This is a genomic window from Pseudomonas putida (assembly GCF_004357765.1).
Lineage (GTDB): Bacteria > Pseudomonadota > Gammaproteobacteria > Pseudomonadales > Pseudomonadaceae > Aquipseudomonas > Aquipseudomonas putida_U.
In genome coordinates this window covers 1-226,067 of sequence record NZ_SMTE01000001.1, presented here as the reverse complement: position 1 = coordinate 226,067, position 226,067 = coordinate 1, and the positions used below count along the sequence as shown (strand labels likewise).

General features: G+C 61.2%; 206 protein-coding genes and 10 pseudogenes. 104 read left to right on the top strand and 112 right to left on the bottom strand.

The features are described from left to right. The first annotated feature begins 86 nt into the window (after positions 1 to 86). A complete protein-coding gene (locus tag E2H86_RS01075; RefSeq protein ID WP_133324007.1) occupies positions 87 to 1,034 on the top strand; it encodes a LysR family transcriptional regulator in 948 nt (315 codons plus the stop codon). Between the two features lie 63 nt (positions 1,035 to 1,097). Here E2H86_RS01075 and E2H86_RS01070 read toward each other — a convergent pair whose 3' ends face one another. Next, positions 1,098 to 1,709, bottom strand: a complete 612-nt coding sequence (locus tag E2H86_RS01070) for a class I SAM-dependent methyltransferase (RefSeq protein WP_133324006.1) — start codon at positions 1,707 to 1,709, stop codon at positions 1,098 to 1,100. A gap of 876 nt (positions 1,710 to 2,585) precedes the next feature. On the opposite strand from E2H86_RS01070, the gene E2H86_RS01065 reads away from it, so the two are divergent. Further along, positions 2,586 to 3,866 (top strand): tyrosine-type recombinase/integrase, encoded by a 1,281-nt coding sequence (locus E2H86_RS01065; RefSeq protein WP_133324005.1) that lies wholly within the window; start codon positions 2,586 to 2,588, stop codon positions 3,864 to 3,866. Positions 3,867 to 5,262: 1,396 nt separating this feature from the next. Here the strand turns inward: E2H86_RS01065 and E2H86_RS01050 are convergent. Beyond that, positions 5,263 to 5,538, bottom strand: a complete 276-nt coding sequence (locus E2H86_RS01050) for a helix-turn-helix domain-containing protein (RefSeq protein WP_133324002.1) — start codon at positions 5,536 to 5,538, stop codon at positions 5,263 to 5,265. A gap of 142 nt (positions 5,539 to 5,680) precedes the next feature. Here E2H86_RS01050 and E2H86_RS01045 point away from each other — a divergent pair, with 142 nt between their 5' ends. The 8 genes and pseudogenes from E2H86_RS01045 (at position 5,681) to E2H86_RS01020 (ending at position 14,146) form a co-directional block, all read left to right on the top strand. After that, positions 5,681 to 6,142, top strand: coding sequence for a hypothetical protein (locus E2H86_RS01045; RefSeq protein WP_207955604.1), 462 nt, complete (start codon positions 5,681 to 5,683; stop codon positions 6,140 to 6,142). 195 nt (positions 6,143 to 6,337) lie between these two features. After that, positions 6,338 to 7,096 (top strand): SIR2 family NAD-dependent protein deacylase, encoded by a 759-nt coding sequence (locus E2H86_RS01040; RefSeq protein WP_133324001.1) that lies wholly within the window; start codon positions 6,338 to 6,340, stop codon positions 7,094 to 7,096. Between the two features lie 78 nt (positions 7,097 to 7,174). After that, complete coding sequence (locus tag E2H86_RS26160; protein WP_243744017.1) at positions 7,175 to 7,609, top strand: hypothetical protein; 435 nt, start codon at positions 7,175 to 7,177, stop codon at positions 7,607 to 7,609. Further along, positions 7,533 to 7,769, top strand: a pseudogene (locus E2H86_RS26155) (hypothetical protein); the annotation flags it as partial. The gene E2H86_RS26160 and the pseudogene E2H86_RS26155, both read left to right, overlap by 77 nt. A 96-nt stretch (positions 7,770 to 7,865) precedes the next feature. After that, positions 7,866 to 8,357 (top strand): hypothetical protein, encoded by a 492-nt coding sequence (locus E2H86_RS26150; RefSeq protein WP_243744023.1) that lies wholly within the window; start codon positions 7,866 to 7,868, stop codon positions 8,355 to 8,357. A 377-nt stretch (positions 8,358 to 8,734) separates the two neighbouring features. Then, a complete protein-coding gene (locus E2H86_RS01030) occupies positions 8,735 to 12,736 on the top strand; it encodes an ATP-binding protein (protein WP_133324000.1) in 4,002 nt (1,333 codons plus the stop codon). A gap of 205 nt (positions 12,737 to 12,941) precedes the next feature. Beyond that, entirely contained in the window at positions 12,942 to 13,283 is a 342-nt protein-coding gene (locus E2H86_RS01025; protein WP_133323999.1) for a hypothetical protein, read from the top strand. A 53-nt stretch (positions 13,284 to 13,336) separates the two neighbouring features. Continuing rightward, a complete protein-coding gene (locus E2H86_RS01020; RefSeq protein WP_133323998.1) occupies positions 13,337 to 14,146 on the top strand; it encodes a hypothetical protein in 810 nt (269 codons plus the stop codon). A gap of 310 nt (positions 14,147 to 14,456) precedes the next feature. Here the strand turns inward: E2H86_RS01020 and E2H86_RS01015 are convergent, their stop codons facing one another. The 4 genes from E2H86_RS01015 to E2H86_RS00995 all read right to left on the bottom strand — a co-directional run bounded on the left by E2H86_RS01015 (position 14,457) and on the right by E2H86_RS00995 (position 18,231). Continuing rightward, entirely contained in the window at positions 14,457 to 14,690 is a 234-nt protein-coding gene (locus E2H86_RS01015; protein ID WP_133323997.1) for a hypothetical protein, read from the bottom strand. A gap of 186 nt (positions 14,691 to 14,876) precedes the next feature. Then, positions 14,877 to 15,221, bottom strand: coding sequence for a hypothetical protein (locus E2H86_RS01010; protein WP_243744016.1), 345 nt, complete (start codon positions 15,219 to 15,221; stop codon positions 14,877 to 14,879). Positions 15,222 to 15,271: 50 nt separating this feature from the next. Continuing rightward, entirely contained in the window at positions 15,272 to 15,640 is a 369-nt protein-coding gene (locus E2H86_RS01005; RefSeq protein WP_133323996.1) for a histone-like nucleoid-structuring protein, MvaT/MvaU family, read from the bottom strand. 1,664 nt (positions 15,641 to 17,304) lie between these two features. Then, a complete protein-coding gene (locus tag E2H86_RS00995) occupies positions 17,305 to 18,231 on the bottom strand; it encodes a GntR family transcriptional regulator (protein ID WP_027915682.1) in 927 nt (308 codons plus the stop codon). Positions 18,232 to 18,429: 198 nt separating this feature from the next. Between E2H86_RS00995 and E2H86_RS00990 the strand changes: the two genes are divergently transcribed. Further along, on the top strand, positions 18,430 to 18,711 hold the full coding sequence (locus tag E2H86_RS00990) for a hypothetical protein (protein ID WP_133323995.1): 282 nt from the start codon (positions 18,430 to 18,432) through the stop codon (positions 18,709 to 18,711). A 348-nt stretch (positions 18,712 to 19,059) separates the two neighbouring features. Here E2H86_RS00990 and E2H86_RS00985 read toward each other — a convergent pair whose 3' ends face one another. After that, positions 19,060 to 20,379: a CitMHS family transporter gene (locus E2H86_RS00985; RefSeq protein ID WP_133324396.1), complete on the bottom strand. Its 1,320-nt coding sequence runs from the start codon at positions 20,377 to 20,379 to the stop codon at positions 19,060 to 19,062. 294 nt (positions 20,380 to 20,673) lie between these two features. Between E2H86_RS00985 and acnA the strand changes: the two genes are divergently transcribed. The 6 genes from acnA to E2H86_RS00955 all read left to right on the top strand — a co-directional run bounded on the left by acnA (position 20,674) and on the right by E2H86_RS00955 (position 28,918). Further along, entirely contained in the window at positions 20,674 to 23,301 is a 2,628-nt protein-coding gene (gene acnA, locus E2H86_RS00980; protein ID WP_133323994.1) for an aconitate hydratase AcnA, read from the top strand. Further along, entirely contained in the window at positions 23,301 to 24,449 is a 1,149-nt protein-coding gene (prpF, locus tag E2H86_RS00975; RefSeq protein WP_133323993.1) for a 2-methylaconitate cis-trans isomerase PrpF, read from the top strand. The genes acnA and prpF overlap by 1 nt, the downstream gene beginning before the upstream one ends. A 71-nt stretch (positions 24,450 to 24,520) precedes the next feature. Further along, positions 24,521 to 25,741: a lactonase family protein gene (locus E2H86_RS00970; protein WP_243744015.1), complete on the top strand. Its 1,221-nt coding sequence runs from the start codon at positions 24,521 to 24,523 to the stop codon at positions 25,739 to 25,741. Between the two features lie 73 nt (positions 25,742 to 25,814). After that, a complete protein-coding gene (locus tag E2H86_RS00965) occupies positions 25,815 to 27,068 on the top strand; it encodes an OprD family porin (RefSeq protein ID WP_133323992.1) in 1,254 nt (417 codons plus the stop codon). A 13-nt stretch (positions 27,069 to 27,081) separates the two neighbouring features. Continuing rightward, on the top strand, positions 27,082 to 27,807 hold the full coding sequence (locus E2H86_RS00960; protein ID WP_133323991.1) for a transporter substrate-binding domain-containing protein: 726 nt from the start codon (positions 27,082 to 27,084) through the stop codon (positions 27,805 to 27,807). A gap of 163 nt (positions 27,808 to 27,970) precedes the next feature. After that, positions 27,971 to 28,918 carry an alpha/beta hydrolase gene (locus E2H86_RS00955; RefSeq protein ID WP_306767641.1) on the top strand — a complete coding sequence of 316 codons (948 nt, stop codon included), beginning with the start codon at positions 27,971 to 27,973 and terminating at the stop codon, positions 28,916 to 28,918. 220 nt (positions 28,919 to 29,138) lie between these two features. Here E2H86_RS00955 and E2H86_RS00950 read toward each other — a convergent pair whose 3' ends face one another. Then, positions 29,139 to 30,347, bottom strand: coding sequence for an MFS transporter (locus E2H86_RS00950; protein WP_133323990.1), 1,209 nt, complete (start codon positions 30,345 to 30,347; stop codon positions 29,139 to 29,141). An 88-nt stretch (positions 30,348 to 30,435) separates the two neighbouring features. Between E2H86_RS00950 and E2H86_RS00945 the strand changes: the two genes are divergently transcribed. Beyond that, positions 30,436 to 31,230, top strand: a complete 795-nt coding sequence (locus E2H86_RS00945; RefSeq protein WP_027915674.1) for an AraC family transcriptional regulator — start codon at positions 30,436 to 30,438, stop codon at positions 31,228 to 31,230. Positions 31,231 to 31,335: 105 nt separating this feature from the next. On the opposite strand, the gene E2H86_RS00940 is transcribed toward E2H86_RS00945, so the two are convergent. Beyond that, entirely contained in the window at positions 31,336 to 31,731 is a 396-nt protein-coding gene (locus E2H86_RS00940; protein WP_243744014.1) for a winged helix-turn-helix transcriptional regulator, read from the bottom strand. Positions 31,732 to 31,826: 95 nt separating this feature from the next. Here E2H86_RS00940 and E2H86_RS00935 point away from each other — a divergent pair, with 95 nt between their 5' ends. Both E2H86_RS00935 and E2H86_RS00930 read left to right on the top strand, forming a co-directional pair. Next, positions 31,827 to 32,903 (top strand): catalase family peroxidase, encoded by a 1,077-nt coding sequence (locus E2H86_RS00935; protein ID WP_027609220.1) that lies wholly within the window; start codon positions 31,827 to 31,829, stop codon positions 32,901 to 32,903. Continuing rightward, a complete protein-coding gene (locus E2H86_RS00930; protein ID WP_025754653.1) occupies positions 32,903 to 33,502 on the top strand; it encodes a cytochrome b in 600 nt (199 codons plus the stop codon). Before E2H86_RS00935 ends, E2H86_RS00930 begins: the two co-directional genes overlap by 1 nt. Before the next feature lie 108 nt (positions 33,503 to 33,610). On the opposite strand, the gene E2H86_RS00925 is transcribed toward E2H86_RS00930, so the two are convergent. The 16 genes from E2H86_RS00925 to E2H86_RS00850 form a co-directional block, all read right to left on the bottom strand. Next, a complete protein-coding gene (locus E2H86_RS00925) occupies positions 33,611 to 34,567 on the bottom strand; it encodes a LysR family transcriptional regulator (protein WP_027915672.1) in 957 nt (318 codons plus the stop codon). Positions 34,568 to 34,628: 61 nt separating this feature from the next. Beyond that, positions 34,629 to 35,615 carry an amidohydrolase family protein gene (locus E2H86_RS00920; protein WP_027915671.1) on the bottom strand — a complete coding sequence of 329 codons (987 nt, stop codon included), beginning with the start codon at positions 35,613 to 35,615 and terminating at the stop codon, positions 34,629 to 34,631. Next, positions 35,612 to 36,184 (bottom strand): 3-hydroxyanthranilate 3,4-dioxygenase, encoded by a 573-nt coding sequence (locus E2H86_RS00915; protein ID WP_089230116.1) that lies wholly within the window; start codon positions 36,182 to 36,184, stop codon positions 35,612 to 35,614. Before E2H86_RS00915 ends, E2H86_RS00920 begins: the two co-directional genes overlap by 4 nt. A gap of 20 nt (positions 36,185 to 36,204) precedes the next feature. Then, the gene (locus E2H86_RS00910) at positions 36,205 to 36,630 is read right to left on the bottom strand and encodes a RidA family protein (RefSeq protein WP_025754657.1); all 426 of its coding nucleotides are present in this window, start codon (positions 36,628 to 36,630) and stop codon (positions 36,205 to 36,207) included. Further along, positions 36,623 to 37,417: a 2-keto-4-pentenoate hydratase gene (locus tag E2H86_RS00905; RefSeq protein WP_133323989.1), complete on the bottom strand. Its 795-nt coding sequence runs from the start codon at positions 37,415 to 37,417 to the stop codon at positions 36,623 to 36,625. The genes E2H86_RS00910 and E2H86_RS00905 overlap by 8 nt, the downstream gene beginning before the upstream one ends. Next, entirely contained in the window at positions 37,414 to 38,442 is a 1,029-nt protein-coding gene (gene mhpE, locus E2H86_RS00900; protein WP_027915668.1) for a 4-hydroxy-2-oxovalerate aldolase, read from the bottom strand. The genes E2H86_RS00905 and mhpE overlap by 4 nt, the downstream gene beginning before the upstream one ends. Further along, on the bottom strand, positions 38,439 to 39,371 hold the full coding sequence (locus E2H86_RS00895; protein WP_133323988.1) for an acetaldehyde dehydrogenase (acetylating): 933 nt from the start codon (positions 39,369 to 39,371) through the stop codon (positions 38,439 to 38,441). Before E2H86_RS00895 ends, mhpE begins: the two co-directional genes overlap by 4 nt. Positions 39,372 to 39,382: 11 nt before the next feature. Continuing rightward, entirely contained in the window at positions 39,383 to 40,192 is an 810-nt protein-coding gene (locus E2H86_RS00890; protein WP_027915666.1) for a 2-keto-4-pentenoate hydratase, read from the bottom strand. A 15-nt stretch (positions 40,193 to 40,207) separates the two neighbouring features. Further along, positions 40,208 to 41,668 (bottom strand): 2-hydroxymuconic semialdehyde dehydrogenase, encoded by a 1,461-nt coding sequence (locus tag E2H86_RS00885; protein WP_027915665.1) that lies wholly within the window; start codon positions 41,666 to 41,668, stop codon positions 40,208 to 40,210. Between the two features lie 348 nt (positions 41,669 to 42,016). Next, positions 42,017 to 42,736: an SDR family NAD(P)-dependent oxidoreductase gene (locus tag E2H86_RS00880; RefSeq protein WP_196759860.1), complete on the bottom strand. Its 720-nt coding sequence runs from the start codon at positions 42,734 to 42,736 to the stop codon at positions 42,017 to 42,019. After that, the gene (locus E2H86_RS00875) at positions 42,733 to 43,968 is read right to left on the bottom strand and encodes a dienelactone hydrolase family protein (RefSeq protein ID WP_025754664.1); all 1,236 of its coding nucleotides are present in this window, start codon (positions 43,966 to 43,968) and stop codon (positions 42,733 to 42,735) included. The genes E2H86_RS00880 and E2H86_RS00875 overlap by 4 nt, the downstream gene beginning before the upstream one ends. Before the next feature lie 91 nt (positions 43,969 to 44,059). Further along, positions 44,060 to 45,403, bottom strand: coding sequence for an OprD family outer membrane porin (locus E2H86_RS00870; RefSeq protein ID WP_133323987.1), 1,344 nt, complete (start codon positions 45,401 to 45,403; stop codon positions 44,060 to 44,062). A gap of 131 nt (positions 45,404 to 45,534) precedes the next feature. Then, positions 45,535 to 45,849 carry a Zn-ribbon domain-containing OB-fold protein gene (locus tag E2H86_RS00865; RefSeq protein ID WP_027915662.1) on the bottom strand — a complete coding sequence of 105 codons (315 nt, stop codon included), beginning with the start codon at positions 45,847 to 45,849 and terminating at the stop codon, positions 45,535 to 45,537. Next, positions 45,837 to 47,018 carry a thiolase family protein gene (locus E2H86_RS00860; protein WP_027915661.1) on the bottom strand — a complete coding sequence of 394 codons (1,182 nt, stop codon included), beginning with the start codon at positions 47,016 to 47,018 and terminating at the stop codon, positions 45,837 to 45,839. Before E2H86_RS00860 ends, E2H86_RS00865 begins: the two co-directional genes overlap by 13 nt. Then, the gene (locus tag E2H86_RS00855) at positions 47,015 to 48,379 is read right to left on the bottom strand and encodes an MFS transporter (RefSeq protein WP_025754668.1); all 1,365 of its coding nucleotides are present in this window, start codon (positions 48,377 to 48,379) and stop codon (positions 47,015 to 47,017) included. Before E2H86_RS00855 ends, E2H86_RS00860 begins: the two co-directional genes overlap by 4 nt. Positions 48,380 to 48,469: 90 nt before the next feature. Then, positions 48,470 to 50,083, bottom strand: coding sequence for an ATP-dependent acyl-CoA ligase (locus tag E2H86_RS00850; protein ID WP_133323986.1), 1,614 nt, complete (start codon positions 50,081 to 50,083; stop codon positions 48,470 to 48,472). A 114-nt stretch (positions 50,084 to 50,197) separates the two neighbouring features. Between E2H86_RS00850 and E2H86_RS00845 the strand changes: the two genes are divergently transcribed. Further along, positions 50,198 to 51,103 (top strand): LysR family transcriptional regulator, encoded by a 906-nt coding sequence (locus E2H86_RS00845; RefSeq protein WP_133323985.1) that lies wholly within the window; start codon positions 50,198 to 50,200, stop codon positions 51,101 to 51,103. Between the two features lie 468 nt (positions 51,104 to 51,571). Here the strand turns inward: E2H86_RS00845 and E2H86_RS00840 are convergent, their stop codons facing one another. Further along, entirely contained in the window at positions 51,572 to 52,480 is a 909-nt protein-coding gene (locus E2H86_RS00840) for a LysR family transcriptional regulator (RefSeq protein WP_133323984.1), read from the bottom strand. Positions 52,481 to 52,620: 140 nt separating this feature from the next. Here E2H86_RS00840 and E2H86_RS00835 point away from each other — a divergent pair, with 140 nt between their 5' ends. Then, positions 52,621 to 54,021 (top strand): amidohydrolase family protein, encoded by a 1,401-nt coding sequence (locus tag E2H86_RS00835; RefSeq protein ID WP_133323983.1) that lies wholly within the window; start codon positions 52,621 to 52,623, stop codon positions 54,019 to 54,021. An 11-nt stretch (positions 54,022 to 54,032) separates the two neighbouring features. Then, the gene (locus E2H86_RS00830; protein ID WP_027915656.1) at positions 54,033 to 54,506 is read left to right on the top strand and encodes a DMT family transporter; all 474 of its coding nucleotides are present in this window, start codon (positions 54,033 to 54,035) and stop codon (positions 54,504 to 54,506) included. 366 nt (positions 54,507 to 54,872) lie between these two features. On the opposite strand, the pseudogene E2H86_RS26145 reads toward E2H86_RS00830, so the two are convergent. After that, positions 54,873 to 55,212: pseudogene (locus E2H86_RS26145) on the bottom strand (IS5/IS1182 family transposase); the annotation flags it as partial. Positions 55,213 to 55,226: 14 nt separating this feature from the next. Between E2H86_RS26145 and E2H86_RS25900 the strand changes: the two are divergent. Further along, complete coding sequence (locus E2H86_RS25900) at positions 55,227 to 55,376, top strand: hypothetical protein (RefSeq protein WP_155738207.1); 150 nt, start codon at positions 55,227 to 55,229, stop codon at positions 55,374 to 55,376. Between the two features lie 152 nt (positions 55,377 to 55,528). Here the strand turns inward: E2H86_RS25900 and E2H86_RS26140 are convergent. From E2H86_RS26140 to E2H86_RS00805, 4 genes and pseudogenes are all read right to left on the bottom strand, one after another. Then, positions 55,529 to 55,871 (bottom strand): annotated as a pseudogene (locus tag E2H86_RS26140) (hypothetical protein). Between the two features lie 227 nt (positions 55,872 to 56,098). Further along, positions 56,099 to 56,599: a YciE/YciF ferroxidase family protein gene (locus E2H86_RS00815; RefSeq protein ID WP_133323982.1), complete on the bottom strand. Its 501-nt coding sequence runs from the start codon at positions 56,597 to 56,599 to the stop codon at positions 56,099 to 56,101. Between the two features lie 30 nt (positions 56,600 to 56,629). Continuing rightward, a complete protein-coding gene (locus E2H86_RS00810; protein WP_033695117.1) occupies positions 56,630 to 56,860 on the bottom strand; it encodes a hypothetical protein in 231 nt (76 codons plus the stop codon). 16 nt (positions 56,861 to 56,876) lie between these two features. Further along, the gene (locus tag E2H86_RS00805; protein ID WP_243744013.1) at positions 56,877 to 57,827 is read right to left on the bottom strand and encodes a manganese catalase family protein; all 951 of its coding nucleotides are present in this window, start codon (positions 57,825 to 57,827) and stop codon (positions 56,877 to 56,879) included. Here E2H86_RS00805 and E2H86_RS26500 point away from each other — a divergent pair. Next, positions 57,738 to 58,067: a sensor histidine kinase gene (locus tag E2H86_RS26500; RefSeq protein ID WP_081255333.1), complete on the top strand. Its 330-nt coding sequence runs from the start codon at positions 57,738 to 57,740 to the stop codon at positions 58,065 to 58,067. The two genes, E2H86_RS00805 and E2H86_RS26500, sit on opposite strands and share 90 nt — an antisense overlap. On the opposite strand, the pseudogene E2H86_RS00795 reads toward E2H86_RS26500, so the two are convergent. Then, a pseudogene (locus E2H86_RS00795) lies at positions 58,045 to 58,499 on the bottom strand (DNA methylase). The gene E2H86_RS26500 and the pseudogene E2H86_RS00795 overlap by 23 nt on opposite strands. Beyond that, the gene (locus E2H86_RS00790) at positions 58,496 to 58,720 is read right to left on the bottom strand and encodes a DUF2188 domain-containing protein (protein ID WP_133323981.1); all 225 of its coding nucleotides are present in this window, start codon (positions 58,718 to 58,720) and stop codon (positions 58,496 to 58,498) included. Before E2H86_RS00790 ends, E2H86_RS00795 begins: the two are co-directional and overlap by 4 nt. Positions 58,721 to 60,213: 1,493 nt before the next feature. Here E2H86_RS00790 and E2H86_RS00785 point away from each other — a divergent pair. Further along, entirely contained in the window at positions 60,214 to 60,480 is a 267-nt protein-coding gene (locus tag E2H86_RS00785) for an antitoxin Xre/MbcA/ParS toxin-binding domain-containing protein (RefSeq protein ID WP_133323980.1), read from the top strand. Between the two features lie 1,424 nt (positions 60,481 to 61,904). On the opposite strand, the gene E2H86_RS00775 is transcribed toward E2H86_RS00785, so the two are convergent. From E2H86_RS00775 to E2H86_RS00705, 15 genes and pseudogenes are all read right to left on the bottom strand, one after another. After that, positions 61,905 to 62,906, bottom strand: coding sequence for a hypothetical protein (locus E2H86_RS00775; protein ID WP_133323978.1), 1,002 nt, complete (start codon positions 62,904 to 62,906; stop codon positions 61,905 to 61,907). Further along, complete coding sequence (locus tag E2H86_RS00770; RefSeq protein WP_133323977.1) at positions 62,875 to 63,693, bottom strand: hypothetical protein; 819 nt, start codon at positions 63,691 to 63,693, stop codon at positions 62,875 to 62,877. Before E2H86_RS00770 ends, E2H86_RS00775 begins: the two co-directional genes overlap by 32 nt. Continuing rightward, entirely contained in the window at positions 63,690 to 64,592 is a 903-nt protein-coding gene (locus E2H86_RS00765) for a TniB family NTP-binding protein (RefSeq protein WP_243744012.1), read from the bottom strand. The genes E2H86_RS00770 and E2H86_RS00765 overlap by 4 nt, the downstream gene beginning before the upstream one ends. A 66-nt stretch (positions 64,593 to 64,658) precedes the next feature. Then, positions 64,659 to 66,413: a Mu transposase C-terminal domain-containing protein gene (locus E2H86_RS00760; protein WP_133323976.1), complete on the bottom strand. Its 1,755-nt coding sequence runs from the start codon at positions 66,411 to 66,413 to the stop codon at positions 64,659 to 64,661. Between the two features lie 1,726 nt (positions 66,414 to 68,139). Continuing rightward, positions 68,140 to 68,685: a hypothetical protein gene (locus E2H86_RS00755; protein ID WP_133323975.1), complete on the bottom strand. Its 546-nt coding sequence runs from the start codon at positions 68,683 to 68,685 to the stop codon at positions 68,140 to 68,142. 347 nt (positions 68,686 to 69,032) lie between these two features. Then, a pseudogene (locus tag E2H86_RS00750) lies at positions 69,033 to 69,291 on the bottom strand (UvrD-helicase domain-containing protein); the annotation flags it as partial. Further along, positions 69,292 to 69,390 (bottom strand): annotated as a pseudogene (locus E2H86_RS00745) (DUF6691 family protein); the annotation flags it as partial. It lies immediately after the preceding pseudogene. Position 69,391: 1 nt separating this feature from the next. Continuing rightward, on the bottom strand, positions 69,392 to 69,829 hold the full coding sequence (locus E2H86_RS00740; protein ID WP_133323974.1) for a YeeE/YedE family protein: 438 nt from the start codon (positions 69,827 to 69,829) through the stop codon (positions 69,392 to 69,394). A gap of 81 nt (positions 69,830 to 69,910) precedes the next feature. Beyond that, on the bottom strand, positions 69,911 to 71,104 hold the full coding sequence (locus tag E2H86_RS00735; RefSeq protein ID WP_133323973.1) for a cation:proton antiporter domain-containing protein: 1,194 nt from the start codon (positions 71,102 to 71,104) through the stop codon (positions 69,911 to 69,913). 144 nt (positions 71,105 to 71,248) lie between these two features. Further along, positions 71,249 to 72,391 carry an ABC transporter permease gene (locus E2H86_RS00730; RefSeq protein ID WP_133323972.1) on the bottom strand — a complete coding sequence of 381 codons (1,143 nt, stop codon included), beginning with the start codon at positions 72,389 to 72,391 and terminating at the stop codon, positions 71,249 to 71,251. Further along, the gene (locus tag E2H86_RS00725; protein ID WP_133323971.1) at positions 72,388 to 73,866 is read right to left on the bottom strand and encodes an efflux transporter outer membrane subunit; all 1,479 of its coding nucleotides are present in this window, start codon (positions 73,864 to 73,866) and stop codon (positions 72,388 to 72,390) included. Before E2H86_RS00725 ends, E2H86_RS00730 begins: the two co-directional genes overlap by 4 nt. Next, a complete protein-coding gene (locus E2H86_RS00720) occupies positions 73,863 to 74,756 on the bottom strand; it encodes a biotin/lipoyl-binding protein (RefSeq protein WP_133323970.1) in 894 nt (297 codons plus the stop codon). The genes E2H86_RS00725 and E2H86_RS00720 overlap by 4 nt, the downstream gene beginning before the upstream one ends. After that, on the bottom strand, positions 74,753 to 75,472 hold the full coding sequence (locus E2H86_RS00715; protein WP_133323969.1) for an ABC transporter ATP-binding protein: 720 nt from the start codon (positions 75,470 to 75,472) through the stop codon (positions 74,753 to 74,755). The genes E2H86_RS00720 and E2H86_RS00715 overlap by 4 nt, the downstream gene beginning before the upstream one ends. Before the next feature lie 55 nt (positions 75,473 to 75,527). Continuing rightward, the gene (locus tag E2H86_RS00710) at positions 75,528 to 76,796 is read right to left on the bottom strand and encodes a DNA polymerase III (protein ID WP_133323968.1); all 1,269 of its coding nucleotides are present in this window, start codon (positions 76,794 to 76,796) and stop codon (positions 75,528 to 75,530) included. A 51-nt stretch (positions 76,797 to 76,847) separates the two neighbouring features. Further along, entirely contained in the window at positions 76,848 to 77,405 is a 558-nt protein-coding gene (locus E2H86_RS00705; RefSeq protein ID WP_133323967.1) for a nitroreductase family protein, read from the bottom strand. Positions 77,406 to 77,593: 188 nt separating this feature from the next. Here E2H86_RS00705 and E2H86_RS00700 point away from each other — a divergent pair, with 188 nt between their 5' ends. Then, positions 77,594 to 78,166, top strand: a complete 573-nt coding sequence (locus E2H86_RS00700; RefSeq protein WP_133323966.1) for a bifunctional pyr operon transcriptional regulator/uracil phosphoribosyltransferase PyrR — start codon at positions 77,594 to 77,596, stop codon at positions 78,164 to 78,166. 1 nt (position 78,167) lies between these two features. Here E2H86_RS00700 and E2H86_RS00695 read toward each other — a convergent pair whose 3' ends face one another. After that, positions 78,168 to 79,046, bottom strand: coding sequence for a universal stress protein (locus E2H86_RS00695; protein ID WP_133323965.1), 879 nt, complete (start codon positions 79,044 to 79,046; stop codon positions 78,168 to 78,170). Between the two features lie 162 nt (positions 79,047 to 79,208). Between E2H86_RS00695 and E2H86_RS00690 the strand changes: the two genes are divergently transcribed. Next, positions 79,209 to 80,105, top strand: coding sequence for a universal stress protein (locus E2H86_RS00690; RefSeq protein ID WP_133324388.1), 897 nt, complete (start codon positions 79,209 to 79,211; stop codon positions 80,103 to 80,105). Positions 80,106 to 80,155: 50 nt separating this feature from the next. Here E2H86_RS00690 and E2H86_RS00685 read toward each other — a convergent pair whose 3' ends face one another. Continuing rightward, positions 80,156 to 80,647, bottom strand: a complete 492-nt coding sequence (locus tag E2H86_RS00685; protein WP_133323964.1) for a BCAM0308 family protein — start codon at positions 80,645 to 80,647, stop codon at positions 80,156 to 80,158. A 155-nt stretch (positions 80,648 to 80,802) separates the two neighbouring features. On the opposite strand from E2H86_RS00685, the gene E2H86_RS00680 reads away from it, so the two are divergent. Further along, positions 80,803 to 81,750: a ribose-phosphate diphosphokinase gene (locus E2H86_RS00680; protein ID WP_133323963.1), complete on the top strand. Its 948-nt coding sequence runs from the start codon at positions 80,803 to 80,805 to the stop codon at positions 81,748 to 81,750. Positions 81,751 to 81,764: 14 nt separating this feature from the next. Here the strand turns inward: E2H86_RS00680 and E2H86_RS00675 are convergent, their stop codons facing one another. The 4 genes from E2H86_RS00675 to E2H86_RS00660 form a co-directional block, all read right to left on the bottom strand. Beyond that, positions 81,765 to 82,655 (bottom strand): universal stress protein, encoded by an 891-nt coding sequence (locus E2H86_RS00675; protein ID WP_133323962.1) that lies wholly within the window; start codon positions 82,653 to 82,655, stop codon positions 81,765 to 81,767. Between the two features lie 28 nt (positions 82,656 to 82,683). Beyond that, positions 82,684 to 84,303 (bottom strand): chaperonin GroEL, encoded by a 1,620-nt coding sequence (groL, locus tag E2H86_RS00670; protein ID WP_133323961.1) that lies wholly within the window; start codon positions 84,301 to 84,303, stop codon positions 82,684 to 82,686. Between the two features lie 108 nt (positions 84,304 to 84,411). Further along, the gene (locus E2H86_RS00665; protein WP_133323960.1) at positions 84,412 to 86,676 is read right to left on the bottom strand and encodes a heavy metal translocating P-type ATPase; all 2,265 of its coding nucleotides are present in this window, start codon (positions 86,674 to 86,676) and stop codon (positions 84,412 to 84,414) included. Positions 86,677 to 86,682: 6 nt separating this feature from the next. Beyond that, on the bottom strand, positions 86,683 to 86,937 hold the full coding sequence (locus E2H86_RS00660; RefSeq protein WP_110634624.1) for an outer membrane lipoprotein OprI: 255 nt from the start codon (positions 86,935 to 86,937) through the stop codon (positions 86,683 to 86,685). Positions 86,938 to 87,089: 152 nt separating this feature from the next. Here E2H86_RS00660 and E2H86_RS00655 point away from each other — a divergent pair, with 152 nt between their 5' ends. The 3 genes from E2H86_RS00655 to E2H86_RS00645 are packed head-to-tail and all read left to right on the top strand — an operon-like array spanning position 87,090 to position 90,057. Beyond that, positions 87,090 to 87,737 carry a BON domain-containing protein gene (locus E2H86_RS00655; protein WP_027917283.1) on the top strand — a complete coding sequence of 216 codons (648 nt, stop codon included), beginning with the start codon at positions 87,090 to 87,092 and terminating at the stop codon, positions 87,735 to 87,737. A 24-nt stretch (positions 87,738 to 87,761) separates the two neighbouring features. Beyond that, positions 87,762 to 89,603 carry an ATP-dependent zinc metalloprotease FtsH gene (gene ftsH / locus E2H86_RS00650; RefSeq protein ID WP_133323959.1) on the top strand — a complete coding sequence of 614 codons (1,842 nt, stop codon included), beginning with the start codon at positions 87,762 to 87,764 and terminating at the stop codon, positions 89,601 to 89,603. 28 nt (positions 89,604 to 89,631) lie between these two features. Further along, on the top strand, positions 89,632 to 90,057 hold the full coding sequence (locus E2H86_RS00645) for a potassium channel family protein (protein WP_133323958.1): 426 nt from the start codon (positions 89,632 to 89,634) through the stop codon (positions 90,055 to 90,057). 89 nt (positions 90,058 to 90,146) lie between these two features. Here the strand turns inward: E2H86_RS00645 and E2H86_RS00640 are convergent, their stop codons facing one another. Next, positions 90,147 to 90,611, bottom strand: coding sequence for a CBS domain-containing protein (locus E2H86_RS00640; RefSeq protein WP_165976022.1), 465 nt, complete (start codon positions 90,609 to 90,611; stop codon positions 90,147 to 90,149). A 60-nt stretch (positions 90,612 to 90,671) separates the two neighbouring features. Beyond that, positions 90,672 to 91,232 (bottom strand): Hsp20/alpha crystallin family protein, encoded by a 561-nt coding sequence (locus E2H86_RS00635; protein WP_133323956.1) that lies wholly within the window; start codon positions 91,230 to 91,232, stop codon positions 90,672 to 90,674. A gap of 190 nt (positions 91,233 to 91,422) precedes the next feature. Here E2H86_RS00635 and E2H86_RS00630 point away from each other — a divergent pair, with 190 nt between their 5' ends. Further along, the gene (locus E2H86_RS00630) at positions 91,423 to 92,160 is read left to right on the top strand and encodes a hypothetical protein (protein ID WP_133323955.1); all 738 of its coding nucleotides are present in this window, start codon (positions 91,423 to 91,425) and stop codon (positions 92,158 to 92,160) included. On the opposite strand, the gene E2H86_RS00625 is transcribed toward E2H86_RS00630, so the two are convergent. Next, positions 92,129 to 92,860: a helix-turn-helix domain-containing protein gene (locus E2H86_RS00625; protein ID WP_133323954.1), complete on the bottom strand. Its 732-nt coding sequence runs from the start codon at positions 92,858 to 92,860 to the stop codon at positions 92,129 to 92,131. The genes E2H86_RS00630 and E2H86_RS00625 overlap by 32 nt on opposite strands. Positions 92,861 to 92,990: 130 nt before the next feature. Here E2H86_RS00625 and E2H86_RS00620 point away from each other — a divergent pair, with 130 nt between their 5' ends. The 3 genes from E2H86_RS00620 (at position 92,991) to E2H86_RS00610 (ending at position 95,440) form a co-directional block, all read left to right on the top strand. Beyond that, on the top strand, positions 92,991 to 93,356 hold the full coding sequence (locus tag E2H86_RS00620; RefSeq protein ID WP_133323953.1) for a hypothetical protein: 366 nt from the start codon (positions 92,991 to 92,993) through the stop codon (positions 93,354 to 93,356). An 86-nt stretch (positions 93,357 to 93,442) separates the two neighbouring features. Further along, a complete protein-coding gene (locus tag E2H86_RS00615) occupies positions 93,443 to 94,012 on the top strand; it encodes a GNAT family N-acetyltransferase (RefSeq protein WP_133323952.1) in 570 nt (189 codons plus the stop codon). A gap of 60 nt (positions 94,013 to 94,072) precedes the next feature. Continuing rightward, the gene (locus E2H86_RS00610) at positions 94,073 to 95,440 is read left to right on the top strand and encodes an erythromycin esterase family protein (RefSeq protein WP_133323951.1); all 1,368 of its coding nucleotides are present in this window, start codon (positions 94,073 to 94,075) and stop codon (positions 95,438 to 95,440) included. A 17-nt stretch (positions 95,441 to 95,457) separates the two neighbouring features. On the opposite strand, the gene E2H86_RS00605 is transcribed toward E2H86_RS00610, so the two are convergent. From E2H86_RS00605 to E2H86_RS00595, 4 genes and pseudogenes are all read right to left on the bottom strand, one after another. Then, the gene (locus E2H86_RS00605) at positions 95,458 to 96,093 is read right to left on the bottom strand and encodes a dienelactone hydrolase family protein (protein WP_133324386.1); all 636 of its coding nucleotides are present in this window, start codon (positions 96,091 to 96,093) and stop codon (positions 95,458 to 95,460) included. 28 nt (positions 96,094 to 96,121) lie between these two features. After that, complete coding sequence (locus E2H86_RS00600; protein WP_165976026.1) at positions 96,122 to 96,814, bottom strand: phosphoribosyltransferase; 693 nt, start codon at positions 96,812 to 96,814, stop codon at positions 96,122 to 96,124. A 123-nt stretch (positions 96,815 to 96,937) separates the two neighbouring features. Then, positions 96,938 to 97,009, bottom strand: a pseudogene (locus tag E2H86_RS26490) (MBL fold metallo-hydrolase RNA specificity domain-containing protein); the annotation flags it as partial. A gap of 167 nt (positions 97,010 to 97,176) precedes the next feature. Continuing rightward, a pseudogene (locus tag E2H86_RS00595) lies at positions 97,177 to 97,404 on the bottom strand (universal stress protein); the annotation flags it as partial. A 204-nt stretch (positions 97,405 to 97,608) separates the two neighbouring features. On the opposite strand from E2H86_RS00595, the pseudogene E2H86_RS00590 reads away from it, so the two are divergent. The 3 genes and pseudogenes from E2H86_RS00590 to E2H86_RS00580 all read left to right on the top strand — a co-directional run. Next, positions 97,609 to 98,268: pseudogene (locus E2H86_RS00590) on the top strand (alcohol dehydrogenase catalytic domain-containing protein); the annotation flags it as partial. A 23-nt stretch (positions 98,269 to 98,291) separates the two neighbouring features. Next, positions 98,292 to 99,530 (top strand): MgtC/SapB family protein, encoded by a 1,239-nt coding sequence (locus E2H86_RS00585; protein WP_133323948.1) that lies wholly within the window; start codon positions 98,292 to 98,294, stop codon positions 99,528 to 99,530. Positions 99,531 to 99,730: 200 nt separating this feature from the next. Next, positions 99,731 to 100,672: a tyrosine-type recombinase/integrase gene (locus tag E2H86_RS00580; protein ID WP_133323947.1), complete on the top strand. Its 942-nt coding sequence runs from the start codon at positions 99,731 to 99,733 to the stop codon at positions 100,670 to 100,672. 30 nt (positions 100,673 to 100,702) lie between these two features. On the opposite strand, the gene E2H86_RS00575 is transcribed toward E2H86_RS00580, so the two are convergent. From E2H86_RS00575 to E2H86_RS00535, 9 genes are all read right to left on the bottom strand, one after another. Continuing rightward, positions 100,703 to 101,347 carry a dTMP kinase gene (locus tag E2H86_RS00575; protein WP_133324384.1) on the bottom strand — a complete coding sequence of 215 codons (645 nt, stop codon included), beginning with the start codon at positions 101,345 to 101,347 and terminating at the stop codon, positions 100,703 to 100,705. Between the two features lie 41 nt (positions 101,348 to 101,388). Further along, positions 101,389 to 102,405, bottom strand: a complete 1,017-nt coding sequence (locus tag E2H86_RS00570; protein ID WP_165976021.1) for a sensor domain-containing diguanylate cyclase — start codon at positions 102,403 to 102,405, stop codon at positions 101,389 to 101,391. A 28-nt stretch (positions 102,406 to 102,433) separates the two neighbouring features. Continuing rightward, on the bottom strand, positions 102,434 to 102,973 hold the full coding sequence (locus E2H86_RS00565) for a PqiC family protein (RefSeq protein WP_133323945.1): 540 nt from the start codon (positions 102,971 to 102,973) through the stop codon (positions 102,434 to 102,436). A 21-nt stretch (positions 102,974 to 102,994) separates the two neighbouring features. After that, positions 102,995 to 104,635: a PqiB family protein gene (locus E2H86_RS00560; protein ID WP_133323944.1), complete on the bottom strand. Its 1,641-nt coding sequence runs from the start codon at positions 104,633 to 104,635 to the stop codon at positions 102,995 to 102,997. Then, the gene (locus tag E2H86_RS00555) at positions 104,619 to 105,263 is read right to left on the bottom strand and encodes a paraquat-inducible protein A (protein ID WP_133323943.1); all 645 of its coding nucleotides are present in this window, start codon (positions 105,261 to 105,263) and stop codon (positions 104,619 to 104,621) included. Before E2H86_RS00555 ends, E2H86_RS00560 begins: the two co-directional genes overlap by 17 nt. After that, on the bottom strand, positions 105,260 to 105,856 hold the full coding sequence (locus E2H86_RS00550) for a paraquat-inducible protein A (protein WP_133323942.1): 597 nt from the start codon (positions 105,854 to 105,856) through the stop codon (positions 105,260 to 105,262). The genes E2H86_RS00555 and E2H86_RS00550 overlap by 4 nt, the downstream gene beginning before the upstream one ends. A 170-nt stretch (positions 105,857 to 106,026) precedes the next feature. Continuing rightward, complete coding sequence (locus tag E2H86_RS00545; RefSeq protein ID WP_196171758.1) at positions 106,027 to 106,992, bottom strand: AraC family transcriptional regulator; 966 nt, start codon at positions 106,990 to 106,992, stop codon at positions 106,027 to 106,029. A 10-nt stretch (positions 106,993 to 107,002) separates the two neighbouring features. Further along, the gene (locus E2H86_RS00540; RefSeq protein ID WP_133323940.1) at positions 107,003 to 108,016 is read right to left on the bottom strand and encodes an AraC family transcriptional regulator; all 1,014 of its coding nucleotides are present in this window, start codon (positions 108,014 to 108,016) and stop codon (positions 107,003 to 107,005) included. A gap of 228 nt (positions 108,017 to 108,244) precedes the next feature. After that, positions 108,245 to 109,495, bottom strand: coding sequence for an OprD family porin (locus tag E2H86_RS00535; protein WP_133323939.1), 1,251 nt, complete (start codon positions 109,493 to 109,495; stop codon positions 108,245 to 108,247). A 346-nt stretch (positions 109,496 to 109,841) separates the two neighbouring features. On the opposite strand from E2H86_RS00535, the gene antA reads away from it, so the two are divergent. From antA to E2H86_RS00465, 14 genes are all read left to right on the top strand, one after another. Further along, a complete protein-coding gene (antA, locus tag E2H86_RS00530) occupies positions 109,842 to 111,245 on the top strand; it encodes an anthranilate 1,2-dioxygenase large subunit (RefSeq protein WP_133323938.1) in 1,404 nt (467 codons plus the stop codon). 2 nt (positions 111,246 to 111,247) lie between these two features. Then, positions 111,248 to 111,739 (top strand): anthranilate 1,2-dioxygenase small subunit, encoded by a 492-nt coding sequence (gene antB, locus E2H86_RS00525; protein WP_133323937.1) that lies wholly within the window; start codon positions 111,248 to 111,250, stop codon positions 111,737 to 111,739. Between the two features lie 19 nt (positions 111,740 to 111,758). Then, positions 111,759 to 112,781: an anthranilate 1,2-dioxygenase electron transfer component AntC gene (gene antC, locus E2H86_RS00520; protein WP_133323936.1), complete on the top strand. Its 1,023-nt coding sequence runs from the start codon at positions 111,759 to 111,761 to the stop codon at positions 112,779 to 112,781. A 75-nt stretch (positions 112,782 to 112,856) separates the two neighbouring features. Beyond that, positions 112,857 to 114,017, top strand: coding sequence for an ABC transporter substrate-binding protein (locus E2H86_RS00515; protein WP_133323935.1), 1,161 nt, complete (start codon positions 112,857 to 112,859; stop codon positions 114,015 to 114,017). A 61-nt stretch (positions 114,018 to 114,078) separates the two neighbouring features. Beyond that, positions 114,079 to 114,990, top strand: a complete 912-nt coding sequence (locus tag E2H86_RS00510) for a branched-chain amino acid ABC transporter permease (protein WP_133323934.1) — start codon at positions 114,079 to 114,081, stop codon at positions 114,988 to 114,990. Positions 114,991 to 115,000: 10 nt separating this feature from the next. Beyond that, entirely contained in the window at positions 115,001 to 116,017 is a 1,017-nt protein-coding gene (locus tag E2H86_RS00505) for a branched-chain amino acid ABC transporter permease (protein WP_133323933.1), read from the top strand. Further along, complete coding sequence (locus E2H86_RS00500) at positions 116,014 to 116,763, top strand: ABC transporter ATP-binding protein (protein WP_133323932.1); 750 nt, start codon at positions 116,014 to 116,016, stop codon at positions 116,761 to 116,763. Before E2H86_RS00505 ends, E2H86_RS00500 begins: the two co-directional genes overlap by 4 nt. Further along, complete coding sequence (locus tag E2H86_RS00495; RefSeq protein ID WP_133323931.1) at positions 116,756 to 117,442, top strand: ABC transporter ATP-binding protein; 687 nt, start codon at positions 116,756 to 116,758, stop codon at positions 117,440 to 117,442. Before E2H86_RS00500 ends, E2H86_RS00495 begins: the two co-directional genes overlap by 8 nt. Positions 117,443 to 117,659: 217 nt before the next feature. Further along, on the top strand, positions 117,660 to 118,604 hold the full coding sequence (locus tag E2H86_RS00490) for a PDR/VanB family oxidoreductase (RefSeq protein ID WP_133323930.1): 945 nt from the start codon (positions 117,660 to 117,662) through the stop codon (positions 118,602 to 118,604). 16 nt (positions 118,605 to 118,620) lie between these two features. Beyond that, complete coding sequence (locus E2H86_RS00485) at positions 118,621 to 119,952, top strand: aromatic ring-hydroxylating dioxygenase subunit alpha (protein WP_133323929.1); 1,332 nt, start codon at positions 118,621 to 118,623, stop codon at positions 119,950 to 119,952. Then, positions 119,942 to 120,475: an aromatic-ring-hydroxylating dioxygenase subunit beta gene (locus tag E2H86_RS00480; protein WP_133323928.1), complete on the top strand. Its 534-nt coding sequence runs from the start codon at positions 119,942 to 119,944 to the stop codon at positions 120,473 to 120,475. Before E2H86_RS00485 ends, E2H86_RS00480 begins: the two co-directional genes overlap by 11 nt. Next, complete coding sequence (locus E2H86_RS00475) at positions 120,475 to 121,074, top strand: cysteine hydrolase (protein WP_133323927.1); 600 nt, start codon at positions 120,475 to 120,477, stop codon at positions 121,072 to 121,074. Before E2H86_RS00480 ends, E2H86_RS00475 begins: the two co-directional genes overlap by 1 nt. Next, on the top strand, positions 121,071 to 121,865 hold the full coding sequence (locus tag E2H86_RS00470) for an SDR family oxidoreductase (protein ID WP_133323926.1): 795 nt from the start codon (positions 121,071 to 121,073) through the stop codon (positions 121,863 to 121,865). The genes E2H86_RS00475 and E2H86_RS00470 overlap by 4 nt, the downstream gene beginning before the upstream one ends. A 26-nt stretch (positions 121,866 to 121,891) precedes the next feature. After that, positions 121,892 to 123,127, top strand: a complete 1,236-nt coding sequence (locus E2H86_RS00465) for a dienelactone hydrolase family protein (RefSeq protein WP_133323925.1) — start codon at positions 121,892 to 121,894, stop codon at positions 123,125 to 123,127. A gap of 34 nt (positions 123,128 to 123,161) precedes the next feature. Here the strand turns inward: E2H86_RS00465 and E2H86_RS00460 are convergent, their stop codons facing one another. Continuing rightward, the gene (locus E2H86_RS00460) at positions 123,162 to 125,219 is read right to left on the bottom strand and encodes a hybrid sensor histidine kinase/response regulator (RefSeq protein WP_133323924.1); all 2,058 of its coding nucleotides are present in this window, start codon (positions 125,217 to 125,219) and stop codon (positions 123,162 to 123,164) included. Between the two features lie 86 nt (positions 125,220 to 125,305). Further along, positions 125,306 to 127,186 carry a sigma 54-interacting transcriptional regulator gene (locus tag E2H86_RS00455; protein WP_133323923.1) on the bottom strand — a complete coding sequence of 627 codons (1,881 nt, stop codon included), beginning with the start codon at positions 127,184 to 127,186 and terminating at the stop codon, positions 125,306 to 125,308. A gap of 208 nt (positions 127,187 to 127,394) precedes the next feature. Between E2H86_RS00455 and cynS the strand changes: the two genes are divergently transcribed. From cynS to E2H86_RS00440, 3 genes are all read left to right on the top strand, one after another. After that, complete coding sequence (gene cynS / locus E2H86_RS00450) at positions 127,395 to 127,835, top strand: cyanase (RefSeq protein ID WP_133323922.1); 441 nt, start codon at positions 127,395 to 127,397, stop codon at positions 127,833 to 127,835. Positions 127,836 to 127,901: 66 nt separating this feature from the next. Beyond that, positions 127,902 to 128,720, top strand: a complete 819-nt coding sequence (locus E2H86_RS00445) for a formate/nitrite transporter family protein (RefSeq protein ID WP_133323921.1) — start codon at positions 127,902 to 127,904, stop codon at positions 128,718 to 128,720. Positions 128,721 to 128,790: 70 nt separating this feature from the next. Continuing rightward, positions 128,791 to 130,644 carry an ABC transporter ATP-binding protein gene (locus E2H86_RS00440; protein WP_133323920.1) on the top strand — a complete coding sequence of 618 codons (1,854 nt, stop codon included), beginning with the start codon at positions 128,791 to 128,793 and terminating at the stop codon, positions 130,642 to 130,644. 76 nt (positions 130,645 to 130,720) lie between these two features. Here E2H86_RS00440 and E2H86_RS00435 read toward each other — a convergent pair whose 3' ends face one another. The 3 genes from E2H86_RS00435 to E2H86_RS00425 all read right to left on the bottom strand — a co-directional run bounded on the left by E2H86_RS00435 (position 130,721) and on the right by E2H86_RS00425 (position 132,601). Beyond that, positions 130,721 to 131,098 carry a VOC family protein gene (locus tag E2H86_RS00435; RefSeq protein ID WP_133323919.1) on the bottom strand — a complete coding sequence of 126 codons (378 nt, stop codon included), beginning with the start codon at positions 131,096 to 131,098 and terminating at the stop codon, positions 130,721 to 130,723. Next, positions 131,095 to 132,060, bottom strand: coding sequence for a DNA-binding protein (locus tag E2H86_RS00430; protein WP_133323918.1), 966 nt, complete (start codon positions 132,058 to 132,060; stop codon positions 131,095 to 131,097). Before E2H86_RS00430 ends, E2H86_RS00435 begins: the two co-directional genes overlap by 4 nt. 142 nt (positions 132,061 to 132,202) lie before the next feature. Next, positions 132,203 to 132,601, bottom strand: coding sequence for a nuclear transport factor 2 family protein (locus E2H86_RS00425; protein ID WP_133323917.1), 399 nt, complete (start codon positions 132,599 to 132,601; stop codon positions 132,203 to 132,205). A gap of 185 nt (positions 132,602 to 132,786) precedes the next feature. On the opposite strand from E2H86_RS00425, the gene E2H86_RS00420 reads away from it, so the two are divergent. The 4 genes from E2H86_RS00420 to E2H86_RS00405 are packed head-to-tail and all read left to right on the top strand — an operon-like array spanning position 132,787 to position 138,571. Beyond that, positions 132,787 to 133,959: an ABC transporter substrate-binding protein gene (locus tag E2H86_RS00420; RefSeq protein WP_133323916.1), complete on the top strand. Its 1,173-nt coding sequence runs from the start codon at positions 132,787 to 132,789 to the stop codon at positions 133,957 to 133,959. 15 nt (positions 133,960 to 133,974) lie between these two features. Further along, positions 133,975 to 134,844: a branched-chain amino acid ABC transporter permease gene (locus E2H86_RS00415; RefSeq protein ID WP_133323915.1), complete on the top strand. Its 870-nt coding sequence runs from the start codon at positions 133,975 to 133,977 to the stop codon at positions 134,842 to 134,844. Next, complete coding sequence (locus E2H86_RS00410; RefSeq protein ID WP_133323914.1) at positions 134,841 to 137,327, top strand: branched-chain amino acid ABC transporter ATP-binding protein/permease; 2,487 nt, start codon at positions 134,841 to 134,843, stop codon at positions 137,325 to 137,327. Before E2H86_RS00415 ends, E2H86_RS00410 begins: the two co-directional genes overlap by 4 nt. After that, positions 137,324 to 138,571, top strand: coding sequence for an amidohydrolase family protein (locus E2H86_RS00405; RefSeq protein WP_133323913.1), 1,248 nt, complete (start codon positions 137,324 to 137,326; stop codon positions 138,569 to 138,571). Before E2H86_RS00410 ends, E2H86_RS00405 begins: the two co-directional genes overlap by 4 nt. Here E2H86_RS00405 and E2H86_RS00400 read toward each other — a convergent pair. Together E2H86_RS00400 and E2H86_RS00395 are read right to left on the bottom strand one after the other, a co-directional pair. Beyond that, positions 138,540 to 139,235 (bottom strand): GntR family transcriptional regulator, encoded by a 696-nt coding sequence (locus E2H86_RS00400; RefSeq protein ID WP_133323912.1) that lies wholly within the window; start codon positions 139,233 to 139,235, stop codon positions 138,540 to 138,542. The genes E2H86_RS00405 and E2H86_RS00400 overlap by 32 nt on opposite strands. Positions 139,236 to 139,309: 74 nt before the next feature. Next, entirely contained in the window at positions 139,310 to 140,869 is a 1,560-nt protein-coding gene (locus tag E2H86_RS00395; RefSeq protein WP_243744009.1) for a gamma-glutamyltransferase family protein, read from the bottom strand. Between the two features lie 205 nt (positions 140,870 to 141,074). Between E2H86_RS00395 and E2H86_RS00390 the strand changes: the two genes are divergently transcribed. Further along, complete coding sequence (locus E2H86_RS00390) at positions 141,075 to 142,262, top strand: MFS transporter (protein ID WP_207955603.1); 1,188 nt, start codon at positions 141,075 to 141,077, stop codon at positions 142,260 to 142,262. A 67-nt stretch (positions 142,263 to 142,329) separates the two neighbouring features. Here E2H86_RS00390 and E2H86_RS00385 read toward each other — a convergent pair whose 3' ends face one another. Both E2H86_RS00385 and E2H86_RS00380 read right to left on the bottom strand, forming a co-directional pair. Beyond that, complete coding sequence (locus E2H86_RS00385; protein ID WP_133323911.1) at positions 142,330 to 143,058, bottom strand: SDR family oxidoreductase; 729 nt, start codon at positions 143,056 to 143,058, stop codon at positions 142,330 to 142,332. Positions 143,059 to 143,197: 139 nt separating this feature from the next. Further along, a complete protein-coding gene (locus tag E2H86_RS00380) occupies positions 143,198 to 144,196 on the bottom strand; it encodes a LacI family DNA-binding transcriptional regulator (RefSeq protein ID WP_133323910.1) in 999 nt (332 codons plus the stop codon). Between the two features lie 268 nt (positions 144,197 to 144,464). Between E2H86_RS00380 and E2H86_RS00375 the strand changes: the two genes are divergently transcribed. From E2H86_RS00375 to E2H86_RS00365, 3 genes are all read left to right on the top strand, one after another. Continuing rightward, on the top strand, positions 144,465 to 146,063 hold the full coding sequence (locus E2H86_RS00375) for an FGGY-family carbohydrate kinase (protein WP_133323909.1): 1,599 nt from the start codon (positions 144,465 to 144,467) through the stop codon (positions 146,061 to 146,063). A 70-nt stretch (positions 146,064 to 146,133) separates the two neighbouring features. Next, positions 146,134 to 146,985, top strand: a complete 852-nt coding sequence (locus E2H86_RS00370) for a LysR family transcriptional regulator (protein WP_133323908.1) — start codon at positions 146,134 to 146,136, stop codon at positions 146,983 to 146,985. A 99-nt stretch (positions 146,986 to 147,084) separates the two neighbouring features. Further along, positions 147,085 to 148,080 (top strand): aldo/keto reductase, encoded by a 996-nt coding sequence (locus E2H86_RS00365; protein ID WP_133323907.1) that lies wholly within the window; start codon positions 147,085 to 147,087, stop codon positions 148,078 to 148,080. A 135-nt stretch (positions 148,081 to 148,215) separates the two neighbouring features. On the opposite strand, the gene E2H86_RS00360 is transcribed toward E2H86_RS00365, so the two are convergent. The 7 genes from E2H86_RS00360 to E2H86_RS00330 all read right to left on the bottom strand — a co-directional run bounded on the left by E2H86_RS00360 (position 148,216) and on the right by E2H86_RS00330 (position 157,341). Next, entirely contained in the window at positions 148,216 to 149,274 is a 1,059-nt protein-coding gene (locus E2H86_RS00360; RefSeq protein WP_133323906.1) for a lipocalin-like domain-containing protein, read from the bottom strand. Then, entirely contained in the window at positions 149,264 to 151,723 is a 2,460-nt protein-coding gene (locus tag E2H86_RS00355) for an ABC transporter permease (RefSeq protein WP_133323905.1), read from the bottom strand. The genes E2H86_RS00360 and E2H86_RS00355 overlap by 11 nt, the downstream gene beginning before the upstream one ends. Further along, entirely contained in the window at positions 151,720 to 152,379 is a 660-nt protein-coding gene (locus tag E2H86_RS00350) for an ABC transporter ATP-binding protein (RefSeq protein ID WP_133323904.1), read from the bottom strand. The genes E2H86_RS00355 and E2H86_RS00350 overlap by 4 nt, the downstream gene beginning before the upstream one ends. Before the next feature lie 82 nt (positions 152,380 to 152,461). Next, complete coding sequence (locus E2H86_RS00345) at positions 152,462 to 153,247, bottom strand: IclR family transcriptional regulator (protein ID WP_133323903.1); 786 nt, start codon at positions 153,245 to 153,247, stop codon at positions 152,462 to 152,464. A 66-nt stretch (positions 153,248 to 153,313) separates the two neighbouring features. Further along, positions 153,314 to 154,771: an amidase gene (locus tag E2H86_RS00340; RefSeq protein ID WP_133323902.1), complete on the bottom strand. Its 1,458-nt coding sequence runs from the start codon at positions 154,769 to 154,771 to the stop codon at positions 153,314 to 153,316. Further along, positions 154,768 to 156,078 (bottom strand): citrate-proton symporter, encoded by a 1,311-nt coding sequence (locus tag E2H86_RS00335; protein WP_133323901.1) that lies wholly within the window; start codon positions 156,076 to 156,078, stop codon positions 154,768 to 154,770. Before E2H86_RS00335 ends, E2H86_RS00340 begins: the two co-directional genes overlap by 4 nt. 87 nt (positions 156,079 to 156,165) lie before the next feature. Continuing rightward, positions 156,166 to 157,341: a M20 aminoacylase family protein gene (locus E2H86_RS00330; protein WP_133323900.1), complete on the bottom strand. Its 1,176-nt coding sequence runs from the start codon at positions 157,339 to 157,341 to the stop codon at positions 156,166 to 156,168. A gap of 297 nt (positions 157,342 to 157,638) precedes the next feature. Between E2H86_RS00330 and E2H86_RS00325 the strand changes: the two genes are divergently transcribed. Both E2H86_RS00325 and E2H86_RS00320 read left to right on the top strand, forming a co-directional pair. Beyond that, a complete protein-coding gene (locus E2H86_RS00325; RefSeq protein WP_133323899.1) occupies positions 157,639 to 159,393 on the top strand; it encodes an L-lactate permease in 1,755 nt (584 codons plus the stop codon). 151 nt (positions 159,394 to 159,544) lie between these two features. Continuing rightward, the gene (locus E2H86_RS00320; RefSeq protein WP_133323898.1) at positions 159,545 to 161,470 is read left to right on the top strand and encodes a hypothetical protein; all 1,926 of its coding nucleotides are present in this window, start codon (positions 159,545 to 159,547) and stop codon (positions 161,468 to 161,470) included. Here E2H86_RS00320 and E2H86_RS00315 read toward each other — a convergent pair. The 5 genes from E2H86_RS00315 to E2H86_RS00295 all read right to left on the bottom strand — a co-directional run bounded on the left by E2H86_RS00315 (position 161,439) and on the right by E2H86_RS00295 (position 167,900). Next, the gene (locus E2H86_RS00315; protein WP_133323897.1) at positions 161,439 to 162,254 is read right to left on the bottom strand and encodes an energy transducer TonB; all 816 of its coding nucleotides are present in this window, start codon (positions 162,252 to 162,254) and stop codon (positions 161,439 to 161,441) included. The genes E2H86_RS00320 and E2H86_RS00315 overlap by 32 nt on opposite strands. Positions 162,255 to 162,256: 2 nt before the next feature. Further along, complete coding sequence (gene tolR, locus E2H86_RS00310) at positions 162,257 to 162,700, bottom strand: protein TolR (protein WP_133323896.1); 444 nt, start codon at positions 162,698 to 162,700, stop codon at positions 162,257 to 162,259. 11 nt (positions 162,701 to 162,711) lie between these two features. Next, positions 162,712 to 163,422: a protein TolQ gene (tolQ, locus tag E2H86_RS00305; protein ID WP_133323895.1), complete on the bottom strand. Its 711-nt coding sequence runs from the start codon at positions 163,420 to 163,422 to the stop codon at positions 162,712 to 162,714. 84 nt (positions 163,423 to 163,506) lie between these two features. After that, the gene (locus E2H86_RS00300) at positions 163,507 to 165,393 is read right to left on the bottom strand and encodes a phytase (protein ID WP_439958275.1); all 1,887 of its coding nucleotides are present in this window, start codon (positions 165,391 to 165,393) and stop codon (positions 163,507 to 163,509) included. Between the two features lie 35 nt (positions 165,394 to 165,428). Then, a complete protein-coding gene (locus E2H86_RS00295; protein WP_133324378.1) occupies positions 165,429 to 167,900 on the bottom strand; it encodes a TonB-dependent receptor in 2,472 nt (823 codons plus the stop codon). Positions 167,901 to 168,296: 396 nt separating this feature from the next. Between E2H86_RS00295 and E2H86_RS00290 the strand changes: the two genes are divergently transcribed. From E2H86_RS00290 to E2H86_RS00255, 8 genes are all read left to right on the top strand, one after another. Then, the gene (locus E2H86_RS00290) at positions 168,297 to 169,700 is read left to right on the top strand and encodes a purple acid phosphatase family protein (protein WP_133323893.1); all 1,404 of its coding nucleotides are present in this window, start codon (positions 168,297 to 168,299) and stop codon (positions 169,698 to 169,700) included. A 110-nt stretch (positions 169,701 to 169,810) separates the two neighbouring features. After that, positions 169,811 to 170,731, top strand: a complete 921-nt coding sequence (locus E2H86_RS00285; protein ID WP_133323892.1) for a GGDEF domain-containing protein — start codon at positions 169,811 to 169,813, stop codon at positions 170,729 to 170,731. Then, a complete protein-coding gene (locus E2H86_RS00280) occupies positions 170,728 to 171,747 on the top strand; it encodes an AraC family transcriptional regulator ligand-binding domain-containing protein (RefSeq protein ID WP_133323891.1) in 1,020 nt (339 codons plus the stop codon). The genes E2H86_RS00285 and E2H86_RS00280 overlap by 4 nt, the downstream gene beginning before the upstream one ends. A 194-nt stretch (positions 171,748 to 171,941) precedes the next feature. After that, positions 171,942 to 172,853 (top strand): LysR family transcriptional regulator, encoded by a 912-nt coding sequence (locus E2H86_RS00275; RefSeq protein ID WP_133323890.1) that lies wholly within the window; start codon positions 171,942 to 171,944, stop codon positions 172,851 to 172,853. Positions 172,854 to 172,959: 106 nt separating this feature from the next. Next, entirely contained in the window at positions 172,960 to 174,153 is a 1,194-nt protein-coding gene (locus tag E2H86_RS00270; RefSeq protein ID WP_133323889.1) for a CaiB/BaiF CoA transferase family protein, read from the top strand. Beyond that, positions 174,150 to 175,088: a hydroxymethylglutaryl-CoA lyase gene (locus E2H86_RS00265; protein ID WP_133323888.1), complete on the top strand. Its 939-nt coding sequence runs from the start codon at positions 174,150 to 174,152 to the stop codon at positions 175,086 to 175,088. Before E2H86_RS00270 ends, E2H86_RS00265 begins: the two co-directional genes overlap by 4 nt. An 87-nt stretch (positions 175,089 to 175,175) precedes the next feature. After that, on the top strand, positions 175,176 to 176,507 hold the full coding sequence (locus E2H86_RS00260) for an MFS transporter (protein ID WP_133323887.1): 1,332 nt from the start codon (positions 175,176 to 175,178) through the stop codon (positions 176,505 to 176,507). 173 nt (positions 176,508 to 176,680) lie between these two features. Next, on the top strand, positions 176,681 to 177,313 hold the full coding sequence (locus tag E2H86_RS00255; protein WP_133323886.1) for a hypothetical protein: 633 nt from the start codon (positions 176,681 to 176,683) through the stop codon (positions 177,311 to 177,313). A 33-nt stretch (positions 177,314 to 177,346) separates the two neighbouring features. Here E2H86_RS00255 and E2H86_RS00250 read toward each other — a convergent pair whose 3' ends face one another. Then, the gene (locus E2H86_RS00250; protein ID WP_133323885.1) at positions 177,347 to 178,222 is read right to left on the bottom strand and encodes an AEC family transporter; all 876 of its coding nucleotides are present in this window, start codon (positions 178,220 to 178,222) and stop codon (positions 177,347 to 177,349) included. 439 nt (positions 178,223 to 178,661) lie between these two features. Between E2H86_RS00250 and E2H86_RS00245 the strand changes: the two genes are divergently transcribed. Further along, the gene (locus E2H86_RS00245) at positions 178,662 to 179,966 is read left to right on the top strand and encodes an MFS transporter (protein ID WP_133323884.1); all 1,305 of its coding nucleotides are present in this window, start codon (positions 178,662 to 178,664) and stop codon (positions 179,964 to 179,966) included. 113 nt (positions 179,967 to 180,079) lie between these two features. Further along, positions 180,080 to 180,400 carry a hypothetical protein gene (locus E2H86_RS00240; protein WP_133323883.1) on the top strand — a complete coding sequence of 107 codons (321 nt, stop codon included), beginning with the start codon at positions 180,080 to 180,082 and terminating at the stop codon, positions 180,398 to 180,400. Positions 180,401 to 180,515: 115 nt separating this feature from the next. On the opposite strand, the gene E2H86_RS00235 is transcribed toward E2H86_RS00240, so the two are convergent. Then, positions 180,516 to 181,448, bottom strand: a complete 933-nt coding sequence (locus E2H86_RS00235) for a LysR family transcriptional regulator (RefSeq protein WP_133323882.1) — start codon at positions 181,446 to 181,448, stop codon at positions 180,516 to 180,518. A gap of 118 nt (positions 181,449 to 181,566) precedes the next feature. On the opposite strand from E2H86_RS00235, the gene E2H86_RS00230 reads away from it, so the two are divergent. Continuing rightward, positions 181,567 to 181,830 (top strand): DUF2790 domain-containing protein, encoded by a 264-nt coding sequence (locus E2H86_RS00230; RefSeq protein WP_133323881.1) that lies wholly within the window; start codon positions 181,567 to 181,569, stop codon positions 181,828 to 181,830. 1 nt (position 181,831) lies between these two features. Here E2H86_RS00230 and E2H86_RS00225 read toward each other — a convergent pair whose 3' ends face one another. Continuing rightward, complete coding sequence (locus E2H86_RS00225; RefSeq protein WP_133323880.1) at positions 181,832 to 182,527, bottom strand: tRNA (adenine(22)-N(1))-methyltransferase; 696 nt, start codon at positions 182,525 to 182,527, stop codon at positions 181,832 to 181,834. A 163-nt stretch (positions 182,528 to 182,690) separates the two neighbouring features. Between E2H86_RS00225 and E2H86_RS00220 the strand changes: the two genes are divergently transcribed. Both E2H86_RS00220 and E2H86_RS00215 read left to right on the top strand, forming a co-directional pair. Further along, the gene (locus tag E2H86_RS00220; RefSeq protein ID WP_133323879.1) at positions 182,691 to 183,071 is read left to right on the top strand and encodes a RidA family protein; all 381 of its coding nucleotides are present in this window, start codon (positions 182,691 to 182,693) and stop codon (positions 183,069 to 183,071) included. A gap of 38 nt (positions 183,072 to 183,109) precedes the next feature. Continuing rightward, positions 183,110 to 185,212 (top strand): TonB-dependent receptor family protein, encoded by a 2,103-nt coding sequence (locus tag E2H86_RS00215; RefSeq protein ID WP_133323878.1) that lies wholly within the window; start codon positions 183,110 to 183,112, stop codon positions 185,210 to 185,212. Positions 185,213 to 185,248: 36 nt separating this feature from the next. On the opposite strand, the gene E2H86_RS00210 is transcribed toward E2H86_RS00215, so the two are convergent. Genes E2H86_RS00210 through E2H86_RS00200 form a run of 3 tightly spaced genes read right to left on the bottom strand, consistent with a single transcriptional unit; the run spans position 185,249 to position 188,204 of the window. Beyond that, positions 185,249 to 185,569, bottom strand: coding sequence for an AtuA-related protein (locus E2H86_RS00210; RefSeq protein ID WP_133323877.1), 321 nt, complete (start codon positions 185,567 to 185,569; stop codon positions 185,249 to 185,251). Beyond that, positions 185,566 to 186,912 carry an acyclic terpene utilization AtuA family protein gene (locus E2H86_RS00205; RefSeq protein WP_133323876.1) on the bottom strand — a complete coding sequence of 449 codons (1,347 nt, stop codon included), beginning with the start codon at positions 186,910 to 186,912 and terminating at the stop codon, positions 185,566 to 185,568. The genes E2H86_RS00210 and E2H86_RS00205 overlap by 4 nt, the downstream gene beginning before the upstream one ends. A gap of 2 nt (positions 186,913 to 186,914) precedes the next feature. Beyond that, positions 186,915 to 188,204 carry a CitMHS family transporter gene (locus E2H86_RS00200; RefSeq protein WP_133323875.1) on the bottom strand — a complete coding sequence of 430 codons (1,290 nt, stop codon included), beginning with the start codon at positions 188,202 to 188,204 and terminating at the stop codon, positions 186,915 to 186,917. Positions 188,205 to 188,306: 102 nt separating this feature from the next. Between E2H86_RS00200 and E2H86_RS00195 the strand changes: the two genes are divergently transcribed. Both E2H86_RS00195 and E2H86_RS00190 read left to right on the top strand, forming a co-directional pair. After that, positions 188,307 to 189,185: a LysR family transcriptional regulator gene (locus E2H86_RS00195; protein WP_133323874.1), complete on the top strand. Its 879-nt coding sequence runs from the start codon at positions 188,307 to 188,309 to the stop codon at positions 189,183 to 189,185. A 103-nt stretch (positions 189,186 to 189,288) separates the two neighbouring features. Continuing rightward, positions 189,289 to 191,289: a peptidase U32 family protein gene (locus E2H86_RS00190; protein WP_133323873.1), complete on the top strand. Its 2,001-nt coding sequence runs from the start codon at positions 189,289 to 189,291 to the stop codon at positions 191,287 to 191,289. Between the two features lie 21 nt (positions 191,290 to 191,310). On the opposite strand, the gene E2H86_RS00185 is transcribed toward E2H86_RS00190, so the two are convergent. After that, the gene (locus tag E2H86_RS00185) at positions 191,311 to 191,535 is read right to left on the bottom strand and encodes a hypothetical protein (RefSeq protein WP_133323872.1); all 225 of its coding nucleotides are present in this window, start codon (positions 191,533 to 191,535) and stop codon (positions 191,311 to 191,313) included. After that, the gene (locus E2H86_RS00180) at positions 191,516 to 192,505 is read right to left on the bottom strand and encodes a polyprenyl synthetase family protein (RefSeq protein WP_133323871.1); all 990 of its coding nucleotides are present in this window, start codon (positions 192,503 to 192,505) and stop codon (positions 191,516 to 191,518) included. The genes E2H86_RS00185 and E2H86_RS00180 overlap by 20 nt, the downstream gene beginning before the upstream one ends. A gap of 185 nt (positions 192,506 to 192,690) precedes the next feature. On the opposite strand from E2H86_RS00180, the gene fni reads away from it, so the two are divergent. From fni to E2H86_RS00160, 4 genes and pseudogenes are all read left to right on the top strand, one after another. Next, positions 192,691 to 193,737, top strand: a complete 1,047-nt coding sequence (gene fni, locus E2H86_RS00175) for a type 2 isopentenyl-diphosphate Delta-isomerase (protein ID WP_133323870.1) — start codon at positions 192,691 to 192,693, stop codon at positions 193,735 to 193,737. Continuing rightward, complete coding sequence (gene crtY, locus E2H86_RS00170; RefSeq protein ID WP_133323869.1) at positions 193,734 to 194,900, top strand: lycopene beta-cyclase CrtY; 1,167 nt, start codon at positions 193,734 to 193,736, stop codon at positions 194,898 to 194,900. The genes fni and crtY overlap by 4 nt, the downstream gene beginning before the upstream one ends. Beyond that, on the top strand, positions 194,897 to 196,387 hold the full coding sequence (locus tag E2H86_RS00165; protein ID WP_133323868.1) for a phytoene desaturase: 1,491 nt from the start codon (positions 194,897 to 194,899) through the stop codon (positions 196,385 to 196,387). The genes crtY and E2H86_RS00165 overlap by 4 nt, the downstream gene beginning before the upstream one ends. Further along, positions 196,384 to 197,316: pseudogene (locus E2H86_RS00160) on the top strand (phytoene/squalene synthase family protein); the annotation flags it as partial. The gene E2H86_RS00165 and the pseudogene E2H86_RS00160, both read left to right, overlap by 4 nt. Here the strand turns inward: E2H86_RS00160 and E2H86_RS00155 are convergent. Beyond that, positions 197,240 to 197,791, bottom strand: a complete 552-nt coding sequence (locus tag E2H86_RS00155; protein WP_133323867.1) for a sterol desaturase family protein — start codon at positions 197,789 to 197,791, stop codon at positions 197,240 to 197,242. The pseudogene E2H86_RS00160 and the gene E2H86_RS00155 sit on opposite strands and share 77 nt — an antisense overlap. Positions 197,792 to 197,924: 133 nt before the next feature. Here E2H86_RS00155 and E2H86_RS25890 point away from each other — a divergent pair, with 133 nt between their 5' ends. Both E2H86_RS25890 and E2H86_RS00150 read left to right on the top strand, forming a co-directional pair. Further along, positions 197,925 to 198,068 carry a hypothetical protein gene (locus E2H86_RS25890; protein ID WP_165976020.1) on the top strand — a complete coding sequence of 48 codons (144 nt, stop codon included), beginning with the start codon at positions 197,925 to 197,927 and terminating at the stop codon, positions 198,066 to 198,068. An 82-nt stretch (positions 198,069 to 198,150) separates the two neighbouring features. Next, the gene (locus E2H86_RS00150) at positions 198,151 to 199,065 is read left to right on the top strand and encodes a LysR family transcriptional regulator (RefSeq protein WP_133323866.1); all 915 of its coding nucleotides are present in this window, start codon (positions 198,151 to 198,153) and stop codon (positions 199,063 to 199,065) included. 17 nt (positions 199,066 to 199,082) lie between these two features. Here E2H86_RS00150 and madM read toward each other — a convergent pair whose 3' ends face one another. From madM to mdcA, 9 genes are read right to left on the bottom strand one after another with little or no spacing between them, the layout of a single operon-like run. Beyond that, positions 199,083 to 199,847: a malonate transporter subunit MadM gene (gene madM / locus E2H86_RS00145; protein WP_133323865.1), complete on the bottom strand. Its 765-nt coding sequence runs from the start codon at positions 199,845 to 199,847 to the stop codon at positions 199,083 to 199,085. Between the two features lie 5 nt (positions 199,848 to 199,852). After that, a complete protein-coding gene (gene madL, locus E2H86_RS00140; RefSeq protein ID WP_133323864.1) occupies positions 199,853 to 200,254 on the bottom strand; it encodes a malonate transporter subunit MadL in 402 nt (133 codons plus the stop codon). A gap of 60 nt (positions 200,255 to 200,314) precedes the next feature. Continuing rightward, positions 200,315 to 201,235, bottom strand: coding sequence for a malonate decarboxylase subunit epsilon (mdcH, locus tag E2H86_RS00135; RefSeq protein WP_133323863.1), 921 nt, complete (start codon positions 201,233 to 201,235; stop codon positions 200,315 to 200,317). Continuing rightward, a complete protein-coding gene (locus E2H86_RS00130) occupies positions 201,232 to 201,849 on the bottom strand; it encodes a malonate decarboxylase holo-ACP synthase (protein ID WP_133323862.1) in 618 nt (205 codons plus the stop codon). Before E2H86_RS00130 ends, mdcH begins: the two co-directional genes overlap by 4 nt. Before the next feature lies 1 nt (position 201,850). Further along, the gene (gene mdcE, locus E2H86_RS00125; RefSeq protein ID WP_133323861.1) at positions 201,851 to 202,642 is read right to left on the bottom strand and encodes a biotin-independent malonate decarboxylase subunit gamma; all 792 of its coding nucleotides are present in this window, start codon (positions 202,640 to 202,642) and stop codon (positions 201,851 to 201,853) included. Next, positions 202,639 to 203,487, bottom strand: coding sequence for a biotin-independent malonate decarboxylase subunit beta (locus E2H86_RS00120; RefSeq protein ID WP_133323860.1), 849 nt, complete (start codon positions 203,485 to 203,487; stop codon positions 202,639 to 202,641). Before E2H86_RS00120 ends, mdcE begins: the two co-directional genes overlap by 4 nt. Then, positions 203,480 to 203,779 (bottom strand): malonate decarboxylase subunit delta, encoded by a 300-nt coding sequence (locus E2H86_RS00115; protein ID WP_133323859.1) that lies wholly within the window; start codon positions 203,777 to 203,779, stop codon positions 203,480 to 203,482. Before E2H86_RS00115 ends, E2H86_RS00120 begins: the two co-directional genes overlap by 8 nt. A 1-nt stretch (position 203,780) precedes the next feature. Next, the gene (locus tag E2H86_RS00110) at positions 203,781 to 204,632 is read right to left on the bottom strand and encodes a triphosphoribosyl-dephospho-CoA synthase (RefSeq protein WP_409977276.1); all 852 of its coding nucleotides are present in this window, start codon (positions 204,630 to 204,632) and stop codon (positions 203,781 to 203,783) included. A gap of 29 nt (positions 204,633 to 204,661) precedes the next feature. Then, complete coding sequence (gene mdcA / locus E2H86_RS00105) at positions 204,662 to 206,323, bottom strand: malonate decarboxylase subunit alpha (RefSeq protein WP_133323857.1); 1,662 nt, start codon at positions 206,321 to 206,323, stop codon at positions 204,662 to 204,664. A 297-nt stretch (positions 206,324 to 206,620) separates the two neighbouring features. Between mdcA and E2H86_RS00100 the strand changes: the two genes are divergently transcribed. From E2H86_RS00100 to E2H86_RS00045, 12 genes are all read left to right on the top strand, one after another. Beyond that, the gene (locus tag E2H86_RS00100; protein WP_133323856.1) at positions 206,621 to 207,691 is read left to right on the top strand and encodes an enoyl-CoA hydratase/isomerase family protein; all 1,071 of its coding nucleotides are present in this window, start codon (positions 206,621 to 206,623) and stop codon (positions 207,689 to 207,691) included. A 15-nt stretch (positions 207,692 to 207,706) separates the two neighbouring features. Further along, the gene (locus tag E2H86_RS00095; protein WP_133323855.1) at positions 207,707 to 208,858 is read left to right on the top strand and encodes an acyl-CoA dehydrogenase family protein; all 1,152 of its coding nucleotides are present in this window, start codon (positions 207,707 to 207,709) and stop codon (positions 208,856 to 208,858) included. A 551-nt stretch (positions 208,859 to 209,409) separates the two neighbouring features. Then, positions 209,410 to 210,495, top strand: a complete 1,086-nt coding sequence (locus E2H86_RS00090) for a 3-deoxy-7-phosphoheptulonate synthase (protein ID WP_133323854.1) — start codon at positions 209,410 to 209,412, stop codon at positions 210,493 to 210,495. Between the two features lie 33 nt (positions 210,496 to 210,528). Next, positions 210,529 to 210,810, top strand: coding sequence for a peptidylprolyl isomerase (locus E2H86_RS00085; protein ID WP_133323853.1), 282 nt, complete (start codon positions 210,529 to 210,531; stop codon positions 210,808 to 210,810). A 61-nt stretch (positions 210,811 to 210,871) separates the two neighbouring features. Further along, positions 210,872 to 212,671, top strand: coding sequence for an extracellular solute-binding protein (locus E2H86_RS00080; RefSeq protein WP_133323852.1), 1,800 nt, complete (start codon positions 210,872 to 210,874; stop codon positions 212,669 to 212,671). Further along, positions 212,668 to 213,726, top strand: coding sequence for a microcin C ABC transporter permease YejB (locus E2H86_RS00075; protein ID WP_133323851.1), 1,059 nt, complete (start codon positions 212,668 to 212,670; stop codon positions 213,724 to 213,726). Before E2H86_RS00080 ends, E2H86_RS00075 begins: the two co-directional genes overlap by 4 nt. Continuing rightward, positions 213,726 to 214,742 carry an ABC transporter permease gene (locus tag E2H86_RS00070; RefSeq protein ID WP_133323850.1) on the top strand — a complete coding sequence of 339 codons (1,017 nt, stop codon included), beginning with the start codon at positions 213,726 to 213,728 and terminating at the stop codon, positions 214,740 to 214,742. The genes E2H86_RS00075 and E2H86_RS00070 overlap by 1 nt, the downstream gene beginning before the upstream one ends. 63 nt (positions 214,743 to 214,805) lie before the next feature. Continuing rightward, positions 214,806 to 215,576, top strand: a complete 771-nt coding sequence (gene hbdH, locus E2H86_RS00065) for a 3-hydroxybutyrate dehydrogenase (protein WP_133323849.1) — start codon at positions 214,806 to 214,808, stop codon at positions 215,574 to 215,576. Positions 215,577 to 215,632: 56 nt separating this feature from the next. Next, a complete protein-coding gene (eco, locus tag E2H86_RS00060) occupies positions 215,633 to 216,112 on the top strand; it encodes a serine protease inhibitor ecotin (protein ID WP_133323848.1) in 480 nt (159 codons plus the stop codon). A gap of 76 nt (positions 216,113 to 216,188) precedes the next feature. Continuing rightward, positions 216,189 to 218,147: an acetoacetate--CoA ligase gene (locus E2H86_RS00055; RefSeq protein ID WP_133323847.1), complete on the top strand. Its 1,959-nt coding sequence runs from the start codon at positions 216,189 to 216,191 to the stop codon at positions 218,145 to 218,147. Between the two features lie 35 nt (positions 218,148 to 218,182). Continuing rightward, positions 218,183 to 218,458 carry a peptidylprolyl isomerase gene (locus E2H86_RS00050; protein WP_133323846.1) on the top strand — a complete coding sequence of 92 codons (276 nt, stop codon included), beginning with the start codon at positions 218,183 to 218,185 and terminating at the stop codon, positions 218,456 to 218,458. 129 nt (positions 218,459 to 218,587) lie between these two features. After that, complete coding sequence (locus E2H86_RS00045; protein WP_133323845.1) at positions 218,588 to 220,912, top strand: autotransporter family protein; 2,325 nt, start codon at positions 218,588 to 218,590, stop codon at positions 220,910 to 220,912. Here the strand turns inward: E2H86_RS00045 and E2H86_RS00040 are convergent. Continuing rightward, positions 220,909 to 221,532: a LysE family translocator gene (locus E2H86_RS00040; protein WP_133323844.1), complete on the bottom strand. Its 624-nt coding sequence runs from the start codon at positions 221,530 to 221,532 to the stop codon at positions 220,909 to 220,911. The genes E2H86_RS00045 and E2H86_RS00040 overlap by 4 nt on opposite strands. Positions 221,533 to 221,663: 131 nt before the next feature. On the opposite strand from E2H86_RS00040, the gene E2H86_RS00035 reads away from it, so the two are divergent. Next, the gene (locus E2H86_RS00035) at positions 221,664 to 222,488 is read left to right on the top strand and encodes an AraC family transcriptional regulator (RefSeq protein ID WP_133323843.1); all 825 of its coding nucleotides are present in this window, start codon (positions 221,664 to 221,666) and stop codon (positions 222,486 to 222,488) included. Positions 222,489 to 222,553: 65 nt separating this feature from the next. Beyond that, positions 222,554 to 223,168, top strand: coding sequence for a LysE family translocator (locus E2H86_RS00030; protein ID WP_133323842.1), 615 nt, complete (start codon positions 222,554 to 222,556; stop codon positions 223,166 to 223,168). Here E2H86_RS00030 and E2H86_RS00025 read toward each other — a convergent pair. Further along, positions 223,146 to 223,841, bottom strand: coding sequence for a metallophosphoesterase (locus E2H86_RS00025; RefSeq protein WP_133323841.1), 696 nt, complete (start codon positions 223,839 to 223,841; stop codon positions 223,146 to 223,148). The genes E2H86_RS00030 and E2H86_RS00025 overlap by 23 nt on opposite strands. A 193-nt stretch (positions 223,842 to 224,034) precedes the next feature. Here E2H86_RS00025 and E2H86_RS00020 point away from each other — a divergent pair, with 193 nt between their 5' ends. Both E2H86_RS00020 and E2H86_RS00015 read left to right on the top strand, forming a co-directional pair. Continuing rightward, entirely contained in the window at positions 224,035 to 224,775 is a 741-nt protein-coding gene (locus tag E2H86_RS00020; protein WP_133324376.1) for a carbon-nitrogen hydrolase family protein, read from the top strand. Continuing rightward, on the top strand, positions 224,775 to 225,017 hold the full coding sequence (locus E2H86_RS00015; RefSeq protein ID WP_133323840.1) for a hypothetical protein: 243 nt from the start codon (positions 224,775 to 224,777) through the stop codon (positions 225,015 to 225,017). The genes E2H86_RS00020 and E2H86_RS00015 overlap by 1 nt, the downstream gene beginning before the upstream one ends. Here the strand turns inward: E2H86_RS00015 and E2H86_RS00010 are convergent. Beyond that, positions 225,014 to 225,514, bottom strand: a complete 501-nt coding sequence (locus E2H86_RS00010; protein ID WP_133323839.1) for a methylated-DNA--[protein]-cysteine S-methyltransferase — start codon at positions 225,512 to 225,514, stop codon at positions 225,014 to 225,016. The two genes, E2H86_RS00015 and E2H86_RS00010, sit on opposite strands and share 4 nt — an antisense overlap. 194 nt (positions 225,515 to 225,708) lie before the next feature. Here E2H86_RS00010 and E2H86_RS00005 point away from each other — a divergent pair, with 194 nt between their 5' ends. Continuing rightward, the gene (locus tag E2H86_RS00005) at positions 225,709 to 225,960 is read left to right on the top strand and encodes a hypothetical protein (RefSeq protein ID WP_133323838.1); all 252 of its coding nucleotides are present in this window, start codon (positions 225,709 to 225,711) and stop codon (positions 225,958 to 225,960) included. Positions 225,961 to 226,067 lie beyond the last annotated feature (107 nt).

Below are 226,067 nucleotides of genomic sequence, written 5' to 3'. Positions count from 1 at the left end.
GTCGATGCTTCAATAAGCACAATCCAGCACTTTTTCAAAACATCATTGCTATAATCGCAACTCAGTCCTTCAGCCGCGTGGCAGAGATGCATCTCAAAGCTCATCGCTATTTTGCCAAGGTGGCTGTGTCCGGAAGTTTCATCGCCACCGCTCGCCACTTTCAGGTTCCGCCTTCTTCGGTATCGCGGTTCATCGCCGCGTTGGAGCAGGAGCTTGGCCAGCAATTGCTGTATCGCAATACACGTGGGGTGACGCTTACCGAGGCTGGCGAGCGGTACTACAGTCAGATCCGTGAAGTCATCGATCTACTGGATGCGGCGGATGAATCGCTGCGGGCCAGACCGGAACATGTCCACGGTGTGGTGCGGCTCAATGCGCCCTTGGCGTTGGGGACTCTGCAGTTCGCCGGATTGCTCGACCGGCTGCATGACCGCTACCCAGGGATCACCGTCGAACTCACGTTGACCGATGCGTTCATCGACCCCGTACAAGAGGGCGCGGATATCACCGTGCGGGTTGGGCACATGGAGGCCTCCGGCCTGATCGGGCGCAAGGTCGCCGACCAACGTTACGTACTGGCGGCCAGCGCCACCTATGTGGCGCGCCATGGCAGGCCACAGTCACCGCAAGACCTCACCGGGCACGCATGCCTGGTATACAAGGGGCGGGCAGGGGCCCAACGCTGGTATTTCAGTCAGCCTGGCCAGGCCAAGGCGCAGATGGTCGAAGTTCAGGGACCGTTGCTCAGCAACAACGCTCAGGTGCTGGCCAGTGCGGCACGCGCAGGCCGGGGAATCGTGCTGTTTCCATCCTGGCTGTTCGCAAAGGACGATTTTTCGGAAGGAAAGCTCGTGCACCTGCTGCCAGATTGGCAGTGTGCCGTGGATGTTAATCCCAGTCCCATCCACCTGCTTTCGCCTGAAAATCGCTTGCGCTCGCTCAAGGTACAGGCGGTGACGGCGTTTCTGCTTGAAGCGATCGGAACGCCGCCGTACTGGGATGACCTGGGGATAGAGGCGCCCCGCCCGAAATGACCATCGTTGATATAACTACGCTAAATGACTATTTAGCGTAGTTATTATTTTAAAGCATATGAATCAGGGCAGGCGACGCGCCAGCCATACCGTTTGGCCCCCACATTCCGCATCTTCTGCGATGTGATCCAAGACTTCATAGCCATGATCGTGCAGTTGCTCGGTGTACTCCTGTGGGGCCAGGCTCGCGTGGTACAGCGTTTCGCCCTCGAATACGCCCAAGGCTTCACCATGTGCAGGACCACTGGTGAACATCAGCAGTGCCCCTGGTGCTGCATGGCGTTGAAATATCGGGAACATTCGACGCTGATCTTCGGGTTTGAGATGGAAAAAGCTGTTCCATGCCAGGATAGCGGTGAACTGCCGATCAAGGGCCAATGTGCGCATATCTGCTTGAATCCATTCCTGCGCAGGAAATCGCTCTGCGCATAAGGCAAGCATTTGCCTTGAGGAATCCACGCCGACCACAGAAGTTCCGGCTTCGATCAGATAACGCGCTACAGGCTGACCAGAACCACAGCCCAGATCAAGGACGGTTGAAGATGGCGGAAGCAATGAGCGGAAGCGCTCGATCCACTTGCGATCAACGAAGTGTTTGGCGCGGATATCATTCCAGGCTGAGGCGTGACGATCGTAGAGATCGATGATTTGATCGGCGGATGGATGATGGGACATGAACTGGGAGTCCTTATTGCCTGGCGATAGAACGTTTTTGAGAGGGTTCTAGAGCTTGAAATGTACCCTGGGTGGGTACGCTGTGGGAAATACGGATCTGCGCATAATGCGTATTATGTTAAATCTAGTATTATTGAATGACTCACTGTCTGTCCGTTTCCACTAACCTCCGTTGAGATTTCCACAAAACCCCGTTCCTGAAAAATTAAGCACTTATCCTTCCCACCTGTACCACCTTTGAGGCTGTCGCTAAATGAGGCGACTCACCAGTAGTCATGCCTAACCCATTGATCTGATTGAATAAAATTGATAACCAAGGCAACGCCCTGCGAATTAAAGCGACATCTGTGCAGCTTAGCCTCATCATCTGAAGCCAAAGTGCCCTATTTTTGAGTCAGACATCGTTTCCTAACCCCTTTAGCGTTAGCAATTAATGAGTGGATTTTCCACTCTTCGGAGTAAGCGTCGTGAATCGACGAAAAATCCTCCCTTCAGATTGCAAGATTGAGGCGACTTTCCCAAGTTTTGGAATCAATAAGGCGACTTTCCCACGCCTTGGAAGTAATAAGGCGACTTTCCACCAGCACCACTGCTGCGTTCAAGTATGGCTTTAAGGATGTTTGTGCAGGTTTTATATCAGTTAGGGAGTGTAGGAAAGTCTCCAAATTTAAGAGCGCTTGATGAGCGTATTTACCTAAACCTGAAGGAGCGCGGCAAGACATCTGTCATTGATGCAGTCACAGCACTCTCATGTTGCGCCTAGCTAGGCTTGTCGTTACCATCAGTGATTCGACGCTTTTTCTTCGCAAAAGGTTGAAACTTCCGATTACTGTCATAACTGGAAGTCTATTATCTTTAAAATCTGGCTGGTATTCCATGGCGCGCGCACCCCAACCCTTGTTCGAAACCTACGACAACTTCATCGAGCAAGACTTCAGTATGCACGGCTCACCCTTGGCCTGCGTCGCGTCCTTCTTGAATGAGTGTGAAGCTGCGTTGGAACCTGACCGGGGCTACGCGGCGGTGCGTGCGTTCCTGCGCGCGTTTTCCGACAACGCGCAGACGTTCAATTCGTACCGCAGTCATACCGAGCGCTTGTTGCTGTGGGCACTGCTGGTCCAGGGCAAACCGCTGAATCACCTGAAGCGCCAGGATGCGCAAGACTATCTGGATTTCTGCCGAACCCCCCCAGCTGACTGGGTCGGTCCGGTGACCCGCAGTCGTTTCCTGGACAACCCGGGCGCCGTGGATGCACGCGAAGCCTGGATGCCTAATCCCAAATGGCATCCCTTCAACATGAAGTCCAGCAAGGCGATGGCTGCAGAATCTACTAGCACCCAGCACTATCAAGCGGCGAACGGCACATTAAATCAGGTGTACACGGTTTGCAGCCGGTTCTATGAGTTCCTCATTGAGGATGGCTTCACCCAAGCGAATCCTTTTCGGCTCCTTAAAAAAGGCAACCGATTCTCCACGCAAGAACACGAAGTTGCTTCTTCGCGGGCGCTCACGCCGCTGCAGTGGGACTTTGTCCTGGATACCGTTGAGGAGATGGCGAACGCCGAGCCGGAGCGGCATGAGCGAACCTTATTTATTGTTGCCACGCTGTTCGCCATGTACCTACGGGTTTCAGATCTCGCCGGTCGAAAGAATTGGAAGCCCACCATGGGAGACTTTCGCTTAGATGATGAAGGCAACTGGTGGTACTTCACGGTGGGTAAAGGCAACAAGGCGGCAAAGATTGCCGTGCGGGATGTTTACGTAGAGCGCTATTTGAAACGTTATCGCCGATTCCTAGGGCTTTCCGAATTACCTCATCCTGGGGAAAGTACGCCGCTGATCAAAACGCTCAAGGGTCGCGCAGGTTTGTCTGACCGACAGATCCGCGCCCTCCTCCAGGCTGTTTTTGATAAAGCCGTAGAGAAGATGCGCAGCGAAGGCCGCGCGAACCATGAGATGGAAAGTCTGCGCTGTGCGTCTGCTCACTGGCTGCGACACACCTCTGCCACCTTTGACGCGCCGCTGCGCAATCCTAAAGACCTGCAGGAAGACCTGCGGCACAGCAACCTCAGTACGACCCAGAACACCTATTATCACGCGCATGATCAGGAGCGCGCGCATTCGGTTAAACGCATCGGCATGCGGGACCGCGGTTGAGCTCGGATCGCCTGCCGATTCCCAGCCTGGCGTCCAACAGGGATCGAAGCCTTTTTCTAGGAGCCAAGAGTGAAAATTACCGGGCGGGTCGAGATTGAGGCCATTACTGATGTCACGTGTGATGTCTGCGGTAGCTCTACGCGCATGGCTGCGGGCAGTTACCAGTACGGAACCCTGCAAGCCCACTGGGGGTATGGCAGCGACCACGATGGACAGCGCTTTGAGGTACACCTCTGTGAGCACTGCTTTTTTCAGACTCTGGCGTACGTGAAGCAAGAGCGACGTGTTCAGCGCCTGTTCAGTAGTGAGCCGTCTGCTGATAATGGTGACTTGGGCCTGGTTACCCGGGACGATTACTTCCAGGACACGGGGCGTCGCTGACAGTCAGTCCTTGATCGGCCATCGGAGACGGTTTGGGTAAAGGCTCCAGCGCATAGATCAGCTGGACCGGATGAGGAAGAGCGCCGACTATCCTGGGCCAGCGGTCGACCGCTACCACTACCGAGCAATCTGAATAAGCGGTGATTTATCTCTCGGCGGGCAGCTCAGGATTAACCAGTAGTCACCCCTCCCCCTAAGGCTTATGGAGCGTTTTGCAGAATGCGTGTATTCCGAAAGGCGAGTAATACCTCCCGCCGAGAGGCCATTTTACAGTCCAAGGTCCAATCGAGGATCATGGCCAGCGGAAACTGGCTCACCTGGCCAGAGCTGCATGCGCTGTTGCCCGCGTCGGTTAAGGGGCGAAGTGACAGCTGTCCTGACCGACTTCTGGAGGGTGCGATCTTTTCCATTAGCTACGAAGGTGTGGAGTATTTCCCGCGTTATGCCATTGAATCACGCAGCTTGGCGGTAGCGCAGCGGGGAATGCAGCGCGTCATAGCTGTGCTGGCCACTAGGATGAGTGGCTGGAGCCTGGCGTTATGGTTTGAATCATCCAATTCGTATTTGGCGGGTCAGCTGCCGAAGGATCTCATATCTTCTGATCCCGACGCGGTTGTCAAAGCCGCTCAGGACGAGATAGGTGGCAGTTCGCATGGGTAGCACTGGGTTGGAAGCTTAGCCAATGAGTACGCTCCGCTCGCTAAGCCTGAGAGACAAAACCACATTATTTAGCTACGCCCTCCTCCATCCAGGCTCCCGGCCTGCAGCCTTCGCCAGAGCTAGTCAGGAATCTTCCACGATTCTCGTCACGATCGCCTGTACTGGCCATCTGAAAAAAGGAAAGCAGCGGCGGTGGCCATAGGCATTTGGATGTAGAAGGGGTCACCTTAGCCATGGAATGATCTACGCATTGCTACGCTGCTCCCCGAAGCTTGTTATCAGTGAGCAGCGCGATGGTAATCGATTTAGCAAAGAGTGAACACTATAGCGCTCATTGTCGGTGCTGGATCGACCGTCAAAGCTTGAGCGCCTCCTTTCTGATCTGTTTAATCAGCCCGTCTAAGCCCACCTCTGGGTCTTGGATAAGGTACGCCGATACGATGAGACTGAGTGGGTGGATACCCATACGGCCGGCCAGCTCTTCGATTTTTTGAATCGTCGGCGACTTGAGTCCTCGCTCGAGGGAGCTCACGTAGGTTCGACTGCTGACTACGGCGAAATCTTCCTGGGTCAGGTCGTGAAGCATGCGCATGCGCCGCAGTGCCTCACCCAGGGATTCACGGATTTCCATCATCATTCCTCAGAAAAGGAATGATGAAGCGCTATCGAACACGATAGGGCTACAATCTATAGTGTTCATTGTGGGATAATTTGGCGTTTACGGCCCTGGTGACTGGTCGCCTAGGGGTATGCAGCGCTCAGTGGAGCCCGTTTTGATCTATTTGTCCGAATCTCACACCCGTACTGTCCGTACGGGTTCTTATTGTGAAATTGAGGGGATGTGCTTTTGGGTGACCTTGCGATCGCCCCTCAACGGTGAGAGCGAGCGAGCAGCTGTGGTTGAGGATGCTTACGAACTCAACGTTTTCCTCAGCCAGGCAGCGGGTGTTGAGATCGCGCAGGTGCAAATGCTATGTCCTCCATCCATCAGCGGACGTCCGCACTGGAGCCTGGAAGAGCTTCGTAAGATTGTGATCCACCGTGGGCTTGAATCCCCGCAAAGCGCGGTGGTTTACGAGACCGCGGTGGCCACATACAAATTAGGGGATCTCGATTTACGCCTGCGGAAACGGTCACATGCGCTGTATTCGGCACGCAACCTAAAAGCACGAATCACCAGCGCGGCACCTCCACCTAAGTCTGCAGACGAACCGCAGTTGTACGCGCACTTTTGATGCAGGTACGCACGGCGTTGTTGACCGGCGAAGCCCGTCCACAACGCGGTTTCTGCTTTCCAAGCGCGGACCGTGCTTTTTCGGCACGAGGCGCCCGTAACGGCTGTTCACCTAATAGCGACAATTCCGATACCTCCCGCGGCCGCTCTCCTGACAGCCAGCCTTCCCTGCCCCGCGTTAGGGTGATGAGGACTCATGAATACCCTAGCAAAAGCCGCAGACGCACTGCGGGATGCGCAACAGATCATGGTGTTAACCGGTGCTGGCGTTTCTGCCGGCAGCGGCATTCCGACTTTCCGCGACCGACTGACCGGGTTGTGGGAGCGCCAAGACCCTGAGCGTTTAGAAACCGCGAAGGCATTTCGCGAAAATCCGGCGCTGGTTTGGGGCTGGTACCTATGGCGGCGCCAGCAGGTCATGCAAGCTCAGCCCAATGCTGGGCATCAGGCGATCCAACGGTTATCTGGCAGCGGCCGGAGTGTCACTGTGATCACTCAGAATATTGATAATTTGCACGAGCGGGCGGGCAATCAGGACGTGCTTCATCTCCATGGCAGCCTGATGCACCCCAAGTGTTTCGCCTGTCATCGATTCCTTGTGGAACCGCTGGTGTTTCCGATCATTCCATCGGAAGGCGCATTGATCGAACCGCCCCGCTGCCGTCGATGCAACGGCCGCTTGCGTCCAGCTGTGGTGTGGTTTGGTGAGGACCTTCCGCCAGGCGTATGGAAAACCGCCAGCCGAGCAGCGCGAGAGTGTGACGTCCTGCTTTCTATCGGGACTTCTGGTGTGGTCAGGCCTGCTGCTGACTTACCAGATATCGCGTTAGCGTCTGGTGCAATGGTCGTACACGTCAATAACGTAGATGTATCCATGAATGGGCCGAACGAGATCATGCTGATAGGCCCTGCTGAGAAATTACTGCCACAGCTGATTGCTCTGGCGTTGACATGACCATCCACTAGCCGGCAAGGAGAAGCGTTTGAAACGCTCTAAGCCTTTATAACTAGCTGTACAAAGGACTAGGTGGCAATGACATTCACCCCATACATCACCCAAGATAAGGCCACGGAGGAGCTGCTGGAACAAACCATCCAGATCATGAGGCTCGACGAGACCCTTCACACCGGGATTCCAGCCTCATTACGCGCGCCGCTGATGAATCTGGTACAGCTTGTAAATTCGTACTACAGCAACAAGATCGAGGGGAATTCAAGCGCACCGATCGACATTCTGATGGCCGAGGAGAGTCCTCATATGATCGAGGGTGACCAAAGCCTGCAAGAGGTCAACCGCCACATTGAAGCCCAGCGCCGGCTCGTCAATGAGCCATTCAACAAGGTCACCGTGTGTGCGAAGGTCACAATCGCACGCCTACATCGCAAACTCTATGTCGGCGTGCCTGAACGGATGCTGGAAATGCAATCATTCGAGCCAGCGATTTTCCGCGCACATGGTCCCTGGTGAATTTCGCAAATGTGAGGTCCGCGTTGGCCAACACATCCCCCCTACTTCGCAACAGATGCAGTTGCACCTCAACGACTTTGAGCGCGTGTACCGTCTAGACTGGATCCACGGGCAATCGCGGCTCTTAGCCGCTGCTGCCTCGCACCACCGCCTGATGTGGATACACCCATTCATGGACGGCAATGGTCGTACGGGCTGCCTATTCACAGATCAGTACCTCAAGGCTGCTGGCTTGAGTGGGTCTGGCTTGTGGTCCATGAGCCGTGGGTTCGCTCGCAATATCGCCGCCTATTACGAGATGCTGCGCGCTGCGGATGCTCCGCGCCAAGGCGGATTAGACGGCCGTGGCGAATTGTCGGATAGCGGTTTGTGGCGCTGGACTAGGTTTTTCACAGAGACAGCATTGGATCAGTTGCAGTATTTCAGTATGCAGCTGGAACCGGTAAGGCTCGATCAACGGATCGACGCATATTTTGAAGTGCGGAGCCGCCGCTTACTGCCAGACAGTAAAGGTGGATACCTGCCCGCACTGCAGATTGAGTGCCGTGATATCTACAAAACGCTCCTCTACCTGGGTGACCAGCAACGCAACGATATCCGAGCGCGCCTGGGTCTCGATGTGACTACCACGCACGACCTGCTGAGCCAGATGTCTAGAGAGGGGCTGATCACTCTGGAGCACCGCCAGCCGGTATCCCTCAAGCTTTCGCGGCACTCTATAGACTTTCTATTTCCCTCTCTCTGGTAGCTCAGACCCACCGCAAGCATTGTTGGTTAACGAGTAGCGAATTCAAAGCCAAGCCTTTGAAGGGTGACGCGCTCCGAGGCTTTCAATTTCTTGACTGCCCAGACCAATAAATTTCTGGGGAGCGCCACGGATACCGAGTCGGTGTACGCCGCGTGGGTATTGTTCTGCGCCTCAGCCGACCGACGAGCTGGGACGATGAAAATGCGTATGGGTCAATTCACTGGCTAGGGCGCTGAAGGCCAGGCGGAGTAAGCTGGTGACGAAAAAACGGGCCAAGGCTGCCAAACTCAGCAACGACGATGCCATGCACTCACAAACGGGATGACAACGGCAGAAGCCGTTGAGTAGCATTTCAATCCTCTCCTGGAGGAAAAAGCATGACAGTGCAACAGTCGCCCTTGGAACTGGAGTCCAGCACCCTCGAAGAGATTATTGAGGCACTATCTTGGGGGCGACCGATTACGCTTCCAGAGAATGGTGATAGCTTCCTGTTAGCTAGTGAGGACGCCCGAATTGCGTTTCGCCACTACGCTTCGAAACGCGAACTCTGGGCCGCGCAGAAGCAAACCTCCGGCACTGAGGTGGATCAGTTGCTGCAAGCACTGGAAACACCTAAAGCAGGTGCGCCAAAGGAACACGGCCCTACCTCGACGCTACACCGTCCTCGGTGGCGGATTGTCCAGGTAAGAGCCCATAGATTCGCGGGCTTACACCGTCATTGCGATGCGAACGGCCAGGCGCCGGAGCTTGTTTCACTGGATCTCGATCGTGATGTCACCTGTGTCTGGGGGTTTAATGGCGCCGGTAAAACAGCCTTTCAAAGTGCGATCATGTGGTGTCTGACGGGCCAGGCACACCGCTCTCAGCACAAACCAGCGTTTGTCCATCAGCCCATATCCGTAGACATCCTGCAGACGATGGACGAGGACTATAGCGCGGCCAGCAACTCCATCTCCTTGCCACCTATCGTCCCCCTTCCTTCTGCCGAAGATTTGCAGGTGCTGCAAGATAAGCCAGCGATGGACACCTGGGTTGAGCTGACGCTAAGGGAGCATTCCGGACACGAAGTAGTCGTCCGCCGAGAGCTCAAACTCGGTCCGAGAGGCGCAGTGACCACGCCAGTAAGCGGATTGGAGCAGCTTGGTCTGCCCCAGCTGGCGATTGAAGCGGGTACCCTGATGCCCGCAATCGCGACCACCATGCGCTTCGACGAGAAAACCACATTTGCTGATGTGATATCCCAGTTGACAGGTCTCAGGCCTTTGCAAGAGCTCGGCAAGCGCTCCGAGCGCTTGGTCAAGCGCTTGGCAGGCGAAGAATGTGACAAGGCTACCGAGACAGTAAGCGCAGCGCAGTTGCGATTTTTGGCCTGCAAACGCACCCTCGGTGAAGCTTGGACTGTACACACCGAAGCACTTGGAGATTTGCCTGACTTCCTCTCCCCCGATCAGGAAAGCGAAGGGAAAAGTTGTACAGCGACTATCGCGGGATCGATAAGTCACCTAGAGGAGTTACGTCAGCAGGGCCAGCATGACATTGATGAGATTCTTGCTGGTTCCGTCAGGCTGGAAACGAAGGAGCAGGTAGATGCCTTCATCTCCACCCTCACTGTCGCCAGGGAGCGTCTTGGAGCTTTGGCAATCGCGGCACTGCCCTCCGTCGAGACGCTCAAGCGGCTGGGAGAAATCACTGAAGACGACCGAACTGCTGTCATTGCGAAGCTCGAGGAGCTCAAGGAGAGAGCGAGTGAGCAGGTTGCACGGCAACGAAAGAAAGAGGAAACCGCACGATGGCAACTGTATGCGATAGTCTCTCAATGGTACCGCCGCAATCATCCCGAAAAGCCGCTCAGCGATTGCCCAGTCTGTGGTTCCGACCTTAACGCAGTGCCTCCGGACGCGCTGTTAGATAAGGAGGTGCTTGATGCACTCAAGGCGAGTGAGCTTGCGCATACCGATGCTACGAAGACGCTGCAGGATTGGCAGCGTGATGCAGCCAGCGAACTGTTGGAATCGCTTCCTACCACGCTTCGTCCATTCGTCGACACCCGATCTCGTGCGTCGCTGATCGATCTTTATCGTGAGGCGTACGTAACCGAGCTGTTAAGAGATCAAGCTTTTACTACTCAGCTACGTCAGCTGAAGCAGAATGCCGAAAAGGTTTGGGAACAAGCGGTGCAGGCCTATCCGCTACCCGATTTGGATGAACCCGAGGCGGTCGAGTTACCGCAAGAACTTCGCTCAACCTCCTTGGCCAACAGGTTTACTAACCTGCAGACGGCCCTATCGCTCGCACGCCATCGACATGTGAGTGAGTCTCAGATTAGGCAGATCACACAGCGCTATTTCGGTAACGGTCAACTCAGTCGAGAGCACAATTCCAACGACCGGCCTGTCATGTCTCTGTGTCCGTTGCGACAACAGATTATTGCCCTGCAGCAAGCGGTCACGTCCGCCGACCCCATAATTGCGCTGCTGCGTCAGCTCAATGAAATCGAGCTGGTTCGGCAAAGCTGGCAGGGTGCACGAAAGCGGCACCGCCTGCTACGTCGAGCAACGGAAGCAATCAAGGAATTCCTCCGACTACCCGGACTGGTCCATCACCAGGTAGAAGGCTTAATAACTGTGCTTGATGAAACGACGACTGCTTGGCTAAAAGTCATCTACAGGCCGCACTACGTAGGAGGGCCTGCCTACATCGGCTTGGATCCGGTGCGGACTCAAGGTGTGGGACTGTATGCTGGCCTAGGCTCCGTTCGAGTGCACGCGCACGAGGTGATGAACTCTTCACATCTTCGCGCTTGCGTCTGGGCGTTTGTGTTCAGTTTGTGGGAGCGCATTCGTGATCGTGCCGGAGCACTTGATGTGCTGCAGCTAGACGATCCCCAGACCTACTTCGATCCCATTAACACGGAAAATCTTGCAGCCGCCATACCAAAGCTTGTCGACGCAGGTATGGCGCCTGTCATCACCTCGAATGACAACCGTTTTATTGCGGCCGTGAAGAGCCGGTTGCCAAAAACGTCATTGGGTTCCCCGTCGTGGACGATGCTGCAGATCAGCCCTATCTCCGCCTCGCGGCAGACTGCGGCCTTCACCCCTGCCGTCGAGGAGGTGTTGGAGAGGCGCGCTGCATGGCAGCTTGACGAATCGGATGTTGCAAAAGCGCAGGAGTTTGTTGAGCGAGTACGCCTGCATATCGAGAACCGGCTTTGGGACTTGCTGGCGTCAGATCCCATGCTTATGTACAAACCCACCCTCGCCGATCTCGTCGGCCATATCAGCAGTGCCCGCAACGGCGGTGAGCAGCCATTTAATGAGGTGCCGTTCGAGCGTCTGCTGAATTGCAAATCACTGCGGCCGGGTTCACCGTTCTACTCAGTCATCAATCACGCACACCACAACCTGCGTGACGTTACACCTTTCGACGCCAGTGAAGTAAGCGATGCTTTTGATGAAGTGGACCGACTGCTGCGCAGCTGCAGTGCATCATATGCCAGGTTCATGGGGCGGCTTACCCGTGAGGATGAAGACTTCTTTTTTGCGGCGTCGCCCGCAGCTCCTGCGGCCATCGCTCTTAACAAAAAAACCATTCGAGTCCTTGGCGATTTTAGCGCGCGCACGCATACAGACGCCGTTGCCGTGGAGGGTGAGTTCACCACAATCTCGTTAGCCGATTTAGGTGAGGTGGCACTGTATGTTATCCGAGGTTCCAGCCTCGGAGCACTGGCGTTGCCAGGGCAAACGGTGGCCGTTTCGCTGAGCGAAGAAGCAAGAAATGGTGATCCGGTGATTGCTCTGTACGGGGATACCGTTCTAGCTCGTCGCTACCACCCCGACCAGAGAGATCCGTCCAAACTGACATTGGCATGCGACCAGTCCGGTACCGAGCGTGTGGCGCCGGCTCTGACCCTGTCAAAGAACAAGGTCCGGATTCTTCCCATCGTTGCCGTTTTCTATGGCAATGAAAGTCGAGATGGCGTTCAAGAGGCTCGATGCGTCACTGCTTGCTCAATATTGGACAAGCCGCTACTTGGCGCCCGTATCATTGAGGACAGCGGCTACCCAGTGGTCAGAAACGGTGATCTCGTGTTGCTGGAGTCGCTTCAACTATCGACCGCATCACCTATCGAACCCATGAAGGGCGATGTCGTAGCGCTTGTGGCCGCACGGCAGGGTGAGCACTTTGCCTATCTGAAACGTGTAGGGGCCTCTATACCTGGGACCGGTCTGCGGATCTTCGAGAACGTCGGTACCTACGGCGACTCGTTGGCCGTGTCCTGTGCGGAAGGTGGCCACAGCCTCTTCGACTGCCTCCAGCTCCAAAGTATGTGGCGCGTTCACGGAGTAATCAGAAGTAAACTGATTCGGCGTCCCTGAGACGCCGTCCGTGAAGGAAAATGCTAGCCAATAATAAGTTCGACATCATAGTCCCAAGACCCCAAAAGGCGTCGAACAAGTACAAACGGAGTTGCTCGCTATCGAGCAGCTCCGTTTAATCCAAGCGGCTCAAGCCTGAGGTTATTGGGCAGTGAAACAAATTTTCAAAAATGCAGCCCCAACCCTAAACGACAAGGAGAGCATCATGCCGAAATCTCTATCGGTACTAGATCAACACTTTCCAACGCAAAACGCTGCCGAAAAGTTCTTTTATGCAATTCGTGACAGCAGTATCGCCAGTGGCGGTGAAATTATGGATTCCCGGGAATTTGACCTGCTGCGCGAGCTTTACATTAAATACTGCAAGTATACCAATTGGCCAATTCTGTCTGACCCGGCAGCGTTTTACGCTCGAAACATCGGACGAGGAGTTGGAGCGAATGGGGGCACTACTCAAGGTTTCGTCGTGAAATTCACTGATGGGAAGGAGCAGGAGTTCTCTGCGAGAAAAGCCATACAAGCCATTGCCAGCCATCAGGTAGAGTAGCGTGGATCTCCCCCGGCGCTCCCTTTCAGTTCGCTAACTATACGAGGTACGGCATGGCGATCATAGACCATGAGCCACAACCCGCAACCCAAGCCTCTGACGCCCTTAAGCTGGCTATTGAGGACTATCGGGAATTCATCTCGAACATTCTTGAGCCGGCTAAGGAAGATCTCGAAGCGAAGATCCGCGTGAATGCGGTAGCGCTTCACCAGGCATTCGGTGTGAACCTGCTTTTGGCACACAGCGTTGACTACTTACAGGCGGTGAGGCGTGCTGATGGCATCAAAGAAACACGAAAGGACTTGGTAAGCACATTTGATGAGCGATTCTCTGTGAGGGGGGCATACCTCAGAAATCGCAAGATGGAACTGATTGACGCGATTAATAATGCTTTGAAGCATATTCGACTGGATAGGCAGCGATATGCGAGCATCGAGCAGCGCTATGGTGAAATATCATATAAATGCCTCATGGAAGATAAGGGTCGCATTATGTGCAATATGGAAAACTATCGATTCGACTACTGCAGGGTTGTGCTGTTGCCAGCACTAAAAGCATTGTCAATCCAGCGGCATGACGGCGCCGAGGATGTATTGCGCTTTGCGAGGGGTGATTACGTAGTTGTGGAGACGCCCTGCTACCCTGACTGTTACGATCCCGATGACCCTTCCACAGCCATTGATCAGATGATTGAGCTGTGCAACCCGCTGTGCAGAAATTGCGAGCAGTCTGCTGATCAATGCTTGTGCGAAGAGTATGTATTTTCCGGTGCTAGTGGACACTTTGAATCCGCATACAGTCCCACGTCGGCTGAACTCGACGAGCTGTTTAGTTACATATCTCCTTCCAACCGAAGGTCCTAGAGAGAGTTTCCACCGCCGTTGTTGGCAGGGGGCAAAGTGGCCGGCGTTAGCTCCCGGCTGATTATCGCTTCCCTGAAAATTCAACCGTTCTAGGTCTTCTGAGTAAATACCGGCCCCCATCACGCTGTCACACCACCTGTAGCGGAAAAGGCTGTCATGGGGTCATTGGGTGTGCCAGTGGAGAAGTATGTTCTGTACCTGACCCCAACGGCCTCGACATTAGCTCTTTCGATAGGTGACGGTCAGGCGCGCGACCGCCGTTTCTGCTTCAGGGTATCGTGTAACTGCACTAACTGCACTAACTGCATGTCTAGTGTCTGTGCCCGTGCTCTTGGGCTGCCGCAATACGCTGCGCCGCCATCAGCTCCGCCTCCATGCGCTCCAGACGGTCCTGTAAGGTCTGGCATTGCTCGCTTGATTGCTGCGCAGTGAGGCGCGCCTGATCCCGCAGCTCGGACAACGCCACGCTATGCGCCTGGGCAGCGCTGCGCTGTTCACAGGCTGCGGCCAATTCCTTGCGAACGGCCGCCAGCGTGTGTTGCATGGTCTGCACCTGGCCATCGGCGTCCTTGAGTTGAGCGATTAGCCGATGGGAATCATTTTAGAGCGTGATGCGCCGCCTGAGGTAATCGCAACTGAGCCCCCCAGGTGACAGTGTAGAAAAGCGCGTATGCCTGAAATACGGCTGGAGTACATTTGTACTCCAGCCTTATACGTCTCGGCTCAAGGCTTACTGACTTTCTGACTGTTCTTTGGTTTCAATCGCAGCGCGAAGTGCTTCTAGCTCGTTTTCAGACTGCTCGAGCAGTGCCTTCAACTCTTCCGCCCTTTGCTGCGCTGCTGTTCCAGCCAGATGGGCATCGGTAGCCTCTTTACTCTTGGTTTCGAGCTGGTGAGCCAGCAGCTCTTTGGCCCCTTCCGCGCGAGCAGTTGCAGCATTGGCGATGCCCAGGTCACCTCTCAGATGCTCGATAGCGTCACGATGCTGGCTGGCCTCCTTGGCGTGCTGACGGTTTTCGGCTATCAATCGCTCGTTATCGCGAATCAGTCGAGTGGCTTCCTCCTGCTTAACCATGAGCGTCTGCTGGAGGACTGTCACCTCTTGCTGCATCTGGTAGATCTGATCTAGCGAGCCAGCCAGCTTTCCACTTCCTCGGATCCGTACTCGGCTTTCCATTCTTTAAGCAGCTTGTGATTGCCGCCCTTGGTTTCGATGATCTCGCCATTGTGCGGGTTCTTGTACTGCTTCACCTGACGGGCGCGGCGCGGGGACTTTTCTGCCGCTGAAAGAGCGACTAAACGACTGTTCGCCTGCGGATCCAGAATGTTGATAATGTCGCGAAGGCTGTAACCGTATTTGCTCAGCAAATCGCGCAGCTTGGTCTCAAATTCGATTTCTTTCTGCAGCTCAGAAGAGCTTTTCATTTCTTCCAGCTCGGCCAGCTGGGCGGCCAATTTTTGCTCAAGCTGACGGAATTCTGCCAGGCGGGACATATGAGATCCTCAAATTTAATTAAAACAGTCGGACATCCTAAAGCATTTCGTTAACGATGTCTTTTAGTTTGACGCTGATTCTAAATCATCGTTGACTTTAACTTACCATGGATTGTTTTCTCTAGAGTGCATAAATCTTGACACATTCATGATGTTGTACTGACCGCAGGCTACTCTGCTTGCAGAATTCACGTGCCTTTTCGACACGCTCAATCGTCCCGGGATGCACTGCCCTTCATGCTCGCCAAGTGCATGCCCTCGCCCCGACCGGGAGTGATGAATGAGTGACAATGCAGAATGAAGCCGCGACTCAGAAAAGGGGCCGATGTGAGACTTCAGAAGCTGCTCTCACTCCGACTGATGGAGCCGAAGCTAATGCGTTTGGATGACGTTCGCCCGCACCCGCTTCGCCTGCGAGCAATGCGCAATTGTAAGCCGCCATCACATTCAACCGACGGTTAACTTCCTATACCCAGACTGATAGGACGACAGCCCGGCCTAGCTTCGCACGCCCCTCAACCGCACGAGCAGGCGTAACAGGTTAGACTGGTCAGGTCACACTCCTCGAGTAAATAGCGTTGTGAGCTTGAATTTACAGCTGAATTGACTTTATTTGCACCCAGAAGTGAAATACAAATCGTTAAGCGCAGCGGTCTGACCAGTTCATAAAACGACCTTTCGATTGAAAATGGTCGATCCTGCGACGAGAGGTAGTGAGCTACTACCATTGCTGCCATTAATAGTAATGATTAATGAAGATAAGATTTTTATTAGTAAATACTATGAGCCTGCGCATCTATGATGTGCTTCGTTGTGCATATTTCTGGTCAGACCGGACAAAGGAAGCGGAAATTCTTCAACCACCCTAAACTGTTACTCATCAGATTCTGTCTGTCACAGATCTGCTGCGAATGGGGACGACCCAATCCGCTCAGCGAAGGCCGTCAGGCCGCACGGGTCAAAACTGGATGACGAAAATCATGTTGCTCCACGATCAAAACAATCGAGTCTGTATCGCATGTTTTTTCCACTTCTCGTGCACCTCATCCATCCGTTCAAACCTACATAGCACTCCGCCACCGCAGCGGGACCCTACTATCCAAACGCCGGAATTCACATTCACGTCCTCAGCGCATCAATAAACACCATAATCCATTCTCACAAGGCACTCGCAGACTTGGCGATACCCTTCGTTATCCATAAGAAGACTGCAGGGGGCGCCCCCCCCCCAAGCCAAGGGCCGGTTCGATGAGCCAGTTAGCCGCCAATTGATGGTTACCCAAAACGAATGCCGCTAGACCGCGAACCTGATCCATTCGCACAGAAATAACGGAACTGACTACTCCAGCAACTCGGACCTGCTGATGAGCAAGGGCCTAGTAAATCTATCGCTAGCATACGGGCCTCCAATTGTTTGTTTTAGCTGGCTTATGGATAGGGGCCCCTTACAATAGCTACAAGATCGCTCGTGCGTTCGAGGCCTATCTGATGCAACATCCAGAAATTATCGCGGAGCGGGCGCCAACAAACGACTCCGCTATAATCACCTCTACCAGACATCACCAACATGGACCGGATGAACGTACACTGGAACATGAAAACCAGCACTGCGCAATTTAAACTGGAAAGACAACTGAATAGAACAAGCGGTCCAGACTGCCAGCTCAATCCGACTCAAAAGCAACTTTGATTGGCAGCTCACCTGCCTCGAATAACTCAGCTGCAACTTTATGCCGGCGAGCTTGTTCCAGGTGCTTACGCATGTGATCAGCTGCTGCAAGCCGATCACCTTTTTCAAGACAAGCAAGGATAGCGAGATGCTCAACCGCCTGCTCTCGCCGAGGAGCGCGCTTGCTAGCCTGACGGTATTCCACAAGACGGCGAAGCTGGTCGAGACGACGAACCGTCTGGACGTGAAATCTGTTGCCGGAAAAGCTGGCAAGCGTCTCGTGAAACTGAGCATTTGATTCGAAAAGTTCCTGCGGAGTCATGGTCAGGTAGCCGCCATCTGCAATGAATTGCTGCTGCTTTTTACAGCGAGCCAAAGCTTCGGTATCGATCATAAACGTTGGGGCAAGCAGTCCCGCCGGCTCGATGATCGCTCGGAAGGAATAGCTTTCTTCGTAGGCTTCGACCGAGTCGATCATCGGCAGGAATTGCCAGCCTTGGCCGGCACGCTGCTCAATCCAGCCTTCTTGTTGAATGCGGCTCAAAACCCCTCGCAGCATATAGCGTGAAATGTTGAATAAACGCATCAGGTCCGTTTCAGCAAACTGCTCAGGAATCTGGCCGTTCAGTCGCATCACCGCGATCTGCTGATAGACCGGGTCGTCGATGGAGACCGACAAATCTTGGGCAATTTCAGCCAGATCATCATAGGGCTTGGCCAGGAAAAAACCGCGATTGCGGTCCTGACTCAGCAATCCTCGCTCGGCAAGGTAGTTGAGAGCAATCTTGATAGGAGTTCGTGACGTCTTCAAAGCCTTAGCCAGTCCTAGCTCCGAGACATGATGCCCCGCAGCCAGTTGCTCTTGGCGAACATAGGCAACGATATCGCGAGCCACGCGGGCTTGAAGAGGCGTCAAATTCATATCTTTTCCGAGTTGGGGCGTTGGATTGTGGGGCTCCTCCCATCAGACGAACCCCACAGCTCCCACATTATGCCTTTTGCGGGTTCATTTCCAAATGGAGTTCGGCGTTAATAGATGTCGAGACCATTGGCTTACGGGTCATAGCAGTGCAATAAACGCACCAGCCACCAGGAGGATGCCTGCGATCATGAGGACCAGTTGTACGACTCGTGGCTTGAACAACGTCCCAGTGGCGCTCGGAGCGGCCACACCGAAAAGGTTTCCGCCAACGACAATGAACGCAACTGCCCGACAACGTCACCGGTACTTGGCAGCAGGTCCTTGAGCAAAGAGAAGTTCAGCGAAGTAGTCGACGCGATCCCAGCCAAAGTGAGCGACGTAATCAAATCCAGCGATGCAGTAGATTCAGCAAACGGCACAAGAAAAAATGCAGTTATCAATCAGCATCGAGATCGCAATTACGTTACGGCGCTTGCCTGAGTTAAACCCGCCACCGCGAGTCATATACCAGCCGATGAGGTTGCCCAGCCCCATGTATAGCACGACTGCAGCAGCATACAGGATGGCAGTCACTAGACCGATTTCTCCAGCAATAGATGCCGCTCTTGCTGAAGGTAGCTCGGCAGCCAGGTCAGGAGGGGATACTGGGTGTAGACGTTGCAGCCTTGCGCAGAGGCTGCAGCACCCCCTTTTTGCCGCCACCGGAACGCGAATCCAAGATAGTTTTGCTCTCTTGGCTGCACAGCCACCGCATGTCTTCAGGCTTGCCGTAGAAAAGATACCCAGCCAACAGCCAACCGCCAGCAGAGCCGACGGCCAGCCATCAACTTACGAAGCTGAGTGATAGGCCGGGAATGCTCCGAACATCACGCCACCTACCAACATGGCCATGCTCACCAGGAGCGCCCATTTCAATGCAAAGCGCTGGTGGTCACCCAGATCGACTTTTGCCAACGCCACCAGCAGATATAGCGAAGGCACCAATGGGCTGAGCAAGTGAACAGGCTGACCAACCACCGATGCCCGGGCGATCTCCAGATGCGAGATTCCGTAGGTAGCGGCGGTCTGGGCGATCACTGGCAAGATGCCGAAGTAGAAGGCATCGTTCGACATGAAGAAGGTGAACGGAATGCTGACCAAGGCAGTGAACACCGCCAGGTATGGGCCAAACGCATCAGGAATGACTGCCAACAGCCCCTTCGCCATCGCATCGACCATGCCGGTACCCGAAAGGATGCCGGTGAAGATGCCTGCGGCGAAAATGACCGTAGTCACCGCGAGAACGTTGCCCGCGTGAGCGGAGATACGCTCTTTCTGCTGCTCCAGATGTGGGTAGTTGATCATCACCGCGATGGCGAAGCAGACCATGAACAGCACTTGAATCGGCACGATACCTGCCATCAACACGCCAATCATCGTTGCAGTGAGTAACAGGTTGGGCCAGAACATGTGCGGACGGCGATTGCGATCGCACTCCTCATGCGAACCATTACCCAACGCGATAGAGCCGTTGTGGAAATCATCCACGGCAATCACGCCCAGGCGAGCACGCTCACGTCGACCCAGCAGAATTGCGATGAAGAGCAAGCAAGCGCAGCCCAGCAGCATCGACGGCACCATAGGCAGGAAGATGTCCATAGCGTCGACATGCAGCGCAGCCGCAGCGCGGGCAGTAGGGCCGCCCCACGGGGAGATGTTCATGATGCCGTTGGCGATGTTGACCACGCAGGTCAGGCCCAGAACGCTCATTCCCAGGCGCTGATAAAGCGGCAGGAATGCGGCGACCACGATCATGTAAGTAGTGGAACTGTCGCCATCCAGGGATACAAGCATGGTCAAGATCGTGGTTCCGACCAAGACCTTCAGCGGGTCACCCTTCACGATCTTCAGGATGCAGCGCACCAATGAATCGAACAGTCCCGCGTCGATCATGATGCCGAAGTAAAGAATCGAGAAGGTCAGCATGACACCAGTCGGCGCCAACGTTTTGATGCCGTCGAGCATCATTCCGCCCAGGCCGGCGTAGAAGCCACCAATCAGGGCAAACACGATCGGTACCACGATCAAGGCAACCAGGGCGGTAAGCCGCTTGGTCATGATCAGGTACATGAAACAGGTGACCATCGAAAAACCGAGCACGGTCAGCAGCATGGCTCTCTCCTTATTGTTTTAGTGCCGCGAAGCCAAGCTTTAGCGGAACGAAAGGGACTGAGCGGACTGGTGCCGGACGGATTTACGGTAGGTCTGATTGCATTTCATCTTGAATTTCCTCGTTTTTGTCTTTGTGCGGGAAAGGTTGGCAGGCAGATAAATGGCCGGTCTTCAGGCTTCAAGGTGACCATTCGGCGCTCGACCGAAGTTTTTCTGCTGGAGATAAATTGACTCAAGTTTAGACAAAGTGCAATATCGCCTCACAAAAAACACGCCTGTGAGGTCCCCGGCATGAGCAAGCACATTGGCCAAACCCTGGCCGTAAACGGTCGCGACTACCGCGTCTGCAACGTATCGGAAGCTGTAAAAGCGATAGGCGGCGACTTTGCCCGCCTGCCAATGAGCCTCCGGATCCTCGCTGAAAACGTCCTGCGCACCGAAGCAGAGCCGAACGAAGCGCTGAAGGTAATTTGCACTCGATCTAAAAACAGCGACATCCCCTTCCGCCCCGCTCGCGTGGTTCTTCAGGACCTGCTCGGCACCCCTGCCCTGGTCGACCTGGCCGGTCTGCGTGACGCAGTAGCAAAAGCAGGCGGCGATCCACGCCAGGTAAACCCGGTCACCCCTACTCACCTCGTCGTGGACCACTCGCTGAACGTAGAGCGTTGGGGTGATGCCAGCGCATTGGCCGATAACGAAGCCATCGAGCGCGAGCGCAATGCCGAACGCTTTGCATTCCTCGACTGGTGCAACAAGGCCTTCAACAACCTGTCGATCGTGCCTTCAGGTAACGGCATCCTTCACCAGATCAACCTGGAGCGCCTGACCACCGTCATCGGCACTCGTGAAGTTGAAGGTGATCTGTGGGCATTCCCAGATACGCTAGTCGGCACTGACAGCCACACCACCATGATCAACGGCATCGGCGTGCTGGGCTGGGGTGTTGGTGGCATCGAGGCAGAAGCCGCAATGCTGGGCAAAGCCCTGATGATGCGGGTTCCAGAAATCGTCGGCGTCCGGCTGGAAGGCGTCCCGCCATCGGGCTACGTTGCTACCGACATCGCACTTGCCTTGACCGAAAGCCTGCGCAAAGTCGGCGTAATCGGCAGCGTGTTGGAATTCCATGGCCCAGGCGTTGCCGCCCTGTCCTTGGCGGACCGTGGCACCCTGTCCAACATGGCTCCTGAGTTCGGCGCTACCGCAGCAATGTTCGCGATCGACGATCGCACCCTGCACTACCTGCGACTCAGCGGTCGCGGCGGTGAGATTGCCGAGCTGACCGAGGCTTATGCCAAACATCAAGGTCTGTGGCATGACAGCCTGGAATCGGTCGAATACGACCGTGTCGTCACCCTCGACCTGGGCACCGTTGGTCGTGCGATTGCCGGCCCGAAACAACCTCACCAGCGCATCCTGCTGGGCAAAGGCGAAGCAGCAAAAGACATACCTACCGGCCTGGATAACGGCTCGGTCGTGATTGCCGCTATCACCAGCTGCACCAACACCTCGAACCCTCGTGGCGTGATCGCTGCGGCCCTGGTCGCCCGCAATGCACTCAAACGCGGTCTGCGTCGTGCTCCATGGGTCAAGACTTCCTTCGCACCCGGCTCCAAGGTGGTCGCCGACTACCTGGACCGTGCAGGTCTGAACGTGGACCTCGACAACATGGGCTTCAACGTTGTTGGCTACGGCTGCACCACCTGCAACGGCATGTCCGGCCCTCTGCTGAGCAAAGAGATCGAGGACGAAATCCGCACTCGTAATCTGGAGACCGTTGCCGCTACCTCCGGTAACCGCAACTTCGAAGGTCGCGTACACCCGCTGGCTCGTGAAGTGTTCATCATGTCCCCTCCCCTGATCGTGGCGTACGCGATCGCTGGCACCTACCGCATCGACCCGCAAGTGGATGCGCTCGGCACCGACGCCGAAGGCAAGCCGGTTTACCTCAGCGAGCTGTGGCCTTCGGATCAAGAGCTGGACGAGATCGAAAAGAAAGCACTGTCGGCCGACATGTTCGACAAGGCCTACAGCTCGGTACCTCGCGAAGCGGGCGTCATCGCCTCTGACCTGCGCGCCGGCGTTACCGATCAGTACGCTTGGGACCAGAGCAGCACTTACATCCGCAAGCCGCCGTACTGGAGCGATGAGCTGACTGCTACCGACCCTCAACGCGACCTGAAAGACATGCGCGTTCTGGTGATGCTGTCGGACAACATCACTACCGACCACATCTCGCCGTCCGGCGCCATCCTGTCGGACAGCGACGCCGGTTCGTACCTCAAAGGCCATGGCATCGGTGTTGATGACTTCAACTCCTACGGCACTCGTCGCGGCAACCACGAAGCCGCACAGCGCGCCACCTTCGCAAGCCCCCGCCTGAAGAACGAGCTGATGACTGACGGCCGCGAAGGCCCTTGGACGCTGCTGCTGCCGGAAAACCGCGTGAGCACCGTGTTCGAAGCCGCCCAAGCCTACGCCGATCGCAAGCAGCCTCTGATCGTAGTGGCAGGCAAGGAGTACGGCAGCGGTTCGTCGCGTGACTGGGCAGCCAAAGGCCCTCGCCTGCTGGGCGTGCGCGTTGTCGTGGCCGAGAGCTTCGAGCGCATCCACCGCACCAACCTGGCTGGCCTGGGCATCCTCCCGCTGCAGTTCCCAGAAGGTGTGACTCGCAAGACGCTGGGCCTGACCGGTCACGAGAAGTTCTCGGTAGAAGGCATCAACGACACCTTCGCGCCTGGCGACAAGCTGCAACTCGTCATTGAGCGTGCAGATGGCACCACTGAAAACGTAACCGTCACCAGCCGCCTGGATACGCATGAAGACGTGCGCTACTTCCGCCGCGGCGGCCTGCTGCCGCAGCTGCTGGTGGAGAGCATGGACAAGGCTGCACAAGCGAAGCAACTGGAAGGAGCAGTGTAATGACTCAAGTTCGAATCCCTGCCGTATTCATGCGCGGTGGCACCAGTAAGGGCGTCTTTTTCCTGGAGCAGGATATTCCGGCTGCAGGCCCCGAGCGTGATGCACTGATGCTTCGCGTCATCGGCAGCCCGGATCCTTATGGCAAGCAGATCGACGGCATGGGTGCTGCCACCTCCAGCTCCAGCAAGGTCGTCATCATCGGTAAATCGGGTCGTACCGATTGCGATGTTGATTACCTGTTCGGTGCCCCGGCAATCGAAAACCCGGTGGTCGACTGGTCCGGTAACTGCGGCAACCTGAGCGCAGCCGTTGGCCCATTCGCCATTCGCCAAGGGCTCGTCGATGCGCCTCGTGACGGCATCGCCACCATCCGAATTTGGCAGGCCAATATTCAGAAACGCATCATCGCCCATGTCCCGATGAAGGATGGCGAGGTCGTTGAAGAAGGTGATTTCGTGCTGGATGGCGTCGCCTTCCCTGCTGCCGAAATCGTCGTGGAATTCCTTCAGCCTGGCGGTTCGGGCGGCAGCATTCTGCCAACCGGCAATGTCGTGGATGAACTGGATATCCCTGGCTTCCCAGGCTTGCCGGCAACATTGCTCAACGCAGGCAACCCGACGATCTTCGTCGACGCCCGACGCGTTGGCCTGACCGGGACCGAGACCCAAGACCAGGTCAACGGCAATGCCGAACTGCTGCTGTCGCTGGAAACCATCCGCGCACACTGCACCGTGGCCATGGGTCTGGCGGCTACCGCTGAAGAAGCAACGCGCCTTCGCCCTCACACGCCGAAGCTCTGCCTGGTAGCTCCGCCGCAAACCTACGGCGCTGCCGGTGGCAAGACAGTCGAAGCCGGCGAGATCGATGTGATCGCCCGCATCCTTTCCATGGGCAAATTGCACCACGCAATCACCGGCACTGGCGCTGTAGCCGTTGCCGTGGCGGCCGCTCTGGAAGGCACGCTGGTCAACCGTATCGTCGGCGATATCGGTGAACGCCAAGTCAACATGGGCCACACCGCCGGCACCGTTGCCGTAGGCGCGCAGACCACCCAAGTTGATGGCAACTGGATTGTGGACAAGGCCGTCATGAGCCGAAGCGCACGTCGCCTGATGGAAGGCTGGGTGCTCGTACCTTCGAAGTACTGATTGCTCAGCTGCCGCCGACCTTCGAAGGTCGGCGGTACTCATCACAACAAAAACAACGATGAGATTTTGCTATGCGCCCATCACCGTTTCCACCCGCCATTACCCGACGCACGCTGCTCTCTTCTACTTCCATCGTCGCTGCGGCAACCCTTCTGGGCCTCGGCGCGGGAGCGGCAGATGCCAAATCAGGACCTGAGAAGAACGCTATGCAGCCTGCCAACCCGAACAAAACCCAAATTGTCTATGTGGGCTCCAGAACCACTCGCGAGCGAAAAGCCCGCGGTGCAGGCATCACGGTTTATCGACATGACCCGCAGACAGGTCGCTCCCAATTGGTTCAAACCGTCGGCGATCTGACCAATCCATCCTTCCTGTGCCTCGACCAAACCCAGAGCCTGCTGTTCTGCGTGCATGGCGACCAGTCCACTGTCAGCTCATTCCAAATTGAGCCAGCCAACGGAACGCTCACCAAGGTGAGCTCGGTTAGTTGCGAAGGGAACAACCCCGTTCACCTTACCGTGGACAAGAGCAACAAATTCCTCGCTGTGGCCAACTATGCCACCGGCAGCATTGTCATTCTGCCGTTCGATAAGACCGGCCACCTGCAACCCGTCATCAGCAAATACGACCTTCCGGGCAACCCTGGCCCGCACAAGATCGAGCAGGCGAGCTCCCACCCGCACATGATCCCACGCGATCCATCGGGCCGCTTCCTGGTGGTCCCGGACAAAGGACTGGATAAAGTCTTTGTGTTCGATCTGAAGCAGAACGGGACCGCACTGAAGCCTGAACTGGCGCATGAAATCAAGACACGCGAGGGGGCCGGACCTCGACATGTGGTGTTCTCTCCGACCGGGTCATTTGCTTACGTTGTGAACGAACTGGACAGCACGATCACCAGCTACCGCTACAACCAGAATGACGGCTCCCTGGTTCCATTCCAGATGGTTCCAGCCCTCCCTCAGGACTTTGTAGGGGACAGCCGTGCAGCAGCGCTGGTCATGGCACCGGATGGAGTACATTTGTTCTCATCCAATCGCGGGCATGACAGCGTGACCATTTATTCGGTGGATCAGCCTACCGGGAAGATCAACCCGATCGGCAACGTACCTAGCCAGGGCAAGAAGCCTCGCTTCATGACAGCGTCCCCTAACGGTCGCTTCTTGTTCGTCGCTAACGAAGACAGCGACAACATCAAGACATTCTCCATTAGCCCGAAAGGCGAACTGGCTTTGCTGGAGCATCAGATCCAGACCGGCAGCCCGGTCTGCATGATTTTCCGCACCGCCTGAACCTCTTTTTTTCCTGATCCTGGCGTGCCGGGAGGCACGCCTACACCCCACGTTCCAATTGATGGAGCAGCAAATGCATAACAAAAACAAAACTGGTTGCAAGCTTCTTGCCGTAACTCCTTGCCTGGCCGCAGCGACGGCTTATGGGGATGGCTTTATAGACGACAGCAAGGTCACCTTGCAAACGACGAACTTCTACATCAACCGCGATTTCCGTGACGGTGCTGGCCAGTCAAAGCGCGAAGAATGGGCCCATGGTTTCATTCTCGATGCGAAGTCCGGATACACACCAGGGCCAGTCGGTTTTGGGGTCGATGCTCTGGGCATGCTCGGCCTGAAGCTGGACTCAAGTCCCGATCGAACCGGTACCGGCCTGCTGCCGACCCATGATGATGGTCGCGCAGCCGACGAGTTCAGCCGCCTGGGCCTGACTGGCAAGATGCGCCTATCCGAGACAGAGCTTAAATACGGCACTCTGATCCCCAAGCTGCCCACGGTTCAGGCCAACACTGGCCGCCTCCTCCCCCAGACCTTTGAGGGCGGCCTGCTCACCAGCAAAGAATTCGATTCGCTGTTCTTCATCGGTGCCCGCTTCGAGCGCCAAACCGATCGCGACTCGACAGACCGCGTACCGATCACACTAAACAACAAAAACCGTCGTTTCACAGGCAATGCCGAAGGTGACGCCTTCTGGCTGGGCGGCTTGGATTACCAGCTCACAAAAGACCTGCTGCTGACCTATCAATATGCAGAGCTGGAACAGGTCTACCACCAGCACTTCGTGGGGGCGAACTATTCGATTCCAGTGGGCCCCGGGAAAATCAAAGCTGATCTTCGCTACATGGATAGCGACGATGACGGTCGAGCTTTGGGCGGACGTATCGATAGCAGAGCAATTTCTGGCATGTTCACCTACAGCTTGGGCGGACATGCGCTTGGTCTGGGACTGCAAAAGATGAACGGTTCCACCTCCATGCCCTATCTCGATGGAACCGATCCTTACCTGGTCAACTTCGTCCAGCTCAACGACTTCGCCGAGCCCGGTGAACGTTCTTGGCAGCTGCGCTACGACTACAACTTCGCGGCTCTCGGCATTCCTGGCTTGACCTTCATGACTCGCTACCTGCGAGGCAACCAGGCCGACGCAGCGACCATCACCGGTGAGGGCCATGAATGGGAGCGCAACACCGAACTGCAGTATGTGGTGCAATCCGGTGCCCTGAAGAACGTATCGGTCCGGTGGCGTAACGCGAGCTATCGATCGAGCTTTGCACGTGGCGCGGATGAAAACCGCCTGATCGTGTCCTACACGTTCCCAATTTTCTAACCCTGGAGAAGGTATGAGCCCTATTGCCCAGCAGGTTCTCAAGGACCTGGCGCCCAACGGCATTCTGCGTGCGGCGATCAACTTCGGTAACCCAGTGCTGGCTCAGCCAGGCGCTGACGGAGAACCGCATGGTGTTTCTGTTGCACTTGCTAAATCGCTGGCCGAAGAGCTGGGCGTAGGTCTCGAATTGCGCACATACGACGCGGCCGGAAAGGTATTCGCTGCACTTGAAGAAAACGCGTGGACGTTGGCCTTCCTGGCTATCGAGCCTGTCCGCGCCGCCCAGATCAGCTTCAGTGAACCCTACGTACTTATCGAAGGGACCTATCTGGTAAACGCCGAGTCGCCCTATTCCAAAATCGAGGACCTGGATCAACCTGGACTTCGGCTTGCGGTAGGCAACGGCGCTGCTTACGACCTGTACCTGTCACGTACGTTGCAGCATGCAGAGCTACACCGAGCTGACACGTCTGCAGGTGCAGTAGACCTATTCATTGACCAAGGCCTGGATGCTGCCGCCGGGGTCAGACAACCGCTGGAACAAATCGCAGCCAAGAATCAGAATTATCGGGTGATGCAGGGAGCCTTCACCGCTATCCGCCAAGCAGTCGCAGTGCCACGAGGCCGTGATGCTGGAGCAGCCTATGTTAGAGACTTCGTCGAACGACGATTGGCCGAGGGCTTCATCCGGGGTGCATTACTTGCCAGCGGGCAAACCGACGTCAGCGCACCCCGTTGAGGTCGATACTGGAGACGAGGCCTCATATAATCTGATGGGCTTCACTGGTCCCGATCTGTGAAAACAAACAGTTACAGGGTAATCGTTAGTGCCATCAATCAATTTTTTGGCAAGTTCGGTTCTTCAGATCGTTCGCGAATCAGCAATAGAGCATCCCAATAGAATGGACAGTTGGATAGACGCAAAGACCAGCGCTTCGATGGTGTACAAAGACGCAATGCCGCCCTGGATTGTTGAGTTTGACAATGGCGTAACCCTTAATGGAGCAATGCCCTACGCACGGATCGAGGGATATCGTCCTCTGACACTGGACCTTTACCTACCGCCCAGCCCGCGTCGGTCCTCTCCTTCCCCGTTGCTGATTTATATACATGGCGGCGGATGGCGACGAGGCGACAGTCATCGGTCAGGAGTGTTCAGCGATTTCCCGCGGCTGCTGGCAGAGATAGCCGCCCGCGGATATGCCGTGGCGTCGATCAACTACCGACTGAGCGCGGAAGTGAGGTGGCCTGGACAGCTCGAGGATGCCAAAGCCGCCCTGAATTATCTGGCAGGAATCGCTGAAGATCTTCAAATTGACACTGCCAATACCTACGTCTGGGGAGTATCCGCTGGCGCGCAGATCGCTGCAAGTTTGGGCAACCCGTGGACCGATGGTAACTCTCCCGCGGCCGAACCTGGAGGCCGTGCTGTCACAATTCAAGCCGTAGCGGTATGGTACGGCGTGTTCTGCTTCCAAACCCTACCTTATCAAGCCCAACTCCTCGGGTTGTCTCTTCCGCAGCACGAGCTCGCTCCAGAGTCGCAATTACTGCGTTACTTACCCGACTCCTCGGATGTTCCTAAAGGGGCCAGTCCGGCGTTAGAAGTTAGCAACGAAACAGCGCCCACCTTGATTTTGGTAGGGAGAAAAGATGAAAAAGTCCCTTACTTACAAAGTATTCAATTAGCGCATGCGTTAGCTGCAGCTAAAGTTCCGCACCAACTTACTGTGTATCCCGATGTTGGTCACAGCTTCATCTGCGAGCAAGATAGTACGATCACTCATAAAACCAATCTAGAAGCCTTAAACACTACCATTCAGTTCTTCGACGCTCGGGCCTTCGATTGATTGATCAAGGTTGGTCTTGAGTCGCAGGCTGGGTGGCGAAACTCACCAGCAGACGCATGCCATATTCTCCCAAGCAGTGATTAATGTAGGCCCTGATCCTAGAGCCTGGGATGTGCGCATGTATTACCGTGCCTTAAGCTACCAATGCTGTCGATCGGATGGCAGCGGGCTTCGGGACGTTAACTCAGCCGCAAGCCGATCTGGCAAGCACTGCCTCCCCTTACTCAGAACCAGTAAATTCTGCGCAGCGAGAAGAGGGTTCGAGTTGGACGTTGCGTCCTGCCAAAATGCCGGTGAATGCACCTGCGATAGAGATGGCGGCGGTGGTCAGCAGCGGTGCCGTCCAACCACCGGTTGAGTCGTGCAGTTGCCCCAGCAATATCGGGCCTGCTGCTGCCATCAAATAGCCTACACATTGCGCCATTCCTGAAAGTGCAGCCGCGTCAACGGAGTTCTTTGTGCGCAAACCGATGAACGTCAGGCCGAGCATCATGCTGGCGCCAGAACCAAAGCCTAGGAATGCGGCCCACCACATAGCGTGGCCTGGCGCATAAATAAGTCCGATAAGTGATAAGGCTGTTAGCAGACTGACGGTAGCGGCCGCCAGTCTTTGGTCTGTGAGACGGCGAAGCGTGGCCGCCAGGATCAAGCCGGGAATCGCTGTAGTCAGTTGAAGCGTGCCGTGTATTGTTCCTGCTTGTTCGGGGGATATCCCATGGTTCATCAGAATAGTAGGAAGCCAGCTCACTGTGACATAAAAAGGCATCGCGTTGAGCCCCATGAACAGGGTGACTTGCCAGGCAAGCGGCGAACGCCATACCGCCACAGATGCCGCTTGGTTCGGGCTGGGCAGGCTCAGGTGTTCTTTAACTTTCAACTGCGGTAGCCACACCAACATCGCCAACAGCGGGGCTGCCACCACCAAACTCAGGGCTATCGACCATCCCCATGATTGGGTCAGAGGAACGATAGCGGCTGACGCAACAGCACCTGCTGCGCCCATCGTGATGGAGTAAGCGCCGATCATAGACGCCATTTTCGATGAGAAGTCGCGTTTAATCAGGCTGGGAAGCAACACATTGCCAAGGGCGATTCCGGTGCCTATCAGTATCGAACCAGCGTATAACGCCCACGCGCTACCTGCGGAGCGGAGTAGGATGCCCACTGAAATCACCAACAGAGCACCGAAAAGGGTGCGCTCAGTACCGGACCTTCGTGCGACCGCAGCGCTGAGCGGGGAGAACCCCGCAAAAGCAAGGAGTGGCAGTGAAGTGAGCAGGCCCAGTGCTGATGCACTCAAGCCAAAATCCTTCTGGATTAGCGGCAGAATGGGCGCGATGCCCGTGAAGGGAGCGCGCAGATTAACGGCAATAAGCAGGATGCCCGCGACGAGCATGGTGGCCTGCCACTTGTTTTTTGTATCTGACATATTCTCTAGCTGTCCTCTAAAAAAAAGGCAACTGTAGAGAGCTTGAGAGTTATAGAATATAGATATCAAGCCATATGATACCTAAATCATGCCATTCTCAAAAAATGTCGTTTCCTCACCAGAAGATTTCGATTCAGACCTTTTTTTCCAGGCGGCGATTGCACTCAAGGTTGTGCCGGAACCTAATCATTCCGGCACCGGCACACATGATCATCGTAAAGGCCAACTGATCTTGTCTTTGCGGGGGGCGGTGAGCTGTGAGGTGCAGAACGCAATCTGGCTGGTGCCACCCCAGCACGCGGTATGGATCCCCGGCGGCACGCCACACTGTTGTCGTGTAACCGCGAATGCCAGTACCTGCTTTCTGTTCGTCGAGCCCAGCGCAGCTGTCATGCCTGATGGGTGCTGTACACTTGCGATTACGCCGCTTGTCCGGGAGTTGATCCTGCACCTTGTTGAGCAGGACCGCTCTTGTCTTTCAGAGGGCAAGGCCGCGCGGTTGGTTGCAGTGCTACTCGAGCAGCTTTCCGATGCGTCGGTGAAAGAGCTGCACTTGCCAATATCAGACCATCCGAAGATCAAACACATCGCGGATACGCTCTTTGCTACTCCCGGCGACCGCACCACCCTGCGCGAATGGGCCACTCGGCTTGCGACTAGTGAACGAACGCTGGCCAGGCTAGTTGAAAGCAAGACCGGGCTCAGCTTCGGGCGGTGGCGCCAGCAGCTGCATTTGATGATCGCACTCAGCCATTTGGCAGAGGGGGTATCCGTGCAACGTGTGGCGGGCATTCTTGGATATGACTCCGTTAATGCCTTCATTACGATGTTCAAGAAAGCCGTAGGTAAGTCACCTACCCAGTACTTCTCTTCTTTGCGCTAACACTCCGCTCGCGAATCCGAGGGGCCGAAGCTATCAAAAACTAGTTTTTACACAGTGGCCGTTGTATAAATCCGGCAATGGAAGCTATGAGTCGTCATGACCCCGCTAGGCTTTAGGGACTTTATGGAGATTCATCTCCAACCAGTCGCCAAGTGCCGCAACATGCGCGGCGGCTTCCTGACCAAAAGGGGTCAGATCATATTCGACCCACGGAGGGACAATGGGATATGAGGTCCGGCGCACGAAACCATCGCCTTCCAGCCGCTGAAGGGTCTGCGACAACATCTTTTCGCTGACGCCGTTCACTTTGCGACGCAGCTCACTGTAACGCAGCGTGCCGTCAATTAGCGCAATCAGGCATAGCATTCCCCACAGACTCGTGACGTGAGACAGCACTTCCCTGGCCTTGCATTTGCCCGTGAATAGGTCGCCGCGCCTGAGCTTGGCGGTCAGCGTGTGCTCGTCAAGCGCGGATGAGTCTTGGGGGTTGCCGGTGTCCAAGCGAGAGTCAGTCATTGTACTAACCAAAAGGTGCGTACTTCCTTAGGGTGGGGTAGCAAACTTATAGTGCGTGCCAATCATCGGTCAAGGTCAGGGTGAGCGCTTTGCAACGTCCCACATTCAATAAACGCTGGATGCCCGTGCTGGTCATCGCAGCCATCGTCGGCGCACTGGCACTGTCATTCGCCTGGGCCGCCGGGCTGGTCGGGGGCCGAACCACCACTCGAACGTTTCTCGGTGACTCGCTGCAGCACTTCGAACCGGGCTATCGTCGAGCGCATGGTAAGGGCATCTGTTTCGCAGGAGTTTTTCGCAGCAGCAATGCAGCGGCGTCGCTCTCGACCGCTCGAGTGTTCGCCCAGGATGAAGTCCCGGCAATCGGACGTTTCTCGATCGGGTCCGCCGACCCCCATGCGCCGGACGCCTCTACCGCCACGGTGAGCATGGCCTTGTTGTTGAGTGCAGACGACAGATCTCAATGGCGGATGAAGCTGAACAATGCCCCCTACTTCCCTACGCGTGATGCCGAGGGGTTCCTGGCACAAAGGCACGCATTCGAGCCTGACCCGACCACCGGACAGCCTGACCCCGCGCGAGTCGGGGCGTTCTTCGAAAAGTACCCAGAGGCTCGCAAGGCGGTGGAGTACAAGGCGACTGCGCCTTGGCCGAGCAGCTTTGCGCAGGCCCAGTACAACGTCATCAACGCATTTATCCTGCTTGCGGCAGATGGCACACGCCAGCCCGTGCGCTGGTTCATGCGGCCCCACGCTCCCTTCCATGGCCTCTCCCCGGAAGAGCGGGCGCGATCCAGCCGTGATTTCCTGTTCGACGATATCAAGAAGCGGGTGGCACAAGCGCCCGTTCGCTGGGATCTGGTACTGCAATTGGCGCAGGCGGGAGATCCGGTCGATGATCCGTCACAACCCTGGCCCGCCGAGCGACAGCAAGTGGTCGCCGGCACGCTGGAAGTGACCAGCGTTCGCGATCAGCGCGAAGGGGGCTGTCGCGATATCAACTTCGACCCCACCTTGGTGCCATCCGGTATCGCGCTTTCGAACGATCCTGTGCTAGCAGCGCGCGCGGGTATTTACTCGCACTCTTACAATGCACGTCTGCGCGAAATCGCGTTCGGCAGGGCAACCGACGCCATTGGCCAGCAGGAGCACAAGTGATGCAAGACGTACCAACTACCCGTACGCGCAGTCCCCGGCACTTCAACCTAACCGCCAGGCTACTGCACTGGGCAATGGCGATCGCCATCATGGCCATGCTGTTCATCGGGGTAGCCATGATGAGCTCATTAGCCCTCCGTCCCGTGTTGATCGACGTGCATCAGCCGTTGGGCATCGCCATCCTTTGCCTCGCACTGGTGCGCCTGGCCAATCGCTTCTGCCGGCCTGTGCCGGCACTGCCCGCAAGTATTCCCCGCTGGCAAGCCGTAGCCGCCCACCTGTTGCACGGCTTGCTCTACCTATTGATGGTGGGGTTGCCAGTGCTCGGCTGGGCGGTGCGTTCGGCAGGCAACTGGCCCGTCATCCTTCTGGGCGACTGGAGCTTGCCTGCGCTGGTTCCGGAAAACCCGGTGCTCTACGCATGGCTTCGGCTGGCACATGGCGCTCTGGCGTGGCTGCTGTTCGCGATCATCCTGGGACATCTGGGCGCCGCATTGATGCATGCCTGGGTACTAAGAGACGGTGTTTTTTCCAGCATGGCCCGAGGCGCCAGCGACGAACGAGCTAAAGCTGGATCCGGCTCGCGGCCCACGTCTTGATGCGTTTGAATATCCCGCGCTGGCGTTGAACCGATAGCGGTCAGCCCTGACTGGCCGCTCTCGCCTTTTGGCGGAATAACCATCACTGGTTCTACCGGGGGGCGACTGTCAGTCGCTGATGACATGCCGCTCGCAGGCAAGTCGGGTGCATTCCCTAAAAAGCTTGGCGGCAGGCCCGGGGTCACGGTTATGGGGATAAAAACAGCCGATCCCGCCGAAACGTAAGGGCGTGCCGAAGGTGAAGCTTCGAATCCCGCCCTGACCAGACAATTGCCGAGCCGTCTCCATCGGCAGCAAACCCACAGTCTTCTGGTCCTGCATCAACGCTACGTTGGTAAGCACCGACAGCGACTCGATTACATTGGCTGGCAGCGGTAAATCAGCCTCGGCAAAAAGCCCATTGACGGTACGACGTAGTGACGAGCCGGGTGGCGGCAAAATCCACGGATAGGCCTGCAAATCGGCCAAGCTCGACACGGCCTGATCGTGTAGCGGGTGTCGGCTTCCGGCAACGATCGACAAAGACTCCACGTAAAGCGAGTCAACGCCCAACGTCCGGCTCTCCTCCCGCCCCCGCCAGTCGTCAGGGATCCTCCCGATCACCAGGTCCACCTCACCCACTATCAAGGCGGGGAAGAGTTGATCGAATTGCCCGATCCGCACCGACACCAGCACCTGCGGGGCGCGCTCCTTGAGCAGCCGTAGCGCGAGCGGCAACAACGATGCCGAAGCTGAAATTAGCGTGCCTACAACCACATGGCCTGCCCCCCCCTCGTGATGAGCCTGCACTTCATCAGTTAGCGCCCTAAGCTCTGCCAGCATTGCACGGGCTCTGCGCAGCACTACCTCGCCCAGCTCCGTCAGGCGCACGCCGCGATTGCTACGTACCAGCAACGGCGCGGAGAAGTACGACTCTATCTCATGGATAACCTTGGTGACGGCAGGTTGAGTCATGTTCAATATCTGAGCTGCACGCACTAGTGAGCCGCTCTGCACGACCTGGTCGAATACCACCAGTTGGTAGAACTTCAGCTTGCGCGAAACCGTAAGTACGCTTGATTTCATGACGCTCCTCGGCAACCACGACTTTTTTCCGATCAGGTTGCCGCTCGTTCGCGATGGCCAATCAAATGCCGAAGAATCCCCGGGCGTTCTCGGCGCAGATACGCGACTTGTCCTGCTCGCTCAACTGCGGATGCTCCAGTACACCAGCACCAATGGCCTGTTCGCCTAGCGGGAAGGGAGAGTCGGAGCCGAGCATGACGCGGTCTGCCCCCATCACGTCCACCAGCAAACGCAGTGCACGAGGGTCGAAGACCGCCGAGTCGACGAAGAAACGTTTGACATAGCTTGACGGCAGTTCCGGGCAATCCTCTCGGACAATATCTCTATGGCGCCAGGCGTTATCTACCCGTCCCAGGAGGAAGGCGAAGCCGCCGCCGCCATGGGCGAAACAGATGCGCAGGGACGCCGGCAAGTGTTCGAAAGCGCCAGACAGGATCAGCGACAGGATACCCAGCTGTGTTTCCGCCGGCATCGCGACGAGCCAAGGCAACATCCATTTCTTCATGCGCTCGCCGCCCATCATGTCCCACGGGTGCACCAGCAACGGGATATTTTCCACCGCACAGTGGTGCAGGAAGGTGATCAGGCCCGCTTCGTCCAGATCGTGGTTGCCCACGTGATTGCCGATTTGCACCCCGACATGGCCACAGGCCTTGGCCCGGCTGGCCTCAAGGCAGGCCGCCTCGATATCTTGCAGGGGTACCTGGGCCAGCACCTTGAGGCGATCGGGTACCTGGGCCGTCATCTCCAGGGCCCGATCGTTCATCATCTGTGCCCACGGCAGCGCCTGCGCGATAGGTTGGTCGTAGGCGAACATCACCGGCGTTGCGCACATCACTTGCACGTCCAAGCCCTGCTCATCCAGGTGTTCGATGCGGCGCTGCGGATCCCACAGCACATCATGTACCGGACGGAACGGCTTATCTCCCAGCATGATCTGCCCCTGACGCCCCTCGGTATGCAGCCAAGGGCCACGCTGAGGACTCAGGCGGGCGGCCTCGGCTTGAGTAATGCGGGGAAGAAAGTGCGAATGGATATCGATTTTCATAAGCCGTGGACCTCACGCAGCGTGTTGTGCCAGGTCTGCCAATCGCGGCCTGGGTGGATTTCGCCGCAACCAGGGCAACGACGCTCTTCATCGGTGGTGGTATAGAATTGGTCGTATACCGGTGGAAGATCGGCAACGATGCTCTTGAGCCTCAACTCATAGCGCCGGACCACGGTGCCGCAGTGCGCACAGGACCACTGCAAGGCGTCGGACTGCCCTTCCGGGCGGCGATGCTCCACCACCAGACACAGACTGCCGGGCTCAGGACGCTGCGGCGAATGGATAACGTGGGGGGCCATCAGGTAGATGTCGCCTTCCTTGAGGTCGACGCGCTCGTAGCGACCTCGGTCCCAGACGTTCAAGTAGGCATTGCCCTTGAACTGGTAGAAAAACTCCTCCACCGGATCGTCATGGAAGTCGGTGCGCTGATTAGGCCCACCCACCACGGTAACCATGTAATCGCTGTCCTGCCATATCTGCTGATTGTTAACCGGCGGCTTGAGCAGGTGCGCGTGCTCGTCTATCCAGCGGTTGAAGTTGAAAGGGGCGCTGAAGTGATGCTTGTCCATGGTTGTTTTCTCCCAACGGTTCAGCGACGACGCGGCGCGTACGCTATGGCCTTGATCTCGATACGTAGATGGGGGTGCGGCAATTGGTGTACGGCTACGGTGGTGCGGGTCGGGCCGCTTTCGTCAAAGTATTCGGCGTAGACGTCGTTGTATCCGCCGAAGTCGTTCATATCGACGAGGAAGCTGCTGATCTCCACCACGTCTGCAAGGCTTGCACCTGCAGAGGCGAGGATGTCGCGCATGTTCTCAATCACTGCGCGAGTCTGCGCCCGAATGTCTAGCTGGGTGGTGCCCATGGCGTCCACCTCGACGCCGACAAAACTGTTGTCCGGGCGCCGTGAGCTGGTACCGGAGACGAACAGGAAGTCACCCGCACGCTTGATATGCGGAAAGCGCCCACGCGGTGTGGCCTTGCCAGCAACGACAGTGGCGTTGAGGTCACTCATGGCTGACGCCTCCGTGGTCACCGCGGACGCTGAAGCTGCTCTGCCCAACGCCATGGACATCGACACTGACATGCACGCCTGGGTACAACGCCACCGCAGCGCAGGCGGCGCCTGCCATCACGAGGCTACCCGCGGGCAATTCGAGTTCGGCGCCGTGCAGCAGGCGTGAGGCTTGCACTAGACTGCGCAGCGGATTGCCGAGGATTGCAGCCGTGGAGCCGGCCTGAGCCACACGCCCATCCAGGCGCATCACTACGCCGGCGTTGTCCAGCCCAGAGAAGTTGCGCGACCAAGCTCCAATGGTGAGGCCGGCCGAGGAGCAGTTGTCCGCCACCACATCCTCCAGGCTGAACTTGAACGCCTGGTAGCGTGAATCGATGATCTCCAGCGCCGGCGCCACGGCCTCGACATAATTGCCTACTTCCAGCAGGGTCAGCGGGCGATCAATCGCACGGCGCGTTAGAAAGCAAACCTCCGGCTCGACTCGCGGATGAATGTAGCGCGCCAAGTCGATCAGGCCGCCGTCCTCTTCCACCATGGTGTTGCTGAGCCACCCCCAGATCAGGCTATCCACCCCCATTTGCACCATCTTCGCGCGGCTGGTGAAGCCCAGCTTGATGCCGATGCTGTGCTCACCATCGGCATAACGACGCTGCATGGAGGCGCGCTGGATCCGGTAGGCGTCATCCAGGGAAAAGGCGGTGCTGCCACTGAACTGTGCCAGTGGTTCGGCGCTTCGCGCCGCTCGGTCAAGGGCTTCGGCGATACGAGCAATATCGGTATTCATGCACGCTTCTCCAGCGATGGCTTCAATAGGTCGAGTGCGACGTCAACGATCATGTCTTCCTGGCCACCGACCATCCGCCGCTTGCCCAGCTCGACGAGGATGTCCACGGCCTTGATGCCATACCGGGCAGCGGCCACTTCGGCGTGGCGCAGGAAGCTCGAATAGACCCCGGCGTAACCCAGGGCCAGCGTTTCACGGTCCACCCGTACCGGGCGGTCCTGTAGCGGGCGCACCAGGTCGTCGGCGGCATCCATCAGCGCGTACACGTCGGTACCGTGCTGCCAGCCAAGCTTGTCGGCAGCGGCGATGAACACTTCCAGCGGGGCGTTGCCGGCGCCGGCGCCCATGCCGGCGAGGCTGGCGTCGATGCGGTCGCAGCCCTCCTCCACGGCGGCGATGGAGTTGGCCACGCCCAGACTGAGGTTGTGGTGGGCATGGATACCGGTCGACGTCGCTGGGTCGAGCACAGCCTTGACCGCACGGAAGCGCGCACGGATGTCGTCCATGTTCATCGCCCCGCCCGAATCCACCACATAGATGCAAGTGGCGCCGTAGCCCTCCATTAATTTGGCCTGCTGCGCGAGCCCTTCAGGTGTGTGCATATGGCTCATCATCAGGAAGCCAACGGTGTCCATGCCCAGTTCACGGGCATATTCGATGTGCTGGCGCGAAACATCTGCCTCGGTGCAGTGGGTGGCCACGCGAACAATGCGAGCACCGGCGTCATAGGCGCTCTTCAGGTCATGGAGGGTGCCAATCCCTGGCAGCAGCAGCGTGGCGATCTTGGCGTGGTTGACCGCGTCGGCCGCTGCTTCGATCCATTCGAGGTCGGTGTGGGCACCGAAACCGTAGTTGAAGCTGGAACCCTGTAGGCCATCGCCATGGGCGACTTCGATGGAGTCGACCTTGGCGCGATCCAGCGCCGTGGCGATGGCACGCACGTCATCCAGCGAATACTGGTGACGGATGGCGTGCATGCCGTCGCGCAGGGTTACGTCACTGATATAGAGCTTCTTGCCGTTCATGCCGACGCCCCCATTGCTTGTGCCATGCGCTCGGCGGTGGCCAGCGCGGCGGAGGTCATAATGTCGAGATTGCCGGCGTAAGCGGGCAGGTAATGGGCGGCGCCTTCCACTTCAAGGAACACCGACGTCTTGAGACCGGTGAAGGTGCCCTGCCCAGGCAACCTCAGGCCGCACACGGGTTCGAACTGCACCTGCTGTTTGAGGCGGTAGCCCGGCACGTAGACCTGCACTGCGCGAGCCATTTCCTCGATGCTCGCCGCGATGTACTGTTGGTCGGCGGTCTCGCTCAGCACGTACACCGTGTCGCGCATCATCAGCGGCGGTTCCGCGGGGTTCATGACGATGATCGCCTTGCCCTTGGTCGCGCCGCCTATCACTTCGATGGCCTTGCTGGTGGTCTCGGTGAATTCGTCGATATTGGCGCGGGTGCCGGGGCCGGCGGACTTGCTGGCAATCGAGGCAACGATCTCGGCGTAGTGCACCTTGGCCACCCGCGATACCGCCGCGACCATTGGGATGGTCGCCTGGCCACCGCAGGTGACCATGTTGACGTTGGTCGCCTGCAGGTGCTGCTCGAGGTTTACCACCGGCACGCAGTACGGGCCGATGGCCGCTGGGGTCAGGTCGATGATGCGCAGGTCGGCCTTGTGCTGGCGCAGGAAGGCGTCGTTCTTCACATGGGCACCAGCGCTGGTGGCGTCGAAGACGAAATCGATGTCCCTGAACACCGGCAGGCGGGTCAGGCCCTGCACGCCTTCGTGGGTGGTGGTCACGCCCAGGCGGGCGGCGCGGGCCAGGCCGTCGGAGGCCGGGTCGATGCCGACCATCGCTGCCATCTCTAGGTGCTTGGCGTTGCGCAGGATCTTGATCATCAGGTCGGTGCCGATGTTGCCGGAACCGATGATGGCTACTTTGCGTTTCTGGCTCATTTAGGGCCCCCTTACTCGGCTTGAGCAAAGGACGCAGTGACGCGGCCCAAGCCCTGGATCTCAGCGGTAAACACATCTCCCGGGCTCACCGGCACCATAGGTCCCAAGGCACCGGTCAACACCACGTCACCGGCACGCAATGGCTCGCCGAGACGGACCATGGTATTGGCCAGCCACACCGCCGCATTCAGTGGGTTTTCCAGGCAGGCTGCGCCGGCTCCGACCGATACCGGTTCGCCGCGTAGACTCAGGCGCATGCCACAATTGACCAGGTCCAATTGCCCCAGGGATACCGGCTGACTGCCCAGGACAAACAGCCCGGACGAAGCATTGTCTGCGACTGTGTCGAGCAAACTGATGTCCCAGTTGGCGATTCGACTGCCGACGATTTCGATGGCCGGCAGGGCGAAAGCAGTGGCACGGATAATGTCGGCCAGGGTCTGGCGCTCATTGCACAGATCGCGCTCCAGAACCAGGGCGATCTCTGCTTCTACCTTGGGCTGCTGGCATTCACTCCAGCTGATAGACTGGCCGTCACCTCGGGCCATCTGGGCAAACAGCCGACCAAAGTCCGGTTGGTCAACCCCCAACTGGCGCTGGACAACACTTGAGGTCAAACCGATCTTGTGACCTACCGGGTTCCAGCCTGCGGCAATGTCGGCGGCGTTGTTGTACTGCTGCACGGCGTAAGCCTGCTTTAGCGCGGATTCATCTTGCTCGACAGCCGCACGCTCGATGAGTTCGCGTACTGGCGCACAGGGCCTGCCCTGTTCACGAGCCTGGCGCAAACACGCTGCTGCTTCAGCGATTGCTGGATGCATGGAGTTCTCCTGTCCTTACGGATTGACACAAATGGTGGTGAGCTCGGAATAGAAATCCAGCGAGTGGCGCCCTCCTTCGCGGCCAAGCCCAGACAAGCGTGCGCCACCAAAAGGCGTACGCAGATCGCGCAGGAACCAGGTATTGACCCACACCATGCCGACATGGATACGTCGAGAGAGACGGTGGGCCCGCTTCAGATCGCGAGTCCACAGAGAAGCAGCCAGGCCGTAGGCCGAATCATTAACGCGTTGCAGCACTTCCTCGTCGCTATCGAAGGGCGCGATATGACAGACCGGACCGAACACTTCTTCGCGAATGCAGCGAGCGTCATCGGTAAGGCCGGTCCAGATAGTCGGCTGGATAAAAGCGCCCTGGTCGCGCTCGTCGCCAAATGTCGGCACACCGCCGCCACTGACCACTGTCGCGCCCTCTGTCACAGCCAACTGGAAGTAGCCCAACACCTTGTCGCGGTGTTTATGGGAAATCAGCGACCCCATGTTCACGCCGTCTTCGTCGGGATAGCCGATCTTCAGCTTCTCGGCGCCTGCTTTGAGCGCCGCGACAAAGCGCTCGTAGATCGACCGCTCGACGTAGACCCGCTCCGTGCATAGGCAGACCTGGCCAGAATTGGTGAAACTGGAACGCAGCACACCGGCAACTGCCGCATCAAAATCGCAATCGGCAAAAACGACTGCGGCATTCTTGCCACCCAGTTCGAAAGACACCTCACGTACGCCCTCGGCAGCAGCGCGCATGATGGTCGAGCCGGTGCGCGACTCACCGGTAAAGGTGATGGCATTGACGCCAGGGTGGCGAGTGAGAAACTCACCGGCAGAATCAGGGCCAAAGCCATGCACAAGATTGAATACACCGGCGGGCACACCGGCCTCGTGCATGACCTCGGCCAACAGGGTGGCACTGGAAGGCGTATCTTCCGACGGTTTGACAACCACAGAATTACCACAGGCCAACGCTGGCGCGACTTTCCAGGTAAGCAGCAACAGCGGTAGGTTCCACGGCGAGATGATGGCCACCACGCCATGCGGCTTACGCACGGTATAACTGAACACATCCGTACCATCGCCGGTGCGCATTTCAAAAAGCTCGCTACCGCCGTGTCGCACTAAATCAGCGAAGGTACGGAAGTTCTGCACGCCCCGTGCAACATCCAGGCTGCGCGCCTGATGCACGGGCCGACCAGTATCAGCGACTTCGGCATCCACGAAGTCTTCAAATCGACGCTCGATGCCATCGGCGATCCGCTCTAGCAGATCAGCCCGCTGGGCAGTACTGAATCCAGCCCACGGCCCCAATTGAGCGCCTGCCGCCGCTTCGACGGCAGCATTCACTTCATCTTCACCAGCCTCACATACCTGGCCCAATAGGCTCCCATTGACAGGAGAGATGTTGTCGAACCTGCGGCTGCTCTCGACGAAAGTCCCAGCGATATAGTGACGTAGCAAATGTTTGGACACAGCGCCCTCCTGAGCAGGATGTTTTCAATGAGTTTAGGGACGTCATATATAAATTAATAATAGAAATATCGTCTTCGGGTATCAGAACTCGGAATACATGAATTTCAGGCAAAGCTATGGATGTGAGTGCGCTTTAGTAATTCACTGCAACTTTCATGTTAACGATGCCCGCAACTTAATTGCGCCACCCAAACAACTTCGGGTTTTGCTTGTAAGCCTGCAGGTAATGCTCAAGCCGCCGCGACTTTTCATCTCAGCCAGTAGGCCAGCGCGTTGCAGTCAGCCCGAGCGTGCAGCATCGCTTGCGGTGGTGCTGCACACTTGAGCAGCACTCCCGATGCGGCCCTTTTAAAGGTGCCGGGCGAAGTAGGCCTGCGTACTTGCCCGGTTGGCGGCGAGCTTGTGCGCAACGTCCAGTGCCATGGGGTCGGGATAGACCTCCGTGGCACCGCTGGCCAACCCCGCTACGATCGCATCGGCCACGTCCCGAGGACTGGCCTTGGCACCCGCAACGTCACGGCTCATCGCGGTATCGATCGCACCGGGGAGCACCGCCATCACCTGCACCTGGCCGGCCAGCTCGGCCCGAGCGGCCTCGGTCAGGCGCAACGCGGCCGCCTTGGACGCACACAACGACCCCATGGCTGGCAACGCCACCCGCGCCAGAATCGACAGCACGTTGACGATAGCGCCAGTGCGCTCGACAAGCGTCGGCGCAAAGGCACGCATCATCGCGAGCGTGGCGAAGTAGTTGACGGCCATTTCCTGGGCAGCGGCTTCGGAGTCCTCGGTGCCCAGCAACCGCTGCTGCCTATTGAGGCCAGCATTGTTCACCAGGATATCGACCCGTACCCTGCTCGCCACCTGCGCGACTTGCTGCTGGTCGGTGACGTCCAGATCCACCGCCTCCACCAGCGGATGATCGAACAGCAGACGCTCAGGGTTACGGCAAGCGGCGTAGACACGACTTGCCCCCGCAGCCAAAAACGCTTCGATCAAGGCAAGGCCCAACCCTCCGTTGGCGCCGGTGATCAGGACCTCCTTGCCCACAGTCGTGATGGCGCTCACAGGTGCTCACTTTTGGCCCAGCGGGCCATCAGCGTGTTCGAAGGCAGCGATTCATCGAGCAATTTCTTGGCCGTTTCGATGCCCGCCACCGGTAGCCCTTCTGGATCGAGCAGGCCGATCTGTACCAGCACAGAGGCCTGGTCCCAGTAGATATGCTCGTGGTATAGCTTGTTGCCGCGGAAGTTGACCACCGCCACCATGGGTACTTCCACGTATTTGCCGGTAGGTGCTATCCCAGGCAGCATGTAGTCCATTTCGCAGGTGTGGGTGAAAGACATGATGAATTCATCGACGACCTGGTAGGCGCCGACCGTGCGAGAAACCGGAATCATCTTGGTGTCCTCGGGGTTGGCGTGGACAAAGTGATGCTGATAGAAGCGTCCGAGTTGCTTGCTGCCCACCCCGCCGGTCAGCGTCGGAATGTGGTTCACGTAAGGCTCGGCGACCATGGTCTTCAGGGTGGCCGGCACGTCTCGGGTAACGAACTCATGGTGGATGTGCTCGTCCCACAGGTCTGAAAGGTTGTAGGCCGGCCCGATGTACTTCTTCAATGCGCCAATGGTGCGCCCATGAGCCATGAGGGCCGAGGGTTTGTGAAAGTGATCGCTGCCCAGGCGGGCAAAGGCATGGTCAGCACCCTCGTAGGTATACAGCTCTACGCCTGGGCGGCCACGCAGCACCTCGGCGATACGCGCACGGGTCGTGGCGTCACACAGCCCGTCCAGTTCGCCGTGATGCAGCACCAGCCCACCGCTCAGGCCATCGGCTTCATCCAGGTATTGCTCAATACCCATGCCGTAGTAGCCCACCGCAACCGCGACATCAGTACGGGTGGCGGTGAGGTAGGCCAGTTTGCCTCCCAGGCAATAGCCCACGAAGCCCAGGGCGGGCTCGGTGACCTCGGCCAGATCCCGCAGCGTGTCGAAGGCGGCGGCGATGTCGTCTACGGCCTTGTCCAGGTCCAGTGCGGTGTAGAGGCTCAAAGCCTTATCGAAATCTGCGGGGGTATAGCCCAGGTCGATACCCGGCTGTAGACGCCAGAACAAGTCGGGCACCAGAACCACATAACCTTCCTCGGCATACATCTGCGCCACCTCGCGCATGTTGGCGTTCACGCCAAATATTTCTTGGCCCAACACGATGCCTGGCCCCTTGCCTTCAGGCGGCAGCGCCAGATATCCCTTGAAACTTCCAGCCTGGTCTCGTGCCTGAATATCGATGTATTTGCTCATCTCATTACTCCTTCTACGGTAAGCGGACAGACATTGCTCTACATGAATTCTTGGCGAAGCAGCTTTGATGAAGCATTGCCAACGGCGCCATCTACAGCAGCTTGAAAGGGAATTCGGTGATCAGGCGAATCTCATCCATGTCACCGCGTGGCTCAGCCGAATTACCGCGGTGCACGCCGTACCGCGCTCTCAAGCTGAGGTTTTTCGCCGGCCCGTCTTGCACGACATATTGCATCTCGATATTGCGTTCCCAGTGGCGCCCCCCATCTCGAAATCCGAGGGGATAGTAGGAACTGTACGGTTCGATATCGGAGCCTTTGCCACCCTGTCCCTGCATGTAGCGAATCATGAACCTCAGGCCAGGCACGCCACGCGCACTGAAGTCATAGTCGTAACGAACCTGCCAGGACCGATCGTTGGGCGCGTTGAAGTCACTGAGCTGCACATTGTTAGCCAGCTGTGCCACGGTGGTTTGCCCGTCTCGGAACGCCATATAATCGAAGGGCGTGTCGCCCTGCACCTTCTGGTATGCAAGCATGAGGGAATGGGCACCGAACTTGACGCCCGGAGCAAAGGACCAGGTTAAGTTGTCGATGGGCCCGCCATGGGCGGCACCGATGTCGACCGTTCGGTACATGCTGAAATTCAAGGTTGGGGTCAGCCCCTCGACGAGGGCAGGCAAGTAGCGAAACCCCAGGTAATCCTGGCGCCAAAGATCTTCGGCACGTTGAGTGCTGAGGTAGCCTTTGACTGCGCCCTGCTCATAATTCAGGCTGAGATAATCGACCGTATCCGTCTCCGTAGCGCCATACAGGGAACGTAGCGTGCTGTCGTTGCGGTTCTCCGAAGGCGCCTTGCCGGCGGTGATGTGGGCGGCATCGAAGGTTAGCGGCTGCAGATCGCGACTGATGAGCTGCCATGCTGTCACCGTTTGCGGCAACAGGCGCCCGGAGCCACCATCGGTGAGGAACACCGGAGAGGTGCGCAATTCCATGGAGCCGTATTTGAGCACCGTTTCACGGTACTTGAGCTTGAGCGCACCGCCGCCCACGCTGTACTCATTCGCCACATCACCGTCGTTGTTGACGTGAAGCAGGTTGGTGCCGGTCTTGCCACGACCGCTGTCAAGCTTCAATCCCGCATACAGATGCGCGTCGAATCCCAAGCCGACAACACCAGTCGTGAACGGGGAGATGTAGTCCAGAGTTAAGCCTTGCGCCCACTCCGCGCGATAACCGTTAACGGTGCCTGATCGGCGGTTGGCACCACCGTTGCGGAAGTCGCGGTTGAGATAAAAGTTCCGGGTTAAACCGGACAAGCTTCCCTGCTGAAAATATGTTGAAGCATCGGCCCATAGTTCATCTGCCAAGGCCTGTTGGCAAGCCAGCGCCAGCCCTAAGCCAGACACTAGTCGGTAATCGATCACTGCAGGCATAACCACACTCCTGGGTACTCACGTGCACCACGCGCAAGGCCTTGAGGCCATGCATGGTCAGGGAATGACTAGCTGGGGGTCGGCCGACGACGCACGCTTCGGCGATCGAGGTCGGCTCGAACAGTTGTTGATTACAAGTCGCGGTCGGCCGGGTGGGCTACGATTCGCCGATATTCATCTATGGCGAGCTCTACCAAGGTGCCTGGAGGCAAAGGCTCTGCAGTCTGGGCAATTACCACTGGCCCATCGCTCAGCTCGACACTAGCCAGGTGCAGGAGCTCTGCGGTAGCGATCCCGATCCGCGCGCGCACCACGGTAGCCTGAGCAATCCGGGCGGCCCCGGCAGAGACTTCCTGCCACTGCGCCTCACCGCAGCGCGGGCAGCTGTAACGCGGCGGGAAACTGGCCTGGCCGCAACCGACACATTGCTGGATCATGAACGCCATGCCACACCCCCTTGCCACCGTTCGAGCACCACCGCGTTGGCGCACATGCCGTAGCGATACTGGACCATGCCATAGCCGGTCACCACCGCCAGGCGCGCATTGCTGACCTGGCGTTGACCGGCGTCGCCAAGCAGCTGGGTAATAGCTTCGACCAACCCATGCATACCCCCCGCCGCGCCCGCCTGGCCGGCCGAGAGCTGCCCGCCCGAGGTATTCACCGGCAGTTCGAAACGGCCTATCCGCCGCAGCGCTCGCCGGTAATCGTCGTCGGGGACGAAGCCCAGGTCGGCGAGCTGGATCAGGGCCATGACCGGATAGTCGTCATACACGCACGCCAGGTCCATGGCATCAGGCCCGGTATTGGCGCGGTCCCACAGCGTGTCGGCAATCTTTGCCAGCGGCGTCTGCAGGCCATCGCCAGCCTGGTGGTCATCGTTGTGCAGCGCCTTTACTGCACGCACCGCCACGTTGACCGTGTTGCGGGCGAGGTCGGCGCGGGTCAGCAGGATGGCGTTGGCGCCATTGACTACCGGTACGCAGTCAAACCGGCACAGCGGGTCGGCCACCATGGGCGCCTCAAGGTACTGCTCGATGGTCAGCGGCTCGCGGTAGACCGCCAGCGGGTTGCGCTGCGCCCAGGCTCGCTGGGCAATGCACAGCTCTGCATAGTCTTCGCGGCCAAGGCCGGTGCGTTGCGCATGACGCTGGGTGAGCATCGCGAACACCCCATTGGGCCCGCCGTGCTGAAGCGGCTTGAGGTACTCCTCGGTGGTCCGGTTGTAATGGTCGACCAGAGTCTTGAAATCCTCCGGGGTGAACGTATCACCGGCCACCAATACGATCACGTTGGCATCACCGTGCTGGATGGCACGCACGGCATGCTGCAGCATATTGATCGCGCTAGCCCCGCCATTGCGGTCATCCATGCACCAGGTCAGGGTCAGCCCGAGGCGCCACGCCAGATCGATGGCGTTGTCCGGCCGGTGGGTGAAGGATGCCACGCCCAGGCCGTCGACCTCATGCGCTGCCACGCCTGCCTGGCGCAGCAATTGCTGCACCGCCCTGCCGAGCAGTTGCGACGTCGACTCACCCGTGCCGCGCCGGTTGTAAGGTACTTCCAGGGCCCCGGCGATCAGCGCCACGGCGTCATTGCTTGCTGACCGGTTCATGACCGCCCTCCTTTGGCCCGCACGCGGGTCTCCTTGGTGAAACAAAGAGAGATGACTGTGATCAGCCCCAGCGCCATCATCATCAGAGAAACTGGCCAACTAGCCTGGTAATGCGCCAGCAAGGCGGTAGCGATCATCGGCGTCAGGCCACCGGAGAATACCGAGGCGACTTCGTGCCCGAGAGCCATTCCGGAATAGCGGACCTCAGTGCTGAACAGTTCGCCCATAAGACTAGGCTGCGTACCGATCATGGCCCCGTGGCAGATGGCATTGCCAATGAGGAAGGCGAGCCAGATCCAGGCAGGCTCTCGGGTCTCGAGTAACCAGAAGAATGGGAATGCCATTAGCACCATCCCTAAGGCACCCACCATATATACCGGCTTGCGACCTATGCGGTCCGACAAACGCCCCCAGAACAGCATGGCCACCAACTCCACGCACGTGGAGAACGTGACTCCCGCCAGCATCACACTATTGGGCACGCCAAGAAACTTGCCGTAGACAAGAGCGAACGCCAGCATGATGTAGGAGCCGCCGTTTTCAGCCACTCGCAACCCCATGGCCATCAGCACTTCCCGCGGATATCTGCGCAACACATCCAGCACGGGCATATGCGCCGTCTTGCCCGTTGCCTCAGCTCGCTGGAAATCCTGACTCTCTGGCAATGTCCGGCGAATGTAGACGCCCAGGACGAATATGACGATCGAGATAAGGAACGGAATGCGCCAACCCCAGCTGTGGAAATCCCGCTCCGGCAACAACTGGACTAGATAGAACACCGCTGCGGACAAGACGAACCCACCGCCCACTCCGATCTGACTAATCGAAGCGTAGAAGCCGCGGCGCTCAGGTGGCGCCGACTCGCTGATCATCAGCACGCCACCGCCCCACTCGCCTCCTGCTGCGATGCCCTGCAAGATACGTAACAGCAGTAGCAACGCGGGCGCCCACATGCCCGCTTGAGCGTAGGTGGGCAACAATCCGATCAAGAAAGTTGCCCCGCCCATGATAGAGAGCGTCCATACCAAGGCTTTTTTGCGACCGTACTTGTCCCCGATATGGCCGAATATCACCCCACCGAAAGGCCGCGCGAGAAAACCCAATGCAAACCCGGCCAGTGCCGCGATCGTACCCACCAGTGGATCGGTGCCCTTGGGGAAAAACAATTCCCCGAATATGAGCGCCGCCGCTGTGCTGTAGAGAAAGAAGTCGTACCACTCCAACGCCGTGCCAGTGACAGAAGCCAAGACGATCTTGCGAAAGGTCTTACTGTCGATCGGTACTCGGTTATCAACTGCAGCGGAAACATGACTGTGCTCCGACTGGTTATCTGATAGTTCAAGCGAATGCGTGCCCGTCATGGCCGTCTCCGTCAATGACTGAATATTTATGAACGCTATTTTTATTGTTGTTGCATCTTTTGTTATTGCACGGCAGTCAAAGCTAAATGATTAGGCGCGTTTAAGCCTGTAGCCGGAGCACTCTAGGTCCCATGTACTGGCGGTAACGCCGAGTTCTCTCAATTTATATTTCTGAACTTTGCCGTTTTCGGTTTTCGGCAACTCGATAACAAAATCTAAGTAACGCGGCACGGCGAAATACGCCAACCGTGACTCACAATATTGCGTCAGCTCCAATGGATCGAGCTTAGTCCCCTCCTTGATGACGATAGATGCCATGACTTCATCTTCCGCCAGTTCGGATTTCACCGCATATACCGCCACGAGCTCCACCGCGGGGTGGCTCGACAGAACCTGCTCCACCTCAAAAGACGAGATGTTCTCTCCACGGCGACGGATTGTGTCCTTCAAGCGGTCAACAAAGCGGAAATAGCCGTCGCTATCGCGCACAACCCGGTCGCCGGTGTGATACCACAGGTTGCGCCAGGCTTCGACAGTCTTTTCCGGCATACCAAAGTAGCCGCAGGCGAAAGCGAAGGGCTGCTCAGCGCGCAACACAAGCTCTCCTGGTTCGCCATCCGCTACCGGCTGATCCTGGCTGTCTACCACCCGGGCACTGAAGCCTTTGGCCAATCGGCCCATAAAACCAGGCCGCTGATTCTCCAGAGTCCCTCCAATCACGGCATTGGTTTCGGTAGCCCCATAACCATCGATGAGGCCTATGCCTGTGCGTTGAATAAAAGGGGCGTGGAACTGTTCAGGGACGCCTGGGGCTAGCGCGACACGCACGTTATGCGCGCGCTCGAGCTCATTGTGCGGACGGCTGAGAAGGATAGGCACCATGGCTCCCAGCAGATACGTCACTGTGGCCCCGGTTTCCGCAAGCGCCTGGTAGAAGCCGCTAGCGGAAAAACGTTTGTCTACCACCAGCTGTGCGTCGTGCAGCAAGGCCTGGAAAAAGGCGTTCAATGCATTGGTATGGAACAACGGCAGGCATGTATACAGCACATCCCCGGGGCGCACCTGTAGGTCGCCACCGGTATTCAGCCCCCACCAAAAGAATTGGGCGTGCGGGCAGATCACGCCCTTGGACAACCCGGAAGTCCCGGAGGTGTAAAGGATAACCAGCGGGTCGCCATCCTCGAGCACTGCAGGTGGGGCCATGGACGCACTGCGAGGGGGCATCGACCGCACCCTCAACCGCTCCTGCCAAACCGCGTTGACATCGCCTTGCGGCGAAAGGACCCACAGGGCTTCGACAGCAAGCGCAGAGTAATCAAGTGCCGCGAGCACATCCAGATTGACCTCTTCACTGACCAACAAGCGCGCCCCACTATTAGCCAGCACATGATTCAACTGCATGCCCCGACAGGCGGTATTAATAGGCACCGCAACCGCGCCCAGCCAACCACATGCCAACAGCACTTCAAGGAACTCGGCGCGGTTGGCGCACATCAATCCAACCCGATCTCCACGCTTTATCCCATATTCCGCGAGTGTTGTGGCACGCCGTCCTATCACGTCGACAAGTTGCGCAGCAGTCCAAGTGCAGCTTCGGTCGGAAAAAAGCGCCGTTTCAGGGCTGCGTTCAATACGTTTCAACAGCAGCACCGGAAGTGTTAATGCCCCGCCAACTGCTTGTTGTTTGCAAAAACCTGTGTCCATCACTCAAAGCCTCAGATTGTTGTATCGCCTCGCTGTTGTTCCGAAGTCTATGAACCTGTACCCTATAAGTCAAATTCATGGCAATTATACAATTGATAAACGGTATTTATACGAATGCGCAACTTGAATGATGTCGATCTAAATCTGCTTAGGGTTTTTCAGGCCATAATGGAGGAACGCAGCTTGACACTCGCGGCTGGACGCCTGGCGATCACACAACCTGCTGTAAGTTACGCCTTGGGTCGACTTCGCAAGCTTTTTGATGATGCGCTATTCGTACGCACGCCGGAAGGCATGATGCCGACCCAGACCGCCGAGCGGATCGCCCTACCGATCGGACGGGCACTCACGGCAATACGCGATGCTCTGAATGAAACCGAACCCTTCGATCCTGGTACTAGCGACCGGGAGTTCCGTTTGTGTATGTCAGACATCGGCGAACAGGTGTTCCTGCCGTCGCTTTGTGAACGGCTTCAAACGCTTGCGCCGGCCATTAAGCTCTCATCAGAGCTGGTACCCGTCGCCATGGTGGTCGAGCGGATGCGTATGGGGCAACTGGACTTCGCAATTGGTAACCTGCCCACACTGAAAACAACCACCCGGTACCAATCCCTGTTCCGAGAGCAATACGCCTGCATGACTCGCAAGCGTGACGGACTTCCGGCCGGGAAAATCAGCGTGGAGGATTTTCTTGCCCTCTCCCATGTCAGTGTCACCTCCACTGACAGCAGCCACTTAGCCATCGAGGACACTCTGGCCTCACGTGGCCTGAATCGACACATCGCTTTGAGGGTACCCCACTTTACAGTTGTGCCGCAGATACTCAGGCATACAGGGTGGATGGTCACCCTACCTGAAGGCGTCGCACATGCGCTGAATCATTCGAATGATTTCGTGATTTACCCGCTGCCAGTGGAGATGCCGGGGGTCGAGTCTACCGTTCATTGGCATGGTGCCTACGACGCTGATGCCGGCAATCAATGGTTCAGGGCATTTATATTTGAAACCTTGCGCAGATAAGGCTATTGCAGATCAGGGGTAGTCACGGGGGCAAGTCATAAAGTCGCTAGCAGCATACGTCGGCGGGTATTGCTGGCCGGGCTGCGATACCCGCAGTCTGCGCAGCACGGCAAGGGTATACGCGCCCGCATGGCCCGGTCATAGAATGAGCCGCTTCCGAGCCGAAATGGACGGGCAAAATTACCTAACTCCTCATTAGGATCATTTACGCGCCAGGCTACGCCATGTTGAGGGCCTCCTCCCTGCGCTTCGGCTCGGGCGCCAGCATAATGCTCGGCCTGACGTTCATCGGTTTGCGTGCAAATGAAGCTGACGACACGGCTCACTTTCAGGAGCAGCGGAATGCGTCGTTTTTTTAATTGCAGCCATGGTCCACTACTGCTGCGCCAAGCCAGGCGCACCATTCAACCATCCCATAAACGCCAATAGTGATTGGCATTTTAGTCCGGAGTAGCTTTCATCTCCTGATCAGCCAGCAGGCGAACCGCCGTCGTGAACTAGCCCAGCGATCCAGTCAGCGAACGCCTGCACAGCTGGTGATAGAAAGCGCTGATGTGGATATAACAAGTGTACAGGAACCCGGTCAGGCTGCCAGTCAGCAAGCACTTCGACCAGCCGCCCCCATCGTAGATGTTCGGAAACAACATTCTCGGCGAGTTGCACGAGCCCAAAGCCTTCAAGGCACATTTTGATGTAGAGCCCAGTCTCGTTGACGGCTGCTGTGCCCTTGACCGGTACTGAGATTTTCTCGTCGCCCCGGGCGAAGCGCATCTCACCTGCTTGCCTTGCACGGCCCGAGAAGTAATGGATGGCCCGGTGACGAGACAAATCTCGCGGAGTCTGCGGAGTACCGTTCTCTTCGAGATAGGCAGCAGATGCACAGGTCACCCAGCGAAAACGGCCTAGTGGTCGCGCAACGAGCGTTGAGTCATCAAGCTCGCCTGTACGAATGACGCAGTCGACTCCCTCCTGAAGCAGGTCAACCTGCCGATCGTTGACGCCTATCATCAGGTAAATATCCGGGTAGCGCCGGTAAAAGTCTTGCAGGTTTGGAATGACGATGAAGTGGGCAATGCCGCCCGGCATATCGACGCGCAAACGTCCCTGCGGGCGTTTCACGGAATCCGTCAGGCTGGTCTCCGTGCGTTCGATCAGTCCCAATATTTCCCTGCATTGCCCCAGATATTGGGCGCCTTCAGGCGTCAGGCTAACCCGCCGCGTTGTTCTGTTCAGCAGGCGCACCTGCAGGTACTTCTCAAGGTTTTTAACGCTGCTGGTCACCGTTGAGGCCGGTAGAGAGAGCGTCTGCGCCGCCTGGCTAAAGCTTCCTGCCTCAGCCACACGGACGAAAACCTGCATTGCTTGAATACGGTCCATGACGGGTAACAGCCTTGGAGCAATGAAAGGAGGCATTATTATTCGCATAAATTGAATAATAAAAACAGTTCTACCATCTTTTTCCCGCAGTATCGCATTGCGTACATTGCTTCCAACGAAATTCGAAGAGGGGTACTGAAATGGGTGAATACAACCGCAGCATAGTGCAGGCTCCAGCCGCTCCGGCCGGACGCACACTTATCCGCGGCGCAACTGTGCTGAGCATGGACGGCGACATCGGCAATCTGGCGCGTGGCGATATCCTCATAGAAGGCAGCACCATCTCGGCCATCGATGAAAATCTCGAAGCCGGCGACGCTGTTGTGATTGAGGCATCCGGCATGATCGCCATGCCGGGCATGGTCGATACCCACCGTCACTCCTGGGAGGGGCAACTACGGCGAATTAATCCGAACGCCGCAACCCTGGAGGATTACTGCAACGCCACCCACTTTTCGTTCGCCAAATATTACCGTCCGGCGGACATGTATATCGGCAACCTGCTGAGTGCATTGGGCTGTATCGATGCTGGTATCACGACCCTTGTCGACAACTCGCATAACAGCCGCACCGGTGCGCACTCCGATGCCGCAGTAGAGGCGCTGCTCGATGCAGGCATACGCGCCGTACATGCTTCGGGAGCGCCGGTGGCGGGTGAGTGGGACAAAGCCCACTGGCCGGGCAACCTCGAGCGTCTGCAGGACAAATACATCAAGAACGGTGACAACCCGCTGCTCTCACTGGCAGTGATGGCGCAGCTGGAACCTGAGCTGTGGGCTGAGGCCAGGCGCCTGGGATTACCGATCATCACCGAGTTTTTTGGTGGGGACATGGCAGCTGAATTGGAAGGTTTGCATCGCGAGGGGCTGCTGCGCTCTGACAACATCTTCAACCACTGCACCGCGCTGCCGGACGCCGGGTGGAAGATCCTTCGCGAGGCTGGCGTGCGGGTCAACGTATGCCCGCGTTCAGATGCCCACTACGGCATTGAAGACGGAATGTTCGCCATGCAGGCGGCTCAGCGTCATGGCATCAGCCCTGGGCTGAGCGTTGATAACGAAACGTCCTACAGCGGCGACATGTTCATGGAGATGCGGGTAGCGTTTTATCTGCAGCGCGTCCTGGGCATGCATCAGCAGCGCTGCTGCAGCGAAGACCATCATCCGGTGGTGACCCTGCCCGCCCATGTTCTGCTCAAAGCCGCGACTGTCGACGGCGCCACCTGCGCTGGCTTGCATGACAAAATCGGCAGCCTGGTTCCCGGCAAACAGGCTGACATGATCCTTATCAACGCGCAGGACATCAACCTTTATCCGTCAGGTAATGCCTTCGGCACCGTGGTACATGCGGCAGAGCGCAGCAATGTCGACACTGTCATGATCAGCGGGCGTATCGTCAAGCAGGGCGGCAAGGTTCTGGGTGTGAATAGCGAAAAGCTGCGCGCGGCGATCGACGAGTCCCGTGAGCATCTGTTTGCTGCTGCTGGCTATCAGCCGGATATGTTTGCCGAGGCATTCTTGCCGCTTGAGTCAGCCAAGTAAGGAGGCGTTAAATGAATGCAGCCTACTACCTACTGGCTATCTGCGCGGGGCTTGGTATCACCCTGCAGACCACGCTGAATGGCCAACTCGCTAAAGGTGTGGGTGGAGATTCCGTAGCGGCGGCACTGTTTTCTTTTACTGCCGGTGCGCTATGCCTGGGCATCTTTTCGTTGATGCGTGGCGGGATAGTGGCTTCAATCGCGGCTATCCCTGCCCAGCCTTTGTGGAGCCTTCTAGGTGGTCTGCTAGGTGCCGGCGCGTTGCTCAGCTACGTCGTACTCGCGCCAAAAATAGGCCTTTCAGCGCTGCTTGGCCTCGCCATCGCCGGGCAGATCATTTCGTCCCTAGTTATCGATCACTTGGGACTGCTCGGGGCAGTCGAGAGGCCGGTATCTGGTTTCAAGTTGGCCGGGGTAATCGTGATGCTCGGAGGCTTGGCAATCGCCCTGTTTGGTGACCGGTGGTCAGGGCTTGTATCCAGCTGACTCCCGTGGTTAACCCCTCTCGCTTCAAAGCCACTGATACCGATGGAGTGCAGCTTGAAGCCGAAGCGGTTGCCGCAGGAGAACTGACAGAAGAGCGATTACGAGGGTTAACTGAGTACGGGAAGCTCGGTAGAGGACTCAGTGTGATCATTTCTGGCTGCTGGCAGCCCTTAACGACTGACCGCTATCGATCCAGGCTGTGGAAAAACGCAGGAATCGCATCGATAACTGAGAACCGAGCAGATTACCTGCGGAATCATCAGGCGAGAGCGTAAATACACTCACCCAGAAAAATAGACATTTTTAGTGCTACACGGGCCGCGCCAGCGGCCCATGTAGCTGTTTACGGGCCAGCAAACGGCGGGGTTACGCCCTGATCGCCTCAAGTAGCTCTGCGATGCCGAAAATGCTCACCATGCGTTTGTGGAGGCGAGCACGTGAAGGCTCATTTCGGTGCTTAACCTCGGCAGGGTTTTGGTCACGAACTGGTTGCTTCCCTTCCAGAATCTGTTCGTTCCAAAGGTGTGCTCCACCAGGCGAACCTTCATCATCTCCGGATCTTGCTCCAATCGGATTTGCCCCTCTCGCCTACTGCTTCATGCTCGCAGCGCTTGAGTCGCCGCTCTTTATCGGTCTTACACTGCTTCTGCATGGAGCAACTCCGGCATCCTGAAAACCAGTATGCAGTAACAGGCGGTCCTCCATCGAGGAACAGGCGCGATGAGTGCCTGTCGTAATGCCGCGTCGTGGCTACTCAGCACTAAAGTCGAAAAGCTGAAACAGCAAATGCAAAAACTCAAGGGCATCGAGGCGCAGCTTCGAGCCAGTCCCGATCAGCAAATCTCGCTTGCCGGCGGAACCACTCAATGACCTCTGGTTGAAGAATCGGAGTTACCCATTCCGGAGGGGAGTCCTGCGTCAATCCACCAATCGCCATGAGCCGTAGGACCTCAGGGTCTAGCCTCAGTTGCTCGGCTGCGGAAAACACTGGCAGCAGCGCTTGCTGAACTTGAATTTCTGACTCACTGGATACGGACATAGTCTTCCACTCTCTCCTTAGACCGATCCGACACGTCAGCCGTTTGAGAAAGTGAAGATGAAGCCTCGCGCGCCCTCTGGAGCGCCATATCTACGCCCCAGGAAAGAGCCGTTGTCATCGACTGGCCCGGTCGTGAATCGAAACATTGTTCATCAAGAACCAGGCCGCTTGGCGCGTACACGCCGATGAACAGTTGAGTTCCTCCAGCTCGAGAGAGCCTGCTTTGCACGTCAATGGTTGTACCATCGGCGAGGGATTCATCATGGATCTGGTGGTGGAGCGTGGGGTCAGCCCATGCCCAAAAAAGCCTTACCGCGAATGCGCATGTCGTTCTCTTACGACGCTAGGTCTATGCTGAAGGATTTATCCACCATGGGCGCATCACCTCCGAATAGCGACCGATTTCCACCGCGCCGATGAGATACCGGACCGGCGGGTCAAAATGCTCCACAAGAATTTTTTTTTGTATAAGAAGACGCGCGTTGCGAGAAAGAAATCGCGGAAATGACAAATTCCTAGAAGGCCCAGCACGTCCTTGGCTGGGCCCGACCCGTTACTTCTCGAGGGTGGCGGCCTGGTTGCCGCCTTCTTCGGCAATCGCTGACAGTTTCTCGTCTACAGCTTTTTCTTCTGCAAGCGTGTCGGCCAACAGCGAGGCCGCCTCTTCCATACCGAGGTGCTTGGCCATCGCAATTAGGGTGCCGTAGTTGGCGATCTCATAATGCTCAACCTTCTGGCATGCCCCGATGAGCGCCGCATCGAGCACCGCCCCCTTCTCGATTTCATCTATCAGCTCTTTGCTCTCCTCAACCAAACCCTCCATGGCTACGCACTTCATCCGCTTGAGTTTCAATCCAGCGGACTCTACCAACTGGTCAATGCGCTCTATCTGCCCCTGGGTTTCCGCTAGGTGTGAAGTGAACGCATCCGCCAGCAGCGGATTGGTAGATGCCCTAGCCAGACGCGGCAATGCTTTGGTGATCTGCTTCTCAGCGCTGTACACATCCGAAAGCTCATGGATGAACAGGTCTTCAACTGTTTTGCGAGCAACCATCGTCATTCTCCTTGGGTTTGAAAATCGATTTCACTGCAGGGTGTGGCTGACCAAGCTCTCGTGTGAGGACTCAATGGGAAGCTTTGGGGGCAGATCGTTGGGCAGCAGGGAGCCAACGCCGAACATGCTTATGGCCATCTTTACTCGCATCGCTCGGCAAGCCAGGCGCGAGTCGGCCTCGAACTCTGCTACCGCCGCGCTCATCAAATGCTCAAAGCCGATGCCGACCTGAGCCTTATCCCTCCTTTTCAAAGTGCTCATTGCGGCCTCCCGAAATTCAGTCATCTTTACCGTTGACCAAGCCTGAACCAAGATCCGCGCCGGTGACCGGGTTGCTGGCTGGATCGGACCTCGTCCCCAGCTTCATGGTTTCCAATACCGCCAGATCAGGAGCGGCCAGTTCTACCGAAGCGGTGCCATCTCCGCCATCAACGGCAGCCGATGGATTCTCGACGTACTCCCACTCCTCGCCTTCATTCCAAGGGCCGCGCACATTCGGCTCACCCGACATGTTGAAATATTTGTTGGTGAACTCCGGCATGCCAGGGAGCTTGCCCTGAGGGAAGTTAGGCTGGATGGCGTGCAGTGCTTTTTCGAAAGAAAGCTGGTGTGCGATTTCTCGCGTCATCAAGAAACCCAGCGCCTCTTTCACGCCTGGGTCGTCCGTCACGTTCATCAGGCGCTCGTACACGATCTTCGCCCGCGCTTCGGCAGCGATGTTGGAGCGAAAATCAGCTGTCGGTTCACCGATGGTGTCCACATAGGCCGCACTCCAGGGCACCCCTGCCGAGTTGGTAAGCGGAGCGCCGGCGCCGTAGAGGATGCTGGTAATGTGGGAATCGTTACCGGCGCCATTGATTGCTCGGTACAGCTCTCCCTCCTCTTCGACCCCCTCAGCAAGTCGGCCCTTGGCGCCCTTGTTAAGCATCACGATGATCGAGCCTACAATCTCCAGGTGGCTCAGCTCTTCAGTGGCGATGTCCATCAGCAGGTCTTTGCGGGTCCGGTTGTCAAAAGTCCCACCGAGCTGAATTTGATCTGCCGGACGACAATCAAGGAACTGAGTTCTGGGGAGCCAAACGCGACGGTTATATTCAATGATACCGATCCGGTCGTGGGTGGTTTTGATCCAGAGCGAATGGCTCAGGTATTTACCAACCTGATTGGTAATGCAGTCAGGCATGGTGACCTGCAGCAGCCAATCCAGGTCGCCCTCAAAGGCAGCCACAACACAATGACCTTCGGAGTCAGAAACGCCGGAGAGCCCATCTCTCCAGCCGCTATGCCATCCTTGTTTGATCCTGATCGTCGATACTCTGGTTATACCGAGACGGGTAGCAAAGCTTCTCAAGGCCTGGGGTTAGGCCTTTTCATCGCAGCTGAAATCGTCGCCAGTCATGGAGGGAAAATCGACGTGTCATCCTCTAAAGAGAGCGGCACCTGCTTCAGCGTGACGATCCCGCTGTAGAGCGGTGCTCAAGGAGGGCTGCTGCTTCACGCATAAAAATCTCGAGAGTTTTAGGGCCAACCCCTTCGAAGCTCAAAAGCCAGGCCTGGAAGGCAAAGGTGTCCAACTCGTTCTTTTTCAGCGAGATCAACTGAACATCGAGTTCGCTAGCGGCCCGAACACTCAAAGCATGAAGCCGCTTCGCCGTGGACTCGTCGTATCGCGCGTAACCTGCCTGGCCTAGGAGTCTTACGAGATCCCGATGGGAACAGCGGGCCAACTTCTCCGGCGTATCCAGGCCATGCCGATCAACCAAGTTCGGTACTCCTCCACGGCGAAGGAGGAACGAATCCTCTTCCCGATCAGGAAGCTCGCGAGCAGCCACTTGTACAGCCCATGCCCGGTCGGATCGCTGACATTGATACCCAGGCCTGCAGCGGTAACTGGTATCACCCCTTCGAACGCCTCTGGCCAGCCGAACGTGGGTAGGTACGCTCTTCTTCGATGGTGCCGTCAGCTTTATGAATTTTCACCGAAGCTGTTTTGCCATCAAAGAAGTCAGCCAGCGAACCAACCAACCCCGGCTTCGTAGCGGCGCGCTTGGCGGCTCGTTCCGCACCGGTTTTCTTCAGCTCCCAGCCATCAGCGGTTAGGCTCAGGTGGTAGTTGTCCATTGCCTTTCTCCTCATGCGTAAATGACTTGACCGTCGTCCTGAATGTCTTCGTCGGCGGCCGCTGCGTCCGTTGCATCGGCGCCTCTCACGCCCAACGCTCCCAAGGCAATGTCGGCGCTGTGAACGCGCGGCGATCATCCACAAATTAGGGACGTCACGGGCAGAATGATCAGGAACTCCGAAAATGGGTTGATCTTCGGCTACGCGATAGGCGACCGGGTTAACGCGTTGTATCGCCCTGAAGCACCCGCTACGACCGCGATCATCAATGACCGAGGCGCGCTGTGGGGCGCGAGCCTTTGCCGGCCCTTGCCTCTGATAGCGGACTTTGTGGGAGCGAGTTAACCCGCCAACATCGGCAAAGCCGGTGACATCCACCGCGTCGTCTGCTTAGCGGGAAAACCCGCTCCCCACAGAGTGCCCGTCGCACCTGGTAAAGCCGTTATCGCTCAGCGGTCGCAAAGGGGCGATTGCTGCTCTTCACGATCATGGATATCGTCATGCCTACCTCTTCGCTATATTAGGTCTGATAAGCACAGGTTATCCGCATCTATTGCAGCGTTTAGCGATGAAATTGACAGAACCAGCACCGATGCCCTCGTCCCAGCCGATGCAGCTTTGCGGTGAAGTCAGTTTCAACCAGCCAACCGGCCTGCTGGCTCAAAATCGCGGTCTTTGACCAATGCATGATCGAGAAAACGGCTGGCTTGTCGGTCCGCTTCGCTGGCGTTGCGCGCGCTTCCGCCCGGAAGCGAGCAGCCATCATTGGCTTTGGTTCGCGTTTAGGTTTTCCATGCGACCTTGCGGATCTGAATGAACAGATGTTATTGCTGTCGAGCCACAGCGAGAAAACTACTTGTCCATACCAGTTGGAAGACGGACCAGCTCTCCACCCACCTCCGACAGGAACCCATACGCGCTGCCAAGCCAGGATGAAACGTACTGCAGGAATGCATTTTGCAAGTTTTTTTCGATACGGCGAATGTGAATGACTTGCTGAAGCACCACTTCGATGGCTCAGCTGCTATCTACAACTGACTGTTAGCACGCTTCATCGGACGCGCCGTGCTGGCCCTACCTACACCAGGCTGTATGCCGCAGCGGCCGCTATCGTCGCCGCGATAAGTGCAATTTCAACTCGGAAGAGGCGATGCAGGACTGTGCGCCGCCGATGGAGCTTGAAGTCAGACCACCAACCCACGAATCTGGTGCGGTCCCCGTGTTGAAGCCAGCGATGTTCAGCCCGGTCCCTACACTGCAGGCGTGGCGGGTGCGCTCTATGGACGCCATTCAGACGGGGCTTTCAGGGGCGGGTCTAGCGGCATGACCGACTGGCCTTAGGCGACACTCCCCCGCAACTCGATAAACTCAGGGTATTTTGACATAGCAGTCCGAAGTCGCTGCGCTTACCTACAAGATCGGTGGCGTGCAACCCCCGCCTGACGTCATAGTGTCATCAGAGTCTCTCGACATTAGCCTTTGGAACACTTGTCATGAACAGTATCACGATCCACGGAATTAGCGAGCAGCCCTCAATCAGCTGCTGGACCTCTGCTCATGGGGCTTTTTTAACAAGGAAGGGGCAAATTTTTCGAAAAGCAATGGAGGTGCTCGGCAAAGGAGAACTGGCGCAGCGTTGGATGATCAGCCCTGCGCTTGGTCTTGGCAACCACACCCCATGCACCTTGCTTTGGAGTCATGAAAGCTATATGGAGGTATGGGCCTTCCTCTACCGTCTTGAGTACGACGTTTACACGTGAGCATCAGAATGCTGCTGATCGGGCTACGGGCTAGCCCGGGTTTTGGTATGCATCTCTCTGGTAGTGATACTCCTGTGGTGAAAGGCGACCAGCCGGGCCGAATAACAAGTGGGTAACACACGCTTCCAAGAACGCAATCGCCTCGGCTTGAGCGTACTGCGCATAAAAGCTGCGGTACGCGAGCGGGAGCGTACCGCGGCTCTGTAGGCAAAGCTTGACCATCTGAGCCAAAACGTAACCGCGTATATCGTATCGTGCGTCCACCTTTCTGAGCACAGTGTTGTAGCAGGAGTGGAAAACGACTGCTTTCGAATGGACACTAAGGGGGCTTTTTTGATCGTTCATGGACAAGCCTACTGTAAAGCGTTGAACCGCAGGGACAGTGTCGAAGCCACGGGAACGTAGCTTGGAATACCCCGCGTGGGTTCACGCGAGTGAAGAAAAAGTGTAGGAAAACCTCAAAAATGAAGTTTTTTTGCCAAGTGAAGAAAATCATTTCGGTGGCCGTGATCGTAACAAAAAAACACGAATCCCACATGCACCTAGAGCTCTCGACCTTGGCCTTCAATGCCACCCTAGGCGCCACAGTGTTTCGCAAAGCAAATCCACATTTGAAACCGCGATCAGCCTTGGAATCTATCTCTGAGCCACTCCTAATCTAGCCTCGAGCAGCGCCGGGCTCTTCCGTTCAGACTTAAAATATAGTGGTAGTTCGTTTGAGCACGGACCAACTTAGAATTGAGCTTATAGGATGGAGACTAAGTATGAGAGCGCACCTTCTTTTTGCACAGCTTTGCTGGCGGAAATTAGGACATCAACTCCCCCACCACGCTACGATTTCATTAGCTTGGAATAGAAGTTTGGCAAACCTTACCCGCTAACTCAATGTGATCCAGTGTGGGAAATCATCTAATGATCGATTGCAGCGACTAAGAGCTTGATTTAATAAAGCATTTAGAGTAGCGACCTCAATAGACATCGTTGCTGCTTGCGCCATGAAAATATCGGAAAAGGCTTCGTAAATATGGTGCATCAACAAAGATGCCAACATCGTCTCAGAAATCAATGTCAAATTCCGCGATCTGCGTATCTTTGATATCATCACTGGCTTATCAACATCACAAAAAACGTCAGCTAGTTCACCAACAAAACTAGGACCGCGAATTCGCAACAATTCACACGAATGAGAGGAATGAGCGGAGTCAGAGGAATGAGTCAACTGTTCCGCGCGCACACCCAGCATTGCTCTACCATAGAGATTGATCGTGGGCTTACCGACCGAAAAAGCATGGCCTACTATTTTGCAGCTGCGCGCGTCAACTACATAACATAAAAACGGATGTTGTCTCTTGAACTGACCCGACACCTTGACGTAAAAACCCAGGGTAACGTAAACCGGAACTATATAAGTGTACATGAAATACTTATGCGAACTGTGGAGTGTAAATACTTAGGGCGCTTGTCTGGAATCTGATCAAGCTATTTCTAAGCCAATAATAAAGCTCTTTGTCAAATTTATACACGCTCCCCCATATTTTTTCCGGCGTATCTGATTCCCAAGGATCGCCACGAAGTGACTTAAAGGCCTCCTTTTGACTAACCCAACCTAGCAATATTCCAATAAAAAAAAGCGCGCGCGCGCGACAAGCTGCAGAAGCCCTAAACGGCTGCAAGTAGCAGCTAAGGTATAGCGTCTCACCTTCACTGGACACAATATCTAGCAGTCTGTTACTACCGGAATGACGATACAAATCCATGCCTGGCGTAAGAAGAGCCCGCATAAGGCTCATTATTGTGTTATCAAAAAGATAAATGCAACTATCATGCTGAAGATTACGTAACTTTACGAGTTTCTTCTGAACACGACATGCGGTTTTTAGCAAATCGGCCCAGTTGTTAACATATTCTGCATGTCCGAGATTCTTACTCTCAATACTATGATTCCATTTAAATATGGCCCGAGGCGCATCCAACGCGCCACCTATCTGTCGCGGGACATCCTTAAGCAACATATCATGCACTTCACAAAATGGTTTTGATACGTATCGCCAGGCAATCTTGAGCATCAAAGAACAATTAGATCGAAGATTTTCACGCATGCAATCTTCGCAATAAGATCGTCGAAATCCCCAAGGTATCATCGGCGCGTCATTCACAGGCTTGACGAATCTTTCTAGATCTGGCCCCATAATCAAGGGCAGAACCTTCCATTTATAGTCCGGGCTTATAAAATCTAAGTCGCAGTGAGCTTCACGCTTTTCAAATTCAAAAAGTGACAAAAATAATCGTGGACCACGTCCATAACCCCCAGCATTGTGCAGTAAATACTGCTGCACTTCTGGGATTTGACATAGCCGATAACTCCAAGATGAAAGTGATTCACCAGCTATCATTTTAGCATTCGAGCATAGCCCGGACTTCAACATACTGACTTCCTTGAATTGAAAACTCTTCTTCAGTACCTGAAAATGTGAGTAGGCTATCATTTCTTAAAGTAGCATATGCGTAAGCCACCTCTAAGATCTTTACAAACTCATCGAGCCGGCATGCTTGCTGCTCGATGTGTTCAAGTGCACATTCAGAAAACCTAATACTTTGTCTAGTTTCACCATTCGCAGCGTTTAAAAACTTAAATGCGATATTGCAAAGGTCAGCTGACTCGAGCGACATCCTCACTCTAAATAACTTCACCCTTCCTTTCATAATTTTTTCTATCTTTCTTGCCAGCGGGCGATAGTGCGTTGTATATAGAACAACCAGGCCATTTGCGACTTCCGATATAGCGACCAAGCATTCGGCCAATGAGTTATCATGTGTGACTTCGAAGCGCTCCAAGTCATCAACTACTACTAGCTTTAACCCTACCTCATTTATGTACTGATCCATATATAAGGGAGCTTTTTTCAGGTGCTCGTAGGGGGATCTTATTGCTAACGAAATAGCGAAATTATCCAATAAAGATAGCTTGCCGAAGCTAAAATTATAATTGACCTTAGTTGCCTCTACACCAAATTTATTAACCACATGTTCAAGACTGGCGGACAAGCCACAACCAGGTTCGCCCTCTAGGTGAACGACTACACCCTTAGCAGTGATATTTGTATTTCGCATTAGCTCTTCTATGGTATTCGTCAATTCAGGGAACGAATATCCAATCTTGTATTGTCCTTGGAGAACTTTGATTGCCTTGGAAATACGAGAGCTACTATTCATGCGAAACCGCCCTCACGCTCAAGCTGGTCGACGTCGCGCAGCGCAATACATAGGTCATCCATAATGTACTCAATGTTGTCAAGATGCTTATGAGCAATATGTTCAGAGCCATCAGTGATTGCAGCCATGGCTGCCGCCTGTAAGATCTTCACAATGTTATCGGTCAGCCCCTGGCCCGTCTCCATTATCTTTAGAAATAACTTCTGGTCTTTGAAGTTTGTCGGCTTCCGTAAAGGGAGGCGAAAAATGTACGATGCCACAAAGCTTCTGAACTCACCATCGTTCCCCCATTGTTTTAGGGACCGCACAGCATACCGGCGGGCCAACTGAGCATCACGCCTCAATACCCGCGCGGCATCTGGAATACCGAATGCAAAGACACAGAGACCATAGTTAGAGCCAGCTAAATTCTTCAACAATGACAAGTTAATTCGCTGCTGGAAGTCTGTTAATGTCAATGCATCATGAATCTCATCGATAACGATGGCCCGAATATTTTGACTTTTAATCAAGTATTGCAATTCCGGCGAGATATTCTCATTCAGACGCGCACGACGCGACACACCCACTCCAATTTCTTGCAGTATCAACTCCTTCAATGAATAGCCATTAGGGCTTTGATGCATTGTTACAAATACCATTTTCTCCGCCCAAACACGATGTCGCTTCTTCAACTCTTCAATCATGCTAGTCTTACCTGAGCCACCAGGCCCTATTACTAGCATGCTGGGGGCATTGATTTTATTTGTCATCTGCATCATCACATGCATGCGTGCAATTAGGTTTTCAACTGAGGGGTGAGGCACCCAGATATCCTGACAGCACACCAATGTTCGCTCATGATCCGTTAACGAAAAATAGCTATGACTATCGGGATGCACGTGGGAAAAATCGGACATAATAGTCTCGCAAAAACAATTGGATTAAGGCAAAAACAAAATACTTAATCGTTCATTAATGAACGATCAATACAAAACCGGCTCATCTTCGTAATCTACACTATTGCTTGAGCGCAGGTTCGAGACTATCCCAGGCATCGAATCGCCAATCAGCCCTCTATGCCCTTCAACCTGGCTAGCACTTCCACGGGCAACGTTCGAATAATTTTCAGCGCTTTCATTATTTTTTTTGCTCGCGCCTTCTAAAATGATGGAGTAAGCATTATGCTGCTCTAGACCTTTTTCCTTCTTCAGACGCCTAGCCTTAGTCGTAGCTTTTACTTCACTTACCACGAGTTGATTTGCACTATATACTGCCTCACTGCCACGCCTAGTCATAGTGCCATTTGGTAAGGACTTAATGCGCCTCTGATGCCGAAAATATTCATAATGCGAATGTCGGCCAGAAGAGTTTCGTACACAAGGAACCACGAACCATTCTGCATTCACTTTTACCCTTATTACATCAAGGTTGTAAGGGTCATACTTAACCAGCACCTTCTCTCTAATATGATTTTTTAGTGCAGGAGCATAATAAAACCGTCGGAATAACTCTATCCCTTGCGGAACTATTTGTTTTGCGGCAAACTCTGGATAAAAGCTAAAGCGAAAACCATCATGGTCTTTTTCTGGAATGCTTTTTGGTTCCACCCCATCTCGGTAATAATCATTCCAAGCTTCAATAGGGCTTTTCCCAATGCCAGAATGCTTGGTCTCATGATATGCGCACACTTGATAAATCATGAACTTGCGTAGTGCACTAAACGTCATTGATGCGCGTTTTTCACTGCCATATGACTTCCGGTCGATTACGTTTGAACCCGTTGTTCCTGGCAAAAAATGCACTTTGGTTGTCATGAACTTTCCAATCAAACTCTCGATATGTCCTCCTTGATGTTTTTTTCCTACATTGCGATGCCTTACGTCAATTCCATAGTGCTTGCAGTTCAGTACCAGCACATCAGATATGAATTCCTTAGCATTATCAGTATGGATAGTTTCCATCAGGCCGTGAACTGGCCAAAGATTCTCCTCCATCCCTAAAGCTAATAAGATCTTATTCTTTGGCAGCACGCAATTTTCGATTAACATTGCCACGCTTACAGCGCTCGGTGGCAATAAAGACAAATAGAACCCAAGAACCACCCTTGTATGGATACAAATTGCCAAACTGATCCAGGGCCTGCCAATAATGACTCGGCGGTCATTTTCGTCGACCAACAATATGTCCATGACGGTGTGATCGAATTGAACCCATTGGAGTGGGCGGTCGGTTTTCTTATGTCCAGGCCTCGCTCCGTATCTTTGTTCCGCTGCGTCTTTTCCGTATTTCCTTTCGTACAATAATCTTGGAGGCTTAGATTTAATCCTTCGTCTGACCGTATAGTAAGAGGGACGCACAACTTTTTGAGCATCAGCTTCTGACTGACATACCGACCAAACTTTCGCATAGCTAGCAGAAATACCATAATAGTAATCATCAAAAGCTTTATCAATAATTGCTTCCACGCGAGCGTCAAGTTTATCGCTCCCGCTTTTACGACCCCGCTTACCTGGCACTAATTTATTGTAGTTTCGTGCCCCTCGAGACCTTGCTACCAACTTATAAAAATACTGCTTCCCTATGCCTAGTAAATTTATGCCTTCAGCGGCTGATATTTTCCCGTCAATGAAGAGGCTAATTACCGTAAAGCGCTCACTTCCGAGCTTATGTCGCCCTATCTCCTCTAGCGGCGTAAAGCTATTTAAGCCCCCCCACAAATCTTCTGAAGTATCGGTCATAGCTTTGAACCAAGGATTATGAAATTGAAAAGTACACCTGTAGAGCCCCTATGGACATGCTTTGAAACCATCAGGTGATACCCATCTACCTGAGCGCGAAGTTAAATGCTTTTTCATTTTTAACTTCCATTTTGGCTTTGTGTCAAGCCTGCGAATGCAACTTTTTTGATAGGCGAAGGTAAATCGTGATCAAAACCCACTAAGCAATAGACGTATAAAGCGCAACCCAAAACGCCATGCCGAAATTGAAAGCTCAAGCATTAAAAAGTACAAGGTTGACGCACAACTCACTGAGTAAATCGAGACAGAAGCCTCCAATTGAAACGGGAACGACGGAATTTCATTAAGGCTTCATCTCGGTACATGCTCAATCCAAAATGCATTTACTAAATTCAGCTTGTCAGAGGGTCGTTCGTCCTTAGTTTCAAAGGAAAAGTAGCCCTAGGGCCCTGCATCGCAGTAGGCGAAGCCACCGGGGGGAGCCCTCGAGAAAGCTGGACGAAACGGATCACTTATTGGGGGTACAACAGATGCAGCCACCAACCCATAACACTCTGCGCAAAAAGGCTTCCACCGAGCTAGATTGCCCAGCAAGGAGGGATGGCGATTGCGGCTTGTTATGTGCGGAGACCAGAGAATTCTGTTTTGGCCGCAGGGCGAGTGTCCAGCTACGCCGTCTTTGCCTGTCTAGGTGGGCGCATGCCACGGCCTCCGGGGTAAGCGACCACAACCGGGTAGACCGCACATCAGGGGCGGAGATAGGGCCAATAAATCTACTGATCTACCTTGGGACTAATTTCATGAAAGCCGAACTACCTCCGTATGGGAGATATCCTCGACAAAATGGTATTCGTTGTTGTTGATGCTTAATAAGGCGACAATCCACAAAAATAATGTTTAATCTAGCGACTATCCCAAGAAAAGTCGCTTAAATTGGCAGGGCATCGGCTAGAGCCCTTGTGAAACAACGCTTAGGGCTAGTCGCCTCATTTCGCGACAGCCTCAACCTTCCTGCCTCCGATTTCACAAACCAGCGTTCAACATGACCGCTATGGCTTACCTTTGGATACAGAGTAATCAGATGCGCTCGATGAAGGTTCCGTGACTGGGTCATAAACCCAGATCGGCTGCCGTTTGACGCTTCACGCGCTGCTGGCGCGGAAAATGAAAAAGCTAACGGCCAGTAGCCCTATGCGTGGCTGCGCCACGCACTGTAACGCCTGCCACCGTGGAGGCAGCGCAGGCCCCACTGCGGAAGGACTAGTCCAGGTAATGATTAAAACTCACGGTCCTACGCACCGACAAGAATGACGAAGACAGCAACCTGCCCAGCAAGTTCTTCCCAAGCGCAGGCGCTGGCCGAGCATGGTTTCAGCTTGACTAGCTATTCAGACCTGGAGCGGCTTCTATGACTTTTCGACTGCCCGCTGCTCATCTCCAGCACTACAGTTGCCCTGCGGATCATACGCCGTACTGACCTTGATAAGAGCACCTGGACTTGTCGCACCTGTCGGCAATCGGTGTTCATCGAAGTCGACGACCGCGCTGGCCAGCAGTTCACCGTCCAAGGTCTACTGGAACGGCACCCGCCTAGTAAGCCGCTCGGTCACTGCCTCGAACCGGCATCCAAGCGGTCGCTGGTACCTTGCCCTCGAACAATACGGCCATGACCTCCTACCATCAGGGCAGTACATCGGTCGCCTAGTCGATTGACCCTCCCCTTCCTTCAAGGGGAGCAAATCTCGGCTTTGCGGTTTACAACAGTTTCGCGACGGATCTCTCCTGCCCCCTCATCCTTGACGATCTTTGCGATTTTGATGTAACACAAACCAGTAATTGCCTCATAATCAGCTCCGGCCTCTGGAATAAAGTTAAGGCTGGTAAAGCACTGATACCTTCGGCTTGATGGTACCCCTGCATAAACTAGAACAATCGGACTGCCCGGCTGAATATAAACCTCTGAGCTATTTTTTGCTTGATCACCACCCGGCACTCCCAGTATGCGATCATTGAACTTACGACTATTTGCAACAGCCAATGACCTTGAATTAACTATTCCAGCACCAGGCAAGGACCAATCAATACAGGGACTATCTGGTATCAAGCGAACCGTTTGATCGGTTATAACTCTTAGCCTACTTGAGGTCGTAGCCGACGGCTCATGGTATGCCGTGGTAAAAGATTTTAGATTTGCCATCGTGGAACAGCCGGACAGCATCAATATCGAAATAAAAATCGAACCACGTTTCCAAATGCATTTCTTGTATCGCATGACTTATATCCTATAAACTGTCTGCAGACGGGAATACACCACCTCTCGCCACTAACGAAACCCGCACTGAGCGGACTTTGATCTAGTTCAAGGCGGCTTGCACTAACCAGGAAAATGCCTCATGCATATTTCATATAAGGTGGTGTCTATTTCCCGAAGGACACTGCTCGGACCGGTAAAGCTTCGATGAATGGCCGAACCTCTCTCTTCACCATCGCAACTGTTTCTCCTTGAGGGCAGGATTGTGATCTTGGTGAAGATTCTCTTCAAGAAGAGATTCCTCTAGTCCTATCAAAAAATCCGAGCATCCTCTGTTTCCTATTTTCTGCTGCGCGTGAAGGGCTGATCCGTTTTGACGCCTCCACAATCGCCTTGCTCGAACGGTAATTGGTGCCGAGCGTGTAATGCCGGCCAGCAGTGGCCTTGCGCGCCTGGAGATAGGTATAGATGTCCGCACCACGGAAGGAGTAGATAGGCTGCTTCGGGTCACCGATCATGCAGCGCGATCGGATACTGCTTGCGGATGGTTTCTGCCAGGCGGCTGCCTGAAGGCCCTTCAAGCGCGTGACCGAGGCGATTCAACAAGTCATCGAAGCCGATTTGTGCGTCGAGAAACCCCAATACCTTGGCGGGGTTCGCCATCCCTGACAGCAGCAACCCTATGCCGAACAGCAATCCCGCGATGAATGCGCTGATCCGGGTCATTTCATGCTCCTGGATAAAGTTGCCGAACCACGGGGACGGTGGCAAAGCCGGTGGCCATGAAGCACAACGTAGCCACCGCCGAGCGAGGGGACAGGCGAGACAGGCCGCACACACCATGGCCACTGGTGCAGCCACTGCCATAGCGGGTACCCACCACCACCAGAAACCCCGCGACCATGAGTAACCCTGGGGCCGTATTGAAATGCACCGGGGGCATCGCCGAGAACGCTCGCCACATCAGTGGCGCCGCAATGATGCCCAGCAAGAAGAACAGCTTCTCGCCTCGCCCTTCTCCCGTGCGTTGCGACAGCGAGCCGAGCAGACCACTGATACCGGCAATGCGCCCGTTTGCCACCACGAAAAGCCCGGCGGCCAAGCCGATCAGTGCGCCACCGGCCAGTGCCGACCACGGTGTGAAGGCTGCCATATCTACAAACATCTCAGCGCTCTTTGTCGGGCTGCAGAAATGAACCGGCTTTATCTTGAAGCTGTATTTTACTTTCGAACGCCTGCCACGCCCTCATTCCCGAACGCGGCGTCCCAGCCGCCGTGCCCCCGGCAATGCACTCAAACCGTGCAACACCACGCTTAGCAGGACGCACGCGATGGTGCACGCGATGATCGTGCCACCCTCCTGCAACGGCGCATCAAGTATCAATATCGCGAACACGATGGACGCGAGGCCTCGGGGGCCGAACCAACCAATGAACAAGCGGCTCTCAGCGCTGAGGGTGCTCCCCGCCAGGCTGAGCCAGACAGGCAGCATCCGCACCAGCGACAGGCTCGCAAGTGCGTAGAACCAGACTGAGGGCGCCATGATCTGCGCAGCCTTGGGCGCTACGTAGGCTCCAAACACAACCCAGGTCAGCAGCGACAGAGCCTCACCGCACGACTCGCCGGTGACGAGCAACGGCTGCGTTTCCCGGTTGAACAGGCTACTTGTCATCAGCCCTGCGCAGAACGCGGCGATGAAGCCGCTGCCCCCCAGTGCTTGGGCGCAGGCGAAGCTCAGCAATGTTAGCGCGGGCATTACCCATTGCCGCCAGGCCTCGATCTGCGGGCAATGGCGTTGTGACAGACGAAACAGTCCGCCCACCAACAGCGCAAGCGCCGCGCCCGAGAGAGCACCGATTCCCAGCTCCTCCAGGAAGAAATAGCCCGCCAAGGCAAAAGGCATCGTCGAGTGAGCCTCCATCAACAATGTCAGCAGTAGGAGCAGTACCGGCACGCAAATGCCGTCGTTCAACCCGCTTTCGACATTCAGGCTCTCGCGCACATTGGCCGGCACCTCGGGGTTGCTCACAACCGCCTTGCCAAGGGCGGCATCGGTCGGCGCCAGTATCGTCGACAACAGCGCCATCTCCAGCCAGGGCATCTGCGGGAACAGCAGCCAAGCGGCAAGCCAGCCTGCAATCAATGTCAGCGGCAGCCCCAGGGTCAGCAGGCGCAGCGGCAGGCTACGGGATTGACGCAATTGGGCCAGGTCGGCCTTGGCGGCATCGTTGAACAGCACGATGGCGAGGGTAAGCTCGGCCAGCAAGCGAAGATCGTTGCGGTCCAGCGAAAGGTTCAACAGCCCAAGCCCGGAGGGACCTGCCGCCAGGCCCGCCAGCAGGAACAACAGCGGCCCATTGACCGGTTTGGATTCAAGCGCGCCGGCCAGGCTGGCGTACAGTACCAGCAAGGCGGCCAGAACAGCCAGGTTCTGATACATGCCACGCCTCCGGATCAAAAGCGTATGTACCAACGCTATCACTGCACGTGCAACGCGACGATCTGAAAGGCGGCAGAAGTTATCCTAGGTCAACAATGCAGGTAATGAAGATCTCACGTGCCGGCAACGGTCATGGCCCATGCCTCAAGAACGAAAAATCTCGAACGGCTCCACCCGCAGCACTTTGCGAATACCCAGGTAACTGGAGGTGCCGGCAATCAATGAAACCAGGCCAAACGTCAGGCCCAGGTTCCAGAAGGTCACAATGGCGGCGTAATTGGGCAGGTACGATCGCACCAGCACAATCACACCCGTCATCAGCCCAACGCCCAATCCATACCCGGTCAATGCGCACGAGATCGCCATGAACAGAATCATCAGTACCAGATCCTGGGCTTTCGCCCCCATGGCCTTGAGTGCCGCGAACTTGTCCAGGTTCTCGAGGATGAAACTGTAGAACGTCTGTCCTGAGATGGATAAACCCACCAGGAAGCTGATCAGTGTCATCAGCAGGATATTAGTACCCACGCCCGTCTGGTAGATGTAGTAATCCGCGATCCGCTGGTTGAACTGGGCCTTGGTCAGCGCGAGATAGCCCAACTGGGCGACCTCCTGGCGAATTTGCATGGCCCCAGGCGCAGTTCTCGGCTTGACCAGAATGTAGGAAATCGTGAATCGCGCAGTCGGTATGTATTCGATTGCTCGCCGGTAGGTGGTGTAGAGGGTCGGGACGCCGATCAGCCCGCTGGACAACACCTTGGCGATGCCGACCACGGTGCCGCGATGATCATTGAGTTCGAACTCGGTGCCTAGCGTGGGGCTGCCGAGCTTGCTGAACTCCGAGTCATGAACGACGATGAAGGCGTTTTCGCCGTAGAGCGCCTCGATGGCGCCCTGCTCCAGCTCCGGGCGCCCATAGAGGCTGGTATCGTCCAGCCCCACCACACTGACGATCTGGTACGTGCCATCGGCCAACCGGGCCTGGGCATTGCCGATGAACACCGGCACGGCATACTCCACCTGCTCCATGCTGCGCACCGCATCCAGCAGATAGTCCGGCAACGCAATGACCGCAGTCGGCGTGTTGACCGCTGGATCCATCACCCACATCGGCGCACCGATGTTGGTGACCGTCGAATAGGCCCTGGTCAGAATGCCGGCAAACATGGCCGTCATCTGCATCATCAGGAATACCGAGAACGTCAAGCCAACCAGCAGCGCGGAAAACTTGGCCCGGTCGTTGACCAACAGCTTGTAGCCGATGCGCAGGATCCCTGCATATTTCATGGCGCCTCTCCCCCGCTGCCGACTTGAGGCGTATGCCACCAACCACCACCGAGCGCGACGTACAACGCGACCGTGTCTTGGCGCCGCTGAGCTGAAGCATCGAGCAATAACATGTTGGCCTGTTGCAATTGCACATCGGCGACCAGCACATCGACATAGGGCACCAGCCCTGCCCGGTAGCTGGCCTGCACCGCTTGCAGCGCCGCTTCAGCCGCCGCGGCTGACTCGCTGCGTTTTTGCAGAGCCACAGCGTCCAGTTGCAAGGCGTCGAGCACGTCCGCGACCTGCGCAAATGCTGACAGCACGACTTGCCGGTAGGAAGCAGCGGCCTGCCGATAGCCCTCCCGGGCTGCTTCACGGCCAAACCACAGTCGCCCACCTTCGAACAGCGGGAAATCGATGGAGGGGCCAATCGACCAGAAGCGTTTCGAAAACAGCGAGCTCATGGCAGTGCCGGCCGTACCGTACTGCGCCGACAGCGTGAAACTGGGGAACATCGCGGCAGTGGCCACTCCGATGTCGGCGCTCGCCTGATGCAGCTGCGCTTCGGCCACCCGTATGTCGGGACGTTGACGCACCAGGACCGAGGGCAAACTGACCGGTAAGTCGTGCGGTAGCGACAAACTGCCCAAGCTGATATCAGGCAGCAGCATCTGGTTCGGTGCCGAGCCCCCCAATAGCGCCAGCAGATGACCCGACTGGGTATACCGTTGCCTCAGGTCAGCCAGCTGCGCCTGGTTGGTCGCGATCAGGCTTCTGAGGCTGGATTGCGCCGAATCGGCGAGAGTGCCGCTGCGAACCTGCACCTGGGTCACCTCCAGTTGCTGTTGCTGCAAGGCTATCAGTTGCTCGGAGGCCTGCATTTGCGCCGCATAAGCCGCACGGGCAATGGCGGTGCTGACCACGTTCGCTGTCAGGGCAAGAAACGCAGCGCGCAGGCGATCGGCCTGCACATCGACCTGCGCTTGCAGGCCCTCCACTGCCCGCCGTTCACCGCCGAACAAATCGAGCGCATAGCTGACCTTGCCACTGAGGGTCACAACATTGAATATCGAATCCACCGTGGCAAGTCCCGGCTGCCCGGCGTTGCCCTGCTGACGAGATCCGGCAAAACGACCGCTCACTTGCGGGTAGTAGACACCCTGACCGGCCTTCAGCAGGTCCTGACTCTGCCGCAGGCTGGCTTCAGCCGCCCGCAAGCTGGGATTGCGGGAAATGGCTTGCCTAACCAAAGCATCCAGCGCCGGCGAGCGGAACAGTGTCCACCAGTCCCATTGCAGGTCGCCACCAAGCACGAAATCCTGGCTCTGCCCCTGTGCTTCGATCGGGTCGGCAAGGGTGCCCTGCCAATACAGCTGTCGATCGGGGGCCTCAGGTGCGGTGAAGTCGGGCCCGACCGTGCAGCTGTCTATCATGAGCAGCACACAAAGCGCCCCACCGCATGCGGCCGGCAGCCTGCGTCGCAAACGGCTCATGGTGTTTTCCGGCTGATGAAAACGTCCACCAGCTGTCCTGGATAGACCGGGGGCAGTGCCTTGCTCTCAAAACGAAAAAGCACAGGCAGCACGCGCAGGTCCACCCGTTCCTGCCGTTGATTGGACAGCTCGATCTTGGGCGTGACATAGGGCTGAACCCGCACGAACTCCAGCGGTACCCTGATGTGCGTCCCGCGCACGGTCATCTCGGCCTGGATCCGGTCAACAGGCGGCAATTTGCCGATCAGTATCTCATCGACGTAACACCGCACCACCAGGCGATCCTGCGCGCTGGTCATCACCAGCAAGGGGTTGAAGCCATGAGTGTGGATGCTGTAGGCCCCCTGCGGCGATACATAGCTGCCTACGGCACTGTTGATGGTGACCACAATGCCGTCGCTGGGCGCCTTGATCACATAGCGGGCCAATTCGGCGGCAGCGGCCTTGAACGCGGCCTGGGCCTGGGCGGCCTGGTTCTTTGCGGTGTCCAGGGCGTCCTTGCTGATCGACCTGGCATCAATGCCATAGGCTGCCAGGCGTTTGGCATACTGGTCGCGGGCAATGGCCAGGTTTGCCTGCGCCAGCTCAAGGTTCGCCCGAGGCACAGCGTCATCCAGGGTCACCAACGGCGAGTCACGGCTTACCGCCTGCCCTTCATGCACCAAGATGCGGGTAACCGGGGCCGCTACCTGGGGGAAAATGACGATATCGCTCCCCCCGGCCTGCTCACTCTCGATGATGCCATTGGCATAGATGGCCGCCTGGAAACTGCTGCTGGCGGGCGGGAACGCCGGCGGCAATGGACGAGGCGTGCGTGCAAACAGAAACGCTGCGATCAACCCGGCCACTACACCTAGCGGAGCCAATGCCAACAGCCAGGGCCTTTTCACGGTCGCACCCGGTCACTTTCCATGACCCGGCCATCCTCCATATGCACGATTCGATCGGCATAGCGTTCGATGCGGGTGTCATGAGTGACGATCAGTACACAGCAGCGTGGGCTAAGCACATGCTCCCTGACGAAGGCGATGATGAGTTTGCCGGTGTCACCGTCAAGCGATGCCGTTGGCTCGTCCAGAATGAGCAGGCCAGGCTGGCCAACCATCGCCCGTGCGATGGCCACCCGTTGTTGTTCGCCGCCGGACAGTTTTGCTGGCGTCAGCTCAGCACGTTCGGCAAGCCCGACGATGCCCAGCACTTGCCGGGCTGCGGCAAGTGCCGTGCGCCAAGGCTGATACCTGAGGATCAGCGGAATCGCCACGTTCTCGGCACAGGTGAGTTTGCTGAACAGGTGATAGTCCTGGAACACGAAACCGAACTGCTGCAGCCGCAATTCGGCCAATTGGTTGGCATCCAGGGCCCAGATGTCCTGGCCATTGATGACGACACTGCCAGTGTCGGGGCGCAAAATGCCCGAGAGCATGCTCAACAGCGTGGTCTTGCCGCTGCCTGAAGGCCCCACGATGTAGACCATTTCGCCGAACCGCACGCTCAATGTCACGTCGTCGACGGCTTTGATGCGAGCAGCGTCATCACCAAACCACTTGCTCAAGCCCTTTGCCGCAATGGCGGGACTCGCGGCAGTATCAAGATTGCTGTTGTCCATCATGCACTCCCGATAGAGTCGTGGGCTTTCCAGACACGCCACATCTACCCGTTGCTCAGCGCAGTGCTGTCAACCAATGACGAAGTTCATGTATCGAACGAGTATTGAGCACGTTCTCAGGCTCTAACCAGGCTCGCCGTGCCTGACCCACCCCATAACGCAAACGGGCCAGTTCGTCCGCGTTGCCAGCATCGGCACTGACACTGATCAACACACCGCGCTCTTTGGCCTGACGGCAATAACGATCAGGCAGGTCCATACGCAACGGCTGGGCGTTCAGTTCCAGGGCACAGCCACGCTCGACAGCTGTATCGAGGATCGCCGCCATGTCAAATTCCAGCCCATCGACTTCATTGATCAAACGACAGAGCGGGTGCGCCAGAATAGCGACACAGGGGTGTGCTATTGCACGTTGCAGACGCAGTGTCTGCTGCCGTGGCGTGAGTTTCAGGGGGGCGTGCACCGCAGCGACCACGAGGTCCAGGCGCTCAAGCAAAAGGTCAGGGATACCCAGGCTGCCATCCTCGAGGATACTGGCTTCGGCACCTTTGAGAAGCGTGAAACCTTGCAGACGCGAGTTTAGAGCATCGATCTTGTCCATCTGCTGCCGCAGGCCTTCGAGGTCAAGCCCCATGGGAAGATGCAGAGACCTTAAGCCGTCTGCTATCGCCAGATATTCCAACCCCATTGCACGTGCAGCCAGGGCCACTTCCTCCATCGCATCGCCAGCGCCTGATACCCGCGTGCGCACGTGCAGATCGCCCTTCAGATCAGTTGCCTCGAGGAGATTGGGTAGCAGGCCCTGCTCGGCCGCCTTGAGCTCACCCGCATTTTCACGCAGTTCCGGAGCAATCCACGGTAAGCCGAGTGCCTTGTAAACATCGGCTTCGGTGCCGCAAGCCAAGCAGCGATCACCATCGAATACACCATACTCATTCAGCTTGAGGCTGAGGGACCGCGCCCTGCTTCGGATCGCTATGTTGTGTTCCTTACTGCCCGTGAAATAGAGCAAAGCAGCTCCATGCACGGCCGGCACTACTAACCTAACGTCCACTTGCAGCCCGGATTTCAAGCGGACACTGGCGCGCACGGGCCCCTTGCTCAGCGCTTCTGCGATGTCTGGGAAGCGCAAGAATTGCGCGATGATATCCGCGCCGGCCTCGGCTTCGATGAGTATGTCGATATCGCCTACCGTATCGCGCATGCGACGTATGCTTCCGGCGATTGTCGCCTGCGCAACGCCTGGAATTTGCCGCACATAGCCAAGTACGAGGTTGGCGACGGGTTCAATAATTCCCAGTGGAAAGCGCTCAGGGAGGGTCATGGTGTGACCTCGCTCGCGCGGTGAGCCTGCAGATACGAGGTCCACGGCGCGTCAACCGATCCAGTGAATCTCCGGCGCCTTGCGCTGCACTTCAGCTGCCACTGAGCGGGGATAACCTACAATCACCGGTGCGACAGGGGCGCATTCATCGGGCAAGTGCAAAGCCTGCCTGCCAGCCGGCGTGGCGAGATAACGCTGCGCCAGCCCTATCCAGCAACTGCCCAGGCCTTCGGCATGCGCCGCGAGCATCAGGTTCTGCGCGGCCAGCGCGCAGTCTTCAACGGCCCAGTCACTGGCCGTCTTCGCAGCGATCACGATGAGCGCAGGAGCATGGTAGAAGATCTGAAAGCGCTCATCATTCAACATGGCTTGCAAGGATTCAGGCAACTGATCGCCACAGTGCTTCGCCAGGTACGCTTTCGCATCGGACGATACCTGCTGCAGAAGTGCCTGGTCGCGTACCACGGTGAACACCCAAGGTTGCAGGTTCATCGCGCTCGGTGCCTGTGCCGCGGCTTCGATCAGGCGGACGATCAGATGCTGCTCGACAGGTTCGGCGGTGAATTCACGGGTCGAGCGACGCTCGCGAATCGCCTCATAGATATTCATGGCTCAGCCTCGAAAGTATTAATCCTGACCGTAGCCCGCCTTTGAGCTGCCTGTTTGACCTGGATCAGAACCGGGAAACTCAGGCACCTGGCCGTGACTCGGCTGGCTATCACTTGGCTTTTATCAAGCCCACCTCAAGGAGCACGGGTAGCATTGCGGACAGCGTTATCCAATAAAGGAAAAACTCCATGAATCGCCCCGCTCCATCGAGGGTCCGCCTGTATGAGGAAGACGATCTGGACAGCGTGCTGCGCTCGATGGCCCGTCAGGCCTTGGCACGCCTGCCTGCGTCCGAAGTGGCGCTGATAGGCATTCAGCGGCGAGGTGAGCCGTTGGCGCAGCGCCTGCAACTGCACCTGCAAGCACTGACCGGTGCTGCGCCATTGCCGCTCTACCCGATCAAGGTCAAGCGCTACGCGGACGACCTGAGCCTCCTCCATGCCCATACCCAACTCACCGAGAACCCGGAACTGGCCAAGCTCGACCTGGCCGCAACCACCTTGCTGGTGGTCGATGACGTGCTCTACGAAGGGCACTCTCTGCTACGCACCTGTGCCTACTTTGCCGAACTGGGTGCGCGCCACATCATCAGCGCGGTACTTGTCGACCGCCACATCTGCCGCCAACCGGTGCATGCCGATATCGTCGGCATCCACCTGCAGGTAGCGGCGCAGGATATCGTCGAATGCCATGTTCCACCCTACGAAGGTCAATTCTGCGTGGAGGTGGTACGCCATGGCCGAACCGGCGATTACGCCTGATTCAACGGCCGGGTGCGGGCTTGATGGTCAGGATGCTGCACGGTGCATGGCTGACAAGCCGCTCGGTGGTATCGCCGATCAGCTTGGCCCAACGCCTGGCCTGCACGGCGCCGACCACCACCACGTCGGCTCCCAGCGCAGCGATATGGGATTTGATGACGCGCAACGGCGCCCCTTCGCTGAAGAACCGATGACTGTGGGCGATGCCATGGGCATCGGCCAACGCATCGAACGGCAACTGCAGTGATTCACGCACTTCGTCCGCCCACGGGCCGGCGAGGTCAGGGTTGGCCAGCATGGCGATTGGCAGGTCGTACGCCGAAAGCAGATGCAACTGGCCCTGGCATTGCATCGCCAGTTGCTGACCGGCAACGACCAGCGCGTCATTGAGCGGCGAGGGTTGCGAGACATCCACCGCAACCATCACGTTACCTGGCATGGCCGGGGCATTCGCTGGCACGAACATCAACGGCACCTCGCTCGCATGCAACAGCACCTGGTCAAGCGAGGTCCGGGCCAGCTGATCGATCAGGGAACAGCCCAGGCAGGCCTTGATCACCAGGTCAGGCGCGTAGCGGGCGATGCAGGCTGGCACCAGGTCGCGGGGATCGGCGGTTTCCACGGCCTCGAAACCTGGGCGTGCCCCCCTTGCCGGCTGTTCGTCGAGCAGCGCCTTTAGCTCTGTGCTGAAGTGCACGAAGGAAACGGAAGGCAGCGGGGTTGCCTGCAACTCGTGGCGCAGACGCAGTTCGCCGGGTTCATGGATACCCAGCACCTGAAGGGCGGCACCAGACGCCGCCGCCAGGGCCATGGCCCGGGACAGCGCGGCATTGGCCTGGGCCTCGGTCATGATCAGCAGGATCCGGCGATACGGGTTCATCAGGCACCTCCCGGCGCGGCTGCAGGTATGCGTATGCAAGCCATTATCGGAGCCCGGGCTGGTTCGTTCTTGATAAAAATCAAGGCCCCCTGGCGCCATCGCGGCACCCTAGGCCTGAGCCCGTATGCCTTCCCGGCGACGGCCATCGCTGCGGAGGCCATCATGAACGCTTTGACGCGACTGCTACTGATCTGCCATCCGGACCTGCACTCCTCACCAGCCATGGCGCGCGCCCAAGCGCTGGCCAAGGCCACAGGTGCCACCTTGCACCTGGTGGTGCTGAGCCAACTACCGTCACGCCTGATCACCCTGGACCAAATGCTGCGCAGCAGTGCCCGCAAGCAAGACGCCGAGCACCGCAAGGCATGGCTGCACGAGCAGGCGCAAGCGCTTGGCGAGCAGGGTATTACCGCCTATGCCGAAACACTGGATGACGATGACCCGCTCAAGGACCTGATCCGCCTGGCACAGCTGCACCATGTGGAAATGCTGATCAAGGATATCCGCCACGAAACCGTCGTCAGCCGTGCCCTGCTCACGCCACTGGACTGGCAGTTGCTACGCCGCTGCCCGATACCGTTGCACCTGGTGGCTCAGGCTGAGGCGGCGCTGCCTGCGCGGGTGCTGGCGGCCGTGGACCTGGTCGAGCACGACGCTGCGGTGCACAGGTGCAACGACCATATTCTGCAGGCTGCACAGGTTCTGGCGCAGCGCTGCAAGGCACAACTGCATGTGCTCCAGGCCTATGAACCGAGCCCTAGCTTCATGGCCTACGCCGCCGCACCGGTGGCATGGACCGATGAGGTGATCGAAGAAGTGACAGGCAGGGCACGGGAACGCCTGACCCGCTTCGCAGGCCACTACGGCATCAAGCCGGACCATTTGCACCTGATACGCGGGGCTGCCCGGAGTGTCATCAGCGAATACGCCAACCAGCATGGCTTCGATGTGGTCGTCATGGGCACGCTTTACCATGAAGGCTTGGCCAAGGTCATCGGCAGTACCACCGAGCAAACCCTGTACAAGGTGCATTCGAGCATTCTGGCGATCCACGGCTGATTGGCCGCCAGGTTGCTAGGCTCCGTGCCATAGCAAACCGGCGGTCCCTCTCAATCGCGATGCCAATCGACGCTCAGGTACCGCTCACTGTCGCTGTAGCGATAGCTGCAGGCGCCGTCATAAGCGGCTTCCAGTTCATGTCCGATACGGTTGGCCAGGTGCGTGCCGGTGGTGGTCGCCACCAGTTCGTCATCCTTGCAGTCGATGGCGATCAACCGTTCCAGCACGTGGGTCTGGCGCTCTTGCTGTTCGGCATGGAGCATGAGCTGGCGAATCTCCTGCTCATGGGTCGTAAGGAAACGACCCGACACGCGCACCTGGCCCGCCGGGGCATGATCTTCGATACGTCGACAGGCGGGGCATACGGTCGACTCCAGCGGTCCGAGGCCGTTGGCTCCGTGCGGGTGCCATTCACCCTCGTGATAGACTGCGCCACATTGCGGGCAAAGCGCGCTGCCACTCGGGCGAAGGGGTATGGCGTAAGGGTCGAAGGGACGGGTTTTGAACAATTTGTCCTTGTGGCTTTTCTGATACTTGTCCATCGGCGTGCTCGCTGTACGGATTGTGAAGATCGCAGCCCTTGGCATGCGCTGACCTGCACAGTGTCCGCCCATGGGCCACGCTGTACTTGATAATCGTCAAACCCAGCGGTGCAACACCGCTTATGTTGCCGATAACGACCGGGGGAGTACCGCGCATGAACACCACAGCGCCATTGATGTTTGCATTGCAAGGGAGCGAGGGCTATGGCGATGCCGTTGCCCGACGCCTGGGCGTCACGCTGTCGGCACATGAAGAGCGAGACTATGAGGACGGCGAACACAAGTGCTGGCCCATGGACCCGGTCGAGGGGCGAAACGCCGTCGTTTTCCACTCACTTTATGGTGACACGCACCACAGCGCTCACGACAAACTGTGCCGGCTACTGTTCTTCTGTGGTGCGCTCAAGGATGCCGGCGCCAGCCAGGTGACAGCCGTGACGCCCTATCTGTGCTACGGACGCAAGGACCGCAAGGTGGAATTTCAGGATTCGACCATTACCCTTCACGTGGCGCGCCTGATGGAAAGCTGCGGCATCGACCGGGTGGTGGCGCTGGATGTGCATAATCCCAGCGCGTTCGACAATGCCTACCGGATCCCGGCCTGGAACCTCAACTGCGCGCAGCTGTTTGCCGAGCGCCTGGCGCCGCTGCTTGCTGAGCAGGTCATCACGGTGGTGTCGCCGGACATGGGCGGTATCAAGCGCGCCGAACAGTTTCGCCACGCACTGGCCCATTTGCTCGCGCGCCCGGTGGCCATGGCCATGGTGGAAAAGCACCGGCAACACACGCAACTCAGCGGCGAGTGCCTGGTGGGGAATGTGGCTGGCAGCACGGTCGTGCTGTTTGACGACATGATCAGTACCGGCCAGACACTGTTGCGGGCCGCACACGCCTGCCATCGTGCTGGCGCATCCCGCATTCTGGCTGCCGCCACCCACGGTCTGTTCACAGCCGCAGGAACGCTGTTCGAAAGCGGGATGTTCGACCGCATCCTGGTCGCCGACAGCATCACGCCCTTTCGCCTGCCCGCCGCTTGCCGGGCCCAGCTGGACATCGTCGACAGCAGCGCCCTGGTCGCTGAGCGCCTCATGCCCATGGCGTAGCCAGCCGCACAGCCCTATACCACGAGGATATTGCAAGGCACCTGATACAACACATGCTCGGTGGTGCTGCCGAACAGACGGTCCAGTCCCCGGGCGATGGGCCGCCCCATGACCAGTACGTCAACCGGCTGTGATTCGACGTATTCGCTGAGCACCGCGACCGGACGGCCCAGGACGAAGTGACGGCGTTGCGCTGGCGCCCCGAAGCGATCGGCGAGTTTCTTGAAATCGTCCTCCAGCGCCTGACGCATGGGCTCGGCAATGTCACCGATGGCCCAGGCGGCATAGCCCATGTCGCCCATGTAGGCCATCGACAGGTCGCAGGCGTGCAACAGGTCCAGTTGCGCCCCGGTCTGCAGGGCCAAGGCGCTGGCCTGCTGGACGATGCTGTCGTTACGGGCTTGCCCTTCTGGCGAGGTGTCGGCCACGTCTACCGTCGCCACTACCTGGCGCGGCAACGCCGGCCGGCTGGCACCGAGCAAGTAGACCGGGACCGGGCAGTGGCGCAACAGTTGCCAGTCAAGCGGCGTGAAGAACGCGCGCTTGAGCGCGGGCTCACGCTCGACCTGCTTGAGCAGCAGGTCCGGTTGCATCTCCATGACGTGCTGCAGGATGTCATCCTGCAGGTCATTGCTCCAGGCCACCTCGGTGGTCACCTGCACGCCAGAGGCGCGCAGCGCATTCGCCTGGGCTTCCAGCTGTTGCTGCTGAGCAAGCCGGTAAGCCTCCCGCTCCGTTTGGTGCTTACCGGACTCCAGCAGCCAGAGTTTGTCCAGCGATTCGAGCAAGGCGACGATGTGCAGGCTGGCCGATGCGGATCGGGCCAGTGCAACGGCCTGCTCCAGGGCGACCGCCTGATGCAGCATCGGGCGCATGATCAGCAACAGGCGTTGATAGTGGCTCATGATTGCCTCCAATGGTGGGTCGGCCTGATCACTCAGGCAGCGGGGGTTGCATCAGGGGTGCGGTCTTTTCCGGGATATCGGTCATGGTGGCTTCAGTCAGCAGCAGAATGCTGGCGACCGAGACCGCATTTTCGAGTGCGACGCGCACCACTTTCGTAGGGTCGATGATGCCTGTCTCGTACATGTCGACATAGGTATTGGATGCGGCATCGAAGCCGATGCTGCCCGTTTCGGCCAGCATGCGAGCCACCACGACACCCGCGTCCACGGCGGAATTTTCAGCAATCGTCCGTGCTGGCGCTTCCAGTGCCCGGCGCAGGATCTGCAGCCCCGTGCGTGTGTCACCTTCATGGCTGGGCTCTTCGGCAAGCAAGGCAGGCACAGCCTTGAGCAAGGCAAGGCCGCCGCCGGGCACGATGCCCTCGGCAATCGCTGCGCGGGTAGCCGCCAAGGCGTCATCCAGAGCGTCCTTGCGCGCTTTCATCTCGGCTTCGGAAGGTGCGCCCACGCGGATGACAGCCACGCCACCGGCAAGCTTGGCCAGGCGCTCCTGAAGCTTCTCCCGGTCGTAATCACTGGTACTGGAGGCGATCTGCGCACGGATTTGCGCGACACGCTCGGCCACGGCCTCCTGCGTGCCTTTGCCTCCGACCAAGGCGGTGCTGTCTTTGAGCACCAGCGCACGGTGAACCTGGCCCAGCTGGGACAGTTGCAGGTGCTCGAGATTGACGCCCAAATCAGCCGACACCACTGTGGCGCCCGTAAGTACAGCTATGTCTTGAAGCATTTCCTTGCGCCGATCACCATACCCGGGAGCCTTCACCGCCACGGCGCGCAACACTCCGCGAATCTGATTGACCACCAGTGTGGTCAAGGCTTCGCCGTCGATGTCCTCGGCGATCACCATCAACGGCTGGCCGCTCTTGGCCACCTGCTCGAGCAATGGCAGCAGGTCAGCCAGCGCACCAATCTTGTGATCGCACAGCAGTACACACGCATCGGTGAGTTCGACCTGCATCTTTTCGGTGTCGGTGACAAAGTACGGGGACACGTACCCCCGGTCGAAACGCATGCCATCCATGATGTCGACCACGGTTTCGGTGGTCTTGGATTCCTCCACGCTCACCACGCCTTCCACACCGACCTTTTCCAGAGCGTCGGCGACCAGCTGACCGATCAAGGGGTCGTTGTGGGCGGACAATGTGGCCACCTGGGCTTTTTCCCGGATCGTGTTGACCGCACGCGACTGCGCCAGCAATGCCGCCTGAACCAGCGCCAGGCCCATATCCAGGCCGCGCTTGAGGTCGATGGCACTGGCCCCGGCCACCACGTTTCTGACGCCATCGGCAAGAATTGCCTGGGCCAGTACCGTCGCCGTGCTGGTGCCATCGCCGACCGCCTCCGCCGTGCGCTCGGCTGCCTGGCGCAGCATCTGGGCGCCGAGGTTCTCCTCAGCGTCCTGCAAGTCGACACGCTTGGCGATGGACACGCCATCGTTACAGACAGTCGGGCGACCCCAGGTGCTCTGCATCAGCACCGACTTCGACTTGGGGCCCAAGGTGACGCGTACGGCATCGGCGAGCTGGGTGGCGCCACTGAGGATCTTCTCCCGTGCCGCTGACCGAAAAAGGATTTTGCTGTGCGGCATGATTTTCAGCTCCCGTGCAGGGCAGCGTGATTGACTGCTGCCAGCATCCGGCTCACGCCGCCCTTGGCGCTTGATTTTTATCAAACGTGCGAACGCCTGCAGCGTCGCTCAATGTTTGTCGAGGTACCGATACAAGGCTTCTTCCTGGTCGAAATGTAATTTCGCCAAGGTATCCAGGCGTATGAGCTGGTGCTGGATTTCGTCGGCGCTCGGGTGGGCAGCGGCCTGGATGAAATCCTCGCTCATGCGCGTCAGCAAATGGATCAGCCTGAACATTTCCCGGTGGGTATGGCTGAGCGGCGAGAGCGGATCCTCGCCCCCCATGTAGCGGCTCAACAAAGGGTATAGCCGCTGCTCGTCGTCCCGCTCATGGCGCTCCAGCAAGCCATGCAGGGCGGCGACCAGGCGCCCGAGGTCGGCCCGCGCCTGCGGCGCAGGGCGGCTGGCAAAGTCCCGCGCCATCTGGCTCAGTTCGCTCAACAACCCGTCCAGCTGCCGATGCTCGTCCTGCATGCGCTGCAGGCTCGCGGCGGGCAACCCGTTGCGGCCATCGCCGGCAACCGGGCCGAGGGCGCGCAGGGCATTGAGGATGATCAACAGGTCGATGCCTTCCTGCACTATCGCCCCCATCACCGCAGGCAGGTAGCCGGCCGCAGCGCACAGCATGGCCAGCAACGAGAGGCTCATGCCCACCCACACGCCTTGGCGGGCAATGCGCACGGCGTGTCGGGCGATGTCGAGCGCTTCGATCAAGCGATCCAGCCTGTCGACCAGCAAGACCACGCCGGCTGACTGCGCCGAGGCCGTCACGCCGGACGCACCCATGGCAACCCCGACATCGGCAGCAGCCAGTGCCGGCGCATCATTGATGCCATCCCCGACCATCAGCGTGGGGCCTTTTTGGCGACCTTCCTGAACCAGGCGGACCTTGTCCTGTGGTGAAAGGCCAGAGCGAAGCGCATCGATACCCGCCGTCAATGCGATCATTTGCGCCGTCTGGGGGCGGTCGCCAGTCAGCATGACAATCTTGTCGATCCCACGTGCTCGAAGCCGGCGCAGGGTCTGGGGTGTTTCCCGACGCACATCGTCGGCCAGCCGCAACATCGCTTTCAGTTCACCGTCCACGGCGACGAAACTGCCACTGCTGGCCAGATAGTCCAACTGCCGCAAGCACGCCTGTGCCCAATGGCCCGCCTCCCTGTCCTGCTGCACGTAAGCCAGCAGCCCCAAGCGCACGGCCTTGCCTTGCACCTGGCCGGCCAACCCTTGGCCTGGAGCCTCCTGCACCTTTTCCGGCGCCGTCAGGGTAAGGCCCCGCGCGAGGGCAGCGTCGACAATAGCCCGAGCGATCGGATGGGTGGAGGCCTGGGCCAACGACGCGGCCCACTGCAAAATCTGCAGCGGCGCGCCCTCCCCGTTGAGCTCGATCGATTGCAACCGGGCATGACCGCTGGTCAAGGTTCCGGTCTTGTCGAGAAAGACCTGGCGGATCCCGGCAAGCGCCTCCAGGACCGCGCCATCGCGCACCAGAATGCTACGCCGCGCCGCTCGCGAGATGCCCGACAGCACGGCAATCGGCACTGCCAATATCAGCGGGCAAGGCGTGGCGACCACCAGCACCGCCAGCACGCGCTGCGGGTCGCCACTGGCCCACCAGGCGAGCGCGGCGATCAGCAATGTCAGCGGGATGAAGGCCAGCGCGTAGCGGTCAGCCAGGCGCACGAAGGGCGCGCGTGACTGGCGTGCCGCCTCGGCCAGGCGCACGATGCCGGCATAGGTGCTTTGCGCCGCGGTCTGCGTGGCCACCAGCAGCAACGGCGCGCCTGCGTTGCACACCCCGCTGGCCACCGACTCGCCGCAACGGCGAGTGACGGGTAACGACTCCCCGGTCAGTGCCGCCTCGTCCAGCGTGCGCCCGTCCACTGGCACGATTTCACCCAGGCGCACCAGCACGGCCTGACCTGGCCTGACCTGATCCACCGCAACCTCTCGCAGCCCGTCCTGTTCCTGGATCCAGGCACGTTGCGGCGCCCGGTCGATCAGCGCGCGCAGTTCACGCTCGGCATGACGCACACTGAACGCTTCAAGTGCCCGGCCGGTGGCCAGCATCAGCGCGACCACAGCCGCCACCAACATGTTCTCCAGGGCCAGAGCGGCGGTGATCGACAACAAGGCAATCAGATCGATACCCGCCTCCCCACGGGCCAGGCGCCTGAGCATTTCCACCGCCAACACCCCGGCCATGATCAGGCCGCCAGTTGCCCAGACAAGCGCGGCCCAGGCAGGCCGCTGCGCCGCATAGGCCACGCCGCCTGTCACCAAGGCCAGCAGGCAGACCACCAACAGTGCGGGGTCGAGCCATCGACGTGGCATGGCGGGCTACTTGCGTCTGGCCTGTTGGCGCAGTTGCTGCACCTCGTCCTGAGCCTGGGTTGCCCGCCGTAGTGCCTCGTTGGCAGTCTGCTCGACCAGATCGATGCGGTAACACACCTGATCGGCGCGCAACCTCGCGGTGGCGGCATTGTTCTCCGCCGACTCCAGGCGCGCATCGTATTCCTCGGCGCGCCACGCCGTGCAGCCTGAAACAGTAATCAGCAGCAGGCTTGCCCACCCGCAAAGCACATAACGTCGCATATCCGTACCCTCATGCATGCCCAGGACACGCTGAGTATCGATGGCGGCGTGCGCCGCAGCCTGACATTTGTCAATCGCGTTGGCCGGCACAAGGGTAGAAACAAGGACTCAGGGCACTTCAGCCCCTCCCCTGTCCGCTACCGGAGCCGATCATGAACGACCTTGACTTGCGAGACCTTGTGCTCGAAGAGCTGGAATTCAAACCTGATATCAATGCCGCCAGCATCGGCGTGACGGTGCAGGACGGTGTGGTGACCCTCTCCGGGCACGTCAACAGCTATGCCCAGAAAGTCAGTGCCGAGCGCACGGTCAAGGCCATGAAAGGCGTGCGCGGGCTGGCCGAGGAAATCGAGGTACGCCTGAACAAGCTCGAAGGTACCGCTGACGACACGATTGCCAGCCGTGCCCTGAACATCATCGCCTGGAGCTCGGACGCCAACGTGGAGGGCATCAAGGTCACCGTGCAGAAAGGGACGGTGACCTTGGAAGGCCAGCTCGATTGGCAATACCAGAAGGAGGTGATCGAACAGGCAGTCTGGCGCCTGTCGGGCGTGGTCGGCGTGCATAACCGCATCACCCTCAAAGCCCGGGCCGACGCGGTCGATATCAAACGCCATATCGAGGACGCTCTCAAGCGCAGCGCCGAAATCCAGGCCGAAGGCATCCGCGTCACGGTCAACGGTGGCGTGGTCAAGTTGGAGGGCAAGGTGCACTTGCTGCGCGAGCGAGAAGTGGTCGAGCGTGCGGCCTGGTCGGTGCCGGGCGTCAGCAAGGTCGAAGATTATCTGTTGATCGCCTAGTGCCGCCGCGCCGAGGAGAAATGGATGAACAAGGGTAAGCCCTGGAAGCTCTACTTCCTGGCAATTGGTCTGGCGGTGCTCGCAGCCGTGCAGTTCGGCATGTTCAACAAGCCGGCCGTGCAAGCCATCCCTTACAGCCAGTTCCTGCAGTTACTCGATCAGCAGAAGGTCAGCGACCTGCATATCGAGCACGACCGTATCCTCGGCAGGCTGCAGGAGCCGATCGATGGCCGTTCGGTGTTTTCCACCGTGCGCGTCGACCCGGCACTGAGCGAGCAACTGGGTCGCTCTGGGGTGTCGTTCTCTGGCGTCATCCAGGACAGCACGGTAGCGACTGCGGTGGGCTCATTGATGCCGCTGTTGATGATGCTGGTGCTGTGGTACTTCCTGTTTCATGGCGTGGGGCAGAGACAGGGACTGGGCGGGTTGATGGGGGTTGGCAAGTCGCGCGCGCGAGTCTATGTCGAACATGAAACCCAGGTGACCTTCGCCGACGTGGCCGGTATCGACGACGTCAAGGGCGAGCTGACCGAGATTGTGTCCTTCCTGAAAAACAAGGCCTGGTATGCACGTCTTGGCGCTCATGTACCCAAGGGCACGTTGCTGGTTGGCCCACCCGGAACCGGCAAAACCCTGGTCGCCAAGGCCATCGCCGGGGAAGCGGCGGTGCCGTTCTTCTCGATCTCCGGCTCGGAGTTCGTGGAGATGTTCGTGGGCGTGGGTGCCGCGCGGGTACGTGACCTCTTCGACCAGGCCCGCCAGGCCGCACCTTGCATCATTTTCATCGACGAACTGGACGCCCTGGGCAAGATGCGCGGCGTCGGCAGCTTTGGCGGCAATGACGAGAAAGAACAAACCCTCAATCAGTTACTGGCCGAGCTCGACGGCTTCGACCCGCGTGAAGGCGTGGTGCTGTTGGCCGCGACCAATCGCCCGGAAGTGCTGGACCCGGCGCTGCTGCGTGCAGGGCGCTTCGACCGGCAGATTCTCATCGACCGGCCCGACCGCAAGGGCCGCCTGGCGATCCTGAAAGTCCACCTGCACAAGATCATCTACAAGAATGACCTGGACTGCGAGCGGATTGCCGAGATTACCCCAGGCCTGACGGGCGCCGACCTGGCCAACCTGGTCAACGAGGCGGCCATCGTCGCTACCCGGCGCTCCAGCCAGTGGGTCGAGTTGCAGGATTTTACCGCTGCGGTCGAGCGCCTGGTGGCGGGTGTCGAGCGCAAAGGCAGCGTGTTGCGCAGCGACGAACGCCAGGTGGTGGCCTACCACGAAATGGGGCATGCTCTGGCCGCCAGCAGCCTGCCGGCAATGGATCCGGTCCACAAGGTGTCGATCATTCCCCGCGCTGCGGGTTCACTAGGTTACACCCTGCAACGACCGACCGATGACCGCTACCTGATCAGCACCCAGATGCTGCGCGACCGCTTGGTCGTGCTGATGGCCGGGCGCGCCGCCGAACACCTTGCGTTCGGCCAGGTCTCCACGGGTGCCGCCGACGACCTCGGGCGCGCCACCGACATCGCCCGCCAGCTGGTTACCCGCTTCGGCATGAGCCCGGTGCTGGGCCAGGCGGTGCTGGAGCGCCAGCAAGCCGGCTATCTGGGCGATTCGATGTTGCGCCAGGAGCGCAAGGACTACTCGGAGCAAACTGCGCGCGAGATCGACCTCGCTGTCCGCGGCTTGCTCGAAGAAGCCTATGACCAGGCGCGGGCTTTGCTGGAGCAGCGCCGCAACGACCTGGACGCAGGTGCGCGTCTGTTGCTGGCCAAGGAAACCATCACCCCTGAAGAATTCCCAGCGTTGCAACCGCAGGCCAATGAGCCCGCTACTTACGTGTTGGTCGAGGCCACCAAATGAACCATCAATCCTGGCCAGGGTACCCGCCATGCTCTCTGTGACACTGATCAACATGCTGGTGGTGATCCTGGTGGTGATCATCCATTACGAATGCCTGCTGCGCCTGAATGACTGGCTCCCTCGGCTCAAGCTCTGGAGCCGCTTTCGCATCGTGGCTGGCGTATTCGGCGCGCTGCTGGCCCACGCAATCGAAGTATGGTGCTTTGCCCTGGCCTATTACCTGATGGCCCATGCCCCGGGCTGGGGTACGCTCAGCGGCAATTTCGACGGGAGCTTCCTGGACTGTGTGTATTTTTCCTTCACCACCTATACCACTATAGGATTTGGCGACATCGCGCCCACCGGCCATCTCAAGTACCTCACCGGCCTGCAGGCGTTGACGGGCCTGGTACTGATCACGTGGACCGCATCCTTCCTGTTCCTGGAAATGCAGAAATACTGGAAGGCCAAGTAAGGCTGGGTTAGGCGTCCAGGCTTTCGAGTTCTTCGGCATTGGGGAAATCACTCATGTCAGCCTCCTGTCATCATCGCGCACGGGTGCGCTCAAAGGTCTTCGCCGCGAAGGTCCTCCTCCCGCCGGCTCTGTTGACGGATCAGCAGTGACAGTTCGTGCAGGTGGTCCGACAGAAGCCCCACCAGGTCGTCTGCCGTGGCGATACCGACCAGCAGGCCCAAGTCATCGACTACCGGAATGCGTCGGATATTGGCGCGCCGCATGTTGAGGATGACATCGAACAAGTCTTCGTTCTGGTTCGCGGTGATCAGAGGCCGAGGCAGCACATCGACCGCCTGCAGGTCTTCCTGATCCGGTGGATTGCGCGCGATGATACGCAACGCCAGATCGCGATCGGTGATCAGGCCGATGGGCCGATAACGCTCGCGGTCGACATGTTCGGCCAATACCAGGTCGCCAACATGGTACTGATTCATCATGCGCGCTGCGGCATAGATGGAAATACCGGGTGGTGCAGTAACCACGTCACGGTTGCAGTATTTGCCAATGGACATCATGTTCTACCTCCACAGGCGGAGCCTCCTTGCTCCTCAATGCAGTCAGGATAAGGTTGATCATTTACCGCTCTTGATCGGAATTACCTTTTCCGGATGGATGGCTTCGGCGCGCTTGGGCAGGTGCACCAGCAGCACGCCTTTGCTGAACTGGGCATTGATCTTCTCGGCGTCAACTTCACGGGGCAACTGGAATACCCGCTCGAAGCTGCCGTAATGGCGCTCGGACAGGTGATATTCCTTGCGTTTTTCGTCCTTTTCCTCCTGTTTCTCGCCGCGGATCACCAGGTTGCCATTGGCGAGCTTGATCTCGATGTCCTTGTCATCTACGCCAGGCAACTCGGCGCTGATGCGGTACTCCTCGGCCAGCTCGCTGATGTCCATGGCTGGCATACCGTGGGTGAACAAGTCACGCCGCCAGAATGGTTCGAGATCGAACGGTGTGTGGCTGAACGGCATGCGCATCGGCCGCCGGCCGAAATCTTCGAACAGGCTGTCGATCTGACGGCGCAATTGCTGGAAGGGCCGCCACAGATCCGAAGGTTCGACGCTGGGCGGCGAAGCTTGGGCTGGCTGGGTGGCGACCGGGGTAACAGGCACTTTCTTGGCAACTTCTGACATGGCGACCTCCTCGAATGAGTAATGCCTCCCAGGGAGACGCCTCGAGCATGCGCCGTGGGGCTGCCCCCCGTTTGACCTTTATCAAGAGCGTGGCGCCCCTTCCGCCAGTCGGTTTGATCCTGGTCAACATGCCGCATTGACCACGGCCTAGGCTGATATCAGCAAGACATACTTACAGAGCGAGGCAGCCATGAACCGAGATGGCGGAGCCAGCGTCCGCTTACTGCAGACGTTATCGGGGCCGGGCATCCAGCAATTCGTGCGCCTGGCCCTGTGCCGCCAGTCGTGCAGCGAGGCAATGGCAGGCCAGTACTGCATGCTCGGCCGTGGTAACGAGTGCTGGCCATGCAGCTATGTGACCCTGCCTGGTGTCACCGGACAATTTATCGTCAGCATTCAGAATGCACAGCCCCTGGGTCGGGTGGGAGAGCTGTTCGACTATACCGGGCCGCTCGGCAGCGCCTGGCCGCTGCCCCTGCAAAGTACAAGGCTGCTGGCCATCGCTCGCGCCGATGGCCTGCTGCCCTTGCTGGGCGCGCTGGATGAGATTCGCTGCTGGCTGCCTTGGGTACAGTTGCAGCTGTCACATGACGGCATTGCGGCCGAGTTGCTGCCAGAGGAATGCCAAACCTGGTTGGCGGCGCTGCCTCCGCTGCCGCGTGACAGCAGCAGTGGCTGGTGGCAAATCAGGCGCTTACTGACCTCCTTTCACCCGGACACGGTCTACTGTTGCGCACCGCCACAGGTAGCGCGCCAGCTGGCTCAGCTGTGCTGGCAAACAGGCGTATCCCCGCAGCGCATCTGGATACGCACAGATCATGTACCACGCATACTCTGCGTTAGGCCCCCACTCGAACGCTGGCCTGTGCAACGCTATGACCGATTGCTTGCTGCACTCAAATGGGTTCCTCTAGGTGGGTCAGGTTGACCAAGCCTTGCATGTCGATGAGCCTGAGCTCACGCCCGACGCATTGCAGGAAACCTGAATGGACGAAACGGCCGAACAGTCGGCTGATCGTTTCCTGCGTGAGGTCCAGGTAGTTGGCGATATCAGCTCGGGACATCGGCAGCTTGAACATATCAGCCCGCAGCCCCCGCGCCTGGTAACGCGCCGACATACCCAACAGGAAGATCGCCAGACGCTGGTCGGCCCGCCCATGACAGCAGCGCAGGTGCTCGTCCTTGCCATGAATCCCCAGGCTGAGCATGTGCAGCAATTGATAGCGTAACCCCGGAATCTGGCCGGAGAGGTCCACCAGCTGGTCCAGTCGGATGGAGCAGACAAGCGATATTTCAAGGGCTACGGCAAAGCTTCGATAATGACTGGAACCAATAGCGTCCAGCCCCAGCATTTCCCCTGGCAGAATGAAGCCAGTTACCCGTTCGGTGCCGTCGGCATCAAGCATAAAATTCTTGATCGCCCCAGAGCGCAAGGCAAACACGTGCTCCATGGGCTCATTGAACTTGAACAGGTATTCACCCCGCTTCAACGGCCGGTTACGGCGGACAATCCGCTCCAGCTTGTCCACTTCGCCGGCACTGAGGCTAGCGGGCAGACAGAGCCGGCTCAACGAACACGCAAGGCACTTCACATGGGGCCTTGCCCCCATTTCTGCAGAGCCTGACATGACGATGCCTCCGCTTTTTTGCAGGCGGGCATCTATTCAAATTAGCGGCCCGACAAAACGTTAGCGGTCTATCCGACCAAGGGTTGCATGCCACCCGAGGCGACTTGATGAAGATCAAACCGCGCCTTGCATGCGCCTGCATGCTCAAGCGTCGAACGCTTGGCAGAAGACCGACTGTTTGCCAGGCGCTCTCAGCCAAAAGGTGGCGCCGGCCAGCTGCGAAGACCTGGACGACGGGGAAGCGAATGCCGCAGTCGTCGAAGCCGCGAGACTCATAACCCATGCGCGCAAGGCGAAGATGCATCTCTTCTGCGTTTATGACCAGGCTGCCCTCCTGCGTCATAGCGAGCACTACAGCCTGGCGGAAATCCCCTCGTATGAATTTCTCGCAAGCGAATTCAAACGTTTCGTCGCGCAACTGGGCACCCCTAACGTCCATCACCAGTGGCTGACCCTAAATCGGGGAAGCTTTTTCTATCGGTTTGACAGGTCATGAGTGAAGCATTTGACAACTGTCAAGTCAGCGCAGGGCCCACTGTCGACACTGACCTTCCTTGTTCATTCGACATAGAGGACATTGCCATGGCACCTGCCGAAACTTCCCGTGTGCACACAACGCCTTCGTTCCCCAAACCTTCGGGTGAATACTGGATCGAAGCCCTTGATAACGGCGTTCACGTGTTGATCAGGCCCTTGCGGGCCCAGGACCGAGAACGCGAAAAAGCCTTCATTGAGCGGCTGTCGCCCGAGTCGCGACATTTCCGCTTCCTGTGCCAGCTCAGGGAGCCCGGTGAGGCCATGCTCGATCAGTTGATGAAGGTCGATCAGGATCGCCAGGCGGCCTACGTCGCCCTCGCTCACGTGGATGGCGAATTGCAGGAAGTGGGCATTTCCCGCTACGCCACCGCCAGCGGCAAGGATGAGTGCGAATGCGCCGTTACCGTCATGGACAGCTGGCAGCACCATGGCCTGGGGCGCCTGCTGCTCAAGCACCTGATCGACCATGCCCGGGCCAAGGGCTTGCGGCAGATGTATTCGATCGACGCAGCAGCCAACCAGGCGATGCGCGATCTGGCCAAGGCGGCGGGGTTCACCACCGCCGCTGACCCGGATGACCCCAGCCAAGTCATTCACCGGCTCTCCCTGATCTGACCCAGGGCCGCCGCACCCTGACAGGTCAAGGCGCGGCGGCCCGACTACGGAAGCATCCCCATGAACGGCCCTTCGAAGAAATTGATGGAAAAACTCTACGGCAAGCAGTATCAGGTCGACACTGCCGATATTGCCCCGGTGCTTCATCAATACGCCGAACCCTTGCCAGACCTGGATACACCGGCATTCGCAGCCCTGTTCGACCGCTACGCTGACGCGCGGGTCATCCTGCTGGGCGAGGCGAGTCACGGCACCAGCGAGTTCTATCGCGCCCGAGCGGCGATCACTCGGCGCCTGATCGAACAGCATGGTTTCAACATCGTCGCCGTCGAGGCCGACTGGCCGGATGCCGGGCATGTCGATCAGTACGTTCGCGGCTTGGCGCATTCGGCGTGGAAACGCCATATTTTCAGCCGTTTTCCGACCTGGATGTGGCGCAACAGCGAAGTCAAAGCCTTCGCCCATTGGCTGCACGGCCACAACCGTCTGCTGCCCACCGACCATCGCGTGGAATTCCGTGGCCTGGATGTCTATAGCCTGCGCAACTCCATCCATGAAGTGCTGGCGTATCTGGACCGGGTCGATCCGCACCTGGCCCATGAGGCTCGCCGCCGCTATGGTTGCCTGACGCCTTGGCAGGACGACCCCGCTCTGTATGGGCACTTTGTCGAGCGCAGTGGCGTCATGCCTTGCGAGCAACCGGTGATCCAGCAGTTGAATGTCATGCTCGCCGAGCAACTGTCAGGGCTTGTCCGCAATGACGAAGCCTTCTTCAACGCAACGCAGAACGCCCGTGTCATCATCGCCGCGGAACAGTACTACCGCGCCATTTACCGAGGTTCGACGGCTTCCTGGAACCTGCGCGACCGGCACATGTTCGATACCTTGCGCGCGCTGCTGGAACACCGGGGGCCCCATGCCAAAGCGGTGGTCTGGGCACACAACTCCCATATCGGCAATGCCGGAGCCACGGAAATGGGCTGGAAAGGCCAGTTCAACATCGGCCAGCTTTGCCGCAGCGCTTTCGGGCATGACGCGGTGCTGATCGGCATGGCCACAGACCGCGGCCAAGTGGCGGCCGCCGATGACTGGGACGGCGACATGCAGATCAAGGACATCCGCCCTTCGCGCAGCGACAGCTGGGAGCACCAGTTCCGCCTCGCAGGCGTGCCAGCCTGCCTGAGCGACTGGCGCGACCCACAGCGCAAGGAGCTGCGCCATGTGCTGTCCACGGCGCTACTCCAACGCGCCATCGGTGTCATCTATCGCCCCGAGAGCGAACGGCTAAGCCACTACTTCGAAGCGGTGCTGGCCGAGCAGTTCGATGCGCTGCTGTGGTTCGAGCAGACCCAGCCAGTGACTGCCCTGCCCTTGCCGAAACAACAGCATCTTGAGCCTGAGGACGAAACCTATCCATTTGGTGTATAAGCCTCGGCGAAGCCCCATTAGGCGGATTCACGCTGCAGGTACTTCACAAACCAGTCACCGGCGAGCGCAGCGGCCTTCGCCAGTGTGCCAGGCTCTTCGAAAAGATGCGTAGCGCCTGGCACCACTTCAAGGTGCTGCTCACAGCTCAGCAAGCGACCCACCTGACGATTGAGCTCAAGCACCAGGGCGTCCCGGCTACCTACGATGTGCAAGGTTGGCGCCTGCACACGGTCCAGCATCGGCTCAGCCAGGTCTGTTCTGCCGCCTCTGCTCACCACCGCCGCCACCCGCTCGGGACGCTGCGCAGCCGCCCACAGGGCCGCAGCGGCCCCGGTGCTTGCACCGAACAAGCCGATGCGCAACTTGCCCAGCTGCGGATCGCCTGCAACCCAATCGATGACATCGATCAAACGCTTGGCCAGCAAGGCAATATCAAAGCGCAATTCTCCGGTCTCGTTATCCAGTCGTTGCTCAGTCTCGGTCAGCAGGTCGAAGAGTAGTGACCCCAGGCCACGCGCCGCGAGAACATCCGCTACGTACTGATTGCGGGCGCTCAGACGCCCGCTGCCGCTACCATGGGCGAAGATGACCAGGGCCCCAGCGTTGGCTGGCTCACGCACGTCCCCCATTAGTTCGACGCCTGCCAGCTTCATCGTCTGCGTGCGAACTTCAACCCTGTGCTCAGTCATGAGACGCGCTCCGGCAATGCGCTTGCTGATCGGATTGCCCCATGAGCGTCATGACTTCCTCGTCCGACGTCTGCGGGAAATCCTGATACCAGTAACCTACCGAAACCATCTGCTCGGGGACCAGCGGGCACACCAGCTCATCCACCTCACCGTACAGCGCTTCGAGCGTTTCTGGCGGTGCGACCGGGATGGCTACCACGATCCGCGCCGGTGACTGAGCGCGCGCAGCCTGGATAGCCGCCCTCATCGTGGCCCCGGTCGCCAGGCCGTCATCGATGAGAATCACCACCTGCCCCTTGAGTTGCAGGGCTGGCCGCTGTCCCCGGTAGGCCCGTTCGCGCCGGGCCAGCTCCTCGGTTTCCCTGGCAACCACGGCGTCGAACAACGCCGGTTCTACCGGGTAGGCCCGCAGCATGTCGTCATTCAGGACCGTAATGCCGCCGCTGGCTATCGCGCCCATGGCGAACTCGGGGTGAAACGGCATGCCGAGCTTGCGCACCACCAGCAGGTCCAGGCGCACGTTGAGGGCGGTCGAGACTTCGTAGGCCACCGGAACGCCACCACGCGGCAGCGCGAGCACGATCACGTCGGGCCTGCCGGCGTAGCGGGCCAGTGGCTCGATCAGGCTTCGCCCAGCCTGGGTACGATCGGCGAACAAGGTTGGCAAGGCAAGATCATGGGACATGGGAACACCTCCAGCGCCGCAGTGGGCGCCTGTCATTGCAGGATCCGATGGGGCCATTGGGCTGATACGTCGTCGCAACGTGTCGGCGGCGTGTGGCTCGCCATGGATGAAATAGGTCTGCCGTGGTGGCCGGGTAAAACCCCGCAACCACTCCATGATTTCGTCGGCGTCGGCATGCGCGGAGAGGTTCTCCATGGCATGTATCAGCGCCCTTATCGGCACCCCGCGTGCCGCCGGCCTGGAAGCCGGAGAACAGGATGCAGCGTTTCATTGATGACCTTGGCCAGGTAATGGGCGGTCGATTCGTCAGGGTGCTGGCGATCCCCATAGGTCGACTCGATCAACAGCACGGTCTGGCCTTCGGCAGGGCTTTCAAGCCATTCACGATGTTGCCGCACGTAGCCGTCGCGCATCACCGCCAGTGCCTGGTCATTGACCAGGCCCGCCGTGGCCAGCGCCTCCAGATAATCGAAAGCGACGATGTGCAACGCCATGCCCTTGGCCTTTGCCAACGCCGCAGCGCGGTCATAGACCGGAGTTCGGCGCATCAGAGGCGACGCGATCATCAACAGTCTTTGCGGGTTGTCCATGGCACACCTCTGCGGTTGGGAAGCGTATTTCGATCATCTACCCCCGGCTCAGGCGCGCCTTGATGTTTGTCAACTCACGTACCGTGCGGATGATCGGTGATTCGAACCGCGCGAGAATTTGATTCGGATCAAGGATCGCTGGCAGATCTGGCGCACGCTGACCCTATATCAAGAACAATCACGCAGTGCCTCGGGAGACCTGCCATGGCGCTAATGAAAGCGGCAGTTTTCGTAGAGAAGAACCGTATCGTGCTGGAAGACAGGCCCATCCCAGATATCGGCCCACTGGATGCGCTGGTGCGTATCACCACCACAACGATCTGCGGCACCGATGTGCATATCCTGCGTGGCGAATATCCGGTGGCCAGGGGCCTGACCGTAGGCCACGAGCCGGTAGGCGTGATCGAGAAGCTCGGCTCGCAGGTCCAGGGCTTTCGGGAGGGCCAGCGGGTCATCGCCGGCGCCATCACCCCCAGCGGCCACAGCTATGCCTGCCTGTGTGGCTGCGCCTCCCAGGACGGCGCGGGCACCGTGCATGGTTTCAAGGCCATCGGCGGCTGGAAGTTCGGCAACCTCATCGATGGCTGCCAGGCCGAATACGTTCGCGTGCCGGACGCCATGGCCAACCTCGCTCCCATTCCTGATCGGCTCAGCGACGAGCAGGTACTGATGTGCCCCGACATCATGTTGCGCCCGGGTGGCACCTTGTCGAGCCTGGGCGTCTACAGCGCTGACCTCAGCATTCCCTTGGGCCCATTCGCCGCAGGTTTGGGCGACTACCGTATCGTGACGACCCTGTGCCCAGGCGGCAAAGAGCGCATGCGCCGGCTGATGGCGGTGGTCGCCAGCGGCCGCGTCGGCGTACACAAGGACAACCCGAAGGCAACATGCTCGACACCGTGAATGTAGGCCATGGCGCCGTGGCCCTGGGCATCGGCATGCTGGTCGGGCTTGAGCGTGAACGCAAGAAAGGCCGAAACGAAGACCACGCAGCCGCCGGGCTCAGAACTTTTGCCATCACCGCCCTGCTGGGCTATGTCAGCATGCTGCTGGCGGGCGCGATGCTGGTCGGGGTGGCGAGCCTAGGCCTGGTGCTGATGCTTTGCATGCATTACCGCAAACACGCCGACAAAGACCCGGAAGTCACCAGCGAGATCGCGCTGCTGCTGGTGCTGACTCTGGGCGCGCTGAGCCTCGATCAACCCGAACTCGCCACGGCAGCAGGCGTTGTACTGACCTTGCTGTTGGCGCTGCGCCGTCAGCTGCATCATTTCGTGCTGCAACAACTGAGCGAGCAGGAGCTGCGCGACGGCCTGATGTTACTCACGGTGGCGCTAGTGGTGCTGCCTTTGACACCGGATCGCTTCGTCGGGCCTTACCAGGTACTCAACCCACGCACGATCTGCACACTGGTGGTCTTGCTGATGACCGTCGGCGCCTTGGGCCATATCGCCCTACGGTTGCTGGGCCCCAGCTATGGCCTACCCTTGAGCGCAATTGCATCGGGCTTTGCCTCCGGCTCGGCGACCATTGCGTTGCTGGCTCACCAGGCCAGGCAGCAAGGGACGGCAATCAGGCCTTATGCCGCTGCGGCCGTACTGTCCAACCTCGCAAGCATCAGCCAGTTCGCCCTGGTACTGGGTGTCGTCGACAGGCGCCTACTGAGCCCGTTCATGGTATCGATCGGGCTTGGCGTAATAGTTACCATGACGTATGGGCTATTGCTGCTGGCCCCTTGGCGCACGGCCTCGGGTAATGCGACAGCGTATCAAACCGAGGGAGCCTTCAGCCTCTGCACGGCCCTGATCATCACCCTTGCCCTGACCGGCATTGCACTGTTCTCTGCCTTTCTCCTTCAGCATCTAGGCCACAACGGTGTAAACATCGCAGCCTTCATCACCGGGCTGGGCGATGCCCACGCGGCGACAGCTTCGGTGGCCGCGCTGGTCGTCGCCGGCCGGATTGGACTAGCTGATCTTGTCATTCCGGGCATGATGGCGTTGACGGCAAACACGCTAACAAAATGCGTGCTGGCTTTCACCAATGGCGGCTACGGTTTTGCACGACACATCATTCCGGCGCAGTTCGTGATACTCAGTGCTATGTGGTTAGGATTGCTCGCATAAGCTGTGTACGATTTCATACTGTCATACGTTGTACGTAATTACGCGCCATTTCTTAAGGTATTAGTAGTTGAAATCAGGTCTTTGTTGACAAGACATAATCGAGCATTATCGCTTGTCAGCACTCAAAGGGCGGGTACAATCCCCCGAAAGAAAGTACGAAGGCCAAAAGCCAGCTTCAAAGGCTCGAACGGGGAATTCAGGTGGTAGAAGTCACCAGCAAAGCAGACAGGTACCTTGAGGCGAGCGTTCGCCAGAACACGTCCAAGAGCTATGCAGCCGCCCTCTTCCACTTCGAAGTCACCTGGGGCGGCTTCCTGCCCACAACCACCGAAACAGTAGTGCGCTACATCGCCGAGTACGCCGACCAGTTGGCCCTGAGCACACTGAAGCAACGCTTGGCCGCGCTGGCGAACTGGCACCAGAACAACGGCTTTCCCGACCCTACCAAAGCCCCCAAGGTCAGGCAGTTGCTCAAAGGCATCCGAGCGCTGCACCCCGTTCAGCAAAAGCAGGCAGCGCCTCTGGCATTACTGCATCTGGAAAAGGCCGTGGCACACCTCGAAGCAGAGGTCGCTCAGGCGCGAGCCGCAGGCAATATGGCCGCTCTGCTCAAGGCCACTCGCGACATCGCTCTGCTCACCGTGGGTTTTTGGAGGGGGTTCCGCGGCGATGAACTGGCCAGGCTCACGATCGAGAACACCCATGCCGAGCGCTACGTCGGGATCAGGTTCTATCTGGGTTCTTCCAAAGGCGACCGGCAGAACATCGGGCGTGAGTACAGGACACCGTCACTAAGCAAGCTCTGTCCGGTTGAGGCGTACCTGAACTGGATCGAGGCTGCCGGCATAACCCACGGCGGTGTGTTCAGAGGCATAGATCGTTGGGGCAACATCAGTGATCGCGCGCTTGCCGCCCACAGCCTGATCCCCCTGCTCCGCGATATCCTGAACCGCTGTGGGCTGCAGGCCGAGATCTACAGCGCTCATTCGATCCGGCGCGGATTCGCCACCTGGGCGGCAAGCTCTGGCTGGGACATCAAGACGCTGATGGAGTACGTCGGCTGGAGCGATATGAAGTCTGCACTGCGCTATGTGGAGCCTGCTCAGCAATTTGGTGGGCTGATCAGAAAGCTTGGGGAATGACGCCACCCAGCATAGCCCCTGCACAGCAACTCAACGGCTAGCACCCACCCAACAACACGAGTTGTCTCGCATCACCGCACCAATGGCCGCCACGACTTGAATCGTAGCGGCCTCGATCGTTCCCTCATTCCGGCACAGCAGCCAACCTTGATCGGCAAACGCGCGCTCGAACGCCTGGGTCGCCGCGTCATGTTCATGAAACGCCTGAATGACCGTACTGCCGAGCCCCCGTGTACGCGCTTGCGCCCTCGCCCATGATATCCGCGGATCGGTGATCACGCCGACATGCAGGTCGGGCACCTGCACGCGCTGCTGCATGTTCAGTCGCAGCGCTTCGGCAAATGGAATCCATCGGCGAAACGCGGCATCGGACGGATACCATCGGTCGATCAGGATGATGCAGCCCGGCGGCTGCTTGGGCAGCACCTGCCGGGAAATCCAGGCACGGCTCTGGGCAAGTCGCTCGCAGATCCTCAGTTCCAACTCTACCGAAGGAGTTCTCGCCATGGTGTTGACCAGTGCCATGATTTCGGCTCTGTGCGGGTCATTCATCTTCTCTGAAAGACGAGCCACCTTGTGGCCATCGGCCCGCAAGCGCTGGGTGACAGCCTCGGCCAGGGTGGTTTTACCCGTGCCCTTGGGGCCATCCAATGAGATGAACAGTGACCTTTTCATGTTGGATGCGTCGCTTGCGGAATCGATCTGCATCTTACTGGTTAAGTTCGATGAACGCAGACCCGCCCACGCTGGCGTTTGGCCTCGTACATTGCTTGGTCCGCGCACCTCAACAGCCCCGGTACATCCTCGGCATGCTCAGGTGCCAGCGCCACACCGATGCTGGGCGTGACAAAGTCGATCACGGTGTCGCCTATCCGGACCGGCGCGCAGATCACCCTGAGCAAGCGCTCAGCCAAGGCCGACGCCGCCTCACTCGTGGCCGTCGGCAAGATCAAGGTGAATTCATCACCCCCTAGTCGATAGGCCTTGCCCGGGGCGCGCACCGCATTGCGCAGGCGTTCTGCCATGCACACCAGCAATTCATCACCCACATCGTGGCCAAAGGTATCGTTCACCTGCTTGAACCGGTCCAGGTCGAGAAACAGCAGTGCCAACGGCGCGCCGCCGACGCCCATATGCATGGCCAGGTCACGGTGAAACGCTTTGCGGTTACTCAATCCCGTGAGGACGTCCCGATAGGCCATCGCGAACAAGGTTTGCTGATGCTGCACATGTGGGCTGACGTCATGCAGGATCCCGTGGTAACCCAGCACATCGCCGTTGGCGGCGAGAAGCCAGTTGACATGACTCTCGAAATAACCGGTGCTGCCGTCGGCCCGCAGTAACCAGGTAGATACTGGAGCACCAGGCTCGGCTTCGGTCACGCTCGGCACAACGGCCAACGCCTGGCCAGACTCGCCTTGCAGGGAAGCGAACGTCTGACCGATCAGGCGCGTGAGCGGGTACCCCAGCATGCGGCAAAACGCTGGGTTGGCCGAGACGAAGCGCGCTGATCGATCCAGTTCGAAGAAGCCATCAGCCATGCTCTGCAGCAACATCCTGTCGCGGGCCTCGCTGCGCTCCAGCCGGTCCAGCAAACCGTTGACTGCCAAGGCCAGCCCATCCAACTCAGCGTGCCCGGTCGGTTCCAACCGTTTACCTACGGTGTCCGGGCCGATGTGCAGCAAAGTTCGCTGCATGCGGGCAATGCTGGCGATTACGTTGTCCATCGTCATGCTTGCTCCTTGGGGTCCACGGGCCAGACTAAGCGCCAGGGCAGCCTGCACTTGAGGGTGCCGCTGCCCGGCGTAGCGCTTCGGCGAGCTTGCGCAGATTGGCTTGATGGGCATTGACCAGGTTGGTGATGCTGTTGTCCGCGGGCGTGCGTACCGCAGTGCGACAGGTCATTTCCGCCGCGCCGGGACGCTTCATGCGCCACCAAGCCTCCAGGGCGGCGTACTGACCTGGCACGGTGTCGAACCGTTGCACGTCGACCCGCACCAAGGTCTTGGGCCCGGCTGCCGGGCCGCGCAATTGATCCTGCAAGGCGCTTCGGAACTCATCGACGAGATTCGCGCCCCACCACTCGGTTTCCAGAATGGCCAGCCCGCTGTTGCCTTGGCGAACGACCAACTGTGGTCGGTCCACCTGCGGCGGCATGCTGACCCTGCTCACCTGGATATTCTGCATGGACGCCTGGGGTGGCTGGGCCGCTACCAGGGTGTGATAGTTGTTCGGTGCGCTGCTGCAGGCACAGAGCGCGCCGAACGCGCTGGCGATGCAGAGATTACGCAGTCGATGCATGGGTTCGCTCCTCAATGCGCCTCACGGTTTCACACGCTCGGCCCCGGCCGCTTTCGGTCGACCGCGGATCAGCGATTCGGGGTGCCGGCCCAGGTAATCCGACAAGTCACGCAGCGAGCGCGACATGCGCTCGAGTTCATCGAGGGTCTCACCGAACCGTTCACGCTGGGGAGAGCCCTCGGCGATGGTCGAGTTGGCGCTCTGCAAGGTCTTCTGCAGATCGTCAAGGGTCGCCTTCACGCTCGGAAGGGTCTGGCCGTTGAACTGCTTGAGATTGGTCCGCAAATCGCGCAATGTGCCATCGAGGTTGCTGGCGATGCTTTCCAGGGGCAGCTTGCCGATACGTTCGACCACCTGCTGCAGTTGCTCCTGCAACTTTTCGAGACTACCCGGTAGGGTCGGTATGACGATGGGATTGGCGTTCATGTCGAATGCCACCTTGGGGGCGTCGGGATAGAAGTCCAGGGAAATGAACATCTGCCCGGTGATCAGGTTGCCGCTGCGCGCCTGGGCCCGCAGGCCGTGCTCGACGAAGGTGCCGATCAGTCGTCTGGCACCTGCCATGTCGCCCTCCTTGTTCTTGAAAACGCCGAGCATCTTGCGATGGACCGGCCCCAGACGCTGCGGGTAGATCACCGCATCGACCACCACCGGGAAGCTCTGCCTGGCCGGGTCGTAGTCCAGCTTGATCGAAGTGACCTTGCCGAATTCCACGCCTTTGAACTCCACCGGCGCCCCCACCGACAAGCCGCGCATGGCCTGGTCGAAGCGCAGTTGCAGGTACTGGGCCGGGCCACTCGGGGGTGCCAGCGCGGAGTCCCTGTCACCGAACAGCTGGAACTGGGTGTGATCGGCTGCGGGCTGGGCTTCGGGGGCAAAGTCCGGTGAGCCGAATGCCAGTCCGCCGACCAGGATCGAGGACAGTGACTCAGTGTCGACCTTGAGCCCATTGGCACCGACCTGCATGTCGATGCCGCTGGCATTCCAGAACCGCGTATCGGTGGTGACGAACGCATCGAACGGTGCAAGCACGAAAACGCCGATATCCACGCCTGAGCCATCGTCTTTCAAGGCAAAGGACACCACCTCCCCAACCGGGATCTTGCGGTAGTAGATCGACGAGCCGATATCCAGCGAGCCCAGGTCCGAAGCGCTCAGCGAGAAGTGCTTGCCCTTCTCGCCATAGGTGATCGGTGGTGGCAACTCCAGGCCTTTGAAGTGCTTCTCCGGCGCCTTGGACTCGCCGGCATCGGCACCGATGAAGCTGCCCGACAGGAGTGTGTCGACCCCGGATATGCCGCCAGCGCCGATGCGCGGCCGCACCACCCAGAAGCGCGCACCCTGGGTGGCGAACGAACGGGCCTCGTTGGACAACTGCACTTTGGCGATGACGCCGGTGCGGTCATCCGCCAGATCGACGGAGGTCACTTCACCGATCACCACGCTGCGGTACTTGACCTGGGTTTTGTGCGCCACCAGGCCTTCGCCGGAATTGAACGAGATGGAGATGACCGGGCCTTCCTGCATCCAGTTGCGAACTACCAGCGACGCCCCTACGAGAATCGCCAGGATCGGCACGATCCACACCAATGACACGTTCCAGCGGCGGGTGCGGACCTCTGCCCGCCCGGCTGACACCTGTTTGTCAGTCTCCTGCACCATCCGTGCGGCCCTCTTGATTGTCGCGGTTATCCCAGATCAGGCGGGGGTCGAAGCTATTGGCCGAGAACATGGTCAGCACCACGACCATGCCGAAGAACAGGATGCCTTCGCGCGGTTCGATGGTGCCCAGGCCGCGCAACTGCACCAAGGCCGCCACCAGGGCCACGACCATCACGTCGAGCATCGACCAATAGCCGATCAACTCGACGAAGCGAAACAGCTGCGAGCGCTGCCGCCGGGCCCAGGTCGAACGCCGCCCGGCGGTGAACAGCAGCAATCCGAGCGAAAAGAACTTGATCGCGGGCACGCCCATGCTGGCGATGAAGATGATCAAGGCGATGTCCCAGGCCCCCGCCTCCCAGAACTCGACCACACCTCCGCCGATGGTGCTATCGCTGCCACTGCCGAGCATCTCGGTGTGCATCACCGGCATCAGGTTGGCCGGTATGTAGAACACCAACGCAGCCAGCAGGAACGCCCAGCCACGGCCGATGGCGTCGGTCTTGCGCCGGTGCAGGCCAGCACCGCAGCGGGTGCAAGTATGGGCATTGGCCTGCAGGTCGCAGGTCTGCCCGCAACCATGGCACAGGCACAGCCCGGCCTCATCGGCACGTGCAGGGGCCGTCATACCCGCTCCCAGAGGTCACGGATATCGCGACCGGCGATATAGATGATAAGCATGCTCAGGGCCGCCAGGGCCAACAGCCCGATACCTGGGATGACCTCCAGCAGCCCTGCCAGTTTGATCACTGCGACCATTGCCCCGAGCAGGCACACCTCGAGCATGCTCCACGGGCGCAGGGCTTCGAGGGCGCGCATGCAGGTGGCAAACCCCGGTGCGCGCCGCCCAGCCAGTGCGAAACCCAGCAGCCAGCACAACAGGACGATCTGCAGGACCGGTGCGAAGATGATGGCCAGTGCCATGACCAGCGCGATGAAGGTGATGCTCCCGCTGCTGAGGATCTGCACCGAATCCCACAAGGTGGCGGAATTGGTCAGCCCTTGCATGCTGATGGTCATGACCGGGTAGCAGTTGGCGAATATCAGCAACACACCACCGGTGACGCCCAGCGCCAATCGCTGCTGGATCGTCAGATTACAGTGCCGGTACAACACCCCACCGCACTGCGGACACAGTGCGCGCTGATGACGCTCGAGCGTTGTGCGCTGGTAGAGGGCGTCGCAATACTCGCAGATGATCAGATCCCGGGCCTGGACCATGCTCGTTCCCCTGGGCTGGCGTCTAACCGCAGCCCTGCAACGGTGGGCTGCTACCGGTACGAGGTTTCCCGTCTCGTGCTTGCCAAAGCCTAGACGCAAAACCTCGTGGTCGCCGGAGGCAATGCCACATCACGTCCCCCATCCTTGCCCAGGGATGAGCGAGGCCGTGTCTAGCCTCGGGTCTGGCGCGGCAATTCTCCGAAACGCTGGCGGTAGTAGGCGGCGAATCGCCCGACATGAGCGAAGCCATATTCCAGTGCCACCTCGGTGACGCTGGCGTGCGGGTTGCCCATCAGGTGAGCGCGGGCCGCATCCAGGCGCAGGGCGCGCAGGCGGTCCATGGGGCTTTGCGCGAATTCGCGCTGGCACAGGCTATTCAGGCTGCGGATGCTCATACCCGCCTCGCTGGCCAGTTGCGGCAGACTGATGCTTCGGTTCAGGTGACCGCGCATGCACGCCTCGATACGCTCCAGATGGCGCGCGGGCTGACGCAGCTCGCAGCGGGTGGCGAGATCGGCCGAACAATGGCTGAGCAGAAACAGCGGCAGGCTCTGCTCCAGGTGCCGCAGCCAAGGCGACAGTGGAACGGCCTGCTCGCCGCTAGGCAAATGCTCGAGCAACTCGCTGACCAAGCGCAGCCAGCGCACGCTCAGCGGTCGTTGCAGTCGGCTCAGCGCGGGCAGCTCTGAATCCAGCTGAAGGTGGCGCTGACTGGCCTCGAACAGGGCACGTGGCAACTTGAGTATCAGTTGCTCACAACCTGCATTCCACATCACCCGCGCGTTTTGACGCGGTGCCAGCACCGCGGTGTCGCCAGGGCTGACGCAATAGCTGACGCCGTCGCACTGCAAGGTGGCGTTGCCCTGCAATGGCATCTGCACCAGCACGAAATCTTCGAAGGGCTGAGGACGGATCTCCACCTGACCGCCGTAGCGCAGCGCGTAGAGTTCGCAACTGGCGACCTGGCCACGGTGCAGGGTCACTTCCACTTGGCCGTCGGGCCAGTCCAGCTCATGATCCACCAACGCCTCGCCCAGGCGCTGCTGGGCTGCCAAGGCAGAACGACTGCTGAATCCCGGCTGCTTGAGCAGCGCCGAAAGGTCAAGTCCGAGCCGGTTGGCGGTGCTGCCATGCAAGCCGTTCACCTCACACCAACCGATTGCGGCGGGCTTCGTTGCGTTGCAGGGTCGCGCTGGGCGCTTCGTTGAACAGCTTGCGGTACTCACTGGCAAAGCGCCCCAAGTGCGAGAACCCCCAGCCCATTGCGATCACCGAGATGTTGCGTTGCGAGGCATCCTCGAGGATCTCCTGGCGCACAGCGCCGAGTCGGTACTTCTTCAGGTAGGCCATGGGCGAGAGTCCGAAGGACTTGCGAAAACCTTCGAACAGCTTGAACCGCGATACCCCAGCGGCCTGTTCGATGTCTTCCAGGTGCATCTCTTCACGGGCGTTGGCCTCGATATAGTTCTTGGCCCGCACCAGGTAGTACGGCAGCTTGTTGTCGGTCTGCTCGCGCAGCTCAGCGGTGTAGTTGTTCGGCTGCGACAGAATCAGCCCCTTGATCAGCGCCGTTTCCACATCGCGGGTGAATGCCACATGGGCGAACAGGCCGTGCCCACGTTCCAGTTCTTCGACGTAATAGCGAGCCATGCGCCACCATGAGGCCGACGCCCCCTCCACCGCATCCATGACCGGTTCGAATACCAGCGGTACGTCCAGCGGACGCTGCAGCATCGATTCCAGGGTCTGGCGCATGGCCATGCGGGTGATCACCACCGAGACCTTGTGACAGTCGCCGGTCATGCTCAGGGTCTGGGTTTCGTAGGGTGTGACGATCAGCCCCTGGTCGCGGTCGGACCGCAGGCGCTGGCCATTCTTGATCAGTTCCTGCTCGCCACGCAGCGGCAAGCTGAGGCTGTAGCAATTGAGGTGTTCGGCATCCTCGACACCGATGGTCACATCGGTCCCGTATTCCATGCGCCCCAGTGTGGTTGACATGGATTTGAAGACGTTGGCGCTGTGGTGAAAGTGAATGCGGTTCGGTTGGTGAGTGTGCAATTCATGCGGGCCACAGATACCGGCCATCCAGTCCCGCGCACCGGCGAGGTCGTAGCGATCGATTCGAATATCTCTGAACGTAACAATGCTCGGTTGGTTCATGAAAATGCACCCACGGCTAGGGATATCGGCGCGCTCTTCGGCACGTTTGCTCATTGGCCAAGCAAAGGCTATGCCCGGCATGCCGGTCACTGGGCATATTCGGATTTTCTGGCTAGCAATGAATGAATAACTGGATATCGGACGCGCCGATTGTCTGTCCATGCCCTTCGAACACCCCTGGCGCGCCTGGTTGCGGCGCCAGGTGATGTTCGATTTCGGGGCAGAGCGTTACCAGAATTTCCAGGTGTACATCGTCACCAGGCGATTCTCGACCCAATCGTTACCATGGCTGAACTTGGCCACCACATTACCCGCCTCGAAGCCCAAACCTTGCAAAGGCCCACTTTGCACCACATAGGACAAGATCAGGTTGCGCTCGCTTTCGGCAGCCTCGCTCAAGCTGTCACCACGATCGATCGAGGTGCCCTTGAGGTAACGGGTCATGAACTTCAGGCCCGGAATACCCATGCCGGCAAAGTCATAGTCATAGCGGGCCTGCCAGGACTTCTCGTTGGGTTTGATGAACGCCACCCGTGACCAGTTGACCAGGAAGGGTTGCGGCACGTAACCGCCCAGGGTGGGGAAATTACTGTCGCCGAGCATGCGCTGGTAGCCCACGCCGAACGCGTGAGCGCCCTTCCTCAAGGTGGTCATGATGCCGTAGGAGGCGTTGTCGATGTCGCCATACAGGGCATCGCCGTCCTCGTTGTTGTTGAAGTAGCGCAGGTCGGTCTTCAACCCGTAACCGGCGCCCAGGTCGGTCAGGTTGGTCACGCCCAGATAGTGTTGCTGGTAGATGTCTTCGACTTGCGCATAGTAGTAACTGCCGGTCCAGGCCTTGTTGAACACGTAGCTGCCACCTGCGAGGTTCATCCCGTCGCTGTCGCGCACCACACCGGAGCCGGTCTGCAGGTAGAGCTTCTGGTAATTGGACGAGTTACGCGCCCCGATTTCAGTGAGGCGCCCGGCGTGCAGCGTCAGCCCGTCGATTTCCTTGGACTCGAGCAAGCCGCCGCGGAAGGTGGTGGTCAACTGACGGGAATCATCGATCACCACCACAGGCAGGATCGGTCGCAGCTCACCGATCTTCAGTTCGGTCTTGGAATAGCGCATCTTCAAGGTCAACCCGCCTCGCCCATAGTCGTCGGGCTGGGCCTGGCGGCTGACGCTATAGGGAATGATGGTGTCGTCACCACGCCCGCCCCCGCCATCCAGGCGAACGGCGTACTGCAGGTTGGCATCGACGCCGAATTGCAGCAGGCCATCGCTATAGCCAGAGGCGAAACGCAGGTCGAAACCTTGGGTCCAGCTACCGACCCGCGAACGCGTCGGGTCGTCACCCTTGAAGTCGCGATCGATGTAGAAGTTGCGCAGTCCCAGCGCCAAGTTGCTGTCTTCGACGATATCGGCTTGCGCCAACAACGGCGCGCACAGACCAATCGTTTGTACACCCCTCACCCACCAAGTTCGTTGCAACATAGCGTTCTTCCCCAGGCCGCAGGCAACGCGGCATTTTTATTTGGACGGCCGCATGGCCGTTATGCAGAGGGCAGTCGTCGTTAGCGCTTGAAAAACACTCTATCGGTGTCTGGGGACGCATTAAGCGTTACGCAGATGGGTCGCGGCTATCCCGATATTTGAAGACAATTAGCCAAATGCTTAGCCCCAAAATCGGTTTAATTCCCGGTTTTCAGGGCTCGGCAACGGAGTTGGAAAATTACCGCCGATTTTCCGGATGCTTTTCACTTATTAAGCGGATAGACCCTGCAGCCGGCCTGCTCATTTAATGGATGCATGAATTAGCCCGATGGCCGAGGACTGCACCATGAGTCAAACGAGAAGCGTCGAACAGTGGAAACAATTTGTTGAAAGTTGCCTGGACTTTCGGCCACAGGACGGTGTTTACCGAATCGCCCGCGATATGTTTACCGAGCCCGAACTGTTCGACCTGGAAATGGAACTGATTTTCGAGAAGAACTGGATCTACGCCTGCCACGAAAGTGAAATCGCCAACAATCACGACTTCATGACCATGCGTGCCGGACGCCAACCGCTGATCATCACCCGCGATGGCGAAGGAAAGCTCAATGCCCTGATCAACGCTTGCCAGCACCGCGGCACCACCCTGACCCGGGTCGGCAAGGGCAACCAGTCCACCTTCACCTGCCCGTTCCACGCCTGGTGCTACAAGAGCGATGGGCGCCTGGTCAAGGTCAAGGCGCCCGGCGAATACCCGGAAGGCTTCGACAAAGCCACCCGCGGCCTGAAGAAAGCCCGTATCGACAGCTACAAGGGTTTCGTCTTCGTCAGTCTCGACGTCGCTGGCAGCGATACTCTGGAAGACTTCCTCGGCGATGCCAAAGTGTTCTTCGACATGATGGTGGCGCAGTCGCCCACCGGTCAGCTCGAAGTACTGCCCGGCAAAAGTGCCTACACCTATGACGGCAACTGGAAGCTGCAGAACGAAAACGGCCTCGACGGCTACCACGTCAGCACCGTCCATTACAACTATGTCGCCACCGTGCAGCATCGCCAGCAAGTCAATGCCGAAAAAGGCCTGACCGCCAGCGATACCCTCGACTACAGCAAGCTCGGTGCCGGCGACAAGGAAACCGATGACGGCTGGTTCGCCTTCCACAACGGCCATAGCGTGCTGTTCAGCGATATGCCCAACCCAGCCGTGCGACCTGGCTACGCCACCATCATGCCGAGGCTGGTCGAGGAACATGGTCAAGGCAAGGCCGAATGGATGATGCACCGCCTTCGCAATCTCAACATCTACCCGAGCATGTTCTTCCTCGACCAGATCAGCTCGCAGTTGCGGATCATCCGTCCGATCGCTTGGAACAAGACCGAGATCAACAGTTTCTGCCTGGGTGTGGTGGGCGAGTCAGACGCCGATCGTGAGAACCGCATTCGTCAGTTCGAGGACTTCTTCAACGTATCCGGACTCGGCACGCCAGACGACCTGGTGGAATTCCGCGAGGCCCAGCGCGGCTTCCAGGCACGCCTGGAGCGCTGGAGCGATATTTCCCGCGGTGAAGGCAAGTGGGTCGAGGGCGCCACGCCCAACAGCGAAACCATCGGTATTCGCCCGGCCCTGACCGGGACCGAATTCACCCACGAAGGCCTGTACGTCAACCAGCACGCCAACTGGCAACGGTTCCTGCTCGAAGGCCTGGCCCGCAAGGCGAACGAGCAGCAATCGCTCAAGCTCAAGGAAGTGTGACCATGAATGCGCAACTGCAATACCGCGTCGAACAGTTCCTCTACCGCAATGCCGAGGCGTGTGACAACCAGGACTGGGATGCCTACTTGGCGATGTTCAGTGAGGACAGTGAATTCCACCTGCCGCAGTGGGATTCCGAACACGTGTATACCACCGACCCCAAGAAAGGCATGTCACTGATCTACTACGCCAACCGCGGCGGCCTGGAAGACCGTGTGTTCCGCATCCGCACCGGCAAAGCCGCCTCGACCATTCCCATGCCACGCACCGTGCACCTGCTGAACAATGTGCGCATCGCGCCGCTGGCCAATGACGAGCTGGAAGTGCGGGTCAACTGGCACACGCTGTTCTACCGCATGCAGGCCAGCGATCAGTTCTATGGCCTGGCCACCTACCGCCTGCGCCCCGACGGCGATAGCTGGAAGATCGCCCGCAAGCACGTGGTGCTGCTGAACGACCGGATCAACTCCGTGCTCGACTTCTACCACCTCTGATTGTTGCGGAAACTCGACCATGACCCACAAAGTCGCCTTCAGTTTTGCCGACGGCAAGACGCTGTTCTGCCAGGTGCAGAGCAATGAGATCCTGCTCGACGCGGCCTTGCGCAGCGGCATCAAGATACCGCTGGATTGCCGCGAAGGTGTCTGCGCCACGTGCCAGGGCCGCTGCGAATCGGGCCAGTACACCCAGGACTACGTGGACGACGAGGCCTTGTCTGCCCAGGACCTGGCCGAGCGCAAGGTGCTGACCTGTCAAACTCGCGTGCAGTCGGACGCCGCGTTCTACTTCGACTTCGCTTCCAGCCTGTGTGGCAGCGCTGAGCCGGCGAGCCTGCAAGGCACGGTCAGCCAAGTCCAGCAGGTATCGCCGAGCACCGCCATCCTCCACCTCGAGACCGGCGTGGCCGGCGCCGCGTTGGACTACCTGCCCGGTCAGTACGCTCGACTCAAGGTGCCAGGCACCGAACATAGGCGTTCGTACTCCTTCGCCAGCGCGCCTGGTAGCAGTCAGCTGCAGTTCCTGATTCGGTTGCTACCCAGCGGCGTGATGAGCGACTACATGCGCGAGCGCTGCCAGGTCGGTGATGTGATCGAACTGGAGGCCCCTTTGGGCGCCTTTTACCTGCGTCACATCGACCGGCCTGTACTGATGGTCGCCGGCGGCACAGGGCTGTCGGCATTTCTCGGCATGCTCGACCAGATCGCCGCCCAGGGCGGCTGCGGCCAGCCCGTGCAGCTGTACTACGGCGTTCGCGATGCGGCTGACCTGTGCGAGCTCGCCCGGATCCAAACCTACGCCCAGCGCATACCCGGATTTCGCTTCACCCCGGTGGTCAGCGAGCCCAGCACCGACTGGGCCGGCAAAGCCGGCTATATCGCCGAGCACCTGGACGCCGCCGCGCTGCGCGACCAGCCTTTCGATGTGTACCTGTGCGGCCCGCCACCGATGGTCGAGTCGATCAAGACCTGGCGCAGCGAGCACGCCCTGGAGCACAGCCGCCTGTACCTGGAAAAGTTCACCGAAAGCAACAGCTGAACCCCTAACAACAACACATCGGCCCGTCCGAGTACTGCAACGCTGCCCTCCTCGACCACCTGCAAAGGCCGCATCATGAAAACACTGATACTGCGTGCATGCCTGGCAACCTCCCTCTGCGCGGCTACCGCCGTGCAGGCCGTGGAGCCTGTCCGGATCGGTTTCATCACAACCTTGTCGACCCCCGCCGGTTACCTGGGCGAGGACTCACGCGATGGCTTCCAGCTGGCCATCGACCAGGAAAGTGGCAAGCTCGGCGGCGTGCCGGTGCAGTTGATCGTCGAGGACGACGGACTGCAACCGGCCAAGGCCAAGCAGATCGCCGACCGCATGAGTCTGGACGGTGTCTCGCTGTACACCGGGGTGATCTTCTCCAATGTGCTGGCGGCGGTAATCAACACCGCGACCAAGGATGGCTTCTACGTCAGCATCAACACCGCCCCTTCGACGCTGGCAGGCGAAAAGTGCATGGCCAACTATTTCGTCGGCTCTTACCAGAACGACACCCCGCACGAGATGGCTGGGGTCGCTGCCAACGAACTGGGCTACAAGAAGATGGTCATCCTCGCCCCCAACTACCAAGGTGGTCGTGACGCACTGGCGGGCTTCAAGCGCACCTTCAAGGGCGAAGTCACCGAAATCTACACCAAGCTCAACCAATTGGACTTTTCGGTTGAGCTGGCTCGCATCCGTTCGCTGGCACCTGACGCGATCTTCCAGTTCCACCCAGGTGGCGGTGGCATCAACTTCGCCAAGCAATACGGCAGTTCCGGGCTGTCGGCGACGATTCCGATGGTGGTACCGGTGTTCTCGATGGACGAGCGCATGCTCGCAGCCACTGGCGAAGTGGCCAAGGGCACCAATATCGTCACCCTGTGGAACCCGCAATCGAGCAATCCGGCCAACCAGGCCTTCGTCAAGGCATTCACCGAGAAATACAAGCGCCAACCCACGGTGTACGCGGCCCAGAGCTACGACACCGCGCGCCTCATAGGGGCGGCGCTGAACACCACCCAGGGCAACCTCAAGGATGCGCCGGCATTCCGCACGGCCATGCACAACGTCAAGTTCGATTCGATTCGCGGCAACTTCAGCTTCGCCCAGAATCAGCACCCGGTGATCGACTGGTACTTGTTGCAGGTACAGACCGGCGCCGACGGCAAGTTGCAGGAAGTGCCGATCAAGACCTTGGCCAGTCACCACGTCGACAGCTACGCGGCGCTTTGCAAGCTCTGAGCCGCTGCTGCCGCTGCTCGCCCTGCAGCCCGCTGCGGGGCGCGCTTATGAGGAAAGCCCTATGTTATTGCTCGAACAGATTCTCAACGGGTTGCAGTACAGCGCGCTGCTGTTTCTGCTGGCCTCCGGGTTGACCCTGATTTTCGGCATCATGGGCGTGATCAACCTCGCCCACGGTGCTTTCTACATGGTCGGCGCTTTCTGCGCTGCATACACCGCGATGAGCACCGGGTCGTTCTGGCTCGGGGGCCTGGCAGCCGTGCTCGGCGCCGCCTGCTACGGAGCGCTGATCGAGACCTCGATCATGCGCAGGCTGTACCAGCGCGACCATCTGGACCAGGTGCTGGCGACCCTGGCGGTGGTGTTTTTCAGCAACGAACTGCTGACCGTGCTGTTCGGACGCAGCCCACCCGCGATGCCGACGCCGCAGTGGTATTCGAGCTTCGTGCAAGTACTGCCTGGACTGATGTACCCGGTCAGCCGCCTGCTGTTCATCGCCGCCGGCATCGTCGTGGCCATCGGCATGTGGTGGCTGATCAGCCGCACACGCCTTGGGATGCTGATACGGGCCGGTGCCGATGACCATGAAATGGTCGGTGCGCTAGGGGTGAACATCGCCCGGCTGTATACCCTGGTGTTCGTGTTCGGCTGCGTACTTTGCGGGCTCGCCGGGTTCATGGCGGCGCCGCTGCTGTCGGTGGAAATCGGTATGGGCGAAAAAATCCTGATCACTACCTTCGTGGTCATCGTGGTCGGCGGTGTCGGCTCGGTACGCGGTGCACTGGTCGGTGCCCTGCTGATCGGCATGGTCGACAGTCTGGGCCGCGCCTACATCCCGCCGTTGCTCGACCAACTGCTGCCCAGCGAGAGCAGCGGCACCGTGAGCGCCGGCCTGGTGTCCGCCAGTGCCTACATCGTCATGGCCGTGGTGCTGCTGCTGCGCCCGCGCGGCCTGCTGCCGGCCCGAGCCTGAGGAGAACCGCATGTCACCACGTCTTGTCATCGACCTGGCTTGCCTGGCGATCTTCGCCCTGGTGCCGTTATTGGCCAACTGGCTGAACGAGCCCTACCTGGTCAGCTTCTTCACCCGCCTGGCGATCTACGGCATGGCCGCGATCAGCCTCGACCTGTTGATCGGCTATGGCGCCATGGTCAGCTTCGGCCATGCCGCTTTCTTCGGGCTGGGCGGCTACATCGTCGGCATCGTCGCCTTCCACACCTCCCAGGGCATGCCGCTGTGGGGTTGGGCGGGGAGCAACGATGCGCTGGTGGTGTGGCCACTGGCGCTGCTGATCTGTGCCCTGTTCTCGCTGGTGGTGGGGTACCTGTCGCTGCGCACCACCGGCGTGCAGTTCATCATGATCACCCTTGCCTTTGGGCAGATGCTTTATTTCGTGCTCAGTTCGCTGTCGTTGTATGGCGGCGACGACGGCATCCTGCTCGGCGAGCGCAATACTCTGGGTGCCCTGGACCTTTCCGACGCCAACCATTTCTACTACCTGTGCAGTGCGTTGTTGCTGGGCTGGCTGCTACTGTGCCGACGCCTGGTGAACGCGCGCTTCGGCTTCGTGTTGCGCGGTCTCAAGCAGAGCGAGCGGCGTACCGTGAGCCTTGGCCTCAAACCATTGCGCTATCGCCTGACCGCGTTCGTCATCGCCGGCACCGGTGGTGGCCTTGCAGGGATTCTCTGGGCCAATTATGCACTGTTCGTCAGCCCGGACATGGGCGCCTGGCAGAAGTCCGGCGAGCTGATGGCCATGGTCATCCTGGGCGGTGTCGGCACCCTCCTCGGCCCCGTACTCGGCGCCGCGACCTATCTGGGCCTGGAGCAGGTACTGAGCCAATGGACCGAGCACTGGATGCTGATCTTCGGGCCGCTGCTGTTGCTGGTGGTGCTGTTCGGCAAGCAAGGCGTGTATGGCCTGCTGCTAGGGATGTTTCGGCCCAGGCGCAAGGCCACGCCAGCGTTGGTGGTGGCGAGTGGGGAGGTACAGCCATGAGCGGACAACTGTCGATACGCCGACTGCACAAGGCCTTCGGCGCCGTGAAGGCGACCAACGATGCCTGCCTGGAGCTGGCCAGCGGTGAGTTGCACGCGATCATTGGCCCCAACGGTGCAGGCAAGTCCACCTTGATTGCGCAGATCGCCGGGGAAATCTTCCCTGACCAGGGGCAGATCCACCTGCAAGGCCGCGACATCACCCAGGTTCCGGCCTGGGAACGCCCACGGCTTGGTTTGGCCCGGGCCTTCCAGGTCAGCCAGCTGTATACCGAATTCAGCCTGCTCGAGAACGTCGGCTTGGCCATCGCTGCGCGTGAAGGCCAAGCGTTTGCCATGTGGCAACCGTTGGCCCGTGACCGACGCCTGCTGGAGCCCGCGCTGCAATATTTGCGACAGGTTGGTCTGCAGGACCGGGCACAGGACCCGGTCAGTGAACTGTCCCACGGCGAGCGGCGCCAGCTGGAGATTGCCCTGGCCTTGGCCCAGGAAGCATCGGTGCTGTTGCTCGACGAACCAATGGCCGGGATGGGGGGCGACGAATCGGCACGTATGACCGAGCTGCTGCACAGCCTCAAGGGTCGCTACTCGATCCTGCTGGTGGAGCACGACATGGACGCGGTATTTGCCCTGGCCGACCGCATCACGGTGCTGGTGTATGGCCAGACGGTGCTGACCGGCACCGTCGAGCAGGTGCGCAACGATCCGCAGGTGCGGGCCGCTTATCTGGGAGAAGAACATGCTTGAAGTGCAAGGATTGGTGGCTGGCTACGGGCTGAGCCAGGTGCTGTTCGACATGCACCTGAGTATCGAGCAAGGCCAGGTCGTATCGCTGATCGGTCGCAATGGCATGGGCAAGACCACCACGGTCAAGTCGATCATGGGCCTGATCAAGCCCAGCGCTGGCAGTATTCGCATTCACGGCACCGAAATGCTCGGCGCCGCGCCTTACCGGATCGCCAAGGCGGGCCTAGGCCTGGTGCCGGAGGGGCGCCGCGCCTTTGGCAGCCTGAGCGTGCGCGAGAACCTGCTGGCCACCGCCAGCAAGGGCAAATGGGACCTCGCGCGGGTGTACCAGCTGTTTCCGCGGTTGCAGGAGCGCCAGGATCAGCTGTCGCGCACGTTGTCCGGGGGCGAACAGCAGATGTTGGTGGTGGGCCGCGCCCTGCTGACCAACCCCAGCCTGCTGATCCTCGATGAAGCGACCGAGGGCCTGGCGCCGATCATTCGTGAGCAGATCTGGCATTGCCTGGCGGCACTCAAGGCCGAAGGTGAGACGATACTGGTGATCGACAAGAATCTGAAGGAAATGGCGCGGGTGGTGGATCGGCATCACATCATCGAGAAGGGACGCCAGGTTTGGCAGGGGACGCCTGGGGAGCTGGCGGCGCAGGCGGATTTGTCGCAGCGGTATTTGGGGGTTTGAGAGGCGTACGCTTGGGTTTTGCAGCGCCCATGAGATCGAGCGCCGCCCGCGCGACGCTCGATCTCATGGGCGCTGAAAACATCAGCGCCGAGCCCATCGCAGCACCACTGCCCCCCTCAAACAATCTCGCCAATTCCGGCTACAACTTTGCCATTCGCGGCTATTTCCCCCACTCCCCCTTTCATAAAGTGGCTACGTACTCACACAGGAACTACGTATGCCCAGCCTCTTTCTCAAGGTACATCAGGTCGAGGCGCTGACCCCCAGAATCCGCCGCCTGCTGCTGGTTGGCAGCCAAGATCGACCCTTGCCGGTCTTCACCGCTGGCGCTCATCTGGAGCTGCACGTTCCCGGCGAACGGCTGCAGCGTCGCGCCTATTCATTGGTCAACCTCTCAGGTAGCGATTGCTACGAGATCGCCGTGCAACTCGAAGAGGCCGGCACCGGTGGTTCACGCTGGGTGCACTCGCTCGAGCCTGGCGATGTCCTCACCGCGGAAGTACCGCAGAACCACTTCCCCTTGTGCGACAGCGCCGACCACGTGCTGTTGATCGCCGGCGGCATCGGCATCACCCCCATGCTGGGCATGGCCCGCGCCCTGCAAGCTGAAGGCAAGCCTTTTACCCTGCACTACGCCGGACGTGATGCCGCGCAGATGGCCTATCTCGAAGAAGCCCGCCGCTACCCCGACATGCATTGCTGGATCAGCGGCGGCGACCCACAGCGGCGCTTCCCCGCCGCCCGGGTGCTCGCCCACCCACGCCCAGGCCTGCACCTGTACATCTGTGGCCCGGCGGCGATGCTCAGCAGCGTGCTGGCGTGCGCCCGGGAATGTGGCTGGGCCGAAGACCACCTGCATTTCGAACTGTTCAACGGCGCCCTCGAAGCAGCCGGCGACCAAGCCTTCGAGGTGCGCCTGCAGGCCACCGGCGTGAGCCTGCAGGTCGCCGCCGGGCAAAGCGTTCTCGACGCCATGCTCGCCGCCGACCTCGACCCGATATTCGATTGCCGCCGCGGTGACTGCGGCGTGTGCGTGGCCCAGGTGCTCGAAGGCGATGCCGACCACCGGGATATCTGCCTGTCCGCGCGCGATCGTGCCGCGGGCAGTTTCTGTACCTGCGTTTCTCGTGCCAGCGGCCCGCTGCTGGTGCTCGACCTGTAACCGCCGAGGAAAAACCGTGATCCCTACCAATGAGCAAATCGCTGCCTTGGTCCGCGAGGACAGCGTGCATAAAAGCGTCTACACCGACCCGGTCCTGTTCAAGCTGGAGATGGAGCGAATCTACGGCTACGCCTGGATCTACGTCGGTCACGAAAGCCAGGTCAAGCAGCCTGGCGACTACCACACCACGCGCATCGGCGACCAGGACGTGGTCATGGTTCGTGGCGCCGATCGCCAGATCAATGTGCTCTACAACCGCTGCCCGCACAAAGGCGCCAAGCTAGTGGCCGACGGTGACGGCAGCGTCGGCAAGTTCTTTCGCTGCCCGTACCATGCCTGGACCTTCAAACTCGACGGTCAGCACCTGTCGGCGCCGCTGAAAAGCGGTTTCGAAGGCACCTGCTACGACCCCAAGCATGCCGACTTCTCGATGGTGAGCCTGGCACGGGTGGAGAGCTACCGTGGCTTCGTGTTCGCCAGCCAAGCCGCCCATGGCCCGGATCTCAAGCAGTTCCTGGGCGGTGTAATCACCTCCATCGACAACCTCTGCGACCGTTCGCCGGTCGGCGAAGTGGAAGTGGCCGGCGGCATCTTCCGGGTCCAGCAGCGCTCCAACTGGAAGGTGTTCTACGAAAACTTGCACGACACCATGCATGCCCGCGTCACCCACGAATCGTCGGTCGATGCCGCCCGCGAAGAAGCCCAGGCGCTAGGCGAAATGCCGTTCGAACTGTTGATCATGGACGGCAACGGCGAGCCCTACGACTTCTGGGAGAAGCTCGAACTGCGGGCCTACCACAATGGCCACGGCTACATGGAAGCGATCTTCGATCCGGCAGCGGCCGAGCGTGATGACGTGTCCCGCGCACATTTCGAATGCCTCAGCCAAGCCTACGGCGAGGGCCGCGCCCGCGAGATTCTTGGGATGAACCGCCATAACACGGTGATCTACGGCAGCGGTTCGCCGCACACGGTATTCATGCAGTTTCGCGTGATCCGCCCGATCGCAGTGGACCAGACCCTGGTCGAGATCCAGACCTTCCGCTGCAAGGGCGCTCCGGATGCGGTATTCGACCGTGCCCTGACCTACGCCAACGTGATCAATTCCCCGTCCTCCAACGTGATGCCCGACGACGTGGAGGTCTATGCCCGTTGCCAGGAGGGCAACATGACCCGCGGCGGCGACTGGATCAGCATGCACCGCTACGTCGGCACCGACCTGGTCCTGGAAGACGGCGCCGTCTCGTCCAATGGCACCAGCGAGCTGCCGATGCGCAACCAGTTCGCGGCCTGGAAGCACTTCATGACCGCCACTCTGATCGCCAAGGAGAGTACCCATGCTGCTTGACCGCCAGATCGACGTCGACACCCGCTCGCTCACCCCGGCCAACGTGCCGGGCGAAACCCTGCGCCAGCTGGAGCAGTTTCTCTACCGCGAGGCACGCCTGCTCGATGAGCGGCGCTTCTGGGAATGGGACCAATTGTTCACCGACAGCGGCATGTACTGGGTGCCGCAACAGCACGGGCAGGACAACCCGTTCGACCACATCTCGCTGTTCTGGGAGAACCGCATGCTGCGCGAGGTGCGCATTCGCCGGGTGGAGAACGCCCGTAACTGGTCCCAGCAGCCGCAAACCCAGACTGCGCACCTGGTCGGCAATGTGATGGTCGAAGGTCTGGATGCCCAGGGCTTGCTGGTGGTCAGCGCGACGTTCCAGGTCAGCGAGTGGCGCCTGCAGCAGCGTCAATTAGCCGGGCGTTACACCTACAAGCTGGCGGCTCAGGACAGCGGCGGCTGGAAGATCCAGCTCAAGCGGGTAGACCTGATCAACTGCAACGACGTGTTCGCCAACCTCGAGGTGTTCGTCTGATGCCTGCGCCCGTGGTCATTGCCCTGCATTACCAGAACGATGTACTGCATCCGGACGGCAAGATCCGCGTCGGCCTGGGCGCTGAGGACAGCGCGCGTGTCACCCTGCTGGACGCCGCCAGGCGCCTGCTCGATGGTGCCCGGACGCGCAACTGGTCAATCATCCATGTGCGGGTGGCATTTCGCCCCGATTACGCCGACTTGCTGCAGAACGCGCCTATCCTGCGCAATGTGGCAGCCATCGGCGCGGTGCAGGAAGGCAGCTGGGGCGCCGAGTTCTTCAGCGACCTGGCGCCGCTGGCCAATAGTGACGAGTTGAGCGTCACCCACCAGCGTATCAATGCCTTCTACGGCTCGCCGCTGGAGCAGCTGGTGCACAAGTTCCGCGCCCAGCGCCTGCTGATCGCCGGGGTTGCCACTCACTCGGTGGTGGAAAGCACAGTGCGCCATGCAGTGGACTGCGGCTTCGAGGTCACCGTGGCCGCCGATGCCTGCGCCTGCGCCGATGCCGACGCTCACACCGCTTCGCTGGCCAGCATGGCGTTGATCGCACGTATCTGCGACGTCGACCAGGCCTTGCAATGGGAGGATGCCGCATGAGGCTCGAAGGCAAGGTGGCGATCGTCACCGGCAGTACCCAGGGGCTCGGACTGGATATCGCGCAGCAGCTGCTGGCGGCTGGCGCGCAGGTCATGCTGGTGGGACGCAACGCCGCCAATGGCCAGGCATTGGCCGACGCGATGGGCGAACACTGTGCGTTCAGCGTGTGCGACGTAGAGCGCGACGAGGACATCCAGCGCTGCATCGAAGCGACCCTGACACGCTTCGGTCGTGTCGATATCCTGGTCAACAACGCCTGTCTATACGCCGACCAGGGTCTGGCTTCGACCCGCGCGCAGTGGCTGCAGACGCTGAACGTGAACCTGGTGTCGGCAGCCATCTTCACCCAGCAGGTGGCGCCGCTCTTGCCGGCCGACGGCGTGGTGGTCAACATCGGCAGCACTGGCGGCAAGTTTGGCGCCGCCGGACGCGCCCTGTACCCTGCGTCCAAGGCGGGCATCCTGCAATTGACCAAGAACCTGGCGGTGGCACTGGCGCCAAGCGGCATCCGCGTGCTCAGCGTGTCGCCGGCCTGGACCTGGTCGCCCAGCGTGGCAACGTTCAGCGGCAACGACCCCATTCTAGCCGATCGGGTCGGCGCGCCCTTCCACCCGTTGGGCCGGGTCGGCCGTGGCGAGGAGGTCGGCAGTGTGGTGGCTTTCCTGTGCTCCCCGGGGGCCAGTTGGATGACCGGCATCGACGTGCCAGTGGATGGCGGTTTCTCCATCCTCGGGCCCGACCGGGGCGTGTCTCCACGGGTGTGGTTCGAACAATACCGCGACAGCCAATAATTCTTACAATCGATGAGGTAGCAGCAATGGGCAGGACGATTCAGATACAGGCACCGGACAGCAGCGCAACCTTCAGCGGTTATCTCGCGGTGCCGGCCAGCGGCAAGGGCCCTGGCGTGGTAATCGGCCAGGAAATCTTCGGGGTCAATGCCAACATGCGTGCAGTGGCCGACTTCTACGCCGAGGAAGGCTACGTGGCACTGGTGCCCGACCTGTTCTGGCGCCTGCAACCCGGCCTTGAACTGGGCTACACCGAGGCGGAATTCAAGACGGCCATCGACCTGTTCCAACGCCTGGACGTCGATCTCGCCGTGCAGGATATCGACGCCAGCTTCGCCGCCCTGCGTGCGCTGCCAGAAGTCCAAGGCGAACGCCAGGGCTATGTCGGCTTCTGCATGGGCGGTAAACTCGCCTGGCTGACCGCTACTCGCACCCAAGCCGCCTGTTCGGTGGGCTATTACGGCATGGGCATCGAACACTTGCTGCACGAGGCGGAACACCTCAAGGGGCGTTTCGTGTTGCACATGGCCGAGAACGACGCCTACTGCGATGCCTCGGCACGGGCTCAACTGACCGAGCACCTGGCCAGCAACGACAAGGTCGAGCTGTACCTCTACCCGGGCGCCGACCACGCCTTCGCCCGTGCCGGCAGCGAACACTTCGACAAGTCGGCCTCGCTGATGGCCCACGAACGCAGCATCGCCGCACTCAAGCGGGAAATCGGCCCGAACTTCAATCTCTCGGCCCTGTGGGAAGAACACATCAAGCACGAGTTCGATACCCGCGACGTGGCCGCGACCATGGCGACGATGGTCGCGCAACCCTACGTCAACCACATCCCGACCATGACCGGAGGCGTCGGCGCCGAAGAATTGAGCCGCTTCTACCAGCACCACTTCGTCCACGGCAACCCGCCGGACATGAAGCTGATCCCGATCTCACGCACCATTGGCGCACTGCAGATCGTCGATGAGTTCATCCTGTGCTTCACCCACACCACCGAGATCGACTGGCTGCTGCCCAACGTCGCCCCCACCGGCAAGCCCGTGGAGATCCCGATGATCGGGGTGGTCAAGTTCCGCGGCGACAAGCTCTATCACGAGCATATCTACTGGGATCAGGCCAGCGTGCTGGTGCAGATCGGCCTGCTCGATCCCGAGGGGCTGCCGGTGGCGGGCGTGGCGACGGCACGCAAGCTGCTGGACGAGGGCTTGCCGTCCAACACCTTGATGCAACGTTGGAGCGATAGCGCAGGCCAGTGAGCCTGAACGCCGTGGGTAGCTGCCAACGAAGCGGCTACTTCACGGTCTCGCGGTTCCCTGGCCTACGCAGCAATCCCTCCACGCTGAGCGTCAGCGCTTCCAGGGCAAATGGCTTGGTCAGCACAGCACTCAATGGATCGCTAGGGGTACTGTCCAATAGGTGGGGCTGGGCATACCCGGAGATGAACAGCACCGGTAGCCCTGGCCGGGTTTCGCGCCCTGTCTCGGCCATTTGCCATCCGTCGATCCCTCCTGGCAGACCGATATCGGTCACCAACAGATCGATACGGGTGTCCGAACGCAGCAGTTGCAGGCCCGCCAGGCTGTCGGCCGCCTCGATCACCACATAGCCGTAGCTGCCCAGTACCTCGCTCACGAACAGCCTCACCGACGGCTCGTCATCGACGACCAGAACGGTCTCACCCGGCAACGCCAAGGGCCGCTCATCAGGGGCATGTGCCAGGTGAGGCGCCTCGGCCTGGCCGACGTGGCTGGGCAACTGCAGGTACACACGGGTACCTCGGCCTTCGCGGGATTCGATCCTCACCTGTCCGCCGGACTGCTTGGCGAACCCGTAGATCATCGATAGTCCCAAGCCCGTACCGGCGCCGACCGGCTTGGTCGTAAAGAAAGGTTCGAAGGCCTTGGCCAAGGTTTCGCCATCCATGCCGATGCCATCGTCGGCCACGCAGATGGTCAGGTAAGTCCCAGGCATCAGCTCGGGATCGAGCTGAGGGCCTGACTCCAGTGCCTGGTTGTAGGTGCAGACCGCGATGGAGCCGCCATTGGGCAGAGCATCACGTGCATTGATGCACAGGTTCAGCAGGGCATTCTCGACCTGTGCCGGGTCAACCAGACATGTGCTCGCGGCGGCTTCCAGAGCCACGCTGAGGTTGATCGAGGGTCCGACGGTACGGCTGATCAGCTCTTCCATGTCGCGCACCAGCGCATTCACATCGGTCAGTACCGGTAGCAACGTCTGGCGCCTCGAGAATGCCAGCAGCCGGTGCGTCAAGGATGCCGCTCGCTGCGCCGCGCCACGGGCCACCGCCAGGTAGCGCTCGACGTCGGCGATACGGCCTTGCCCCAAGCGCAGCTTGATCAAGTCCAGGCTGCCGGTGATGCCCGCCAGCAAGTTGTTGAAATCATGGGCGATGCCGCCGGTCAACTGGCCGACCGCTTCCATCTTCTGCGACTGACGCAGCGCTGCCTGGGCGGCCTCGCGTTCGGCCACGGCCTGGTTGACCCGGGCCTCCAGCGTGCGGTTCAGCTCCAGCAACTGCGCCTCGGCCTGCCTGCGGGCCGTCACGTCGATGGACGACCCGATCAGACCGGTGACCTCTCCGGCGTCGTTGAGCAGTGGCGCCTTGATCGACAGCCAGTAGGTCGCCGAGCCATCGGGCATGTCCACCCGTTCCTCGATCTGTACGGTCTTACCTCCGCGCATGACCCTTTGATCGGTCTCCATCACCTGGCGGGCCTGGTCCTTGTCTTCCAGGAACTCCAGGTCGGTCTTGCCAAGATAGAACGACGGCGGCTTGCCGATCAGCAACGTGGCGCCGTGATTGGCCACCAGCATCCGGCCGTCGCGGTCCTTGGCATAGACCACGCCCGGCACAGCAGCGGTGAAGGTATGCAACAACGCCGACATGCGGTCGCGCTCGGCTTCGGCGGCGCGGCGCGACTCGATATCCATGAGTACGCCCGGAAACCGCACCGCCGTCCCGCTGGCGTCCATTTCGGCGCGGCCATTGGCCTCGACCCAGCGATAACTGCCATCGGCCTGGCGCACGCGATATTCGCAACGAAAAGCACCGCCTTGGGCCATGGTGGCCTGGATGTCTGCCATGACCCGCTCGCGATCGTCGGCGTGGATCGAAGCGAAAGCCTCCTCGATCGGAATGCCAGCCAGGCACTTGTCGGCAGGCAGGTCGAAAGAGCGTGAAAAGCGCTCGTCGGCGGTCACGCGATTAATGGGAATGTCCCAGACCCAGGTGCCAATGATGGCACCGGCGTCGAGCGCCAGCTGCAAGCGCTCGGCGGCGGTGGTCGGAAAGGCCTGTTCCGGATGATCCGGGGAGTCGCGGTGCATGGTATTTCGGTTCCTTCAACTGGCGGGGATGCTCACATGGCCCGCTGTCTGGCGGGCATCCTCGAAAACAGGCCTGCTTCAGCTGGCTATTTCATCTTGTATTGCCTCGGATCGATGCCCCATTTCTTCAGCCGCGAAGCCAGTGTAGTTGGCTTGAGCCCCAGCAACCGGGCCGCACCGCCCTCCCCGGATACCTTGCCGGCCGTGCGTATGAGCACGGCAATCACATTCTGCTTCATCTGCCGTTGCCAGTCCTCATCCGCGGTAGGCTCGGCATCCGCGTCCCAAGGCTGACTGCCGACCTGCGGCGCTTGGCTGGCCGCTGCCAGCACATCATCGAATCGGAGGCGCCCGTCCCGGGCGACGATGGTCTGACGCTCGATGACGTTCTGCAGTTCACGAATATTGCCGGGCCAAGCGTACTGTTTGAGCAGCTCCACCTGCGTCAAAGGCAGGCGTACGTCGGGCTTGTTGAATGCCTGGCTGGCCCGCTTGAGGAAATGGCTGGCCAGTAGCGGGATATCCTCGACTCGCTCGCGAAGCGGCACCGACCGGATCGGAAACACGTTCAGGCGGAAGTACAGGTCCTCGCGGAAGGTGCCCTGCGCCACCATGGTCCGCAAATCACGATTGGTGGCAGCGATCACCCGCACATCGACCGCTTTGGTGCGGTTGTCGCCCACCGCCTCGAACTGGCGGTCCTGCAGCACTCGCAGCAGTTTGCTCTGCAGCTCCAGTGGTATTTCGCCGACCTCGTCTAGAAACAAGGTACCGCCATCGGCCAGCTCGAACCGCCCCACCCGGTTACTGACGGCTCCGGTGAACGCCCCTTTGAGGTGCCCGAAGAACTCGCTCTCGAACAATTCACGGGGCACCGCCGCACAGTTGACCCGGATCAGCGGCCGTTCCGCACGTCGGCTGCTGGCATGGATGGCGCGGGCGACCAGTTCCTTGCCGGTGCCGGACTCGCCGGTCACCAGCACGTTGGCATCGGTGGCGGCCACCAGCTCGATCTGCTGGATCAGATGCTTCACCGCCGGGCTCTTGCCGACGATCTCGTGGTGATTGGCGTGGGCGTTGAGTTCTTCCTGCAGGTACTGGTTCTCCATTTCCAGTCGACGCTGCAACTGCTCCACCTCGCTCAATGCTTCGCGAAGCCGCGCTTCGGTGCGCTGGCGTTCGCGGATGTCACGAAACAGCACCACGGCGCCGACCAGTCGCCCCATCTCGAAGATCGGCGTGCTGGTGTACTCGACCGCAATCGGTTCGCCGTTCTTGTGCCAGAACACTTCCTGGTCCACGCGGTGGACCTGACCATCGGTGAACGAGGCATGGATCGGGCACTGATCGACCTCGAAGGCACTGCCATCGCGGTGACTGTGGTGAAACAGCAGGTGAGCGTCCTGGCCGATCATGTCGGCGGCGCTCCAGCCCAGGATGCGCTCGGCGGCGGGATTGATGAAGGTGGTCTGGCCACGGGTGTCCAGGCCATAGATGCCCTCGCCGACTGCGCCGAGAATCAAGCGGTTCTGCTGCTGGATACGCTCGAACACCTGGCCTATGCGCTCCCAACCGACGTGGCCCAGGCGATGCTGACGGCGCGCTTCGGCACGGTTACGGCGCTGTTCGAGCAGGTCACGGCGTTGGATCATCATCAGTATGCGGTTGCCCTGGGTGGCGCGGGCGATGATCTCCACCGCATGCTGACGATGGTGCAGATCGACCAGCGCCAGATCGTCGGACCAGGCTTCGCCTTGGGTCAGGACCTCGTCGCTGAAACTTACCCAGAGTGAGATGGCACCCCGTACGAAACGGCTGAAGGTCAACTCATCCGAGGACTCGGACCCACAGCCGAGCAATTGAAGTGCCACCGGGTTGGCCTGCACGATCCGATCCTGCACCGGGTCCACCAGGAGCATGGCGAAAGGTGCGTCGGCGCAGGTGTCTTGAGCCAAGGGCGCTGGCATACGCGAAATCTCTAAGGGATATTTAACGAAAAATCGTAAATCGCACTCCGATATTTCGTCATTCACGAAAAATCGTCAACCAACTTGCCCGCGAGCAATAGGAATTCTCTTTTTAATCAAAAGGTTATGGATAATTCGGTAATTGGCACGTCTCTCGCTATAGGGCTATAGGAACCTCCCATCCGCAACGCACCGAGAGAGACAAACAATGACCAAAGCCGAAATGCACCACCTGATCATGGCTGCCAAAGCGCGTAAGGGCCTGACCTGGGACGATCTCAGTACAGCCGTGGGGAAAGCGCCGGTGTGGCTGGCCTCAGTCTGCTACGGCATGAACAGTGCCCCGCAGGAGGTCGCCGCACACCTGTGCGAAGTGCTCGACCTCGACGACACCGTTGCCCAGACCCTGACAGTGTTCCCGGTCAAGGCCTGGGACCAGGCCATTCCACAGGATCCACTGATCTATCGCCTATACGAGGTCGTCGGTGTCTATGGCCCTACGCTCAAGGACGTGATCCAGGAAAAGTTCGGCGACGGCATCATGAGCGCGATCGACTTTTCCATGCACGTCGAGAAGATCGAAGATCCCAAAGGGGACCGGGTGCAACTCACCCTCAATGGCAAGTTCCTGCCCTACCGCTCCTGGTAAAGGCTGCTGACTCCCGGCATCTCCACCGGGGATGCCGACCACCGCTTCGTGTCGAGGAATACGCCCATGTCTTATCTGTTACCCAGCGAGTTCGTGACCAAGATGGTCGATGCCGGTGCATCGAAGATCCATATGTCCACGCGCGACACCTTGATCCGCGGCTACATGGCCGGCGCGATCCTTGCGCTGGCAGCGGTGTTCGCCGTCACCATCGCCGTGCAGACCGGCTCGCCGCTGCTCGGCGCGGTTTTGTTCCCCGTAGGCTTCTCGATGCTGTACCTGATGGGCTTCGACCTGCTCACCGGGGTTTTCATGCTCACGCCACTGGCGCTGCTCGACAAACGCCCTGGCGTGACGGCGCGCGGTATCCTGCGTAACTGGGGGCTGGTGTTCGTCGGCAACTTCGCCGGGGCGCTGACCGTTGCATTGATGATGGCGTTCGTCTTCACGTACGGCTTCAACGCTTCTCCCGGCGCGGTCGGAGAAAAGATCGCCAGCATCGGCGAAGCACGGACCTTGGGGTACGAGAAGTATGGCCTGGCCGGCTGGCTGACGATCTTCCTGCGCGGTGTGTTGTGCAACTGGATGGTGTCGATGGGCGTGGTCGGGGCGATGATCTCGACGTCGGTCAGCGGCAAGGTGATCGCCATGTGGATGCCAATCATGCTGTTTTTCTTCATGGGCTTCGAGCACTCGGTGGTCAACATGTTCCTGTTCCCATCGGCGATGATCATGGGCGGCGGCTTCTCGATCATGGATTACCTGATGTGGAACGAGATTCCGACCGTGCTGGGCAACCTGGTCGGTGGTCTGGCATTCACCGGGCTGACCCTGTACGGCACCCATGGGCGAACCGTGCAGGCCAAGGGCGCAGCGATGCAATAAAGCAATCGTTTGCCCTCAAGACGGTGATTGGATGGCAGAATCTCCTGACTTGGCACTTCAGGAGACTCCCATGCTGCGTGTGTTCGAACGCCGCCTCGACCCCTTCCCACCCGACGAGTTGCCGCCGCCACCGGTCGGCCTGCTGCGTTTTCTCTGGGCCTGCACCCGCGGTGCGCGTGGATACGTATTGGCGCTTTCGCTCCTTGGTGCCGCTGTCTCCATCTATGAAGCCTGGCTGTTTTCCTTTCTCGGCCAGATCGTCGACCTGATCTCCGCCTGGAAGGCAGGGAGTGTCAGCGATGGTCATGTGCAGAGCATGTTGTGGGGCATTGCCATCGTCCTGATAGCCAGCATCGCGCTGGTCGCGTTGCGGACCATGGTCCAGCATCAAGTCTTGGCGATCAACCTGCCGTTGCGCCTGCGCTGGGATTTCCACCGCCTGATGCTGCGGCAAAGCCTGTCGTTCTTCTCCGACGAATTCTCCGGCCGGGTCACCACCAAGGTGATGCAGACGGCCCTTGCGGTGCGTGAAGTGCTGTTCACGGTGATCGAGATCGTGCCTGGGATTGGCGTGTATTTCATCGCCATCGTGGCCCTGGCAGGCGCGTTCGCCCTGAAGCTGATGCTGCCGTTCATTGCCTGGATGGCCTTGTTCGGGCTCGCCATGGCCTACTTCGTGCCGCGCCTTGGCAAGGTCGGACAGGAACAGGCGAACGCTCGCTCGTCGATGACCGGCCGCGTCTCGGACGCCTACACCAACATCACCACGGTCAAGCTGTTTTCCCACTCCAAGCGTGAGGCGCACTTCGCCCGTGCGGCGATGGAAGATTTCAAGCAGACAGGCTTCCGCCAGATGCGCCTGGTCAGCCAGTTCGAAATCGTCAACCAGATACTGCTGGTCATCTTGATCCTCAGCTCAGGCGGCTATGCCCTGTGGCTGTGGCAACAAGGCGAAGTCGGTACCGGTGCGGTGGCTGCAGTCAGCGCCATGGCCTTGCGCATCAACGGCATGTCGCACTGGATCATGTGGCAGATGACCTCTCTGTTCGAGAACATCGGTACCGTGCAGGACGGCATGGCCACCCTCACCCGCGGTCCCAAGGTCCAGGACGCGCCGAATGCCGGCACCCTGCTGACCCAGGGCGGCGCAGTGACCTTCGATAACGTGAGTTTCAACTACAACGGCGAGCGCCAAGTGCTCGACGGCCTGAGCCTGACGATTCGCCCAGGCGAAAAGGTCGGCCTGGTGGGTCGGTCCGGTGCCGGCAAGTCCACGCTGATCAACTTGCTGCTGCGTTTCTATGATGTCGACAGCGGCGTCATTCGCATCGACGGACAGGACATTGCCAAGGTCACCCAGGACAGCCTGCGCAGTGCCATCGGCATGGTCACCCAGGACACCTCGCTGCTACACCGCTCGATCCGCGACAACATCGCCTATGGCCGCCCCGAGGCGACCGAGGAGCAGATCCGCAGCGCGGCATTGAAGGCCCAGGCCGATGGTTTCATCAGCCAGTTGAACGACCGTCAAGGCCACAGCGGCTACGACACCCTGGTCGGCGAGCGCGGCATCAAGTTGTCCGGCGGCCAGCGCCAGCGCATCGCCATCGCCCGGGTAATGCTCAAGAACGCACCGATCCTGTTGCTCGATGAGGCCACCAGTGCACTCGACTCCGAGGTCGAAGTGGCGATCCAGGAAAGCCTGGACGAAATGATGCAGGACAAGACCGTCATCGCCATCGCCCACCGCCTCTCGACCATCGCGGCCATGGACCGGCTGATCGTCATGGATGAGGGGCGGATCATCGAACAAGGCACCCATGCCGAACTGCTCGCCAGAAACGGCACCTATGCGCGACTGTGGCAGCACCAGAGCGGAGGGTTTCTGGGCGAAGACCAGGGGATGGCCGAAGCGCTGGAATAGGCGCAGAGCCGCCTCGAACCCATGCTGCCCCTGGAGTACATTCGTACTCCAGGGTGCTCGTCAGCCTTTCCCGCCTTCAGAGCAGTTCGGAAATCTCGATCAGGTTCAGATCCGGATCCCGCACGTACACCGAGCGAATCGGCCCCGTGGCACCGGTCCGTTCGATCGGACCTTCGACGATCGGCCAGCGCTGGGCCTGCAACTGAGCGATGACTTGCTCCAATCCGCTGCTGGCGATGAAGCACAGGTCCAGGGCGCCGGGTACCGGCAGGTGCGCCTTGGGTTCGAACTCCCGGCCGCGCTCATGCACGTTGATCTTCTGGTTGCCAAAACGAAAGGCCAGGCGCCCTGAACCAAAGGTATCCGCCTGCATACCCAACACCCGCACATAAAAGTCTTTGCAGGCTTGTACATCGACGGTGGTCAGTACCAGGTGGTCAAGATGATCGATCATCGAGTCGTCTCCGTAGGGGCAGTTTGAAGGGCCTGCAGTTGTGCCAGCAACGTCGCCTCCCGTGCCTGACCAGCTGCATGTGCGGCACGCAGGTCAGCGACCTGGGCGCCAAGCATCTCGAGCTGCTCCTGCAACAACCCCTTGGCCCCTTCTGCACGGGCGGTGGCCGCGTTGGCGAGCCCGACATCGCCGCGCAGGCGCTCTGCCGCTTCACGTTGCAGGGCTGCCTCCCGGGTCTGTTGGCGGTGCTCGCCGAGCAGGCGTTCGTTGTCGCGAATCAGCCGGGTGATTTCGTCCTGTTTTACCATCAGCGTTTGCTGCAGCAATGTCTGCTCCTGTTGCAGCTGCTGGAGCTGTGCCTCGTGGCGACGCAACTCCTGGTCGCGTTGCTCCTTGGCTGCGCTGCGGTAATGCTCCAGGGCATCACGTGCATGTTGGTGCTTGTCTTCGAGCGAGCGAATCTGTTCGTCCTTTTCCCGCACGCGCACCTCGAGGTCGCTGCAACTCTGACTGATACGGGCGTTGCGGGTGATTTCGGACTGCAGGCTCGATTGCGTGGTCTTGAGCTCCTCGACCTGCGCCTGCAGGGCCGCTTGCAGGCGCGCGACCTCCTGGTGCGAAGCGGCCAACTGCGTCGTAAGCGTGGCGGCGCCTTGCTCCAGCATTGCGCGCTCTTGTGCAAACGCTGCACGCTCTTGAATCAGCGCCTCGTTACCCTCCTCCATTAGCCTTTCCAGCAACTTGGCTACCAGATGGGACAGTTCGTCGCTCAACCGTGCCGGCTCCGTTACAGGGCGTGGATCGTGCGAGCCGAGTTCCTTCAGATAGCGTTGAATGGTGGTTTTCGATCCGGTATTGCCCAGCTCTATACGGACTGCGTCGATACTGGGATTCTGGCCCCGGGCCAGCAGTGCTTCGCGCGCTTTGCGCACCAGGACCAGGTTGATACCGCCTCTTGCCATGATCGCCCCTAAATTGCGTCGTACCGTGTTACGGCTTATGTGGTACGCCGGATCCTAGCCTGTTATGCCATGCAAATCCATGGGTTGCAGTAGATGGAGGGCGCCCCCCTGGCCCGCACGTGACCGCCCTCAGGCAGGACGGTTATGCCTTGGCGATCTCTGGTGCCAATATCCATTCAGCGCTGTCATTCCAGACATCCATGCGCACGATCTTGCCTGCCCGGACTTCGAAACGGTCGAGGTAGCGATTGCCGGAAAAACTGCGGCCATCCGGCCACTCGCCGTACAAGGTCCCGTTGGAGTACACCACGGTATGGTCATCCTGTTCGCACCAGTCGAACTGCCCCAGCGCCTTCTTCACCCACTTGTATCGTGCGCCATTGAAGGCCGTGATATCGCTCGGTGTCGGCATCGGTCGAGCACCGGTGAAGGTGATGCGCACGTCGTCACTCATGTACGTGGCAGCCAGAACCGGGTCGGGCGCCATGGAGGCGGCGAGAAAGTCACGGACGATCTGTACGGCGTTGTTGCTGTCGGTCATAGGAACATCTCCAGGTTTGTCCAGAATGGGGCATTCGGCCCGCGTATTGCCTTGAACCAGTGCAAAGTCGAAGCAGAAACCCCTGTGGGGGCCGGCCCAAAGGCGCGCTACGCCGAGTATTTTCCAAATGGCACCTGTTTTGCTAGCACATTCTTACAAATTGCTAGCAATCAGGAGTTCGAACAATGTCCACCCGTTCCCTGCTGCGTCGTTGGCTGCCTCGCGCAGCTTTGTCCCTGGCCTGCATCGGTGGCCTGGCCCAGGCCGCCGAGCCAATCAAGGTCGGCTTGGTGGCGGCCCTGTCCGGTCAATCGGCGAAGTCCGGCGAAGCCCTGACCCGCGGCCTGACCTTGGCCATCGATGAAATCAACGCCAAGGGCGGGTTACTCGGGCGACCCGTCGAATTGGTGCGGCGCGATGACGAGAGCAACCCGGCCAAAGGCATGCTCGCGGCGCGCGAACTGATCCAGCGGGAAAAGGTCAGCGTGTTGTTCGGTGGGCTCGACACCCCTGTGTCGCTGGCGATCGTGCCGCTGGCCAACCAGATGAAGACGCCGTTCATGGGTATCTGGGCTGCGGGTACGAAAATCACCGAGAACGGTGCCAAGGACAATTACGTGTTCCGCGTCTCGGCGGTCGATGAGCAGGTCGACGAGGCCTTGGTCGCCTATGGCTTGCGTCAGGGCATGAAACAGCCAGGGCTGATCCTGGCCAACAATCCTTGGGGCGAGTCGAATCTGGCCGGATTGAATGCCGCCCTGGCTCGCCGGGACATGCCGAAAGCACCCGCCGAACGCTTCGAAGACAGCGACCTGGACATGGTCCCACAGCTCACCCGCCTCAAGAGCGCTGGCGTCGATACCCTGCTCATGGTCGGCAACGTCGGCCCATCGGCCCAGGTGGTCAAGTCACTCGACCAGATGGGCTGGGACGTGCCGGTGGTGTCGCACTGGGGCCCTGCCGGTGGCCGCTTCGGTGAACTGGCCGGGCCCGATGCCGGGCGAGTGCACTTCATCCAGACCTTCGTTTTCAGCGACCACAACGACGCTCGCGCCGAGGCCTTGCTGGCGGCTTTGAAGCAACGTTACCCACAAATCAAGAGCCTGGCCGACGTCACCCCGGCAGTGGGCATCGCCAACGCCTATGACGCCATGCACCTGGTGGGCCTGGCGATCGACAAGGCCCAGGACACCAGCGGCGGCAAAGTACGCGCCGGCCTCTATGCCATCAGCGACTACCAAGGCTTGATCAAGCACTACCAGCAACCCTTCACGCCCGAACGCCACGACGCCCTGGGTCCTGACGACTATGTGTTCAGCCGCTTCGACGGCGACACCATCGTACCTGTCGCGCCGTGAGCGGAGGCTTTTGAGATGATCACCACCGCACTGGTCAGCGGCTTGGGCCTGGGCAGCATGTATGCGCTGTTGGCCCTGGGCTTTCACCTGACCTACGTCGTGTCACGCACGGTCAACTTTGCCCAGGGCAGCGCCATGATGGTCGGTGCCGTGCTCGGTTACAGCCTGTCCGTGACCTGGGGCTGGCCACTGTGGCTGGCGCTGCCGACCACCCTGGCGTTGTGCGCAGTACTGGGGCTGGCTATCGAACGTTTTCTGGTGCGCCCGTTCCACGCCCGCGGTTCCGATGCCTGGCTGATGGCCACGGTGGCCGGCGGCTTGTTGCTGGACAACCTGGCGATGTTCACCTTCGGCAAAGAGCCACGGCAATTGGGTAGCGCCCTGACCCAGGTCCGCCTGGAGTTGGGCGACAGCAGCGTGAATGCCGTGCAACTGGCCATCCCACTGGTCGGGGCCGCCGTGGCGGCCGCGTTGTACTGGGTGCGCCGACGTACCGCTCTGGGGTTGCGCCTTGAAGCCTGTGTGCAAAACCCACGGGCAGCGCGACTCATGGGCATCGAAGTGAGCCGGGTGGTGGGTGCGGCATTTGCCCTGTCGACCGTGTTCGCCGCCATCGCCGGACTGCTGATCGCGCCGCTGTACAGCGTGCATGCCGACATGGGCACCTTGTTCGGCCTGAAGGCCTTCGCCGTGGCCATCCTGGGCGGTATCGCCAGTGCTGGCGGGGTGTTCGCCGCCGGGCTGCTGTTCGGCTTGGTCGAAGCGCTGGTGACCTTGTACTTCGGCTCTGCGTTCACTCAGTTGCTGTGTTTCGCGCTGGTGATCGTGGTGCTCGCAGTACGTCCTGACGGCCTGTTCGGCCGCAAACTCTGGGTGAAAGTATGACGATGCGCGCGTTGCTCGCTCCACTGGGCCTGGCCCTGCTCGGCATCGCCGGCGCGGGCCTGGCCTTGAACCTGGACAGCTACTGGCTGTTGATCCTGACACTGTATGCCCTGGCAGTGAGCGTCGGGGTGGGCCTGAACATCCTGATCGGCCTTTCCGGGCAAATGTCCTTCGGCCACATTGCCTTCTACGCCATCGGCGCCTACCTTTCGGCGCTGCTGACCATCGGTGGCATGCCGCTGTCGGCGGCGTTGCCGTTGGCCAGCCTTGGCTGCGCGCTGCTCGGCGCACTGCTGGCAATCCCGGCGCTGCGGGTCAGCGGGCCTTACCTGGCGATGATCACCATCGCCTTTGCCCTGGTGGTACACAACGGCCTGATCGAATGGCGGGGCGTCACCGGTGGCGCCAATGGCCTGATGGGGATACCTTTGCCGAGCCTCGGCGAGCTCGACCCCGGCGTTTTGCTGGCCTTCGCTGCGCTGGCCTTGATGCTGGCGGCGCTGCTGTTCTACTGGGGCCTGCAGCGCAGCGGCTGGGGCTTGGCGATGCGGGCCGTGAAAGCCTCGGAAATCGCCGCCCGCTCACTGGGCATCAACCCCGTGCAGACGCGCACCTTGGCCTTTGCCCTGTCGGCAGGCCTGGCCGGTACCGCCGGGGCGCTGGTGGCCCCGGCATTGATGTTCATCAACCCGGCCGCGTTCCCGTTCTCGCAATCGATCCTGTTCGTCCTGGCGGTGATCGTCGGCGGCGCCGGTACGCTGTTCGGACCGGTACTTGGAGCCCTGGTGATCGTGGTGCTGCCGGAGCTGCTGGCGGACTTCGCCGAGTTTCGCCTGCTGGCGTTCTCGGTGCTGTTGCTGGCCGTGCTCTGGGCCGCTCCAAGAGGTGTCCTGGGCAGTCTCGCCCGGCGCTTCTGGCAGCCGCCCCACGAGCCGGTGACGGCCCACGTCGATGCCGGGCTGCTCAAGGCGTTCTTTGCCGGTGGCCGTCAGGCCGGTCTCAAGGTCGAGGACATCGGCATCCGCTTCGGCGGTGTGCAAGCGGCGCAACATGTCAGCCTGCAAGCCAACCGGGGTAGCATCACCAGCCTCATCGGCCCCAACGGCGCGGGCAAGTCCACGGTGCTGAATCTGATCAGCGGTTTCTACCGTACCGACAGCGGCTCGATCGACCTGGGTGGTGAACTCGCCGGGCTGCCAGCGTGGCGCATCGCCCGCGCCGGTATCGCCCGAACCTACCAGACCACGCAACTGTTCGGCGAGCTGAGCGTGCTGGAGAACCTGCTGGTGGCCTTCCAGCAAGGTCGGTTGGAAGGCCCCTGGGCCAGGCAGCAAGCTGCCCGCAAGCAGCTGGCGATGCAACTGCTTGCCCTGGTCGGCTATCGCGGCGGCCTGCACGTGGTCGCCGATGACCTGCCACACGTCGACCGCCGCCTGGTGGAAATTGCCCGCGCGCTGGCCAGCCGCCCGCAGGTGCTGTTGCTCGACGAGCCCGCTGCCGGCCTCGGCCGCCAGGACACCGACCGCCTGGCCTCACTGTTGCGACGCCTTGCCGGTTTCGATCTGGCGATCATCCTGGTCGAGCACGACATGCCATTGGTGATGGCGGTTTCCGAGCGTCTGCTGGTGCTCGACGCCGGCAAGCCGATCGCCTGGGGCACTCCTGAGCAGGTGCGCAGCAACCCGCGGGTGATTGCCGCCTACCTCGGCGGGACTGCTTATCAGGCACAGCCGCGCGCCGAGGTCTGGGCCGGGTCGCGAGATGCCGTGCTGCACGTACGCGACCTGACCATCGATTATGGCGCCGCGTCCGTGGTCGAGGGGGTCGATCTGCTGGTCAACCCTGGCGAGCTTATCGCCATCCTCGGGGCCAACGGTGCCGGCAAGTCGAGCATTCTGCAGGCACTGGCCGGGCTGCACCGGCCACGTCGCGGCAGCATCGTACTGAACGATCGCAGCATCGAGAGCCTCGATGCCAGTCAGATCGCCCGTCTGGGTCTGGCCCTGGTGCCTGAAGGCCGGCAACTGTTCGGCCAGTTGAGCGTACGCGAGAACCTGCTGCTCGGTGCCAGTGTGCGCCGCGACCAGGTGAACGCCGAGCAGGAAATCGAGGCGATCCTGGCTCGCTTCCCACGCCTGCGCGAACGCATTGAAAGCCCGGCCGGACTGCTTTCGGGCGGTGAGCAACAAATGGTCGCGATCGGCCGTGGGCTGATGGCCAAGCCACGCATTCTGTTGCTCGACGAACCCTCACTCGGCCTGTCACCGGCAATGATCGGCGAACTCTACGACGCCCTCGCCACCTTGCGTGATGAAGGCGTGACGCTGTTGCTGGTCGACCAGATGGCCAACCTGGCGCTGCAAGTGGCCGATCGCGCCTATGTGCTGGAGACCGGGCGCATCGTCAAGCAGGGCAGTGCCGAAGCCCTGCGCGGTGACCCACAACTGGAAGCTGCCTACCTCGGCACAGGAGCCGCCGCATGAATAGCCTGGAACTGATCAACGTACGCGTCGGCGATGCGCCGACGCCCTCCCGCCTGCTGATCGAGGACGGCCACTTCGTCTCACGCCTGCGTCAACCCGCCGCCACCCTCGACCTGGGCGGACGCCTGGTGCTGCCTGGGCTGATCGAGACCCACATTCACCTGGACAAGGCCTGCATTCTATCGCGCTGCCAACTGCGCCAAGGCACGCTGGCCGAAGCCATCGCCCAGACGCGCCAGGCCAAGGCCGGCTTCACCGAGGCCGATGTCTACGCCCGCGGCGCTGCCGTGTTGGAGCAGGCGATCACCCAGGGCACCACGCACATGCGCACCCATGTCGAGATAGACCCTGGCATCGGCCTCACCGGGCTGCGTGCGGTGCGTCGCCTGCAAGCCGACTACGCATGGGCGGTAACCCTGGAGATCTGTGTTTTCCCGCAAGAAGGCATGCTCGACAACCCAGGCACCGAGGCCTTGCTGTGTCAGGCGCTTGATGAAGGCGCCGAGGTGCTGGGCGGCTGCCCGTACACCGACAGTGACCCACAGGCGCAGATCCGTCGGTTGTTCGAGCTGGCAGTGGCTTATGACCGGGACCTGGACCTGCACCTGGACTTCGACCTGCAAGTCGCCGGCATGACCCTCGGCGAGGTGATCCGCTGCACCCGTGAGCATGGCTGGCAAGGCCGGGTCACCGTAGGCCACGTGACCAAGCTCTCGGCACTGCCGCAAGCCGAGCTGCTGGCCATGGGCCGGGCGTTGGCCGAAGCCGGTGTGCAGGTCACCTGCCTACCCGCCACCGACCTGTTCCTGACCGGGCGCGATCGCTTCCACGACAAACCCAGGGGCCTCGCCCCGCTCGCCCAGTTGCACCAGTGCGGGGTGACGTGCTCGTTGTCGAGCAACAATATCGGCAACCCGTTCACACCTTATGGCGATGCCTCGTTAGTGCGCCAGGCCAACCTGTACGCCAACGTCGCCCAGCTAGGCACACCGCAGGAGTTGTTGCTATGCCTGGGCTGGATCTCCAGATCCTCAGCCCGCCTGCTGCGTCTGCCCGATTATGGCCTTGAGCCTGGTTGTCGAGCCGACTTCGTGGTGTTCGACGTGCCCTCGCCTGCTGAGGTGGTCGGCCGCATCGCAGCACCGCTGATGGGTTTCAAGCGTGGCCGACAGACCTTCGTCCGACCAGCCGCAGAGCTTCTGCGCAGCGAGCTCAAAGCCCTGCCAGTGCCTGACGCAGGTTGACTTCCGGCGCTGCCGTCTCCTCGAGGGCCAGTTGGCCCTCGAGTTCGTCGAGGTGCTCGATCATTTCCCGCACCGCCGTTTCCCGGTCACCCACGCGCAGGGCTTCGATCACCGCCTGATGTTCGTCCGAAGCACAGGGCGGGCTATCGCCACGCTGGTACAGCGCGACGATCAGCGAACTGCGTACCATCAGGTTGACGAGGATATCGGACAGCACCTGGTTGCCGCATACCTCGCCCAGCAGCAGGTGAAAGTCGCTGAGCAGGCGGACGATTGCACGCCGATCGGTGCTGGCCGTCGCCTCGCGCTCGTCGCGCATGTGCTGGTCGATCCGCGCCTGGTGCGTGGCGATGTGTGCCGGCGTGATGGCCTCGACGATCGCCCGCTCCACTGCGCGGCGTGCGGCAAAGATTTCGCGGGCCTCGCGGGCGCTGGGCTGGGCCACGGTGGCACCACGGTTGGGCTCGATATCGACGATGCGCTGCATGGCCAGCCGCTGCAGCGCCGCTTGCACATGGTTACGGTTGGCCTGCAGGGTTTCGACGATCTGCGCCTCGATCAGCCGCACGCCAGGCCGCAGCCGGTGTTGGGCGATGGCCTTGGCGAGCATGTCGGCGATGCGTTGGACTTCCTGCTGCTTGCTGCTGACCGCTTTGCCTTTCATCGAAACCTCGAAACCCTCGAACGCGTTGGGCCGGCATTATCCGCCCGGCCCGATGCTGCGGCAATCGGCGCGTATCAACTCGCCTGACCGAGGGCACTGCCCTGGCTACGAGGATCGTACGCGGCGGTCCGTTGGCCGCCCGGTTCGATGGCGATGACCCCGGCCAAGCCCATCAACGGACTGAGCGGCGGTGTGGTTTCGAGGGCGTGCCCACGCCTAGCCAATTCCTGCATAACGCTGGCGCCCACATCCGCCTCCAGCTTGAGGTTGTCGGTGCTGTCGAAAAAGCTCCGCCCGAGCAGGAAACGCGGCGCACGCAAAGCCGCTGCAGCAGGTTGCTGAAAGTCGATCAGCTGGCTGGCGATCACCATCTGGGTCTGCGGTTGACCATCCCCCCCCTGGGTGCCAAAGAACCAGCGACGACCGTCGTCACCCAGGTAGGCCGATGGGTTGAGCGTGTGTGCCGGGCGTTTGCCAGGCGCCCAGGCATTGACATGGCCAGGCTGTGAACTGAAGCCTGCCGCTCGGTTGTGCCAGAGGATGCCGGTATCACCCAGGACGCAACCTGAGCCGAAATCGTGGAAAAGGCTCTGGATCAGGCAGGCACTGCGGCCTTCACGATCACAGGCGGCCATCCACACCGTGTCGGCAGGTTGGCTCGGCTCGGCCCAGGGGGCAGCATGCTCTGCGTCGAGGGCTGAGGTGGGCTGCATCAGGGCATCATTGAAATCCCAACTGCTGCTCAGTGGATCATGCAACTGCTGGTTGCGTTGCAGCAGCCCCTGCTTGATCGCCTCGACCAGCAGGTGGTAGTAGCGTGACGAGCCATTTTCACCCAGTTCCTGGCTGTTCAACGCCGCCATGGCGCGCAGCGTGTACAGTCCCTGGCAAGGCGGCGCGACGTTGTACAGCCGGCCACCGCGGTAGCGTACGGAGATCGGCTCAGCCCAGTGCGCCTGGGTGGCGCGCAGGTCATCGACGGTCAGGCCGCAGCCCAGATCGGCGAACGCCGCACCGAAGGCTTCTGCCAACTCGCCTTGGTAGAAGTCTTGCGGCCCGCGCCGGGCTAGCTGTTCCAAGCTGTTGGCCAGTGCTGGCTGACGCAGCCGATCACCCGCCTGCAGCAAGCGCCCTTCGGTCTTGCACAGGGCGTGCAGACTGGGCAGGCGCTCGATCAGACTGGTCCGCTGGCCCTGCCAGAACAACTGCGATGCCGACACCTGCACCCCTTCACGGGCCAACGCCACTGCACCGCCAAGCAGATCGCTCCAGTTCATCCGCGAGCCCCAGTGCTCACTGAGGGCCTTGGCCTGTACCCAACTGGCCATGGCTCCCGCGGTCGTCGCGACCGAAGCGGGGCCGCGCAGACCGATTGTGCCTTGTTGTGGCAGGCGCGTGCCGGCCTGGCCGATCCCGATAATGGTGCGCACCTGGTCGTCGTGGAGCAGCCACAGTGCATCGCCGCCCACACCGGTCATGTGTGGATAGACCGCTGCCAGCACTGCACTTGCGGCCAACATCGCGTCGATAGCTGTACCACCGCCGTCCAGCACCTCAAGGCCTGCCGCGCTTGCAAGCGGATGCGGGGTACACAATACGCCGCCACGAGAGTGGGCAACCAGGGAATGGTCCATTGCTAGCTCCTTTTGATAGATTGCTAGCAATCAGCAAGGATCGTTCCCGAATGCACCTTGCTCCTGTCGGGAGCACTGCGAAAACACCTGCGTTATCACCTGGGACGCCTTGGCGTCGATGCCCGGATCGCTACCTCGACGGGCCCGGCGCGAAGCGTCTAGAATCAGCGCTTTATTGTTTCAGCGTATTACTTTGAGGATTCTGATGTCAGTTCATGAAGCGCCGCCGCTCACCCCTTCCAGGAGCACGGTGGCGAAGATGGAGGCCGCCATGGCCCTTGGAAGCTTCGCTATTGGCACCGGCGAATTTTCCATCATGGGTTTGATGCCCGATATCGCCCACAACCTGAACCTGACCGAGCCCCAGGTCGGCCACGCGATCAGCGCTTATGCCCTGGGCGTGATGGTCGGTGCGCCAGCGCTGGCCATCCTCGGCGCCAAGCTGCTGCGCAAGCACATGCTGCTCCTGCTCATGGCCCTGTATGCCATCGGCAACCTGGCCACCGCCATAGCCCCTTCCTACTTCGGCCTGGTGGCCTTCCGCTTCATCAGCGGCCTACCCCATGGCGCCTATTTCGGCATCGCTGCGGTGGTGGCCTCGAGCATGGTGCCCAGCGGGCAACGCGCCGGCGCCGTGGCCCGGGTGATGATGGGCTTGACCTTGGCCATGCTGCTGGGCAACCCGATCGCGACCTTCCTCGGCCAGTTCTTCGGCTGGCGCTCAGCCTTCTTGCTGGTGGGGCTGATCGCCGTGTGCACCATCGCTTCCGTCTGGCGCTACGTGCCCCAGCCCCATGACGAGGTCCGCAGCGACCCACGCAAGGAACTCCAGGCCTTCCGCCTGCCGCAAGTGTGGATGGCGCTGTCCATCGCTGCCATCGGCTTTGCCGGGATGTTCTGCGTGTTCAGCTACCTGGCCCCGACCATGCTGGAAGTGACCCAGGCTGCGCCTCAGTGGATTCCGTTCGGCCTGGCCGCATTCGGTCTCGGCGGCATCATTGGCAACATTGCCGGTGGCAAGCTCTTCGACACCCTGCAGTTCCGCGCCGTGGGCGTGGTACTGGTGTGGTCCACGGCAGTGCTGCTGTTCTTCCCGTTTGCCGCCCACAATCTGTGGTCGCTACTGCTGGGTATCGCCCTGGTCGGCACCATGATCGCCCTGGCCGCGCCGCTGCAGATCCGCCTGATGGACATCGCTCACGAGGCCCCCAGCCTTGCCGCGGCATCCAATCACGCTGCATTCAACCTGGCCAATGCCCTCGGTCCCTGGTTCGGTGGCATGGCCATCAGCGCCGGCCTGGGCTGGACCAGTACCGGCTATATCGGTGCCGCTACGGCATTGGCGGGCCTGGCCTTGTTCCTGGTTGCACGGCGTATGAAAGGCGGGGCGTGATTTCGCTCGGCATCACATGGTGTGATCCACGCCCTCGCCGATGGGCACCAGCCCGCCCTGGCGGGCTCTACATGTCGAAAGCCGAGGGCAACACGACCATGTCGCGAATGGTGACGTTGCGCGGACGGGTCAGCATGTACATCACGGCATCGGCCACCGCCTGCGGTTCGATCAACGTACCGTTGGCTTTGGCCTTGGCCAGGTTTTCCGCTGGCCAATCGGCCAGCAGCGGGCTCACCACAGGGCCAGGTGAGACGGCACCGACACGCACACCCTTGGTGTTCACCTGGCGGCGGACCGTCTGCACGAAGCAATTGACCGCCCATTTGGACGCTGAATACACCGGCTCCCAGGACACCGGAAAGTGCCCCGCTACCGATCCGGTGACCACGATGTCGCCGGTGCCCCGCTCGATCATGTGCGGCAACACATCCCGTACGTTTTTGATCACGGCATTGACGTTGAGGTTGAGCATGCGGTCGATGGCGGCCGGATCGGCTTCGGCAACATCGCCACCGAGGTAGCAACCGGCGTTGGCGTAGAGGATGTCAAGCTTGCCTGCTCGCTCCAGCACTCCCGGCAACAACGTCGCGCAACTGTCGGGATCGAGCAGATCAATGTGCAGCGGCACCGCTGCCTCTCCCAGGCGCTCGCAGGCCCGCGCCAATGCGGCCTCGTCGCGATCGACCAGCACCACGTAAGCGCCGGCGGCTATCATCGCCTCCGTGGTCGCCAGGCCGATACCGGATGCCGCACCGGTTACCGCCGCAACCTTGCCTTCCAATTCATTAGCCATTCGATGTCCCCTCGCCCGCGTTGCGGGTCGTTGATCTTGTTCTGAGAGAAATGTTGACGTTTACATTCCCGGGGCAAAAAACCCGAGCGAGGGCGACTTTATTGCCGCTTCGCTGCCAATGTCAACGTCTACATTCGTTTCAGGAATCCAGCCTGCCCTCAAGCACTCGATCGGTTAATGGCGCATCGGGGTCGTCGATCCTGCCCAGCAACAGGCTGATCGCTTCCAACCCCAACTGCACGCTGTCGTGACTGACGCAGGGGATCGGCTCGCCATAGATGCCGGCGTAATGCACGTGGTCGATGCTGAACAATGCAATGTCCGCCCTACCCAGCCCCTGCTCGCGCATCGCTTGCAGCGCGCCGAGGGTGATCAGCGCATTGAGGCCGTAGATCACATCGGGGCGCTTGCCTTGACGCAGGTACTCACCGACCGCCTGGTAGGCCGGCGCCTGGGTGTAGTCGCCATAAAGCACCTCCAGGGTTACCGGCTCGCTGCAACCGGCGAGCGCCCGCCGAATGCCTTGCAGGCGACGCAGCGTGATGTCCGAGTGTTCCGGGCCGCCCACCACCAGCAGGTGGCGGTGGCCCTGCGCCAACACGGCCATGGCTCCACGATAGCCGCTTTGTTCGTTGTCCAGATAAACCCCGGCGAACGGCGCGCCGGCCAGCTTGCGGTCGATCTGCACGACTGGAATCCCGGCCATCTCGAGTTTGCCGAGGTAATCCGGCTGGTAGCGCTCATCGTCCGATACCGTCGACAGCAGGATGCCTGCCACCTGGTAGCTGAGCAGTGTGTCCACGGCCCGCGCTTCGAGCTCCGCCGAGCCGTCGGTATCGAACAGCATCAGCGTGTAGTCACGCTTCTTGGCCTCGCGGGTAATGGCCTTGATGATCTGGCCATAGAACGGGTTGTCCAGGCTCGCTGTCACCAGCCCGAACAGCCGGCTTTCGCGGTTTTTCAGGTTGCGGGCGAAAGCGTTGGGCACGTAGTTGAGCTCGCGGGCGACCTTGAGAATCAGCGCCAGGGTTTCCTTCTTCACCTTCTCCGGCTGGTTGAGTGCGCGGGACACCGTGACCGTGGTCATGTTGACCCGGCGGGCGATGTCGGTAATGGTGGCTTTGCCTGCTGACTTCATGGCCGCTCCTTCTCGCGCTGGCTTGGTCGTGCCTCGATCAACGGGGCCTGGAAGGCCCGCTGGATGTTCGGGGAAGGCGTATTGTAATGGCAAAACCCCTGTGCTAGCTTGCGCCAATGTTGACGTTGACAACATGACGTGCTGATTGCCTGCAAACGCCCTCATTCCTGCCATGGGCGTTTTTTTGATCGATGAAATGTTAACGTCTACATTGCTCTATCCGAACGGGATTTCACAACAACAACCCAGGCAGAATGAGGCCTTGAGCATGACCTACGTGATCGGCGTCGATATCGGTACGCAAAGCACAAAAGCCCTGCTGACTTCGACCAAAGGCGCCATCCTGGCCCAGGCGTCGATCGCCTACCAGGTCGAACAACCTTATCCACTGTGGGCCGAACAATGGCCGGACGTATGGCTCGATGCCGTCCACGCGACCATCGCCGAAGTGGTCGCGCAAAGCCATGTACCTGCCAACGAAATCAAAGCCATTTGCGTCAGCAGCCTGTACGGTGGCTCTGGAATCCCGGTGGATGGCGACATCCGACCGCTGCACCCCTGCCTGATCTGGATGGATCGCCGCGCTACCGCCGAAACCGAGTGGGTTCGCCAGCACATCGATCTGGAACGACTGCAAGCCATCAGTGGCAATGGCGTCGACAGCTACCATGGCTTCACCAAGATGCTCTGGATCAAGCGCAACCAGCCCGAAGTCTGGGCGCGCACGCGATACCTACTGCCGCCCAACAGCTATGTGCAATATCACCTGACCGGCGAACTGGCAGTGGATCACAGCTCGGCCGGCAACATCGGCGGGGTGTACGACATTCGTACGCGCACCTGGTCGATCGAGTTGATGGATGCTTTGGGCATCGACCCGGCATTGATGCCGCAGCGGTTGGTCGATTCCAGCGAAATCGTCGGCGGCCTCACCCCGGCCGCCGCCACACGCCTAGGCCTGGCGCCCGGTACAGCGGTGGTGGCCGGTGGCGTCGATGCGGCCATGGCGACCCTGGCTGCCGGGGTGATCGAGCCGGGCAACCATGTGGCGATGATGGGCACCAGTATGTGCTGGGGCTTCATCAATCGGCAGACCGACGCCAGGCTGGGCCTGGTCAGCATGCCCTACGTGCACAACCCTGCCGATAACATCTACATGTTCGGTGGCGCCATCGCCACGGGTGCTTCGGTCAGCTGGTTCCGCGACCAGTTCTGCACACAGGAGAAACAGACGGCGGCGTTGTCGCCCGGCGTCGAGGTGCACCAGTTGATGGAACGCGAGGCTGCCAACACGCCGGCTGGCGCTGACGGCCTGGTGTTCCTGCCCTACCTGATGGGCGAGCGCAGCCCGGTCTGGGACGCCCAGGCCAGTGGCGCCTACGTCGGGCTGTCCTTGTTCCATACCAAGGCCCATCTCTACCGCGCAGTGCTCGAAGGCCTGGCATTCGCCTTGCGCCACAATATGGAGCGCGGGCAACAGGCAGCCGTGCGTCTGGACCCTGAGCTGATCGTGGTCGGTGGCGCCGCAGCGTCGGACTTGTGGATGCAGATCATCGCCGACATCACCGGCTACCCCGTCATGACCATCGAACAGGCCGTCGAAGCACCTCTGGGCGGCGCCATGCTCGCAGCACTGGCCATCGGCGAGATCAGCAACCTGGAACAGGTGCGGAACTGGCGGACCCTGTGTCCTCGTGCCAAGCCTGATCCAGCCAACCGGCGCACCTACGACCGGCTGTACGACGTCTACTGCAACCTCTACCCGGCATTGAAGCCGAGCATGCATGACCTGGCGCAACTACGCCAGGCTCCGCGCCCCTGCACTGCACCGCCATGCACCAAGGCCCCCGCCCCGATCGACGCGTGAGCCTGGCCCTGTCTGGCTGGCCTACCGAGCCCCCCATCAGTACCATGCGGGGGTACAACAGAGGCCAGCCATGTTCGATTGGGAAGATCTACGTCACTTCAACGCGTTCACACGCAGCGGTTCACTCTCGGCTGCTGCCAAAGTGCTGGGGGTCGACCATGCCACCGTCGCTCGACGCATCGCGGCACTGGAAGCGGCGCTCAACCTCAAGCTGGTGGATCGCCGCCCCAGGGCCTACGACCTGACCGAACAAGGCCATCGGCTGGCCGAACTGGCCGAGCAGATGGCGCAAGGTTCCTTCGCCGTTGAGCATTTCGCCAGTGCCGGTCAGCAACAAGTCGAGGGCGAAGTGGTGCTGTCGGCACCACCCGCCCTGCTGGGCAGCATCATCGCCCGTCGTCTGGGCGAGTTGTATCGCCGCTACCCACGCCTGCGCCTGCAGTTGGTAGGTAGCAAATCACGTGCGTCACTGGTTCGGCGCGAAGCGGACATCAGCGTAGCGTTGACCCGCCCCAGCGAGCCCACTTTGGTGGCCAGCCTGCTCGGCCAGCTGGACTACCGCCTCTACGCTGCCCCTGAATATCTGCGCTGCGCCTGTACACCGCGCTATATCGGCTACGATGCCTCCCAGGCGAAGTCGCCACAGCAGCAATGGTTGTTGGAACAGACCGGACACGCCCCCTTCGCCCTGCAAAGCAACGACCTGCGTATTCAGGCCCAGGCCGCCGCCGGCGGTATCGGCATCGCCTGTCTACCGGCGTTCATGGCCGAGGAACATGGTCTCGAGAGCATCGGTCCGGCCGAGCAGACCATGAGCATCGAGATCTGGCTGGCCGTGCACGAGGACGTGCGCAGCACTCCACGGATCAAGGCAGTCACCGATTTCCTCGGCCAGCAGGTCAAGCCCCTGCTGCGCTTGTGAATTTTTGCAGGTCAGCCCTGCGCCGATACGGAGTTTCCGCACCACCGCCGGGCGGCTACGCTTTACCGACCGCTGGAATACTCACTGAAGGAGACACCGATGCAGTACGTCAAGCTGGGCAACACTGGCCTGGACATCTCGAAATTGTGCCTGGGCTGCATGACGTTCGGTGAACCGGACGCCGGGACCCACCCCTGGACCCTGGGCGAGGCGGATAGCCGGCCGATCATCCGCCACGCGGTCGAGCAAGGCATCAACTTCTTCGACACTGCCAACAGCTACTCCGCCGGGACCTCGGAAATCATCCTCGGCAAGTTGCTCAAGGAATTCACCCGTCGCGATGAAACGGTGATCGCGACCAAGGTCTTCTACCCGGCCAACATGTGGGAAGGCAGCAATCGCCCCAATGAGCAGGGCCTGTCGCGCAAGGCGATCATGACCGCCATCGACGCCAGCCTCACGCGCCTGGGTACCGACTACGTCGACCTTTACCAGATTCACCGCTGGGACTACCACACCCCCATCGAAGAGACCATGGAGGCCCTGCACGATGTGGTCAGGGCGGGCAAGGCCCGCTACATCGGCGCTTCGTCGATGTATGCCTGGCAATTCGCCAAGGCCCAGCAGGTCGCCAGCAGCCATGGCTGGAGCCGTTTCGTATCGATGCAGAATTACCTCAATCTGCTGTACCGCGAAGAGGAACGGGAGATGATCCCGCTGTGCCTCGACCAGGGCGTAGGTCTGATGCCGTGGAGCCCCATGGCCCGAGGCCGGCTGACCCGCCCCAACGGCCTGCAGACCGAGCGTACCCGCACCGACATCTCTGGCCGCTCGTTCTATGAGAAAACCGAGACCGAAGATGGCCGGGTGATCGACGTGGTCGAGCAACTGGCGAAGGAGCGAGGAGTGCCGATGGCGCAGGTGGCACTGGCCTGGGTTTTGGCCAAGCGCGGCGTCTCGGCCCCCATTGTCGGCGCATCCAAGGCGGCACAGCTCGACGATGCGATCGCCGCACTGGACCTGCAGTTGAGCGTCGAGGACATCGCTCGCCTCGAAGCCCCTTACGTACCGCATGGGGTGACCGGTTTCAAGTGAGACCGGTCGCCAGCTTAATAGCATCGCCAGGGATGTGTAGTGCCGCCGATATCGAGCGCCGCCCGCGCGGCGCTTGATATCGGCGGCACTGCAACTCCCAAATGAACGCTTCGCCAACACTCCGCGAACCTATTCTCAATACCCCGTCATCTCCAAGTATCCCTGCCCACCGCCACTCACCCGCACCGGCCCTTCCCAATAAGGAAACCGCGTCCCCATCCAGGCCTTGGGCTCGATCGCTTCGACCTGCACATCCACCTGCACCGAAGGCACCTGCACCCGCCAGCGGGTAGGCACCTGCTTGCCGTTGTCCTGCCGTGTCCAGGCCAAGGGGGTGAGTTCGACCTCGCTGCCTAGCAGCGCCCTCGCCTGCCCCTGAGGGTCGATCCAGGTCCCGGCCCGGTATGGCGCGCCCTTGTCCTCTCGCACCTGGAACAGCATCAACTTGGCACCGCGGGCCAAATGCAGGGAAAACCAGTCCCAACCGCTTTGCCCGGCTGCCAGTGGCTGGCTGCTCCACTCCCGGTCGAGCCATGCCTGCCCGGTCACGGCAATACGCTGCCCATGGCGCTGCACTTCGCCGCGAACCCGATAGAACGGCTGGCTGTAGTAATACGACGCCTGGCCCTTGCCGGACTTCTCGCTATAACCCTGGGCGCCATGCAGCACCAGAGGACGGTCGCTGGCCAGGTCCAGGTCGTAGCTGAAACCCTGACCGTTGGCGCGCATGCGCAACTGCTCGATACCCGACTGGCCCTGCAGCGACCAATCATTGATCCAGGCGTGGAACGGCTGGGCCTCGGCGCCGGCCTGGCCGATGCCACCGCGGGCCAGGGTCTCGCCGACCTGATGGCCGCCTGGACCGGTCAAGGCCGCATGCCCCATCCACAGGTTTGCGCTGCTCCACCCGGTCGTCTGCGGACCGGCACGCAAGGCCGAGCGGAACAGGGTCCATTGCACACCCCAATCGCGGCCCTGGGCATCCTTGAGATTGGCCGTGACATACCACCATTCGATGCGATAACCGTCATGGGCGGCATGGTCGCGCGGGAATACGAGCGCTGTGTTGGGCACCACCTGCTTGAACGCAGAGGCATCGGCACCGAGCCCGGCATAGCTCTGCGGTGCGGGCGCTGGCGGGTCGCACGCGGCCAGCAACAGGCACGTGAGTAACAGCCAGGGTTTAACGTTCATCGCTGAACTGCCGCAACAAGTCGCTCGGCTGGCGGCGAGCCAGTTGCCACAGCGGCCAAGCACTGGCGAGCAGGCTGGTCAACAGGCCCAGCGCGGCCAGTTGCAGCAGTTGACCAGGAAACGCGTGCCAGGGTAAGCGCCAACCGAAGGCCTGCACATTCACCACGGCCACCAGGCACCAGGCCAGCAGCAGGCCCAGAGGAATGGCCAGCAGCACGGTGAAGCCGCTGAGCAGCAGCATCTGGCCAAGGCTCAACCACGCCAGCCAACGGCGCGGAACGCCCAGTGCCCACAGCGGTGCCAACTGGCCCAGTCGCCGTTGGCCCAACGTCAATTGGCTGATGAACAATGCCACCCCGGCTACCCCCAGGGTCAGGCTGTTCAATGCCGCAGTCACCGCGAAGGTCCGGCTGAACACCTGGGTCGACCAGGCTTTCAGGCTGGCCTGCTCGACCAGTTGGTTATCGTCCAGCGGGAAACGTTGCTGCACCTCGCGCTTGATGGATTCGACTTCACCGGGGCGGGCCAACACGCTCAAGCCCGTCAGGCTGGCGCCCGGTGCGTGGTGGCGCAACCAGTCGGCGTTGAGCAGAACATGTCCCTTGGGGTTGCCGTAATCGGCATAGATGCCGACCACATTCAGTTGCTGAGGTGGTTCGCTCGGCAAGGCGATGCGATCGCCGAGCCAAATCCCGAGGCGGCGCGCCAGTTGTTCGCTGAGCATGGCCCCTCGGCCCGATGCCAGTTGGCCCCAGGCCGATGGCGTCTGTTCCAGCAGTGGCCAATGTTCGCGGTAGAACGCATGATCCACCACTCCCTGGACCTCCACCGGCCAGTGTTCCAGGCGCCATTCCACTCGCCAACTGGGCAACACGCTGCGCACAGCCGGATCTTGCCGCAACCACTGCACTATTTGCTCAGCCTGGGCGCTGTCGCGCGGACTGACATAAAGGTCTGCGGCCAGGCGTTGATCCAGCCAGCCAATGAAGGTGCGCCGGAAACCTTCGGTCATGCCGCCCACACCAACGCTGGCCGCCAATGCCAGCAATAGCGCCATCAAGGCCAAGCTCAGCGCGGGCAACTGCTGGCGGCTGTCCGCGACAAACCATTGCGCCAACGGACGCCGGCAATGCCGTGCCACCCTGCCAAGCAGTGCTGCCAGCACACCGGGCAGCAGCAATGCAGCTGCCAACAGCAGTGCTGCAAGCATGGCGAATGCGCTGGGCAAGCCGTTACCCAATTCAGCACAGCCCCAGGCAATCATCAGCAACACGATGCCAACCACGGCCTGGCGTTTCAGCCAGGGTAATTGCGCCAGGCGCCAGGCCTGTGGCTGCGCCAAGGCCAGCAACGGCAGGCGTGCGGCACGCAGCAGGCTGTCGCAGCCGGCAAACAATGCGCCGAGCACTGCCACACCAATGCCGCCCAGCCACCACCCCAACGGTAGCTGCAATTGCCCTGCGACCCGCGCGCCATACAAGCCTTGCAGGCTAGAGGCGACGTCCGGCAGCAACAGGGCCGCCAGCCTATATCCCGTCAGCAGCCCCACGCAGCCACCAGCCAGGGCGAACAGGCCAAGCTCCAGGGCCAATGCGGCCAAGAGCGTGAACAGGCTGACGCCACAGGCACGCAAGGTGCGGATCAACCCGCGGCGCTGCTCCAAGGCCAGGCCGATGGCGGCGTGGGCGATGAACAGCCCGACCACGAAGGCCAGCAGGCCCAATGCGGTGAGGTTGAGGTGAAAGCTTGCGGTCAGCCGCTCCAGGTCACCGTCGTCGGTTGCGGACAGTACCTTCAGGCGAGCAGCGATAGCCTCTGGCAATGCTCGCTCGGCACTGCCAATCAAACGCGATAGCTGTCCAGGCGCGTTGAGCAGTGCCTGTGCGTGACCGATGTCGACGACGATGACCCCTGGCGCCAGCTGTTCGCTCAAGATCAGCGGCGGCAAGGTCTGCCCGTCTGGCGTCTGCGGCTGATCGCCAACCTTTCGGCGCAATTGGCGCAGGGTGTCCGGTCCGATCCAGGCTTGCCCCGGCGCCCCGATGAACGCTTGCAGGTCGAACCCCTGCGTACCGGCGCCGGCCACCGACATGCCCGGCAGCAGACTCAGCGGCTCTATGCCGATCAGCCGCAGACTGATCTGCGGCTGATCGGCGATACGCAGGCGGCCTTCGAGCACTGGCGTCACCTGCCAGCCTTGCTTGCGCAACTGGACATACAACGCCTGGTCGAAGCGCTGGCCGTCGCGGGCCACGATCTGTGGTAGCGCGGGTCCCGCCAGCACCGCCCGGGCCTGGGCGTAGTCGCTGCGCGCCTGGGTGTTGAGTGCTTGTACGCCGGTCCACAATGCAGTGGCCAGCCACAAGCCGGTGAAGATACCCAGGCATTGCAGGCGATGGCGCCACCAATGGCTGCACAAGGCCTGCAACGTGATGCGCAGGGTACTCATCGACGCTTCACCTGGCCGTTGTGCAAGACACAGCGCTGTTCAAGCCGGGCCGCCAAGCGTTGGCTGTGGGTGACCATCAAGAGGCTGCTGCCGGCCTCGGCGACCAACTGCAACAGCAGGGCCATCACCTCATCGCTACTGGCCTCGTCGAGGCTGCCGGTGGGTTCGTCGGCCAACATCAGCGCGGGTTTGCTCGCCAGGGCGCGGCCGATGGCGACGCGCTGCTGCTGGCCACCAGACAGTTGCTCGGGATAACGTTGCAGCAGCGATGCCAAATCCAGGCGCTGCGCCAGGTGGTCGATCCAGGCGGGATCGTGGCGGCCGGCCAGACGCGCCTGGAAGGCAAGGTTGGCTGCCACATCCAGGCTGCTGATCAGGTTGTACTGCTGGAACACCAGGCCGATGCCCTCGCGACGCCAACGAGCCAGAGCGGGCTCGCCATGGCTGTCCAGGGGCCGCCCGTCGATCAGGATGCGGCCGCTGTCGGGGCGGTCGAGTCCGGCCAGCAGGTGCAACAACGTGCTCTTGCCACTGCCCGACTCGCCCATCAGGGCCAGACTGGCACCGGCAGCGAGAGTCAGGTCGACGCCGCGCAAGACATCCAGCGGGCCTTGGGCGGTGGAGAACGACTTGTGCAGCTGTTCGACGACCAGCATCGGAGGGCCTTTTTGTCAGGATCAGACACTAGGCATAGCTGGTGATGCCGCTTGGGGGCAAGTGAGTCGTGCTCTGTACTGGCTAGCCAACCAGGGCATGCTGCACCTGCGCCACTGTCTGTTCCAGACTGCCCAGGTGCAGGCTCAGCACCCGCTCCACCGGCGCCTGATCCAACGGCCAATGCAAGGCGATGCTCCCGGCCAGCCGCCCCTGCACCCGCACCGGCAAAGCGATTGCCCGGATCAGGAACGGCAAGCGAACCGGGTACTCCCAATACCCCTCGGTGCGCTGCCCAAAGCCTTTGTGCCCGTCCTGCTCGATGTCCCGCAAGGCCGCGTCCCCGGCCTGCCGCTCTTGCGCGGCGAGGCGCTGCACCTCGTCCACGGCCAACTCCTTCAGGCACGCCCGGCCCATGGCCGAGTGGAACAAGCTGGCATGGTGCCCAACGATCTGGCAGTTGTTCGGGTAGCGCTTGCGCAGTATCTGGGGAATCGAGCTTTCCATCACCTCGAGCCGCTCGCCGTCGAAACACGACAGATCGACCACCAGCCCGGTGCGTTCGCTGAGCTCCAGCAGCAACGGTGCCGCGCGCTCGACCAACTCGCGCTTGAAGCGCTGCTGGCTGTCGCCGAACAAGCGCTTTGCACACAGGCGGTAGCGCCTGTCGCTCAAGCCGCGATACACCCAGCCTTGCTCCTGCAAGGTGGCGAGCATGCGCGATACCGTCGCTTTGGGTAGCGTAGTGAGGTAATGCAACTGCTCCAGCCCCAGCGCTTGATGCTCGCCGAGCAGCTCGACGATGGCCAGCGCTCGCTCCACCGAGCGCACGCTGCCACTGTCTGCAGCCCCGATCCTGGTAGTGCCCATTGTTGACCTCCCTGGCATGCGTGGATGGTCATCTTGCCCAGCAAGATACGGGCCTGACTAGCGCGATCAATGCGGTTGCAGGCTTGCCGGAGGGCAACGCTCGACCCAACGGGTGAGTCGTTCATGGGCATGGGCCAGCTGCAGCACCGCGTGGTCGGCCTGCGCCGGGCCTATGATCTGCAGGCCCATGGGCAGCCCGGCAGCATTGAAACCGACCGGCACGCTCATGCTCGGCAGCCCGGCCAAGGTCGGGCCGATGACCACTTCCATCCACCGGTGATAAGTGTCCATTGCCCGCCCCCCGACCACCTTCGGCCACGTCGCGGTTGCGTCGAAAGGGAACACCTGGGCCGAGGGCAGCAGCAAGAAATCGTAACGCTCGAACAGCTTGCGCAACGCCTGGTACCAAGCACTGCGATCCAGCGAGGCCCGATAAACAGCCGCTGCGCCCAGGTGCAAGCCGCCTTCGACTTCCCACTGTGCCTCCGGTTTGAGCAGCGCGCGCGTGCCAGGATCGGCATAGGCCTCGGCCAGATTGCCATGCACCAGAAAGTGGCGGTGGGTGAGCCAACATTGCCACAAGCGAGCCAGGTCGAAGTCGGGCTGACATGCCTCGACACTGCAGCCGAGCTCGGCAAAGTCCGCCAGGGCGGCTTCACACAAGCCCATCACGCCCTCATCCATCGGCAGGTAGCCAGCGTAATCGCCCAACCAGCCGACCCGCACGCCGTTGAAGTCGCGCGCCAGGTTAGCGGTGAAATCAATCGCGCCCTGGCCTTGCGAGAGGGGGGCACGTGCGTCGAAGCCCGCCTGCACCGTGAGCAGCCGTGCCACATCCCGCACACTGCGCCCCATCGGCCCTTCGGTGCCCAGTTGCTGCAGGAACAGTTCCGCTGTCGGCCCATAGGGCACGCGGCCCTGGGACGGGCGCAGACCGAACACGTTATTGAACGCTGCCGGGTTACGCAGCGAACCCATCATGTCGCTGCCATCGGCCACCGGCAGCAGACGCATGGCCAGAGCCGCCGCCGCACCACCACTGCTGCCTCCGGCCACGCGACTGGGGTCGTAGGCGTTGGTGGTGGTACCGAACAAGGTGTTGTAGCTCTGCGAACCCAGGCCGAACTCCGGCACATTGCTCTTGCCGACGATAATCGCACCACTGGCCCGCACCCGCGCCACGCTGATCGCATCCGCCGATGGCACATGTTCGGCGAACAACGGCGATCCGAGGGTGGTACGCAGGCCGGCGGTCGCGGCCAGATCCTTGATCGCCTGGGGCATCCCATGCATCCAGCCCCGCGACTGCCCCGCCGCCAACTCCCGGTCGCGCTCACCGGCCTCGGCCAGCAGTGCCTGGTCGTCGCGCAGGGACACCAGGGCATTGACCTGCGGGTTGTAGCGCTGGATGTGCCCCAGATAGGCCTGCATCACTTCGCGACACGAGAACTGGCGCGCATGGATCGCCTCGGACAGGGCCTCGGCACCGAGGGCGACGATAGGATCGATGTCTAGCGCTTTCACGGTTTCACTCCAAGGTTGAAGGCAGCGGACTTGCCGGCCCGCGGTGCTTCTTTCAGGCAATAGGTGCCCAGCAGCGTCAGCAGGCAGGCGAACAGGACATAGAACGATGGTGCGACCGGGGTCCCGAGGACCTTGCTCAACCAGGTGACGATCAGCGGCGCGAAGCCACCGAACACCATCACCGCCACGTTATAGGCCACCGACACGCCGGTGGAGCGCACCGCCACCGGAAACTGCTCGGCCAGTGCGGTTGGCGCCGGTCCGAAGAAGCCGCCGATGGCGGTACACAGCAGCAGCTGCATCACCAGCAGGCGTTCGATCGAGGGCGCCGCGGCCACCCAGACATACAGCGGATAGACCATGATGAAGAACACCAGGGTGAACGCCATCAGCACCGGCCGCCGACCGAGCCGGTCGGACAATGCCCCAGCCAGGGGAATGACCACGGTCATCAGCCCGACGGCGAGCATCTGCACCAGCAGTACCTGGTCCAATGGCAGGCCGAGATTGGTGTGGGCGAAGGTCGGCATGTTCACCAGTACCACGTAGAACGATACCGTCGCACCGCAGGCCAGTCCCATGGACACCAGCAGGCTGCGACGATGCTCGCGCAGGACCTGCAGCAGGCTCGGTGCCTGGCCTTTGGCCTGCTGGCGGGCATCGAGGAACTCCTCGGGCTCTTCCATGTACTTGCGGATCCACAGCCCCACCGGACCGATCAGCAGCCCAACCACGAACGGCACGCGCCAGCCCCAGCTGGCCAGGGCTTCGGGGCTGCACAGATGGGTGACCAACGCGACCATCGCCGCACCGCTGAACACCGCCAGGCACTGCCCTACCAGTTGCCATGAGCCGTACAGGCCTTTGCGATGGGCCGGTGCGCTTTCCACCAGGAAAGCCGTGGCGCTGGCGTATTCACCCCCGGTGGCGAAGCCCTGGAGCATGCGCGCCACCACGATCAGTAACGGCGCGCCCATGCCGATGGCGAGGTAGCTAGGGGCGAATGCGATCATGGCGATGGACAAGGTCATCAGGCGAATGATCAGTTGCATCGCCGCCTTGCGCCCCTTGCGGTCGGAGTACATGCCCAGCAACACACCGCCCACCGGACGCATGAAGAAGCCGACGCCGAAGGTGGCCAGGGCCATCAGCAGCGAAGCATAGGCATCGTTCGAGGGGAAGAACTGGCTGGCGATGATGCTCGCCAGAAAGCCGTACACGATGAAGTCATACCACTCCAGCGCGTTGCCGATGACCGCCGCGACCACTTGCCGGGTACGCGACGCGCCTGTATTGGAATTCTGCATGGGGAACACTCCATCCATCTGTTGCGTTCAGGTGATCGCCAGGACGCGATTGCGCCCAGGCGCCAGCGGCAGTCGTCAATGCAGGGGTCAGGCCGGCTCGAGCCAGCTCTCGGTCAACGCACCCCAGTAGGCAGCGCCGATGAGCAGGATGTCGTCGTTGAAGTCGTAGGCGGGGTTGTGCACCATCGGTCGCTGCACACCATTGCCGATGAACAGGTAGGCTCCCGGACAGCGCTGGAGCATCCAGGCGAAGTCTTCGCTACCCATCAGTTTGCGGGTGTTGCCATCTACCGCATCGGCTCCCAGCAGTTCGACTCCGACCTTGTGGGCAAAGGCGTTCTCTGCGGCGTGGTTGACCAGTACCGGATAAGCCGGACGGTGCTCGATGTGTGCGCTGCAGCCGAAGCTTTCGGCCTGGGCCGTGATGATCGCGCGTACCCGTTCCAAGGTCTGCGCCCGGACCTGGGCGTCCAGTGCGCGCAAGCTGAGGCGTAGCAGTGCCTGCTGGGGAATGACGTTGGCCGCCTCCCCGGCCTGCAAGGCACCCACGGTGACCACGGCCGCTTCCTGGGCATCGATGTTGCGCGCCACCACGGTCTGCAGCGCCATGACCACGCTGGCTGCGGCCACCAGTGGGTCAACCGTCAGATGGGGCATCGAACCATGGCCGCCAACCCCCTCCAGGGTCACGGTGAGCAGGTCCTGAGAAGCCATCATCGGCCCTTCGCGAAAGCCCAGATGCCCCGCCGGCAACCCCGGCATGTTGTGCATGCCGAACAGTGCATCGCAGGGAAAGCGCTCGAGCAAACCATCGGCCAGCATCGCCTCGGCACCGCCCTGCCCCTCCTCTGCAGGCTGGAAGATCAGCGTCAACGTGCCGTCGAACTGGCGCGTAGCCGCCAGGTAACGTGCTGCGCCGAGCAGCATGGTGGTATGACCGTCATGACCGCAGGCGTGCATACAACCCGGGTGCTGGCTGCTATAGGCCGTGCCGGTGGCCTCATGGATCGGCAGCGCGTCCATGTCGGCACGTAGGCCCAGCGAGCGCGTGCTGCTGCCGTTGCGCAGTACGCCGACCACGCCGGTCCTGCCGATGCCGGTGTGCACTTCATAGCCCCACTCTTTCAGCAAGCGGGCGACCAGTGCCGAGGTGCGGCTTTCCTCGAAGCCCAGTTCCGGGTGCGCATGGATATCGTGGCGGATGGCGTGCAGGTCGCTGGCCACATCATTCAGCCAGGCCAGGATGTGCTGATGTCGCAACATGGTGTCTCTCCTCGCGCGGGTGGGTCCCGTTCTTGTTGTTCGCTTGGGATCACGACGGTTCAGGCAGGTCGTGCTTGTCGACAGATAAGCGCGAGTGGCTGGGCAGCACAATCGAATGTGGTTCCGCACAGCGGAACCTGTCGATCCTGGGCAGGCCCCTGTATGGGACAAGCCCGCACGATTAAGGCTTGAGCTCGGGCCCACACGCACAAATCCTTCCTATACTCCCCCTGGCATTTTTCCCTGCAGTCTGCCGAAAAATCGCGATACCTCAGATAACAACAAACGAGGTGGCAAATGGTCTGGCAGCAAATCTACGATCCCTTCGCAAGTCCCTGGCTCTCCACCGTCATGGCCGCCGTCCCGGTGGTGGTGATGCTCGCGGCGTTGGCCTTCTTCCACATCAAAGCCCATATCGCCGCGTTGCTCGCCCTCGGCTCGGCGTTGTTGATCTCGATCCTGGCTTTCGGTATGCCCGCCAACATGGCAGGCTCGGCGGCGCTGTACGGTGCGGCCAACGGCCTGCTGCCGATCGGCTGGATCGTGCTCAACATCATATTCCTGCACCGCCTCACCACCGAGAACGGATCGTTCAAGGTGCTGCAGGATTCCCTGGCACGCATTACCGACGACCGGCGCCTGCAGTTGCTGCTGATCGCCTTCTGCTTCGGTGCCTTCTTCGAGGGGGCGGCGGGCTTCGGCACGCCGGTGGCGGTGACCGGAGCGATCCTCATCGGCCTGGGTTTCTCGCCATTGGCGGCCTCGGGGCTGGCGCTGATCGCCAACACCGCTCCCGTGGCCTTCGGGGCGCTGGGCACGCCGATCATCACGCTGGCCAAGGTCACCGGCCTGGACGAGATGGAGCTGTCGGCGATGGTAGGCCGACAGTTGCCATTCTTCTCGGTGATCGTGCCGTTCTGGCTGATCTGGGCCTTCGCCGGCTGGCGCAAGATGCTCGAGATCTGGCCGGCGATCCTGGTCGCCGGGGTCAGCTTCGCGATCCCGCAATTCCTGGTTTCCAACTTCCATGGCCCGATGCTGGTCGACGTCATCGCGGCGCTGATTTCCATGGCCTGCCTCACCGGCTTTCTACGGGTCTGGAAGCCAGCCACCGTGCACACCTCGGCAGCCCTGACCGGGCGTGTCGACAACTCCAAGGTGGAGGCCGACGATGGCCCGAGCGCGGCGGCTACTCCCCAAACCGATCAGCGCAGCGTGTTGAAGGCGTGGATGCCGTGGATCATCCTCACGGTGTTCGTATTCGCCTGGGGCACCGCCAGTTTCAAGAATCTGTTCGACACCCGCCCGATGCTCGACCCGGCCAGTGGCGTGGCCATGCTCGACCCCCAGGGCAAGCCGCTGCGCGAAGCCAACCCGGTATTCGCACCGGTGTTCACCTTCGACGCGATCCACCAGCAGATCGAGAAAGTTCCGCCGGTGGTCGCCACGCCGAAGAAGGAAGACGCCCAATACAAATTCACCTGGTTCACCGCCACCGGTAGCGGCATCCTCCTCGCCGCGATCCTTGGCGGGTTGCTGATGGGCTATTCGCCGCTGGGACTGGCGCGGCAGTACCTGCGCACCTTATGGGTGGTGCGCTATTCGCTGATCACCATCGTCGCCATGCTTGCACTTGGCTTCCTGACTCGCTATTCCGGACTGGATGCGACCATGGGCCTGGCGTTCGCCGCCACCGGGATCTTCTATCCCATGTTCGGAACCCTGCTTGGCTGGTTGGGGGTAGCCCTGACCGGTTCGGATACCGCCTCCAACGTACTGTTCGGCGGTCTGCAACGGGTCACTGCCGAGCAGTTGGGGTTGAGTCCGATCCTGATGGCGGCCGCCAACAGCTCTGGTGGCGTGATGGGCAAGATGGTCGATGCACAATCCATCGTGGTCGCTTCCACCGCCACCCGCTGGTACGGTCACGAGGGCGAGATCCTGCGCTACGTGTTCTTCCATTCGGTGGTCCTGGCGATCCTGGTCGGTGCGTTGGTCACCTTGCAGGCCTATGTCGCGCCGTTCACCTCGATGGTGGTGGGCGCCGGTTGAGCCTGTCCCCGACCTCGATGAGCACCGCGCCAGGCGCGCGATGCTCATCGAGGTCCTCCGCCCGCTCCGGCGCACACCGCTCGGCGAATAAGCGGCTAGGCTTTAGCGCGGCGTCGACCCATCAACACTGTGTGCGCATGAGCGAAAACCTATGACAAGACCCCTTGCCTTCACGCTGTGCGCATTCGCCGGCCTCGTCCAGGCAGCCCCCATGGACTGGGGCGATGTGCGCGATGGCAGTCTCTACCTGCAACCCAGCCGCGCCGACACCCTGCATGTCAGCTGGGTGCCGGCCTGGCAAACCAGCGCCAACGAAGAACATCTGTACCTGCTCGATGGCCACGGCCAGCTGCGCGCCGAGCGCTTCATACCCGCCAGCGAAGGCCGCGGCGTGCAGGATTGGCCGCTGCCAGCCAGCCACAGCAGCTATCGCGTCGAAGTACCGGGCTACAGCTTCAGGCGCTACCGCTTCGAGCACGACGACAGCACGGTGGCCCTGTTCGAACCGGCCAAGGTGCACTTCAGCGCCGAGGTCAGCCGCGGAACCGAGTTGTATTTCAAGGTGGCGGCAGGTGAGCGTGCGGTGCTCGCCGGCAAATACTTCGGCGGCGTGCGCGCCATGCAGGCGCAGCGCCTGGGCGATGGCAGGCAGCTCGAACTGAAACTCACGCCCTATCCCCAGTACCCGCGGTTCGATCGCCTCGACCTGCCGGTGTCCGACCAGGACCAGATCTGGCGGCTGCGTCTGCAAGGCAGCGGCAAGGCGGCCTTCTGGCTCGATGGCAGCGCCAACCTGTTCGCCCAGCGTCCGGACCACCTGCAAGCGCTACGTCAGGAGGACGGCCAGACCACGCTGACCCTGCACGCTGAACGGCTCGGCCCCACCCCGCACCTGGGTGTCGCCCTACCCTACGTGCTGCCGCCAGCCGAAAGCTACGCCGCCCTGGATGCCCTGCAACCCAAGGCCGGAGGCTTCTACAGCTCGGTCGACATTCTCGCCGCACGCCCCCACTACGAGGATGCGTTCCGGCGCTTCTACCAGGAACGTGCGGGGATCTATCAGAACATCACCTTGCTCGCCGCCAGCGGCCGCAAGGCCGACCTGGCCATCGACCAACAGAGCTTTCAGGGCCTTGACGCCTGGCTCGCCGGCACGGTGGCGTTGGGCGGCAAGGGTATTCATTACCTGTCCTTCGCCGACGAGCCCAACTACAACTATCCCGACTACGCCACCTACAAGGCCTTCTTCGATGCGATGTACCAGCGCGTGCGGGCCTACCCCGGCGCCCGCGAGGCCGGTGTACGCATCGCCATGCCGGCCAGTGCGCGTTTCGTCAACGGCCCCTTCACCACCCAAGGCGGACAACGTCGCGGTATCGACTGGGCCAAACGCATGCTGCAGGAGGCCGGCCCACAGATCGATGCCCTGGCCTGGCACGAATGGATGATCCGCGACCTGTTGGCCACCCGCGTGTACCGCGACAGCGTCAGACGTGCCGCCGAGGTCGTCGGCCTGGATGCCAATGGCCGGCCGCGCAAGGCCTTGCTGCTCGACCAGACCAATATCTCCAGCGGCGGCAGCGTCAGCCCCTACGACCAGGAGACCCATTTCGCCTCGCTGTGGTGGGCCTCGGTGGCGATCAACTCGGCCCAGGACGGCCTGCTGGACATGCTCAACTGGTTCCAGGCCGCAGACGATCCGCACCACCTCAAGGGCATGATCCGCATGCCATCGCCCAATCGCTTCGAACTCAAACCGGTGGGCCTGGCCCAGCAGTTCATGCAGGCGCACTGGCTGGACCAGGTACAACGCATGGACAACACGGCCTTCGAGGTCGACGCCCTGGCCATGGCCCGCCAACAGCAGCGCAGCATTCTTGGGGTGAACAAAGGCACTCGTCTGCAGCACGTCAAGCTCGAGGGCGCCTTGGGTGCCTGCCCGGCGCTGAGCCTGTTCGGCCCCGACAGCCGCAGTCGCACGGTGCAGCCGGTGTGCAGCGGCGGCCAAGTGGCTTTCGAGTTGCCGGGCGAAACCCTGTTCGCCCTCAGTTGGCAAGCGACTGAATCCGATAGGTGAAGGTGTTCTTAACATTGGCCACTGCCACCGCCTGACCGTCCACCACCCGAGGCTGGTAGCGGAAACGCTTGGCCGCCGCCAGCGAGGGTTTGATGAACAGCGGGTGGCAGTTACCGACGATCTGTGGGTCGGCGACCCGCCCTTGGGCATCGACCGTGTAGACCACGGTGCACTCGCCTTCGATGCGGCGGTCCAGCGCCCGCTGCGGATAATCCGGCGCCTGTTTGGCAATCGGCAGGTATTGCCGGCTTGCCGCTTCGGCTTCGGCCCGGGCGCGTGCCGCAGCAGCGGCCTGACGCTCTGCTTCGGCCTGGCGGGCCTGGGCCAGGCGCTGCTGCTCCAGCCGCGCTTGCTCAGCCTTGGCCTGCAACGCCTGTTGCGTGGCTAACTGCTCACGGCGCTCGGCCTCCCGCCGCACCTGCTCGGCCCGCTGCTGGTCGCGCCGCGCCTGTTGTACCCGCTTGCGGGCCAGTGCTGCCTCGTCGACCACCGGCGTGGGTGTCACTGGCTCAGGCTTAACCACCGGCGAAGGTTCGGCGACCGCTGTCGGCGCAGTTGCCTCCGGCACGGGCAAAGGCGCAGGGGCCGGCTTGGGCAATTCAACCAACTGCGTCTGGATGACCGCCGCCGGCGCCGGCGGCAACTCCGCTGGCTGCGACAGGTTGAACAACAGGTAGGCAAGCCCGGCATGCAGGGCGATTGCGCTAGCCAAAGCAGCGCCATGTTCACGCCAGGCAGGCCAGCGCAGGGACAACGGGGGTTGGGCGAAGCTCAGACTGGTCATGATCAGGGCGCCTCGGTGATCAGGCCCAGACGGCCCACGCCGCCGCGCTGCAGCTCGGCGATCCCGGCCACCACCGCGGCATAGTCGGTGTGCTGATCGGCGCGCAGGTATACCTGGGTCTGCGGGTCCTCGGCGACGATGGCGGCGATCTTTTCACGCATCTGCGCGGTATCCACTGCGCTGTCGGTCTGCCCAGTGGTGTCCACTTCGCTGCCAAGGTTCCAGTAGTAGCTGCCATCGGCCTTCACCGACAAGGTGACGATGCGCTGCTGGTTCGGTGTAGGCAGGGCCTCGGCGGCCACCTTAGGCAGCTCGATCTGCACGCCCTGTACCAGCATCGGAGCGGTGACCATGAAGATCACCAACAGCACCAGCATCACGTCGATGTAAGGCACCACGTTCATTTCGGCTTTCACGCCGTGCTTGCGAACAGGTTTGACCAGCATCAGGGTTCTCCTCAGGCTGCCACGGCCAGTGCCGGGTTGGCACCTTGCAAGCGGCGCTGCAGGCGGCCCTGCAGTTCATTGCCGAATGCGTAATAACGAGTCAGCAGCGCCTGGCTGCGGGCAGTGAGGCGGTTGTAGGCCATCACCGCCGGGATCGCCGCGAACAGTCCGATGGCGGTGGCGATCAGCGCCTCAGCGATGCCGGGGGCGACAGTGGACAGAGTCGCCTGTTGCACCTGGGACAGGCCGAGGAAGGCGTTCATGATCCCCCAAACCGTACCGAACAAGCCGATGTAAGGGCTTACCGAACCCACCGTGGCGAGGAACGGCAGACCTTTCTCCAGGCACTCCTCCTGTTCCGCGATGGCCACCAGCAGGCTGCGCTCGACGCCTTCGAGCACGCTGTCCGGCTGCTGGCCCGGCTGCAATTGCTGGAAACTCTGGTAACCGGCGAGAAACAACCGTTGCAGCCCGGCGTGCGCGGGTATCGGTTGGCTCTTCAGTTCCTGATACAACTGACTGGTCTCAGCGCCGCGGAACTGCCGCAGGAACGCCCGGCAGTGCGCGTCAGCTCGGCGCAACGCCGTACCGCGCTGGACGATCAGGTACCAACTGATCAACGAGGCCAGTACCAGGCACAGCATGACGGCCTGGACCACCAGGCTGGCATCGCTGACCAGGCCCCAGACGGTAGTGTGTTCGAGTGGAGTTGGAGTTTGCATGGGTCGAGTCCTTTTCTATCGTGTCGCCATTGGCTCCATAGTCAATGGCAGCGAGGTTGCGTCTGGATGACAGGCAGGCGACATTCAGTCGAGTTTTAGTGCCCTGGCGATGTCCGCCCACGGTACGTATTTGAAGTTCTGGTTGCCCTCGGGCAGACGCTTGCGGCCGTCCTGCACCACCAGCATGCCCTGGGCCCATGGTCCACCGAGATTGGCCGAGGTCACCTCGAGGCCGTCGGTCTCGGAGGCGCCATCAATGCCACGCACTGCGTCAAGGCCAACCTGGAAGCTACCGCGCAGGCGATACGGCGCCTGGGCCTCGACTACCACGTAGCGATCGTTGCCCTGGCTCGAGAGCACCAGGTAATCCCGTTTGGCGCCGTGATACAGCGCCAGGCCCTCGATATCGTCCTTGACCGGACCGCCTACCGCGATCACCTGCTCCAGTTGCGCCGATGCTTCGGCGCGGGCGTCCAAAGCCCACACCGCGACGTCTTCCTCGGCCACGAACAGGCGCTGCGTGCGGTCGTCGGCCACACAACCTTCGGACTGAGTCCGGGTGCTGAAGGTGCGTACCAGTTCGCCGGCGACCTTGCCGTCGTGGCCATCGAGGCGGTACTGCACGAAACGGCCGTCCTTGTCGTTGGCGATCGCGTGGATCGCGCCCTTGGCCTCCTTGAACAGGCACAGGCCATAGATTTCCTTGAGCGCCGTCTGCACCTGGCCGATGTCGCTGAGCTCACCGCTGGCTGGATCGATGGCGAACAGCTGCAGGGTATTGCGGTCACGGTTGCTGGCCACCGCCAGGTCAACCCGACGCTCGCCGAGCTGGAAGCCACTGCGCACATCGACGTTGTTCAAACGCCCCACGCGCAAGTCCTGTAGCTGCTTGCCTTGCAGGTCGTAGACCAGCAGGCCACCCTTTTTGTCGGTACCCAGCACGCGGCTGCGCGCAGGTTCACTCGGATGAACCCAGATGGCCGGATCGTCGGCGGCATCACCCAGGCTGGGCACGACATCGGTCTGCACCTGGGCACTCAGTTGTACCGGCGACTCGTTCGCTGGCGCGGTTTTGGGCAACCAGCCCAGGCGCGCTTGGTGGCTGCCCTGGTCATCGACCAGCAACAGATCCAGGCCCTGGTCGCCCACGCGGGCGCTCACCTGTTCGGGTTCATCCAATCCAGGCAACGGCAGCGTGCCGGCGCGTTGCCACTGGGCAGCGCTACGCTGGTACAGGTGCAAAGCAGCAGCGGCGGAGTCCAGCAGCAACAAGCCACCGGGCACCACGGCCATACCGGCCGCCGCCTTGGCCAGGCCGCCGAATGGCTCACGCAGGTCCACCGGCTCACGGACCAAGGGCGCCTCGGAACCCGCCTCATAACGCCACAGACCGACGTTCTCTTCGTTGACATAGAGGGCGTGGCTGCTGTCGTCGACCTGGCAGAACGCACTTTGCGGCGGCAGGCTCAGTGCCCGAACCTGGCGCGCCTCAGGCAACGGACGGCCAGCCTGGGCCACCAGCCATTGCTCGCCAATGCCCTCCTCGCCGACCAGGAACAGGAAGTCGTTGCGGGCACTGTCGCGATATAGGCACAGCCCTTCGATGGCGTAGCGGGTTTTCGGCAGGTACAACGGAGCGCCCCACTGGCCGCTGGCGTCGAGCCTGGCCAGCAACGCCTGCTGACGGCGCTTTTCGAGCGTAGCGACCAGCAACCCGCGATCGTCGATGCGGTGGTCGAGTGACTCGAAACGCCCCGCCAGCTCGCTCAGCACCCGCCCCTGGTGGTCCACCAGTTGCAGCGCTTTGGCCGCCACTTGCACGCGTTCGGCCTGTTTCATGAAAGGCAGTGGCGCCAGCCACTGGACCGCGGCGCTATCGTTTTGCGAAGCCTGCAAGGCCAGCTCTGGCGCCGCTTGGGCACCACTCTGCGCCAGGGCCACACACAGCCCCAGCATCGACAAGGTAAACATACGCATGGTCAAGCACTATCCCTGAAGACGATCGATCAGAAGTGGGTAAGGGTCAGGCCGAGCTTGTAGGTCGGGCCGTACTCTTCGTATTGAGCGTTGTAGCGTTGATGGCCGGTGTAGACGTAGTAGGACTCATCTGTGATGTTCTGCGCCTCGAAGGTCACCTGCAGTTCCGGGGTGATGAAATAGCCGGCCTTGAAGTCGACGTGCAGCGAGTCGTCGACGTACTGGTCATGGGCTTTGTCGTCGATGGCGCCGACCTCCAGCAGGTAGCCGGACTTGTAGTTGGCGGCCACTCGCATGTTGAAGCGGTCGTTTTCCCAGCCGACCATGAAGTTGCCGACGGTATCGGATTGGTTCGGCAGGTCGATGTCGCGCTTGCCGCCGGGCCCTTTGAGGGTGGCGTCAGACTTGCTCAAGGTCAGGTTCGCGCCTAACAACACGCCGTTCCAGGGCGCTGGCAGCCAATCGAACTTCTGCGAATAGGCAAGCTCCAGCCCGTACAGCTTGGCGCCGTCGCCGTTCTCGTAGGTCAGTGCCTCGTCGAAATCGACCCACTGCCCGGTGCCGGCGAGGTCGGTGCTGTAGATGAAGTTATCGATGTCCTTGTAGAACAGGAACGCCGAGGCCACGCCGGCACGGCCCATGTAGTGCTCGATGCCGAGGTCGAGGTTCATCGATTCCAGCGGTTTGAGTTCCGGGTTGCCGAAGGAGGCATCGCTCTCGTCGATGACGAAGCCCGGTGCCAGCTGGCCAAAGGTCGGACGCACCACGCTGTTGGTCCAGGCCGCACGGATCGCCGTCGAGGGCGACAGCTGATAACGGGCGTGCACACCTGGCAGCCAGTGGTCGTAGCGGTTGTCGCTGCTGATGTCCTCGTAGACACCGTCACGCAGCCCGGTGCCTTTGGCCGAGAACTCGGTGCCCTCGTAGCGCAGGCCGGCAATCAGCCGCCAGTCACCAATGTCCAGGGTGTTCATCAGGTAGGCGGCATTGATGTCCTCGCTCATGTCGAAGTCATTGATCCGCGACGCCTCCTCGTCGTAGAACGCCGCCTTGTCCAGGCCGGCGATCAAGCTCTTGATCGCACTGGCACTGATGCCGTTGCCGTAATGGTCCAGGGCGTAGTTGACGCTGCCGCTCTGGTAGTCCGCGAGGCTGATGTCGTCGAAATCGTCGTAGACCCAGGTCTCGGTGTCGCTGGTCTTGTCGCGACGGCTGAGCTTGCCGCCGAACTTGACCTGTGAGGCGTTGCCTTGCCATTCATAATCACGGGCCAGGTCCAAGCGGATGTTCTTTTCCTGATCCTTGCCGTCGACTTTTTCCCACTCCACTTCGTCGAGGGTAAAACGTGTCGGGTCGTAGAAGTCGCTGCCGACGCTGAGGCTTGGCTTGCGTGTGCCATCGAAGCCGACATCGGCGAAATCGCCGACGAACTTGGCGCCGGCGATGCCGCCCGGATCGTGCTCGGTGGCCTGGCTGTAGCCGGCCTGGGCGCTGATGGTCCACAGATCGATGATGCGCTCGCCACCGAGTACGTAGGACTGGATTTCCTGAGTGTCCTCGCGGGACTTGAGATCACGCCAGCCCTCAGCTTCGCCCCGCGCGCCGGAGGCCTGTGGGTCAGCGAACTCCAGGCCCATGGCGTTACGTGTCTCGGTATCCTTGAACTTGCTGTAGAGAGTGCGCAGGTAGTAACTGGAGAAGTCGTCTGGCTGATAGTCGAAGTTCAGACCCAGACCGGTGCGCTCGCGGGTGATTTCATAATCGCGGGCCTCGACCTCTTCGAGTCGGGCGCCGTCGTCGAAGTCCCAGTTGCCACCGGTTTCGACGTTGTCCGATCCGAACTTGCGCTTCTGCCAGCTGAACGCCGCGGCCACACCGAAGTTGTCGATGCCGTCACCGAGGCTGAAGCGGTCGCTGACCGCGCCGGAAAACTTCGGGCTGTCGCGGTCGACGTTGGTGTCATGGCTGGCTTCGCCGCTAAGGGTGTAGAACAGCCCGTCATGATCGAAGGCCGACAGGCTCTCGACCTCGATGGTGCCGCCCAGGGAGTTGGCGTCCATGTCCGGCGTCAGGCTCTTGACCACCGATAGCGACTGCACCAACTCAGCCGGCAACACATCCAGGGCCACTGCTCGGCGATCGCCTTCGGGGGCGGGCACCAGTGTGCCGTTGATGGTAACGCTGTTGAGGTCCGGCGCGATGCCGCGCACGCTGACGAAACGCCCTTCACCCTGGTCGCGTTCAACCGACACCCCGGGAATCCGCTGCAGGGCCTCGGCGGCGTTGTCATCGGGCAGTTGGCCAACGGCATCGGCGTGCACCACGCTCTCGATGCTGTCGGAGCGCTTCTGCTCCTGCAGCGCCTTGTCGATGCTGGCGGCCTGGCCGATCACCTCGACCCGCTCCACCACCTCTTCCTGACCCCAGGCGGGGGCGGCGGTGATCGCGACGGTCAGCAGGCTGAACCTGAACCCGGCATTGCGGATGTGACGAAACGGCATTGCCACCTTGAAATCCTCGCTTGCAGTGGCCCGGTGATTCCGGGAATGGCTGCGAAAGCTAGAAATTGTCTGTGGCAGTTACGTGACAGGCTCTGCTCCGCAGGCTCTGAAACGCTCGTTTTCAGACTATTTCGGGGTGAATCTGAGCTGATATGACCTACCCATGCGTTCGTGTAGGAGCGGGTTTACCCGCGAACACCGGCACCGCCGGTGCCATCCACGCGGTTGTTCTTCGCGGGTTTACCCGCTCCTGCAAGAGACGGTTTCGCCCGATAAATCGCGATTTTTCTGATAGTCATCTGAGCTAAATCGACCCCCTGCCGCGTCACCGAACCGTCATCTGGCTTTGTTTCCTTTGCGCCCCAACACGCCTTACGGGCCTAACGAGGAAACCCCATGCATCGCCCCCTGCTGTTCGCCACCCTGCTGTGCGTCGCCCTGCCCTTGGCCGCCGCGCAGCCCGAAGCCCAGCCGCTGCCGCGCTCGGCCGGTCTGCCCTACGCGGCCAAAGGCCTGGCCGACCGTATCGTGCTCACGCCTGGGCAGAACGCCGCCACCCAGATGGCCGTCAGCTACCGCACCGACCTGGCCCAGGCAGACGCCGTACTGGAACTGGGCCCAGCTCTTGCCGGCCCCTCGCTGGCAGCCAAGGCCACGCAGGTCGAAGGTATCACCCAGCGCCTGGACAGCGATAATGGCCCGGCCAACTACCATCAGGTGCGCCTGGACCATCTGCGGTCCGACACCGCCTATGTATACCGGGTCAAAGGCAGTGCCGGATGGAGCGAATGGCATCAATTCCGCACCGCCAAGGCGACCTTCGCGCCGTTCACTTTCGTCTACCTCGGCGACACCCAGAACGACATCCTCGCCATCGCCTCGCGCACCATCCGCCAAGCCCTGCGCAGCGTCGCCCATCCAGCCCTGGTGGTGCACGCCGGCGACCTGGTGGCCTCACGCGACGACCTGGCCCATGACGACGAATGGGGCGAATGGAACCAGGCCGGCGGCTGGTCCTATGCAGCTGTCCCGCAGTTGCCGGCGTTCGGCAACCACGAATACCTCGAGGCGCGTAATCCGGATGGCAGCGAAAGCCGCACCCTCAGCCCCCATGTACCGGCGCAGTTCGCCTTGCCACGCAACGGCGCAGCTGGCGTCCAGGCCACCAGCTACTTCAGCGACTACCAGAACGTGCGCTTCGTGGTCCTCGACGGCACCTCAGCCCTGGACCTGGGCACCTTGGAAGCACAAACACGCTGGTTGGAAGACACGCTGGCCAACAGCAAGGCACGCTGGAACATCGTGGTGATGCACCAGCCGGTCTACACCTGCGCCCGACCGGACGACACCGAGGTACTCAAGACGGCCTGGCAACCCCTGCTCGAGCGCTACAAGGTCGATCTGGTGCTGCAAGGTCATGATCACTGTTACAGCCGCCTGACCCATGCCCAGGGCCGCGTTGCTACCCAGGCAGCGCAACGCAACAAACGCCCCATCGGGCCGGTATACATGGTTTCGGTCACCGGCTCGAAGATGTATGGCCTGAACGACCGCGCCCACACCCAGCCCGATCGTATTGCCGAGGATACCCAGCTGTACCAGACCGTCGAGGTCGAGCAGAACCGCCTGCGCGTACGCGCCTACTCGGCGGACGACCAGCTCTACGATGCGTTCGACATCCAGCGCGACGCCAAGGGCCGTAAATTCCTGCAAGCGCCCAGACTAGCGCTGGCGCAAGAACGCTTCTGTCGCGAAAACACAGGGCCGGACGGGCTGCCCTGCACTACACGGGGCAAGTGAGCGTCATCGGATTGAGATAAACCCCAGGCATGCTGCGCAAGCCCCTGGCGCTTGCGCAGGCATCCATGCCAGGGCCGCACTCGACTACAACAATGAAGGATCACCCGCACATGCGCCTTCCCCCGCTTCTGAAACAGCATGGGCTGACCCTGGCCTGTTTGGTCCTGGCAGCCAACTGCGGCCTGCTCATCTACCTGGCCGCCGGCACCGTCAAACCCTGGGCCGAGATCAACTGGATGGACGTCGCCGGCGAAGGAGGCACCTGCCTGATCCTCTGCGGTTGGCTGGTGATGCTGCTGCGCGGACGCCCTGCCGGGCGAGTCACCCGCTTGCTGTCCCTGGGATTGTGCTGCATCGCCTTCTCGGTGTGGATGGACACCCTCGACGAATTCATCCGCCTAGCCCCCGAGGCGATCTGGGATAACTGGCTGGAAACCGCACCGATGCCGATCGGCATGCTGCTGATGACCCTCGGCATGTATCACCTGCAACAGGAGCAGCGCGCCATCACCGAACAGATGCGCAAGCGCGAGCAACTGTTTCGCGAACATCGCCTGTTCGACAAGCTGACCCCGCTGGCTGGCGCCCAATATCTGCGCCAACACCTGCAGCAGGCGCTGGTCCAGGCTGCCGACGAGCAGCAACCGCTGTCGCTGGTGGCCATCGACCTCGACAGTTTCAACCTGATCAACCAGCGCTACGGCCAGGACGAGGGCGACCAGGTACTTCAGGTGGTCGCCCAATTGCTGGTGCTGAACCTGCGTCAGCAGGACATGCTCTGCCGTCTGGCGGGTGATCGCTTCGTCGCCGTGCTACCCAACACCGGCGAGCGCCAGGCCCAGGCAATGGGCGACGCCCTGCGCCTGAGCGTCGCCCACCTTGCCCACCATACCCGGCGTCATGGCGAGCGCCTGCAACTCAGCGCAACGGTGGCCAGCGTGATGGCTCTGGACGAAGACCCGGCGCAGCTGCTCAAGCGCCTCAACCTGGCACTGAGCCGCGCCAAACCACGCCAGGTACGCAGCGCATGAACGGCTACGAAGGCGACAACCGATTCATCGCCGCCCACCACCTGCCGGCGGTACTCATCGACCTGGCCCGCTCGCGGGGTATCGACACCCATCACTTGCTGCGCGGTTGCGGGCTGTTTTACGACGACATCATCACCGGCAACGCACTGATCAGTGCGCAGCAGTTCTTGCGCCTGATCGGCAACGCCCAGCGTCTGCTGGATGCTGCCGACAGCAGCTTTCTCTACGGTCAGCGCCTGTGGCCTGGGCACTATGGCCCGGCCAGCCTGTTGCTGGAGCAGGCCGACCACTTGCTCCAGGCACTGGAGCGCATCGGTCAGTATCGGGCGCTGCTATCGCCTCTTGTGACCCCGGTGTTGCACCTGGACGAGCGCTACCTGCATCTGCACTGGCGGGAAAGCTGCGCAGTGGACGAGCACCGAGTGTTCCTGCTCGAAGCCAGCATGACCGCGGTGGTGGCCCTCGCCCGCCGCCAACAGCAGGCGCAGTTGCCCTGGCGCTTCCAGTTCGCCCATGCCGAACCTGCGTACGTGGAGCAGTACTGGGTACACCTGGGCGACGCACTGAGCTTTGGCTGCCCGTCGACGGTCATGAGCCTGCCCCGTGAGTGCCTGCTGCAACCCTGGCCCGAAGCCGGCTCGACGGCCCAGCAGGTGGCTCGCCAGGCATGCGAGGCGCAACTGGCAGCCTGGGGCTGGCACGCCAGCTTTCTGGACGGCCTGTACGAACACCTGCTCGGACTGATCCGCCAGCCATTGAACCTGGAGCGCGTGGCCGCGGCGTTCGGCAACAGCCCGGCGTCGTTCAAACGCCGCCTGGCCAAGCATGGCACGCATTTTCAGGAGCAACTGGATCTGGTGCGACGAGACTTGGCGCTGTACCTGTACCAGATCAAGGGTTACGGCAATGACGAGGTCGCCCAGTACTTGGGCTTCAACGACAACACCAACTTTCGTCGCTCATTCAAACGCTGGACCGGCCGGGTTCCCAGCGAGCTTGGCCTGTTGAGCAACTGACCCATTAAGGCCTGTGCGGCAGCGATCAGGTAGGCAGCCACGCGGCGCTCCGCTACAGTGTGCTGCATGGACACAGACAATGCCGCGAACATGGCCGTACCGCAACAGCCCACGCTCACCGCTGGCAGACCAACTGCTAATGATGCCCAACAGCGCCCCTGCGCTACCGAGCGCCTAACCGTGCAAGCCAAGCCATGCAGTTGAACAACCTGATCCGCCGCCTCGACCTGGTCACCCTGCAACTGTTCGTGGCGATCCACGAAGAAGGCAGCCTGACCCGCGCCGCCACGCGCGAGGCGATCGCCCTGTCGGCGGCGAGCAAACGGCTGAACGAGCTCGAGAGCGCCCTGGGTACGCCGCTGTTCGCCCGCCAGGCACGCGGCATGCAGTTGACGCCGGCAGGTGAGACGCTGCTGCACCATGCTCGGCGCATGCTGTTCAACCTGGAGAAAATCGGCCTGGAGCTGGGCGAGCATTTACAAGGCGTGCGCGGTTACGTGCGCATGCTGGCCAATCTCTCGGCGATCATCCAGTTCCTGCCAGAAGATCTCGCTGAGTTTTCCGCACGCCACGAGCGGATCAAGGTGGAGCTCGAGGAACGCCCGAGCAATGGCGTGGTCCAGGGCTTGCTCGACGGCGTCGCCGACCTTGGCATCTGCTCCAGCGACTGCGATACCCGGGGCCTGCACACGGTGCGCTACAAGCGCGACCAGCTGGTGCTGGTCGTGCAAGCGGGCCATCCATTGGCCGTTGCCCGACAAGTGGCCTTCAGCGACACCCTGGACAACGATTTCGTCGGCCTGCACGCCGCCAGTTCGATCAACATGCGCAGCGTCGAGGCGGCCCGTCGGGCCGGCAAGGTGTTGCGCCTGCGCATCCACGTGCCGAGCTTCGACGCCGTGTGCCGCATGGTCCAGGCCGACATGGGTGTGGGCATTCTGCCGCGCAAGGCGTTCGAGCTGTTCGGCGCGGCGCTGGGGCTGAGCGCGGTGACCCTGGAGGATGAATGGGCCGAGCGTGAACTGCTGTTGGTGGCCCGTGAACGCGAGGCGCTGTCACCGGTGAGCCGGTTGCTGTTCGAACACCTGAGCGGCAACCCCTGCTGAGGACCCTTCGCGTTTGGCGAAGGGTTGTTGCCAACACGGAAGTGGTGCCGCGTGCACAGGCTGCTTACGCTCTGCCTCAAAGTCCAAGAACAAAGAGGTCTGCAGCATGCCTGCCCCGCTCGAAGGCATCAGGGTCCTGGAAATCGGCACCCTGATCGCCGCCCCCTTCGCCGCTCGCCTGCTCGGTGAGTTCGGCGCCGAAGTGATCAAGATCGAAGCCCTGGGTCAGGGTGATCCTCTTCGCAAGTGGCGAAAGCTGCACGAAGGCACCTCGCTCTGGTGGTATCTGCAATCGCGCAACAAGAAGTCCCTGGCACTCGACCTCAAGGCCGGCGAAGGCCTCGAGATCGTCAAGCGCCTGCTCGGCGAAACCGATGTGTTGATCGAAAACCTGCGCCCAGGCGCCCTGGAAAAGCTCGGTTTAGGCTGGGACGTGCTGCACGCACTCAATCCCAAGCTGACCCTGGTGCGTATCTCCGGCTATGGCCAGAGCGGTCCGTACCGTGACCGGCCGGGTTTCGGCGCGATCGGCGAAGCCATGGGCGGCATCCGCTACACCACGGGTGAGCAAGGTTCGGCACCGGCCCGCGCCGGGGTCAGCCTGGGCGACTCGCTGGCCTCGCTGCACGCGGTGATGGGCGCCCTCCTGTCGCTGTTCAACGTGCGCGCCAACGACGGCGTCGGCCAGGTGGTGGATGTGTCGCTGGTCGAAAGCGTGTTCAACCTCATGGAAAGCCTGGTGCCGGAGTACGATCTGCTCGGTCACGTCCGCGAACGCAGTGGTGGCTCGCTGCCGGGTATCGCCCCGTCCAACACCTACCGCACCGCCGATGGCGCCTTCGTGGTCATCGCCGGCAACAGCGACCCGATTTTCCGCCGCCTGATGCAGGTCATCGGCCGTCCGGACCTGGGCGAGGCGCCGCAATTCGCTCACAACGATGGCCGCGCCGCCCAGGCTGCGCTGCTTGACGAGGCTATCGAGGCCTGGACGCGTCGCCATGACATCGAACAGGTGCTGACCGCGCTTGAGGCCGCAGAGGTGCCCGCCGGGCGCATCTACTCGGTGGCCGATATCGTCAACGACCCGCATTACAACGCCCGCGACATGTTGCTCGACAGCCGTTTGCCGGACGGCACGCCGGTGCGCATGCCGGGCATCGTCCCCAAACTTTCGGCGACCCCAGGACGAGTCGACTGGCAGGGCCCGGCGTTGGGCGAGCATACCGATGCGCTGCTCGGCGGCCTCGGCATGGATACCGCTCAGATTGCCCAACTGCGAGCCCAGGGGGTGGTGCAATGATTCCGACCCATCCAGATCGCATGCTGATCCAAGAGGTGGCCCCGCGTGACGGCCTACAGATCGAGCCCACCTGGGTCCCCAGCGAAGACAAGATCACGTTGATCGATGGCCTCTCACAACTGGGCTTCAGTCGTATCGAGGCGGGCTCGTTCGTGTCGCCCAAGGCGATTCCGGCGCTGCGCGATGGCGACCAGGTATTCCGTGGTATCCAGCGTGCGCCCGGCGTGGTCTACGTAGCCCTGATTCCCAACCTGAAGGGCGCCGAGCGGGCGCTGGCAGCGGGTGCCGACGAGTTGAACCTGGTGCTGTCGGCCAGCCAGTCGCACAACCTGGCGAACATGCGCATGCGCCGGGAGCAATCCCTGGCCGGCTTCGGCGATATCGTCCAGGCCGTGCAAGGCCGGGATGTGAGCCTCAACGCGACGGTGGCCACGGCCTTCGGCTGCCCATTCGAGGGTCGGATCGACGAGGATCAGGTCATGCGCCTGGTCGATGCCTACCTAGCGCTGGGCGTGCAGGGCGTGACCCTGGCCGACACCACTGGCATGGCCAACCCGCGTCAGGTCGAACGTCTGGTGCGGCGCAGCCTGGAGCGACTGCCGGCGGCGATGCTCACCCTGCACTTCCACAACACCCGCGGCCTTGGCCTGTGCAATGTGCTGACCGCCTTCGAAGCCGGAGCCAGGCGTTTCGACGCTGCGCTCGGCGGACTCGGCGGCTGCCCTTTCGCACCCGGCGCCTCGGGCAACATCTGCACCGAAGACCTGGTCAACCTGTGCATGGAAACCGGCATCCCGACCGGTATCGACCTCGACGGCCTACTGGCCTTGTCCCGCGGTCTGCCCGCTTTGCTCGGCCATGAAGTACCTGGCCAGTTGGCCAAGGCCGGACGCAACTGCGACCTGCACCCGCTGCCGGCTGACCTGCCAGCCTGATTCACCGCTGTAGATCGGGGGCTTGCCCCCACCAGAAAACAAGAACAACAGGGCTGCCCTCAGGTGGCCCAACTGGAGAAACTACCCATGAGTCTTACTGCTCTGCAGTCGGCCGCCGAAGGCGTGGCCGATACTGAAAAAGCGTTGATCCGCAAGGTAGCCTGGCGCCTGATGCCGCTGATCATGGTCTGCTACCTGTTCGCCTTCTTCGATCGCATCAACATCAGCTTCGCCAAGTTCCAGCTGCAGACCGACTTGGGCTTCAGCGACACTGCCTATGGCCTTGGCGCCAGCCTGTTCGTGGTGGGCTACGTGCTGTTCGAGGTTCCCAGCAACCTGATGCTTTACAAAGTCGGCGCACGCCGCTGGATCGCCCGCATCATGATCTCCTGGGGGCTGGCGACAGCGGCCATGGTGTTCGTCACCACCGAATGGCAGTTCTATGCCCTGCGCTTCGTCATCGGTGCGATGGAGGCTGGTTTTGCGCCTGGCGTGCTGTACTACCTGACCCTATGGTTCCCGCGCCATTATCGCGGCCGTATCACCTCGTTGCTGTTCCTCGCCTCGGCATTCGCCGGGCTGTTCGGGGCACCGATCTCCGGCCTGGTACTGGGCCATCTCGATGGTGCCTTGCAGATTCGCGGCTGGCACTGGCTGTTTCTGCTCGGCGGCATCCCCTGCGTAGCCCTGGGTCTGCTGGTGCTGACGCTGCTCAAAGACCGCATCGAGGATGCCGGCTGGCTCGATGCCGGTGAAAAACGCCTATTGCTGTCGCGAATCGACCCACCCCAGGCCGGGCATGGCCAGGGCTCGCTGCTGCAGGCCATTCGCATTCCCGGTTTCCTGACCTTGGGGCTGATCTACTTCCTGATCCAGATAGCGTCCTACGGCCTGAACTTCTGGGCACCCCAATTGATTCGCAGTGCCGGTACCGAGAATCCAACGGTGATCGGCCTGCTCACCGCTGTGCCATACATCTGCGGGGCTATCGCCATGGTGGTGTGCGGACGGCTGTCCGATGCTACGGGCGAGCGGCGCTGGTTCACCGCTGGCCTGGTCGGCTTGGGTGCGGTGGGCTTCCTGTGCGCGGGCCTGTTCGATGACAACACGCCGTTGCTGCTGGTTTCCCTGGGCCTGCTGGGTGCGGGGGTGGTCGCATCGATCCCGAGCTTCTGGGCATTGCCACCGAAACTGTTGGCCGGCGCCGGTGCCGGAGCCGCAGGCGGAATCGCGTTGATCAACACCATGGGGCAATTGGGCGGCATCGTCAGCCCGGTGCTGGTGGGACGTATTCGTGACCTGACCGGCACGACCACGCCAGCGCTGTATCTGATTGCCGGAGCCTGCGTGGCGACGGTGCTGCTGCTGTTGTTCGCCCTGCCGGAGAAGCTGCGCAGCCGAGATGTGCCGACTCCTTAGCGGTCCCGGCATCTGCATGGCACCGGCCTTGCCGGTGTTCGCAGCGGTTCGCCACTCCGACGAGCCCGCTCCTTGTATCCTGAGATGCCGTCCTGCCACGATTGCGCCGCTCTAGTACGTGGGGTCTAATTCGGCCCACCGCAATACTTTCGGCAATCCAAGGACGCTTCATCATGTACAGGAAGATCGTACCCCTGGCGCTGCTATCGGCGCTGGCCGGCTGCTCCGGCAACGAGCAGCCGAACAAGGCCACATTCCAAGCAGCCGCCCAGGCCTACCTCGATACGCAATATCCCCACTGCTTCGTGATCAGCGCGTTTCCCACCCAGACCAAGGACTTCGACATCCACGGCACCAACCAGGCCCTGCATGCGCTGGCCAAGGTGGGCGTGGTCAGTGAACAGGAGATTTCCCGCACGGAGGTGCCGGCGCGCCTGTGGCAACCTGCTCGTACCGATATCTACTACGCCTACGACCTGACCGAGGAAGGCCGCAAGTACTACAAGGCCAATGTCGGCCGGCAACGCGATGGCAAAGCCGTCGGCGGGCTGTGCTTCGGCAAGGCGCAGGTCACGGATGTCAAACGCTTCAGCGAACCTACGCGCAGCAACGGCAAACAGACTTCACAAGTGACCTATGCCTACAAGGTCATTGGGCTGCCACAGTGGGCAAAGCAGCAAAGCGTTCGCAACGGCATCGCCGACCTGGACAAGGCGGTGGCCAGCGCAGAGCGACCGCTCCAGGCCACCGATGCCATGGTCCTGACCGACGCTGGCTGGAAACATGAGCGTCTGGTCACGCCCTGACCGTCCGCACGGCTGCCACTGGAGCCAGAACCTTCACAGGGTCCACGAAAGCACCAGCGGCAGCCAGGCGAAGGACAGCACCGTCGAACACATCACCAGGTTCGCCACCTGCTCGGGTTCACGGTTGGCGCGCACCGCCATGAGGTAGTTGAACACCGCCACCGGCATCGACGACTGCACCATCAACACCGCCCGTTCCAACTCCCCCATGCCCAGCATCTGGCCGATTGCCCAGCCCACCGCCGCCCCCAGCACGATGCGCAGACCGCCCAGCAGCAGGCCACTACCGACATGACGCAAGCGCAGGCTGGCCAGCGACACGCCAAGGGTCAGCAACATCAGCGGAATACTCATGCCACCGAGCAGGTCCACGGTATTGGCCAGCCAGCGTGGCAGTTCGACGCCCCAGAAGATGATCGGCATGGCCCCTGCCAGACTGATGACGATAGGGTTGCGCAACAACGCCTTGAACGAGGCGGCAGTGCCGGAAATGGCCAGACCCAGGGTGAACTGGAACACCGACAATGTCAGGAAGAACGCCACCGCCAGTGCCAGGCCGTGCTCACCGAAGGCATAGAGACTGATCGGCAGGCCCATGTTGCCGGTGTTGGGAAACATGAATGCCGGCATCAGTACCCGCCATTGGTAACCGCCCACCCGACACACCAGCCAACCTGCCAGGGCCATGCCGGCCAGGCACAGGCTGCAGGCCGCGGCCATGCCGAGAAAGGCATCGGCCTGCAATTCGGTACGGCTCAATGTCGACAGCACCAGCGACGGCGTGCCGACGGTCATGACCATGCGTGCGACGAACTCGGTGGGGTAATCGAACCCTTTTCGGGCCCACAGATAGCCAATGCCGGCGACGATGAAGACGGGTGCCAGAATGGCCGACAGCGATGCCAGCATGAAGCGTGTCCTTCCTGGAAATGCGACAGTATGCCGCAGACCGGCGCTGACTGGCAGGCCTTCGTGCTGGCAGCCGGCATCTCGCTGCCCGGCGCGGCCACCGAGCCACGGCAATGGCAGGTGCGGCGTCTCGTCGCAGGTGTCAGCCCCTTGGGCAAATCGTTCGCAGGGCTTAGAATCGCGCCTCCTTTTCGGCCGTCGCCTTGAACGGTGGCAACCGGCAGCAACGACAAAGTCCGTGCCTGAACACATGCCCGCCCATGTGCAATAGGCTCAACCGACCCCGCCCGACCTACTTCCTGACAGGTTTAGCGGTTGAGTCTTGCCCAGGTCGCATCCAGCTTAGGCACACCCGTGCAGCCCACCGGCCCGTCATGGCCCGGTGCGCCGTGCGTGTTCGAAGAGGCGCTCATCCCGTCTTCATCCATTCGAGGTAACTATGTCTCCGCGTTTGCTGGCCATGGCGCTGGCACCCCTGCTCGGGCTTTTCATCATCGCCTTGGGCAATGGCTTCATGTCTTCCCTGACGACTCTGCGCCTGGGCGCTGCCGGCGAATCGGCAACCATGATCGGTATCGTCTCGTCGGCCTATTTCATTGGCCTGACCCTGGGCGCCGTATTCAACGACCGGCTGATCCTGCGAATCGGCCACATCCGCGCCTACAGCAGTTTCGCCTCACTGATCGCCGCGACCATCCTGGCCCAAGGCCTGTTCTACGACACCACCTGGTGGATCGCCCTGCGCCTGATCAACGGCTGGGCCACGGTGGGGGTGTTCCTGGTGATCGAGAGTTGGTTGCTGCTGGCCGGTGACGCGAAGATCCGTGGCCGCCTGCTGGCGCTGTACATGATCGCCTTCTATGGAGCCGGAGTGATCGCCCAGGCCACCTTGGGCGAGATCACCGGTTGGGGCGAGACCGCGCCATTCATGGTCGCCGGCATGCTCGCGGCACTGTCGGTGATGCCCATCGTGATCCTGCCACAAGTCTCGCCGTTGCTGGAGCAGGTCGAACCCCTCAAGCCCCGCCAACTGCTGGGCGTCGCGCCGACCGGGCTGGTCGGTTGCTTCGGCTCGGGCGCGGCCATTGCCGGGATCTACGCGCTGCTGCCGTTGTACCTGCAACGGATCGGCATGGACGTGGGTGAGATCGGCAACATGATGGCCTGGGTGATCCTCGGCGCGATGCTGCTGCAATACCCGGTCGGTCGCTGGTCCGACCGCAAGGACCGCCAGGACGTCCTGATCGCACTGGCAGCACTGTGCACCGTGCTGTCGGTGATCGTCGTGCTGCTGCCGGCGAATTCGATGCTACTGCCGGTCTTGCTGTTCCTGCTCGGGGGCGGGGTGTTCGCGCTGTACCCGGTCGCGGTCAGCAGTGCAGCCGACCGTGCGCCTTCCGATGCCCTGGTGCCGATGATCCAGGGCTTGCTGCTGATCAACTCGCTGGGCTCGGCGCTGGCTCCACTGGCGATTTCGCCGATGATGACATCGTTCGGCGAGGTCGGACTGTTCTGGGCCTTCACCGTGATCAATGGAGCGATGTTCGGCTTCTTCCTGTGGCGTCGCGGCAAGCGGCCCAAGGCCGAACACCCGGCGCCGTTCGCCGCCACCGCGACATTCTCGCCCACCGGTGCCGAACTGCGGGTGACCGAAGACCTGATGCACGCCGCCCAGGAACATCCGCCGCTCGAGGCGGCGGAGCAAAGCCCGCCGCAAACGGCAGCGCATGCCGAGCATTCTTGACTGCACCAGGGCCGCCATCGCGGCCCTGTTCACGACCGCCTGTCGGCCGGACAGCACTGCGCCATGATTGCAACGCCCAACGAATGACACATCGTTCGCACAGGAGATCGACCATGATGCGCATTCGTCCGCTTTCGCTCAGCCTTGCCCTGGCACTCGGCCTGGCCTCGGCAGCCAGTTTCGCCGCCAGCGAGGGCAGCACCTATAACCGGCCCTCTGCCACCCAACCGGCCGACCCGACGCCTGGCAAGACGGCAGGTGAAGGGAGCAGTGTGAATACCCCAGGCGGAACCGGCGACAACGACAGCGCCGACACCGGCAGCAATTCCGATGCCGCCGACGGCGCTGCCGGCGGCTCCAACAACACCGGCGAAGGCACAGGTTCCGGTGCCGGTGCCTCGGGCGGTACGGCCGAGGATCAGGACAGCCGCTGAGGGCAGCTGTTTCGCTCGGTGCACTTGGGATCGAGGGTAGTGCGTAAATTGCGCGCCGCGCCGGCGGCGCGCGATATCGGCGCCGCCGATGAATCAGCTAGCCGCCCTTCCCCAGTCACCGCCAATAACGCTGGTCGTCCACCACCCGCTCATGGCTCTGGAACAGCGCCGGTAACTCTTCCTTGAGGTAATCGATCCAGGTCCGCACCTTGGCGTCGAGGTAATGTCGCGACGGGTAGATCGCATACAGCATGCTCTCGCGCAGCCTGTACGGCGCCAGCAGACGGCGCAGGCGGCCCTGCTCGATGGCTTCGCTTGCCGTATAGAAGGGCAACAGACCGATCCCCATCCCCAACTCACTGGCCACCAGCATGGCATCGGCCACATTGGTCAGGAAGCTGTCCCGCGGGGCGATCACGAATTGATCGACCCCCTGTGGGAACACCCAGTCCCTTTCATACATCGGATAGGCCATACGCAGGCAGCGATGGTCGTGCAGGTCTTCGGGACGCTCCGGTACGCCATGGGCGTCGAGGTAGCTGGGCGCCGCGCAGGGAATGCTGAAGATGTTGCCCAACGGCACTGCGATCAGTTGTGAATCGGGCAGCGCCTCGTCGACCGTGATCACCACATCGTGCCCCTCGGCCAGCGGGTCGGGATTGCGCTGTGACAGCGTAAGCTCGATCACCACCTCCGGGCACAAGGCGTTGTAGCCAGCCACCAGGGGCATCAGCAACATGCCCATGCCATGCGGGCAGTGCAGGCGCAGGCGCCCGCGCGGCGTGAGGTGCGCACCACGGGCCTCGTCCATGGCTTCGTCGGTCAGCAGCAAGATCTGCCGTGCCCGTTCGAGAAACCGCTCGCCCGCCTCGCTCATGCGCAAACGCCGGGTGGTGCGATGCAGCAAGCGCGTCTGTAGCTGGTTCTCCAGCTCCGCGATGATCCGTGAGACTTGCGCAGCGGAAATGTCCAGGGCATTGGCAGCAGCCGCAAAACTGCCGCACTCGATGACCCGGGTGAAGGTACGCATGGCGTGCAACATGTCCATCCGCGTGGCATCCTCGCTATATTCTTACGCCGAAGGCAGGAATCTATCACGGTATAGCCCATTTGTTGTGCATGACCAATGAATACATCATGAGACATCCGCAAAGAAGGAGCCTGCCATGAAACATTCGATCGCTTTCCTCGCCCTGTCGGCCACCCTCGCCTCCTTCACCGCGTTGGCGGCCCAGCCAGTCCACCAAGCGGCGAACAGCAGCAACTACGAATACGGCATGCCTATGGATGTGGCCAAGGTCATCTCGATCACGCCGGACAGCAACGCTGCCGACTGTGAAGTGGGTACCTCGCACATGGTCTATATCGACCACCAAGGCCAGACCCACGAAATCGCCTACCGGGAAATGGGTAACTGTTCGCGCCTGTGATTCAGGCCAGGACCTCGTTGATCCAACTGACCTGCCGCTCGAAATCGCGGGTCTTGTGTTCCGGGACCGTCGCCCGCGCACGTTGGAAATTCGCCAGGGTCTGTTGTTTCTGCCGTAGCATACGCTGCCATTTGTTCAAGAATGCAGGGCTGCGCTGGCGCAATAACAAAGGTCCGAAATACAGTTCCTGCGCGCTATAGGCCTGCCCCTCGCCCGGCTCGGCGACAATGATCTCGTAATCGAAACGGTGTTCGCGCAGCAGTTCTTCGCTGACGATGCGGTAGCCGTTCGCCGCCAGCCACTCACGCAGTTCGCGCTCATCGCCATTGGGCTGCAGGATCAGCCGCTCGCGCCCCGACAGATGCCGGCGGTCGCGCTCGAGGATGTCGCGAATGGTCTGACCGCCCATGCCGCAGAAGGTGATGGCGGTAATCCGATCATCCGCCTCGATGGCCGCCAGGCCATCGGCCAGACGCACACTGATACTCGCTTGCAGGCCGTTTTCACGTACCGTGCGTTGGGCAGAGGCGAACGGTGTCTGCGCCACTTCACCCGCCACTGCCGCTTCGATCACCCCACGCAGGCGCAACGCCACCGGCAGGTAGCCGTGGTCCGAGCCGATATCCGCCAGGCGCGCGCCCTGCGGCACCTGCGCCGCCACGCGCTCAAGGCGCCTCGACAATGTCTGTTCGTTCAACGTTAACCCCTAGCGTCAGAATCGGGCGCGATTCTGACCTGCACCGCCGGTGATGACAATGCTCGATGGCCCAGCGGTGCCTTGACCGGGCCATCGTGCTCGACCCGCCCGTGCCGCTCGCGTAGGCTTGCACTTTTTCCCACGTCGCAAGGCAAAACGACTCATGGCAAACGCAGACATCATCTTCACTCCGGACTCCGATGCCGAATCCATTTCCTCCGACGTCGCCGAGTTCAATGGCTTACTGGTCACCACCCAAGTGCCGATTCGTGCCGACGGTAGCCTGGAATTGGGCGACATCGTCACCCAGTGCGAATGCACCCTGCAGGCCCTGAAGGACGCTCTGGAAAAAGCCGGTAGCAGCATGGACCGCGTCCTGCACCTGACCATCTACCTCACCGATATGGCCGACCGCGCCGTGTTCAACGAGGTATACCAGCGCTTCTTCAGCAAGCCCTGGCCGGTCCGTGCCGCCGTTGGCGTGGCATCGCTTGCGTTCGAGGGCATGCGTGTAGAAGTGACCGCCATGGCTGCCAAGGCCTGACCGACCCCAGGAATGCTGCACCAGCAGGACGCTGCCCGATGCCCGATACCTCTCTACGCCGCAGAGCGCTGAGCGCCTTGCTCCCCGGCCTGAGCCTGTGCCCCTTGGCCCAGGCCGAACCGCCCAGCCGTTTCGAGTTGCTCGAGCCGGTGGTGATCACCGGCAGCTACGTACCCAATCCGACTTTCGACCTGCCGTACTCCATCGACACCGTCGACCGAGCGCAGATCGCCGATGGCCAGTTGGGCGTGAACCTGTCGGAGGCGCTCAATCGGGTGCCGGGCCTGGTGGTGCAAAACCGCCAGAACTACGCCCAAGACCTGCAAATCTCTTCACGCGGTTACGGCGCCCGCTCGGCGTTCGGCGTGCGCGGTATCAAGCTGCTCAGCGATGGAATTCCGGCCAGTACGCCGGACGGCCAAGGCCAGGCTGCCACCTTGAACCTGGATGTGGCCGATCGCATAGAAGTCCTGCGTGGCCCGGCCTCTGCCATCTACGGCAGCAATGCAGGCGGTGTCATCCAGATGTTTTCCCGCGACGGCGCAGGTCCACCCAAGGTGGGCGCCGAAACCACCTTCGGCAGCGACGGGTTCAACAAGCACCACGTGTACAGCGAAGGTGGCGACGACAAGGCCGGTTTCCTGGTGGACGCTTCGCGGATGGACACCGATGGCTACCGCGACCACAGCTCGGCCCGCCGCGACCAGACCTTCGCCAAGGTGCACGTGCGGCCCGACGAGGACAGCCGTCTGGCGCTGATCTTCAGTACCTTGGAGCAAAACGGCACCGAGGATCCGCTTGGGCAGACCTGGGAGGCCTACAAGCATGATCCGCGGTCGGTGTCCGAGCGAGCCGAGCAATACGACACGCGCAAGAGCATCCATCACCAGCAACTGGGCATGAACTACGAGCGCACCTTTGGCGATGCGACCTTGCAGTTCAACCTGTATGCCGGCAAGCGCAGCGTGATCCAGTACCTGTCGATTCCCAAGGGCGCGCCAGCCAACGACCGCGGCGGTGGCGTGGTCGACTTCGACCGTGAATTCCATGGGGGCACGTTGCGCTGGATCCAGCCCATCGCCGCCGCGCCCGGCAACCTTACCGTGACCGTCGGCGCCGACTACGACCGCAGCACCGACGACCGTCGCGGCTACCAGAACTTCAGCGGCGCCACCCTGGGCGTCAAGGGCGAGTTGCGACGCAAGGAAAAGGACACCGCCACCAGCCTCGACCCTTATATCCAGGCCCACTGGGAGCTGGACCGCTGGACCGTGGACGCGGGCCTGCGTCATAGCACCATGAAGATGGAGGTCGACGACCACTACCTGGCCAACGGCGATGCCAGTGGCTCGAAGAAATACCAGCGCGCCACACCAACCTTGTCGGTGATGTACGCCTTCACCCCCGACCTGCACGGCTATATCAGTGCCGGCAAGGCCTTCGAGACCCCGACCCAGGCCGAGATGGCCTATGCGCCCGGCGCCGTGGAAGGTTTCAACTTCGGACTCGACCCGGCCACCAGCACCCAATACGAGCTCGGCCTCAAGGCGCGTCCGGATGAACGCACCCGGGTCAACGCCGCGATCTTCGAGATCCGCACCAAGGACGAGATCGTGGTGGCGGCCTCGGAAGGCGGGCGCACCAGCTACCGTAACGCCGGCAAGACGCTGCGCCGCGGGTTCGAACTCAGCGTACAACGCCAGTTCAATGCCCAATGGCAGGCCAATCTGGCCTATACCCTGCTCGATGCGACCTATGACGAAGCATTCAGCCAAGGTACCACCAGCATCGACAAGGGCAATCATCTCCCAGGCGTGCCTCAGGCCAGCCTGTTCGGCGAACTGATCTGGAAACCGCGCGACGGCATCAGCATGGGGCTTGAAGGGCAATACCGGAGCAAGGTGTACGTCGAGGACAGCAACGACCAGCATGTCGCGCCCAGCTATGCCGTATTCAACTGGCGAACCCGGTTCGAACAGCACTACGGGCCGTGGACCTTCCACCAGTTATTGCGGCTGGATAACCTGCTGGACCGCCAGTACGTCGGCTCGGTGATCGTCGGCGACAGCAACGGGCGCTACTACGAGGCGGCGCCGGGGCGGTCCTGGTATGCGGGGGCTGGGCTGCAATACCAGTTCTGACAATGGGCCGCCAAGCGGCCCCCGACACTCCCCTGTCTAGCGCCGCACCTGCATCCCCAACAGAGCCGCCCCCAGGCACTTGCCATGTGCATCCAGCGCCAGCGACCGTGTCACGCCACCGCGCAGCAGCCCAGGCAACACGAAGTTCAGCGCCCGTAACTGCGGCAGCTCGTAACGCCGAACCGGTCCCGCATCGGCATCGCGCAAATGGGCGAACCAGGCCTCGACCTTATCCACCGTGACCTCGCGCAACAGCACGGCGTAGTCCTCCGCCCGATAGGCGATCAGCGAAATGTTCGAAGTATCGCCCTTGTCTCCGGTACGGGTATGGGCAATTTCATGTAATGCGACGGTCATGGGCAGACCTCCAGATGGACACGGGCGATGGCGAACTCACGGGGCAGGTACAGGCTGGCCACTGCCAACACCTCGCGCACTTGGCGGGTGGCACCGCCGCCGCCGGCAGGGCCGTTGGTGTACAGGGTCTCCACTTCGTTGGCCAAGGCCTGGGCAGCCGCCCGCGTGGCGCAGCGCCCGGCCACGCGCAAGCGCACTTCCCAGGGCTCGCCAGAGTGGCCGAAATCACTGCCGTGCAGCGAGTCGATGCCCATTAACTCGCAACGTAGCTCCTCGACCGGCACGCCGGTCAGGGTCAGCCGCTGCTCGACTATCTTCCCGGCCAGGCGGGCTCGCGCCAGCGCATTGGGGCCACCATAGGAAATCTGCCCTTCACCGATCCAACCGTCACGATAGCCAACGGTCACTTTCAGTCGTTCGGGTCGCTGAGTGCCGGTGGCACCGCTGACCTGCACCGTGTCCGGCCCCTGCAAGGCAAAGTGCACAGCGGAAAAGTCAGCGACCACATCGGGCGTGAAGTAGCAGCCCGGGTCGTGCACCTCGTACAGCAGTTGCTCGGTGCAGGTCGCGACGTCGATGCGCCCGCCGCTGCCGGCGACCTTGGTGATGCATGCCTGGCCCTCGGAGTCGATTTCGGCGAGGGGGAAACCCAGCCGCGCCAGGTCGGGGACATCCTTCACGCCGGGGTCGGCGAAATAACCTCCGCTGACCTGCCCGGCGCATTCGAGCAGGTGACCGATGAGCGTGCCGCGGCCACGCCGCAGCCAATCGTCTGCCGCCCAGCCAAAGGCATGCAACTGTGGCGCAAGGAACAACGAAGGATCGGCGACGCGCCCAGTGATCACCACATCGGCATCCTCGGCCAAGGCCTGGAGAATGCCCTCGACCCCAAGGTAGGCGTTGGCCGACACCATGCGCTCGCCCAGAGCGGCCACATTCAGACCGTTGTCCAACTGCCAATCTGGGTGTTCGCGCAGCACGGCGAGTACGTCGTCGCCCTCCACTGCCGCCACCTTGAGCCCGTGCAACCCCAATTCAGTGGCGACAGCGACGACCTGGCGAGCTGCTGCACGTGGGTTGGCGGCGCCCATGTTGCTGATGATCCGCAGGCGTCGACTGCCCTGACGGACGAAGGGCAGCACGGCCCGCATGCGCGTGACCAGCAAAGGATCGAAGCCGGCTTCGGGTTCGGCCAGGCGTGCTTGCTGGGCCAAGGCGATAGTCCGCTCGGCCAGGCATTCGAATATCAGGTAGTCAAGATCGCCGTCACGGGCCAGTTCGACGGCAGGCTCCACGCGGTCGCCGGAATAACCGGCGCCAGCGCCGATGCGCAGGGTGTTCATCTTCAGAATACTCCCAGTGCCAACGCGGTCAGAGTCATCAGCACCGACGCGGCAAACAGTAATGGCAGGGTGAACCGTTGGTGGTCGGCCAGCTCCAGCTTGCACAGGCCGACCAGCAGGAAGGTGGCCGGGGTCAGCGGGCTAACCGGGAACCCGGTGGTATGCACCCCAAGCAGCGAAGCCTGGGCCACCTGCACCGGGTCGACGCCAAGCGAACGGCCGACTTCGGCGATCACCGGCATCACGCCGAAGTAGAAGGAGTCAGGGTCGAACAGCAGGCTCAGTGGCATCGATACGAAACCCACCAGCGCGGGGATCAACTTCCCGTGCCCTGGTGGAATCTGCTGCACCGCCACCTCAGCCATGGCCTTGAGCATGCCGGTACCTTGCATGATGCCGGTGAACACGCCAGCGGCCAGGAGGATGCTGGCCATGGTCAGCGCGGTCTTGGCGTGGGCGTCGATGCGTTCGCGCTGATGATCGACGCGAGGATAGTTCAGGCACAGCGCAATCACGGTACCGAGCATGAACATCACCACCGGGTCGACCCAGCCGGCGATCATCACGGCCATGACCAATACCGTCAGCAACAGGTTCGGCCAGAACAGGCGCGGTCGGCGCAACGCCTGCTCCTCGGTGCTGAGGGCACGCTGCGGCGCGGCGACATCGCTGCCGCCACACAGGCCCAGGCGCTTTTCCTCCCGCCGGCCCAGCCACCAGGCACAGGCGAAGACGAACGCCAGGCCCACCAGTTGCACCGGAATGAGCGGCTGGAACAGGTCCGCCACCGGCACGTGCAGGGCCGCGGAAGAGCGCAGCACAGGTCCGGTCCACGGCAGGAAGTTGACTCCGGCAGCCATCGCTGCGACACAGGCCAGCACCCGTCGGTCGATACCCAGGCGGGTATACAACGGCAGCATCGCCGGCACCGTGACCAGAAAGGTCACCGCACCCGAACCGTCCAGGTGCACCAGCAACGCCAGCAACGCAGTGCCACAGACGATGCGCGTGGGCCGGGTGCCGACGGCGCGCAGGATGCGGTCAATGATCGGATCGAGCATGCCGGCATCGGTCATCACACCGAAGAACAGGATGGCGAAGATGAACATGCCCACTACCGGCGCGACATTCTTGATCCCGGTGAGGATGAAACCGCTGGTCTGCAGGCCGAAGCCGGCCAACAGGGCTGCAATGATGGGAAAGGCGATCAACGCCACCAACGGCCAGAGGCGTTTGCTCATCACCGCGACAAGCAGAGACAGAATGGTAATGACGCCATAGAGGGCGAGCATGGGCGACTCCAGCATGTGATTTTTGTTGTTGCCTGGAGTATCAGGAAGGGCCACGGCGCGTGTAATTTGCAATTTAAAGCCACTCACGTTCGAAAAAACAAAATGAAGAATGCCTTGCAGCACATCCGCGCCTTCATCACCGTGGTCCAACGCGGCAACTTCGCCCGCGCCGCCGACGACCTGCACCTGTCGCCGTCGGCACTGACCGTGCAGATCCGCCAGTTGGAAGGTTGGTTGGGGGTGGAACTGCTGGAGCGCAGCCCTCGCCATGTGGCATTGACCGCAGCCGGGCGCGAGGCGCTGCCGGCGATGGAGAAACTGCTGCTGGACCTGGGCAACATCGTCAGCGCCAGCCAAGGCCTGGCCGCCGTGCGTCGCGGCGTGGTCAGCGTGGCAGCCCTGCCCTCGCTGTGTGCCGGTGCCCTCCCCGAACGACTGGCCGTGTTCCATGAGCAATACCCAGGTATCGAAGTGCGCTTGCGCGATCTGGTGGCCGAGCGCATCACCGAGCGGGTGCGCGATGGCGACGTCGATTTTGGCCTGGGAGTACGGGCCAGGCTTGGCCATGGGCTGTCGTTCACACCGCTGCTGCACGACCGCCTGTGTCTGTTCGTACCTGCCGGGCATCCGCTGGTCAGCGGTGAGTTGGGCCTTGCCGACCTGCACGAGCAGCCAATGATCCTCACTGGCCGCGACAGCAGCGTGCGGGCGCAGATCGAGCAGGTGTTCCAGGCGCGTGGATTGACGTTACGAGTGGCCATGGAGGCCAACTACATGTCCACGGTCTTGGCGCTGGTGCGCAATGGCTTGGGTATCGCGTTGCTGCCGGAATCGGCGGATGACGGTGAGCGGCGTCTGGTCCGCCGGTATCTGCCCGAGCCTGGGCTGGAACGGGAACTGGGGGTGATCACCCGCAGCGAGAGCAGTCTGTCGCCGGCAGCGTTGCGCCTTGTCGAGTGCTTGAAGGGGATCAGCCTTTGATCTTCGGCACAGACCACACACCTCTTGGCAGGCAAAGATGTCACCAATCCATTTCACCGCTACAATGCCGCCCTAAACCGTGACCGCCCGAAACCATAACGATATGTCCCTTCCAAAGAATCACCTGGAACTGCTCAGCCCTGCCCGTGACGTGGCCATCGCCCGCGAGGCGATCCTGCACGGCGCTGATGCCATCTACATCGGCGGCCCGAGCTTCGGCGCACGCCATAACGCCTGTAACGAAGTCGGCGATATCGCCGAACTGGTCGAATTCGCCCACCGCTACCATGCGCGCGTATTCACCACCATCAACACCATCCTCCACGACAACGAGCTCGAACCTGCGCGCAAGCTGATCCACCAGTTGTACGACGCCGGTGTCGACGCGTTGATCGTGCAGGACCTGGGCGTGATGGAACTGGACATCCCGCCGATCGAGTTGCATGCCAGCACCCAGACCGACATCCGTACCCTGGAGCGGGCGAAGTTCCTCGACCAGGCCGGTTTCTCCCAACTGGTGCTGGCCCGCGAGCTGAACCTGCAGCAGATCCGTGCCATCGCCGCCGAAACCGATGCCGCCATCGAGTTCTTCATCCATGGCGCCCTGTGCGTAGCCTTCTCCGGCCAGTGCAACATCTCCCACGCCCAGACCGGGCGCAGTGCCAACCGTGGCGACTGCTCCCAGGCTTGCCGCCTGCCGTACACCCTCAAGGACGACCAGGGCCGCGTCGTCGCCTTCGAGAAGCACCTGCTGTCGATGAAGGACAACAACCAGACCGCCAACCTGGCCGACCTGGTGGATGCCGGCGTGCGCTCGTTCAAGATCGAGGGTCGCTACAAGGACATGGGCTACGTGAAGAACATCACGGCCCACTACCGTCAGCAGCTCGACGCCATCCTCGAAGGCCGCCCGGAACTGGCCCGCGCTTCCAGCGGGCGTACCGAACACTTCTTCCTGCCCGACCCAGACAAGACGTTCCACCGCGGCAGTACCGACTATTTCGTCAGTGAGCGTAAGGTCGACATCGGCGCCTTCGACTCGCCGACCTTCACCGGCCTGCCGGTGGGCGTCGTCGAAAAAGTCGGCAAGCGCGACATGTTGGTGGTCACCGAAGTGCCGTTGACCAACGGCGACGGCCTCAATGTGCTGGTCAAGCGCGAAGTGGTCGGGTTCCGCGCCAACATCGCCGAGCCACGCGGTGAATTCGATGAGGACGGTCAAAAACGCTACCGCTATCGCGTCGAGCCCAACGAGATGCCCGAAGGGCTGCACAAGCTGCGTCCCAACCACCCGCTGTCACGTAATCTCGACCACAACTGGCAACAAGCCCTGCTACGCACCTCGGCCGAACGCCGGGTCGGCGTGCAGTGGCAGGCGCGGTTGCGCGAGGAGCGTCTGACCCTGACCGCGACCAGCGAAGAAGGCGTCAGTGTCCAGCTGACCCTGGACGGACCGTTCGGCGTGGCCAACAAGCCAGCCCAGGCCCTCGACCAACTGCGCGACCTGCTCGGTCAGCTGGGGACTACCCAGTACCACGCCAGCGCCATCGAACTCGATGCTCCGCAAGCGTTCTTCATTCCCAATTCGCAGCTCAAGGCTTTGCGCCGCGAAGCTATCGAGGCACTCACCGAGGCGCGGGTCAAGGCTCACCCGCGCGGTGGGCGAAAGGCCGAAACCACGCCACCTCCGGTGTACCCGGAATCGCACTTGTCGTTCCTCGCCAACGTGTACAACCAGAAGGCGCGTGACTTCTATCACCGCCACGGTGTGCAACTGATCGACGCGGCCTACGAGGCCCATGAAGAGCACGGCGAGGTGCCGGTGATGATCACCAAGCACTGCCTGCGCTTCTCGTTCAACCTCTGCCCCAAGCAGGCCAAAGGCGTCACCGGCGTACGCACCAAGGTCGCCCCCATGCAGCTAATCCAGGGCGACGAGGTACTGACCCTGAAGTTCGACTGCAAGCCGTGTGAAATGCACGTGATCGGCAAGATGAAGAGTCACATCATCGACCTGCCGACACCCGGCAGTGCGGTGGCGCAGGTGGTCGGTCACATCAGTCCTGAAGACCTGCTCAAGACCATTCCCCGCGCGCCCCATTGATCGACGAGGTGGCAAGGCCGGTCATCGACTGGCCTTGCCCTCCACGTCGCGCAAGCGTTTTTCGATGGCCTCGGTCTGTTCTTCGACCTCCTGGGTCGAGGTGGGGGTGATCACCTTGTCCACTGCCTCGGTATCAGGATCCGGGCGTTCCAGTACGGGCTTGGGCGCACGTTCACCCTGCTGCGCCTGCTCCGATGACACCACGTGGGGGACCTTGTCAGCGGGTTTACGGTCGTCGTGTTCCATGCTCGGCTCCTTCATGCGAGGGTTGTTGTTCAGAAGAACCCAACGGGCCGTGAAAGTTTGATTGCGACGACCCGGTGCAAGTGAACACGCTACGCAACATCAGAACGATCTTTCGCTCCCCGAGCGAGGCTTCGGCCAGGTAATGCTCGGCATTGGCCAGGTGGACAGCCAATCGGTCGCGAACCGCCTCCTCGCCGCACAGGGCCAGTAAGGTGGACTTGCCGTGATCCTTGTCAGGATCCTTGCCGGTACCTGCGTCGCGGTCTCGCAGGTCGTCATACAGTTGGAAGGCTTGGCCAAGCTCGCCGGCGAAGCGCTGCAGCGATGCCTGCAGCGCAGCGGTGGCATCGGCCAGGTGTCCTGCCATGGCCAGGATCGCGCCGAACAACGCACCGGTCTTCAACTGGTTGGTCTCGACGATCTGCTCGGCGCTGCGCGGCAGGATGCCGTCACGCAAGTCCTGCAACTGGCCCTTGACCAGCCCCTGGCTACCGATCGCGTCGGCCAAGGTCGCGACCAGATCGGCACGCACCTGGGGCGAGACACCCTCGAGCCTGGCCACCAGGGCGAATGCACGGGACAACAAGGCGATCGCCGCCAGCAGCGCCACATCCTCGCCGAACGCCAAGTGCAAGGTGGCCCGGCCTCGACGCAAGGTGGCGTCGTCCATGCAGGGCAGATCATCGAGCACCAACGATGCCGCATGGACCATCTCTATCGCACAACCAACGTCCAGTGCGGCCTTGGGGCAGGCGCCCAGCCCTTCTGCTGCCAGGACCAGCAGCAACGGGCGCAGGCGCTTGCCTGGCGCCAGGGTGCAATCACGCATGGCAGCGGCCACCAGGTCGCGCTCGCTACCGGCGGCGGGCAACAACGCCTCGAGGCGGGCTTCGATGGCGCCCTGCAGGTGGATCAGCGAATCAAGCGAGCCGGTCTCGGCGGCCTGGGGCGAGTGGGCGATGGTGGTCATCCTTGCCTCATTGGTTGCGCGGCACCCGGTGCACAGGTCGAAGGAACGAACCGACAGTTGCCGTTGCCTCACATGCTGTGCCGTTTTGGGCTTAGCTATACAAATCGGGCTGCGTTGTACAACCCCCCTGTCTTTTGCACAGACCTCACGCGCCCCTCGGATGATTCCCTGGCAATGGAGCGGGCATGAAGAAAAGCTTGCTGAGTCAACGCAAGGACGACCACCTGGACATCGTGCTGGCCCCTGGACAAGCTGCCTCCGCCGTCGACCCGGGCTGGTCGGCCATTCGCTTCGAGCACTGCGCGCTGCCGGAGATGGCCCTGGACGAGATCGACCTGGGCACCTCGCTGCTGGGCATTTCCCTGCGTGCGCCGTTGTTGATCAGTTCGATGACCGGTGGTGCGCAGCGCGCCGAGCACATCAATCATCACTTGGCGGAAGCGGCCCAAGCGCTAGGCATCGCTATGGGGGTAGGCTCGCAGCGAGTGAGCCTGCAAGGGGGCCCGGCCACGGGCCTGACCCCTGCTCTACGACGGCTTGCTCCCAGCATTCCATTGCTCGCCAACCTTGGCGCGGCGCAACTGCGCGAGGTCGATGGCCTGGATCTGGCGCGCAGGGCCGTCGACAGCCTGCAAGCCAATGCCTTGATCATCCACCTGAACCCGCTGCAGGAGGCGGTCCAGCCCGAGGGCGACCGCGATTGGCGGGGCGTGCTGGACAGGATCGAGGCACTCACCCGCGTCCTGGACGTACCGGTGATCGCCAAGGAAGTGGGTGCCGGCGTCTCGCCTACGGTGGCCCGGGCGCTGGTCGATGCCGGCGTACAGATCATCGACGTGGCCGGTGCTGGCGGTACCAGCTGGGCAGCGGTCGAGGCCCAGCGCGCCAGCAGCGCCGCCGATCGCGCCGTGGCCCTGGCCTTTCGCGATTGGGGCATTCCGACCGCGCAATGCCTGTTGGCTGTGCGCAGGGCGTTACCGGAGGTCGGCCTGATCGCTTCGGGAGGTGTCAGTGACGGCCTGGAAGCCGCCAAGGCCATTCGTTTGGGCGCCGATCTGGTCGGCCAGGCGGCTGGAGTGCTCGAGGCAGCACTGACCTCCACCGAGGCCGTCATCGAACACTTCGACGTGGTCTTGCGTCAATTGCGTATTGCCTGCTTTTGCACCGGCTCGCGCAATCTCGCGCAACTGCGCCGGGCGCGCTTACTCGGACCCGGGCCGCAACCGGCATGAAGCATGACCTGATCCTGGTCGGCGGCGGCCTGGCAAACGGCCTGATCGCCTGGCGTTTGCGCCAGGTGCGTCCGGAGCTCGATCTGGTGTGCCTGGAACAGGCGCCGCGGATCGGCGGCAACCATACCTGGTCGTTCCACGATACCGACCTCACCCCAGCTCAGCAGCACTGGTTGGCACCGCTAGTGGTCAAGCGTTGGCCGGCCTACCACGTGCACTTCCCGAACCTGTCGCGTCGTGTCGCCAGCGGTTATGCCAGCATCACCAGCGAGCATTTCGCCGAGCGCCTCGAGCTCGCCCTGGGGCCGGCGCTACGCACCCACTGTGCGGTTAGCCAGGTCAGCGCACAGCAGGTGACGCTGGAAGGCGGCGAGCGCCTGCAGGCCCGCGTGGTGATCGATGGCCGTGGCGCCCAGGCCAGTCCGCACCGGGTGCTGGGCCAGCAGGCATTTCTCGGCCAGGTGCTGCGCATGATACGGCCTCACGGCCTGAGCGCACCGATCCTCATGGACGCCCGCGTGTACCAGGGCCAAGGCTATCGCTTCGTTTACGTGCTGCCGTTGAGCGCCGATACGTTGTTGATCGAAGACACCCACTACGTCGATGGGCAACCTCCCGAGCCTGAACAGTTGCGCGGGCATATCGCCGAATATGCCTGCCAGCACGGCTGGCAGGTGCACGCATGCATACGTGAAGAGCACGGCGTCCTGCCCATCACCCTGGCCGAGGATTTTCCTGCCTGGTGGGCCGCGCAGGGAGGCCAGCCCTTGGCTGGCCTGCGCGCCGGTCTGTTCCATTGCACCACCGGTTACTCGCTGCCCGAAGCGGTCCGACTGGCCGATTGGCTCGCCCAGCAGCCGCTGTCTGACGCCGACGGTCTGGCAGACCAGCTGGGCCGTTATCTGCACCGACGCTGGCGAGATCAGAGCTTCTATCGATTGCTCAACCGCATGTTGTTCCTGGCTGGACGCCCCGACGACCGCTGGCGAGTGATGGAGCGTTTTCATCGCCTGCCCGAACCGTTGATCGGCCGTTTCTACGCCGGCCACAGCCATTGGCGTGACCGCCTGCGCATCCTCGTCGGCAAACCACCCGTCCCGGTGGCCGAGGCGTTGAGGGCCGCACTGCGCCATTCCCCTCAATCGTTCAAGGAGCCTGCATGACTCAAGGAAAATCAGCCGTGGTGGTGGGCGCAGGGATCGGCGGGCTGGCCTTGGCCATACGCCTCCAGGCCAGCGGCATCCACACCACCTTGCTGGAGCGACGCGATCGGCCAGGAGGCCGCGCCTACGTGTACCACGACCAAGGCTTCACGTTCGACGCGGGGCCTACGGTGATCACCGATCCCACGGCCATCGAGGCGCTGTTCACCCTCGCTGGCAAACCCATGGGCGAATACCTCGAACTGTTGCCCGTGAACCCGTTCTATCGCTTGTGCTGGGAGGATGGCACGACGTTCGACTACAGCAACGACCAAGAGCAGCTGGAGCGCCAGATCCATGCCTTGGACGCTGCCGATGTAGAAGGCTACCGGCGTTTTCTGGCGTACTCGCGATCGGTGCTCGATGAGGGCTACCTGAAGCTCGGCGCGGTGCCGTTCCTGTCGTTTCGCAGCATGCTCCAGGCCGGCCCGCAACTGGCCCGTCTGCAGGCCTGGCGTAGCGTTTATGCCATGGTGTCGCGCTTCGTGCGTAGCGAACGGTTGCGCCAAGTGTTGTCGTTTCATGCGTTGTTGGTCGGCGGCAACCCGTTCGCGACCTCGTCGATCTACACACTCATCCACGCACTGGAACGGCAATGGGGCGTATGGTTCGCCAAGGGCGGCACGGGCGCCCTGGTCAACGGCCTGGCGCAGTTGTTTCGCGACCTGGGCGGGACTTTGGAGCTCAACGCCGAGGTCGCCGCCTTCGACACCCACGGCCAGCGCCTGACCGGAGTGCGCAGCCGGGATGGGCGGCATTGGCAGGCCGATGCCGTGGCCTCCAATGCCGACGTGGTGCACACCTATACGGAACTCCTGGGCCAGCATCGACGAGGCGCCCAGGAAGGCCGCCGGTTGCTGGGCAAGCGCTTCAGCAACTCGTTGTTCGTGGTGCATTTCGGCCTTCGCCGTGCCCAGCCGCAGCTGCGCCACCACACTGTGTGCTTCGGCCCACGTTACCAGGCGCTGGTCGAGGAGATCTTCAACGGACCAGCGCTGCCGACGGACTTCTCATTGTATCTGCACGCACCCTGCGCCACCGACCCGAGCCTGGCGCCGCCCGGCTGTTCGAGCCACTATGTGCTGGCACCGGTGCCGCACCTGGGCAACGCTCCGATCGACTGGGCGAGCGAAGGGCCCCGATATCGCGATCGCATCTTCGCCTACCTGGAGCGTCACTACATACCGGGTCTGCGCGACGACCTGGTGACCTGCCGCACCTTCACCCCGCTGGATTTCCGCGAACAGCTCAACGCCCATCTGGGTTCGGCCTTTTCGCTGGAGCCTTTGCTGACTCAGAGCGCGTGGTTCCGTCCGCACAATCGCGACGCCCACCTGCACAACCTGTATCTGGTCGGGGCCGGTACCCACCCCGGTGCCGGCGTACCTGGGGTGATCGCATCGGCCAAGGCCACCGCTGGGCTGATGCTGGAGGACCTGTCACGATGAGCGAACAACGATCCGACCCGCTGCTGCGGCATGCCGAACACAGCATCGCGGTAGGCTCCAAGAGCTTCGCCGCAGCCGCCCGGCTGTTCGATCCGGCGACCCGGCGCAGCGCCATGTTGCTGTATGCCTGGTGCCGCCACTGCGATGATGTGATCGATGGCCAGCAGGCCGGCCATGATGCCCTGCCCCTGCCCGCGGAGCAGGCCCGCCGGCGCCTTGCCGACTTGCAAAGGCAGACCCGCGAGATCTACGCCGGGTTGCCCGCCCAGACGCCCGCGTTCGCAGCACTGGGTGATGTTGCCCAGCGCCACGGCATCCCGCCCGACGAAGCCTTCGACCTGCTCGAAGGCTTTGCCCAGGATGTCGCGGGTCAGCGCTACGCGCGCCCGCAGGACGTCCTGGGTTACTGCTACCACGTCGCCGGCGTGGTGGGCCTGATGATGGCGCGGGTGATGGGCGTGCGCGATCCGGCTGTGCTGGACCGGGCATGCGATCTGGGCCTGGCCATGCAACTGACCAACATCGCCCGCGACATCGTCGAAGACGCCCGCGTCGGGCGTTGTTACCTGCCCCAGGCTTGGCTGGATGAGTTCGAGGTGCCGGCCTGGGGCCTGGCCGAGCCGCGCTACCGGCCAGCCGTGGCGGCCATGGCCGAGCGTTTGCTGGCAGAGGCCGAACCTTACTACCGCAGCGCGCAGGCGGGGCTCGCTGCCCTGCCCTGGCGCTCGGCCTGGGCAGTGGCAACGGCAGCGCTGGTATATCGACGGATCGGAATCAAGGTGCAGGCCGCCGGCGTCAACGCCTGGGATGGGCGCTTGGCGACTTCGCGCAGGGAAAAGCTCGGCGCGATTCTCAGCGGTCTGTGGCGCTCGCTGACGCGTCGGCTGTGCCGTGCCCAGGCTCGGGACGGGCGACTCTGGCAGCGTCCTGGCGGGATAGCGGCCCGTCATGGCGCGCGCGCAACTGACGGCGCAAGCGCTCGATAGGCGGGGCATACAGGAACCCGAACGATACGCAGCCGTCACGGCCTTGTACCGCATGGTGCATCAGGTGAGCCTGGTACAACCGCTTGAGGTAACCGCTGCGGGGCACCCAACGCAGCGGCCAGCGCCGATGCACCAGGCCATCATGGGCGATGAAGTACAGCGCGCCATATCCCGTCATGCCCGCGCCGATCCACTGCAAAGGAAACAGCCCGGCGCTGCCCAGGGCGATCAGGGCAATGGCCAGCACCGCGAACACCACCGCGAACAGATCGTTTTTCTCGAATGCACCATGGCGTGGTTGGTGGTGAGAGCGATGCCAACCCCACCCCACCCCATGCATGACGTACTTGTGCACCAGGTAGGCGACGACCTCCATGGCAACCAAGGTGGTGAAAAAGCTGATCGCGCTGATGAGCATGGCAAGATTCCGTTTTGCGCCGTTGCTGCAATGGAGTGTCTGCGTGGCTCGACGTTCCCCCGCTCGGCGAATCCGACTGAACAGTCCTGGGGCGACCGCTGCCTACCGCACGACATCAACCAGGAGACCTGCCATGACCCACCCCAATCACCCCGATCCCTATGTCGACGAGATACCCCATGACCCCGGTGAGCCAGTGCCTACGCCTGAGCCTGAACAGGAGGCGCCTGATTGGCCGGAGGGGCAAGTGCCGCCGGAGGAACAATCCGATGGTTGAGCGACAAGCGCCTCGGCGAAGGCCCGCCCCGGGCAGTGACCTTCTGTGGCATGATCGGGGCAATCCTACCTGAGCCTTCGGCATGCTGATCGACGAAGAACTGACCCTGAAGAAACTGGAAACCTTTCTCGCCTTCATGCGCAGCGGCAACCTGGGCCGGGCCGCTGCCGAGCTTTCGACCAGCGCGGTCAGCGTACACCGGGCGATCCATTCCCTGGAAAGTGCCCTGCGTTGTCCCTTGTTCAAGCATGAAGGCCGCCAGTTGATCCCTTTGGAAAGCGCCTACGTACTGGAGAAAAAGGCCCGGCAATTGATCCAGGATGCCGAGCAGCTGGTACGTCAGACTCGCGAGGCAGCAGGGTTCTATGCCGAGCGTTTTCGTCTCGGCGCCCTCTACTCGCTGACCGTCAAGACCGTCCCGAAGTTGGTCATGGGCTTGAAGCTGCGCCGCAGCGAGCTCAACATCGATCTCAACCTGGGCTCGAACGTCGATTTGCTGCAGCGCCTGAAGAACCATGAACTCGAGGCGATCTTGGTATCGTTGGACGACAGCATCAACGACCCGACCTGTGCGCAGTTGCCGCTGTTCTCCGACAATATCTTTCTGGCCGTACCCATCGATTCCCCCTTCGCCGAGCAGGCCGAGGTCGACCTGGCCGACCTGGCCGACTCGACCTTCATCACCCTGACCCAAGGCTTCGCCACTCACCGTGACGGTGCGCGGGTGTTCCAGCAGGCCGGTTTCGAACCGAAGGTGGCGATGCAGGTCAACGACATCTTCACCCTCCTCAGCATGGTCAGCTCTGGCGTCGGCTTCGCCCTGCTGCCAGGGCGCATCGCCGCCGTGTATGAAAACCGCGTGCGGTTGATCCCGCTGCAGCCGCGCTACCGGCTGCAGCAGCATATCGGCGTGGTGTTTCTCAAGGCCCGCGAGCGCGAGCCGAACCTGTTGGCGTTACTGGCCGAATGCCGGATGTACAGCGCCGCCCTGACCTGAGGCCAGGCAGCACTGCCTTACAGCGCAATGGCGCGCATGATGAAAAACAGCAGAGACGGCCCGAGCAGGCAACCCAGCGCAGTGTAGAACGCAGCGGTCAGGCAACCGTAGGGCACCAGCTTCGGATCGGTCGCGGCCAGGCCGCCGGCGACGCCGCTGGAAGTGCCCATCAAACCACCGAAGATCACCGCCGTGCGCGGGTTGTTGAGACCGATCATGGGTGCCACGAAGGGGGTCACCACCATCACCAGGATCGCCTTGACCAGGCCTGCGGCAATCGACAGGGCCATGACTTCGGAGCTGGCACCGATCGCCGCGCCGGTCACCGGGCCAACGATATAGGTCACCGCGCCAGCACCGATGGTGGTCAGGCTCACCGCATCGGTATAACCGAATGCCATGGCCACGCCGACACCCGCCACGAACGAAACGGCGATACCGAAGAACAACGAGATGACGCCAGATACCCCAGCGCGCTTGAGTTCGTCGATGTTGACGCCGAAGGCCGTGGCGACGATCGCGAAATCACGCAACATCGCCCCGCCCAGCAAGCCAACACCAGAGAGCAACGGGATGTCCACCAACCCCTTATGCCCACCGGTCATCACACCGCCGAAATAAGACAGCACCAGCCCCAGGAAGATGGCGATCGCCGAGCCGTGCAGACGGCCGTGGGTGAGTTTCGCGCTCAACCAGTAGGACAACCACATGGTCACGCCGATGACGGCGAAGCCGCTGATCAGACCGTAACCGTTGATCACTTTAATCATGGATTCGTACATGGCGGTCACCGTTGCGGCGTGGTCAGGGATTTGTCGGTTACCGCCTCAGGCTTCTTTTGCCCAAGGCGATCGAGCAGCGGCACCATGGCGAAGCTCGCCAAGACCGCCACGGTCCCTGCCAGAATGGCCATGGGCCCGCCAGACAGCGCACCGAGCACGTTCTGCTGTGCCGCCATGGCCACCACGATCGGGATATAGATGGCGCTCCAGAACTCCACACCCTGTTCGGCTTTACCGGTGAACAAGCCACGTTTGCTGAGGTAGCTGCCGAGGAAGATGAGCAGGAGCATGGCGATACCGACACCGCCGACGTTGGCCGGGATGCCCAGGAGCTTGCCCAGGAGCTCACCGATGAACAGGCCGAAAAGCGTACACAAGGCCAGGAAGGCCACACCGTAGATAATCATTGTTATTGTCCTCGCGTTGGGTCGAAGTTGCTTGTTGTTGTCCTTCGAAAAACACGGCAGTTATTGGCGCCGGCTCACCTCCTGACGCAGCAAGGCGTCGACGGTATCGGGCAAGGTCATTTCCAGGGCCAGGCAGCGGCCCTGTTCGAACACCGGTCGTGCCAAGCCACTGAGTACGCTGCCGGGGGGCATTTCCAGATGCAGGCGCACGCCACGCTCATAGGCGTTGCGCAACGTAGCACGCCAATCGACGACCCGTGCCATGTTGCCGGCCAGATCGTCGCGCAGGCGTAGTGGATCGAAGATCGGCCGTGCGCTGCTGCCACTGAGATACGTGATGCGCGGGCGACGCACGGTGACGCTGGCGAAGGCAGCAGCCAGTTCGGCGGCCGGGCCGTCGAGCAGCCGGCAGTGCGACGGCACACTCACCGCCAGGCGACGGGCCACACCCTGACCTCGGTGGCGAGCACGCGCTGCCACTTCGGCCATGGCGGCGTCGGCACCGGCGATCACGATCTGGTTTTCGCTGTTGAGGTTGGCAACGAAGACCTCGCCGCCAACCTCGGCCAGCAACTGTTCGACGCAGCCTAGGTCCAGGCCGTTCAAGGCGGTCATGCCATAGCCCTGCGGGTAGGCGCGCTGCATCAGCTCGCCGCGCAGCGCCACCAGGCGCACGGCATCGGTGAAATCCAAGGCCTCGGCCACCACCGCCGCCGGATAGGCACCGATGGACAAACCAGCCACATAGTCCGGGGCCGGGCTGCGCTGGATCAACTCGTTAGCCCAGGCCACTCCGGCGAGCAGCAGGCACAGCTGCACGGCACGGGTGGACTGCAAGGCCTGTTCGCTGTCCAACTCCAGCACCTGTTCGCCGAGCACGTCGCTGGCAGCTTCGAGCAAGGGCCGAGCCCCGGCAGGCAGGCGATGCAACATGCCTGCCTGCTGGGCGCCCTGGCCAGGAAAGGCGAACAGACTGCTCATGCCGCGTCCTCGCAGGCTCGCCACGGATCGGCCAGCAAGCGCGCACCGTGGGCCGACTTGAGCAAAACCCGCGAAGCACCGCTGGCCCATTCACGCAAGGCAATGGCGCCAGCCGGCGTTTCCAGTTGAACATCGATGCGACAGGGGCCGCGATCGAGAATATCCAGCAGGTCACGCGCCATGCTCCGCGCCACGAAACGTGGCGTACGCAGTACCAGGTCGAGATCACTGTCCAGGTGCAGGACCTGTTGACCGGTGGCCAGGTAATAGCCCACGCCGCCGGTCGGCCCCCAGCCCAGGCCAGTCGCATCGAGTACCGGCGTTGCGCTGGCCAGGGCCCGGAGTGCCGGCCAGGGGCTTTCCTCGCCTTGCCAGCGCAACGCTTCCGGGCCTGACTGGCACTGTATATCCATCAGCCGCATGACGACGCCCAGGCGCTGATCGCGCCCCTGCCCGCGCACGCCCACCGCCACCAGGCCCGCCGCGCACAATGCTCGGCGCACGACCACTGGCTGCCCGCTAGCCACCACCTGCCTCGCCCACTCTGGGCTGTCCTCAGGCAAATCTGCCGGGGTCATGCCCCAGAGCAGGTCGTGCGGGCGTGGCGGATTCATCTCACGCCTCCTGCCACTGCTGGCGCAGACGGGCCCGCACCTCGCGAGAGGCGCGGCGGTTCTCGCCGTCCAGGCGCGAGGTCAGGTCGGTGGAGGCGCCGATATCGCGGACCGCCTCAGCCAGGCAGGCGCGCACTTGGGCGATGTCTGCCGGGGTCGGCGACTCGGCGTCCTGGACGCTCAAGCGGCGCCACAACAGCCCCAGGGAGGCATAGCTGTCCAGGTCGTAGGCCATCGGCGCAATCTCGGCGGCAAGGGCTTCGAGTTGTTCGACGCTGCGCAAGGTGATGCGCGCTGCCGCCGCCTTGCCCATGGCGTGCACCAGCACACCGCTGTCATCCAGGGCGATCAGCCGCTGCGCCTGGTAGCCATGGGCGAGAAACGCACCCGACATCGCCTTGCCTACCAGCAGACCGATCACCGGGTGCCCGGCCAGCCGCGCCTGGGCATAGGCCTCGACCGCGCCGGCCAGTGCCTGGTGGATCCCCAACGCCTCTTCGCGACGGCCATAGGCCTGGCTGGGCACATCGATGACGGCGACGATGGCGCGTTTTTCGCCATGCCGATCCGCCGCCACGGCCTCGTTCACCGCCTTGGCCAGGCCCCAGCCCTCGAGCAATCCGACCTCGCCGGCGCGAGCCCGGGGAAAGGGGTTGTCGGCATCGGGCACCACCGCGATGAAGCGTGCCAGACGATTGTCCAGTTCCGCGTCGACCACCCGCAGCGAAGCGGGATAGCCAGGCAGGCTTTCGCCGCCAGCCAGGCCAGGGAGCCAATTGAGGGCACGGTTCATCGGGCATCTCCTTGATAGAGGGCACGCACGTCGGCGCCGTCGAGTTGGGCGACGTCGCTGCCTAGGCTGGACAAGCGTTCGAGGTACCAGTCAGGACGGCTGGCGCGGGCAGCGCTGGGCGCCTGCAACAGCTGCAGCACCTGCTCGCGCACAGCGGTCAGGTCGTCGGACACGTAGGCATCGGCCAAGCCACTGGCATGACGCTGCTCGCCGCCGGTCAGGCTCCAGATGAATGGACGGTCCTTGGCATCGTACTCGTCGATGCCCGCCTCCTGTTCGATGACCTGCGGGCCATTGAGCCCCAGGCGCGCTTCGCGGGTGACCAAAAGGTGACTGCACAGCCCGGCGGCGATGGACATGCCACCGAAACAGCCGACCGAACCTGCGATCAACCCGATCACCGGCTGGTGGCCACGCAACTGGACGATCGCCGCCTGGATCTCGGCGATCGCCGCCAGGCCAAGGTTGGCTTCCTGCAGGCGCACACCGCCGGTTTCCAGGAGCAGCACGGCGCAGGTAGGGATGCCGTTACGGTTGTCCTCGATGGCCAGCTCAAGGGCAGCGGCGATCTTGGCGCCGCCCACTTCGCCCATACTGCCCCCCTGAAAACCACCTTCGATTGCAGCCACTACTGCGTTGCGCCCGGCCAGGCGCCCCTTGGCGATGACCACGCCGTCATCGGCCTGGGGCACGATGCCTTGGCGTGGCAGCCAGGGCGACATTAGGCGGTCGAACGGACCGAGCAACTCGCGGAACGTGTCCGGATCGAGCAAGGCCTGGGCACGCTGGCGCGCGCCGAGCTCGACGAAGCTGCGGCTTTGCAGCAGACGTTCGGAATCAGTCATGGGTGATCTCCTCGAATCCTTGTTCCAAGCGTAAGCGCACCACGCCCGGAGTGGCGCCGAAGTCGTGGATATCGATCTTCACGGCCGGCAAGCTGCGGCCTTCGAACAGGCGCTGGAACAACTGCGTCCAACGGGCAGCGCTGCCGTTGACCGAAGTCACCACCTGAATGTCCAGGCTGCCGGGATTGCCCGGCTCGATCAGCACTTCGAGGTCGCCGGAACTGACGCAACCGACCAGGGTGCGGCCGCGTCCGGGTTCGGCGGCGGGGTATTTGAAGGTCAGGGTTTCCATGTCACAGGCTCCCGGCTTTGTCGAGGAACAGGCAGGCGGCCAGCAGGTCGGCAGCGCCCCCCGGAGAAGCGTTGAGTTGCAGCAACTGGGCGTCCAGCACACGCAGCAGACGACGGCCCGCCAGCGTGGCACTGCCACCTGCGCCGAGCACGTTGCGCGCGCCCTGCTGCACGGCTTGCAAACCATCGGCACCGGCCCGCCAGAGCACGCAGGTGTCGCTAAGGGCGGCCATGATCGCGAGCAAGGCATCGAGCCGTGCATGGTTTTCGCTGGCGCCATTGGCGCGGCTGCGATGCAGTTGCACCAAGCCGTGGTCGATGACCGCAGGAAACCCCTGCTGGGCCTGCTCGCGGGCGCCGCCGGCGCCATAACGCTGGCGGACCTGGCTACCATGGCTGTCGCCAGCGCTGACGTATGGGTCGGCGATCAGGGCGATTCGCCCTGCCCGCGCGGCCAGCGCCTGGGGATCGGCCTCGCTGTCCAGGGCACGGGCCGCCACCAGCAGGCCGAGCGCCCAGATCGCACCCCGATGGGTGTTGACCCCGCCGGTGGTCGCCAGCATCGCCGCTTCGCCTTCCCTGCCGATACGGCCCAGCGCGGCGCGCAGCGGCACGCCGATCGTAGCGTGGGCCTGGGCGGCTTCGGCCATTGCCCGCAGGCAGGGCCACAGTGCCAAGGCCGAGGCGTGCATCATGCTCAGGCTCATGTCGGCATGGGCGCCGCTGCCGCGCCGGTCGACCAGGCCCGGTTTGGGCGACAGATCGGCCTCGTCGATGAGGGCTTCGACTGCCAGGTCGGCCAGATGGTCGGCCAAGGCGACGTCGCTGTTCTGGGCTGACCGCTTCGCGTGCATGCCCGTTGCCACAAGGTTGAGTGCCATCATCACCAGCTCCTGAAGCGCGCAGGCGGGTTGTAGAGACCGCCGGACCATTCGACCAGATCGGCGATGCTACGCGCGGCCAGGAGCTCACGGTTGGCATCGGTGCGGCGGATGCCGAGGTCTTCTGGCAGCGCCACCAGCCCTTGCTGGCGCAGGCGCAAAGTGTCCTTGGGGTCGTGCCGCAAGCCGATGGCGGTGACGCCGGCGACAGCGGCGATCATCTGCCGGCGCTCTTCGAGGGTGCGGGCCTTGTACAGATAGGCAATGCCCTCTTCGGTCAGCAGGTGGGTGACGTCATCGCCGTAGATCATCACCGGTGCCAGAGGCATGCCCGCCTGCTTCGCCACGCCGACTGCGTCGAGGGTCTCGACGAAGGTGGGCTTGCCGCCTTCCTGGTAGGTTTCGACCATTTGCACGACCAGCTTGCGACCGCGCTCGAGCATCGTGTCGGGTACCGTCATATCCAACCAGGCTGGCGTCGCATGGCGGCGGCCACGGGGGTCATGGCCCATGTTCGGGGCGCCGCCGAAGCCAGCCAGACGTCCGCGGGTCACCGTGGAAGAATGGCCATCGCCATCGACCTGCAAGGTCGCGCCGATGAACAGGTCGACCGCGTACTGCCCAGCCAACTGGCACATCATGCGGTTGGAGCGCATCGAGCCGTCGCGACCGGTGAAGAACACGTCTGGACGCTGGGCGATGTAGTGCTCCATGCCCAGTTCGGTGCCGAAGCAGTGCACGCTTTCGACCCAACCGGTTTCGATGGCGGGAATGAGCGTCGGGTGCGGATTGAGGGTCCAGTTGCGGCAGATCTTGCCTTTGAGCCCCAGTGACTCGCCGTAGGTCGGCAGGATCAGTTCGATGGCCGCGGTGTTGAAGCCGATTCCGTGGTTGAGCGACTGCACCTGGTGTTTCTCATAGATCCCGCGGATCGCCATCATCGCCATCAGCACGTGCACCGGCTTGATGTGGCGCGGGTCTCGGGTGAACAACGGCTCGATGTAGAACGGCTGGTCGGCCACCACCACGAAATCGACCCAAGACGCCGGGATGTCCACCCGTGGCAGGTCATCCACGCGGTCTACCAGTTGGTTGACCTGGGCGATGACGATGCCGTCGCTGAACGCCGCGGGCTCCACCAGCGCCGGCGTGTCCTCGGTGCTTGGGCCGGTGTAGAGGTTGCCATCGCGGTCGGCCATGAAGCCGGCGACCAGGGTGACGTTGGGAATCAGATCCACCAGCAGGCGCGAATACAGTTCGATATAGGTGTGGATGGCGCCCACTTCGAGCAGGCCATCTTCGAGCAACTGGCCGATGCGCAGGCTCTGGGGACCAGCGAAGGAGAAATCGAGCTTGCGGGCGATGCCCCGCTCGAAGAGGTCGAGGTGTTCGGCCCGGCTCACGCTGGGCATGATCATGTGCAGATCGTGCAGACGCTCCGGGTCAGCCTTGGCCAGCGAGCGGGATAGAAAATCGGCCTGTTTCTGGTTGTTGCCTTCCAGCACCACGCGGTCGCCGGGCGCGATGAGCAACTGCAGAGCCTCGACGATGCGCTCGGTCGGCAGTACCACGCCGTCGGCGAGGTGGCTGACCTGGTCCAGGCGGCGCTGCTTTTCGGCGCGTCGCCGCGACCATTGCGGCGGTGGATTCTTGGTTGTAGTCATTGGTGACTCCACGGTTTCGCTGTCGTGGACGCACCTTAGGCCGCTGCCGATGGGGGATCAATCAAGGTGGACGGCGGTTCGTTACGCTCAGGGTAAAGGATCCGGTTGCGGCGCTTCTCCATCGCTATACATAGGGACCACTGCAGAAACTTGCTATTGTCAGCAGGAGATAAAAATGCACGATGCCCCTGCACTTTTATCCATTGTGCCAGGTAATTACGCATGCCAGGATCCCAACATCCTCCAGCGCACCTCAGACGTTACGTGGAAAACCAATAAAAAAGCAGGGAGAACGCGATGACCGCGCACGCTCACATCTCGGCAACGGATCATGTACTGGCCGAGGTACGTAACCAGATTGGCCACCTCACGCTCAACCGTCCCTCCGGCCTCAACGCCTTGACGCTAGACATGGTTCGCAGCTTGCGCCAGTACCTGGACCAATGGGCCGTGGACCCGCAGGTACGCGCCGTGGTCCTGCGTGGCGAAGGCCCCAAAGGCTTCTGCGCCGGCGGCGATATCCGCTCGCTGCACGACAGCTTCAAGGCCGGCGACAGCCTGCACGAGACCTTTTTCGTCGAAGAGTACGCCCTCGACCTGTGCATCCACCACTACCGCAAGCCGGTGCTGGTGCTGATGGACGGCTTCACCCTGGGCGGCGGCATGGGCCTGGCCCAGGGCTGCGACCTGCGTATCGTCACCGAGCGCAGCCGCCTGGCCATGCCGGAGGTCGGTATCGGCTATTTCCCGGATGTCGGCGGCAGCTATTTCCTCTCGCGTATCCCCGGTGAATTGGGCACCTACCTTGGGGTCAGCGGTAGTCAGATCCAGGCAGCCGATGCCCTGTACTGCGGACTGGCCGACTGGTACCTGCCAAGCGACAAGCTCACCGCCTTCGACCAGGGTCTGGAGCGCCTGGAGCTGGGCGATCATCCGCTCAAAGCCCTGCAGCAACTACTGGCTCGTCTGGGTTCGCAGACCTTGCCCAATGCGCCCCTGGAGGCGCTGCGTCCAGTCATCGATCACTTCTTCGCCCTGCCCGACGTGCCTTCGATCGTCGAGCAACTACGCACCGTGACCGTCGGCGACAGCCATGCCTGGGCCCTGGCCACTGCCGACTTGCTGGAAAGCCGCTCGCCGCTGGCCATGGCGGTAACCCTGGAAATGCTTCGTCGCGGCCGCCACCAGCCCCTCGAAGCCTGTTTCGCCATGGAGCTGCACCTGGACCGCCAGTGGTTCCAGCACGGCGACATCATCGAAGGCGTGCGCGCACTGATCGTCGACAAGGACAAGCAACCCCGCTGGAACCCGCCAACCCTGGCTGGCCTGGACCGCCATCGGGTGGACCAATTCTTCGAAGGCCTGTGAGCCGGGAGTACACAGATGCAAGACCTGGAACTGAGCGAAGAGCAGATCATGATCCGCGACATGGCCCGGGACTTCGCCCGTGGCGAGATCGCCCCCCATGCCCAGGCCTGGGAAAAGGCCGGCTGGATCGATGACGGCGTGGTGCGCAAGATGGGCGAACTGGGCCTGCTGGGCATGGTGGTGCCGGAAGACTTCGGCGGCAGCTACACCGACTATGTCGCCTATGCCCTGGCGGTCGAGGAAATCTCCGCCGGCTGCGGCGCCACTGGAGCAATGATGAGCATCCACAACTCGGTAGGCTGCGGCCCCCTGTTGGCCTACGGCAGCCCCGAGCAGCAAGAAGCCTGGCTGCCCCGCCTGGCCAGCGGCGAGGTGATCGGCTGTTTTTGCCTGACCGAGCCCCAGGCCGGCTCCGAAGCCCACAACCTGCGCACCCGCGCCGAATTGGTCGATGGCCATTGGGTGATCAATGGGGCCAAGCAATTCGTCAGCAACGCACGCCGGGCGGGCTTGGCCATCGTCTTCGCGGTGACCGACCCGGAGCTGGGCAAGAAGGGACTTTCGGCCTTCCTGGTGCCGACCGACAACCCAGGTTTCAAGGTTGACCGCAGCGAACACAAGATGGGCATCCGCGCTTCCGACACCTGCGCGGTGACCCTCGATGACTGCCGCATTCCCGCAGCCAACCTCCTCGGTGAGCGCGGCAAGGGCCTGGCCATCGCCCTGTCCAACCTCGAAGGCGGGCGCATCGGTATCGCCGCCCAGGCGCTGGGCATCGCCCGGGCGGCATTCGAAGCGGCACTGGCCTACTCGCGTGACCGTATCCAGTTCGGCAAACCCATCAACGAGCATCAGAGCGTCGCCAACTTGCTGGCCGACATGCAGGTCCAGGTCAACGCCGCACGCCTGTTGATCTTGCATGCGGCGCGCCTGCGCAGCGCAGGCAAGGCGTGTCTGTCCGAAGCGTCGCAGGCCAAACTGTTCGCCTCGGAAATGGCCGAGCGGGTGTGCTCGATGGCGATCCAGGTGCATGGCGGTTATGGCTACCTGGAGGATTACCCGGTCGAGCGCTATTACCGCGATGCACGCATCACCCAGATCTACGAAGGCTCGAGCGAGATCCAGCGCATGCTGATTGCCCGGGAACTCAAGCACTATCCGTTGTGAAAACGCTGCAGATAATCACGCCGATAGGATTTAACCATTGAACAGCCTGGGCTGCCTGCAGTAAGCTCAGGCCCATTCACTGGAGAGCAACATGTCGAACCTCACCTGCAACTCTGCCAACCACACCGGTCGCCCGCAGCGCCGCGTGCTGGCCGTTGCCGGTCGTAAGGCTCCCGTGAGCTTTTATTTTGGGTATTGGTTTAGCCACTAGGCGCCGCTGATACCCACACGGCGCCCACCTTCGAGGGGCCGCCGAACATGAGAATACTCAAACCCCCGGTCGGCTCCCCGACCGGGGGTTTTGCTTTTCCAGGCCTTCACAAACACCGATTCTCACCGAGGACAGATTCATGAACTACGCCACCTATTACTACGCAAGCACCTTCGCCTGGCGATTTAGCCAATCCCGCTCGGGCCAGCCTGCCGCCTCCGATCGGTCCGTCTCCGGTGGCAATGCTGCAGACAACACGCAATCAACGATCAGTCGAACACCTCGATAGGGCCGACCGAGCGGGACCGAACCCGCCGTCCGCCCAGGGAATCCAAACGCCATGCAAGCTTCCAACCTCGCCGTGCCCCTGACCCCAGCGCAAGCTGCCAATACCACCGTCAGCCAGCGTCTGCCCAGCCCACACCTGCTCAAACAGCAGATGCCGCTTTCCAACGAGCTCGCCCAGCAAGTGCAAACGCAGCGCCTGGCCATCCGCGCGATCCTCGAAGGCCGCGACCCGCGCCTGCTTGTGGTGGTTGGCCCCTGTTCTCTGCACGACCCGCGCTCAGCCCTCGAATACGCCGACCGCCTGGCCGCGCTCAGCCGTGAACTCGACGACCAACTGCTGCTGGTGATGCGCGCCTATGTCGAGAAGCCACGCACCACAGTGGGCTGGAAAGGCCTGGCCTATGACCCGCACCTGGACGGCAGCGACGACATGCACGCGGGCCTGACGCTGTCGCGGGGGCTCATGCTCAACATGATCGAGCGTGGCTTGCCGGTGGCGACCGAGCTGCTGCAACCGATGGCAGCGGGATACTTCGACGACCTGCTGGGCTGGGCGGCGATCGGTGCCCGCACCACCGAATCGCAGGTCCACCGCGAGATGGTCAGCGGCCTGGAGCTGCCGGTCGGCTTCAAGAACGGCACCGACGGCGGCGTCGGCATTGCCTGCGATGCCATGCGCAGCGCTGCCCACCCCCACCGGCATTTCGGCATGGATGCCCAAGGCCACCCGGCGATCATCGAGACGCTGGGCAACCCCGATACCCATCTGGTACTGCGCGGCGGCCACACAGGCCCCAACTACGATGCAGCGAGCATCGCCCAGGCACGCCAGGGCCTGGCCAAGGCCGGGCTGGATGCGCGGATCATGGTCGATTGCAGCCACGCCAACAGCGGCAAGGACCCTGCGCGCCAACCTGCGGTGTTCGAGGACGTGCTCGGTCAGCGCCTGGCCGGTGACCGTTCGATCGTCGGGGTGATGCTCGAAGGTCACCTGTTCGACGGTTGCCAGACACTGGGCAAAGGCCCGCTCAAATACGGCGTTTCGGTGACCGATGGCTGCCTGGGCTGGGCGTCCACCGAAGCCTTGTTGCGCGGCGCAGCCTCCAGGCTGGAGACAGCGGGCGCGCAAGTGCGCTAGGCTTGACCCTTTCAACCCAAGGAGTAGTACCCCATGGCACGCGCAACCGCCCGTCACATCCTCGTTGCCACCGAAGACAAGTGCAACGAACTCAAGGCCGAGATCGAGGCCGGTGCCGACTTCGCACAAGTCGCCAAAGAAAACTCCACCTGCCCGTCCAGCCGCCAGGGCGGTGACCTGGGTTCGTTCGGCCCGGGCCAGATGGTCAAGGAGTTCGACACCGTGGTCTTCAGTGCGCCGGTCAACACCGTGCAGGGCCCGGTCAAGACCCAGTTCGGCTACCACCTGCTGGAAGTGACCAGCCGTCAGGACTAAGTCACGACCGTTGCTGACGTCCGCTATCAGGGCGTGGGTTTTCGGGGGGGTCGGCTTGTGCATGAGCATCATCGCGCAGGCCGCCCCTAGCCATGCCCTCACCGTCTACGGCGAAGCGCCCCGCTACGCCGAACGTTTCCATCATTTCGATTACGTCAATCCCAACGCCCCCAAGGGCGGCAGTCTGCGCCGCTCGGCGCTGGAGATCGGTCAGTTCGACCACATCCTGCCCTACATCGACAAAGGGATCGGCGTCAGTGAAGTCGATGGCTGGCTGTATGCCCCACTGGCCGTACGCTCGTTCGACGAGCCTTATACCGTCTACGGGCTGATCGCCCGGCGCATGGAGCGGGGCCCCGACGATGCCTGGCTACGCTTCGAGCTCGATCCGCGCGCCACCTTCGCCGACGGCACGCCGGTGCGGGCCGAGGATGTGCGCTTCACTTATGAGCGCCTGATGAGCCAGGGCAGCCTCAGGTACCGGACCCAATTCGCCGATGTCCTCAAGGTGACCGTGGAAGGCCCGCGGCAGATACGCTTCGACTTCAGGCAACCCCACGGTCGCACCCTGGCCCTTGACCTGGCCACCCTGCCGGTACTGCCCGAGCATGACTGGCAAGACCGCGACTTCGCCAATGGCGCCGGTTTCGACAAGCCCGTCGGCAGCGGCCCCTACCGCATCGGCCGGATCGACAACGGCCGGAGCATCACCTTCGTGCGTGATCCGCAATGGTGGGCAAAGGATCTACCAGTCAATCGCGGTCGCTACAACTTCGAACGCCTGCGCATCGAGTACTTCGGCGACACCGAGGTCGCCCGCCAGGTGCTCAAGGGCGGGGGCTACGACTACAACCGCGAATTTTCCGCCACTGCCTACACCCTGGGCTACAACGGCGCGCAGCTGGATGATGGCCGCCTGCGCCGTGCTCACCTGGCGCCCGCCAAGCCGCAGCCAGCCCAAGGTTTCGTGTTCAACCTGGACCGACCGCAGTTCAAGGATCGGCGGGTTCGCCAGGCGCTGGCCATGCTCTGGGATTTCGAGTGGAGCAACCGGCAGATGATGCGCAACCTGTACATCCGCCAGCAAAGCCTGTTCTCCAATACCCCGCTGGCAGCCCGCGCGTTGCCCGACGCGGCCGAGCTCGCGCTGCTGGAGCCGCTACGCGGCAAGGTCCCCGACGAGGTCTTCAGCCAGGTGTTCAAGGCGCCAGTCACCGATGGCTCAGGCATCATCCGCGCCCAGCAGTTGCAAGCGCTGGCGCTGCTGCAACAGGCCGGCTGGCGGCCACAAGGCGATCGTCTGGTGAACGCGGCGGGCGAGCCTCTGGCGTTCACCTTCCTCAATGGCCAATCCGGCATGGAGCGCCTGCTGCTGCCGTGGAAGCGCAACCTGGCGCAGATCGGCGTCACCCTGGAGATCCGCAACGTCGATTCGGCGCAGTACGTCAACCGGCTGATGGCGCGCGACTACGACATGATCGTCACCGGCTACCCGGCCACGCTGTCACCCGGGGCCGAGCTGTACAACTACTTTGGTTCCGCGGCGGCCAACGACCCCGGCTCGAACAACTTCATGGTGCTCAAGGACCCGGCGGTGGACAGCCTGATCGACGGCCTGGTGCGCGCCGACAGCCAAGCCGACATGCTGCGCCACGCCCATGCCCTGGACCGCGTGCTGCAGTGGAACTACTACTGGATTCCCAACTATTACCCGCCGGGCACTTCGACCGTGTGGTGGAACCGCTTCGGCCTGCCCAAGGTCCAGCCGAGCTATGACGAAGGCTTGGACAGCTGGTGGGAAATCAGCCCCGAGGCATTGACCCGCGAACAGATGCACGAACGTCTCAAGGGCTCGCCATGACCGCGTACATCCTGCGTCGCCTGCTATTGATCATCCCGACCCTGCTGGCCATTCTGCTGGTCAATTTCGTCATCGTCCAGGCCGCACCCGGCGGTCCCGTCGAGCAGGCGGTTGCCCGCTTGCAGGGCATCGGCGGCGGTGCACCGGGCGCACGTCTCGAAGCCGTACACGGGCAGTCGCGGGCGACCCGCGGGTTGGACCCCAAGCTGATGGAGTCTATCAAACGCCAGTACGGTTTCGACAAGAGCGCGCCTGAACGGTTGTGGCTGATGCTCGGGCAGTATGCCCGGCTGGACTTCGGCCAGAGTTTCTTCCGTGGCGCCAAGGTCACCGACCTGATCCTCGACAAGTTGCCGGTGACCCTGTCGCTGGGCTTCTGGGCCACGCTGATCACCTACCTGGTGTCGATACCGTTGGGTATCCGCAAGGCGGTGCGCCATGGTAGCCGCTTCGATGCCTGGAGCAGCGCGTTGATCGTGGTCGGCTACGCGCTGCCCTCGTTCCTGTTCGCCCTGTTGCTGATCGTGCTGTTCGCCGGCGGTACATCGCTGAACTGGTTTCCGGTGCGCGGCCTGGTATCTGACGATTTCGACCAGTTAAGCCTGCTGGGCAAGGTCGCCGACTACTTCTGGCACCTGGTGCTGCCGGTCGGCGCCTTGGTGATCGGCGGCTTCGCCACTTTGACGCTGCTGACCAAGAACGCCTTCCTCGACGAGATCTCCCGCCAATACGTGGTTACCGCCCGGGCCAAGGGCCTGAGCGAGCGACGCGTGTTGTACAGTCATGTGCTGCGCAACGCCATGCTGCTGGTGTTGGCCGGGCTGCCCCAGGCGCTGATCACGGTATTTTTCGCAGGCTCGTTGCTGATCGAGGTGATCTTCTCGCTCGATGGCCTGGGGCGCATGAGTTACGAGGCGGCGGTATCGCGCGACTACCCGGTGGTGTTCGGTACGCTGTTCATCTTCACCCTGGCCGGTCTGCTGATCCGCCTGATCGGCGATCTTTCCTACACCGTGCTCGATCCACGCATCGACTTCGACGCGAGGGCGCACTGATGCTCTCACCGATCTCCCGACGACGCCTGCAGCGCTTCCGGCGTAACCGCCTGGGCTGGGTCTCACTGTGGCTTTTCGCCGGATTGCTGCTGCTGAGCCTCGGGGCCGAGCTGGTGGCCAACGACAAACCGCTGCTGCTGGGCTACAAAGGCGAGCTGTACGTTCCGGCGCTCAAACGCTACGACGAACAGACCTTCGGTGGGCAGTTACCCTTCCAACCGGACTACCGCAGCGCCTATGTGCGCCAGCTGATCGAAGGCCAAGGTGGCTGGATGCTCTTCGCGCCCATTCCCTTCAGTGCGGACACACCCAACTACGACCTGCAGGTACCGACCCCCAGTCCGCCGAGCGCCAGCAACTGGCTGGGCACGGATGACCAAGGCCGGGACGTACTGGCCAGGGTACTATACGGCACCCGCGTATCATTGCTGTTCGCCTTCGCCCTGACCTTCGTCAGCGTGCTGATCGGCGTGGCTGCCGGAGCCTTGCAGGGGTACCACGGCGGCTGGGTCGACCTGCTCGGGCAACGCCTGTTGGAGGTCTGGTCAGGGCTGCCGGTGCTGTACCTGCTGATCATCCTCAGCGGCTTCGTCGAGCCGGATTTCTGGTGGTTACTGGGCATCATGGCGCTGTTCTCCTGGCTGAGCCTGGTGGACGTGGTGCGCGCTGAGTTCCTGCGTGGGCGCAACCTGGAATACGTCAAGGCCGCGCGTGCCCTTGGCCTGCCCGACAGCCAGGTGATGCTGCGGCATATCCTGCCCAATGCGCTGAACGCCACGCTGACCCTGGTCCCGTTCATGCTCACCGGCGCCATCACCACGCTCACCGCACTGGACTTTCTCGGCTTCGGCATGCCGGCCGGCAGCGCCTCGCTGGGCGAATTGGTGACCCAGGGCAAACAGCACCTGGAAGCCCCCTGGCTGGGCTTCACTGCCTTCTTCGCCCTGGCGCTGATCCTCTCCCTGCTGGTGTTCATCGGCGACGCCCTACGCGAAGCCTTCGACCCACGCCGCTAGCCCGGCTCGCAGGCGAGGTCGCAAACAGCTTCTACACTAGCGACATCGAACAAGGAGCGACCCATGACCCTCAAAGGCAAGACTGCACTCGTGACCGGCTCTACCAGCGGTATCGGCCTGGGTATCGCCCAGGTATTGGCCCAGGCCGGGGCGAATATCCTGCTAAACGGCTTTGGCGACCCGGCCGAGGCCCTGGCGCGCATCCGCCAGCATGGCGTGAATGTCGTGCATCATCCCGCGGACCTGGCGGATGTCTCGCAGATCGAGGCCCTGTTCGCGCTGGCCGAACGCGAGTTCGGCGGACTCGACATCCTGGTCAACAACGCCGGCGTGCAGCACGTCGCCCCCGTCGAGCAGTTCCCGGTCGAGGCCTGGGACAAGATCATCGCACTGAACCTCTCCGCGGTTTTCCATGGCACCCGCCTGGCGCTGCCGGGGATGCGTGCACGCAACTGGGGACGGATCATCAACATCGCTTCGGTGCATGGCCTGGTCGGTTCGACCGGCAAGGCGGCTTACGTGGCGGCCAAGCATGGCGTCGTCGGGCTGACCAAGGTCGTGGGGCTGGAAACCGCCACCAGCAACGTCACCTGCAACGCCATCTGCCCCGGCTGGGTCCTGACCCCACTGGTGCAGAAGCAGATCGACGAGCGTGCTGCCAAAGGGGGTGACCCTTTGCAGGCGCAGCACGAACTGCTGGCCGAGAAACAACCCTCCCAGGCATTCGTCACACCTGAACACCTGGGCGAGCTGGTACTATTCTTGTGCAGCGAGGCTGGCAGCCAGGTTCGCGGCGCCGCCTGGAACGTCGACGGCGGCTGGTTGGCCCAGTGAAGGGCCAAGCGTGCCTGGCAGAGGCCTCGCACCCCTTTTCATAGCAAGGAGGCCCTATGCGCCTAAGCCGATTGTCCGCGATCCTGTCCCTGAGCCTGGCGAGCATCGCCCCCGTGATGGCCGCCGCCCTCAAGGATGTCGCCCCCTACCCAGAAGCGGAAAAAGGCTTTACCCGGCAGGTGATCCACTTGCCGGCACAGACCGATGAGTCTGCCTACAAGCTGGAGGTGCTGGCCGGCAAAACGCTCAAGGTCGACTGCAACCGCCAGCGGCTGGGCGGCAGTTTGCAAGAGCACACTCTGCAAGGCTGGGGCTACCCGTACTATCGTCTGGAAAATGTCAGCGGCCCGGCCAGTACCCTGATGGCCTGCCCCGATGGCAGCAAGACCGATGCCTTCGTACCCGTGATCGGTGACGGTTTCCTGCTGCGCTACAACAGCAAGTTGCCGGTGGTGGTATATGTGCCCGAAGGCGTCGAGGTGCGTTATCGGGTGTGGTCAGCGTCGAACGACGTGCAAAAAGCTACAGTGGAGTAAGGCGTTTCATCCGATGGCGTCATCACCGGCAGTCTGGCGGTGACGCTGTCACTGGCATTTCGTCAGGAGGTTCGGCATGACCGATGTGCTCTGGCGCCCCTCCACGGCGCTGATCGAGGGCTGCCGGATGGAGGCTTTCCGCCGCCGGGTCAACCTGCGCTACAACCTGCAACTGGCCGACTATGCCGCGCTGCATCGCTGGAGCATCGAACAGCGCCCGGCGTTCTGGCAGACCGTCGCCGACACTTTCCATGTCCGCTGGCACACACCGCCGACCCAGGTGCTCAACGAAGGCATGCAGATGCCCGATGCCCAATGGTTTGCCGGCAGCACGCTGAATGTCGCCGAGCACTTGCTGCAGCGCCGCGATGACCGCACTGCCATCGTCGCCCTGCGCGAGGACGGCAGCCGCAGCAGCTTCACCCATCATCAGCTTGCGGTCGAGGTCGCCGGTCTGCAGCAGGCTTTGCAGGCGGCGGGCATCGAGCCAGGCGATCGCGTGGCCGCCGTGATGCCCAATACCTGGGAAACCCTGGTCGCGATGCTCGCCTGCACCAGCCTCGGCGCGGTGTGGTCGACCTCCTCCCCCGACTTCGGTCTGCATGGCATCATCGACCGCTTTGGGCAGATCCAGCCGAAAATGCTGATCGCCTGCGCAGGCTACGACTATGCCGGCAAGCACATCGACATGGTCGAGAAGATCAACCAGGTCTGCGCCCAGTTGCCCGCTCTCGAGCAGTTGCTGGTCGTACCCTATACCCGGGCGCAGACGACAGCGGATGAGTTCACCGCACCCCGGGTCAGCCTGTGGCAGGATTTCTACCAACCTGGCGGCGAACCACGGTTCGCCTCCCTGCCCTTCGACCACCCGCTGTACATTCTGTATTCCAGCGGCACCACCGGCGTGCCCAAGTGCATCGTTCACCGCGCGGGCGGCGTGCTGCTGCAACACCTCAAGGAACACGGCCTGCACAACGACCTCAAGGCCGACGAGGTGCTGTTCTACTACACCACCTGCGGCTGGATGATGTGGAACTGGCTGGTCAGTGGCCTGGCGGTCGGCGCCACATTGCTGCTGTACGACGGCTCGCCTTTCCACCCCGGTCCCGAGCGCTTGCTCGACCTGATCGACGCCGAGGGCATTCACGTCTTCGGCACCAGCGCCAAGTACCTGGCGGCCTTGGAACAACATGGCCTGACACCAGCCAAGAGCCATGCCCTGCACAGCCTGCGCATGATCCTGTCCACCGGTTCGCCGCTGTCCCCGCACAGCTACGACTATGTCTACCGCGAAATCAAACCCGATCTGTGCCTGGCCTCGATGTCCGGCGGCACCGACATCGTCTCGTGCTTCGTGCTGGGTAACCCGACCTTGCCGGTGCGGCGCGGGCAGATCCAGTGCAAGGGCCTGGGCATGGCCGTGGAGGTGTGGAACGAGCACGGCCAGCCGATCGTCGGTGAAAAAGGCGAACTGGTGTGCACCCGCCACTTCCCGAGCATGCCCCTGGGCTTCTGGAACGACGACGATGGCAGCCGCTATCGGGAAGCCTATTTCAGCCTATTTCCAGGGGTCTGGGCGCAAGGTGATTATGCCGAGCAATGTGCCAGCGGCGGCCTGATCATCCATGGCCGCTCGGACGCGGTACTCAACCCCGGAGGCGTGCGTATCGGCACTGCGGAGATCTACCGCCAGGTGGAAAAGATCGAGCAGGTCGTGGAAAGCATCGCCATCGGCCAGCAGTGGCAGGGTGATGTGCGCGTGGTGTTGTTCGTGCGACTGCGTGAGGGCCTGCAGCTTGACGAGGCCCTGCGCCAGCGCATTCGCCAGGTGATCCGCCAGTACACTACGCCGCGCCATGTGCCGGCGGTGATTGCCCAGGTCAGCGATATCCCGCGCACCCTCAGCGGCAAGTTGGTGGAGTTGGCGGTGCGTAACGTGGTGCATGGCTTGCCGGTGAAGAATACCGACGCCCTGGCCAATCCCGAGGCCCTCGAGCAGTTCCGCGACCGCACGGAGCTGCGTGATCAGGCATAATGGCGGCCTTTTTTTGCCCGAAGCACAGGTGCCCCATGAAAGCTCAAGCCCGCCACATCCTGGTCAAGACTGCCGAGGAAGCCGAAAAGCTCAAGCAGCGCATCGCCAATGGCGAAGCCTTCGACGTGTTGGCCAAGAAGTTTTCCACCTGTCCATCGGGCAAGCGAGGCGGCGATCTGGGTGAAGTTCGTCCTGGACAGATGGTCGGCGCAATCGACCAGGTCATCTTCAAGAAGCCGCTGCGCGTGGTCCATGGGCCGATCAAGTCCAAGTTCGGCTACCACCTGGTGCAGACCTTCTACCGCGATTGATGGCCAGGAGCCACCAGTCATTATTGCTAGTTGTTGCTGTACGGCGCATTCCATATAACTCAGGCACGGCCGAAGGGCAGCCAGCCGCGCTTCACGCAGTGGCCGTCACCATGGATATGGAGACCTGCCATGCGCCGCCCTCACCGCTTTTCGCCCGTAGCAATCCCTCTTCTAGCCCTGCCATTGCTGGTCCATGCCGAAGCCCTGACGGTTTCGCCCGGTGACGACCTGGGCGCCATCTCGCAAACCCAAGCCATCGACGACTTCACCATGACCGGCGGAACGGTTCAGTCGTTGAACCAGGGCCAGGGCTACGACACCTTCGAAATGACCGACGGGCGCATCGTCGGGGCCTTCGAGGACGGTGATTTCGCCCTGTTCAAAGGTGGCCAGATCGGCCGCGTCGACCTCAAACTCGCTGACAACTACTTCGAGATGTCGCAGGATACCGCCGTGCAAACCCGCATCGACGGCAACTTGGTCAGCGGTTTTGGCAACGACACGATCATCCTGCGCGGCGGTACCATCGGCGGCAACATCAGTACCAGCGGCGGCGTGGACAAGATCACCATTGCCGGCGGCCTGTTGCAAGGGAGTGTCCTGGCAAGCGCGGGAAACGACGAGTTCACCTGGAGCGGCGGACTTATCGGCACACGGGTCGACATGGGGCTGGGCGATGACCAGGCGACCATCATGGGCCTGGGCGCCGACACCTTGACCACCGAGCTCGACGGCGGCCTGGGCAACGATACCCTGACTTTTCAGAACAGCGAGATCGACGGCGGCGCCCGCTACGTCAACTGGGAGAACATCAGCCTGGTCGACAACAGCCAACTCACCTTGGACGACACCCTGACATTGGGCGACGGTAGCGCTGAGCAACCTGGGACTGGAACCGGCTCTCTGCTTGTCGATGCCAGCAGTACGCTGATATCCCGACAGGGGACGGTCACCGCCAAGGACCCAGGGCAGATGACAACGGTGCAAAATGCCGGGACCATCGATCTCACCGCCGGCAACGATGCCCAAGGCAGGCTGACCATCAACGGCGACTACGAGGGTGTCGACGGCACGCTGAAACTCAACAGCGTGCTCGCAGGCGACGATGCCGACTCCGACCGGTTGATAGTGAGCCAAGGCACTCTCAGCGGCAGCACTGGCCTGCAGATCAGCAACCTAGGCGGCGCGGGCGCTGCTACCAGTCAGAACGGTATCCAGGTCGTCGAAGCGCGCGACGGTGCCACCAGCAGCGACTCGGCGTTCGTCCAGACCCAGACATTGTCCGCAGGGGCTTACGATTATCGCCTGTTCAAAGGCGGCGTGACCGCTGGCAGCGAGAATAGCTGGTATCTGCGCTCGACCTTGGTGGCGACCCCCGCCCCGGCTGCCGAAACGCCGGGAGAGCCGCCGGTCGAACCTCCGGTGACTCCACCTGTCGCCGCGCCGGCGCCAGGACAGGCCGAACTGCCGGCCCCGGTAGCCGGGCAAAGCGTGCCGCTGTATCGCCCGGAAGTGCCGGTTTATGCGGCCGCACCACGCGGCGCGGCGATCATCGCGCGTCAGGCACTGGGCACGTTCCACCAACGCCAGGGCGACCAGCAGTTGTTGAGCGGCCAGGGCCGGCTGCCTGCCAGCTGGGGCCAAGCCTACGGCGGCGCGCTGCGCCAGCAATGGAGCGGCACCGTAAGCCCGAGCCTGGATGGTGATGTGTACGGTTTCAAGGTCGGCCAGGATCTTTATGCCAAGGTCAGCGACGAGGGCTATCGCCAGCACCTGGGCCTGTACGTCAGTCACAGCCGGCTCGATGCGGATGTCAAAGGCTTCGCCCTGGCCGTCGAGGACCGCAGCGTCGGAGATCTGAAACTCGATGGCGACAGCGTCGGCGGTTACTGGACGCTGGTCGGGCCCCAGGGCTGGTACGTCGATGGCGTGCTGCAGTACACCAAGCTCGATGGCCGCGCCCGCTCGGAGCGAGGCGACAAACTGAACATCGACGGCCACGCCTGGACCGGATCGCTGGAATCAGGCTACCCCATCCGCGTTGCCGAACGCTGGACCATAGAACCACAGGCGCAATTGATCGCCCAGAAGGTCTCGCTGGACAGCGCCAACGACAGTGTTTCGCGCATCAGCCATGACGCCCAGGTCGAACTCACCGGGCGACTCGGTGTGCGCCTGGAAGGCGCGTTCACCGGTAGCAGCGGGCGCCTGTTGCAACCCTATGCCCAGGTCAACCTGTGGCACGGTGACGGCGGTCGGGACACGCTGACCTTCGATGACGTGGATAAGATCAAGACCGACTACCGCTACACTGCGGTACAACTGGAAACCGGCCTGGTGGCCCAGATCAACGAGGCCTTGAGCCTGCATGGCGGGGTGCAGTACACGAGCAACCTGGACAGCCGCGAGCAGGAAGCCAGCGGCGTCAACCTGGGCTTGCGCTGGCAGTTCTAGCGGCGCGCCGCCAACAGGCCAAGACCGGCACAACCGAGCAACGATGCACTCACCCGGTTGAATAGCCGGCGCGGCCTGGGTTGGTTGAACCAACGTTGCAGGTACGCTCCCAACCCGGCGTAGATGGCAATGGCCGACCACTCCAGCAACAGGAACAACACACCTAGCCAGAGAAACTGCTGGCTCACCGGGGTGCTGCTATTCACCGAGACGAACTGCGGCAGGAAGGCCGTGAAGATGAGAATCGCCTTGGGGTTGCCAGCGGCTACCCAGAATTCCTGGCGCGCCAGGCGCCAGGTACCCCGTGGCTGATCGTCGGCCTGGGTCACCTCGCCCACCGGCGCCCGCCACAGCTGCCAGGCGATGTAGAACAGGTAGGCTGCGCCGATCAGCTTGATCGCCAGGAACAGGTATTCACTGGTATGCAGCACCACCGCCAAGCCCATCGCCGCCAGGGTGATCATGCCGGCGAAGGCCAGCAGTCGTCCGCCCCCAGCCAGGCAGGCGGTGCGCAGGCCAAAGCGGCTGGCGTTGTGCAGCGACAGCAGATTGTTCGGACCCGGCGCCATGTTCAGGGCGAAACAGGCGGGGATGAATAGCAGCAGGCTCGACAGGTCCATTTCGTTCTCCTTGCGACAGAGGGCTACTGTCGGCGGCCAGCGGACGATGGGTCAAGGTACAGCTGACGGGAAAATCTGTACGGGCAGACCGCCTACGCTGCTAAGCTGACGGCCTGAACGAGGAACCATCGATGTCTCGTAACGAGCTCTGGCGCGACCCAGCGCTGCCTTTCGTGGAGAGCCGCCGCGCCTGCCACAGCCGGGCCTGCTACAAGGCCCATAGTCACCCGACCTTCTCCATCGGTGCAGTGGATGCCGGTTACAGCCGATTCAGCGGCGCCGAAGGCGGCCAGCAACGCCTCACTCCCGGCACCCTGGTGTTGGTGCCTGCGCAGCGGGTACATGCCTGCAATCCCGAGCCAGGGCAAGCCTGGAGCTATCAGATGCTGCATGTGCGTGCCGATTGGCTGGCGCAACTGCGCCTGGAAGCCGGCTTGGCCTGTGCCGCACCCGGCGCACCGGCGCGGATCAGTCATTGCCCGCAGTTGTACCGGCAGTTCTGCGAACTCAACGATGTACTGTTTTCGAGCGCGGCCATACTGGAAAAGGAGGCGGCGCTGGTGGCCTTTCTCGGCGATCACGCTTTTACCGAACAACCGACCCTTGAAGCCGCGCCAGTCCCAGCGCTGGCCCCGGCGACACTGCATGCAGTGATTACTCGGATCGACGCCGAAGGGGCTGCCCAACTCAGCCTGGGCGTGCTCGCCCAAGCCGCCGGCATGGGCCGTTACCAACTGATTCGGGCGTTCCGAGCTGCCACTGGCTTGACCCCACATGCCTACCTGCTCAATGCCCGGATCAACCAGGGCCGGGAGTTGCTCGGCCAAGGCGTGGCACTGGCCGATGTGGCTTATCGGTTGGGGTTCGCCGACCAGGCGCATTTCCAGCGGGCGTTCAAGGCGCACGTTGGCATGACCCCAGGACGCTACCGCCAGGCTCATGGGCCGGTGCAATAATCTTCAATACGGTCAGCTCTGTCGCTTGCAGACTGCGCGTTCTTCCACCCGAGAAAGCCAGTTCCATGGAGCAGTTCCTGATCGTCGCCCTTGCCCACTTCCTCGCTCTGCTGTCACCCGGCCCGGATTTCTTCCTGGTCGCGCGCACCTCGATCAACGCCGGATGGCGGGCTGCCGGCGGTGTCTGCATAGGCATCGCCCTGGCCAATGGCCTGTTCATCACCCTCGCTTTCGCCGGTCTATCGGTGTTACGCGAAGGCAGTGGGTCGTTCATCGCCCTGCAACTGGTGGGGGCTACCTACCTGCTGTATATCGGCGGCTTGTTCCTGCGCCACGCCGGCCAATCCAACCTCTGCGTCAGCGGGGGAAACGCCACCAGCAGCAGCGCTTGGCGCAACCTGGGAATGGGCTTTGCCTCAGGGGCACTGAATCCGAAGAACGCGTTGTTCTATGCCAGCCTGGCGAGCATGGTGGCCAGCAGCAGCCTTGGCTGGAAACTGGTTTACGCAGGCTGGATGTTCGGCGTCGTGCTGGTATGGGACTTGGTGGTAGCGCTGGCGATCGGCAACAAACGTGTGCTGCGCCGCTTTTCCCGAGCCCTGCCCTGGCTGGAGCGCACATGCGGGGCCATGTTGATCGTGCTGGCCACGGCGCTGATCATGCGTCTGGCGTGGGGCTGATAACACTGAGGGTGGCCAACTCCATCAGGCTGAAATAGCCGTTGGCCCATCCGCCGGTGTCCAGGTGCCAGACATTGCCCAGGCATTTGGCGCGTCGGACCGGGGTGTGGCCGACCAGTAACGCGCGCAGGCCTGCCACCGGCTCGCTGTCGTCCTCCTTGAGCCGGCGCCTGGACCACTGGCACACCTCGATCACCTGCGGGTCGACCTCGGTCTGCAGACTGCTACGCAAGGTAGCCCAGTCGGCGAAGGGGCTGTCGGCATGCAGCAGACCGACCAGCCCGGCTTCGGTGCCTACCTCCATGCCAATCGGCAGTCCCGCGAATGCTTCGACATAGCGCTGCTGCTGCGCCACCGGCATGTCGATGAACCAACTGCCGCCTGCAGCACGGTACATGTCCAACTCCAGGCGACCGCCACGCAGCAAAGTGATCGCCAGCGACTCGTGGTTGCCCTGCACGGCATGGAACCAAGGCCGTGCGAGCCATTCCAAGGCCTCTTCGCTGTGAGGGCCGCGGTCGACCAGATCGCCCACGCTGAACAGGCGATCGACCGCCGGGTCGAAGTCCACCGCCTCCAGGCTCTGCTCCAGGCGGCGGAAATGGCCGTGGATATCGCCCACGGCCAGGTCGCGCCCCAGGGTGTTGGCCTTCAGTTGCCGAAAGCGGCTCATTACGCTGTTCCTCTGCTGTCGCGCCATGCGCAGGACCGTGCCTGCCTGGATGCCCCCTGCACTTCGAGAAGCGCAGGCGGGTGGCTGATTCCCTCAGCGTACCGCGCCTTCATCGACTTGACATCCGTGCTGGTACTGGCAAAGCCAGCGGTAGTATGCTCGATGTTTGAGCGGACCAGGGATGGGCACCACCATGAAGCTATGCGCCGTGCAATTGGCTGCCTACAAGGGCGATCTGCAGCGTAATCTCGAGCGCCACCTGTATTGCATCGACCAGGCAGCCGCACAGGGCGCAGGGCTGGTGGTCTTCCCCGAACTGTCATTGACGGGTTATGAGCCGGCACTGGCGCGCCAGGTGGCATTGCCGTTGAATTCGTCCAGACTCGACCCGTTGCAGGCCGCTTGCGACCGCCATGGCATCACGGTGGCGGTGGGCTTGCCCTTGCCGACCCCCGACGGTATCCGTATCGGCATGCCGATTCTCGGTCCTGGTGCACCACGCCTGGAGTACGCCAAGCAACGCCTGCATGCCGACGAATTGCCATTCTTCAGTGCGGCGAACCAGCCGGTGGTATTCGCGGCAGGCATGCACCGCATCGCACCGGCCATCTGTTACGAGTCGATGTTCATCGAGCATGCTGCCCAGGCCCAGGCCCTGGGCGCGGATATCTATCTGGTGAGCGTGGCCAAGACTGCGAAAGGCCTGCGCGAGGGCTACGAGCACTACCCCGAGGTCGCACGCACCCTGGGCATGAGCGTGCTCATGGCCAACTGCGTGGGCGCCTCCGATTGCTTCATCGGTGCCGGCGGTTCGGCAGCCTGGGATAGCCATGGCCGCATGCTGGCGGCATTGGATGAACATAGCCAGGGACTGGTGCTGCTGGATACGGTCAGTGCAACTGCGAGCACCCTGCCACTGGACGGTTTGTACTGATGAAATATCTGCTCCTGGTCTTGGCCAGTTATGCCTCGACCTACTACCTCGTTGGCTTGTTGATCAGGGGGCAGCTCGCTGACATCGCCGAAGGCCTGCGTCATCGTCCCGATGCCCCACCACCTGGACAGTATCTGCGCGAGGTGAAACCCCATGCGCAGCGTGCCCATCGACACTACACGTTGATGGCCGGTTCGCTACTCGCGATGGTGATTTGCCTGATTGCAACCTGGCTCAGCTAGAACGCCAACGCCAGGCTTTGCCGCCCCTCCAGCGCCAACAGATACTGCTTGGCCGGCAAGCCACCGGCAAAGCCAGTCAGCCCGCCGCTGGCACCGATCACCCGATGGCAGGGGGCAATGATCGAAATCGGGTTACGGCCATTGGCGGCGCCCACCGCCCGCACGGCGCTAGGGTTACCGATCTGGCGAGCGATGTCGCTGTAGCTGCGGGTTTCGCCAAAAGGAATGGTCAACAGCGCTGCCCACACTCGACGCTGGAAGGCAGTACCTGCGAAGTCCAGTGGCAGGTCGAAACGCTGGCGACCGCCGGCGAAGTATTCGCCTAGCTGACGAGCGGTCTGCAGCAGTACCGGGTGGCCGTCATCGCGGTACAGATCGCCCAAACGAACCCGGTTTTCCCGCTCGTCTTCCCACAGCACCGCCGCCAGGCAATCGCCACGGGCCACCAGGGTCAGCATGCCGACCGGCGATTGCATCAATGAATAGGCGCTGGGCATGGACAGGCTCCTGCGAAAATCAACGGTGTCGGCAACTGTACCGATGCACCTGGCGCAGTGCATCCGCTTTCTTGCGCGACCAATTGGTGTCCGTTTTATCCGGTGTGCCCGCAATCGATTGCTTGCATGAGCGAACTTGCTGGGTGTCCATAGTCCGGCTAATACTAAAGTCTCTGCCTGGGGAGGCACGAAACATGCAATCGAGATTTGTTATCGTTCCAGCGGTCCCGGTCGAAAAGGAGTCGTTCCGCATGGGTAGCCGGTACTACGCGGCGACCGTAGGGGGTGGCTTCGACATCTACGACAATCTCGCCAAGGAGCGCTTGAAACCCAGTTATCCGAGCAAGGCCGAGGCCGAGCAGCACTGTCTGCGCATGAATGCCGAAGCTCCGGCGCCCGACGACGGGGGGCAGATTTCGCTCAAGGCGGCGTTTCCAGGGAGTTGATGACATCGATTGGGTATGGGCGAAGGGTTAGTTCTTCACGGATTGTCGGGGAGCTTGGCTTGGCTTGGCTTGGCATCTAGATCGTGAGCTGATCCATTGTGTGTAGT

What these genes read in the sequence shown, in the direction of transcription:
- E2H86_RS00875 (WP_025754664.1), bottom strand. Translation starts at nt 43,968, where the DNA reads ATGAGCAAATACATCGATATTCAGGCACGAGACCAGGCTGGAAGTTTC.
- E2H86_RS01005 (WP_133323996.1), bottom strand. Translation starts at nt 15,640, where the DNA reads ATGTCCCGCCTGGCAGAATTCCGTCAGCTTGAGCAAAAATTGGCCGCC.
- E2H86_RS01075 (WP_133324007.1), top strand. Translation starts at nt 87, where the DNA reads ATGCATCTCAAAGCTCATCGCTATTTTGCCAAGGTGGCTGTGTCCGGA.
- E2H86_RS00335 (WP_133323901.1), bottom strand. Translation starts at nt 156,078, where the DNA reads ATGCAGAATTCCAATACAGGCGCGTCGCGTACCCGGCAAGTGGTCGCG.
- E2H86_RS00855 (WP_025754668.1), bottom strand. Translation starts at nt 48,379, where the DNA reads ATGACGGGCACGCATTCGCTTGAACTATCAGATAACCAGTCGGAGCAC.
- E2H86_RS00815 (WP_133323982.1), bottom strand. Translation starts at nt 56,599, where the DNA reads ATGGTTGCTCGCAAAACAGTTGAAGACCTGTTCATCCATGAGCTTTCG.
- E2H86_RS00945 (WP_027915674.1), top strand. Translation starts at nt 30,436, where the DNA reads ATGCCATTCTCAAAAAATGTCGTTTCCTCACCAGAAGATTTCGATTCA.
- E2H86_RS01030 (WP_133324000.1), top strand. Translation starts at nt 8,735, where the DNA reads ATGACAGTGCAACAGTCGCCCTTGGAACTGGAGTCCAGCACCCTCGAA.
- E2H86_RS00320 (WP_133323898.1), top strand. Translation starts at nt 159,545, where the DNA reads ATGACAAGACCCCTTGCCTTCACGCTGTGCGCATTCGCCGGCCTCGTC.
- E2H86_RS00605 (WP_133324386.1), bottom strand. Translation starts at nt 96,093, where the DNA reads ATGAAGCTGGCAGGCGTCGAACTAATGGGGGACGTGCGTGAGCCAGCC.
- E2H86_RS26160 (WP_243744017.1), top strand. Translation starts at nt 7,175, where the DNA reads ATGACATTCACCCCATACATCACCCAAGATAAGGCCACGGAGGAGCTG.
- E2H86_RS00255 (WP_133323886.1), top strand. Translation starts at nt 176,681, where the DNA reads ATGTACAGGAAGATCGTACCCCTGGCGCTGCTATCGGCGCTGGCCGGC.
- E2H86_RS00505 (WP_133323933.1), top strand. Translation starts at nt 115,001, where the DNA reads ATGTCACCACGTCTTGTCATCGACCTGGCTTGCCTGGCGATCTTCGCC.
- E2H86_RS00810 (WP_033695117.1), bottom strand. Translation starts at nt 56,860, where the DNA reads ATGAGCACTTTGAAAAGGAGGGATAAGGCTCAGGTCGGCATCGGCTTT.
- E2H86_RS00350 (WP_133323904.1), bottom strand. Translation starts at nt 152,379, where the DNA reads ATGCTGGTCGTCGAACAGCTGCACAAGTCGTTCTCCACCGCCCAAGGC.
- E2H86_RS00970 (WP_243744015.1), top strand. Translation starts at nt 24,521, where the DNA reads ATGCGCCCATCACCGTTTCCACCCGCCATTACCCGACGCACGCTGCTC.
- E2H86_RS00275 (WP_133323890.1), top strand. Translation starts at nt 171,942, where the DNA reads ATGCAGTTGAACAACCTGATCCGCCGCCTCGACCTGGTCACCCTGCAA.
- E2H86_RS00360 (WP_133323906.1), bottom strand. Translation starts at nt 149,274, where the DNA reads ATGAACGTTAAACCCTGGCTGTTACTCACGTGCCTGTTGCTGGCCGCG.
- E2H86_RS00950 (WP_133323990.1), bottom strand. Translation starts at nt 30,347, where the DNA reads ATGTCAGATACAAAAAACAAGTGGCAGGCCACCATGCTCGTCGCGGGC.
- E2H86_RS01050 (WP_133324002.1), bottom strand. Translation starts at nt 5,538, where the DNA reads ATGGAAATCCGTGAATCCCTGGGTGAGGCACTGCGGCGCATGCGCATG.
- E2H86_RS00755 (WP_133323975.1), bottom strand. Translation starts at nt 68,685, where the DNA reads ATGCGATACAAGAAATGCATTTGGAAACGTGGTTCGATTTTTATTTCG.
- E2H86_RS01025 (WP_133323999.1), top strand. Translation starts at nt 12,942, where the DNA reads ATGCCGAAATCTCTATCGGTACTAGATCAACACTTTCCAACGCAAAAC.
- E2H86_RS00075 (WP_133323851.1), top strand. Translation starts at nt 212,668, where the DNA reads ATGACCGCGTACATCCTGCGTCGCCTGCTATTGATCATCCCGACCCTG.
- E2H86_RS00315 (WP_133323897.1), bottom strand. Translation starts at nt 162,254, where the DNA reads ATGACCAGTCTGAGCTTCGCCCAACCCCCGTTGTCCCTGCGCTGGCCT.
- E2H86_RS00715 (WP_133323969.1), bottom strand. Translation starts at nt 75,472, where the DNA reads ATGGACAACAGCAATCTTGATACTGCCGCGAGTCCCGCCATTGCGGCA.
- E2H86_RS00375 (WP_133323909.1), top strand. Translation starts at nt 144,465, where the DNA reads ATGACCTACGTGATCGGCGTCGATATCGGTACGCAAAGCACAAAAGCC.
- E2H86_RS00435 (WP_133323919.1), bottom strand. Translation starts at nt 131,098, where the DNA reads ATGATCGATCATCTTGACCACCTGGTACTGACCACCGTCGATGTACAA.
- E2H86_RS00465 (WP_133323925.1), top strand. Translation starts at nt 121,892, where the DNA reads ATGGGCAGGACGATTCAGATACAGGCACCGGACAGCAGCGCAACCTTC.
- E2H86_RS00265 (WP_133323888.1), top strand. Translation starts at nt 174,150, where the DNA reads ATGATTCCGACCCATCCAGATCGCATGCTGATCCAAGAGGTGGCCCCG.
- E2H86_RS00395 (WP_243744009.1), bottom strand. Translation starts at nt 140,869, where the DNA reads ATGGACCATTCCCTGGTTGCCCACTCTCGTGGCGGCGTATTGTGTACC.
- E2H86_RS00695 (WP_133323965.1), bottom strand. Translation starts at nt 79,046, where the DNA reads ATGAACCCGTATCGCCGGATCCTGCTGATCATGACCGAGGCCCAGGCC.
- E2H86_RS00215 (WP_133323878.1), top strand. Translation starts at nt 183,110, where the DNA reads ATGCCCGATACCTCTCTACGCCGCAGAGCGCTGAGCGCCTTGCTCCCC.
- E2H86_RS00420 (WP_133323916.1), top strand. Translation starts at nt 132,787, where the DNA reads ATGTCCACCCGTTCCCTGCTGCGTCGTTGGCTGCCTCGCGCAGCTTTG.
- E2H86_RS00165 (WP_133323868.1), top strand. Translation starts at nt 194,897, where the DNA reads ATGACTCAAGGAAAATCAGCCGTGGTGGTGGGCGCAGGGATCGGCGGG.
- E2H86_RS00740 (WP_133323974.1), bottom strand. Translation starts at nt 69,829, where the DNA reads ATGTTTGTAGATATGGCAGCCTTCACACCGTGGTCGGCACTGGCCGGT.
- tolQ (WP_133323895.1), bottom strand. Translation starts at nt 163,422, where the DNA reads ATGCAAACTCCAACTCCACTCGAACACACTACCGTCTGGGGCCTGGTC.
- E2H86_RS00110 (WP_409977276.1), bottom strand. Translation starts at nt 204,632, where the DNA reads ATGCACGCGAAGCGGTCAGCCCAGAACAGCGACGTCGCCTTGGCCGAC.
- eco (WP_133323848.1), top strand. Translation starts at nt 215,633, where the DNA reads ATGCGCCTAAGCCGATTGTCCGCGATCCTGTCCCTGAGCCTGGCGAGC.
- E2H86_RS00035 (WP_133323843.1), top strand. Translation starts at nt 221,664, where the DNA reads ATGTCTCGTAACGAGCTCTGGCGCGACCCAGCGCTGCCTTTCGTGGAG.
- E2H86_RS00655 (WP_027917283.1), top strand. Translation starts at nt 87,090, where the DNA reads ATGAACGACCTTGACTTGCGAGACCTTGTGCTCGAAGAGCTGGAATTC.
- E2H86_RS00705 (WP_133323967.1), bottom strand. Translation starts at nt 77,405, where the DNA reads ATGAATATCTATGAGGCGATTCGCGAGCGTCGCTCGACCCGTGAATTC.
- E2H86_RS00470 (WP_133323926.1), top strand. Translation starts at nt 121,071, where the DNA reads ATGAGGCTCGAAGGCAAGGTGGCGATCGTCACCGGCAGTACCCAGGGG.
- E2H86_RS00510 (WP_133323934.1), top strand. Translation starts at nt 114,079, where the DNA reads ATGTTATTGCTCGAACAGATTCTCAACGGGTTGCAGTACAGCGCGCTG.
- E2H86_RS00760 (WP_133323976.1), bottom strand. Translation starts at nt 66,413, where the DNA reads ATGACCGATACTTCAGAAGATTTGTGGGGGGGCTTAAATAGCTTTACG.
- mdcH (WP_133323863.1), bottom strand. Translation starts at nt 201,235, where the DNA reads ATGAGCAGTCTGTTCGCCTTTCCTGGCCAGGGCGCCCAGCAGGCAGGC.
- E2H86_RS00295 (WP_133324378.1), bottom strand. Translation starts at nt 167,900, where the DNA reads ATGCCGTTTCGTCACATCCGCAATGCCGGGTTCAGGTTCAGCCTGCTG.
- E2H86_RS00070 (WP_133323850.1), top strand. Translation starts at nt 213,726, where the DNA reads ATGCTCTCACCGATCTCCCGACGACGCCTGCAGCGCTTCCGGCGTAAC.
- E2H86_RS26150 (WP_243744023.1), top strand. Translation starts at nt 7,866, where the DNA reads ATGAGCCGTGGGTTCGCTCGCAATATCGCCGCCTATTACGAGATGCTG.
- E2H86_RS00090 (WP_133323854.1), top strand. Translation starts at nt 209,410, where the DNA reads ATGCAAGCTTCCAACCTCGCCGTGCCCCTGACCCCAGCGCAAGCTGCC.
- E2H86_RS00680 (WP_133323963.1), top strand. Translation starts at nt 80,803, where the DNA reads ATGAACACCACAGCGCCATTGATGTTTGCATTGCAAGGGAGCGAGGGC.
- E2H86_RS00665 (WP_133323960.1), bottom strand. Translation starts at nt 86,676, where the DNA reads ATGCCACGTCGATGGCTCGACCCCGCACTGTTGGTGGTCTGCCTGCTG.
- E2H86_RS00440 (WP_133323920.1), top strand. Translation starts at nt 128,791, where the DNA reads ATGCTGCGTGTGTTCGAACGCCGCCTCGACCCCTTCCCACCCGACGAG.
- E2H86_RS00915 (WP_089230116.1), bottom strand. Translation starts at nt 36,184, where the DNA reads ATGGACAAGCATCACTTCAGCGCCCCTTTCAACTTCAACCGCTGGATA.
- E2H86_RS26500 (WP_081255333.1), top strand. Translation starts at nt 57,738, where the DNA reads ATGGCTCAGGTATTTACCAACCTGATTGGTAATGCAGTCAGGCATGGT.
- E2H86_RS00370 (WP_133323908.1), top strand. Translation starts at nt 146,134, where the DNA reads ATGTTCGATTGGGAAGATCTACGTCACTTCAACGCGTTCACACGCAGC.
- E2H86_RS00475 (WP_133323927.1), top strand. Translation starts at nt 120,475, where the DNA reads ATGCCTGCGCCCGTGGTCATTGCCCTGCATTACCAGAACGATGTACTG.
- E2H86_RS01020 (WP_133323998.1), top strand. Translation starts at nt 13,337, where the DNA reads ATGGCGATCATAGACCATGAGCCACAACCCGCAACCCAAGCCTCTGAC.
- E2H86_RS00675 (WP_133323962.1), bottom strand. Translation starts at nt 82,655, where the DNA reads ATGAGCCACTATCAACGCCTGTTGCTGATCATGCGCCCGATGCTGCAT.
- E2H86_RS00415 (WP_133323915.1), top strand. Translation starts at nt 133,975, where the DNA reads ATGATCACCACCGCACTGGTCAGCGGCTTGGGCCTGGGCAGCATGTAT.
- E2H86_RS00120 (WP_133323860.1), bottom strand. Translation starts at nt 203,487, where the DNA reads ATGACTGATTCCGAACGTCTGCTGCAAAGCCGCAGCTTCGTCGAGCTC.
- groL (WP_133323961.1), bottom strand. Translation starts at nt 84,303, where the DNA reads ATGCCGCACAGCAAAATCCTTTTTCGGTCAGCGGCACGGGAGAAGATC.
- E2H86_RS00410 (WP_133323914.1), top strand. Translation starts at nt 134,841, where the DNA reads ATGACGATGCGCGCGTTGCTCGCTCCACTGGGCCTGGCCCTGCTCGGC.
- E2H86_RS00560 (WP_133323944.1), bottom strand. Translation starts at nt 104,635, where the DNA reads ATGGTGCAGGAGACTGACAAACAGGTGTCAGCCGGGCGGGCAGAGGTC.
- E2H86_RS00205 (WP_133323876.1), bottom strand. Translation starts at nt 186,912, where the DNA reads ATGAACACCCTGCGCATCGGCGCTGGCGCCGGTTATTCCGGCGACCGC.
- E2H86_RS00280 (WP_133323891.1), top strand. Translation starts at nt 170,728, where the DNA reads ATGAACGGCTACGAAGGCGACAACCGATTCATCGCCGCCCACCACCTG.
- E2H86_RS00865 (WP_027915662.1), bottom strand. Translation starts at nt 45,849, where the DNA reads ATGGCGTTCATGATCCAGCAATGTGTCGGTTGCGGCCAGGCCAGTTTC.
- E2H86_RS00290 (WP_133323893.1), top strand. Translation starts at nt 168,297, where the DNA reads ATGCATCGCCCCCTGCTGTTCGCCACCCTGCTGTGCGTCGCCCTGCCC.
- E2H86_RS00270 (WP_133323889.1), top strand. Translation starts at nt 172,960, where the DNA reads ATGCCTGCCCCGCTCGAAGGCATCAGGGTCCTGGAAATCGGCACCCTG.
- E2H86_RS00735 (WP_133323973.1), bottom strand. Translation starts at nt 71,104, where the DNA reads ATGTATCAGAACCTGGCTGTTCTGGCCGCCTTGCTGGTACTGTACGCC.
- E2H86_RS00200 (WP_133323875.1), bottom strand. Translation starts at nt 188,204, where the DNA reads ATGCTCGCCCTCTATGGCGTCATTACCATTCTGTCTCTGCTTGTCGCG.
- E2H86_RS00730 (WP_133323972.1), bottom strand. Translation starts at nt 72,391, where the DNA reads ATGAAATATGCAGGGATCCTGCGCATCGGCTACAAGCTGTTGGTCAAC.
- antA (WP_133323938.1), top strand. Translation starts at nt 109,842, where the DNA reads ATGAGTCAAACGAGAAGCGTCGAACAGTGGAAACAATTTGTTGAAAGT.
- E2H86_RS00300 (WP_439958275.1), bottom strand. Translation starts at nt 165,393, where the DNA reads ATGTTTACCTTGTCGATGCTGGGGCTGTGTGTGGCCCTGGCGCAGAGT.
- E2H86_RS00390 (WP_207955603.1), top strand. Translation starts at nt 141,075, where the DNA reads ATGTCAGTTCATGAAGCGCCGCCGCTCACCCCTTCCAGGAGCACGGTG.
- E2H86_RS00405 (WP_133323913.1), top strand. Translation starts at nt 137,324, where the DNA reads ATGAATAGCCTGGAACTGATCAACGTACGCGTCGGCGATGCGCCGACG.
- E2H86_RS00860 (WP_027915661.1), bottom strand. Translation starts at nt 47,018, where the DNA reads ATGAACCGGTCAGCAAGCAATGACGCCGTGGCGCTGATCGCCGGGGCC.
- E2H86_RS00190 (WP_133323873.1), top strand. Translation starts at nt 189,289, where the DNA reads ATGTCCCTTCCAAAGAATCACCTGGAACTGCTCAGCCCTGCCCGTGAC.
- E2H86_RS00325 (WP_133323899.1), top strand. Translation starts at nt 157,639, where the DNA reads ATGGTCTGGCAGCAAATCTACGATCCCTTCGCAAGTCCCTGGCTCTCC.
- cynS (WP_133323922.1), top strand. Translation starts at nt 127,395, where the DNA reads ATGACCAAAGCCGAAATGCACCACCTGATCATGGCTGCCAAAGCGCGT.
- E2H86_RS00710 (WP_133323968.1), bottom strand. Translation starts at nt 76,796, where the DNA reads ATGACCCTCCCTGAGCGCTTTCCACTGGGAATTATTGAACCCGTCGCC.
- E2H86_RS00960 (WP_133323991.1), top strand. Translation starts at nt 27,082, where the DNA reads ATGAGCCCTATTGCCCAGCAGGTTCTCAAGGACCTGGCGCCCAACGGC.
- E2H86_RS00005 (WP_133323838.1), top strand. Translation starts at nt 225,709, where the DNA reads ATGCAATCGAGATTTGTTATCGTTCCAGCGGTCCCGGTCGAAAAGGAG.
- E2H86_RS00115 (WP_133323859.1), bottom strand. Translation starts at nt 203,779, where the DNA reads ATGGAAACCCTGACCTTCAAATACCCCGCCGCCGAACCCGGACGCGGC.
- E2H86_RS00010 (WP_133323839.1), bottom strand. Translation starts at nt 225,514, where the DNA reads ATGCCCAGCGCCTATTCATTGATGCAATCGCCGGTCGGCATGCTGACC.
- E2H86_RS00620 (WP_133323953.1), top strand. Translation starts at nt 92,991, where the DNA reads ATGCGCCTGCATGCTCAAGCGTCGAACGCTTGGCAGAAGACCGACTGT.
- E2H86_RS00480 (WP_133323928.1), top strand. Translation starts at nt 119,942, where the DNA reads ATGCTGCTTGACCGCCAGATCGACGTCGACACCCGCTCGCTCACCCCG.
- madM (WP_133323865.1), bottom strand. Translation starts at nt 199,847, where the DNA reads ATGTACGAATCCATGATTAAAGTGATCAACGGTTACGGTCTGATCAGC.
- E2H86_RS00615 (WP_133323952.1), top strand. Translation starts at nt 93,443, where the DNA reads ATGGCACCTGCCGAAACTTCCCGTGTGCACACAACGCCTTCGTTCCCC.
- mdcE (WP_133323861.1), bottom strand. Translation starts at nt 202,642, where the DNA reads ATGAACCGTGCCCTCAATTGGCTCCCTGGCCTGGCTGGCGGCGAAAGC.
- hbdH (WP_133323849.1), top strand. Translation starts at nt 214,806, where the DNA reads ATGACCCTCAAAGGCAAGACTGCACTCGTGACCGGCTCTACCAGCGGT.
- E2H86_RS00385 (WP_133323911.1), bottom strand. Translation starts at nt 143,058, where the DNA reads ATGGCTAATGAATTGGAAGGCAAGGTTGCGGCGGTAACCGGTGCGGCA.
- madL (WP_133323864.1), bottom strand. Translation starts at nt 200,254, where the DNA reads ATGATTATCTACGGTGTGGCCTTCCTGGCCTTGTGTACGCTTTTCGGC.
- E2H86_RS00845 (WP_133323985.1), top strand. Translation starts at nt 50,198, where the DNA reads ATGCGCAACTTGAATGATGTCGATCTAAATCTGCTTAGGGTTTTTCAG.
- tolR (WP_133323896.1), bottom strand. Translation starts at nt 162,700, where the DNA reads ATGCTGGTCAAACCTGTTCGCAAGCACGGCGTGAAAGCCGAAATGAAC.
- E2H86_RS00220 (WP_133323879.1), top strand. Translation starts at nt 182,691, where the DNA reads ATGGCAAACGCAGACATCATCTTCACTCCGGACTCCGATGCCGAATCC.
- E2H86_RS00635 (WP_133323956.1), bottom strand. Translation starts at nt 91,232, where the DNA reads ATGTCAGAAGTTGCCAAGAAAGTGCCTGTTACCCCGGTCGCCACCCAG.
- E2H86_RS00355 (WP_133323905.1), bottom strand. Translation starts at nt 151,723, where the DNA reads ATGAGTACCCTGCGCATCACGTTGCAGGCCTTGTGCAGCCATTGGTGG.
- ftsH (WP_133323959.1), top strand. Translation starts at nt 87,762, where the DNA reads ATGAACAAGGGTAAGCCCTGGAAGCTCTACTTCCTGGCAATTGGTCTG.
- E2H86_RS00850 (WP_133323986.1), bottom strand. Translation starts at nt 50,083, where the DNA reads ATGGACACAGGTTTTTGCAAACAACAAGCAGTTGGCGGGGCATTAACA.
- E2H86_RS00910 (WP_025754657.1), bottom strand. Translation starts at nt 36,630, where the DNA reads ATGAGTGACCTCAACGCCACTGTCGTTGCTGGCAAGGCCACACCGCGT.
- E2H86_RS00535 (WP_133323939.1), bottom strand. Translation starts at nt 109,495, where the DNA reads ATGTTGCAACGAACTTGGTGGGTGAGGGGTGTACAAACGATTGGTCTG.
- E2H86_RS00995 (WP_027915682.1), bottom strand. Translation starts at nt 18,231, where the DNA reads ATGAATTTGACGCCTCTTCAAGCCCGCGTGGCTCGCGATATCGTTGCC.
- E2H86_RS00230 (WP_133323881.1), top strand. Translation starts at nt 181,567, where the DNA reads ATGAAACATTCGATCGCTTTCCTCGCCCTGTCGGCCACCCTCGCCTCC.
- E2H86_RS00210 (WP_133323877.1), bottom strand. Translation starts at nt 185,569, where the DNA reads ATGACCGTCGCATTACATGAAATTGCCCATACCCGTACCGGAGACAAG.
- E2H86_RS00015 (WP_133323840.1), top strand. Translation starts at nt 224,775, where the DNA reads ATGAAATATCTGCTCCTGGTCTTGGCCAGTTATGCCTCGACCTACTAC.
- E2H86_RS25900 (WP_155738207.1), top strand. Translation starts at nt 55,227, where the DNA reads ATGAGTGCCTGTCGTAATGCCGCGTCGTGGCTACTCAGCACTAAAGTC.
- E2H86_RS00625 (WP_133323954.1), bottom strand. Translation starts at nt 92,860, where the DNA reads ATGTCAGGCTCTGCAGAAATGGGGGCAAGGCCCCATGTGAAGTGCCTT.
- E2H86_RS00040 (WP_133323844.1), bottom strand. Translation starts at nt 221,532, where the DNA reads ATGGACCTGTCGAGCCTGCTGCTATTCATCCCCGCCTGTTTCGCCCTG.
- E2H86_RS00085 (WP_133323853.1), top strand. Translation starts at nt 210,529, where the DNA reads ATGGCACGCGCAACCGCCCGTCACATCCTCGTTGCCACCGAAGACAAG.
- E2H86_RS00260 (WP_133323887.1), top strand. Translation starts at nt 175,176, where the DNA reads ATGAGTCTTACTGCTCTGCAGTCGGCCGCCGAAGGCGTGGCCGATACT.
- E2H86_RS00095 (WP_133323855.1), top strand. Translation starts at nt 207,707, where the DNA reads ATGCAAGACCTGGAACTGAGCGAAGAGCAGATCATGATCCGCGACATG.
- E2H86_RS00905 (WP_133323989.1), bottom strand. Translation starts at nt 37,417, where the DNA reads ATGAATACCGATATTGCTCGTATCGCCGAAGCCCTTGACCGAGCGGCG.
- E2H86_RS00455 (WP_133323923.1), bottom strand. Translation starts at nt 127,186, where the DNA reads ATGCCAGCGCCCTTGGCTCAAGACACCTGCGCCGACGCACCTTTCGCC.
- E2H86_RS01010 (WP_243744016.1), bottom strand. Translation starts at nt 15,221, where the DNA reads ATGGTTAAGCAGGAGGAAGCCACTCGACTGATTCGCGATAACGAGCGA.
- prpF (WP_133323993.1), top strand. Translation starts at nt 23,301, where the DNA reads ATGACTCAAGTTCGAATCCCTGCCGTATTCATGCGCGGTGGCACCAGT.
- E2H86_RS00565 (WP_133323945.1), bottom strand. Translation starts at nt 102,973, where the DNA reads ATGCATCGACTGCGTAATCTCTGCATCGCCAGCGCGTTCGGCGCGCTC.
- E2H86_RS01015 (WP_133323997.1), bottom strand. Translation starts at nt 14,690, where the DNA reads ATGCAACACACGCTGGCGGCCGTTCGCAAGGAATTGGCCGCAGCCTGT.
- E2H86_RS01070 (WP_133324006.1), bottom strand. Translation starts at nt 1,709, where the DNA reads ATGTCCCATCATCCATCCGCCGATCAAATCATCGATCTCTACGATCGT.
- E2H86_RS00330 (WP_133323900.1), bottom strand. Translation starts at nt 157,341, where the DNA reads ATGTTGCGACATCAGCACATCCTGGCCTGGCTGAATGATGTGGCCAGC.
- E2H86_RS00030 (WP_133323842.1), top strand. Translation starts at nt 222,554, where the DNA reads ATGGAGCAGTTCCTGATCGTCGCCCTTGCCCACTTCCTCGCTCTGCTG.
- E2H86_RS00870 (WP_133323987.1), bottom strand. Translation starts at nt 45,403, where the DNA reads ATGCCTGCAGTGATCGATTACCGACTAGTGTCTGGCTTAGGGCTGGCG.
- E2H86_RS00785 (WP_133323980.1), top strand. Translation starts at nt 60,214, where the DNA reads ATGAACAGTATCACGATCCACGGAATTAGCGAGCAGCCCTCAATCAGC.
- mdcA (WP_133323857.1), bottom strand. Translation starts at nt 206,323, where the DNA reads ATGACTACAACCAAGAATCCACCGCCGCAATGGTCGCGGCGACGCGCC.
- E2H86_RS00630 (WP_133323955.1), top strand. Translation starts at nt 91,423, where the DNA reads ATGAACCGAGATGGCGGAGCCAGCGTCCGCTTACTGCAGACGTTATCG.
- E2H86_RS00345 (WP_133323903.1), bottom strand. Translation starts at nt 153,247, where the DNA reads ATGGGCACTACCAGGATCGGGGCTGCAGACAGTGGCAGCGTGCGCTCG.
- E2H86_RS00790 (WP_133323981.1), bottom strand. Translation starts at nt 58,720, where the DNA reads ATGGACAACTACCACCTGAGCCTAACCGCTGATGGCTGGGAGCTGAAG.
- mhpE (WP_027915668.1), bottom strand. Translation starts at nt 38,442, where the DNA reads ATGAACGGCAAGAAGCTCTATATCAGTGACGTAACCCTGCGCGACGGC.
- E2H86_RS00460 (WP_133323924.1), bottom strand. Translation starts at nt 125,219, where the DNA reads ATGCACCGCGACTCCCCGGATCATCCGGAACAGGCCTTTCCGACCACC.
- antB (WP_133323937.1), top strand. Translation starts at nt 111,248, where the DNA reads ATGAATGCGCAACTGCAATACCGCGTCGAACAGTTCCTCTACCGCAAT.
- E2H86_RS00570 (WP_165976021.1), bottom strand. Translation starts at nt 102,405, where the DNA reads ATGACGATGGACAACGTAATCGCCAGCATTGCCCGCATGCAGCGAACT.
- E2H86_RS00540 (WP_133323940.1), bottom strand. Translation starts at nt 108,016, where the DNA reads ATGAACCAACCGAGCATTGTTACGTTCAGAGATATTCGAATCGATCGC.
- E2H86_RS00840 (WP_133323984.1), bottom strand. Translation starts at nt 52,480, where the DNA reads ATGGACCGTATTCAAGCAATGCAGGTTTTCGTCCGTGTGGCTGAGGCA.
- E2H86_RS00640 (WP_165976022.1), bottom strand. Translation starts at nt 90,611, where the DNA reads ATGTCCATTGGCAAATACTGCAACCGTGACGTGGTTACTGCACCACCC.
- E2H86_RS00660 (WP_110634624.1), bottom strand. Translation starts at nt 86,937, where the DNA reads ATGCGACGTTATGTGCTTTGCGGGTGGGCAAGCCTGCTGCTGATTACT.
- E2H86_RS00835 (WP_133323983.1), top strand. Translation starts at nt 52,621, where the DNA reads ATGGGTGAATACAACCGCAGCATAGTGCAGGCTCCAGCCGCTCCGGCC.
- E2H86_RS00920 (WP_027915671.1), bottom strand. Translation starts at nt 35,615, where the DNA reads ATGAAAATCGATATCCATTCGCACTTTCTTCCCCGCATTACTCAAGCC.
- E2H86_RS00830 (WP_027915656.1), top strand. Translation starts at nt 54,033, where the DNA reads ATGAATGCAGCCTACTACCTACTGGCTATCTGCGCGGGGCTTGGTATC.
- E2H86_RS01040 (WP_133324001.1), top strand. Translation starts at nt 6,338, where the DNA reads ATGAATACCCTAGCAAAAGCCGCAGACGCACTGCGGGATGCGCAACAG.
- E2H86_RS00490 (WP_133323930.1), top strand. Translation starts at nt 117,660, where the DNA reads ATGCCCAGCCTCTTTCTCAAGGTACATCAGGTCGAGGCGCTGACCCCC.
- E2H86_RS25890 (WP_165976020.1), top strand. Translation starts at nt 197,925, where the DNA reads ATGACCCACCCCAATCACCCCGATCCCTATGTCGACGAGATACCCCAT.
- E2H86_RS00645 (WP_133323958.1), top strand. Translation starts at nt 89,632, where the DNA reads ATGCTCTCTGTGACACTGATCAACATGCTGGTGGTGATCCTGGTGGTG.
- E2H86_RS00150 (WP_133323866.1), top strand. Translation starts at nt 198,151, where the DNA reads ATGCTGATCGACGAAGAACTGACCCTGAAGAAACTGGAAACCTTTCTC.
- E2H86_RS00515 (WP_133323935.1), top strand. Translation starts at nt 112,857, where the DNA reads ATGAAAACACTGATACTGCGTGCATGCCTGGCAACCTCCCTCTGCGCG.
- E2H86_RS00130 (WP_133323862.1), bottom strand. Translation starts at nt 201,849, where the DNA reads ATGAATCCGCCACGCCCGCACGACCTGCTCTGGGGCATGACCCCGGCA.
- E2H86_RS00610 (WP_133323951.1), top strand. Translation starts at nt 94,073, where the DNA reads ATGAACGGCCCTTCGAAGAAATTGATGGAAAAACTCTACGGCAAGCAG.
- E2H86_RS00955 (WP_306767641.1), top strand. Translation starts at nt 27,971, where the DNA reads ATGGACAGTTGGATAGACGCAAAGACCAGCGCTTCGATGGTGTACAAA.
- E2H86_RS00925 (WP_027915672.1), bottom strand. Translation starts at nt 34,567, where the DNA reads ATGAAATCAAGCGTACTTACGGTTTCGCGCAAGCTGAAGTTCTACCAA.
- E2H86_RS00575 (WP_133324384.1), bottom strand. Translation starts at nt 101,347, where the DNA reads ATGAAAAGGTCACTGTTCATCTCATTGGATGGCCCCAAGGGCACGGGT.
- E2H86_RS00045 (WP_133323845.1), top strand. Translation starts at nt 218,588, where the DNA reads ATGCGCCGCCCTCACCGCTTTTCGCCCGTAGCAATCCCTCTTCTAGCC.
- E2H86_RS00100 (WP_133323856.1), top strand. Translation starts at nt 206,621, where the DNA reads ATGACCGCGCACGCTCACATCTCGGCAACGGATCATGTACTGGCCGAG.
- E2H86_RS00585 (WP_133323948.1), top strand. Translation starts at nt 98,292, where the DNA reads ATGCTCGACACCGTGAATGTAGGCCATGGCGCCGTGGCCCTGGGCATC.
- E2H86_RS00600 (WP_165976026.1), bottom strand. Translation starts at nt 96,814, where the DNA reads ATGTCCCATGATCTTGCCTTGCCAACCTTGTTCGCCGATCGTACCCAG.
- antC (WP_133323936.1), top strand. Translation starts at nt 111,759, where the DNA reads ATGACCCACAAAGTCGCCTTCAGTTTTGCCGACGGCAAGACGCTGTTC.
- E2H86_RS00775 (WP_133323978.1), bottom strand. Translation starts at nt 62,906, where the DNA reads ATGTTGAAGTCCGGGCTATGCTCGAATGCTAAAATGATAGCTGGTGAA.
- E2H86_RS00685 (WP_133323964.1), bottom strand. Translation starts at nt 80,647, where the DNA reads ATGGACAAGTATCAGAAAAGCCACAAGGACAAATTGTTCAAAACCCGT.
- E2H86_RS00425 (WP_133323917.1), bottom strand. Translation starts at nt 132,601, where the DNA reads ATGACCGACAGCAACAACGCCGTACAGATCGTCCGTGACTTTCTCGCC.
- E2H86_RS00765 (WP_243744012.1), bottom strand. Translation starts at nt 64,592, where the DNA reads ATGTCCGATTTTTCCCACGTGCATCCCGATAGTCATAGCTATTTTTCG.
- E2H86_RS00500 (WP_133323932.1), top strand. Translation starts at nt 116,014, where the DNA reads ATGAGCGGACAACTGTCGATACGCCGACTGCACAAGGCCTTCGGCGCC.
- acnA (WP_133323994.1), top strand. Translation starts at nt 20,674, where the DNA reads ATGAGCAAGCACATTGGCCAAACCCTGGCCGTAAACGGTCGCGACTAC.
- E2H86_RS00380 (WP_133323910.1), bottom strand. Translation starts at nt 144,196, where the DNA reads ATGAAGTCAGCAGGCAAAGCCACCATTACCGACATCGCCCGCCGGGTC.
- E2H86_RS00180 (WP_133323871.1), bottom strand. Translation starts at nt 192,505, where the DNA reads ATGACCACCATCGCCCACTCGCCCCAGGCCGCCGAGACCGGCTCGCTT.
- E2H86_RS00240 (WP_133323883.1), top strand. Translation starts at nt 180,080, where the DNA reads ATGATGCGCATTCGTCCGCTTTCGCTCAGCCTTGCCCTGGCACTCGGC.
- E2H86_RS00725 (WP_133323971.1), bottom strand. Translation starts at nt 73,866, where the DNA reads ATGAGCCGTTTGCGACGCAGGCTGCCGGCCGCATGCGGTGGGGCGCTT.
- E2H86_RS00930 (WP_025754653.1), top strand. Translation starts at nt 32,903, where the DNA reads ATGCAAGACGTACCAACTACCCGTACGCGCAGTCCCCGGCACTTCAAC.
- E2H86_RS00700 (WP_133323966.1), top strand. Translation starts at nt 77,594, where the DNA reads ATGAATCGCCCCGCTCCATCGAGGGTCCGCCTGTATGAGGAAGACGAT.
- E2H86_RS00365 (WP_133323907.1), top strand. Translation starts at nt 147,085, where the DNA reads ATGCAGTACGTCAAGCTGGGCAACACTGGCCTGGACATCTCGAAATTG.
- E2H86_RS00550 (WP_133323942.1), bottom strand. Translation starts at nt 105,856, where the DNA reads ATGGTCCAGGCCCGGGATCTGATCATCTGCGAGTATTGCGACGCCCTC.
- E2H86_RS01065 (WP_133324005.1), top strand. Translation starts at nt 2,586, where the DNA reads ATGGCGCGCGCACCCCAACCCTTGTTCGAAACCTACGACAACTTCATC.
- E2H86_RS00250 (WP_133323885.1), bottom strand. Translation starts at nt 178,222, where the DNA reads ATGCTGGCATCGCTGTCGGCCATTCTGGCACCCGTCTTCATCGTCGCC.
- E2H86_RS00895 (WP_133323988.1), bottom strand. Translation starts at nt 39,371, where the DNA reads ATGAGCCAGAAACGCAAAGTAGCCATCATCGGTTCCGGCAACATCGGC.
- E2H86_RS00235 (WP_133323882.1), bottom strand. Translation starts at nt 181,448, where the DNA reads ATGGACATGTTGCACGCCATGCGTACCTTCACCCGGGTCATCGAGTGC.
- E2H86_RS00890 (WP_027915666.1), bottom strand. Translation starts at nt 40,192, where the DNA reads ATGCATCCAGCAATCGCTGAAGCAGCAGCGTGTTTGCGCCAGGCTCGT.
- E2H86_RS00195 (WP_133323874.1), top strand. Translation starts at nt 188,307, where the DNA reads ATGAAGAATGCCTTGCAGCACATCCGCGCCTTCATCACCGTGGTCCAA.
- E2H86_RS00245 (WP_133323884.1), top strand. Translation starts at nt 178,662, where the DNA reads ATGTCTCCGCGTTTGCTGGCCATGGCGCTGGCACCCCTGCTCGGGCTT.
- crtY (WP_133323869.1), top strand. Translation starts at nt 193,734, where the DNA reads ATGAAGCATGACCTGATCCTGGTCGGCGGCGGCCTGGCAAACGGCCTG.
- E2H86_RS00400 (WP_133323912.1), bottom strand. Translation starts at nt 139,235, where the DNA reads ATGAAAGGCAAAGCGGTCAGCAGCAAGCAGCAGGAAGTCCAACGCATC.
- E2H86_RS00185 (WP_133323872.1), bottom strand. Translation starts at nt 191,535, where the DNA reads ATGGAACACGACGACCGTAAACCCGCTGACAAGGTCCCCCACGTGGTG.
- E2H86_RS00495 (WP_133323931.1), top strand. Translation starts at nt 116,756, where the DNA reads ATGCTTGAAGTGCAAGGATTGGTGGCTGGCTACGGGCTGAGCCAGGTG.
- fni (WP_133323870.1), top strand. Translation starts at nt 192,691, where the DNA reads ATGAAGAAAAGCTTGCTGAGTCAACGCAAGGACGACCACCTGGACATC.
- E2H86_RS00050 (WP_133323846.1), top strand. Translation starts at nt 218,183, where the DNA reads ATGAAAGCTCAAGCCCGCCACATCCTGGTCAAGACTGCCGAGGAAGCC.
- E2H86_RS00155 (WP_133323867.1), bottom strand. Translation starts at nt 197,791, where the DNA reads ATGCTCATCAGCGCGATCAGCTTTTTCACCACCTTGGTTGCCATGGAG.
- E2H86_RS00965 (WP_133323992.1), top strand. Translation starts at nt 25,815, where the DNA reads ATGCATAACAAAAACAAAACTGGTTGCAAGCTTCTTGCCGTAACTCCT.
- E2H86_RS00690 (WP_133324388.1), top strand. Translation starts at nt 79,209, where the DNA reads ATGAACGCTTTGACGCGACTGCTACTGATCTGCCATCCGGACCTGCAC.
- E2H86_RS00055 (WP_133323847.1), top strand. Translation starts at nt 216,189, where the DNA reads ATGACCGATGTGCTCTGGCGCCCCTCCACGGCGCTGATCGAGGGCTGC.
- E2H86_RS00080 (WP_133323852.1), top strand. Translation starts at nt 210,872, where the DNA reads ATGAGCATCATCGCGCAGGCCGCCCCTAGCCATGCCCTCACCGTCTAC.
- E2H86_RS00020 (WP_133324376.1), top strand. Translation starts at nt 224,035, where the DNA reads ATGAAGCTATGCGCCGTGCAATTGGCTGCCTACAAGGGCGATCTGCAG.
- E2H86_RS00430 (WP_133323918.1), bottom strand. Translation starts at nt 132,060, where the DNA reads ATGGCAAGAGGCGGTATCAACCTGGTCCTGGTGCGCAAAGCGCGCGAA.
- E2H86_RS00285 (WP_133323892.1), top strand. Translation starts at nt 169,811, where the DNA reads ATGCGCCTTCCCCCGCTTCTGAAACAGCATGGGCTGACCCTGGCCTGT.
- E2H86_RS00445 (WP_133323921.1), top strand. Translation starts at nt 127,902, where the DNA reads ATGTCTTATCTGTTACCCAGCGAGTTCGTGACCAAGATGGTCGATGCC.
- E2H86_RS00770 (WP_133323977.1), bottom strand. Translation starts at nt 63,693, where the DNA reads ATGAATAGTAGCTCTCGTATTTCCAAGGCAATCAAAGTTCTCCAAGGA.
- E2H86_RS00555 (WP_133323943.1), bottom strand. Translation starts at nt 105,263, where the DNA reads ATGACGGCCCCTGCACGTGCCGATGAGGCCGGGCTGTGCCTGTGCCAT.
- E2H86_RS00025 (WP_133323841.1), bottom strand. Translation starts at nt 223,841, where the DNA reads ATGAGCCGCTTTCGGCAACTGAAGGCCAACACCCTGGGGCGCGACCTG.